General features: G+C 68.7%; 197 protein-coding genes, 1 tRNA gene and 1 pseudogene (2 of these 199 cut by a window edge). 91 read left to right on the top strand and 108 right to left on the bottom strand.

Features of this window, described 5'->3' with window-relative positions; genetic code table 11:
* Positions 1-436, bottom strand: the 5' portion of a protein-coding gene (locus tag DAT35_RS11635) for a fatty acid desaturase (protein ID WP_108067008.1). It extends 647 nt beyond the left edge of the window; 436 of the gene's 1,083 nt are visible here — the first part of the coding sequence; it begins with the start codon at positions 434-436; its stop codon lies beyond the left edge, outside the window.
* A 26-nt stretch (positions 437-462) separates the two neighbouring features.
* Positions 463-1,896 carry a site-2 protease family protein gene (locus tag DAT35_RS11630; RefSeq protein ID WP_108067240.1) on the bottom strand — a complete coding sequence of 478 codons (1,434 nt, stop codon included), beginning with the start codon at positions 1,894-1,896 and terminating at the stop codon, positions 463-465.
* A 91-nt stretch (positions 1,897-1,987) separates the two neighbouring features.
* Between DAT35_RS11630 and dusB the strand changes: the two genes are divergently transcribed.
* A complete protein-coding gene (gene dusB, locus DAT35_RS11625; RefSeq protein ID WP_108067007.1) occupies positions 1,988-3,001 on the top strand; it encodes a tRNA dihydrouridine synthase DusB in 1,014 nt (337 codons plus the stop codon).
* Here dusB and DAT35_RS11620 read toward each other — a convergent pair.
* Positions 2,980-4,308 (bottom strand): glycoside hydrolase family 1 protein, encoded by a 1,329-nt coding sequence (locus DAT35_RS11620; protein WP_108067006.1) that lies wholly within the window; start codon positions 4,306-4,308, stop codon positions 2,980-2,982. The genes dusB and DAT35_RS11620 overlap by 22 nt on opposite strands.
* 351 nt (positions 4,309-4,659) lie before the next feature.
* Here DAT35_RS11620 and DAT35_RS11615 point away from each other — a divergent pair, with 351 nt between their 5' ends.
* From DAT35_RS11615 to pyk, 5 genes are all read left to right on the top strand, one after another.
* Positions 4,660-4,860, top strand: coding sequence for an excinuclease ABC subunit A (locus DAT35_RS11615; protein ID WP_108067005.1), 201 nt, complete (start codon positions 4,660-4,662; stop codon positions 4,858-4,860).
* Positions 4,861-4,944: 84 nt separating this feature from the next.
* Positions 4,945-6,414: an NFACT RNA binding domain-containing protein gene (locus DAT35_RS11610; RefSeq protein ID WP_108067004.1), complete on the top strand. Its 1,470-nt coding sequence runs from the start codon at positions 4,945-4,947 to the stop codon at positions 6,412-6,414.
* The gene (locus DAT35_RS11605) at positions 6,411-6,974 is read left to right on the top strand and encodes a YkgJ family cysteine cluster protein (protein ID WP_108067003.1); all 564 of its coding nucleotides are present in this window, start codon (positions 6,411-6,413) and stop codon (positions 6,972-6,974) included. The genes DAT35_RS11610 and DAT35_RS11605 overlap by 4 nt, the downstream gene beginning before the upstream one ends.
* 75 nt (positions 6,975-7,049) lie before the next feature.
* Entirely contained in the window at positions 7,050-7,943 is an 894-nt protein-coding gene (locus tag DAT35_RS11600; protein WP_108067002.1) for a hypothetical protein, read from the top strand.
* Between the two features lie 103 nt (positions 7,944-8,046).
* Positions 8,047-9,477 carry a pyruvate kinase gene (pyk, locus tag DAT35_RS11595; RefSeq protein ID WP_108067001.1) on the top strand — a complete coding sequence of 477 codons (1,431 nt, stop codon included), beginning with the start codon at positions 8,047-8,049 and terminating at the stop codon, positions 9,475-9,477.
* A gap of 57 nt (positions 9,478-9,534) precedes the next feature.
* Here pyk and DAT35_RS11590 read toward each other — a convergent pair whose 3' ends face one another.
* Positions 9,535-11,052 (bottom strand): HD family phosphohydrolase, encoded by a 1,518-nt coding sequence (locus DAT35_RS11590; protein ID WP_108067000.1) that lies wholly within the window; start codon positions 11,050-11,052, stop codon positions 9,535-9,537.
* A gap of 173 nt (positions 11,053-11,225) precedes the next feature.
* Here DAT35_RS11590 and rpe point away from each other — a divergent pair, with 173 nt between their 5' ends.
* Complete coding sequence (rpe, locus tag DAT35_RS11585) at positions 11,226-11,879, top strand: ribulose-phosphate 3-epimerase (RefSeq protein WP_108066999.1); 654 nt, start codon at positions 11,226-11,228, stop codon at positions 11,877-11,879.
* Positions 11,880-11,888: 9 nt separating this feature from the next.
* On the opposite strand, the gene DAT35_RS11580 is transcribed toward rpe, so the two are convergent.
* Positions 11,889-12,272, bottom strand: coding sequence for a two-component system response regulator (locus tag DAT35_RS11580; protein WP_108066998.1), 384 nt, complete (start codon positions 12,270-12,272; stop codon positions 11,889-11,891).
* A gap of 252 nt (positions 12,273-12,524) precedes the next feature.
* On the opposite strand from DAT35_RS11580, the gene DAT35_RS11575 reads away from it, so the two are divergent.
* Positions 12,525-12,601, top strand: a tRNA-Pro gene (locus DAT35_RS11575).
* A gap of 159 nt (positions 12,602-12,760) precedes the next feature.
* Here DAT35_RS11575 and DAT35_RS59855 read toward each other — a convergent pair.
* A pseudogene (locus DAT35_RS59855) lies at positions 12,761-12,889 on the bottom strand (2,3,4,5-tetrahydropyridine-2,6-dicarboxylate N-succinyltransferase); the annotation flags it as partial.
* Between the two features lie 411 nt (positions 12,890-13,300).
* On the opposite strand from DAT35_RS59855, the gene DAT35_RS11565 reads away from it, so the two are divergent.
* Complete coding sequence (locus DAT35_RS11565; protein ID WP_233261415.1) at positions 13,301-14,302, top strand: alpha/beta fold hydrolase; 1,002 nt, start codon at positions 13,301-13,303, stop codon at positions 14,300-14,302.
* A 187-nt stretch (positions 14,303-14,489) separates the two neighbouring features.
* Here DAT35_RS11565 and DAT35_RS58910 read toward each other — a convergent pair whose 3' ends face one another.
* The 6 genes from DAT35_RS58910 to DAT35_RS11535 all read right to left on the bottom strand — a co-directional run bounded on the left by DAT35_RS58910 (position 14,490) and on the right by DAT35_RS11535 (position 20,870).
* A complete protein-coding gene (locus tag DAT35_RS58910; RefSeq protein ID WP_158501655.1) occupies positions 14,490-14,627 on the bottom strand; it encodes a hypothetical protein in 138 nt (45 codons plus the stop codon).
* 103 nt (positions 14,628-14,730) lie between these two features.
* The gene (locus DAT35_RS58075; protein WP_146209668.1) at positions 14,731-15,702 is read right to left on the bottom strand and encodes a hypothetical protein; all 972 of its coding nucleotides are present in this window, start codon (positions 15,700-15,702) and stop codon (positions 14,731-14,733) included.
* Between the two features lie 210 nt (positions 15,703-15,912).
* Complete coding sequence (locus DAT35_RS11550; protein WP_108066995.1) at positions 15,913-17,094, bottom strand: site-specific integrase; 1,182 nt, start codon at positions 17,092-17,094, stop codon at positions 15,913-15,915.
* A 46-nt stretch (positions 17,095-17,140) separates the two neighbouring features.
* Positions 17,141-17,356 (bottom strand): helix-turn-helix domain-containing protein, encoded by a 216-nt coding sequence (locus DAT35_RS11545; RefSeq protein ID WP_108066994.1) that lies wholly within the window; start codon positions 17,354-17,356, stop codon positions 17,141-17,143.
* Complete coding sequence (locus tag DAT35_RS11540) at positions 17,349-19,634, bottom strand: DNA polymerase (protein ID WP_108066993.1); 2,286 nt, start codon at positions 19,632-19,634, stop codon at positions 17,349-17,351. Before DAT35_RS11540 ends, DAT35_RS11545 begins: the two co-directional genes overlap by 8 nt.
* A 456-nt stretch (positions 19,635-20,090) precedes the next feature.
* A complete protein-coding gene (locus tag DAT35_RS11535) occupies positions 20,091-20,870 on the bottom strand; it encodes a hypothetical protein (RefSeq protein WP_146209667.1) in 780 nt (259 codons plus the stop codon).
* 62 nt (positions 20,871-20,932) lie between these two features.
* Between DAT35_RS11535 and DAT35_RS11530 the strand changes: the two genes are divergently transcribed.
* Positions 20,933-21,799 (top strand): hypothetical protein, encoded by an 867-nt coding sequence (locus tag DAT35_RS11530; RefSeq protein WP_108066991.1) that lies wholly within the window; start codon positions 20,933-20,935, stop codon positions 21,797-21,799.
* Between the two features lie 508 nt (positions 21,800-22,307).
* Here the strand turns inward: DAT35_RS11530 and DAT35_RS61785 are convergent.
* Together DAT35_RS61785 and DAT35_RS11525 are read right to left on the bottom strand one after the other, a co-directional pair.
* Positions 22,308-22,430: a hypothetical protein gene (locus tag DAT35_RS61785; RefSeq protein WP_255415169.1), complete on the bottom strand. Its 123-nt coding sequence runs from the start codon at positions 22,428-22,430 to the stop codon at positions 22,308-22,310.
* Between the two features lie 44 nt (positions 22,431-22,474).
* Positions 22,475-22,918, bottom strand: coding sequence for a hypothetical protein (locus tag DAT35_RS11525; protein WP_108066990.1), 444 nt, complete (start codon positions 22,916-22,918; stop codon positions 22,475-22,477).
* Positions 22,919-22,943: 25 nt separating this feature from the next.
* Here DAT35_RS11525 and DAT35_RS61780 point away from each other — a divergent pair, with 25 nt between their 5' ends.
* The 4 genes from DAT35_RS61780 (at position 22,944) to DAT35_RS11505 (ending at position 25,999) form a co-directional block, all read left to right on the top strand.
* The gene (locus tag DAT35_RS61780; protein WP_146209666.1) at positions 22,944-23,390 is read left to right on the top strand and encodes a DUF2381 family protein; all 447 of its coding nucleotides are present in this window, start codon (positions 22,944-22,946) and stop codon (positions 23,388-23,390) included.
* 122 nt (positions 23,391-23,512) lie between these two features.
* Positions 23,513-23,821, top strand: coding sequence for a hypothetical protein (locus DAT35_RS58900; RefSeq protein WP_158501653.1), 309 nt, complete (start codon positions 23,513-23,515; stop codon positions 23,819-23,821).
* Between the two features lie 251 nt (positions 23,822-24,072).
* Positions 24,073-25,368 carry an ATP/GTP-binding protein gene (locus DAT35_RS11510; protein ID WP_108066988.1) on the top strand — a complete coding sequence of 432 codons (1,296 nt, stop codon included), beginning with the start codon at positions 24,073-24,075 and terminating at the stop codon, positions 25,366-25,368.
* 4 nt (positions 25,369-25,372) lie between these two features.
* Positions 25,373-25,999: an RloB family protein gene (locus tag DAT35_RS11505; RefSeq protein WP_108066987.1), complete on the top strand. Its 627-nt coding sequence runs from the start codon at positions 25,373-25,375 to the stop codon at positions 25,997-25,999.
* Positions 26,000-26,145: 146 nt separating this feature from the next.
* Here DAT35_RS11505 and DAT35_RS62340 read toward each other — a convergent pair whose 3' ends face one another.
* Entirely contained in the window at positions 26,146-26,541 is a 396-nt protein-coding gene (locus DAT35_RS62340) for a helix-turn-helix domain-containing protein (RefSeq protein ID WP_108066986.1), read from the bottom strand.
* Positions 26,541-26,906 carry a tyrosine-type recombinase/integrase gene (locus tag DAT35_RS11495; RefSeq protein ID WP_108066985.1) on the bottom strand — a complete coding sequence of 122 codons (366 nt, stop codon included), beginning with the start codon at positions 26,904-26,906 and terminating at the stop codon, positions 26,541-26,543. Before DAT35_RS11495 ends, DAT35_RS62340 begins: the two co-directional genes overlap by 1 nt.
* 217 nt (positions 26,907-27,123) lie before the next feature.
* On the opposite strand from DAT35_RS11495, the gene DAT35_RS11490 reads away from it, so the two are divergent.
* The 7 genes from DAT35_RS11490 to DAT35_RS11465 all read left to right on the top strand — a co-directional run bounded on the left by DAT35_RS11490 (position 27,124) and on the right by DAT35_RS11465 (position 32,869).
* On the top strand, positions 27,124-27,585 hold the full coding sequence (locus DAT35_RS11490; protein ID WP_108066984.1) for a DUF4150 domain-containing protein: 462 nt from the start codon (positions 27,124-27,126) through the stop codon (positions 27,583-27,585).
* A gap of 31 nt (positions 27,586-27,616) precedes the next feature.
* Positions 27,617-28,129 carry a DUF6484 domain-containing protein gene (locus tag DAT35_RS11485; RefSeq protein ID WP_233261414.1) on the top strand — a complete coding sequence of 171 codons (513 nt, stop codon included), beginning with the start codon at positions 27,617-27,619 and terminating at the stop codon, positions 28,127-28,129.
* Positions 28,130-28,151: 22 nt separating this feature from the next.
* Entirely contained in the window at positions 28,152-29,003 is an 852-nt protein-coding gene (locus tag DAT35_RS11480) for an AHH domain-containing protein (RefSeq protein ID WP_158501651.1), read from the top strand.
* 67 nt (positions 29,004-29,070) lie between these two features.
* Positions 29,071-29,637 (top strand): imm11 family protein, encoded by a 567-nt coding sequence (locus DAT35_RS58890; RefSeq protein ID WP_158501650.1) that lies wholly within the window; start codon positions 29,071-29,073, stop codon positions 29,635-29,637.
* Between the two features lie 58 nt (positions 29,638-29,695).
* On the top strand, positions 29,696-30,979 hold the full coding sequence (locus tag DAT35_RS11475) for a TIGR02270 family protein (RefSeq protein ID WP_158501649.1): 1,284 nt from the start codon (positions 29,696-29,698) through the stop codon (positions 30,977-30,979).
* Positions 30,976-32,097, top strand: a complete 1,122-nt coding sequence (locus DAT35_RS11470) for a hypothetical protein (RefSeq protein WP_108066981.1) — start codon at positions 30,976-30,978, stop codon at positions 32,095-32,097. The genes DAT35_RS11475 and DAT35_RS11470 overlap by 4 nt, the downstream gene beginning before the upstream one ends.
* Position 32,098: 1 nt before the next feature.
* On the top strand, positions 32,099-32,869 hold the full coding sequence (locus DAT35_RS11465; RefSeq protein ID WP_158501648.1) for an Imm49 family immunity protein: 771 nt from the start codon (positions 32,099-32,101) through the stop codon (positions 32,867-32,869).
* Between the two features lie 642 nt (positions 32,870-33,511).
* Here DAT35_RS11465 and DAT35_RS11460 read toward each other — a convergent pair.
* The 4 genes from DAT35_RS11460 to hmgA all read right to left on the bottom strand — a co-directional run bounded on the left by DAT35_RS11460 (position 33,512) and on the right by hmgA (position 41,225).
* Positions 33,512-37,657, bottom strand: a complete 4,146-nt coding sequence (locus tag DAT35_RS11460; protein WP_108066979.1) for an MG2 domain-containing protein — start codon at positions 37,655-37,657, stop codon at positions 33,512-33,514.
* A gap of 122 nt (positions 37,658-37,779) precedes the next feature.
* Positions 37,780-38,646 carry an alpha/beta fold hydrolase gene (locus DAT35_RS11455; RefSeq protein ID WP_158501647.1) on the bottom strand — a complete coding sequence of 289 codons (867 nt, stop codon included), beginning with the start codon at positions 38,644-38,646 and terminating at the stop codon, positions 37,780-37,782.
* Positions 38,647-38,889: 243 nt separating this feature from the next.
* On the bottom strand, positions 38,890-39,918 hold the full coding sequence (locus tag DAT35_RS11450; RefSeq protein WP_108066977.1) for a fumarylacetoacetate hydrolase family protein: 1,029 nt from the start codon (positions 39,916-39,918) through the stop codon (positions 38,890-38,892).
* The gene (gene hmgA, locus DAT35_RS11445; protein WP_108066976.1) at positions 39,915-41,225 is read right to left on the bottom strand and encodes a homogentisate 1,2-dioxygenase; all 1,311 of its coding nucleotides are present in this window, start codon (positions 41,223-41,225) and stop codon (positions 39,915-39,917) included. The genes DAT35_RS11450 and hmgA overlap by 4 nt, the downstream gene beginning before the upstream one ends.
* Positions 41,226-41,464: 239 nt before the next feature.
* On the opposite strand from hmgA, the gene DAT35_RS11440 reads away from it, so the two are divergent.
* Positions 41,465-41,878, top strand: coding sequence for a VOC family protein (locus tag DAT35_RS11440; RefSeq protein WP_108066975.1), 414 nt, complete (start codon positions 41,465-41,467; stop codon positions 41,876-41,878).
* Between the two features lie 27 nt (positions 41,879-41,905).
* Here the strand turns inward: DAT35_RS11440 and DAT35_RS11435 are convergent, their stop codons facing one another.
* Positions 41,906-42,880 carry an AraC family transcriptional regulator gene (locus DAT35_RS11435; RefSeq protein WP_233261413.1) on the bottom strand — a complete coding sequence of 325 codons (975 nt, stop codon included), beginning with the start codon at positions 42,878-42,880 and terminating at the stop codon, positions 41,906-41,908.
* Between the two features lie 97 nt (positions 42,881-42,977).
* Here DAT35_RS11435 and DAT35_RS11430 point away from each other — a divergent pair, with 97 nt between their 5' ends.
* From DAT35_RS11430 to DAT35_RS11410, 5 genes are all read left to right on the top strand, one after another.
* Positions 42,978-43,427, top strand: a complete 450-nt coding sequence (locus DAT35_RS11430; protein ID WP_108066973.1) for a nuclear transport factor 2 family protein — start codon at positions 42,978-42,980, stop codon at positions 43,425-43,427.
* Positions 43,424-44,314, top strand: coding sequence for an NAD(P)H-binding protein (locus DAT35_RS11425; protein ID WP_108066972.1), 891 nt, complete (start codon positions 43,424-43,426; stop codon positions 44,312-44,314). Before DAT35_RS11430 ends, DAT35_RS11425 begins: the two co-directional genes overlap by 4 nt.
* Positions 44,315-44,436: 122 nt before the next feature.
* Entirely contained in the window at positions 44,437-44,910 is a 474-nt protein-coding gene (locus DAT35_RS11420; RefSeq protein WP_108066971.1) for a hypothetical protein, read from the top strand.
* 85 nt (positions 44,911-44,995) lie between these two features.
* Complete coding sequence (locus tag DAT35_RS11415; protein WP_108066970.1) at positions 44,996-46,510, top strand: hypothetical protein; 1,515 nt, start codon at positions 44,996-44,998, stop codon at positions 46,508-46,510.
* 63 nt (positions 46,511-46,573) lie between these two features.
* Positions 46,574-47,434 carry a hypothetical protein gene (locus DAT35_RS11410; protein ID WP_108066969.1) on the top strand — a complete coding sequence of 287 codons (861 nt, stop codon included), beginning with the start codon at positions 46,574-46,576 and terminating at the stop codon, positions 47,432-47,434.
* Positions 47,435-47,454: 20 nt separating this feature from the next.
* Here the strand turns inward: DAT35_RS11410 and DAT35_RS11405 are convergent, their stop codons facing one another.
* Entirely contained in the window at positions 47,455-49,782 is a 2,328-nt protein-coding gene (locus DAT35_RS11405) for a YfhO family protein (RefSeq protein WP_108066968.1), read from the bottom strand.
* 232 nt (positions 49,783-50,014) lie between these two features.
* Positions 50,015-50,839 carry a metallophosphoesterase gene (locus DAT35_RS11400; protein WP_108066967.1) on the bottom strand — a complete coding sequence of 275 codons (825 nt, stop codon included), beginning with the start codon at positions 50,837-50,839 and terminating at the stop codon, positions 50,015-50,017.
* Positions 50,840-50,956: 117 nt separating this feature from the next.
* Here DAT35_RS11400 and DAT35_RS11395 point away from each other — a divergent pair, with 117 nt between their 5' ends.
* Positions 50,957-54,169 carry an AAA domain-containing protein gene (locus DAT35_RS11395; RefSeq protein WP_108066966.1) on the top strand — a complete coding sequence of 1,071 codons (3,213 nt, stop codon included), beginning with the start codon at positions 50,957-50,959 and terminating at the stop codon, positions 54,167-54,169.
* Between the two features lie 136 nt (positions 54,170-54,305).
* Positions 54,306-54,530: an MbtH family protein gene (locus tag DAT35_RS11390; RefSeq protein ID WP_108066965.1), complete on the top strand. Its 225-nt coding sequence runs from the start codon at positions 54,306-54,308 to the stop codon at positions 54,528-54,530.
* A 15-nt stretch (positions 54,531-54,545) separates the two neighbouring features.
* Here DAT35_RS11390 and DAT35_RS11385 read toward each other — a convergent pair whose 3' ends face one another.
* Complete coding sequence (locus DAT35_RS11385; protein WP_233261412.1) at positions 54,546-54,917, bottom strand: response regulator; 372 nt, start codon at positions 54,915-54,917, stop codon at positions 54,546-54,548.
* 203 nt (positions 54,918-55,120) lie between these two features.
* Here DAT35_RS11385 and DAT35_RS11380 point away from each other — a divergent pair, with 203 nt between their 5' ends.
* Positions 55,121-55,411: a helix-turn-helix transcriptional regulator gene (locus tag DAT35_RS11380; RefSeq protein ID WP_369945451.1), complete on the top strand. Its 291-nt coding sequence runs from the start codon at positions 55,121-55,123 to the stop codon at positions 55,409-55,411.
* Positions 55,412-55,425: 14 nt separating this feature from the next.
* Here the strand turns inward: DAT35_RS11380 and DAT35_RS11375 are convergent, their stop codons facing one another.
* Positions 55,426-56,610 carry a DUF790 family protein gene (locus DAT35_RS11375; RefSeq protein ID WP_108066963.1) on the bottom strand — a complete coding sequence of 395 codons (1,185 nt, stop codon included), beginning with the start codon at positions 56,608-56,610 and terminating at the stop codon, positions 55,426-55,428.
* A complete protein-coding gene (locus DAT35_RS11370; RefSeq protein ID WP_108066962.1) occupies positions 56,604-57,986 on the bottom strand; it encodes a DEAD/DEAH box helicase in 1,383 nt (460 codons plus the stop codon). Before DAT35_RS11370 ends, DAT35_RS11375 begins: the two co-directional genes overlap by 7 nt.
* 297 nt (positions 57,987-58,283) lie before the next feature.
* On the opposite strand from DAT35_RS11370, the gene DAT35_RS11365 reads away from it, so the two are divergent.
* Positions 58,284-58,769, top strand: coding sequence for a DNA-binding response regulator (locus tag DAT35_RS11365; protein ID WP_369945449.1), 486 nt, complete (start codon positions 58,284-58,286; stop codon positions 58,767-58,769).
* 57 nt (positions 58,770-58,826) lie between these two features.
* On the opposite strand, the gene DAT35_RS11360 is transcribed toward DAT35_RS11365, so the two are convergent.
* From DAT35_RS11360 to DAT35_RS11275, 18 genes are all read right to left on the bottom strand, one after another.
* Entirely contained in the window at positions 58,827-59,300 is a 474-nt protein-coding gene (locus tag DAT35_RS11360; RefSeq protein WP_108066961.1) for a hypothetical protein, read from the bottom strand.
* Positions 59,301-59,676: 376 nt separating this feature from the next.
* A complete protein-coding gene (locus tag DAT35_RS11355; protein ID WP_108066960.1) occupies positions 59,677-60,663 on the bottom strand; it encodes a hydrolase in 987 nt (328 codons plus the stop codon).
* Positions 60,664-60,676: 13 nt separating this feature from the next.
* Positions 60,677-60,967 (bottom strand): YkgJ family cysteine cluster protein, encoded by a 291-nt coding sequence (locus DAT35_RS11350; RefSeq protein ID WP_108066959.1) that lies wholly within the window; start codon positions 60,965-60,967, stop codon positions 60,677-60,679.
* A gap of 8 nt (positions 60,968-60,975) precedes the next feature.
* A complete protein-coding gene (locus tag DAT35_RS11345) occupies positions 60,976-62,115 on the bottom strand; it encodes a hypothetical protein (RefSeq protein ID WP_108066958.1) in 1,140 nt (379 codons plus the stop codon).
* 20 nt (positions 62,116-62,135) lie between these two features.
* On the bottom strand, positions 62,136-63,092 hold the full coding sequence (locus DAT35_RS11340; RefSeq protein ID WP_108066957.1) for a GNAT family N-acetyltransferase: 957 nt from the start codon (positions 63,090-63,092) through the stop codon (positions 62,136-62,138).
* A 104-nt stretch (positions 63,093-63,196) separates the two neighbouring features.
* Positions 63,197-63,622, bottom strand: coding sequence for a cytochrome C oxidase subunit IV family protein (locus tag DAT35_RS11335; protein WP_108066956.1), 426 nt, complete (start codon positions 63,620-63,622; stop codon positions 63,197-63,199).
* Between the two features lie 15 nt (positions 63,623-63,637).
* Complete coding sequence (locus tag DAT35_RS11330; protein WP_108066955.1) at positions 63,638-64,306, bottom strand: cytochrome c oxidase subunit 3 family protein; 669 nt, start codon at positions 64,304-64,306, stop codon at positions 63,638-63,640.
* Positions 64,296-65,969 carry a cbb3-type cytochrome c oxidase subunit I gene (locus DAT35_RS11325; protein WP_108066954.1) on the bottom strand — a complete coding sequence of 558 codons (1,674 nt, stop codon included), beginning with the start codon at positions 65,967-65,969 and terminating at the stop codon, positions 64,296-64,298. Before DAT35_RS11325 ends, DAT35_RS11330 begins: the two co-directional genes overlap by 11 nt.
* Positions 65,953-66,999 (bottom strand): cytochrome c oxidase subunit II, encoded by a 1,047-nt coding sequence (gene coxB / locus DAT35_RS11320; protein WP_108066953.1) that lies wholly within the window; start codon positions 66,997-66,999, stop codon positions 65,953-65,955. Before coxB ends, DAT35_RS11325 begins: the two co-directional genes overlap by 17 nt.
* Positions 66,996-67,865 carry an SCO family protein gene (locus DAT35_RS11315; RefSeq protein WP_108066952.1) on the bottom strand — a complete coding sequence of 290 codons (870 nt, stop codon included), beginning with the start codon at positions 67,863-67,865 and terminating at the stop codon, positions 66,996-66,998. The genes coxB and DAT35_RS11315 overlap by 4 nt, the downstream gene beginning before the upstream one ends.
* Positions 67,866-67,889: 24 nt before the next feature.
* Entirely contained in the window at positions 67,890-68,375 is a 486-nt protein-coding gene (locus DAT35_RS11310) for a hypothetical protein (RefSeq protein ID WP_108066951.1), read from the bottom strand.
* A complete protein-coding gene (locus tag DAT35_RS11305) occupies positions 68,372-69,583 on the bottom strand; it encodes a hypothetical protein (RefSeq protein WP_108066950.1) in 1,212 nt (403 codons plus the stop codon). The genes DAT35_RS11310 and DAT35_RS11305 overlap by 4 nt, the downstream gene beginning before the upstream one ends.
* A complete protein-coding gene (locus tag DAT35_RS11300) occupies positions 69,580-70,140 on the bottom strand; it encodes a cytochrome c (protein ID WP_108066949.1) in 561 nt (186 codons plus the stop codon). Before DAT35_RS11300 ends, DAT35_RS11305 begins: the two co-directional genes overlap by 4 nt.
* On the bottom strand, positions 70,137-70,691 hold the full coding sequence (locus DAT35_RS11295; RefSeq protein ID WP_108066948.1) for a DUF3341 domain-containing protein: 555 nt from the start codon (positions 70,689-70,691) through the stop codon (positions 70,137-70,139). Before DAT35_RS11295 ends, DAT35_RS11300 begins: the two co-directional genes overlap by 4 nt.
* A gap of 3 nt (positions 70,692-70,694) precedes the next feature.
* On the bottom strand, positions 70,695-72,128 hold the full coding sequence (gene nrfD / locus DAT35_RS11290; protein WP_108066947.1) for an NrfD/PsrC family molybdoenzyme membrane anchor subunit: 1,434 nt from the start codon (positions 72,126-72,128) through the stop codon (positions 70,695-70,697).
* Positions 72,129-72,131: 3 nt separating this feature from the next.
* Positions 72,132-75,332: a TAT-variant-translocated molybdopterin oxidoreductase gene (locus DAT35_RS11285; protein WP_108067234.1), complete on the bottom strand. Its 3,201-nt coding sequence runs from the start codon at positions 75,330-75,332 to the stop codon at positions 72,132-72,134.
* On the bottom strand, positions 75,329-75,991 hold the full coding sequence (locus DAT35_RS11280; protein WP_108066946.1) for a cytochrome c3 family protein: 663 nt from the start codon (positions 75,989-75,991) through the stop codon (positions 75,329-75,331). The genes DAT35_RS11285 and DAT35_RS11280 overlap by 4 nt, the downstream gene beginning before the upstream one ends.
* Positions 75,992-76,371: 380 nt before the next feature.
* Positions 76,372-76,728 (bottom strand): HNH endonuclease, encoded by a 357-nt coding sequence (locus tag DAT35_RS11275; protein ID WP_108066945.1) that lies wholly within the window; start codon positions 76,726-76,728, stop codon positions 76,372-76,374.
* Positions 76,729-76,801: 73 nt separating this feature from the next.
* On the opposite strand from DAT35_RS11275, the gene DAT35_RS11270 reads away from it, so the two are divergent.
* Positions 76,802-77,611 (top strand): SDR family oxidoreductase, encoded by an 810-nt coding sequence (locus DAT35_RS11270; RefSeq protein WP_108066944.1) that lies wholly within the window; start codon positions 76,802-76,804, stop codon positions 77,609-77,611.
* A gap of 36 nt (positions 77,612-77,647) precedes the next feature.
* Here the strand turns inward: DAT35_RS11270 and DAT35_RS11265 are convergent, their stop codons facing one another.
* Together DAT35_RS11265 and DAT35_RS11260 are read right to left on the bottom strand one after the other, a co-directional pair.
* Positions 77,648-78,166: an NADAR family protein gene (locus DAT35_RS11265; protein WP_108066943.1), complete on the bottom strand. Its 519-nt coding sequence runs from the start codon at positions 78,164-78,166 to the stop codon at positions 77,648-77,650.
* 78 nt (positions 78,167-78,244) lie between these two features.
* Positions 78,245-78,757, bottom strand: coding sequence for a GreA/GreB family elongation factor (locus tag DAT35_RS11260; protein WP_108066942.1), 513 nt, complete (start codon positions 78,755-78,757; stop codon positions 78,245-78,247).
* A gap of 212 nt (positions 78,758-78,969) precedes the next feature.
* On the opposite strand from DAT35_RS11260, the gene DAT35_RS11255 reads away from it, so the two are divergent.
* From DAT35_RS11255 to DAT35_RS11235, 5 genes are all read left to right on the top strand, one after another.
* The gene (locus tag DAT35_RS11255) at positions 78,970-79,623 is read left to right on the top strand and encodes a type 1 glutamine amidotransferase domain-containing protein (protein WP_108066941.1); all 654 of its coding nucleotides are present in this window, start codon (positions 78,970-78,972) and stop codon (positions 79,621-79,623) included.
* Between the two features lie 139 nt (positions 79,624-79,762).
* The gene (locus DAT35_RS11250) at positions 79,763-80,830 is read left to right on the top strand and encodes an alpha/beta hydrolase-fold protein (protein ID WP_108066940.1); all 1,068 of its coding nucleotides are present in this window, start codon (positions 79,763-79,765) and stop codon (positions 80,828-80,830) included.
* Positions 80,831-80,863: 33 nt separating this feature from the next.
* Positions 80,864-82,513 carry a hypothetical protein gene (locus DAT35_RS11245; protein ID WP_108066939.1) on the top strand — a complete coding sequence of 550 codons (1,650 nt, stop codon included), beginning with the start codon at positions 80,864-80,866 and terminating at the stop codon, positions 82,511-82,513.
* 105 nt (positions 82,514-82,618) lie between these two features.
* On the top strand, positions 82,619-84,109 hold the full coding sequence (locus DAT35_RS11240) for an anthranilate synthase component I family protein (protein ID WP_108066938.1): 1,491 nt from the start codon (positions 82,619-82,621) through the stop codon (positions 84,107-84,109).
* Complete coding sequence (locus tag DAT35_RS11235) at positions 84,106-84,669, top strand: aminodeoxychorismate/anthranilate synthase component II (protein WP_108066937.1); 564 nt, start codon at positions 84,106-84,108, stop codon at positions 84,667-84,669. The genes DAT35_RS11240 and DAT35_RS11235 overlap by 4 nt, the downstream gene beginning before the upstream one ends.
* A gap of 72 nt (positions 84,670-84,741) precedes the next feature.
* Here DAT35_RS11235 and DAT35_RS11230 read toward each other — a convergent pair whose 3' ends face one another.
* Entirely contained in the window at positions 84,742-85,485 is a 744-nt protein-coding gene (locus tag DAT35_RS11230) for a sulfite exporter TauE/SafE family protein (RefSeq protein WP_108066936.1), read from the bottom strand.
* Between the two features lie 106 nt (positions 85,486-85,591).
* Here DAT35_RS11230 and DAT35_RS11225 point away from each other — a divergent pair, with 106 nt between their 5' ends.
* On the top strand, positions 85,592-86,479 hold the full coding sequence (locus DAT35_RS11225) for a LysR substrate-binding domain-containing protein (RefSeq protein WP_108066935.1): 888 nt from the start codon (positions 85,592-85,594) through the stop codon (positions 86,477-86,479).
* Positions 86,480-86,500: 21 nt separating this feature from the next.
* Here DAT35_RS11225 and DAT35_RS11220 read toward each other — a convergent pair whose 3' ends face one another.
* The 7 genes from DAT35_RS11220 to DAT35_RS11195 form a co-directional block, all read right to left on the bottom strand.
* The gene (locus tag DAT35_RS11220) at positions 86,501-86,977 is read right to left on the bottom strand and encodes an FBP domain-containing protein (protein WP_108067233.1); all 477 of its coding nucleotides are present in this window, start codon (positions 86,975-86,977) and stop codon (positions 86,501-86,503) included.
* A gap of 131 nt (positions 86,978-87,108) precedes the next feature.
* Positions 87,109-87,276, bottom strand: coding sequence for a hypothetical protein (locus DAT35_RS58885; RefSeq protein ID WP_158501646.1), 168 nt, complete (start codon positions 87,274-87,276; stop codon positions 87,109-87,111).
* Between the two features lie 79 nt (positions 87,277-87,355).
* Entirely contained in the window at positions 87,356-88,780 is a 1,425-nt protein-coding gene (locus DAT35_RS11215; protein ID WP_108067232.1) for an HTTM domain-containing protein, read from the bottom strand.
* A complete protein-coding gene (locus tag DAT35_RS11210; RefSeq protein ID WP_108066934.1) occupies positions 88,770-89,879 on the bottom strand; it encodes an imelysin family protein in 1,110 nt (369 codons plus the stop codon). Before DAT35_RS11210 ends, DAT35_RS11215 begins: the two co-directional genes overlap by 11 nt.
* Positions 89,876-91,246: a di-heme oxidoredictase family protein gene (locus DAT35_RS11205; RefSeq protein WP_108066933.1), complete on the bottom strand. Its 1,371-nt coding sequence runs from the start codon at positions 91,244-91,246 to the stop codon at positions 89,876-89,878. The genes DAT35_RS11210 and DAT35_RS11205 overlap by 4 nt, the downstream gene beginning before the upstream one ends.
* A gap of 9 nt (positions 91,247-91,255) precedes the next feature.
* Positions 91,256-92,407, bottom strand: coding sequence for an imelysin family protein (locus tag DAT35_RS11200; protein WP_108066932.1), 1,152 nt, complete (start codon positions 92,405-92,407; stop codon positions 91,256-91,258).
* Between the two features lie 145 nt (positions 92,408-92,552).
* A complete protein-coding gene (locus tag DAT35_RS11195; RefSeq protein ID WP_108066931.1) occupies positions 92,553-93,149 on the bottom strand; it encodes a histidine phosphatase family protein in 597 nt (198 codons plus the stop codon).
* Between the two features lie 189 nt (positions 93,150-93,338).
* On the opposite strand from DAT35_RS11195, the gene DAT35_RS11190 reads away from it, so the two are divergent.
* Positions 93,339-95,798, top strand: coding sequence for an RND family transporter (locus DAT35_RS11190; RefSeq protein WP_233261411.1), 2,460 nt, complete (start codon positions 93,339-93,341; stop codon positions 95,796-95,798).
* Between the two features lie 7 nt (positions 95,799-95,805).
* Here DAT35_RS11190 and DAT35_RS11185 read toward each other — a convergent pair whose 3' ends face one another.
* The 7 genes from DAT35_RS11185 to aroF all read right to left on the bottom strand — a co-directional run bounded on the left by DAT35_RS11185 (position 95,806) and on the right by aroF (position 102,600).
* Positions 95,806-97,053 (bottom strand): GAF domain-containing sensor histidine kinase, encoded by a 1,248-nt coding sequence (locus DAT35_RS11185; protein WP_108067230.1) that lies wholly within the window; start codon positions 97,051-97,053, stop codon positions 95,806-95,808.
* Between the two features lie 69 nt (positions 97,054-97,122).
* The gene (trpA, locus tag DAT35_RS11180) at positions 97,123-97,914 is read right to left on the bottom strand and encodes a tryptophan synthase subunit alpha (protein WP_108066930.1); all 792 of its coding nucleotides are present in this window, start codon (positions 97,912-97,914) and stop codon (positions 97,123-97,125) included.
* The gene (trpB, locus tag DAT35_RS11175; protein ID WP_108067229.1) at positions 97,911-99,119 is read right to left on the bottom strand and encodes a tryptophan synthase subunit beta; all 1,209 of its coding nucleotides are present in this window, start codon (positions 99,117-99,119) and stop codon (positions 97,911-97,913) included. Before trpB ends, trpA begins: the two co-directional genes overlap by 4 nt.
* 8 nt (positions 99,120-99,127) lie before the next feature.
* Positions 99,128-99,763 carry a phosphoribosylanthranilate isomerase gene (locus tag DAT35_RS11170; protein WP_108066929.1) on the bottom strand — a complete coding sequence of 212 codons (636 nt, stop codon included), beginning with the start codon at positions 99,761-99,763 and terminating at the stop codon, positions 99,128-99,130.
* On the bottom strand, positions 99,760-100,554 hold the full coding sequence (locus tag DAT35_RS11165) for an indole-3-glycerol phosphate synthase TrpC (RefSeq protein WP_108066928.1): 795 nt from the start codon (positions 100,552-100,554) through the stop codon (positions 99,760-99,762). Before DAT35_RS11165 ends, DAT35_RS11170 begins: the two co-directional genes overlap by 4 nt.
* Entirely contained in the window at positions 100,551-101,567 is a 1,017-nt protein-coding gene (trpD, locus tag DAT35_RS11160; RefSeq protein ID WP_108066927.1) for an anthranilate phosphoribosyltransferase, read from the bottom strand. The genes DAT35_RS11165 and trpD overlap by 4 nt, the downstream gene beginning before the upstream one ends.
* Positions 101,568-101,571: 4 nt before the next feature.
* Positions 101,572-102,600 (bottom strand): 3-deoxy-7-phosphoheptulonate synthase, encoded by a 1,029-nt coding sequence (gene aroF / locus DAT35_RS11155; protein ID WP_108066926.1) that lies wholly within the window; start codon positions 102,598-102,600, stop codon positions 101,572-101,574.
* A 200-nt stretch (positions 102,601-102,800) separates the two neighbouring features.
* Between aroF and DAT35_RS11150 the strand changes: the two genes are divergently transcribed.
* Both DAT35_RS11150 and DAT35_RS11145 read left to right on the top strand, forming a co-directional pair.
* On the top strand, positions 102,801-104,057 hold the full coding sequence (locus tag DAT35_RS11150) for an NAD(P)/FAD-dependent oxidoreductase (RefSeq protein WP_108066925.1): 1,257 nt from the start codon (positions 102,801-102,803) through the stop codon (positions 104,055-104,057).
* The gene (locus tag DAT35_RS11145) at positions 104,054-104,680 is read left to right on the top strand and encodes a CPBP family intramembrane glutamic endopeptidase (RefSeq protein WP_108066924.1); all 627 of its coding nucleotides are present in this window, start codon (positions 104,054-104,056) and stop codon (positions 104,678-104,680) included. The genes DAT35_RS11150 and DAT35_RS11145 overlap by 4 nt, the downstream gene beginning before the upstream one ends.
* Before the next feature lie 21 nt (positions 104,681-104,701).
* On the opposite strand, the gene DAT35_RS11140 is transcribed toward DAT35_RS11145, so the two are convergent.
* Positions 104,702-109,996 (bottom strand): trifunctional serine/threonine-protein kinase/ATP-binding protein/sensor histidine kinase, encoded by a 5,295-nt coding sequence (locus DAT35_RS11140; RefSeq protein WP_108066923.1) that lies wholly within the window; start codon positions 109,994-109,996, stop codon positions 104,702-104,704.
* 275 nt (positions 109,997-110,271) lie between these two features.
* On the bottom strand, positions 110,272-111,159 hold the full coding sequence (locus DAT35_RS11135) for an AraC family transcriptional regulator (protein ID WP_108066922.1): 888 nt from the start codon (positions 111,157-111,159) through the stop codon (positions 110,272-110,274).
* A gap of 65 nt (positions 111,160-111,224) precedes the next feature.
* On the opposite strand from DAT35_RS11135, the gene DAT35_RS11130 reads away from it, so the two are divergent.
* The 6 genes from DAT35_RS11130 (at position 111,225) to DAT35_RS11105 (ending at position 116,518) form a co-directional block, all read left to right on the top strand.
* Positions 111,225-111,755, top strand: a complete 531-nt coding sequence (locus DAT35_RS11130) for a hypothetical protein (protein ID WP_108066921.1) — start codon at positions 111,225-111,227, stop codon at positions 111,753-111,755.
* Between the two features lie 119 nt (positions 111,756-111,874).
* On the top strand, positions 111,875-113,587 hold the full coding sequence (locus tag DAT35_RS11125; protein ID WP_108066920.1) for a hypothetical protein: 1,713 nt from the start codon (positions 111,875-111,877) through the stop codon (positions 113,585-113,587).
* Between the two features lie 78 nt (positions 113,588-113,665).
* Entirely contained in the window at positions 113,666-114,418 is a 753-nt protein-coding gene (locus DAT35_RS11120; protein WP_108066919.1) for a fatty acid desaturase, read from the top strand.
* Positions 114,419-114,470: 52 nt separating this feature from the next.
* Complete coding sequence (gene msrP, locus DAT35_RS11115) at positions 114,471-115,457, top strand: protein-methionine-sulfoxide reductase catalytic subunit MsrP (protein ID WP_108066918.1); 987 nt, start codon at positions 114,471-114,473, stop codon at positions 115,455-115,457.
* A 5-nt stretch (positions 115,458-115,462) separates the two neighbouring features.
* Complete coding sequence (locus tag DAT35_RS11110) at positions 115,463-116,092, top strand: sulfite oxidase heme-binding subunit YedZ (protein WP_108066917.1); 630 nt, start codon at positions 115,463-115,465, stop codon at positions 116,090-116,092.
* Between the two features lie 9 nt (positions 116,093-116,101).
* Entirely contained in the window at positions 116,102-116,518 is a 417-nt protein-coding gene (locus DAT35_RS11105) for an EamA family transporter (protein WP_108066916.1), read from the top strand.
* Positions 116,519-116,567: 49 nt separating this feature from the next.
* Here the strand turns inward: DAT35_RS11105 and DAT35_RS11100 are convergent, their stop codons facing one another.
* From DAT35_RS11100 to DAT35_RS11085, 4 genes are all read right to left on the bottom strand, one after another.
* Complete coding sequence (locus tag DAT35_RS11100; protein WP_233261410.1) at positions 116,568-117,185, bottom strand: response regulator; 618 nt, start codon at positions 117,183-117,185, stop codon at positions 116,568-116,570.
* A 105-nt stretch (positions 117,186-117,290) separates the two neighbouring features.
* Entirely contained in the window at positions 117,291-118,523 is a 1,233-nt protein-coding gene (locus DAT35_RS11095; RefSeq protein WP_108066915.1) for a hypothetical protein, read from the bottom strand.
* Entirely contained in the window at positions 118,520-121,060 is a 2,541-nt protein-coding gene (locus DAT35_RS11090; protein ID WP_108066914.1) for a TonB-dependent receptor domain-containing protein, read from the bottom strand. The genes DAT35_RS11095 and DAT35_RS11090 overlap by 4 nt, the downstream gene beginning before the upstream one ends.
* 7 nt (positions 121,061-121,067) lie before the next feature.
* Positions 121,068-122,708, bottom strand: coding sequence for a serine/threonine-protein kinase (locus DAT35_RS11085; RefSeq protein WP_108066913.1), 1,641 nt, complete (start codon positions 122,706-122,708; stop codon positions 121,068-121,070).
* 258 nt (positions 122,709-122,966) lie between these two features.
* Here DAT35_RS11085 and DAT35_RS11080 point away from each other — a divergent pair, with 258 nt between their 5' ends.
* Positions 122,967-124,274: an ammonium transporter gene (locus DAT35_RS11080; RefSeq protein ID WP_108066912.1), complete on the top strand. Its 1,308-nt coding sequence runs from the start codon at positions 122,967-122,969 to the stop codon at positions 124,272-124,274.
* A 3-nt stretch (positions 124,275-124,277) separates the two neighbouring features.
* Here the strand turns inward: DAT35_RS11080 and DAT35_RS11075 are convergent, their stop codons facing one another.
* Positions 124,278-125,336, bottom strand: a complete 1,059-nt coding sequence (locus DAT35_RS11075; protein ID WP_146209665.1) for a hypothetical protein — start codon at positions 125,334-125,336, stop codon at positions 124,278-124,280.
* A 123-nt stretch (positions 125,337-125,459) separates the two neighbouring features.
* Between DAT35_RS11075 and DAT35_RS11070 the strand changes: the two genes are divergently transcribed.
* On the top strand, positions 125,460-126,356 hold the full coding sequence (locus DAT35_RS11070; protein ID WP_108066910.1) for a cobalamin-binding protein: 897 nt from the start codon (positions 125,460-125,462) through the stop codon (positions 126,354-126,356).
* Here the strand turns inward: DAT35_RS11070 and DAT35_RS11065 are convergent.
* Complete coding sequence (locus tag DAT35_RS11065) at positions 126,324-126,686, bottom strand: response regulator (RefSeq protein ID WP_233261409.1); 363 nt, start codon at positions 126,684-126,686, stop codon at positions 126,324-126,326. The genes DAT35_RS11070 and DAT35_RS11065 overlap by 33 nt on opposite strands.
* Before the next feature lie 136 nt (positions 126,687-126,822).
* Here DAT35_RS11065 and DAT35_RS11060 point away from each other — a divergent pair, with 136 nt between their 5' ends.
* Complete coding sequence (locus DAT35_RS11060; protein ID WP_108066909.1) at positions 126,823-128,556, top strand: BamA/TamA family outer membrane protein; 1,734 nt, start codon at positions 126,823-126,825, stop codon at positions 128,554-128,556.
* On the top strand, positions 128,543-129,931 hold the full coding sequence (locus DAT35_RS11055) for a glycosyltransferase family 39 protein (RefSeq protein WP_108066908.1): 1,389 nt from the start codon (positions 128,543-128,545) through the stop codon (positions 129,929-129,931). The genes DAT35_RS11060 and DAT35_RS11055 overlap by 14 nt, the downstream gene beginning before the upstream one ends.
* Here the strand turns inward: DAT35_RS11055 and DAT35_RS11050 are convergent.
* The 5 genes from DAT35_RS11050 to DAT35_RS11030 all read right to left on the bottom strand — a co-directional run bounded on the left by DAT35_RS11050 (position 129,918) and on the right by DAT35_RS11030 (position 134,244).
* Positions 129,918-130,325 carry a hypothetical protein gene (locus DAT35_RS11050; RefSeq protein ID WP_108066907.1) on the bottom strand — a complete coding sequence of 136 codons (408 nt, stop codon included), beginning with the start codon at positions 130,323-130,325 and terminating at the stop codon, positions 129,918-129,920. The genes DAT35_RS11055 and DAT35_RS11050 overlap by 14 nt on opposite strands.
* The gene (locus DAT35_RS11045) at positions 130,322-130,879 is read right to left on the bottom strand and encodes a hypothetical protein (RefSeq protein WP_108066906.1); all 558 of its coding nucleotides are present in this window, start codon (positions 130,877-130,879) and stop codon (positions 130,322-130,324) included. Before DAT35_RS11045 ends, DAT35_RS11050 begins: the two co-directional genes overlap by 4 nt.
* The gene (locus tag DAT35_RS11040; RefSeq protein WP_108066905.1) at positions 130,876-131,454 is read right to left on the bottom strand and encodes a DUF4166 domain-containing protein; all 579 of its coding nucleotides are present in this window, start codon (positions 131,452-131,454) and stop codon (positions 130,876-130,878) included. Before DAT35_RS11040 ends, DAT35_RS11045 begins: the two co-directional genes overlap by 4 nt.
* A 24-nt stretch (positions 131,455-131,478) precedes the next feature.
* The gene (locus tag DAT35_RS11035) at positions 131,479-133,302 is read right to left on the bottom strand and encodes a methyl-accepting chemotaxis protein (RefSeq protein ID WP_108066904.1); all 1,824 of its coding nucleotides are present in this window, start codon (positions 133,300-133,302) and stop codon (positions 131,479-131,481) included.
* 177 nt (positions 133,303-133,479) lie between these two features.
* Entirely contained in the window at positions 133,480-134,244 is a 765-nt protein-coding gene (locus DAT35_RS11030; RefSeq protein WP_108066903.1) for a UPF0489 family protein, read from the bottom strand.
* A gap of 119 nt (positions 134,245-134,363) precedes the next feature.
* On the opposite strand from DAT35_RS11030, the gene DAT35_RS11025 reads away from it, so the two are divergent.
* Positions 134,364-136,580 carry a DPP IV N-terminal domain-containing protein gene (locus DAT35_RS11025; protein WP_108066902.1) on the top strand — a complete coding sequence of 739 codons (2,217 nt, stop codon included), beginning with the start codon at positions 134,364-134,366 and terminating at the stop codon, positions 136,578-136,580.
* A 109-nt stretch (positions 136,581-136,689) separates the two neighbouring features.
* Here DAT35_RS11025 and DAT35_RS11020 read toward each other — a convergent pair whose 3' ends face one another.
* From DAT35_RS11020 to DAT35_RS11010, 3 genes are all read right to left on the bottom strand, one after another.
* Positions 136,690-136,893, bottom strand: a complete 204-nt coding sequence (locus tag DAT35_RS11020) for a cold-shock protein (RefSeq protein WP_108066901.1) — start codon at positions 136,891-136,893, stop codon at positions 136,690-136,692.
* A gap of 147 nt (positions 136,894-137,040) precedes the next feature.
* Positions 137,041-138,258: a 2-oxoglutarate dehydrogenase complex dihydrolipoyllysine-residue succinyltransferase gene (odhB, locus tag DAT35_RS11015; protein WP_108066900.1), complete on the bottom strand. Its 1,218-nt coding sequence runs from the start codon at positions 138,256-138,258 to the stop codon at positions 137,041-137,043.
* Positions 138,248-141,133 (bottom strand): 2-oxoglutarate dehydrogenase E1 component, encoded by a 2,886-nt coding sequence (locus DAT35_RS11010; protein ID WP_108066899.1) that lies wholly within the window; start codon positions 141,131-141,133, stop codon positions 138,248-138,250. Before DAT35_RS11010 ends, odhB begins: the two co-directional genes overlap by 11 nt.
* 254 nt (positions 141,134-141,387) lie before the next feature.
* Here DAT35_RS11010 and fabI point away from each other — a divergent pair, with 254 nt between their 5' ends.
* The 8 genes from fabI to DAT35_RS10970 all read left to right on the top strand — a co-directional run bounded on the left by fabI (position 141,388) and on the right by DAT35_RS10970 (position 150,240).
* Complete coding sequence (gene fabI / locus DAT35_RS11005) at positions 141,388-142,221, top strand: enoyl-ACP reductase FabI (protein ID WP_108066898.1); 834 nt, start codon at positions 141,388-141,390, stop codon at positions 142,219-142,221.
* 147 nt (positions 142,222-142,368) lie between these two features.
* Positions 142,369-142,746, top strand: a complete 378-nt coding sequence (locus tag DAT35_RS11000; protein ID WP_108066897.1) for a response regulator — start codon at positions 142,369-142,371, stop codon at positions 142,744-142,746.
* A 10-nt stretch (positions 142,747-142,756) separates the two neighbouring features.
* On the top strand, positions 142,757-143,623 hold the full coding sequence (locus tag DAT35_RS10995) for a response regulator (protein ID WP_108066896.1): 867 nt from the start codon (positions 142,757-142,759) through the stop codon (positions 143,621-143,623).
* The gene (locus tag DAT35_RS10990; RefSeq protein WP_108066895.1) at positions 143,620-144,834 is read left to right on the top strand and encodes a protein-glutamate O-methyltransferase CheR; all 1,215 of its coding nucleotides are present in this window, start codon (positions 143,620-143,622) and stop codon (positions 144,832-144,834) included. Before DAT35_RS10995 ends, DAT35_RS10990 begins: the two co-directional genes overlap by 4 nt.
* Positions 144,831-145,376 (top strand): chemotaxis protein CheW, encoded by a 546-nt coding sequence (locus DAT35_RS10985; RefSeq protein ID WP_108066894.1) that lies wholly within the window; start codon positions 144,831-144,833, stop codon positions 145,374-145,376. Before DAT35_RS10990 ends, DAT35_RS10985 begins: the two co-directional genes overlap by 4 nt.
* On the top strand, positions 145,366-147,528 hold the full coding sequence (locus DAT35_RS10980) for a hybrid sensor histidine kinase/response regulator (protein ID WP_108066893.1): 2,163 nt from the start codon (positions 145,366-145,368) through the stop codon (positions 147,526-147,528). Before DAT35_RS10985 ends, DAT35_RS10980 begins: the two co-directional genes overlap by 11 nt.
* Positions 147,525-148,586 carry a chemotaxis protein CheB gene (locus tag DAT35_RS10975; RefSeq protein ID WP_108066892.1) on the top strand — a complete coding sequence of 354 codons (1,062 nt, stop codon included), beginning with the start codon at positions 147,525-147,527 and terminating at the stop codon, positions 148,584-148,586. Before DAT35_RS10980 ends, DAT35_RS10975 begins: the two co-directional genes overlap by 4 nt.
* Positions 148,587-148,671: 85 nt before the next feature.
* Complete coding sequence (locus tag DAT35_RS10970; protein WP_108066891.1) at positions 148,672-150,240, top strand: methyl-accepting chemotaxis protein; 1,569 nt, start codon at positions 148,672-148,674, stop codon at positions 150,238-150,240.
* A gap of 83 nt (positions 150,241-150,323) precedes the next feature.
* On the opposite strand, the gene clpA is transcribed toward DAT35_RS10970, so the two are convergent.
* The 5 genes from clpA to DAT35_RS10945 form a co-directional block, all read right to left on the bottom strand.
* Positions 150,324-152,639, bottom strand: a complete 2,316-nt coding sequence (gene clpA, locus DAT35_RS10965; RefSeq protein WP_108066890.1) for an ATP-dependent Clp protease ATP-binding subunit ClpA — start codon at positions 152,637-152,639, stop codon at positions 150,324-150,326.
* A 4-nt stretch (positions 152,640-152,643) separates the two neighbouring features.
* On the bottom strand, positions 152,644-152,970 hold the full coding sequence (locus tag DAT35_RS10960; protein ID WP_108066889.1) for an ATP-dependent Clp protease adaptor ClpS: 327 nt from the start codon (positions 152,968-152,970) through the stop codon (positions 152,644-152,646).
* A 9-nt stretch (positions 152,971-152,979) separates the two neighbouring features.
* Positions 152,980-154,158, bottom strand: a complete 1,179-nt coding sequence (locus DAT35_RS10955; RefSeq protein ID WP_108066888.1) for a GNAT family N-acetyltransferase — start codon at positions 154,156-154,158, stop codon at positions 152,980-152,982.
* Between the two features lie 66 nt (positions 154,159-154,224).
* Positions 154,225-154,665, bottom strand: coding sequence for a hypothetical protein (locus tag DAT35_RS10950; protein WP_108066887.1), 441 nt, complete (start codon positions 154,663-154,665; stop codon positions 154,225-154,227).
* 4 nt (positions 154,666-154,669) lie between these two features.
* Positions 154,670-155,239, bottom strand: a complete 570-nt coding sequence (locus tag DAT35_RS10945) for a DUF2378 family protein (protein ID WP_199242861.1) — start codon at positions 155,237-155,239, stop codon at positions 154,670-154,672.
* Between the two features lie 188 nt (positions 155,240-155,427).
* Here DAT35_RS10945 and DAT35_RS10940 point away from each other — a divergent pair, with 188 nt between their 5' ends.
* The 3 genes from DAT35_RS10940 to DAT35_RS10930 all read left to right on the top strand — a co-directional run bounded on the left by DAT35_RS10940 (position 155,428) and on the right by DAT35_RS10930 (position 157,807).
* Positions 155,428-155,988, top strand: coding sequence for a NifU family protein (locus DAT35_RS10940; protein ID WP_108066885.1), 561 nt, complete (start codon positions 155,428-155,430; stop codon positions 155,986-155,988).
* Positions 155,985-156,845, top strand: coding sequence for an SAM-dependent methyltransferase (locus DAT35_RS10935; RefSeq protein WP_108066884.1), 861 nt, complete (start codon positions 155,985-155,987; stop codon positions 156,843-156,845). The genes DAT35_RS10940 and DAT35_RS10935 overlap by 4 nt, the downstream gene beginning before the upstream one ends.
* Positions 156,846-156,967: 122 nt before the next feature.
* Positions 156,968-157,807, top strand: coding sequence for a M48 family metallopeptidase (locus DAT35_RS10930; protein WP_108066883.1), 840 nt, complete (start codon positions 156,968-156,970; stop codon positions 157,805-157,807).
* A gap of 1,453 nt (positions 157,808-159,260) precedes the next feature.
* Here DAT35_RS10930 and DAT35_RS10925 read toward each other — a convergent pair.
* Both DAT35_RS10925 and DAT35_RS10920 read right to left on the bottom strand, forming a co-directional pair.
* Positions 159,261-161,228, bottom strand: a complete 1,968-nt coding sequence (locus tag DAT35_RS10925; protein ID WP_108066882.1) for a serine/threonine-protein kinase — start codon at positions 161,226-161,228, stop codon at positions 159,261-159,263.
* An 8-nt stretch (positions 161,229-161,236) separates the two neighbouring features.
* Positions 161,237-162,106 carry a DUF2381 family protein gene (locus tag DAT35_RS10920; protein WP_108066881.1) on the bottom strand — a complete coding sequence of 290 codons (870 nt, stop codon included), beginning with the start codon at positions 162,104-162,106 and terminating at the stop codon, positions 161,237-161,239.
* A gap of 1,407 nt (positions 162,107-163,513) precedes the next feature.
* Between DAT35_RS10920 and DAT35_RS10915 the strand changes: the two genes are divergently transcribed.
* The gene (locus DAT35_RS10915) at positions 163,514-164,323 is read left to right on the top strand and encodes a hypothetical protein (RefSeq protein WP_108066880.1); all 810 of its coding nucleotides are present in this window, start codon (positions 163,514-163,516) and stop codon (positions 164,321-164,323) included.
* Here DAT35_RS10915 and DAT35_RS10910 read toward each other — a convergent pair.
* The gene (locus tag DAT35_RS10910) at positions 164,301-165,185 is read right to left on the bottom strand and encodes an oxidoreductase (RefSeq protein WP_108066879.1); all 885 of its coding nucleotides are present in this window, start codon (positions 165,183-165,185) and stop codon (positions 164,301-164,303) included. The genes DAT35_RS10915 and DAT35_RS10910 overlap by 23 nt on opposite strands.
* A 71-nt stretch (positions 165,186-165,256) precedes the next feature.
* Here DAT35_RS10910 and DAT35_RS10905 point away from each other — a divergent pair, with 71 nt between their 5' ends.
* Positions 165,257-166,399: a class I SAM-dependent RNA methyltransferase gene (locus tag DAT35_RS10905; RefSeq protein ID WP_108066878.1), complete on the top strand. Its 1,143-nt coding sequence runs from the start codon at positions 165,257-165,259 to the stop codon at positions 166,397-166,399.
* Here DAT35_RS10905 and DAT35_RS10900 read toward each other — a convergent pair.
* On the bottom strand, positions 166,396-167,985 hold the full coding sequence (locus DAT35_RS10900; protein WP_108066877.1) for an ATP-binding protein: 1,590 nt from the start codon (positions 167,983-167,985) through the stop codon (positions 166,396-166,398). The two genes, DAT35_RS10905 and DAT35_RS10900, sit on opposite strands and share 4 nt — an antisense overlap.
* A 78-nt stretch (positions 167,986-168,063) precedes the next feature.
* Here DAT35_RS10900 and DAT35_RS61775 point away from each other — a divergent pair, with 78 nt between their 5' ends.
* On the top strand, positions 168,064-168,192 hold the full coding sequence (locus DAT35_RS61775) for a hypothetical protein (protein ID WP_255415166.1): 129 nt from the start codon (positions 168,064-168,066) through the stop codon (positions 168,190-168,192).
* On the opposite strand, the gene DAT35_RS10895 is transcribed toward DAT35_RS61775, so the two are convergent.
* Together DAT35_RS10895 and DAT35_RS10890 are read right to left on the bottom strand one after the other, a co-directional pair.
* Positions 168,176-169,060 (bottom strand): TIGR02266 family protein, encoded by an 885-nt coding sequence (locus tag DAT35_RS10895; protein WP_233261407.1) that lies wholly within the window; start codon positions 169,058-169,060, stop codon positions 168,176-168,178. The two genes, DAT35_RS61775 and DAT35_RS10895, sit on opposite strands and share 17 nt — an antisense overlap.
* 19 nt (positions 169,061-169,079) lie before the next feature.
* Complete coding sequence (locus tag DAT35_RS10890; RefSeq protein WP_108066875.1) at positions 169,080-169,451, bottom strand: response regulator; 372 nt, start codon at positions 169,449-169,451, stop codon at positions 169,080-169,082.
* Positions 169,452-169,595: 144 nt separating this feature from the next.
* On the opposite strand from DAT35_RS10890, the gene DAT35_RS10885 reads away from it, so the two are divergent.
* Complete coding sequence (locus tag DAT35_RS10885; protein WP_108066874.1) at positions 169,596-170,981, top strand: M20/M25/M40 family metallo-hydrolase; 1,386 nt, start codon at positions 169,596-169,598, stop codon at positions 170,979-170,981.
* A 46-nt stretch (positions 170,982-171,027) separates the two neighbouring features.
* Here the strand turns inward: DAT35_RS10885 and DAT35_RS10880 are convergent, their stop codons facing one another.
* A complete protein-coding gene (locus DAT35_RS10880) occupies positions 171,028-171,981 on the bottom strand; it encodes an SDR family oxidoreductase (RefSeq protein WP_108066873.1) in 954 nt (317 codons plus the stop codon).
* A gap of 125 nt (positions 171,982-172,106) precedes the next feature.
* Here DAT35_RS10880 and DAT35_RS10875 point away from each other — a divergent pair, with 125 nt between their 5' ends.
* The 7 genes from DAT35_RS10875 (at position 172,107) to DAT35_RS10845 (ending at position 179,295) form a co-directional block, all read left to right on the top strand.
* Positions 172,107-173,090, top strand: coding sequence for a YafY family protein (locus DAT35_RS10875; RefSeq protein WP_108066872.1), 984 nt, complete (start codon positions 172,107-172,109; stop codon positions 173,088-173,090).
* 309 nt (positions 173,091-173,399) lie between these two features.
* Entirely contained in the window at positions 173,400-174,326 is a 927-nt protein-coding gene (locus DAT35_RS10870; protein ID WP_108066871.1) for an alpha/beta fold hydrolase, read from the top strand.
* Between the two features lie 31 nt (positions 174,327-174,357).
* On the top strand, positions 174,358-175,395 hold the full coding sequence (locus tag DAT35_RS10865; RefSeq protein WP_108066870.1) for a sensor histidine kinase: 1,038 nt from the start codon (positions 174,358-174,360) through the stop codon (positions 175,393-175,395).
* Entirely contained in the window at positions 175,392-176,102 is a 711-nt protein-coding gene (locus tag DAT35_RS10860) for a LytTR family DNA-binding domain-containing protein (RefSeq protein WP_108066869.1), read from the top strand. Before DAT35_RS10865 ends, DAT35_RS10860 begins: the two co-directional genes overlap by 4 nt.
* A gap of 67 nt (positions 176,103-176,169) precedes the next feature.
* Positions 176,170-176,937 carry an alpha/beta fold hydrolase gene (locus DAT35_RS10855; RefSeq protein WP_108066868.1) on the top strand — a complete coding sequence of 256 codons (768 nt, stop codon included), beginning with the start codon at positions 176,170-176,172 and terminating at the stop codon, positions 176,935-176,937.
* A 61-nt stretch (positions 176,938-176,998) separates the two neighbouring features.
* Entirely contained in the window at positions 176,999-178,810 is a 1,812-nt protein-coding gene (locus DAT35_RS10850; protein WP_108066867.1) for a DUF885 family protein, read from the top strand.
* Entirely contained in the window at positions 178,807-179,295 is a 489-nt protein-coding gene (locus DAT35_RS10845; protein WP_108066866.1) for a GNAT family N-acetyltransferase, read from the top strand. The genes DAT35_RS10850 and DAT35_RS10845 overlap by 4 nt, the downstream gene beginning before the upstream one ends.
* A 4-nt stretch (positions 179,296-179,299) precedes the next feature.
* Here the strand turns inward: DAT35_RS10845 and map are convergent, their stop codons facing one another.
* On the bottom strand, positions 179,300-180,070 hold the full coding sequence (gene map, locus DAT35_RS10840) for a type I methionyl aminopeptidase (protein ID WP_108066865.1): 771 nt from the start codon (positions 180,068-180,070) through the stop codon (positions 179,300-179,302).
* A 107-nt stretch (positions 180,071-180,177) separates the two neighbouring features.
* Here map and DAT35_RS10835 point away from each other — a divergent pair, with 107 nt between their 5' ends.
* The 3 genes from DAT35_RS10835 to DAT35_RS10825 all read left to right on the top strand — a co-directional run bounded on the left by DAT35_RS10835 (position 180,178) and on the right by DAT35_RS10825 (position 182,641).
* Positions 180,178-180,456, top strand: coding sequence for a LysR family transcriptional regulator (locus DAT35_RS10835; protein ID WP_108066864.1), 279 nt, complete (start codon positions 180,178-180,180; stop codon positions 180,454-180,456).
* 230 nt (positions 180,457-180,686) lie between these two features.
* Positions 180,687-181,907: a DUF4150 domain-containing protein gene (locus DAT35_RS10830; RefSeq protein WP_108066863.1), complete on the top strand. Its 1,221-nt coding sequence runs from the start codon at positions 180,687-180,689 to the stop codon at positions 181,905-181,907.
* A complete protein-coding gene (locus DAT35_RS10825; RefSeq protein WP_233261406.1) occupies positions 181,886-182,641 on the top strand; it encodes an SMI1/KNR4 family protein in 756 nt (251 codons plus the stop codon). Before DAT35_RS10830 ends, DAT35_RS10825 begins: the two co-directional genes overlap by 22 nt.
* Before the next feature lie 20 nt (positions 182,642-182,661).
* Here DAT35_RS10825 and DAT35_RS10820 read toward each other — a convergent pair whose 3' ends face one another.
* Positions 182,662-184,596, bottom strand: a complete 1,935-nt coding sequence (locus tag DAT35_RS10820) for a HEAT repeat domain-containing protein (RefSeq protein WP_108066862.1) — start codon at positions 184,594-184,596, stop codon at positions 182,662-182,664.
* 93 nt (positions 184,597-184,689) lie between these two features.
* Positions 184,690-186,810 carry a hypothetical protein gene (locus DAT35_RS10815; protein ID WP_108066861.1) on the bottom strand — a complete coding sequence of 707 codons (2,121 nt, stop codon included), beginning with the start codon at positions 186,808-186,810 and terminating at the stop codon, positions 184,690-184,692.
* Positions 186,811-187,105: 295 nt separating this feature from the next.
* Here DAT35_RS10815 and DAT35_RS10810 point away from each other — a divergent pair, with 295 nt between their 5' ends.
* Positions 187,106-187,294 carry a hypothetical protein gene (locus DAT35_RS10810; RefSeq protein ID WP_108066860.1) on the top strand — a complete coding sequence of 63 codons (189 nt, stop codon included), beginning with the start codon at positions 187,106-187,108 and terminating at the stop codon, positions 187,292-187,294.
* A 10-nt stretch (positions 187,295-187,304) separates the two neighbouring features.
* Here the strand turns inward: DAT35_RS10810 and DAT35_RS10805 are convergent, their stop codons facing one another.
* Positions 187,305-188,498 carry a small ribosomal subunit Rsm22 family protein gene (locus tag DAT35_RS10805; RefSeq protein ID WP_108066859.1) on the bottom strand — a complete coding sequence of 398 codons (1,194 nt, stop codon included), beginning with the start codon at positions 188,496-188,498 and terminating at the stop codon, positions 187,305-187,307.
* Between the two features lie 61 nt (positions 188,499-188,559).
* On the opposite strand from DAT35_RS10805, the gene DAT35_RS10800 reads away from it, so the two are divergent.
* The 5 genes from DAT35_RS10800 (at position 188,560) to DAT35_RS10780 (ending at position 193,448) form a co-directional block, all read left to right on the top strand.
* On the top strand, positions 188,560-189,555 hold the full coding sequence (locus DAT35_RS10800; protein ID WP_108066858.1) for an ATP-binding cassette domain-containing protein: 996 nt from the start codon (positions 188,560-188,562) through the stop codon (positions 189,553-189,555).
* Positions 189,552-190,355 carry an ABC-2 family transporter protein gene (locus DAT35_RS10795; protein WP_108066857.1) on the top strand — a complete coding sequence of 268 codons (804 nt, stop codon included), beginning with the start codon at positions 189,552-189,554 and terminating at the stop codon, positions 190,353-190,355. Before DAT35_RS10800 ends, DAT35_RS10795 begins: the two co-directional genes overlap by 4 nt.
* A 4-nt stretch (positions 190,356-190,359) precedes the next feature.
* Positions 190,360-191,154, top strand: coding sequence for an ABC transporter permease (locus DAT35_RS10790; protein WP_108066856.1), 795 nt, complete (start codon positions 190,360-190,362; stop codon positions 191,152-191,154).
* Positions 191,155-191,293: 139 nt separating this feature from the next.
* Positions 191,294-192,127: a Uma2 family endonuclease gene (locus tag DAT35_RS10785; protein WP_108066855.1), complete on the top strand. Its 834-nt coding sequence runs from the start codon at positions 191,294-191,296 to the stop codon at positions 192,125-192,127.
* A gap of 196 nt (positions 192,128-192,323) precedes the next feature.
* Complete coding sequence (locus DAT35_RS10780; RefSeq protein ID WP_108066854.1) at positions 192,324-193,448, top strand: hypothetical protein; 1,125 nt, start codon at positions 192,324-192,326, stop codon at positions 193,446-193,448.
* Positions 193,449-193,483: 35 nt separating this feature from the next.
* On the opposite strand, the gene DAT35_RS10775 is transcribed toward DAT35_RS10780, so the two are convergent.
* Positions 193,484-194,695, bottom strand: coding sequence for a Xaa-Pro peptidase family protein (locus tag DAT35_RS10775; RefSeq protein WP_108066853.1), 1,212 nt, complete (start codon positions 194,693-194,695; stop codon positions 193,484-193,486).
* 120 nt (positions 194,696-194,815) lie between these two features.
* Positions 194,816-195,205 carry a RidA family protein gene (locus DAT35_RS10770; RefSeq protein WP_108066852.1) on the bottom strand — a complete coding sequence of 130 codons (390 nt, stop codon included), beginning with the start codon at positions 195,203-195,205 and terminating at the stop codon, positions 194,816-194,818.
* A 176-nt stretch (positions 195,206-195,381) separates the two neighbouring features.
* Between DAT35_RS10770 and DAT35_RS10765 the strand changes: the two genes are divergently transcribed.
* Positions 195,382-197,001, top strand: coding sequence for a peptide chain release factor 3 (locus DAT35_RS10765; RefSeq protein ID WP_108066851.1), 1,620 nt, complete (start codon positions 195,382-195,384; stop codon positions 196,999-197,001).
* Positions 197,002-197,017: 16 nt separating this feature from the next.
* Here DAT35_RS10765 and DAT35_RS10760 read toward each other — a convergent pair whose 3' ends face one another.
* The 3 genes from DAT35_RS10760 to DAT35_RS10750 all read right to left on the bottom strand — a co-directional run bounded on the left by DAT35_RS10760 (position 197,018) and on the right by DAT35_RS10750 (position 203,010).
* Positions 197,018-201,022: a serine/threonine-protein kinase PknK gene (locus DAT35_RS10760; protein ID WP_108066850.1), complete on the bottom strand. Its 4,005-nt coding sequence runs from the start codon at positions 201,020-201,022 to the stop codon at positions 197,018-197,020.
* Positions 201,023-201,138: 116 nt separating this feature from the next.
* The gene (locus DAT35_RS10755; protein WP_108066849.1) at positions 201,139-202,038 is read right to left on the bottom strand and encodes a hypothetical protein; all 900 of its coding nucleotides are present in this window, start codon (positions 202,036-202,038) and stop codon (positions 201,139-201,141) included.
* Between the two features lie 141 nt (positions 202,039-202,179).
* Complete coding sequence (locus DAT35_RS10750) at positions 202,180-203,010, bottom strand: hypothetical protein (RefSeq protein ID WP_233261405.1); 831 nt, start codon at positions 203,008-203,010, stop codon at positions 202,180-202,182.
* A gap of 490 nt (positions 203,011-203,500) precedes the next feature.
* Here DAT35_RS10750 and DAT35_RS10745 point away from each other — a divergent pair, with 490 nt between their 5' ends.
* Positions 203,501-205,240 carry an OPT/YSL family transporter gene (locus DAT35_RS10745; protein WP_108066847.1) on the top strand — a complete coding sequence of 580 codons (1,740 nt, stop codon included), beginning with the start codon at positions 203,501-203,503 and terminating at the stop codon, positions 205,238-205,240.
* An 85-nt stretch (positions 205,241-205,325) separates the two neighbouring features.
* Here DAT35_RS10745 and DAT35_RS10740 read toward each other — a convergent pair whose 3' ends face one another.
* Positions 205,326-206,009: a hypothetical protein gene (locus DAT35_RS10740; protein ID WP_108066846.1), complete on the bottom strand. Its 684-nt coding sequence runs from the start codon at positions 206,007-206,009 to the stop codon at positions 205,326-205,328.
* Positions 206,010-206,139: 130 nt separating this feature from the next.
* Positions 206,140-206,655 carry a GbsR/MarR family transcriptional regulator gene (locus DAT35_RS10735; protein ID WP_108066845.1) on the bottom strand — a complete coding sequence of 172 codons (516 nt, stop codon included), beginning with the start codon at positions 206,653-206,655 and terminating at the stop codon, positions 206,140-206,142.
* Between the two features lie 76 nt (positions 206,656-206,731).
* Between DAT35_RS10735 and DAT35_RS10730 the strand changes: the two genes are divergently transcribed.
* A complete protein-coding gene (locus DAT35_RS10730) occupies positions 206,732-209,134 on the top strand; it encodes a PEP/pyruvate-binding domain-containing protein (RefSeq protein WP_108066844.1) in 2,403 nt (800 codons plus the stop codon).
* A 22-nt stretch (positions 209,135-209,156) separates the two neighbouring features.
* Here the strand turns inward: DAT35_RS10730 and DAT35_RS10725 are convergent, their stop codons facing one another.
* Complete coding sequence (locus tag DAT35_RS10725) at positions 209,157-209,702, bottom strand: hypothetical protein (RefSeq protein WP_108066843.1); 546 nt, start codon at positions 209,700-209,702, stop codon at positions 209,157-209,159.
* Between the two features lie 67 nt (positions 209,703-209,769).
* On the opposite strand from DAT35_RS10725, the gene DAT35_RS10720 reads away from it, so the two are divergent.
* Complete coding sequence (locus tag DAT35_RS10720; RefSeq protein WP_108066842.1) at positions 209,770-211,269, top strand: carboxypeptidase M32; 1,500 nt, start codon at positions 209,770-209,772, stop codon at positions 211,267-211,269.
* Between the two features lie 46 nt (positions 211,270-211,315).
* Here DAT35_RS10720 and DAT35_RS10715 read toward each other — a convergent pair whose 3' ends face one another.
* The 5 genes from DAT35_RS10715 to DAT35_RS10695 all read right to left on the bottom strand — a co-directional run bounded on the left by DAT35_RS10715 (position 211,316) and on the right by DAT35_RS10695 (position 218,486).
* Positions 211,316-212,659, bottom strand: a complete 1,344-nt coding sequence (locus DAT35_RS10715; protein WP_108066841.1) for a carbohydrate porin — start codon at positions 212,657-212,659, stop codon at positions 211,316-211,318.
* Positions 212,660-212,791: 132 nt separating this feature from the next.
* Positions 212,792-213,286: an NUDIX hydrolase gene (locus tag DAT35_RS10710; protein WP_108066840.1), complete on the bottom strand. Its 495-nt coding sequence runs from the start codon at positions 213,284-213,286 to the stop codon at positions 212,792-212,794.
* A 75-nt stretch (positions 213,287-213,361) separates the two neighbouring features.
* The gene (locus DAT35_RS10705) at positions 213,362-215,008 is read right to left on the bottom strand and encodes a DUF2339 domain-containing protein (RefSeq protein WP_108066839.1); all 1,647 of its coding nucleotides are present in this window, start codon (positions 215,006-215,008) and stop codon (positions 213,362-213,364) included.
* Positions 215,009-215,091: 83 nt separating this feature from the next.
* Positions 215,092-215,442 carry a hypothetical protein gene (locus DAT35_RS10700; RefSeq protein ID WP_108066838.1) on the bottom strand — a complete coding sequence of 117 codons (351 nt, stop codon included), beginning with the start codon at positions 215,440-215,442 and terminating at the stop codon, positions 215,092-215,094.
* A 326-nt stretch (positions 215,443-215,768) separates the two neighbouring features.
* Entirely contained in the window at positions 215,769-218,486 is a 2,718-nt protein-coding gene (locus DAT35_RS10695) for a M1 family metallopeptidase (protein ID WP_108066837.1), read from the bottom strand.
* A 207-nt stretch (positions 218,487-218,693) separates the two neighbouring features.
* On the opposite strand from DAT35_RS10695, the gene DAT35_RS10690 reads away from it, so the two are divergent.
* The 3 genes from DAT35_RS10690 to DAT35_RS10680 all read left to right on the top strand — a co-directional run bounded on the left by DAT35_RS10690 (position 218,694) and on the right by DAT35_RS10680 (position 221,169).
* Positions 218,694-219,380 carry a hypothetical protein gene (locus DAT35_RS10690; protein WP_108066836.1) on the top strand — a complete coding sequence of 229 codons (687 nt, stop codon included), beginning with the start codon at positions 218,694-218,696 and terminating at the stop codon, positions 219,378-219,380.
* 140 nt (positions 219,381-219,520) lie between these two features.
* Entirely contained in the window at positions 219,521-220,246 is a 726-nt protein-coding gene (locus tag DAT35_RS10685) for a MerR family transcriptional regulator (RefSeq protein ID WP_108066835.1), read from the top strand.
* Positions 220,240-221,169, top strand: coding sequence for an alpha/beta fold hydrolase (locus DAT35_RS10680; protein ID WP_108066834.1), 930 nt, complete (start codon positions 220,240-220,242; stop codon positions 221,167-221,169). Before DAT35_RS10685 ends, DAT35_RS10680 begins: the two co-directional genes overlap by 7 nt.
* Positions 221,170-221,232: 63 nt before the next feature.
* On the opposite strand, the gene DAT35_RS10675 is transcribed toward DAT35_RS10680, so the two are convergent.
* Positions 221,233-221,817 (bottom strand): hypothetical protein, encoded by a 585-nt coding sequence (locus DAT35_RS10675; RefSeq protein WP_108066833.1) that lies wholly within the window; start codon positions 221,815-221,817, stop codon positions 221,233-221,235.
* 309 nt (positions 221,818-222,126) lie between these two features.
* Between DAT35_RS10675 and DAT35_RS10670 the strand changes: the two genes are divergently transcribed.
* Positions 222,127-223,650, top strand: coding sequence for an MBL fold metallo-hydrolase (locus tag DAT35_RS10670; RefSeq protein WP_108066832.1), 1,524 nt, complete (start codon positions 222,127-222,129; stop codon positions 223,648-223,650).
* An 8-nt stretch (positions 223,651-223,658) separates the two neighbouring features.
* Here the strand turns inward: DAT35_RS10670 and DAT35_RS10665 are convergent, their stop codons facing one another.
* Positions 223,659-224,371: the 3' portion of a LytTR family DNA-binding domain-containing protein gene (locus DAT35_RS10665; RefSeq protein WP_108066831.1), read on the bottom strand. Its footprint extends 79 nt past the window's final position; only the last 713 of its 792 coding nucleotides appear in the window; its start codon lies off the right edge, out of view — the gene reads right to left on this strand; the stop codon is at positions 223,659-223,661.

Here is a 224,371-nt window from a genome sequence, read left to right as displayed (position 1 = left end):
AGAGGATCCACCCTGCGTGGCTCCACCAGAAGCCCTTCTGGAGGGGGGAGTGGATGTCCTGCTCCTGGTCCGAGTACCGGTGGTGGTGCCGGTGGTGCGCCGCCCACCAGAGCACGCCCTTCTGGAGCGACAGGGTGCCGGCCAGCGCCAGGAAGAACTGGAAGCCGCGGCCCGCCTTGTAGGCGCGGTGGCTGAAGTACCGGTGGAAGCCGGCGGTGATGCCCCACATGCGGAAGACGTACAGTCCCACGCAGACCGCGACGTCCACCGGCCGCGCCCCCGTGTAGAACACGAAGAGGCACATCAGGTGCACACCGATGAACGGGATGGACGACACCCAGTTGATCTTCTCCTGGGTCGGCGCGGAGGTGGATTCAGTCAAGGGAGCCTCGGCTGGATGCAGACCGAGCAGAAGGTGCTCAGCCTCGTCCCGCATCAACACCCCCTGATGTCATGGCTCTGTCAGGCGGAGACAGATTTCTGCAGCTCCGTCAGCCACCGCTCGAAGTCTGGATATCCATGCAACGCGGAGAGATCCTCGTCGGATTCCGCGTAGGGCGCATCGTCGAAGCCCAGCTCGGTGGCGCGCCGCAGCATGCGCATCGCGTCATGGGGGTGTCGGGCCCGGGCATGAGCGCACGCCGCGTCATAGGCCAGGCGAGCGGCCGGGGCATGGAGCAGGCCCGCCTCGGCGATCGCCGCCGCCTCCGAGTACGCCCCACGGATGAAGAGGGGCCGCTCGGCACAAATGAAGGCGGTCTCGGCGTCCACCCCGGGCAGCCGCAGGGCCTTGTGCACCCGCTCGGCGCGGATGAGCGAGCCCGCGTACTCATGCAGCACGGTGCGGTCCTGGGTCTCCTGCCAGGCCATCTCCCACAAGGTGAGCGCCCGCGGCTCGTCGCCGATCAGTGAGAAGGCCGCCGCCAGGGCGTGGGTCTCCACCGGCATGCGCTGCGCCTGGGCGAAGTGGTCCAGCGCCATGCGGCCCTGGCCGTTCTTGAGGGCCACCCAGCCGAGCAGGTGGTGGGCGCGCGAGGCCAGCTCCGGAGTGCACCCCGGAGCGTCCAGCACGGAGAGGGTCCGCTGGCGGGCCTCGTCCAGCCGTCCACCGCTCATGGCCGCCCGGGCCTGCTGGAGCTCGCGCACCAGGGGCTCCGGCGCCACGCCCGTGGACACCTGGAGGTCTCCGCGCGAGGTGGCCATGAGCAGCCGCAGCGCCTGGAAGCCGTAGAGGCCGAAGAGGATGGCGAGGACGGGCGCATGGCGGGCCCCGAAGGCCACCAGCGCGATGCACAGCACGAGCGCCAGCAGCTGCGCCCCCATGAAGCCCGTCTTTCCGAAGAAGCGGGCGGCCAGGGTGCTCAGGATGGTGCCTCCATCCAGGGTGGGGACGGGGAGCAGGTTGAAGAGGGCCCAGAAGACGTTGGCCATGAAGAACCAGCTGAGCAGGAAGCGCAGCCGCTCGGAGTCCGCCGCCACCACATAGTGCCGCAGCCCCGCCGAGCCCAGTGCGAGCAGCAGTCCGGAGAGGGGCCCCGCGGCGGTGATCGCCACCAGCTTGTTCCACGGGATGGGAATGGGGGAGTTGGGCCGGGTGGTGCCTCCCAGCCAGATGAGCTGGATGCTCGGCCGGTAGCCGAAGGCCCGGAGCATGAGCGCGTGGCCCGACTCGTGGACGAGCGCCGACAGGAAGATGATGAGCATCCACGAGGCGACGACGAGCAGCGCCGTCGGGGCATACCCGGGACGTCCAGGGTGCTGGAGCTCGCGGTAGGGCCAGACGTTCGGGTCCAGCGCCGGCATGTCCCGCACCATCAGTACGCCCAGCAGGGCGGAGAAGAGCAGGTGCGAGAGGTGGACCTCGACGGGGATGCCCCCGAGCCGGAAGCGCAGCATGGAGCGGACCTTAACCAAAGGAGGGCGGCCGCGCAGGCCATCGCTCGGGCCCTGGAACAATCCCGCTAATCCGCTAGGTTCCCCCGCCGCCATGCTCCGCATCGGTCCCTACACGCTGCCCAACCCCTTCATCCTCGCTCCCATGGCCGGGGTGAGCGAGAGGCCCTTCCGCGTCATCGCCTTCCGCATGGGGGCCGCTCTCTGCCCCACCGAGCTGGTGAGTGCCCAGGGCCTGATGCGCACCAACCAGCGCACCCTCAAGTATCTCCGCTTCGACGCGGAGGTGGAGCGGCCCTACAGCCTCCAGATTTTCGGGGGCGAGCCGGAGGCCATGGCGCGCGCGGCGGTCATCGGCAAGCAGTACGGGGCGCAACTCATCGACATCAACATGGGCTGCCCGGTGAAGAAGGTGACGAAGAACGGCGCCGGCAGCGCCCTGCTGTGCGAGCCGGATCGGGGCGCCGCCCTCGTGCGGGAGATTCACGCGGCCACGGGCCTGCCCGTCACCTGTAAAATCCGCTCGGGCTGGGACGCCCACAGCCGCAACTACCTCCAGGTGGCGGGGAAGCTCTTCGAGGCTGGGTGTGCCGCGCTCGCCATCCACCCGCGCACCCGGGCCCAGGGCTACTCGGGGCAGGCGGACTGGAGCGTCATCGCCGACCTCAAGCGCCACTTTCCGGACAGGCCCATCATCGGCAACGGGGACGTGAAGACGCCCGCCGACGCCCGCCGGATGCTGGAGACCACCGGCTGCGACTTCGTGATGATCGGCCGGGGAGCGCTGGGCAATCCGTGGATCTTCCGCGAGCTGCTCGGCGGCCCGCCCCCCACGCCGGAGGAGCGCAGCGAGCTGGTGCTCCAGCACTTCGCCGCCCATATCGAGTTCGTGGGCGAGGAGCTCCCCGCGGTGCGCTCCTTCCGCAAGCACCTGGCCTGGTACGGCCACGGCCTGCGCGGGGCCGCCGTCTTCCGCTCCGAGGTCAACCAGCTCGACTCGGCCGAGGCGGTACGGGACGCAGTGCGCCGCTTCTTCCTCTCCGCGCACGTGGACCCCCACGCGCCCGAGGAGGAGCAGGATGTCGACTACCGGGCGGCGCTCGGCTGAGCCTGCGTGGGGGAGGGCACGGCCTCCGGCGGGACGAGCCGCCGCGTGGTCGCGATCTCCTTGAAGTAATGGCAGGCCGGGGTGGGGCGGCGCTCGAGTGTCTCGAAGTCCACGTGGTACAGGCCGAAGCGAGGCCCCCAGCCCTCCAGCCACTCGAAGTTGTCCAGCAGGCTCCAATAGAGGTAGCCGCGCACGTCCACGCCCTGGGCGCGCGCCTCCAGCACCTGGCCCAGGTGCGTATGGAGGTAGGACGGCCGGCTCTGCCCGCCGCGGTCGTCGATTCCGTTCTCCGTCACCCACACGGGCAGTCCGTACCGCTTGAGCTCGCGCAGAATCTGGCCGAAGCCCTCGGGCCAGAGCTCCCAACCGATGTCGGTGAGGCCCCGGCCGCGCGTGTCCCGGTACTGGAAGGAGATGAAGGGGGGGCGCGGGATGAAGCGCAGGTGGGCGCGCGTGTAGTAGTTCATCCCGATGAAGTCGCACGAGCCGCGCCCCCCGGGGATGTCCACGCGGGTGGAGCCGATGCCGGGCATGTTCACCCGCAGTCGTCCGGACACCAGCGCCTCGTGGAAGGCGTGGTTGTAGGCCTGGGCGCTCAGCCGGACGAGCGCGCGATCCAACGGGTGCCACCACCGGTCCGGCGCGAAGGCCAGCATGTTCTGCGAGATGCCCAGCTCCACGGGGCCGAGCACCGCCTGGAGCTCCTCGCGAGCGGCCACGTGGGCGCGCACCATGTTCTCCATCGCGGCCATCGTCTTCGCTCCATCCGCGATGCCCGGGGGGATGAGCCCCTGCAGGTAGCCGCCGAGCAGCAGCACCATGGGCTCGTTGAGCGAGATGACGAGCGCGTCCAACCCCTTGAGAAGAGGGGCGCAGGCGCGAGCGTAGGCGCGGAAGGCGTCCACGCTCGAGGGCAGGTGCCAGGGCGTGTCGCGGTGGAACCAGGTGGGGTGGGTGAAGTGGTGGAGCGTCACCACCGGGCGCAGGCCGCGCGCCTTCATCCGCAGCAGCCGCTCGCGGTAGGCCTCGAGCGCCGCGCCGTCCAGCCGCCCGCGCTCCGGCTCGATGCGCGCCCACTCCAGCGACATGCGGAACGCCGTGGCTCCCACCTCCAGCGCCAGGCCGTAGTCCTCCTCGTAGCGGTTCCAGTGGTCCACCGCGCGGCCGCAGCGCACGTGCGGCTCCTTCAGCTTCCCGGCGCGCTCCCACTCGGCCCAGTCGTTCTCGATGCCGCCCTCCACCTGGTACGAGGAGGTGGCCACGCCGAAGGTGAAATCCGAGGGGAAGGTCATCTCGTGAGCACTCATGACGGGCGCGCACCGTAGACGCGGCGCTCGTGCGCGCAAAGTGCGCCGTGCGCGTGCCGGAGCGGATTCGAGTGCGCACGAGATGACGGTCGCGCGCGTGCTCGAGGGGAATGAAACGCCGCCGAGGCCTGAAAATCGGCCTCCGCGCACATGCGCTCCGGGCTCGCGAAGGTGTGTTCGAGGGCTCTGAACGCGCCGGATGCCGAAAAATCGGCACGCCACGCGTTGCACTACATCACCATGCGTTGACACACTGGCACGGCATCTCTACCATTCATGACAAGCACTCCTCATGCGAGTGCAGGCCCCACTCTCCTTAAGCGAGTGGCGGTGAACCAACGGAGGCTTTAGATGGCCGCGAAGAAGAAGACCGCGAAGAAGGCCGCGACGAAGAAGACTGCCGCGAAGAAGACCACCCGCAAGTCCGCTGCTCCTCGGACCGCCAAGAAGGCCACGGCGAAGAAGGCCGCGGGCAAGAAGACCGCCGCCCGCAAGACCACCCGCCGCAAGAGCGCGGCGAAGGCCCCCGAGGCCGCCCCCAGCGAGGGCTAGACGTAGGGTAGTGATTTCGCGCAGTTTGAACGGCTCGGCGGATTCCGCCGGGCCGTTCTCGTTTTTTCTGCCAGGAGGACTCGGGTGTCGCTGCGTCCCTCGGAGTTGGAGCTGGTGGTGCCGGAGGTGTCCACGCGGCTGGCCGGCGCGGTGGTGCAGAAGGCGTGGTGTCCGCTGCCGCGTCTGGCCTACCTGGAGGTGCGGGTGCCCGGGCGCTCCGTCCTCCTGTGCCTGTGCGCGGAGGGCGAGCTCGCTCGTGTCTCGGTAGCGCAGGAGCGCTTTCCCACGCCGGGCGAGCCGGCTCCCTTCCAGCGCTGGCTGCGGCAGGAGCTGGTGGGGCTCAAGCTGATCGGCGCCTCGTGGTCGGAGCCGGAGCGCCTGGTGACGCTCGACTTCCAGAGCGAGGACTCCCGGCGGAGGCTGGTGCTGGAGCTGGGCTCGCCCGGAGGGCTCGTGCTGCTGACGGACTCGGGCCGGGTGCTGATGCTCTCGGGCGAGGGGCTGGCGCAGCGGCGAGCCCTGCATCCGGGGGCGCAGTGGACGCCGCCGGAGCCGCTGTCTCCCGAGGCGCTCGCCCGAGCCAGGGCCGCTCCCTCGCGCTTCACCACCCATACGCCATACCCCCTGGACTTCGCCCCCTACGCGGAGGAGGCCGAGCGGCTGCTCGGGCCGAAGGACAAGACGAGCCGGGCGGAGGCCATCCGCCGGCGCCTGGCGCTGCCGTACCGGGCCCGCCTCAAGCGTTCGGGCCGCACATTGGAGAAGGTACGCACGGAGGCTTCGCGCGGCCCGGAGGCCGAGCGCCACCGGCAGCTGGGGGAGCTGCTCACCCAGAACCTCTACCGCCTGAAGCGGGGGGCCACGGAGGTGACACTCACCGCGTACACCGAGTCGGGGATGGAGGAGGTGCAGGTGAAGTTGGACCCGAAGCGGACGCCGAAGGAGGAGGCGGACTGGCACTTCCACCAGTACCGGCGGCTGCTGAGGGGCGTGGAGCATGCGCGGCAGCGCGAGGCGGAGCTGGCGCGCGAGGTGGCTCACGCGGAGGCGGCGCTGAAGCAGCTGGAGTCGTTGGACGAGGACTCGCTGCTGGCGCAGGCGGAGGTGTTGCAGCAGTCGGCCGCCGAGGAGGGCCCGCCCGAGGCCCGGCCCTTCAAGGAGTACGTGGGGCATGGAGGCCAGCGCATCTGGGTGGGCAAGGGAGGCGAGGACAACGACACGCTCACCTTCAAGGTGGCGCGGCCCTACCACCTGTGGCTGCACGCGAGGGGGCAGCCGGGCAGCCACGTGGTGGTGCCGTTGGCGAAGGACGTGGAGGTGTCGCAGGAGGTGCTATTGGATGCGGCGCACCTGGCGCTGCACCACTCGGGCGCGAAGGGCGAGCCCCGGGGCGAGGTGAGCTGGGTGCCGGTGAAGTTCGTGAAGAAGGTGAAGGGAGGGGCGCACGGGCAGGTGCTCTACACACGGGAGAAGACGCTGGTGGTGCGCATGGAGCCGGATCGGTTGGAGCGGCTGTTGAAGACGCGCGGAGGCGAGGCGCCCCCCGTCCCATGAGTGTGAAGCCCCCCATGGGCCCGGTGTGCGCCCGTTGTCCGGTGGTGTTGGGCGCCTCGTGCTGCGAGGTGAAGGAGGGGGAGCAGCTGGCCACCCTCACGCGCTCGGACGTGGAGCGCATCGCCGCGCACACGGGGCTCGCGCCGAGGCGCTTCGTCACCGAGGAGTACCTCACCGAGGAGGAGGCGGCAGGGTACGAGACGCGCCGGCCCCTCTACCGTGGCTACTTCCGGCGGGGCCCGGTGCGGCTGACGCTGGCCATTCGCGCGGGCGCCTGCGTCTTCCACGAGAAGGGACGCGGGTGTGGGCTGCCCGGGGACGTGCGGCCGGTGGCCTGCCGGCTCTACCCCTTCGAGCGCTGGCCGGACGGAAGCTGGAGCGTGCAGGTGGGACGCTACGGAGACCTGGCCGAGGCCCGGGCGGGCGGCAGCGCATGCCTGGCGGTGGAGGAGGCGGGGAGCATGGACGAGGTGCTGTCGGCTTTCGCTACCACACGAGAGGCGGTGGAGCGGCTCGGAGCGTTGCTCGCGGAGGAGGCGGGGGCACACGGGCGGGGTTGACGGGGTGACGGTGGGCAGGCGGGCAGGTGCCGCCGGCCTTGAGTCCCAGGGGCCGCCGGGTACGATGCCGCCCGCGTGCCGTCGCTCCCGCCCCACCAGATGCACCTCTTCCCGCGCTCTCCCGTTCGTGAGGGCGCCGCGTCCCTGCCTGCGCGCAACCGCGCGGCGGAGTCCTCCAACCGCCTGGCCACCGCCCTCCGTGAGGAGGCGCTGGTTCCGCTCGCGGAGAACTTCCACCAGGAAGTCGCGTCGGGGGACATGCAGCCCCATGTCTCGGTGGCCACCCGGGAGGAGCTGTGGGCGCGGGCCGAGGCGTTGGCCTACCGGCTGTCGGCCGAGCTGCGGATGCCGGTGCGACTGGCGGTGACGGACAACCGCTCCACCATGGTGTCCTTCCGGCGCAGCGCCAACGCGCTGCAACTGCGGCTGCACCACATGTTCCTGGACGCGCCGGAGCCGGTGGTGCGCGCCGTGGCGGACTACGCGGGCCGGGGCAACCGACTGGCGGGCGGAGTGCTGGACGACTACATCCGGGGCCAGCAGCCGCGCATCCGCCAGGAGCGCCACTCGGCCGAGGCGGACCTGGATCCCCGCGGCCGCTGCTTCGACCTGCAGGTGCTCTTCGACGAGCTCAACGTCACCTACTTCCAGAAGGGCATCCAGGCGCGCATCGGCTGGGGCCGCATGCCTCCCCGGCGGCGGCGCAAGTCCATCCGTTTGGGGGTCTATGATCACCAGACGCGGGAGATCCGAATCCACCCCGCGTTGGACCGCGCGGAAGTTCCTTCCTACTTCGTGGAGTTCATCATCTTCCATGAGATGCTCCACCAACTCTTCCCCAGCTCGAATGGGAATGGCCGCAGGGTGCACCACCCTCGCGCCTTCCGAGACAGAGAGAAGGCTTTTCCGCTCTACGCTGCCGCATTGCGTTGGGAGCGCGAGAACCTGAACCTCTTGTTGCGGGGCTGAGACGCGGCCCCCTGCCCGCCGCTTTACCAATTTACCGATCGACGGCCGAGTGCGGACGCTGCTTGACCCTGTGCGCCGCCCGGCCCAATTCTCTTTTGCTTATATGAGACGCGCGAAGATTGTTTGCACCCTTGGTCCGGCCAGCCAGAGCCAGGAAATGCTGGAGGCCCTGATTGAAGCCGGTATGGACGTGGCCCGGCTCAACTTCTCTCACGGCAGCCACGAGCAGCACGCCGAGAACATCGCCAAGCTCCGGGCGGCCTCGCTGAAGGTCCGCAAGGCGGTGGGTATCCTGGGAGACCTCCAGGGCCCCAAAATCCGCACCGGCCGCTTCATCACCGGCAGCACCGAGCTGAAGGAAGGCGGCGAGTTCCGCATCACCACGGACGAGAGCGTGAAGGGCACGGATGAGATCGTGTCCACCACGTACCCGTTCCTGGCGGCGGACGTGAATCCGGGAGACCGCATCCTGCTGGATGACGGCCTGTTGGAGCTGAAGGTCCTCGAGACGGACAAGAAGCAGCTCATCCGCACGAAGGTCATCCACGGCGGCATCCTGAAGAACAACAAGGGCATCAACCTGCCGGGAGTGGCGGTGCGCGCGGACGCGCTGACGCCGAAGGACCGGGAGGATCTGGTGTTCGGCATCAAGGCGGGCGTGGACTTCATCGCCCTGTCCTTCGTGCGCCAGCCGTCGGACCTGGACATGGCGCGCTCGGCCATGGCGGAGGTGGGCCGCACGGTGCCCATCATCGCCAAGCTGGAGAAGCCGGAGGCGATCGCCCGGCTGGACGCCATCCTGGACAAGACGGACGGCGTGATGGTGGCGCGCGGCGACCTGGGCGTGGAGATTCCGCCCGAGGAGGTGCCCTCGGTCCAGAAGGACATCGTCCGCCGGTGCAACATGCGGGGCCTGCCGGTCATCGTGGCCACGCAGATGCTCAACTCGATGATCGACAACCCGCGGCCCACGCGCGCCGAGGCCAGTGACGTGGCCAACGCCGTCTTCGACGGGGCGGATGCGGTGATGCTGTCGGGCGAGACGGCCAGCGGCAAGTTCCCCATCGAGTCGGTGCAGATGATGGAGCGCATCGTGCTGGCGGCCGAGTCCACCATCCGGGCGCAGGGGCTGACGCAGCCGCAGCAGCCTCCGGTGGGACTGCCCACGCACTTCCCGGACGTGATTGCCGCGAGCGCGTGCTACGCGGCGAAGCAGGCGGGGGCGCAGCTCATCGCGGCCTTCACGCTGTCGGGCGTGACGGCGCGGCTGCTGTCGCACTACCGGCCGCCGGTGCCCATCGTGGCCTTCAGCCCCAACCAGGAAGTGCGCCGCCGGCTGGCGCTGCTGTGGGGCGTGGTGCCGCGGGTGCTCGAGCCCATCCAGGAGACGGAGGCGATGGTGCGCCGCGTGGAGGAGGAGCTGGTGTCCCGGGGCCTGGCGCGCAAGGGTGACCGCGTGGTCATCGTCTACGGCGCGCCCGTGGGCCAGCCCGGGAAGATCAACAGTCTGCGGCTGCACGTCATCGGCAGCTGAGGTCTCCCTTTCTCGCCACCCCTCCCTGCATCCCGGGGAGGGGAGCGGGGTGGAGGTCTACCCGCGCGCGTCCTGCTGCAGGGCCCGCTTGGGAATCTCCGCCTCGACGAAGATGCGGAACAGCTCGAGGTCCAACTGGCCGCTGTTCGCCTCCTTCTTGAGGATGTCGAGCGCGAGCTGGTGGGGCACGGCCTTCTTGTAGGGCCGATCGCTGGCGGTGAGGGCGTCGTAGATGTCCGCGATGGACATCATCCGCGACTGCACGGGGATGCCGCCCTCGGGGACGGCGCGCGGGTAGCCGGTGCCGTCGAGCTTCTCGTGGTGCGCGTAGGCGATCTCCGGCACACGCCGCAGGGTGCGCGTCCACGGAATCTGCGACAGGAAGCGGTAGGTGTGCTCGACGTGGCTTTCGATCTCCCGGCGCTCCTCCTCGGAGAGGGTGCCCTTGGCGATGGAGAGCGAGTGGATCTCCCGGTCGATCAGCAGCGAGCGCTCCTGGTCGAAGGCGTCGTGGAAGCGCAGGTGCCGCAGCTCGTGGAGCCGCTCGAAGTTGCCCTGGGCGAGCACCGTGGGCCGGTTGCAGGTGAGGACGAACTCGAGCACCTCGTCCAGTTGCTTCTGCTCCTGGGCGAGCCGGGCGTCCTCCTCGGCGTCGATCTCCGCCAGGTGGTGGGTGCCGCGCAGCTTCGCGGAGGCGAGCCGGCGGCGGTAGCTCTGCAGCTGCAGGTCCTTGCGGGCGAGCTGGAAGCGGGCGCGCAGCACCTCGAGCTCATGGGGGTAGAGCTTCTCGGCCTTGACGAGCACGGGCTCGCGCACGCCCACCTTGCCGAAGTCGTGCAGCAGCGAGGCGTAGCGCAGCTCCTGCAGCTCGGTGACGCTGAAGCGCGTGCGGGCGTAGGGGCCGGTGCTCACGTGCTCGAGCGCGCGGGCCATGGCCACGGTGAGGTTGGCCACGCGGCCCGAGTGGCCCGCGGTAGTGGGATCTCTCGATTCGATGGCTACCACCGAGGCGGAGACGAAGCCCTCGAAGAGGCGGTTGATCTCCTCGTGGAGCAGGGCGTTCTCGATGGCGCCGGCGGCCTGGGCGCCCAGGGCGAGCAGCAGCTCCTCGTCCTCGGAGTCGAAGGGGCGCCCGCTCAGCTTGTTGAGCGCCTGGATGACGCCGGTGACCTCGCCATTGGCGTCGCGCATGGGCACGCAGAGCACACTCTGGGTGCGATAGCCGCTGAGGGTGTCGAAGGTGCGGTTGAAGCGCTCGTCGGCGTAGGCATCCGGGAGGTTGATGACGTCTCCCGTCTGGGCCACCTGTCCGGCGATGCCGCTGCCCACCGGCAGACGGATCTCACTCTTGGAGCCCTGAGCCACCTTGCTCCACAGCTCGTTGCGCTCGCGGTCCAGCACGAAGAGCGAACAGCGATCCGCCTCCACCACCTTGGTGGCCTCGTAGAGGATGAGCGGCAGCAGCAGGTCCAGGTCGCGCTCGGCGCTCATGGCCTTGGTGACGTCCAGGATGGACGTGAGCTTCTTGAGGCGCCGGGTGAGGTCGTTGGGGTCGGGCTGGGTCTGTGGAAGCACCGGGGATGGCTCCGAAATGAGACGGCGCACGGCCTGGGAGTAATCTTCTTAGCACGGGAGAAGAGCCGCCCGCCCCCCAGGGGGTGCGACTTCCTGGCTGGAGGACACTCCTGGCCGCCTGCCCCCCTACCTGGCGAGTACCACCCGGAGGAGGAAGCCGCTATGTAGCGCCCATGAGCCGCCGCGTTCTCATCTCCCCCTCGTTGCTGTCCTCGGATTTCGGCCGTCTGGCAGAGGAGGTCCGGGCCGTAGAGGCCGCCGGAGCGGATTGGATTCACGTGGACGTGATGGACGGGCGTTTCGTCCCCAACATCACCATCGGACCCGTGGTGGTGGAGGCCATCAAGAAGGTGGCCACGCGGCCCCTGGACGTCCACCTGATGATCGTCGAGCCCGAGAAGTACATCGACGCCTTCGCGAAGGCGGGGGCGGACATCCTCACGGTGCACGTGGAGGCGTGCACGCACCTGCACCGGGCGCTGCAGCAGATCCGCCACGCGGGGGCGAAGCCGGCGGTGGTGCTCAACCCGGCCACACCGCTCTCCGCGGTGGAGGAGGTGCTGGGCGACGTGGAGATGGTGCTGCTGATGAGCGTGAACCCCGGCTTCGGGGGACAGAGCTTCATCCCGCAGACGGTGGACAGGGTGCGCCGGCTGCGCGCCATGCTGGATGCGCGGGGGCTGTCCACGGACATCGAGGTGGATGGCGGCATCAACGCCGAGACGGCCCGGCGGGTGGTGGACGCCGGGGCCACCGTGCTGGTGGCGGGCTCGTACGTGTTCAACTCGAAGGACTACGCCGCGGCCATCCGCTCGCTGCGGCCCTGATGGAGCGGCTCAGGCTCCGGCGGCGGCCTTCACTCCGGCCATGCGCGCCACGCGCGTCATGAAGGTGTGGTCGAACGGCTTCACCTCGTAGGCGTCGGCGCCGAGCTCGAAGCACACATGGCGGGTGAACTGGTCCTCCACACCACTGAGGATGATGACCTTGCACTCGCGCGTCTCCGGGTCCTGCTTGAGGCGGGCGAGCAGATCACGACCATCCTGGTGTTGGTGGATGTCCAGGATGATGACGGCTGGCCGGTGTTTCCGGGCCAGCTCGATGACGTGCTGCGAGGTTGTATCCGCCACCGAGGTGAGGCCCGAGCGGCGGGCCTCCCGGGAGAGGGCGGAGACAACGAGCGGCTCATCATCGGAGATGAGGACGACCGGAGAGAGCATGGGACCCCGGGGTGGCTTCGCTGTTCGTGGGCGAGTCAAGCAAGCAGCGTTCCTGATGGATTCCCCTCGGAAAATGGATGGGTTACGAGCGAGGAGCCCGGGTCGATGGAGCCCCACGGGTCCTGGAAAACCCCAGGAGGAATGCAAGGATGAAAAGCTGATCCATGGGCGTTGACTAGGCCGGGCGGGTCGGGTACATCCCCGCCCACTTCGACGGCCCGAGAGCAGTTCCGGCGAAGGCGATAGCGGTATCGGGGAGTGGCTCAGCCTGGTAGAGCACTTGGTTCGGGACCAAGGGGTCGCAGGTTCAAATCCTGTCTCCCCGACCATCAGAAGGGCGCGGAATCCTTGGAGAAATCCTCGGGTCCGCGCCCTTCGTCTTTCCGGGGCCAAGAGGCCAGCAGCAAACTAGCAGCAAGCGGAGGGGGCCTGTTCTCGGCGTTCTCGGCGGACACGGGGACGCTCGGATTCGACGAGCGCTCCTGGTGCAATGACCTGGTGGGCTTCTCTTTCATGCCCTTCTCCTCGGGGCCCGTGACGTCGATGATGGGCGTGGACGTGGTGAGCACCACGTTGGCGCCCAGCACCGCCGCCTCCTCCTCCACGCCCTCCACCACGAAGTCCCCCGCGAAGCGGCGCTGATCGCAGCGGAAGACCCATAGGTTGCGCTTGCGGCGCAGCAGCTCGCGCACGAAGGGCTTCTCATCGCTCTTGAAGGCGTAGCGCTCGGACAGGAGCGAGGCGGTGGAGAGTGAATAGCCCTCCTCCCTGGTGAGCAGGAGCGCCCAGGGGTTGGCGTGCCCGAGCAGGGGCAGGGAAACGGGCAGGACGACGGGGGCTCTCGAGGCATGCGGGCGGAGCGCCCCGACGCGGAGGGGGGCCTCCTCGGTCTCACACGGTAGGGCGCCCGGAGGGTGGCGGCAACGCCCGCTCACCCTCGGCACACGGGGGGACCGAGCGCGCATCCCTTCCGGCGTGTCCAGGGTCCCGGAATGGTGGTTGCCGCGTTTCTGTAGTTGAGTCGGTCCATGCGAACACTCTTCCTCCTCTGCTGCGTGTCGCTGGTGGCCTGTGCGACGACGACGTCCGTCCCGGTCCCGGCTTCGGCCGGCTCCAGCGCGTTGCACCAGGTGAAGCGGGTGAAGGTGGCCGAGAACGTCGAGCTCGAGGTTCTCGACTTCGGCGGCCGGGGGCCCGCACTCGTCTTCCTGTCGGGTCTCGGCAACACGGGCCACGTCTTCGACACCTTCGCGCCGGAATTCACCGCGGCACATCATGTCTACTCCGTCACGCGCCGGGGATTCGGCTCGTCGAGCTGGCCCGAGCAGGGCTACGACACCGCCACCCTGGGCGAGGACGTCGTCCGGGTGCTGGATGGGCTGGGGCTCGCGAAGGCGTCGTTCGCGGGCCACTCCGCCGCCGGGCCAGAGCTCACGTGGGTGGCGACCCATCACCCGGAGCGCGTGGAGAAGGTGGTCTACCTGGACGTGCGGACCGACGGCGACCTGCTGGCGGAACTCCTGACGGTCCTGCCCATGCCGCCTCCGAGCGAGCCTGCTCCCGAGGACGTGGCCTCGCGTGCCGCCGTCGCCGCCGCGGTCGCGCGCCGCGTCGGAGGGGCGTTGCCCGAACACGAGATCGACGAGACGAGCGAGTTCGATCCGAACACCGGGCGCTACCTGCGCGACCACGAGTGGCCGCACGCGGGGGAGCGGGTGATGAAGGGGTTCTTGAAGGTGGACTTCGCGGCCGTGCGCGCGCCCGTGCTCTTCTTCTCCGCGGGCGAGCGTCCGCCCCGGCCCCAGCGGGCGGAGGACATCCCCGGCTTCCCCCAGATGACCCCTCCCCAGCAGGAGACGTGTAGGACCCTGGTCCCCAGGAAGCTTGAGCGGGACGCCGAAATGGAGAGGGTGCTGAGCATGCCGAACTGGAAGGGCGTCAAGCTCGAGCACGCGCGGCACTACCTCTGGCTCACCCACCACGACGAAGTGCTGCGCGAGATGACGACCTTCCTCGGGACATCTTCATGACCGGGGTGAGCTCTACCGGGCCATGCTCCAATCCCCTTCAGCCAGGTCGCTGAAGGGCGCTGCCTGCGAGACCTTCCGACCGCGCTTGGCGCGAGCTGGTCCGACTGTCGGACCAGTTGCTCGAAACCGCGCCCGGGAGGTCCCCTGCTTTCTAGCTTCGTTCGGTGGCCACGCCCCCGAGGGCTCCTCACTCCAGCCGCAGGTAGTCCACCCAGCCCGCGTCGCCACCGGCCGTGCCGCTGCCGTTCTTGCGGTAGATGAGCTGCACGGTGTGGCTTCCCGTGGCCAGCCACCAGGACTGGGCTAGGGCAGCACCGGGTGGCACAGCAGGTGCGCGAAGGGCTGGCCTCCCACCGTCACTCCCTCCCCCGGTGTCAGGGGAGTTGACGCTGGCGGCGTTCCTTGTAGCCCGTGACCATGCGCATTGCTCAGGGGCATTCGTCCTCGGAGATGCCGAACAGCTCGCGCAACACCGAGGCAATCTCCTCGGCGGCGCGTGACGCGCTTGACCGGTTTCTCTCCAGTTGTTGTGCGACGCGCGCGAGGTTGAGGTCGTCATTCCAGGTGACGTCGGCGCGCATGGCGGTCAGCCATCGACGCTGGATTCGTGTCAGGTGCTCGGGAAGTTTGCCCAGCAGTCGCTCCCGCTCTCGGGCGTAGAGGCGTGCCTCTGCCTCGGTGTCCTGGCGGACCAAGGCTTCCTCGTGCGGGCGGATGAGATCGGTCGGAAGGAGAACCTCAGCGATGGTGCGGCGTTTACGTTCCCTGTTCCGGAAGCGGACGACGAAGTCGACGATTGCCTCACGGCCTGCGTGCTCGTGCCTGGCCAACTCGCCACTCCGCAGCGCGGCAAGCACCTCAAGGCGTGCATTCTCAATAAATTCCCCGGCTGGTGTCCCGGGGATGAACCACTGAGACCGATTGGCGTTCATGAGGCGCCGAAGCTTCGCCTGAACATGGTCCCAGAGGCGGAGGACACCCTCGTCGTTGATCGCGGCGGCATCGCGTACCTGCTGGTCCACCCATTCCCTCTGGAGCGCCTTGAGGCCGTGAGTCTCGACGAGGTGTCGATAAGCGCGTGCGAGTGCCGCAAGGGTCCATGGGCGAAGTGGGCCCTTCTCGGGGTCGAAGTGCAACTGCGCCCATTCCGCCGCCTTGAGGGTGAGTTCCTCAAGTTCGCGAAAAGCGGCGCGACCGAGACGAGGGCGCAGCAACTCAAGGTACGCTTCGCGTAACGGTGCGATGGCTGCGATGCGGCGCGTCGCTCGCTCGGTCGCTCGGTCGATGCTGCCCGGGGCGGGTGGAAGGTGGCGGCGCTCGGCCGTCGCCACCACCGAATACACGACGCCGTCGCGGCTAGTGGTTGGCTTCGTTTTTGCCGTCGAGAGCTTGCGGGCCATCGCACACGTCCCCTTCTTTCGTCGTCGCTGTGCTTGGCCCTGCCAATCTCATCTCCTCCACTCAATATTCTGTAAGCCTCTTTCACGGCGAATGTTGCGTTTTTGGTTGCGGGCCCATGAACCCGGGTTGAATGCGGCGGTCCCGCGCTTGCCTGCTGGGTCGGTCACGACCGTTGAATTCAGGGAAAGACCAGTCCGGTCGGTCGAGGGCTACTCGGCCGGGGCCGGCTCGGACGCCGTGAAGTCGAGCTGGTCGAGGCCCTTGCGCATATCCTCCACGTCGAGGTGGCCGTACACCTCCGTGGTGATGGCCGGGTCGGAGTGGCGGAGGATGCGCTGCACGGTGGCCAGCGGGACGCCTGCCTTGAGCAGCAGGGTAGCCGTGGTGTGCCGCAGGTCGTGGAATCGCAGCGGGCGAGGGAGCGCCCGTGGCCACAGCTTCATGCCGCAGTGGGGGCAGGGCTCGGGCACGCCGTGACTCCTCCTTGCCTTGTAGCCGCAGGCCTTGCGCCGACAGACGTGGTTGTAGCCCGCCACCAGCCCCGCGCGCCCCAGGGCCCGGCGTAGCACCTTGTGCAGGGCCACGTCCGGCCGGTGCTGCGTGCCATCTTCCCGAGGGAATAGAAGCTCCGAGGGAGACGTGGCCATGGCCTCGCGCAGGTAGGGCACCAGGCCCACCGCGATGGGCAGCAGGTCCTCCCGGTTCCCCTTCGTGGTGTCGCTCCCGTGGGAGCGGCCCACCCGGATGGTGCCCGTCTTGAGGTCCACGTCCGACTTGCGCAGCGCCAGCAACTCGCCCTTGCGCATCCCGGTGTAGACGGCCGTGGCGAACAGGGGCCGCCAGCGGCGCTCCAGGGCCGCGAGCATCAGCGGGACCTCCTCGGCCTTGAGGTACTGCGGGAGCTTCTTCGGCTGTTTGATGCGCGGGACGGTCTTGGCGGGGTTGAGGCCGGTGAAGAGACCGCGCCGGATCGCCAGCTCGAAGATGCGGTGGACGTGAGCGCGCAGGTGGTTGAGCGACTTGGGGGCCAGCTCACCGGCCTTCGCGTTGAGCAGCGTTTCCAGCCGCGAGGGCGTAATGTCCTTGAGGGGCAGGGGGCCCAGCTCATCGCGCAGGTGCTTCTCCGCGAAGCCGATGATGGTGGTGGAGCGGAGCCGACTGCCCACCTCGGTCTTCCAGACGTCCATGGCCTCCCCGAAGGTGACTTGCTTCCGGTGCTCGGGCATGGGCTCCAGGCCGCGCCGCTGCCGGTCGGATTGAACCTCCAGGTCATGCAGGAGGGACTTCGCCTCCGTCTTCGTGGTGGCCTGGGTGGCGGTGTCGCGCCACCGTCCATGCCCGTCCTTGAATCGGACGTACCACTTGTCGTTCTTGCGGTAGATGGAACCCATTCGGACCTCCTCGTGGTGATGACCTCAGAGGTCTTATGACCTTGGCCTACCGGATCTTGGCGCCCTGGCTCCGAATGAAGGCCCGGATCGCTGCCGGCTCGAAGCGCAGCAGCCCGCCGATCTTCACGCATGGAAGCTGGCCCGCCTGAGCCCGCTGGTACACCCACGAGCGCGAGGCTTTGACGAAGCGAGCCACGTCATTCGCGTCCCAGAGCGCCTCCTGCGGCTGCATGTCGTCCGTGTCCATGGGGGGATTACGCATCGGCGTCTCCTTCGTCAGGCTGCACGGTACCCACGCCAGCGCGCTTCCTGATGTCGCCGACCGTGGCGCGGGCCAGTTCCAGTTCCCTGGCCACCTCACGAACGCTCTTGCCGCTGTGCAACAGGGCGAGTGCCTTCTTCACCTTGTGGGCCGGCACCCGGGACTTCTTCGGGCGCGCGTTTCCCTCTCGAATGCGGCGTTGACGCTCACCCGCTTCCAGCCGCGCGAGGGAGCGGTATGGCGCGGTGTCCGTGTTCCGCGTGAAGAGATTGCTGTCGCGGTCGAGCAGCCGGCGCTTATCGTCCCACGAGAAGCCCGTGCGTATCTCCTCCTCCACCAGGGAGTGGATGGGCTTGTGCTCACGCACGGCGGCCTCCGCCGTCAGCCGCCGCGTCCTGATGCGCTTCGGCGCCACGTCTCGCCCCTCGCGCAGGCAGGCCAGTAACGTCTGCGCGAAGTCCTTCTCCGACTCGCTCGTCCCCTGGCGGGCCACACGCACCACGGCCCAGGTGTCGTCCTGTCCCAACACCGTCTCACCGGGGCCAACGTTCTCCACCCTCCGCAGCAGCGCGTACAGGCGAGCACGGGCGATGAAGACGGCATCGGCCTGGTGCTCCAGGCGCATGCTGCTGCCAACGCTCTCCAACGCATCGAGCCCTTCGCAGCGCAGGTTCAACCCCTCGGGGCAGATGATGGCGTCGGTGGAGACGAGGAGGGCCCCACGCGCGGTGATGTCGGCCATGATGGCGCGAGCCCGGCCCAGCACCAGCGTGGCCCATTCCGGGGCGAAGGCACTGCCCACATCCGGCGGCCCCTTGAGCGAGGCGCGCAACAAAGGCGAGCCGTGGATGGCCGCTCCCAGTCCCGGGCCGAAGCCGTGGAGCTGGGCCTCGCGCTCGAAGTCCAGCAGTCCCGAGCTCCGAATCCGCTCGGCGAGCTTGCCCAGCAGGGCGTTGGCGAAGAGCTTGGCCGTGGCGTACTCCAGGGTGCCCTTCCTCGCCGCCGCCTTCTGCTTGAGGAAGTGCCGCATGTAGCGACCCACGTCGTGGTCGATCTCTCGCGGGCCCGGCTTGAAGCCGTAGGCTTCCACCAGCTCCAGTTTCGCGCCCCAGCGCAGCGCCAGTCGCACCTCGGCCAGAGTGCAGCAGGTGGTGCCCTGGAGCGTGAAAGCCAGGCGGTGCACACCCGGGCGATGGACCGGCAGGCACGGGTAGCGCGTGTCTTCCGGGAAGATGAAGTTGAAGATGCCAAAGCCCTCGTGCTCCTCCACCTGGGCGAGGGACTCCAAGCGGATCCACCGTGTCCCAGCGTGGGGCAGCGGCTGGAGCAGCGCCGCGTGGGGATAGAGGGATACCGCGTCGTACTCGGCGAAGGCGCCGACCTGGAAGCCGCGCCGGAACGCTTCCGACGGTGCGCCCCAGTAGGCACGGCAGGCCATGCTGCGCACGTTCGGGTCGCCGTTGAAGACCTGCTCCACGCGCGACTCGTCCCGGAACATCGCGCCCTTCTTCACCTTGCGCGTCACCTTCTGCTTCTTCACCGGAGCGGGGCCGCTCCGGATGAAGTGCAGGCGGAAGATGGAGGAGGCGACGGATGGCAAGGTGCGGTTGCCGAGCATGTCGATGCCCCACTCGTTCAGGACACTGGCACGGAAGCCGAGCATGGCACGCAGGGTCACTTCCGCGTCCCGGGTGGCGTGGGCCACCAGCCGCACCGGATCCATTCGTTTCAGCTCGGTCAGGTGCGGCCCGTCCGTCTCCAGGCGGGGAAGGCCCACCGTTCGAGCGATCTCCTCCAAGCGGATCTTCGGGAAATAGCCCGCGAGGTCCACCAGCCGCACGTCCCAGGTGCCCTCCTCGCGCTTCACGCGCTCCAGTCGCCCGTGGTGGGCCTTGCCCACCTGCTCCACCCTCGCCTCGATCACGGCGGAAGGAAAGAGGGCGAGGAGGCTGCTGGCCTCGTGCACCACCACATGCACCTGCCGGATTCCGCGCCGGGCGGGCGGCACGGCATCGGCCTGCCGGAGCAGTTCCCGGAGGCAGTCGATGAGCTGCTCGCCCGTGAGCTGTCCCCCGGGCAGCTCGAAGGCTTGGGCGTGGACGTGCTCGCCCGCGAGGGTGACGAGCTGCAACAGCAGCGGGACGCTATGCTCCTCATCCCACTTCACGCTCGCGCCCACCAGCACGGTGCGCGGATACGCTCGGGGCCGACGCCGGAGGGGGGTAAGCGTCCGGGACAGGAGCAGGCCCAGAAGCGCCTCCAGCTCCTTCTCGTTCATGCGTCACCCCCGAGCAATTTCAGGGACTTGGCGCGGCAGGAGGCTGGCGCGGCTCGCCAGACGGAGGGCTGGAACCGTCCAGCCCTTCCGGGCTTGCAAGCCCTCGAAATTACGACATCAAGGGGCTCAACAGAGTGTCCGGAACCGTGATGAGGGGGCGAATAACACGCCCACCCCCTCATCGTGATCCCCTGGATGAGGGTGATGTTCGGTGGGTTTTGATCGCGCTTCGACCGTCGCATCTTGCCGCCTCGTGCGCGGGGCGCCTTGTCCTGGGCGTCCGGCTCTGAGTGGCAATGTCGAGATGCCTCGGTCGAAGAAAAATCCTAGAGGGCTCGGGGGGTTATGGGGCGATTGGTCTCTACTAGAGATGGAAGGGGTCGTTACCCGGCATCCTCCTCTACCCCTGGAGATGAGAGGGCTCATTGCCCCCCGTTATCTCCACCCCATGGCGATTCATTTCTGCAAGTCCCCGAACGTGGAGCCCGATGGAGGAGGAGGTGGCGGCTCTGGTGATGGGCCACTGATCTTCATGGCGTCCACCGTATCCGTGGTGGCTTCCGTGGGGGAGGTCGCCATCCGGCCCGTGAGCTGTCTCAGCGCCGTCAGGAGATCCTTGGAGTTTTGGCGCGCGTTGGTCCACTTCCATACCCGCCTGGTGGTTTCATCTTGATCCGAGGTGGGTTCCTCGTAGCCGATGAGGATGGCGAGCGCGGCGATCTCCCGGTGCGCCAATTCGATGCCCAGCATCTCCGCCGTGAAGTCCGCGAAGGCGGCCATCATCTTCCTCTCCGCACCCGCTCCTTCGAGCAGGACACGTAGAGCCGGCTTCTGTCGTGCCTCTTCGAGCAGGGGGCCGATACGCCGTTGGAGTGCAAGAAAGAGGGTGGCCACCCGTTCCAGTTGGCGCAGGGGCCGGAAGCTCTCGATGAGCACGGGGGGCAGCAAGCTGCGCGTGCCTGGAATGTAGCGCCACACCCAATTGCTCTTGGTGTCCTGGAAGAGAGACTGCTTGCGCTGGCTGAGCAGGTCGTTCTTCTTGCCGAGCCACTCCAGCAGGTTCCGCAGGGGCTCGGATGCCTCGGAGATCTTGAGGCCCAGCTCCATGCCCGCTGCAACCGCGTAGACATGCTGGCGGGCGTGTCCCTGCTCTTCTTCAAGGTAGGCGAAGACCGATGCATCCGAGGCGAGATGCGCGATGAAGCGTGGGGCGTTCATGACCGAGAAGCTCGTCACGCCCAGCCTCTCCGCCAAGAAGTTGGTTCCCACAGGTGTGGAGGCCCCTTCAGAATTCGAGCATGAAGACCGTCCGAACCGCCGTGCAGGCTGCGCAGGCCGCGATCAATGGGGCTCGCTCGAAGGGCCCGAAGACGCCCGAGGGAAAGGTTGCATCCTCGCTCAATGCCCTCCGGCACGGGTTGAGTGCTAAGCAGCTACTACTGCCCGGGGAAGATGCAGACGAGTACGAGCGCCATCTCGATGGGTACTTCGTCACCTTCGCGCCAGCTACCCTGCCCGAGGCCGTCATCGTGGCGCAGCTCGGGGATACGGCCTGGAAGCTGGAACGGCTGAGCAAGCTGGAGAGCGGACGAACCCTCGCCAGCCTGGAAGATGCCCTGGAGAAGACGCCCGAGTTCGAGAGGTTCGTCCTCACCCGCCGCGCACTCCAGGCCGTGAGCGCCTTCGTGGAGATCGCGGACGCCTGCCCAGCGCCGCAGGATGCGGCGCAGACCGATGCCTTGCTGGCCGCCGTGGATGGAACCATGAAGATCGTCCACGAGGTGCCGGAGCTGCCGATGATGGTGAGCCAGCTCCTCGTCTTCTCGCTCGGTCATGCCCGGGACACCTCCAAGGATGGACGCATGCTGCCGGACGCCTACCGTGCCCTGGGAGACGCGGCCAAGGTGCTGAAGGGGGCCCTCTCCGCGAAGCTGGCCGAGGACGAGGGGGCGCTGGCTCCGGTACGCGAGCGGCTGGCTGCCGAGGTGCTGCTGCTGGACGACGCGGACCTGCGGAAGCTGGAGCGCCACCGCAAGCTGCTGGAGACCGCCATGCAGCGGCAGCTCGGGCTCCTCGACCAGCTCCGCGCCCAGGTGGCCGCCACGAAGGCCCAGAACCCGGCCGAAGCCAAGGAGCTACGCGTGCGCCTGCGGCTCGTGAAGTGACGCCCTCCGGTTCGTTTTGACGCCTCTCCCGGGCCCTCTCCGCCCTGACTCGCTAATCGCTAGCCCTATCCAACCTGGGTGAGCACCCCCGGGGATGGGGGGACTGGGGTTCCCTTGCCGCAGGTCCACCTGTAAGCCCCCTGGTCTTCTTTGCGCCCCTGGGGGGGTGGGGGCTCTCAAGATTTTTTCGGGGGGACTCTCCAGCGGGCTGCTCCCCGGTACGCGGTCCCTGGCGATCTTCGCCCAGGGGTTACTGATGGCCGTACCCAGTGTTCGCCCTCCAGCTCCTCGCGCACGAGGGGGTAGGGCACCCCTGATACTTAAAAATCTGGAGGACCACCGGGAGAAGTGACCGGGGACCTCCGGCGATGGAACTGCACCGGAGTTGGTGCCACCGGGATCGGAGCCCGTGGAGACGAACCGGCCCCCGCCACACCACCCGGCCAAGACCGGGAGCATCATCGCTGGTGTTGGTGCGACGGGGACCGTGCTTCAACTCCGGGCATCTTCACCGCCCGTGCCGCGTCACCTCGCGCAGGTGCTCTGCCAGCCCGATCAAAATGGCTGCTGCCACCCGGAGGGTGATTGGTGAGGCGGCCAGCTTCTTCACGGCACCCAGCATCGTCTTCACCTCCCTTCCCCTGGTACTCCAGGCACGAGATAGGCCGCAGCCGATCAGTCCGGCTCCCCGGTGGGGGGCGGTTGCGCCCCCTGCGTGCCGGGCTGGGCGGGAGGGCTCTCCTCAGACGGACGGGGGGACTCGGTTCCCGCTACTGGACGGGGCTGCTCGGTCTCCTTCTTCTCGGACGGAGACGGCCTCGGCGCGGCGCTCCAGTCCCAAGGCCGCAGAACCACGTCATCCCTGTCCGCGTTCTCCCCGGCGGTGACGTTGTGCGGCGTCAACAGGTGCGCCGGGTTCTCCTCTCCTCGGAGCACACGGCCGAGCTGATGCAGCCTGGTCTCAACCAGCAGCAGGATGGCGCTGATGATGACGGGCGCGCTGTGCACCCGCTCCGGGTCGGGCACCGCGCCCATGGCGACGCTGTCCGCGATCCAGTGGGCGCCCTCGATGGCGTAACGAATTTCCCCCAGCTCGGCGGAGAGGCTGACGTGTTCCATCTGGATTCCTCCTCGGGTGGATTGGATGAAGACGCACTGGCTGAGCAGCCAGGACGTCAGCGGGGATGACCGCCAAGATCCTTATGCCGAGGAGCACCCGGGTTTTAACGGGCCAAGCTCACGGCGCTGTCCGGGCCGCGCCGGAGCTGGTGGAAGTTCCTCGGTCATGGTGGCTTCTCCGACCTCTTCCTCACTGCCCGCCCCGACCGAGGCGTGTTCCCGGCCAACTTCCGCGTGCTCCGAGATTCCAGGAGGCGCTCTCCGTGGTCGCGCCGCCTTCGTGCTGATGGCCCACCCATCTCAGGCGGAGCGCCAGGTGGATGGGTCACGCCGCAAGCGTACCGCGGCGTCCCTCTGGCAGAGCGAGCAGCAGGCGCGAGCCGAGGCCCAGCCGTGCCGGAAGGAGAAGGCGCGTCTTCAGGCAGAGCGCAGCAGACAGGTGGGACTCACGAGCCTCATCGAGAACGGGTGACTCTGGGTGAAGAGGGTGTCACTGCCCGGCGACTCAAGGAGGTTATCCAATGTCCGGGAGACTCGCTCATTGCGCAGAAGGTTATCAGCTACCAAGCCGTCGGACCCGAGGGGCGAGGACGAGTGGCAGTGAAGGTGGAGCTGTTCAATCCGGGAACGGTGCCCTGGACGTCCACGGGGTTGGCCCTGGTGGGCTCCAAGCGCGAGGCGCTGATGGGGCTGACGGTGTGCGGTCCCTGGAGCCCATCCCACCAGGGCATGCCGGAGCTTACCGTGGAGATGAACGCAGTGAAGAATGAGGCCCGGAGCACCTTTACGCTCAAGCTGTGGGCGGGAGAGGCTGGAACCGGGGGGCGTGACCCTCGACAGCGTGACGTTTCCGATGGTTGGCAGGACACGTGGGAGGGGACCACTCGCCGCCTCCTGGCTTGAATCAGTGAAGTTGCTTTTGGTGGATGAAGCTGCCCGGCGGGCAAGAGGGCCACCATGCGTTCTGTGCGCTGGCTACTGAACGAGGTAGATGACTATTGGCCAGCGCATGAAGCGAGGCGGGAGGTTAGGGCGTTCTTGACAGGAAGTTCGGTCACGAGAACGGGCCGGCAACCGATTTTGGACCCGATTCACGCAGGAATCTTGCGTAAAATCGCCCACGTGGCTTATTTGAGGACATTGGAGGCAGTTTCATGCTCGTCGAATTCAGAATGGAGAACCACCGATCAGTGCGGGACGAGCAGGTACTTACGATGGAGGCTGCTGGTCGGGTAGCCAGCGACGATGACCAACGGCCTCGATCTGTTGAGGGGCACACTGCGCGACTGCTGCCGGTTGCGGCGCTTTATGGAGCGAACGCAAGCGGTAAGAGCAACGTGCTTTCAGCGCTGGCCTTTATGCAACATGCAGTGCTCCTGTCTCATCGTATTTGGCCCCCTGACGGTGGCGTTCCGAGGGAACCTTTCGCTTGGGGACCGAAGACTTCTGAGCCGTCGTTTTACGAAGTGACGTTGCTTATAGATGACGTCCAGTATGCGTACGGCTTCGTGGTGGATGATGAGCGCTTCATTGAGGAGTGGCTGTACGCATGGCCGCAAGGACGCAAGCAGGTCTGGTTCGAGCGAGAAGGTGATGAGTTTAAGTTCGGCGAGCACCTACACGGAGAAAATCGCGTAGTAGAGCAGGTGACGCGGCCGAATGCTTTGTTCCTCTCAGCAGCGGTCCAGCACCGGCACGAGCAACTCACGCCACTGTACGGTTGGTTCCGCTCTCTTCAAGCGGTCAATGTCTCCACTTCGAATCGCCGACGCTTAATAACTGATTCACCAGAGATGTGGCTCTCGCGTTTCTTCAACAGTTCTGCCGCAGCCTCGGCTCAGTCATCACTATTTCCAGAAGCGATTCAGCCCAATACTCAGTTCGAAGCCTTCCGGGAATTGCTGCGTGCGGCTGATGTCGGGATCGTCGATGTGAAAATTGTGAATGAAGAGGAGGAACAATCGTCGATTCGGGGCCGGAGACACAGGCGAGTTCGGGTTCTAGTGCAGCATCAGTCTGAAAATGAGGATGCTTGGTTGCCATTGGAGGAGGAGTCCAACGGAACCCTGACACTATTCAAGCTTGCTCCATCCGTCTTGGATGCGCTTTGGACTGGTGGTGTCTTGGTCGTCGATGAACTGGAAGCCAGCTTGCACCCGCTGCTCGGGTTGCACATTGTGCGACAGTTCAATGATCCAAAGCGGAATCCCAAAAACGCCCAACTCCTCTTCACGACTCACGACACCAATCTCCTAGGCACCACGCTAGGCGATCCTCCACTTCGCCGGGATCAGATCTGGCTTACGGAAAAGGATCACGACGGTGCGTCACGCATCTATCCCTTGACGGATTACAAACCGAGGAAGGCAGAGAACTTGGAACGCGGCTATCTTCAGGGCCGGTATGGGGCCATTCCGTTTCTTGGCGAACTTCCGCCAGTGAAGGAATGAGACTGTGACCAGCAACCGTCGCTATCGTCAACGGCGGCCCGGTCGTAGTGCACCGAGCTTGAACCCGAAGCTTAGGCTTCTTGTGTTCTGCGAAGGCGAGAATACGGAACCACAGTACATTGACGCGTTCCGAAAGTGGTGCAGGAATTCTCGTGTCGACGTGGAGATCGCGAAAGAGCGGGGTGTACCTCTTACCCTCGTTCGTGCTGCGAAAGAGCGCAAAGTTCAAGCTGAAAAGGAAGCGAGCAAGGCCGAAGACGACAATATCGCCTACGATGAGGTTTGGTGCGTGTTCGATGTGGACGAGCACCCGAACTTGAGCGACGCGCAGCAGATGGCGAGCGCCAACGGCATAAAACTCGCGATATCAAATCCATGCTTCGAGTTGTGGCTTTTGCTGCATTTTCGTGAGAACCCGGGCATGCAGCACCGCCATGATGTACAAAAGATGGTCGTTGGGTTCGTGTCGGACTACGACAAGCATGTCGACTTTGAGCTATTCAAGGTGGGTTACCCCGCTGCCGTCATGCGCGCGAAGCGCCTTGATGAGCATGCGTCAGCCGACGGGGAATCGGGTCGCAACCCGACTACGAACGTGTACCAACTCACGGAGTCCATTCGGCTGAAGTGACTATTTAGCCGACCTCACTTGAGGACCGAGGGGTCCTTCAAGGGTTATGAGGTTGGTGCTCTATCCTAGCGGCACTCCAGTAGCTTGGTCGAGTAGCCGCTCAATCGAGAGCCGAAGAAGAGAGTGATGCGTTGGCGGGTAATGCCCTACTGTTGGTTGGGCGACGAAGTTTCTTGGATGAATTTCTCCAAGGCTTCAACCTCTACACGCACCGCATTGGAGATGCGGATGTGGGGCAATGTGCCCTGAGCGCACAATCGGTACACCGTGGCCCGACATATTCCTAGCCGCTCCGCGACTTCCCGGACGGTCAGCAGCCGGCCCGGTTCAACGGACCCAGAGGGCAGCGGGGCAGAGCGCAGCAGCAAGATAGCAGCAAAATCCTCGGTGCTCTCACGTACCGGATGGGACGGCTGGACACGCCCGGCTCCAGAAACCCGAGTATTTACGAAGGGTTGTGAACCGCTGATAACCCCTGGACGCTCCCTCGCCTTGGTTCGGGACCAAGGGGTCGCAGGTTCAAATCCTGTCTCCCCGACCATTAAAAGCCCTGGAGTTTCGCGGACTTCCGCTGAAACTCCAGGGCTTTTGTTTTTCCCCCGGAGCCCTCCAGCAGCAAACCAGCAGCAAGCGGAGGGGTCTCGCCTCCGGCGGCCAGCGCGGCCAGCTCCGGCGCCTCGGTCGTCCTGGCGGTGGCGCCCTGGAAGGCGAGCTGGTTGAGCCCCTTGCTCATGTCGTCCAGATCGAGGTGGCCGTACACCTCGGTGGTGATGGCCGGGTCGGAATGCCGGAGGATGCGCTGCACGGTGGCCAGCGGGACGCCCGCCTTGAGCAGCAGGGTGGCGGTCGTGTGCCGCAGGTCGTGGAAGCGGAGCGGGCGGGGGAGCGCCCGGGGCCAGAGCTTCATGCCGCAGCGGGGGCAGGCGCTCGGTACCGCGTGGGCCTGCCGCTCCTCGTAGCCGCACCCCTTGCGCCGGCAGGCGTGGCGGTAGCCCTCTACCAGACCGGCACGTCCGAGGGCCCGCTTGTGCAGGGCGATATCCGGCGGGTGCTGGGTGCCGTCCTCTGGGGGATACCAGAGATGCTAGAGTATGGCTTCGAGCAGGCTCCCGCCGGGGTGAACAATGCCGAATACAGTGGGTGTCAACAAACTGTCGGTTGTGAAGGAGGATAGCAACGGCATCACCGTGGCCTTCCCCGATGTTTGCAAGACGCCTAGTCCCGGAGGCCCCGTCCCGATTCCTTACCCCAACGTTGCGAAGTCGTCCGACACGGCCAAGGGCAGCAAGAAGGTGACGGCGGACGGCAAGCCCTTGTGCCTGGAGGACTCGAACTTCAGCACCAGCACGGGCGACGAGGCGGGCACGGCCGGCGGCGGGGTGGCCTCTGGGAAGACCAAGGGTAAGGCGGAGTTCGTCAATTACTCGTTCGATGTGATGATCGAAGGCAAGCACGTCGCACGGGCGCTCGATCTGATGCTCCACAACGATATGAACACGCCACCCACACCGGTCATGCAGCCGCCCGTCATTGCATTGGGCAAGACGGCCCAGGATGAATGCGACTGCTGTGGCGAGAAGCGCTAGTTGGGTCACGGATGCAGGCCAGGGAGGATTCATGGATTTCGCGGATCCAGGACGCAAGTCGGCGCTACCAGTGACTCAGGAGCGTATCGTGGAGCCGAGGGTGGGCCAGGTGGTGGGCACTGCGCCTGATGGGGCGGTGCTGGTGGACTTCCCAGGTAACCGCGTTGGCCCCCTGCCTGCCCGGGCCTCGTTGTCGCTGGACGCGGAGACGCTCGCGCGCGCCGCCGCCCAGAGGCAGGGCGCTATCCTGCTGTTCGAGAACGGCGACCCGTCCCTGCCTTTGCTGGTGGGGCTGCTCCAGGTGCAGAGCAGCACGCCCCTGATCGATGCGGTGCTCGAGCGCTCCTTGGAGGATGTGCCGAAGGTGGCCCGGGTGGACGGGAGGCAGGTGGTCATCGAGGGGCGCGACGAGGTGGTGCTCCGGTGCGGCAAGGCGACGCTGACACTGCGCCGGGACGGCCAGGTGGTGCTGCGCGGAGTCAACATCCGCACTGAGGCGGATGAGGTGCAGCGCATCAAGGGCAGCAAGGTTCAGATCAACTGAAGGCGAATGGAGCGAGGTCCGCATGTCGGATCAGCACACGTGGGACATCAAGTACCTGCCGGGGAAGCACTTCTCCGAGGGGGGCAAGGGCTGTCTCAATCGTCACCAGCCGTTCAAGGAGAATGATCCGTGCAGCCACCAGTGGCAGGGCTACCAGCGTGCTCTGTCTGACAAAGGGCTGTACAACTGGCCCGCCTACCAGTCCCTCAGCGTGGAGGTCCGCAAGAAGAGACACTTCTTCATGGAGACCTTCTGGTTCATCGCGCAGAAGACCCATCCGCCCAAGCAGGGGGAGTGGGACCTCGAATACGAGTTCAAGAACCGGAAGAAGACGACGATGAAGAACTTCCGGACCAACGCCAGCACACCCTACTGGCACGAGGCCCACCACATTGTGCCCAACAGTGAGCTGCGCAATGCCATTCGCTATGTAGGTGAGGGGCACAAGCTCGCGGGAACGATCATCCTGATGGTGCGCGGTGGATTGATGGGGGAGGGATACAACCTCAACGACAAGCGCAACATGATCATCCTGCCCATGGACAAGAAGGTCTCCCTGGCCCTAGGCCTTCCCCGCCACCGGAAGACTCGGACGACCCGTTCCCACAAGGGCTATAGCAAGCATGTTCTGGCACTGCTCAAGGACGTCTTCAATCCACTCAAGGAGAAGGTGGAGGAATGCAAGGGTAAGCTGCCGAAATACAAGAAATGCCGGAAGCGGATCGAGAAGATCTCCAAGGATCTGTATCCGAAAATCGTCGAGGCGGGTGAGAAGATGAAAACCAAGGGGCGGAGTCAGGCCATCGACGATATGAAGGCCTCTGATTTCAAGAACGATCCACCCGAGACAAAGGCCAACTACGACGATGTCTGAGCGTTCACGCCAGGGGGCTCGGAATGGTCAACCGACGAAAGATATGCGCTTCTTCAAACTAAGTTGTTTGGGTGATCCAGATGACGACAGCCTCTGTTTTCTCGACAATTTCGTCGATGGGATCGAGCCACTGTCCTGGCGTGCGGCCAAAGGTGAACGCTTCGGCAAGGACTACCCGAAGGACGCCAAAATCTTCATGAACAAGGAGAACCCGGGCATCAAGCTGTCACCGCTCCTGGGAACCACTTGCAACATGATCGTGGGCTCGCGCGACTTCAAGGATGCTATCGAGAAGCATTGCAAGAATGAGATCGAGTACCTGCCGTTCACCCTCTACGACCACCGTAAGCGCGTCCACAGCCGGGACTATTTCATCATCAACCCCATTGGCACCTTCGACTGCCTGGATTTCAAGGAGAGCATCATCGAATGGGATGATGAGGATCCGGATGAAATCATCGGCATCGACAAGACGGTGCTCGACCGCAAGAAGATGAAGGATGCGCCGCAGTTCTTCCGTATCGACCGGGCCCCGTCGACCTACGTCCTCGGACTGGAGTTGGCGCGCGAGTTCAAGGCTCGGAACTTCAGCAACATCTTCTGGGCGGAGTTGCCGCTCAGCGGCGGCAAGTGAGCGGACGGTGTCTCCTGCGTCTTCCCCCAGCAACCCGCTCTCGGAAGTCCCCCGCTCCGTGCTCTGGGACGTCGTAGAGGAGCACTTTCAGGAGGCGGCCTTCCTTTGGATACAGCGCGAGCGCTCGCTACGGGCGCCGGACCAGTTGCTGGCTGATATCGCGGAGGGCGATGAGCACCGGTTGGTGGCGCACCTGGAGGGACTGCTGCACGCAGGTCCGCGGGCTGCGGAGCGGTTGCTGGTGCCTGCACTAAGAGAGAGCCAAGCTGGAGAGGTGGCCGTAGCGGTCTTCGCCCTGTTGGCGTCGGAGGCCCGGGATTGGACCGAGGCCGTACTCGCCGCGCTCCGCGAGACGGAGCAGCCCGCCGCCTTGCTCGGGGGGGTCGCGCTGAGCCCTCGGGCGGCGGTGGAGGTCGCGCTGCGAGAGGGCTTTCCGATGTTTGATACGCCCGTGCAGGCTCTGGTGCTGGAAACGCTAGCGCTCCGCCGCGCGGACGCGGGAGGGCTCCTTGCTTCCGTGCGTACCACCAGTGAGCCCGCACTCCTGGCGGCGGCGCTCCGGGCAGCGCGCTTCACTGACCGCGCCACCGCCCTGGATTTGGTGGGACGGGGCCTCGCGCACGGGCACCCTGCGGCACGGGATGCGGCCATCGCGACCGGGTGTATCGTCGGCCACCGCGAGGCGTGGCTGCGCTGCCGCCGAGTCATCGAGGCGGAGCCTCTGCCGCGCCAAGCACTCCTGGCGCTGGCTGCAGGCGGAGAGGTTGCAGTGGTCCCGCTGCTTGGTGGGCTACTCGCCCGGCCGGACCTGCGTGCGGAGGGACTCTGGGCGCTGGGACTCAGCGGGAGGCTGGCGGCAATCGAGTTGCTCTTGTCGTTGATGCGCGAGGGTGACCCCGCTGCAGCCGAGCCCCTGGCTCTCGTGAGCGGGCTGTCCTTGGAGAAGCTGCTGGCGCCTTCCGAGGATGAGGCCGAGGATGACGCGTCGGTGGAAGCCGAGCCCGATGATGGAGCGGTGCTGCCAGGTCCAGTGGCGCTGAAGGGAACGGTTCGTTTCGAAGTCATCGAGGGCTGGTGGAAGGCCACACGGCCACACCTCTCCGCTGGGGGCCGCTACCTGCTCGGAAGGCCGTGGTCCCTGGAGTCCCTGCTCGCTGCGCTGGAGGAGGCTCCCGCGCGCCGACGCCCGGGCCTGGCGTGGGAGTTGGCCGTGAGAACGCGAGGTGCCGTCCAAGTGGAGCCTCGTGCCTGGACCTGGGAGCAGCGCGATTCGCTCCATGCGGCGGCCCGGGCCGCAACTCGGTTCCAGGCAGGACCCTTTGCACGGTTCATGAGCACATGACAGCGGTCATCACGGGAATGGGCGCGGTGACATCCGTGGGGCGCAGCGCACTCGCGGCCTGCGCCGCCATCCGGGCGCGTATCGGCCGACCCCGGAAGCTGGGCTACTTCCGTGTCGTGGACGAGGAGACGCAGGAGGAGGTGGGCCTAGTAGGCCACCCGCTCAAGGGCTACACGGAGGGGTTCAATCTTGTGGGGCGCTGGCTGCGCCTGGCACAGGGCGGCATGGAGGACCTGCTGGCGGCACCTGGGGCTCCGCGGGCCGAGGACTCCCGGTTCTGGGCACGGACGGGCCTGGTTGGCGTCCTTCCCGTTCCGGGGGACCTGCTGCCGACGGACGCGGAGGAGGTCGGCCCGCTCACCGACTTGACCCTCCAGCCCCTCCGAGAGGGGCTCGAGTTGGCTGTGCCCGAGCACCTGATGGATGTGGTGGCGGTGGGGCACTCAGGGGTGGCGGTGGCGCTGGAGCGCGGGCTGCGGGCGCTTGCTTCAGGCACTCTGGAGCGGCTGCTCGTCGTGGCCGTGGACTCATACCTCACCCCAGTGTCCCTGCGACGTCTTGCGCAAGAACGGCGGCTGAAGACAGAGGCTCAGCCAGTTGGGCTGATGCCGGGTGAGGCGGCCGTGTGCTTCCTGTTGGAGCGCGAGGCGGAGGCGCGCCGCCGCGGGGTCGTGCCCTTCGCGCGCATCACCGCCGCGGTGGCCGGCCAGGAGGCGCTGCCTGAGCCGGGACGCCGCCACTTCTCCGGCATCGCCCTGGCTGAGTGCGTCCGGGAGGCCCTTCAGCGCTCCTCGGTACCCTTGCCCTTCGACGGGGATTTTCACATAGACCTCAACGGGGAGCCCTGGAGGGCCCGGCACTGGGGCGGAGCCCTGACGAGGTTACGCCCCCAACTGGCAGATCCCCGTGTGCACACGGTGGCCTCGTCTGTGGGCGATACGGGAGCTGCCAGTGGAGCCCTGGGGCTGTGCTTGGCCACCTACGAGCTTGCGTGGGGGCACGCGCGCTCGGGGCTGGCGCTCGTGGTCTCCAGCTCCGAGGATGGAATCGTCGGCTGCGTGGCTGTCCAATCGCTCGAAGGGGTGGCGCACTCGCCGTTCCTGCGCAAGGAGGCTTGAAATGACGTCCGAGTTCCTGCCGGTCTTCGTCCAGAATGCCCTTGAGGACAACGAGGAACTGTTGCCGGGCGTGGTGGCGGGCCGAGCCGATTTCCAGACCATCCTCACGTTCTGCCAGAACTTCCGCACGGCGGGCATCGGGGCGCTCTTCCTGGGCAGTTCCCCGAAGGTGTTTCGCCAGATGCTCCATCACAGTGGCCGGGCCTATGCGTACTTCCTCGGCTACGCGGACGTGAAAGCAGTTCTGACCAGCAAGGCGCTGCCCTTTTTCGACGCGGTGGCCGCAGGGGACTTCGAGGGAGCCGGAGTCATAGCCCGTCGCTCGCGTCACTCCTGGGCCCAGGGCGAGGAGTACGAGGAGGACTTCCTCTTCACCGAGTTGCTGATGCATCAGTTCTTCCTCGACGCTCTACCCCGCGCTGGCGAAGAAATGCTTGAGCGATACGAGGCCGCCCTCCAGGGTTCGGATGACTCGCGGCTGCCCGTCTGCAGGGCGCTCCTTGGCAGCAACGCCGAGGCCTTCAATGAGTCGCTCGCGCTGTTCCTCTCCGAGCGCAGCGACCAATTGGCAGAACTGGATGCGGGCGGCGCGCTCATGGAGGAAGAGCTGTCCACCGAGGGCAACCTTTCGGTGGAAGGGCTCGCGCTGGTGCGGCTTGCCGAACGCAAGAGGCTGGAGACGGAGCGCGACTACCTCCACGTACCGTCTGTTGCGCGCAAGGGCGGGAGGATCTCCTTCTCGGCGGACGCCTGGCGGAAGCTTTGGGACTGAGCCGCTGTAGTGCGATGCTCCTGGCCTGACACGGGTTGGCCCCGCGGTGCATGCCCCCGTATGTTCTCGGACGGTTAACTGCCATCCAGGTCTATTGAACACGGGCGGCAGCGGGGCAGGGAGCAGCAGCAAGGTAGCAGCAAAGTCCCTGGTGCCCTCGCGTACTGGATGGGACGGCTGGACAGGTCCGGCTTCAGAAAACCGAGTATTTAAGGAGGGTTGTGAACCACTGGTAATCCCTGGACGTTCTCCGGCCTTGGTTCGGGACCAAGGGGTCGAGGTTCAAATCCTGTCTCCCCGACGATTCGAAAGCCCTGGAGTCTCGCGGACTTCCGCTGAGTGCGTATTCCGGCGAAGTGGAACACTCGTTCCGGGCGAAGTGGAACACCCGTTCCGGCCATGTGGAACAGTCGGAGAGTCAGCGCCGCTGGCCGGGGTTCACTTCGCCCCCTTCTTGGTCACCAATGCACCCAAGCATGGAGCGGAGAGGCTCGCGCAGACGGCTGCCCCCTGTATCAGTTTAGGCGCTGTTGGCCATCCTGACACAGAGGGCAGCTTCCCGCGTTTCCGACACATCTGGGGGTCTACGGAATCTGACGACCCGCCTGAACACCGTTGCCGCTCGACGCTGTCGCCCCGCTCCTACTGTTTCGGGACGATGGACACCTTCACTCCGTTGATCCACGCCTTGTGCTCGTCCGCGTAGTACAGGTACGCGCGGCTCGCCGGGCCCGTGTACGTCCCAGGCACCGCAGCGATCAGCGACACCGGCACGTCGAGCTTCTTCCTCGGCTCCAGCCCTCGCCAGTACAGCACCACGTCCCGTCCGATCACCTCGTAGGCGTCCACCGTCTTCTTCTTCACCAGCTCCTTCAGCTGGTCGTGCCGCACCTCGAGCCCTCCTGGCACGCCGAAGATGGCCACCGCCGTTGGCAGCTTCTCGTCCGTCTTGTTCGACACCAGCACCCGGGCCTCCGTGGGCTCGCCCTCGGTGAGGTCCGTCTTCGCCAGCGCCACCTCCAGCGCGACCCGCGTCTCCGGCGAGCTGGCCGGCACCAGCGCGTTGTAGGTGACCTCGATCGAGTACGGCAGCTCCGCGCCTCCCTCCATCCGCAGCTCGATCTTCCGCTCGCCCGGCGTGAGCAGCTCGGAGACGTCCGGCAGCTTGATGGCCTCCTGCGCCGAGGCCTCGTACTTCACCGCGTTGCCCACCGGCTGGCCGTTCACGTACACCCGCACCTCGCCTCCCGCCCGCTTCGCCGCCCGCGCCTTGTCGTAGGCCACGATCGCTCGCAGCGCGAGCACCGTGCTCTGCGTCGAGCCGTAGCGGCCCCCCTCGCACGAGCTCGCCAGGTACTTCATCGAGCGCTCCACGTTCCCCGCGTAGGACGGCTCCCGCAGCCACGCCAGCACCGCCAGCGCCGTGGTCTCGATGTCCAGCGTCTCGCCCATGCTGCCGACGATGGACTGCGTGCTACCCCCCACCACGCCCTCCTTGCTCTGCTTCGCTGCCAGCCGCTCCATCAGCTTTCGAGCCTCCGCTCCATCCCCCGCCAGCGACATCACGTTCGCCGCCAGCGCCAGCACATAGCTGTTCTGGCTCTTCGCCGCCGCCGCCTTCAGCGAGGCCACCTCCTTCGACAGCTCGCGCGCCAGCTCCGCCGGCCGAGACGCGCTCTCCAGCAGCGCCCACGTGATGTACGCGTCCGAGGTGTCCTTGTCCTCGATCCACGTGTGCAGCGCGCGGCGCTTGCGCTCGAAGCCTCCCTTGCCGTCCCGCTGCCTCAACAGCCACGCCCGCGTGCGCTCCAGCATCGCCGCGTCCACGTCTCGCACCTGCTTCATCTCCGTGAAGTGCAGCAGTCCGAACGCCGTCAGTGCCTCGTGGCCCGGGTTCTCGCCGAACCACTCGTAGCCCTTCTCCGAGCACTCGAAGCCCACCAGCCGCTTGTAGCCCGTCTCCAGTTTCTCCCTCGCCGCGGCCACCAGCTTCGGATCCACCCCGCTGTGCGACTGGAAGTACTGCTGCGCCATCGTCATCGGGTACGTCGTCGAGCTCGTCTGCTCGAAGCAGCCGGAGGGCTCCTGGATCAGCCGGGCCAGCGACTCGGTCATGTTCGCCAGCGGGCTCGGGTACACCACCACCGAGGTCTTCACGCTCCCGCGCACCACGTTCGCCGGCAGCGTCACCGTGTGCGACGCCGGCTTCTGCGCCGAGACCGTCCCGCCGAACGAGGCTCGGATCGGGAACCCATTCGGCTTGATCGTCACCGTGCGCGTCACCGTGTCCGCGTATTCCCCCGCGCGCGCCGTCAGTTGCAGGTCGATGGGCTTGGACTCCTGGCCGATCTTCATCTCCACGATGCGCCGGGCGCGCTCCCTGGCCGCCAGGTCCACCGTGCCCAGCGAGGCCACCCGCATGTCTCCCTTGAAGTCGAGCTTGACCCCCGCCTTCAGCGCCGCCGACGTGCCGTTCACCAGCGCCACCGGGAGCTGGATGACATCTCCCGAGGTGACCTCGAGCGGGATCTTCGGCTCCACATAGAAGGGCTGCACCGACTCGATCGACGCCACCGCCGCGCCGAGCGCGCCGTCATCCCCCACCGTCCCCGCGAAGGCCTTGAACGAGGTGACCGAGTCATTCAGCCCGAACGAGACCTTGGCCTCTCCCGTCTGCGGAGAGGTGCGGACGCCCGCGTTCCAGAAGAGCGTCTCCGAGAAGTCCAGCCGGTCTCCCGCCTTGCGGCCGGGCCGCACCGTGTGCGCGTACTCGCGGATGTAGACCATCGGCTGCTGGTAGGGCGCCCGCTTCGCGAGCACCTCATCGGCGGCGAGCAGATCCATGTCCCGCTTCGCCCGCTCCGCCTTGCGCGACGCTTCGGCCATCTTCGCGCCGGCCTGGGGCGCGGGCCTGTCGAGGGGGACGGCCTGACCGGCGGGGAGCGCCGGAGCCTGCGCTGGTGGCGGCATCCCGCCTCGAGGCGCGGGCCGCGCCACGGCCATGGGCGGTGCGGCTGGGACGGCCATCCCCTTCTTCGGCATCGGCCGTGGCGCCTCCGCGGGCGGGCCGAAGTCCGCTCTTTCGTCCACGGCCATGGGCATGTCCTCCATCTCCTCGAACCGGGGCCGGGCCACGGGCACGCGCACCGCGAACACCCGGCGGGCCGGGTCTCCATGCTGCGCCACGAAGCTCACCGGGTCCGCGAGCGAGAATCGCCGCCAGCCCTGCGTGCCCAGCAGCAGATCCACCGCCAGCTTCGCCTTCGGGTTCTTCTCGTCCAGGTAGACCTGTGCGTCGGCCAGCTCCTTCACCTCGGGCTCCAGCAGCACCATCACCGGCAGCTGGGGCGCCTGGTCCCGCTTCTCAATCAGCTCGAGCACCGAGTCATCCGTCACGGTGAGCATCACCAGCGCGGAGACCGGCTTGCCGTCCCGCGTCGTCCGGGCGGTGAGCTGCACCGTATCTCCCGGCACGTAGCTCTTCTTGTCCAGCTGCACCTCCACGTTGAGCGCCTTCGCCGGCTGGCGGAACACCAGCCGCTCCGCGAGCGGACGTCCCTGCGGATCCCACACCGTGGCGACCAGCACGCCGTCCGCATCCTTCGGATCCAGCGTCACCTTGTCCCCGGAGCCCACCTCCGCCGAGGCCACCTCCACCTCGCGCTTGCTCAGCGTCAGCCTCGCCCTGCTCGGGCCCGAGAGCCCCACCGAAAGCGTGACGGGCCTGCCCGCGGGCACCACGTCCTCGCTCGCGCGCAGCACGGCACCCTGGGCCTTCACCTCGGGCAACGGGAACGTTTTCTGGATGCCCGATGGCTCGTCGATGCGCAGCGCGTACTTCGCGCCCGCCCTCGGAGTGAGTTCGAAGCGGCCGCGCCCCTCGTGCTCGGAGCGCACCGTCGCCACCGTCTGGCCCGTGGCCTGATCGATGATCGCGCCCACCAGGTCCGCGGGCTTCTGCGCGGGCGTCTTTGCCTCGAAATAGACGCGCGAGGGCAGGCCCGCCACCAGTTCGCCCGCCTCCGGATACAGCGCCAGGTCCAGCGTCTGCAGCAGGATGGGGATCGTCTTCGCCGCCGTCTCCACCACGCCGCCGTCCTCGATGGCGAAGGCCAGCGAGCCTTCGCCGCGAGCCATGCGCGCCGGCAGCTTGAAGCTGACCGTGCACAGCCCCTTGTCGTTGACCGTGCCCGCCACCTGCGCCGCCGTGGCTCCATCCACCACCGCGGTGGCGGTGACCTTCGCGCCCGTGGGCACGCCGCCCTCCGCGCGCTTCACGTCCAGCGTGGCGGTGACCGTGTCCCCCGGGCCATAGCCGTCGCGGAGGAACTCGATCTGCGACTTGAGCCGCGGTGCCCGGTAGGCCCTCACGTCGAACTTCCGCTCCGCCGGTGCCTCTCCCGACCAGGGGTAGGAGACCTTGAGCGTGTACTCGCCACCCGGCTGCTCGGCGGGCACCGTCCATGTGTAGCCCCAGACCGAGTCCTGTGTCTGCACGCTCGCCGAGGTCACCACGTCCCCCTTCGGACCGCGGATCTCGATCTGCGCCTGCTGCACCTGGGGGCTCGGCGTGTGGCGGATGGCCTCAAGCATCAGGCCGCGTGCCAGCACTTGCTCGCCGGGCCGGTACAGCGGCTTGTCCGTGCTGACGAACGTCAGATAGCGGTTCGGCCCTCCGAGCGAGGGGGTGTCCGCCTTGGCGCCGAGGACCTGCTGGACGGTGACAGGAACTGCCAGACCCATGGCGAGCAGCGCCACGAGGGCCCGTGGGGCAAGGTTGATGAGCATGCGTGTTCCCTGAAAGGAGATGGGCGTTTCCTGGGAACGGGCGAGCGCGGCGAAAGTTCTCTGCCCAGCAAAACCCTACCGCCCCGCCAGGGCCGGCATGCACCGTGCCCCGGGCTGGCCCGCTATACCGGGGCGTGCGTCGCCCGCGTCGCCAGGAAGCGATTGATACCGGCTTCCAGCATGAGGCCCATCCCGCCAAAGCGCCCCTGGCCGGCGACGAGGTTCACGGACGAGTGGCGCACATGGTGGTGCAGGTACTCCGCCATTGCCGGCAGATGCACGTTGTCGTGGTCACCGGTCTCGAGGAAGAGCGGGACGCCGCCCTCATCCACCTGTTCGAGCGAGAAGCCGGGCTCACGGCCCCATGCCAGCTCCGAACCGAGCGCCATATACCAGTAGCCGCGCTGTCCGCACTCCTCGAGGAGCGTCGCGAAATAGGTGTGGAAGGGATGCCCGGGCTGGAGCATCGCTCGCTCCTCGGCCGAGAGGTGCGCGTCCACGAAGCTGCGGATCTTCGTCGCGGTCGGGTACAGCCCGAACAGCGCCGTCATCGGGTACAGCAGGGCCGGGAAGCGCCGCGCGGTCGACCACAGCGCCGCATCATTCGGACGAGCACCCTTCGCGACCTCGGGGTGCCCGGCCATCCAACTGCCTGGAAGCAGCGGCCCGAACAGTCCGGCACGCTCGACCCGGTTCGGTGCCAGGGCCATGACGCCCAGCGCCACCAGCGTGCCGTAGCTGATCGCGATCAGCTGGAACTTCTCGATGCGAAGGTGATCCGCGAGGCGAATCACGGTCGCCGCGAGGTCGACAAGCCGAGATGACGGCGGAGGATCCGCGAGGCCTCCGATGAGGTTGGGCGCGATGCAGCGCAGTCCTCGTGCCCGGAAGAATCCGTCATGCGCCGAGAACATGAGTCCAGACGCGCCCATCCCGTGAAGCGCGATGAGCGGCACGCCGCCCGGGTCCCCGAACTCCCAATAGGTCAAGGGCGCGCCTTCCTGGAGTCTGGCGATCCGCGCTCCTGCGGACCTGCCGCCCGGAGCGGTGTGCCGCTCGCGCTCCGCGTCTGAAAGCGGCGGTGGCCTCCTCCAGATACGCCTCGATGCCCACCAGGTGGATGCGCCCACTGCCGTGGCTGCTGCAACGGAACTCCACGCATTCATCGTGTGTCCTCGTACGCCCATGCCTTCCGGCAAGCTGGCTCCGGGCAGCGGTGCTCGTCTGGAATCTCACGCGCGCGGCGCGGGTGTGCCGCTTTCGTCTCCGACCACCTGGTCGATGGCCCCGAAGATCGTGCCGGCCTCGTCCCTCATCTCGATGCGCACCCGGTTGCCACGCTTCAGGAACGGCGTCCTGGGAGCGCCGCTCTGGAGGGTCTCGACCATGCGCAGCTCCGCGATGCACGAGTAGCCCGCGCCGCCCTCGCTCACGGCCTTTCCAGGCCCCCCGTCGGGGCCACGGTTGGACACCGTGCCAGAGCCGATGAGCGTCCCCGCGCACAGCGTGCGCGTCTTGGCCGCGTGAGCGACCAGCGTGCCGAAGTCGAACGTCATGTCGACACCCGCGTCCGCGCGCCCGAACGGCTGGCCGTCGAGGAAGACCTCGAGGCGGCGGTGCAGCTTGCCGTCTCGCCACGCGGTGCCCAGCTCGTCGGGCGTGACGAACACCGGCGAGAACGCTGAGGCGGGCTTGGACTGGAAGAACCCGAAGCCCTTCGCCAGCTCATCCGGAATCAGGTTCCGCAACGACACGTCGTTGACGAGCCCGACCAGCACGATCGCCCCGAGCGCCTGTTCGCGCGTGGCCCCCAGGGGCACGTCGCGCGTCACGACCACGACCTCGCCCTCCATGTCGCAGCCCCACGCTTCATCGGCGAGCGGAATGGGCTGGCGCGGGCCGAGGAATCCGTCCGAGCCGCCCTGGTACATCAACGGGTCGGTCCAGAACGTCGCGGGCAGCTCCGCCTTGCGCGCCTTGCGAACCAGCTCGACGTGGTTCACGTACGCCGAGCCGTCCGCCCACTGATAGGCGCGAGGCAACGGTGCCGCACACCGCGCGGGGTCGAAGGGCTCTCCCGCGAGCTGACCCCGCTCCATCCGCTCCGAGAGTGAGCGCAATAGCGGCGCGCAGTGCTCCCAGTTGTCGAGCGCCGCCTGCAGGGTCGGGGCGACGGCCGACGCGTCGGCCTGCCGCGAGAGGTCCTTCGACACGACAACGAGGCGGCCATCCCGTCCCACGTTCAGGGATGCGAGCTTCACTGCCTGGTTCCTCCCTTCGAGGGCACCTGGGCCTTGCGGAGATCGGCCCAGCAGGCGTCGTAATCCGGCTGCAGCGTGGGGCTCTCCATCGCCGCGCGCGTCGGCGCGATGACCCAGCGGGTCTCGAACATGAACGCGAGCGTGTTGTCGAGCTTCCGCGGCGCGAGGTCCGCGGCGACCGCCGCCTCGTAGGTCTTCCGGTCGGGACCATGGGCGCTCATGCAATTGTGGAGCGACGCTCCTCCCGGCACGAACTGGTCCGCCTTGGCGTCGTAGACGCCGTGGACCAGTCCCATCAGCTCGCTCATCACGTTGCGATGGAACCACGGCGGCCGGAACGTGTGCTCCGCGACCATCCATCGGGGCGGGAAGATCACGAAGTCGCAGTTCGCGGTCCCCGGTGTCTCGCTCGGCGACGTCAGCACCGTGAAGATGGACGGGTCCGGGTGATCGAAGCTCACCGTGTTGATGGTGTTGAACCGCGCGAGGTCATACGTGTACGGGACGTACGTGCCGTGCCACGCGACGACGTCGAACGGCGAGTGGCCGAGCGTCGTCTCCCAGAGGTTGCCCTGGAACTTCTGCACGATGCGCGTCGGCCGCTCGATGTCCTCGTAGCTCGCCGCCGGCGCAATGAAGTCCCGCGGGTTCGCGAGGCCATTGGCACCAATGGGTCCCAGCTCGGGGAGCCGGAACGGTGCGCCGTAGTTCTCGCAGACGTAGCCACGCACGGGCCCGTCCGGCAGTTCCACGCGCATGCGCATGCCGCGCGGGACGAGTGCGATATGCCCGGGCGGAACCTCCAGCACGCCCAACTCGGTCACGATCCGGAGCGCTCCGGACTGGGGGACGATGAGGAGTTCTCCATCGGCGTTGAAGAACGCGGTATCGACCATCGACGCGTTCGCGACGTAGATGTGCACCCCCACGCCCGCGCCCATGGCCGGGGAACCATTGCCGCCCAGTGTGAACAGCCCCTCGATGAACGTGGTCGGCTCCGTCGGCAGCGGCTGTGGATTCCAGCGCAGCCGGTTGGGCGACGGGGGGACTTCGTTGAACGGCCCACTGCTCAGCCTGCGTGCGTCCGTTTGCCGGTACGGCGGGTGGGCCGCGCTCGGCCGCAGCCGATAGAGCCACGTCCGCCGGTTCTCACTGCGCGGCGCGGTGAACGCCGTGCCCGAGAGCTGTTCGGCGTAGAGGTCGAACGCGACGCGCTGCGGCGTGTTCTGGCCGACTGGAAGCGCACCGGCGATCGCCTCCGATGCGTGCTCGTTCCCAAAGCCTGAGTGGTGGCGGATCATGTCCATGGCGGGCCCAGATAGTAACAGATGAAACCAAATCCACAAGGTTCACGGGTCCCGCTTCAGGGCACGGCGCGCGGTGACATTCCTCCGGGAGGGGCTTTGGTTGTGCGATGAACAGCTTCGCGCCGTCCTTCCGGTCCAGGCCACGAATGAAGCGGGGTTGTGGACCGCACGAGCGATGATTTCAGCCCCTCGCGGAGCCGATGGAGTATCAACCCACTCCCCACTTCAAGGAGAGACCCATGGCAGACACGCGTTCCCGGATGCTCTTCCTCAACCTGGCCGTGCGTGACCTGAAGAAGTCGAAGGCGTTCTTCTCGACGCTCGGCTTCGAGTTCAATCCCAAGTTCACGGACGAGAATGCGGCCTGCATGATCATCAGCGAGCAGGCCTATGTGATGCTCCTCACCGAGCCCCACTTCAAGAAGTTCACCCGGCGCGAGCTGTGCGATACGACCCGGCAGACCGAAGGGCTGTTCGCGTTGTCGTGCGGCAGCAGGGCCGAAGTGGATGAGATGGTCAAGAAGGCCATCGGCGCCGGTGGCAAGCACGCCATGGAGCCGCAGGATCACGGCTTCATGTACGGCTGGAGCTTCTACGACCTCGACGGCCACCACTGGGAGGTCTTCTGGATGGACCCCAAGGCGGCTCAGTAGTCCGCCAGGTCCCGCCATGCAGTCGCGCTACCCACCATCGGGCGTTGATGCGCGCCCCGATGGTGGGGGCTGTTGTGCTCGCCGGTACCCTCCCGGTCCGGTGCCATGCCATCGCTTGAACGCCTTGTTGAACGCCGCGGCGCTCTCATAGCCCACCCGGTCCGCGACCTGGGGAATGCTGTCGTTCGTCTCGAGCAGCCACTGCGCCGCCTTCGTCATCCTCCAGCCGGCGAGGTACTGCAGCGGGGGCTCTCCCACGAGCTCGTGGAACCGTGCGGCGAACCCCGAGCGTGACATGCCCACCGCGGCCGCCAGGCCCTCCACTGTCCAGGGCTCTTTCAGCCTCCCATGCATCAGCCCGAGCGCGGCGCCGATGGATGGATCCGCCAGGGCCCGCAGTCCCGCTCCCTTGGAGCCGGTGGCCGCCGTTCCCATGCGGAGTGCCTGGACGAGCAGGACATCGGCGAGCCGCCCCAGGATGATGGCACTGCCTTGCCCCGGGGCCGAGCTCTCCGCGGTGATGAGCTGCACCGTCGCGGCGAGCCAGGGCGTGGCCCGCAGATCGTGCGCGGGGATGTGGATCACGGGCGGGAACGCGCTGAGCAGGGGACTGTGCACGCCCGCGCTGAAGCGGAAGCAGCCGGAGACGAGTGTGCTCACCGGACCGTCTCCACCGAATCGGAGGGGCGCGGACAGGTGACCACGCAGTTGCTCCGAGGAGATGACGTCCCGCGCCGGGAGGGTGCGCCGGGAGCCATCGTCGAGCACGTGCGCCGAGCCATGCGGCACCAGCACGATGTCCCCCGCTGACAGGAGGAGGGGCTGCTCTACTCCCTCGACCCGGAGCCGCATGCTGCCTCGAGGCAACACGTAGAAGGAGGATGTCTCCTTCTTGGGCACGCGGATGGCCCAGGGGGCTCCCAGCTCGAAGCGGCCGAAGATGAGCGTGGTGAACCGCATCGTCTCGAGCACGTCCGAGATGACATCAGTCTGGCCATCCATCGGACCTGGACGCTCGGACAACACGTTTGGATGCGCTGGCATTGAGAGTCCATATCCCCGAGACCATTCTTCGTCCACCTCGAATCGGGAGACCGACATGACAAACCCCACCACCCCACACAATGCCGCCCACTTGTTGGACTCTCATCTGTCGCTCATCGGTACCGATATCGAGCGCTGGCTCGAGCTCTTCGCCGAGGACGCCGTCGTCGAATTCCCCTATGCGCGCTCCCTCGATCTGCCCGAGCGCCTGGAGGGCCGGGAGGCGATCCGCCGGTACTTCCAGGACACGCCGAAGAGCTTCCTGGGGCTCACCTTCAGCTGTATCCAGCGCCACGTCACGGCCGACCCGGACGTCGCGCTCGCGGAAGCCCACGGCTCGGCGACCATCGCCGCCACGGGCAGCCCGTACGAGCAGGACTACGTCATGATGGTGAAGACGAGAAACGGGAGGATCTCGCTCTACCGCGAGTACTGGAACCCCGTCCCCGGGCTCAAGGCCTTCGGTGGGGAGGAGAACCTGCGCCGGGCGGTGAATGCGTCATGAGCACTTCACGAAGAGACTCCGCCCGCGTCCTCGTCACGGGAGCGACGGGCAACACGGGCCGCCGCGTCGCCTCGCGCCTCGCGGAGCTCGGCTTTCCCGTCCGCACCGCGGCGCGAGGAGACCGTTCTCCGGACAGCACCGCCGAGCACGTGCGCTTCGATTGGGCCGATACGTCCAACCATGAGGACGCCCTGCGCGGCGTGGACCGGATGTACCTGGTCGCGCCCTCGTTTGTGGATGACCCCTCGGTCCTCATGCTGCCCTTCATCGAGCGCGCCGTGGAGCGGGGTGTCCGGCGTGTCGTCCTGCTGAGCTCCTCCGCCGTGCCAGAAGGGGCTCCGGGACTGGGAACCGTGCACCGCGCCCTCCGCGAGCGGGTGCCGGAGTGGGCCGTGCTCCAGCCCTCGTGGTTCATGCAGAACTTCGTGGATGAGCGGCACCACCATGGCGCCAGTCTCAAGCGCGATGGGTTGCTCGTGACGGCGACGGGCGAGGGCCGCGTTGGATTCGTCGATGCCCGGGACATCGCGGAGGTCGCCGTCCGGGCGCTCGCCGATGAGCAGTCCCATGACACCGCGCATGTCATCACCGGCCCCCAGGCGCTGCGGTACGACGACGTCGCGGCCGTGCTCTCCCAGGCGGCCGGCCGTCCGATGCGGCACGTGCATGCGTCCTTCGACGAGGCTCAGCGTCACATGATGGACGCGGGGATTCCCGAACGTTATGCGCGGCTCCTCTCCCAGCTCGACGAGTCGATACGCCAAGGCGCTGAGTCCCAGGTGACGCAGACCGTCTTGCGTGTGACTGGCCAGGAGCCGCGGTCCTTCGAGGCCTTCGCGAGGGCTCACTCCGCGTTCTGGACCCAGGCTGGAGCGCGTGTGGGCTGAGGGGCTCTCGCTCCCGTCTCAGGAATCCGTGTGGGGCCGTTGGAGAACCGTGCCCTCCGGGTGCATGTCTCCAGCCATTTCGCGAGGTTGCCGGTGGTACGCGCGCTGCAATCTGTCGAGGCATGCTCGCCTCCTTCTTGTCGCTTCGCCGTGTCCTGCGCTGTCTCGCCACCAGTGGCGCCGTGCTGGGGCTCTTCGTGGGTTGTGGCGCCAGTCCCGAGAGCTTCGTGCGGCTGAAGCTGGATGCCGCGAGCGGTCCCTGCATGGAGGGGATGGACTGCAAGGGCTCGGATGAGGTGCTGGCGGACGGAACCTTCCGTGTGGATCGCTTCGACGAGCCGGACGGAGGGGTGCATGAGGTCGTCCTGCCCTCGCAGGAGATGGAGAACGTCCGGGCGGCTGCCACCCGCTCCTCGCTGCTCTCCGTGTTGCGGCGGGGGGCGTTTCCCTGCGGCCAGGTCACCGACTCCAGCTCCTTCCTGACGCTGGAGCTCGAGGGAGAGCACTACGGCTCGCAGCTCGCGGGTTGTGATGAGCAGGGCGTGCGCGAACTCCGCGACTTGCTCAGCCGCCTGCGCAAGACCTACGTGCCTTGAACGGAGCGTTACTTGAGGCCCGGCCGATATGTCCTCCCGCCCGGGGCGTTCCTGTCCCGGGTGGTGCGTTCTCCGGAGGGCTTGGATGCGTTCAGTCGTACTCGTTTCGATGGGTCTCGTCGTCCTGCTGGCCGGCTGTGCCTCGGGGCAGAAGTGGTCGGGCATTCCGGATGAGGAGGCCATCTACGATGCTCCCCTCGAGGAGATCTGGCCCTCCGTCCGTCAGTTCTTCACGGACAGCAAGCTGCCCTTCCGCGAGGACAATGACAGCTTCGTGCTGCAGACGGAGTGGCGCGAGGAGTTCGGGGGCTCGAAGGTCGCGGGCTTCTGGCACCGCTACCTCGTGCTGGGCAAGCGCGAGACCCCCTCGCGCGGCAAGCTGTGGGTCATCCGCGTCACCCGGAGCGCCAACAGGACGCTGTCCACCGTGGGCGACGAGCTCTCCTGGGGCGTGGACCCGACGCTGGGCGACAACGGCGGCGGGTTGGGAAGCAACGGCACGCGGGTGAGCGAGCCGGGAGATGTGCCGTCCATCGGCTACGAGGACCTGTCGGATTTCGCGGATCGCCCGCGCGGGGATAACGCCATCCTGGTCGGCTCGGCGCAGGGTTCGCGCGACCTGGTGATGGAGTGGAAGGTGTTCCACGCGGTGGCGCCCAAGCTCGCCAGGAAGGAGCCGGCCGAGCAGAAGAAGCCCGCGGTGGCGAAGGCGGTGGAAGTCCCGGCGGCGCCTACCGCGGCGGCGTCAGTGGAGTGCGGGGTGCCCATCATCGGCCTGGTTCCCCAGGTCAATCCCGGGGGCGTGTTGTTGCTGGGCGAGTTGCACGGCACGCAGGAAGTGCCTCGCTTCGTCGCGCAGGGGGCCTGTCAGACCGCCTCGACTGGGACGCCCGTGACGGTTGGGCTGGAGCTGCCAGTGGAGAATCAGCAGCGCGTGGCCACCTTCCTGCGCAGCGCCGGTACGGAGGACGACTGGTTGAAGCTGATGGAGGCTCCGTTCTGGCGCAATCCCTACCAGGATGGACGCGCCAGTGAGGCCATGGCCAACCTGCTGGAGCAACTGCGCAAGCTGCGCTCCCAGGGGCTGGATGTGGATGCCTTCGCTTTCGACCACCCCGAGTTCAAGGGTCAGCAGCACGAGGACGCCATGACCGCCACGGTGCTCTCGTACGCGCAGCAGGGGCCCGGGCGTTTCTTCCTCGTGGTGTCCGGCAACATCCACCCACGCACCATCCAGGGGCTGCCGTGGGACTCCGGGTACCGCCCCATGGGCCTGCAGTTGTCCCAGAAGCTCGAGCACGTGGTGGCGCTGGATGTGGCCTACAACAGCGGCTCGGCGTGGATCTGCGCGGTGGAGGGCTCGCAGGAGAAGCTGGACTGTGGAGTTCGTCCCGCTCGCGGCAAGGACAACGGGGACCGCTTCTTCGTGCACCTGTTCAACCAGCCGAACGAGGCGGGCTACCACGGTGTCTTCTACGTGGGCCCCGTCACCGCGTCGCTGCCGGCGGTGCGCCGGGGGCTGGGCCGCCCCGGGGCTCGTGACAATTCCTTCCAGCCCCCGGTGGAGGAGCAGGGGGCCACGCTGGTCTCGCGCCGCTGACGGCCGCCCGTTGCCCGAAGTCACTGGCGTTCCGGGCCAGCCAGTGCTCTAGCGGTCGTTCCCATGACACGCTTCGTCCGCTTGCTGGCCCTCGCGGTCCTTCTGCCCGCCGTCTGCGCATGCTCCTCGCTCTCGTCCTCTCGGCGCTCGCAGAATGTCGTCTCCCTGCGCTTCGCCTGGCCCGAGCACTTCTCCGCTCGCGTCTCCTACTCCTACGAGTCGAAAGGCCCCCTGGGTGGCAACGATGTCGCCCGCCGCTACTTGCTGACGGTGGAGCCGGGAGCGGAGAAAGGCGTCCACCGGCTCGTGCCTCGGGACATCGAGGTGTTTCCGCCCGATTACGCCGCCATCATCGATCCGGTGCCCACGGTCCGCTTCGACGACAAGGGGAGCTTCCTGGGCGCCGACATCCCCGAGTTGCCGGGCCAGCAACTGCTCGAGGCCCTGCCCCTGGAGCCCGAGAAGCGGGCGGAGCTCGTCAAGAACATGGTGGTGAAGGAGGAGCAGTCGGCGAAGGATTTCTGGATACGGCTGGTGGGGCACTGGCGTGGCGCCGCCCTGATTCCCGGTGAGCCGATACGGCTCGAGTCGAAGATGGTGGTGGGGAGGGGCAAGCTCGAGATGACGGAGGTTCCCTCGGAGGAGCTCTATACCCTCGAGGCGGGAATCCCGTGCTCACGGGATGAGCAGGAGCGGCGCTGCGTGCGATTGAGCGTGGAGGCCGCGACGATCGGTCAGTCCAAGGCGGGCTCGGGCCCCATGGCGAGCTGGCGGTTCGACCTGGTGACGGACCCGGACACGCTCGTGCCGTACTCCTACCGGATGATGCGCAAGGACAGGGAAGACGGGGGCGAGGACGGCGGGACGCAACCCCTCGAGGAGTCCATGCAGGTGGAGGAGTATGTCTTCACCTACCCGCACTGAGCTTCGTGCCGGGGCGCGTGCTACCCCGGCGTGGGCGCTTCCGGTGGAGCCTCGGGCTCGCGCCTCCTGGAGACGAACAGCAGACCGAGCAGCAGCGCGCCCGCGATCGTCGCCTGGAGCCCCGATTGGATGTTCGGGTCCGTGAACTCGAGCTCGACCTGGTGCGAGCCTTCCGGCACCTCGAGCCCCATGGTCGCTCCGTTGACGACCTGCACGGGCACCTCGTTCCCGTCCACGGTCGCCGTCCAGCCGGGATAGGAGTTGGTCGCGAAGACGAGGAAGGTTCCCCCCGCCGGTGCCACCACCCGCGCCCGGGCGCTCCTGGGGTCGAGCTCCAGACCGCTCACCTCGGCGGGCCCGTAGGTCTTCGTCGTCCCTCCCTCCACGAGGGCCTCCTGCTTCAGGTCGACGCTCCCGGACGTCAGGCGCGCGAGGGCCTCGTCCAGGTCCGCCACCGCGGTGGTCCTCGTCACCGTGCGCAGGCGCTGGGGGCACTCGGAGCGCTTCGTCACCGCGAGCCCCAGGGACGGGTCGGACAGGACAACTTCCTCGCCCGCTCCGCCGGCTTGTGCCGCCTGGGAGGACGTCAGCAGCAGGCAGCCCGCGTAGAGCTCCGCGACCTTCTGGGGCTGCTGGGCGAATGCATCCATCAAGGCCCGCCAGCGCCGCAACTCCACCGCGCTGTAGCTGGTGACCTCTTCGAGCCCGAAGGCACCAGAGAGGTTGCTCTTGAGCGTCCCGAGCTCCCACTCGCGCAGTTGGATGAGCCCCTCGGGTGAGCGGCTCGGGGGCGCCGAGGCCTTGAGCTGTTTGTCCAGGCGGAACAGCCGTGCGGGAGGCGAGCCTGTCTGCTCCTTCAACCGTGCCGCGATGGCGGGCTCTCGGAAGAGGGAGGCGGGTCCGAGCCACACCGTCTTGCGCGTCGTCCGGAGCAGGTCCATCGCCACCAGCGCGAGCACGCCCACGGCCACGGCGCGGCCACCCCGCTTCCGGAGCGCCAGCGCCGCGAGCACCAGCAGCGCGAGCGTGAAGAGCAGCGAGGCGCCCACCGAGCGCACCGCGCTCTCCAGGGGACCGCTCGGGTCCGCCCGCATGTTGGCCTCCCGCAGGATGGAGGCGAAGAGCTCCAGGGCCGATTCCGGCACGCCCCTGGCGAACACGAGGGCTCCTCCCATGAGGACAGCGGCCACGGCGATCGGAATCAGCCGCCGCCAGGAGGGGCCGGAAATGAGCGCCCTCGCCCCGGACGCGGCCAGCACCGCGCACCCGAGCGCCACCAGGACCACGTACTTCTCCGGGTAGCGGAAGAACCGGAACGGGGGATGCTCGAGCAGGAAGGCCACCGGGGAGCGCTCGCCCAGCGCCAGCAGCAGGCCCAGTGCGCACAGCGTGAGGGCGAAGCCCGTGAGCCGGTCCCGCCTCACCCCCAGCACGGCGAGCGCGAGCACCGTGACGCCCAGGTAGATGCTCATGGCGAACGGAATCGAGCCCGGCCCCTTCACCATGAACCAGGCCCAGAACTGCGGCACGCCCAGGTATTCGCCGAAGGGGTAGGGGAAGGCGAACTCGATCATCCGCAGCGGGTGCAGGTTCCAGCTCGAGAGGTAGCTGACGGTGGAGCCGCCCCGTGTCGACTCCGCCAGCAGCCCGAGGGTGGGGAACACCTGCACGCCCGCCAGCAGCAGCCCGAGCGCGCCTGCTCCCGTGAGCGCTATCAGTTGCTCCTTGCGTCCTGGGAACCACGCCACGTGCGCCGCGGCCACCAGCGCCGAGTAGAGCGCGGTTTGGGGATCTCCCGAGACGATCTGGGCGGCGATCAGCAACGCGAGGACCGCCAGCTTGCGCATGGGGAGGAGCTGGGACTGGAGCACGACGAGCAGCCACGGCGTCCAGGCCAGTCCCGAGACGAGGGGGCCGAAGGTGCTCAGCCCGGCCATGTAGCCGGTGAGTCCGAAGGCGAGCGTGCCCGTCAGGGCGGGGAGCTCCTCGAAGCCCTGTCGCCGGAGGAACACATACAGCCCGAGCTGGCCCACGAAGTGGTGCAGGACGAGCAGCAGCGCGTAGGCCGTGGGGAAGGAGAGGACGCCGAAGAGCAGGTTCGGCGGGTAGAACACCCCGGAGTGGATGTCCGCGAGGAAGGGAAGCCCTCCCTGGTGGAACGGGTTCCACTGCGGCAGCCCCCCGAGCATGAACCGCGTGGCCTGCATGGGCCAGTAGTAGTGCAGCACATCGCGGTAGAAGAACGCGCGGCCGGGCAGCAGGCCGCTTCCGTACAGGGCAAGCGACGCGAGCAGCAGCAGTCCAGGTGCGGCGAGGCGGGCCAGCGGCCGGGGGGCGGAGAAGGCCATGAGCGCCTCGGGTATAGCACCAAACAACTATTGCCACGGTGCGAGCGGAGCGAGGCCACCAGTTGAGTGGAATGTCCGACGTCGCGGATTCGAAGGGCTTCATCTCCGGATGCCGCGGCGCCTGACATGCGAGCTGTGCCCCGCATGGAGTCCCTGGGGTCCTGGATGCCCGGCTCCTGCTCGAGCAGCTCTCGCCGCGGTCAGAGAGCGCGTTCGAGGCCCGGTGATGGAGCTAGCGCGTGGGGCCGGGCAATATCTCCCGGAGGCACCGGGAGATGTCGCCGCGCCAGGTCCACTGTTGGGGGTAGCCGAGCGAGGCCTCCTCGAAGCGCACCCCGTCGCGCCACAGCGTGGCGGGCATGTGCAGGTGGCCGGTGACGACCACCTCGGCCCGGAAGCGCAGATGCCAGTCCTCCGTCTTCTTCGTGCCGCACCAGATGGAGAAGCGGGGGATGCGCGGCAGCCGCACGTGCTCGTAGCGCAGCGGGAAGTGGTTGATGAGGATGGTGCGGCAGTCCGGCGGCAGGGTCTCCAAGCGGGCGAGCGTCTGCTCCACGCGCGCCGCGCACCAGGCGGAGCGGCTCGGGTAGGGGTCCGGATGGAGCACGGCCTCGTCGGTGCACAGCACGTGCGATTCGACCGCCCACTGGATGGCGTCCTGCTCGGCGACGTGGTCCGGCCGGAAGGAGTAGTCGTAGAGCAGGAAGAGCGGCACCAGCACCCGGTGGGGGCCCTCGCCCGGCCAGCGCGGATAGGGGTCCTCCGGAGTGAGCACGCCATACGAGCGGCAGTGGGCCACGAGTTGCTGGTAGCGGGCCTCGCCTCGGAGGGCGGGTTGCTCGCGCGTCAGCGTCCACAGCTCGTGGTTGCCCGGCACCCACACCACCTGACGGAAGCGCTTCGTCAGCGTGCGCCACGCGAAGTCCATGTGCTCCAGCGTCTCGCCCACGTCTCCGGCCACGATGAGCCAGTCCTCCGGGTGGGGCGCGAGCGATTCGAGCGCCTGCCGGTTGTGCTCGTAGCGCAGGTGGAGATCACTGAGGGCGTAGAGCTTCATGGTGGGGGGACTGTGACCGTCCACATTACTGGACTCCCGAGCCGCGTCCTCGTTTCTCGTCGGCTTTTCCTTCGAGCCTCATCAGGGCACCATGGGGCCGCCGATCCGGTGGCGCACATGGGGAACGAGTCAGCACAGGGGCGTCATGCCCGGAAGCCTGCCCCCCAGGTTTCTCAGTCCTCGGCCGAGCCCGCCGATCTCGTCGTGCGCTCGGTGCTGCCGGAGGACCTGTTGGCGGCGTTGGAGAGCGAGCGCTCCCTGTACCGGTGGGTGATGCTCAAGGGCGCCGAGGATGTGAGGTTGGAGGACGAGTCGATGCTCGGTCTCACGCCCCAGCCCGCCGCGGATCCGAGCTGGGGTGGAGGGCAGCTCATCGGCTTCCTCCCGGACGAGCGCCGCTTCGTGGGGGAGATCGTCCATGTGGACCCCACGAACGGGCGCGTCTTCATCGCCACGCGCTCGTTGGGCCACATTCCGCCCGAGGTGGCCTCCGCGGAGCGCTGGGCCTTCCAGCCCTATGACTTCTCCGAGGCGCTCCTCGCCGCATCCCGCGCCTACGATTCGCGGGGGCCTCGCGTCCGCGAGTCCCTGGACCGGGTCCGTGGCCTCATCCCCGATGATGGCGCCGGCCCTTCGCCTGGACCCGAGGACCTCTGGGAGAAGCCCTGGGCCCTGCTCTGGGGGCCACCGGGTACGGGCAAGACGGAGACGGTGGCGCGGCTGCTCGCGCAGGCGATTCAGCGCAATCCCAAGGAGCGCATCCTCGCGGTGGCGCCCACCAACCGCGCCGCCGACACGCTCGCGCTGCGCGTGGCCCGCATGCTGTCCAAGGCCGGGGCCCTCTACGCGCCGGACACCACCTGCCGCATCTTCCGGGGCGGCGTGGGCGTGGGCCAGGAGTTGACGCACGCCTTTCCCGCGGTGCTGCACGACTCGGGCTACCAGAAGCATGCGGCGCGCATCGAGCACATGGAGGAGCGCGTGCGCCGCGAGTTCCTCAACGGCGCCACCTCTTCCCGGATGGCCACCGTGAAAGCCGAGCTGCGCAAGGTGCGCGATGGCCTCACGGACGAGACGCTCTTCGTCGCGCGGGAAGGCTTCGCCACGCTGATGGTGCTCACCGTGCACCGGGCGCTGCGGCTCGTGTCCGAGCTGGAGGGCGCCGAGCGCTTCGACCGGTTGGTGGTGGACGAGGCGGGCATGGTGTCGCGGGCCGCCGTGGGGCTGATGGCGCCGCTGGCGCGCAAGGTGCTGCTGGGAGGAGACCCGAAGCAGATCGGCCCCGTGAGCCGGGCGCTGGAGGGCGCGGAGCGGCCGGTGCAGACGTGGATGCGCAGCTCGCCGCTGTCGCACCTGGAGGACGCGCGGGCGGCGTCCGAGTCCTCACACGTGCTGCTGCTGCGGACGCAGCACCGCATGCACCCGAGGATTGGCGCGGTGGTGAGCCGCTTCAGCTACGCGGGGATGCTGGAGGATGGAGAGGGCCCTCGCACCCGGCAGCCGAAGACGGTGGACGCGTACCCGGCCGCGCGGGCCTGCTGGGTGGTGCTGGACGAGGCCACCCGCGACGCGCGCCGCGTCTGTCACGAGCGGGGCGAGTCGGGCCATGGCTACCGGAGGCCCTTCTCCGCGGAGCTGGTGGTGACGCTCGCCGAGCCCGCGTTGAAGGCGGGCCTCAAGGTGCTGGCGGTGACGCCGTACCGGGCGCAGGCGACGCTGCTGCGCGCCCTGGCCCTGGAGAAGGGGTGGAGCGAGTCGCGCTTCCAGGCGTCCACCATCCACCGGCAGCAGGGCACGGAGTACGACGTCGTCGTGGTGGACACGGTTGCCGCCGGGCGCCCCTTCGCCCCGAGTGAGCTCACCCCCATGCTCAACGTCGCCGCCAGCCGCGCCCGCGAGTACCTCTTCGTCCTCTCCTCGCGCGCCGAGTCCGAGGCCGCCATTCCCGCGCAGCTCCTGGAACTGCTGACGCCCGTGGCGCCGCGGCTGGAGCCCCGCTTCTCGTTGCAGCAGTTGCTGGTGATGCCGGGCGTGCGCGCGCAGGTGGCCCGGCGGCCCGAGGCCCTGGGCCAGGAGATCGACTCGCTGCGGGGCATGGGGCCGCTCTTCACCCAGGAGCAGGTGAGCCTCTTCGAGCGGCGCTTCGACGAGGGGCACCACCTGGTGCGCGGGGTGGCCGGGAGCGGGAAGACGTACGTGCTGGCGCACTGGGTGGCGCGCTATCTCGCCGAGCACCCGGACGCGCGGGTGCTGGTGTCCTTCTTCAACAAGGCGCTGACGCCGCTGTTGTCTCGGCTGGTGGACGGGGCGCTGCGGCAACGGCTCGGGAGGCGCGCCGCGTTGATGCTCCAGCGGGTGACGCTCATGCACATGACGGGCACGGGCTCCTTCGCCCCGGAGAGCTTCGATGCCGTCTTCGTGGACGAGGCGCAGGACCTGAGCGCCACGGAGCTCGCGCACCTGCACGCGCTGGCCCGTCCGCTCGCGCGCGGCGAGGGACAACAGCCGCTCAAGGCCTTCCTGCTCTTCGCGGACGACTCGCAGAACGTGTACGGGCACAGCGCGGTGGATGCGCTGCGCAAGGAATTGCCGGACGGGCTCGACTTCACGGGCCGGGTGCGCGTGCTGCGCGAGGCGTTTCGATCCACGCGCCAGGTGTCCGAGCTGGCCTTCAACGTGGTGTTGGATCCACTCGGGCTGCACCGGGTGCCCAACCCCGGCATGCGCGAGTTCATGCGGGCCCACGAACTGCGCGAGCAGGGCCTGCTGGAGGCGCCGGTGGCGGGAGTGGACGGGCTGTACCGGTTGCAGTGCACCGAGCGCGAGGGCGTGGTGCCGGTGGTGCGGACCTTCGACTCGCCGCAGGCGGAAGAGGCGTGGCTGGTGCGAGAGGTGAAGCGCTTGCGGCGGCAGGAGGGGGTGTTGCCCTCGGACGTACTGGTGGTGGCGCCGGTGCGGCCGGCTCGGCTGGCAGAGGCCCTGGAGCGCGAGGGACTCCCCGCGGTGGCCTTCGGGGGGAAGAGCGGCCAGGACGTGTCGGGCTTCAGCGTGGGGAAGGTGGACTACATCCGGGTGACGACGGCCTTCTCGTGCAAGGGGCACGAGAGCCCGGTGGTGTTCTTCTGCGGCGTGGACGCGCTGGACGGCATGGCGTGGATGGAGGCGCGGCCGGGACGCACGGAGCGCGAGCTGGAGCGCACGCGCCGCGCGCTCTTCTACGTGGGCGCCACGCGCGCCATGGTGCGCCAGTACGTGAGCGGGCTCGCCGGAGCGCGCTTCACGAAGGTGGCCTCGGAGTACGCCCGAGTACTTGTCCAGGGCACTCGCTAGGTCCAACCCGAAAGGTCGTGTGCTCCGGCCACGCCCCGCCACTCCGTGCCGACCTGGGAGGTCGGGCTGACATTGTGCCTTCGCGCCCCCCATACCCACATTGACCCCTTGTCGGTCGGCGGGTGAAATTAGGCGCATGAGCAACCAGGAAACCGAGGACACGCAGCGCTACAAGGTCGTGGTCAACCACGAGGAGCAGTACTCCATCTGGCCGGCGGATCGGGAGAACGCCCTGGGCTGGAAGGACGCCGGCAAGGTGGGCACCAAGGCCGAGTGTCTCGACTACATCAAGGAGGTGTGGACGGACATGCGCCCGCTCAGCCTGCGCAAGGCGATGGAGGAGGCGGCGAAGAAGCAGTGAGGTGCCGTCCCGGGCTCACTTCGGCGGAGCGAGCGTGCCCGACGTCAGGAAGGCGCGCATCCGCTCCGGCGGGCAGGGCTTGAGCAGCACGGTGACATCGGGCGGGATGATGTCTCGTGCTGGCAGTTGGGTGGTGTGCAGCCCACAGACGAGCCCGGGTGTGCGGGCTCGCAGGGCCGCCAGCAACGACAGCCCGTCCATACCCGGCAGGATGTACGCGGCGATCACGACCGAGGGAGGTTCCGCTTCCGCCATCAGCAGGGCCTCTTCTCCGCTTGTCGCCAGCCGCTTGTTGCCAGGAAGATCTCGTAGCAATCTCCGCAGTGCGGAGAGTTGAAGCGGATCCTCGTCGACGAAGAGGTAGGAGGGAATGGCGTCCGCGCTCATCCGGGACCTCCAGGACTCGACATGTAACGTGACGGGTCCTCGGATGGACATACTACCCCAGTCGTCCTGGGAAACCAACCTCCCGAGTCATATTGCCACCGGTGAACCACTCGGGTCCCGGGACAATGGCAAAAAAGCTCGCAACCAGGCTGGGAGAGTGCGCACGCGCAGCCCGGCAGCGCCTCAACCTCACACAGGAAGACGTGGCGGAGCGGATTGGCATCGCCACGGAGGTGTATGGGCGGCTGGAGCGGGGCAACATGCTTCCGAGCGTTCCCACCTTCCGCAAGCTGTGTGCGGTGCTGGCCCTGTCCGCGGACGAGGCGCTGGGCCTGTCCTCCGAGAATCCCGCAGCCTGGACGCCTCCGCCTCCGCCTCCCGAGGCCAGTGAGCCCGCGGAGCTGCGCCGCCTGCTGCGGCGCGCCCGCCAGTTGGATCGCAACGCGCTCCGGGTGCTGAGCCTCGTGGCCGCGCACCTGGGGCAGAAGGGGTAGGGAGGGTGTCTGTCTCACGGTGAGAGCCTCGCGCGCAGCCTCTTCGCCGATGGAAATCCATGGAAGAGCACCACCTGTGGGTGTGCCTCCAACTGTGCGCGCGCCTGGGTGTCCTTCGCGAGCGCCCGATCCACTCCCAGCAGCAGTCCCGCATCCGGCCGAGAGCGCAGCTCCTCCAGCCGCCGCGCCAGCGGGCCCGCATGCCACGCATGGAACAGCTCCAGCGCCACCTCCCTTCCCGTCTTTCTGTGACGGAAGGTCAGGTCCGGCACGCACAACCCCGCGGCTCCCGTGTGGCGTGGCAGAGGCAGCAGGTCCAGCTCCCAGTCCGCGTCTTCGAAGCTTCCGGCCAGGGTGGCCACCTCGTCGGGGATGTGCCCCAGCGCGCTGCCGTGTGGTGACACCAGGGGATCCTTCTCATCCAGCACCAGTGTCACCCGGCGCCGGGGGCTCTCGAGGGACGCGGTGAGTTGCCAGCGCTCCAGCACTGGCACCACCGACAGGAAGCTCGCCAGCTGCAGCCCGTACTTCTTCTGCAGCGACAGCATGGCCCCGGGGCCCTCCACCTCCAGCACCCAGTCCTCGCCCTCCCGCCGCACCTCGGCCACCAGCCGGCAGAACTTCAGCCAGCGCAGCACCTTGCGCACTCGCAGCAACTCCGGCGCTCGCGCTCGGAGTGTCAGCCGGCGCGCGTCGAACAGCGGCCCCTGGGCCAGTGCCAGGTTGTAGCGATCCAGCAAATCCGCCGCCGACAGCGCCTCCCAGCTCAGGAGTTGGCGGTGACCTGGGAGGTCGGCATACAGGGTCTCGCGCAGCTCGGGCAGAGGGCGGGGGAAGGCCTCCGCCAGGCGTGACTCGTAGGTCTCCACCGTCGCGTCCGGGGGCAGCGTACGCAGCACCCGGGCCGCCTCGCGGAAGGCCGCCGCGCGAGCCTCGGAGACGCCCTCCGCGGGCTCGTCGAAGAGCATCCGGTCCACCAGCAGCTTGACCAGCCCCCGCGCCACCTTGGGCCGCGCGTGGGCGCCAGCGCGCAGCCCCAGCGTCTCCTCCACCTCATCGCGCGTGCGCCCGCGTCCTGCCTCCACCTCGGCGATGAGCTCGTGCGCCAGCGCCAGCAGCACCGCGTCCTCCCTCTTCACGAAGGAGGGGCGCAGCTTCCCGTCGCGTACGCGGAAGAGGAGCAGCTCGCGCGTCAGCATGCCTCGCCCTCCTCCTGGTAGGCCCGGTGTTGGCGCCGGCGCTCGCTGATGGAGGCCTCGGCCGTCTGCGCCGAGCACACCTCGTACAGGAGCGCGCGCTTCCCCGGACGCTGACGGAGGATGCGGCCCAGCCGCTGCACGTGCTCGCGCACGCTGCCACTGCCGCTGAGCACCACGCCCACCCGCGCCTCCGGCACGTCCACGCCCTCGTTGAGCACCCGTGAGGTGAGCAGCACCGGCAGCTCCCCGCTCGCGAAGGCGGACAGCAGCGCCTTGCGCTCGGGCACGGGCGTGTGGTGCGTCAGCGCCGGCAGCAGCAGCCGCCGCGCCAGCGTGTACACCGTCTCGTTGTCGTCGGTGAAGACGATGGCCCGGTCCTCCCGGTGCTCCAGGAGGATCCGCCACAGCACGTCCAGCTTCGCGCTCGAGGTGAGGGCGATGCGCCGCTGCTCCCGGTAGCCCCGGTACGCCGCGCGTCCCTCGTCCGTGCGCTGGCTCTCCGCGAGGAAGCGTGCCCAGCCCTCCGGCACGTCGAAGCGGATGCCCCGCTGGCGGATGAAGGCCAGGTAGCGCGCCCGCGCCTCGTCGTGCCGCGCCTGCTCCTCGGGGGTGAGTGGCACCTCGATGCGGCGCACCTCGTAGGGGGCCAGGTAGCGCCCCTGCAGCTCGCGGATGTCCGTGCGGTGCACCAGCGGCCCCAGCAGCTCCTCGCACACGCGCTCGCCACCGTCCGTGCGCTCCAGCGTGGCGGTGAGTCCCAGCCGGTACGGCGCCAGCGAGCCCTCGGCGATGAAGCGGTAGCTGGGCGCCGGCAGGTGGTGGCACTCGTCGCAGATGAGGAAGCCGAAGCGGTTGCCGTGGAACTCCGTCTGCATCGCCGCCGAATCGTACGTCGTCACCGTCAGCGGCTGCCGATCGCTCACGCCGCCTCCCAACATCCCCACCGGCACGCCCAGGTGCCGCGACAGCACCCCCTGCCACTGCGTCATCAGGTCCAACGTGGGGACGACCACCAGGGTCGGCCGCTTCACCCGGGCAATGGCCAGCACCGCCAGCAATGTCTTTCCCGCGCCCGTGGGCAGCTCCACCAGTCCCCGCCCGCCCGCGCGGTTCCACGCCTCCAGCGCCGCCTTCTGGTGCGGGAAGGGCTCGATGGGGGTGGTCAGCTCCACCTCGAGCGGCTCGAAGCGCTTCGCCTTGTCCTCGTAGGGCAGGCCCCGCTCGCGCAGCCGCAGCACCACCTCCCGGTAGTGCCTGGCCGCAGCCCGGTACACCCCCGTGCGCGTGTCCCTCTGGAAGAGGGTGCGCAAGGCCTCGTCTTCCGGCAGCGAGGGCGCCACCAGGGTTCCGCAGTCGAAGTGGAGCTCGGTCGCCATTGATGGACAGAGAGGGGGGAGGAGCCGGAGTAACCCGATCTTCGCACTATCTCCAGAGTATGACTTTCGAGGTCGGTTCTGACTCGGTCGTCAGGACGCCCAGGGAGGAAATTTGCGGGGGCTTCACGAGTGGGGTGGTTGGGTGGCCGCCCGGAAGTGAACATATGGGTTCCCGGCGTACATGCGCCGGATTTTGCTGCTCGCCTTCGTGGAGGGTGCCGTGGTGGGCGGGCGAGGGCTTGAGTGGCGGCTCGTCAGGTAGGGAGAACTGGCGGGCGCGGTGCTGCGCGATCCGATATGGGAGGGCTGCGAGCGGGGGGCTTCGACGTGGGCCTCCTCATCGGCGTCCGAAGCGCCTACCCTTCCTCCATCTCCATGCGCCGCATCGTCATCCTCAGTCCGCACCGCCCCTCTCGAGAGCTGCTCTCGCGCCTCCTGTCGGAGCCGGGTCTGTCCGTCGTCGCCATGGCGGACGCGGACGAGGCCCTGGACTCCATCGACGAGGACGAGCCGGCGCTGGTGGTGGTGGACGCGCGCCGGCCGGACGAGGACCATCCCTTGATGCTGGGGCTGCTGAAGCGGCGTCACCCGCGCCAGCCGCTCATCACCCTGGTGCCCGGGCGCCTGCGTGTCTTCGACGGCAACGAGGAGCGCGTGCGAGACGTGCGGGACGGCTCGACCGAGGGGCTCCACCTGCTCCTCAGCGAGCTTCAGCGGGCCACGCGCGATCTGCTCGCCCAGCACCTGCTGCGCGTGTTGCGTCCGCCCACCGGCGAGGCCTGAGCCCTCCGTCCCTTCGCCGGAAGAGGAGCGCCGGGTGGGCTCGTCAGCCGCGTCCGGTCAGTGCAGCAGGCCGTCACTCCCCATGGGGGCGGACTCGTTCCGGGCGACCTTCAGGGGCGCGAGCCGCTCGAGGTACTCGCGCTCCACGCGTGCACCGGTAGTGGGCAGATGGAGCCCCTGCTCGGTCCACTCGGGGATGAAGAGGAGGGCCTCTGCCTCGCCGGTGTAGCCGAGCTGGACGAGTTGGTCCGGCTCGAAGGTGCGGCAGCGCTTCGCGCAGCAGGGGAAGGGCGAGAGGACGCGGTAGAGGCCCTCGGGAGGCAGGGGCTCGAGGTGCTCGGCCCAGGAGGCATCCGGCAGCGGCGTGCCCCGTGAGTGCCAGCGGGCCCGGTTGGCTGCCCAGCCGCTGGGCAGGTAGAGGCCGGGGCCCGGGTCGCCGTGGTTGTGGAAGTAGACGAGCCGGCCCGCGGGGACGTGGGTGCCGAGCGCGCGGCGGGTGCGGTAGAGGCCGCAGGGAGGAAGGCCAGACATGGGCGGGGTTGTAACGCGGGTAGGGAAGGTTTTTCCCTCCCGCCGACGTGCCTTTCCGTGCCGCGAAGGGAGGCCGGGAGTTTTTTCCGGGCCCCGGTGCCCGCGGACCTGCCCTGCGGTCGGAGACGGCGTTCAACCTGCTGGAATCACGAGGAAACAGCCCGTTCGAGGGCTTCGGCACGGCGCATGCTGATGCATCCGTGCGCAGGACGGGGCGGTGCTGCTGGACGGGGTTGGATGGGGTTGGGTGGGCGGTACCGTGGGGTACCTCGCGACGGGGCGGCGGTGATGGGGTTGGGGGAGGATGGGCCGCCCGTCGCGAGGTAGGCGGGGATGGGGAAGGGCGATGGGGCGCCCTGTGCGGAGCCCGGCCGGGTCACACCGGCCGGGCTTTCGCATTCTGGGCGGAGAAGAAGGCGAGGACCTGGGACTCGCCCCAGAAGGACGGGGAGAAGGCGTTGCCCGAGACGAAGCCGACGTGGCCGCCGTGCTCGGTGACGACGAAGTGCAGGTGGGGGTTGGCGGACACGTCCCGAGGGTGGGTGGAGGCGGGAATCATCGGGTCGTCCTTGGCGCTCAGCAGCAGGGTGGGGCGGCGGATGGCGTGGAGGCGGGGACCCGAGGAGGCCTCGGCGTAGTAGTGGGTGGCGTCGCGGAAGCCATGGAGCGGGGCGGTGACGGAGTCGTCGAAGGCGCGGATGGTGCGAGCGCGCTCCATGGCGGGGCCGTCGAAGGAGCCGGGGAAGAGGCGGAGCTTCTCGCGCGCCTTGCGCTTGAGGGTGCGCAGGAAGCGCTCGCGGTAGAGGCGCTGGAAGGGCCCGGGCCCATCGAGCGCGTCCGCGCAGGCACCCAGGTCATAGGGCGCGCTCACGGCGGCGGCGGCGCTCACGGGGGTGGTGTCTCCCGTCTCCTCCAGGAGCCTCAGCAGCACGTTGGCGCCGAGCGAGAAACCCACCGCGTAGAGCGGCCCGGTGAGGCGGGTGCGCAGGTGCATCATCACCGAGAGCGCGTCGCCGATGTCGCCCGAGTGGTAGGAGCGGGCGAGCCGGTTGGGCTCACCGCTGCAGGAGCGGAAGTTGATGGCGGTGGCGCCCCAGCCGCGCTCGGCTGCACCGCGAAGGATGGCGGTGACATAGCCAGCGCGGGAGGAGCCTTCCAACCCGTGGAGGGTCACCACGTGCGGGGCACCCGGGACGCCGTCGAAGGAGTCGAGGTCGACGAAGTCCCCATCGGGCAGCTCCCAGCGCTCGCGCTTCAGGGGCGGAGCGTGCGTGGGGCGCACGAGCGAGGCGTAGATGGTCTGCGCGTGCGGCGAGGCGAGGCCGTGCGCGGGGGCGAAGGGCTCGGTGGGCTGGAAGGGCACGAGCGGGGGGATATCACCCGCTGCGGGCCTTGCGCATGGAGGAACAGCCGCGCTGGCGGACGGCGTCGGCCTCGGCGGTGAGCCCGAAGAGGTCGAGGTACTTGCGCACGCGCTCGTCGATTGTCGGGGCCTCGATGAGGCGGCAGACGTCATCGGCCTCGTAGTCGCGGCAGACCTGGGGGCGGCGGTCGTACACCGAGCAGAGGTTGTCGGCGGTGAGGTGGGGGCAGCGCAGGCCGAGGGGCTTGTCCAGGGCGGCGATGTCGGGCGCCACGCAGCAGGCGCCGCAGCGGGTGCATTCCATGGGAGGCCTTACCGTTTGACGTCGCCGGCCAGGACGGTCACCGAGCCGAAGTTGCTCACCTGGAGGGGGACGGATTGGCCCATCTTCCAGGAGAGGAACTCGGACTCGTTCTTGGGCTCGAGCTGGTGCTCCTTCGCGCCATCATCCGTGTAGCCGATGCGGACGACGTACTTCTCCTCGCGGCGCAGCCGGTCGAGCGAGCCCGTGCTCAGCTGGGGCCAGCGGGGGGCGCTGTCACGGCCGGACTCCTGGCGGCGATCCACCTCCGTCCAGGCGTAGGTGTCATAGGTGCAGCTCAGGTCGAAGACGGGCTCGGTGCGGTAGCGCGTGCGGTCGCGACAGTCCTCATAGGACTCGTTGCAGTACTTGGGGACGTCGTTGCACTCCTCCTTCATGAAGCCATTGCCCATCTTCTTGCGCGTGCACTTCTCCTCGGTGCCGCACTGCACCCGGCGCGACTTCGTCTCGCACACGTGCTCGGTGCCGTCGGCGACCTGGCGGGTGCCGCGCTGGCGGGTGACGCAGTTGCGGATGTTCTCCACGCCGGCCACCTCGCCCTGGCCGTTCACGGGCATGCGGGGAGGGGTGGCTCGCAGCTCATCGCGCCAGCCCGTCTTGCTCACCCGCTGGAAGGTCTCCCGGTGCACGGTGCGCGTCCACTCGGTGGAGGTGACCTGGCCGGTGACGTTGTGGGAGCGCGAGCCCCAGATGACGCAGGTGGCGAAGAGCGAGAAGACGCCGAGTCCCACGAAGAGCCACTTGCGCCTGGAGCGCTTGGGGGCGGGGGGCGGAGGAGGAGGCGCGTCGGCGGGCTCGGGGTCCTCGGAGAGGGTGCGCGAGGTGTCGGCGCGCTGGGCGCGGCAGTTGCGGCACTGGGGCGCGTTGCCGCGGTTGGAGGCGCCACAGTAGTCGCAGAACCAGTCCACACCGGCGGCGGCGGCGGAGAGGGCCTTCTCATCGGTGACACCCTCGCGCAGCGACTTGCCGGAGGCCGCATCCACCCCTCCGAACTCGAACTCGGACTCCTTGCCCGTCTCCTCGCGCGGGTTGTTGCAGCTGGGGCAGCTGCGGTGGCGCGCGGGAATGTCCCGGGTGTCGCAGGAGGTGCAGTTCCAGGTGCCCTCGATGATGCGGGTGCGCTTGGCCATGGGCCCATCCTAGCGGGTCATCAGACCCAGAGCCCACGAGGGATGGGGAGGAGGGGCGAGGAGGGCAGGTCCGGGCGGAGGGGGCGCACCATGGGCAGGGAGCCGTCGCGAGCCGCGCGGGTGGCGCCCTCCACGAGGGGGAGCAGGGAAGCGTGGGCGGGCTCCTCCCAGAGCAGGACGCGGGAGAGACCGGAGCGCGAGGCCTCGCGCCGGGCCGCGCCGAGGAGTGCCTGGGCCTCCTCGGGAGAGCGCGCATCGAGCATCAACACCGTCAGCTCGGCGGTTCGGCTCACGAGTCCCCAGAGGATGGTGGACTGGCCCGTGGTGGCGCCGAGGGACTGGGGGAGGGAGCAGCCGAGGTGGCCGACGTAGATGCGCCCGCGCTCGAGGTGCCAGTCGAGCTGGGCGGGCGAGGGCCAGAAGAAGAAGGGGGCATCCGGCAGGCGCATGCGGGCGAGGGCCCGGCCGAGGTCCTCCTCCCGGGTGAGCAGGTCCACGTGCTCGCCGGGAGCGCCTGGGGTGGGGGACAGGTGCCAGTTCCAGGCGGGCAGCTCCCGGTAACCCGAGCGGGCGTAGATGCGGGGGCCCACGTCGGAGAAGAGCAGGGAGGCGTGGGCGCGAGGCTCGTGCTCGAGCCGGGCGGCGAGCATGTCCATGAGCCGTGTGGCGTAGCCGTGGCCGCGCAGGCGCTCTTCGGTGAAGACGCTGGCGATGGAGAAGCTGTCACCCGGGAGGAGGGCGCCGTTCTGGGAGCGCAGGAAGCTGTCGGTGCGGAACGTCTCGCAGGAGGCGAGCACGGCGCCATCTTCCTCGCACAGCAACCAGGTGTGCATGTTGGCGCGGGCCCACGGGTGGGCACGCAGACGCTGCTCCCGGGAGACATAGCCCTCGAGGGTGAGGAGCTTGCCCCACTCGGAGTACGAGAGCACATCGCGCTGGGTCTTCTGTTCTTCGGTGGTGGCGGCAACGAGGCGCATGGCGGAGGCTTCCGGGGTCTCGAGCATACCCTTGCCCGCAAAACAAACGCGGCGCCGGGCAGTGAGCCGCGGCGCCGCGTGGGAAACGTCGAGGGACGTGCCGACTACGGATGAGAGTCGGGCGACTGCAGCAGCCCACCGTACTTGCCCCGCTGACCGGTCTCCACGGGCCACTCCGGAGGAGTGCCGTTGGGGGCCAGGGCGGGCCGGAAGCGCGTACCGAAATCGAACAGGGTGAAGACCAGCAGCAGCACCACGAACAGCATGGAGGTGCCGAACACCAGCCGGTTGGCGCCCTTGTGCTCTGCGAGGTGCATGAAGAACAGCGCCACCAGACCACCCTTCACGGTGGCGATCACCAGCGCGAGCAACAGACCGTAATCCGGCAGGTGCATGCGACCGGTAAGCACAGTGACAACGGTGAGCACCATGAGGGCCCCCCAGACCAGGACGTACCGTCCCGGTCCGGAGTGGTGCTCCTCGCGCATCTCACGATCTTCCTTCAGCGACTCATTGGCCATCGCGGACATGTGCGGGAGGCTCCCTTAGATGAGGTACAGCATGGGGAAGAGGAAGATCCACACCAGGTCGACGAGGTGCCAGTACATGCTGCCCAGCTCGACGGCGGTGTAGTTGCGGTAGCTGAACTCATTCCTCATCGCCTTGGTGGTGACCCACCCCAGGACGATCATTCCCACGATGACGTGGAAGGCGTGCAGGCCCGTGGAGAGGAAGTAGATGGTGAAGTACAGCGACACGCCCGGCAGCTGGATGCCCTCGTAGCGGTAGTACGGGCCGGGCAGCTGCCCCTCGTGGAACTTGTGGGCGTACTCGAAGTACTTGATGACGAGGAACGCCATCGCCATGAGGATGGTGAGGACGAACATCAGCACCACCTGCTTGTTCTTCGCCTCCTTGGCGTAGTGCACCGCCATGGCGGCGGTGAACGAGGAGGTGATGAGCACCAGGGTGTTGATGGTGCCCATCGTCAGGTCCAGGTGGCGGCTGGCTGCGGCGAACGCCTCCGGGAACATGAAGCGGTAGCACGCGTAGATGACGAACAGGCCCGCGAAGAGCAGGATTTCGGTGGCCAGGAAGAGCCACATTCCCAGGCGCGCGGCGTGGTTCTGCACTTCGAGCGAGGCGAAGTGCGCGGCCACCTGCGGCACGGGAGGAGCGCCGGCCGTACCGGCGACGGCGGAACTAGACTGCATCGGGCACCTCGGCCTTCTTGGCGTCCACGTAGAAGTGGGGCTCTTCGGAGTAGGTGGGCTGCGGCCCCACGAAGTTGTGGGTCGGAGGAGGAGACTCCGTCAGCCACTCGTAGCCGTGGCTGCGCCACGGGTTGGAGGCGGCGCGGCGGCCGAACACCAGCGCGTACGTCAGGTAGATGGCGCTGATGAGGAAGCCGAAGGCCAGCAGCGACGCACCCGCGGTGGAGGCCACGTTGAGCGTCTGGAAGCGCTCCGGGTACTCGTAGTAGCGGCGCGGCATGCCCGCGTTGCCCAGGAGGAACTGGGGGATGAACGTGGCGTTGAAGCCCAGGATGATGAGCGCCGCGGACACCAGGCCCCACCCCTCGTGGTACATCTTCCCGAACATCTTCGGGAACCAGTAGTGGAGCGCCGCCATGAAGGCCATGATGGTCGCGCCCACCATGATGAAGTGGAAGTGCGCCACCACGAAGTAGGTGTCGTGCCAGGGCACGTCCAGCGACGCCGTGGCGAAGGCCACGCCCGTCATGCCGCCGAACACGGTGAAGTAGAGGAAGCCGCAGAAGTAGGCGAAGGGCGTCTTGAAGTCGACCGCGCCCTTGTAGACGGTGCCCACCCAGTTGAAGACCTTGATGGCGGTGAACACGCCCACCAGCATCGTCAGCACCGCGAACACGCCCGCGTTGAACGTGGACTGGCCCGACACGAACATGTGGTGGCCCCAGGCGAAGAAGCCCACGAAGGCGATGCCCAGGGACGAGAACGCCACCGCGCGGTAGCCGAAGATGTTCTTGCGGCTGAAGGCGGCGACAATCTCGCTCATCACGCCGAAGGCCGGCAGCACCATGATGTACACGGCCGGGTGCGAGTAGAACCAGAACAGGTGCTGGAAGAGCACCGGGTCTCCGCCGCGGGCCGGGTCGAAGATGCCGAAGTGGAAGATGTGCTCACCCACCACCAGCAGCAGCACCAGTCCGAGCACCGGCGTGGCCAGCACCTGGATGCACGCCGTGGCGTACATGGCCCACACGAACAGGGGCAGCTTGAACCAGGTGATGCCCGGCGCCCGCATGGTGTGCGTGGTGACGATGAAGTTGAGGCCCGTGGCGATGGAGCTGAAGCCGATGATGAACGCGCCGAAGAGGATGGGCGCCACCGTCGTCGTCGTGTGCGTGCTGTACGGGGTGTAGAACGTCCAGCCCGTGTCCATGCCGCCGTTGATCATCCCCCAGATGGCGATGAACGCACCCGTCAGCAGCAGGTAGAGCGACAGCAGGTTGAGCCGCGGGAAGGCCACGTCCTTGGCGCCCAGCATCAGCGGCAGCATGAAGTTGCCGAAGGCGCCCGGGATGGCCGGGATCATGAACAGGAAGATCATCACCACGCCGTGCATGGTGAAGGCGCGGTTGTACGTCATCGCGTCGATGATGGTCGGTCCCGGAGTCAGCAGCTCCAGACGGATCAGCAGCGCGTAGATGCCGCCAATGAGGAAGAAGAGCAGGACCCAGATGAGGTACATCACCCCGATGCGCTTGTGGTCCAGCGTCAGCAGCCAGGACTTCACGCTGGTGCCATCGGTGAGGTAGCTCGGGTGGTGCTCGTGATGCTCATCCGGCGCGGGCACGGCGCCCGGCTCGGCTGCGATGCTACTGGATGGGCTCATAGACAGGTCCTTGAGAAGCGCCGGTGCGGATGTCCGGAGTGCGCAGGGTCTTGATGTACTCGACGATGGCCGCCGTCTGGGGCCCCGTCAGCTTGCCCTGGAAGGTGGGCATGACGTTGGGGAAGCCGGCCACCAGGTGGGCCCCAGGGTCCATCATCGACTGGGTGATCCACGCCTCGTCCACGCGGACGGACTGGCCGTTGTCCAGCGTCTCCGTGCGGCCGTACATGCCCAGGAACGTGGGGCCGATGTGCGGCTCGCCATTGACGGTGTGGCACTTGAAGCAGCCCACCTCGGCGGCCACCTTCTGGCCCTGCTCCGCCATGCGGGAGGGGTGCGGCGCCAGGCTCAAGTCCGCCAGCGCGTCCTGGCGGTTCTGCAGGCTGCCCTTGCGCTGCTCCTTCACCCAGGCGTCCCACTCCTCGGGCGCCAGCACCACCACCTCACCCAGCATCTTCGAGTGGGAGAGGCCGCAGTACTCGGTGCACAGAATCTGGTACGTGCCGGGCTTGGTGGCCTCGAACCAGGTCTGCGTGTAGCGCCCCGGCACCGCGTCCATCTTCACGCGGAAGGCCGGCACGAAGAAGGAGTGGATGACGTCGCGCGAGGTGATGAGCAGACGCACCGGACGGTTGGCCGGCACGTGCAGCACGTTCACCCCGTTGGGGCCCTCCGGGTAGGAGAACTTCCACATCCACTGCTTGCCCATGACGTAGACGTCCATCGCGTCCTTGGGCGGAGTGGAGACGAACACGAAGTCCCGGAAGCCGATGACGAACCAGGTGAGGAAGAACACCAGCGGCAGCGAGACGAAGAGGAACTCCGTCTTCACGGACGGGACGACGTACTCGGTCGTCTGGTTCGGCTTGCGCCGGCGATAGCGGAAGAAGAAGAAGATCGCCGCGGTGCCCACCACGAGCGAGCTCAGCATCGTCACGCCGACGACGAAGTAGTGCAGGTGGTCCACCCGCTCTGCGAAGGTCGACGCCTGCTCCGGGAGGAACAGGATTTTGTTCAGCAACTCGTTCATGCTGCTGCGCCTTTCTTCAGCTCACGCCTCCAGTAGTAGGCGAGCATGGTCGCGAGGGCGGCGAAGACCATGAGCGCGCCAATCCGGAGGAATCCAAAGATGTAGAAGCCGTACCGCCGGGTGGCGGTGTCATACTTGAAGCAGGTGAGGACGATGCGATCGAAGCTGGTGCCCACGCGGCCACCTGCGGCCTCCAGCAGGGCCAGCTTCATGTCCTGCGCCCGGAAGGACGTCCCGTACAGGTAGCGCGAAATGGCCCCCTCGGGGGTGAGCACGTGCACCACCGCCGGGTGGACGTACTGGGCCGTCCCCGCGTCGTAGGCGTACTTGAAGCCCACCGCGTCCGCGAGCTGGTGGATGTTCTCCTCGGTGCCGGTGAGGAAGTGCCAGGGCGCCGTCTCCGGCAGACCCATGGACTGAAGGTGACGCCGCCGCCGCTCGAGGCTCTGCGCCGGCGTGTCCTTCGGGTCGATGCTCACCGTCACCGCCTCGTAGTCCTTGCCGAGCTCCAGCCCCAGCTCCCGCATGGTGCGGATCTGCTCGTTGATGACGAGGTTACAGAGCAGGGGGCAGTTGTAATACACGAGCGTCAGCAGCACCGGCCGGGTCCGCGGCAGCACGTCGCGCAGACGCACCGGCTTGCCGAAGGCATCGGTGAACTGCGCCTCCAGCGAGACGAGCTCTCCGAGGTGCTCTTCCACATCCACCCCGCGAACCTGCGGCGGGGCGTCCGACTGGGCGTCGATGATGCTCTTGGGGACCTTGCCGCCACCGGGGAGGGCATACGCCGGCATCCCGGCGCCGAGCGCCAGGAGCAGCGCGGCCATCCCGGCGCGCAGACTGATGGAAGAGGAGGGGGTGTACATCGCGCTTCTTCCTCTACCGCAAAACTACTGCCGCTGGGGGGCGGGCTGCTGCGGTGCAGGGGTGGGGGTGGGGGCCGGAGCCGGCTGCTGCCGACCAGCCGCCTGCTTGGCGATGACCTGGTCCATCGCCTGGGAGATGGTGGGCCGGGCCACCACGCCGGGCTCCTCCGCCCAGCCATTCTCCAGCGCCTGCTGCTGGGAGTGGATCTTCTCCACGGCGTGCGTGTCCACGTCGAACAGACGCTGGTTCACGATGCCGATCTCATAGGCGGTGTGGTGGTTCTTGTCCGGGGTGATGAGCGCCGGGATGGGAGCGGGTCCCTCGGGGGCGAACTCGTGCGTCGTCGCCACCTGGAGGCGCCACGCCCAGATTCCGCCCACGATGAAGATGACGAGGGCTCCCACACCCACCTGGACGACCTTCCCGGTGAGGATGTGGTCTTCCTCGGCGGCCACACCATGCGCGCCACGGATGACGCGCGACTCGAGCTCCGACTCGGTCTTCTTCATGGCTGCACGTACCTCAGCGCCTCAGCGATGTAGGGATCCTTCACGGGGACCGTGTAGCGGCCGCGCGCCAACCAGATCGCTCCGGCCACCGCCAGCCCGCCCACGCCCGCGAAGGCAGTGATGATCGTCCAGTGGAACGACGGGGCCTGGGGCGAGAACGCCGGCCAGATGAGCCAGTACATGTCCACCGCGTGCATCACCATCAGGTAGACGGCCACCATCGCGAGCAGCTTCGGCTTGAGCTTCAGGTTGCGCGACAGCAGCGTGAAGAAGGGCAGCAGGAAGCCAAAGAAGAAGACGACGAGGGACACCGACCGCCAGGGGCCCTCGATGCGCAGCTTGTACCAGCCGGCCTCTTCCGGGAGGTTGGCGATCCAGATGAGGAGGAACTGGGAGAAGGCGATGTAGGCCCAGAAGGCCGTGAAGGCCAGCATGAGCTTACCCAGGTTGTGGTAGTGCGCCGTCGTCAACAGAGACCCGAACTCGTTCTTGCCCTGCGCGTTGACGGCCGAGATCGTCAGCACGCAGAAGGCCGCCAGGAAGCTGCCGGCGAAGTAATAGACGCCGAAGATGGTGGACTGCCAGAGCGGCGTGAGGGTCATCAGCCAGTCGAAACCAGCAAAAGTAATGGTCAGCGCAAGGAAGGGGAGCGCGCCCGGGGAGAAGGTCCGCAGCTTGACGGTGAGCTCCAGCGCGCCGCTCTCGTCCTGCTGGGTGCTCCAGCTGCGCAGCCGCCACGCCACGAAGGCCCACACCGCGAAGTAGATGGCCTGACGGATGTAGAAGAACGTCAGGTTCAGGTACGGGTGCTTGTGGTGCAGGTGGTGCAGCTCCACCTCGGTGAACTTCACACCGTCGGTGCCGGGGAACACCCAGTTGGTCGGGTCCACCCAGGGGAAGAGGTACTTGGCCCCGAAGAGGATGGGCAGGGCCAGGATGATGAAGACCACCACGCTGGCGCCCATGGTCTCCATGGTGCGGCGCACGACGGTGACCCACTTGGCCTTGGCCGTGTGGAAGATGGCCTGCATGATGATGGCGGCCACCGCGATGCCCACCCAGTAGGTGAAGGCGAGCAGGTAGCTGAACATCGTCGCCTGGGCCGAGGTGACGAAGCCCACGATGGTCAGCACCAGGCCGATGACGCCCACGGCCCCAGCCAGCGTCATCACCTTGGAGCCGCCGTTGAAACGATCCACGGCAATCATCGGTTCTCCTGCGGAAGAGGCTGGCCGCCCGCCTGGGAGTTGCGGGCCTGCTGCAGCGCACGGACGTAGGCCACCACGGCCCAGCGCTCCTGGATGTTGAGCTCACCGGCGAAGGACGGCATCACACCGTAGCCCTCGGTCACGGCGACGAAGAAGTGCCCGTCCGGCTTGTCGGAGAGCTGCAGCAGGGACGGAGGCAGGCGCAGGGCCATGTTCTCCGCCACCACGCTGTTGCCGTCACCGAGCCGGCCGTGGCACTGCGAGCAGACGATGTTGTACTTCTTCTGCCCCAGCGCGAGCACCTCGTGGTTGAGCTCGAGCGGGATGGAGGACACGAGCGTGCCGTTGACGCGGCCCGTGGTGAGGCCGGGGTTGCCCACCGGACGCTCGCGCGGGACGGTGCCCTCGGGCGGGGTGCGCATGGCGCGACCATCCGCCCAGAACTCGCTCGTCTCGTAGTACTCGTACTTCGCCTGAGACTCCATGCGCTGGAGGAACTCGGACGGGATGTTGCAGCCGGCCAGGGCGAGCCCTGCCGCGGGGATGAGCCACCTCATTCCTTCTCTCCCGAGACAACGGTCACATGGGTCGCGCCCAGTGCCTTGAGCTGTTCGACGATGTCTTCCGCCTTGGTGGCGGTGAGGGCCTTCGGGATGCTCAGCCAGTAGCCGTGCGTGGATGCGCTACGGAACTCCTCGCTCTCGAAGACCGGGTGATAGGGCTGCGGCAGTCGGCTGAGGCCCAGCAGCCCGAAGAAGATACCGAAGGCCGTGAGCAGCACCGCCAGTTCGAACGTGATGGGAACGTAGGCGGGGATGCTGAGGACGGGGCGGCCACCCACGTTGAGGGGGTAGTCGAAGGCGTTCATGTACGCCATCATCGCGATGGCGGTCACGATGCCCGTGAGGGCTCCCCCCAGCGCGATGAAGGGCACGCGCGAGGGCGGCAGGCCCAGGGCCTCGGACCCACCGTGCAGCGGGTAGGGCGAATAGGTGTCCATGCCTTGGTAGCCCTTCTCCCGCATCTGCCGGGTGGCATCCACCAGGGAATCGGGGGTGGCGAACTCGGCGAGCACCCAGCTATCCAGAACCTTGGTCTCGGCGGACATGGATCAGTGCGCTCCGTGGGTGAGGGTCCCGGCGGCACCCAGCTCGCTGCCGTGCGCGGCGTGCTTGAGCTCCAGCTGGAGCTCCTTCACCTCGCTCACCGCGACCGCGGGGACGAACTTGAGGAAGAGCAGGAAGAGCGTGCTGAACAGGCCCAGGGTGCCCACGTAGATGCACCAGTCCACCCAGGTCGGGCTGTACAGGTCCCACGAGGAGGGCAGGAAGTCCTGCGTCAGCGACGTCACGATGATGATGAAGCGCTCGCACCACATGCCGATGTTCACCAGGATGGACGCCACCCACATGATGGGGATGCTGGTGCGGCACTTCTTGAACCAGAAGATGTTCGGCGTGATGACGTTGCAGGCGATCATCAGCCAGTACACCCCGGCGTACGGACCGCGGGCGCGGTTCACGTAGAAGGTCCAGATCTCGTACTCGCTGCCGGAGTACCAGGCGATGAAGTGCTCCATCATGTAGCCGTAGGACACGATGAGGCCCGTCGCCAGAATCACCTTGTTCATGTTCTCCAGGTGGCGGTCGGTGATGACGTCCCGGAGCTTGAGGTACTTGCGGGCGGGCACCATGAGGGTGATGACCATCGCGAAGCCGCTGAACACGGCGCCGGCCACGAAGTAGGGCGGGAAGATGGTGGCGTGCCAGCCGGGGATGAGGCCCGTGGCGAAGTCGAAGGACACGATCGTGTGCACGCTGACCACGAGCGGGGTGGAGATACCCGCCAGCAGCAGGTAGCCAATCTTGTAGTTGTGCCAGTGACGGCCAGAGCCGCGCCAGCCGAGGGCGAAGAGGCCGTAGATGGTGCGCTGCAGCTTGCCCTTGGACGAGTCACGCAGGGCCGCCAGGTCGGGGATGAGACCCACGTACCAGAAGAGGGCGGACACGGTGAGGTACGTCGAGATGGCGAACACGTCCCAGACGAGCGGCGAGCGGAACTGCGGCCAGGCGCCCAGGGTGGACGGGTAGGGGAAGAGCCAGAAGGCGAACCAGGGACGGCCCGTGTGCAGCAGCGGGAAGAGACCCGCGCAGCACACGGCGAAGAGCGTCATGGCCTCGGCGAAGCGGTTGATGCTCGTGCGCCACTTCTGCTGGAAGAGCAGGAGGATGGCGGAGATGAGCGTACCGGCGTGACCGATACCGACCCACCAGACGAAGTTGATGATGTCGAAGGCCCAGCCGTTGGGCTGGTTGTTGCCCCACATGCCGATGCCGCGCGCCAGGGTGATGGTGACACCCAGGACGAGCAGGCCGAGGCCGGCCAGCGCCAGTCCGAACAGCATGAACCAGCCCTTACCGGGCTTGGCCCACACGTGGTCGAGCAGGGTCTCGTTGAGAGACTTGTCGTCGTGGTGCGGTGCGACGAGGGGCCGCGGCTCGAGCGGGTCGAGCGGAACGGCGGAATGAGCAGCGGTCTCGGCCATGGCTTAGTGGCCTCCTTCGTGCTCCGCCTCGGCGGCGGGCTTGGCGGACGCGAGGGCGGGATTGGGGTTGCGCAGACGGATGAGGTGAGCGGTGCGGGGCTTGGTCCCCAGCTCGTTCAGCAGCTTGTAGGCGCGCTCGTCGTGGTGGTGCTTGGTCACCTGGGCGTTGGGGTCGCTCAGGGTGCCGAAGACGATGGCCTCGGTGGGGCAGGCCTGGGCGCAGGCGGTCTGCAGCTCCTTCTCGAAGATGGGCCGCTTCTCCACGCGCGCCTTGATGCGGACGCGCTCGATGCGCTGCACGCAGTAGGTGCACTTCTCCATGACGCCGCGGTTACGCACCGTGACGTCCGGGTTCATCATCATCTTCTGCGTGGGCGTCTTGTCCGCGGTGTAGTGCAGGTAGTTGAAGCGGCGGACCTTGTACGGGCAGTTGTTGGAGCAGTACCGCGTGCCGACGCAGCGGTTGTACACCATGTCGTTGAGGCCCTCGTCCGAGTGCACGGTGGCGTTCACCGGGCACACGTACTCGCAGGGGGCCTTCTCGCAGTGCACGCACATGAGCGGCTGCATGACCATCTCGGGGTCGTGCAGCTCGTCACCGGTGAAGTAGCGGTCGATGCGCAGCCACTGCATCTCGCGGCTGCGGGCCACCTGCTCCTTGCCCACGACGGGGATGTTGTTCTCCGCCTGGCAGGCCACCACGCACGCCGCGCAGCCAGTGCAGCGGGCCAGGTCGATGGCCATCGCCCACTTGTAGTCCTCATACTTGAAGTCCGGCATGAGGTTGGTGGCTTCGCTCTCGCCACGCACGCGGGCGAGCAGCGGGCTGGCGTGCTCCTTCTCCTTCTCCTGCTCCTTGCGGAACGCCTCCACCGTCATGTCCAGGGCAATCGGGCGGCCCTCCATGCGCCAGTGGGACTGGGTGAGGGAGAACTTGTGCGTGCTGCGCGCCTTCTCCAGCTTCGCGCCACCTTCGAACCAGGGCGCCTCCACGCTGCGCACCAGGTTGGCGTTGAAGCCGATCTCCTTGGCCACGGTCTCGAAGAGACCCGTGCGGCCGTAGCCCAGCGGCAGCACCACCACGTCGTCCGCCGTGCCGGGGATGATCCACACGGGCACATCCAGCGTGCGGTTGCGGTAGGTAAGCGTGGCCACGTCACCCGGCTCGAGCTTGAGCCGCTCGGCGGTGGCCGGGCTGAGGTAGGCCGCGTTGTCCCAGGTGATCTTCGAGATGGGATCCGGCAGCTCCTGCAGCCAGGACATGTTGGCGAACTGGCCGTCGTAGATCTTGTAGTCCGCGACGAAGTTCACCTCGAGCTCGCCCGAGGCAGGCGGGGTGTAGGCCTCCACCAGCGCGCGGGCGCCGTCCGCGTTGGGCGCGGCGGTCAGAGCCGCGGGGGCGGAGTCGGGGACGATGCCCACGGACACCCAGGTCTCCCACGCCGTCTCGAAGTCGGTGCCGGCGGCGGCGCGGCCCCGGTAGAAGTCGCGGAGGATCTGATAGCTGTTGCGGAACGGCTCGCCGAGGAAGGTCGCGAGGAACTCCGACACGGGCACGCCGTTGAAGATCGGCTGGATGAGCGGCTGCACGATGGACACCGTGCCGTCGCTCGACCGGCCATCACCCCAGTACTCCAGCTCGTGCGCGGCCGGGACGAACCAGTCGGCGTAGGCGCTCGTCTCGTCCTCGAAGAGCGAGGTGTAGATGACAGTGAGCTTGCCGCGGTTGGGGTTCGTCTTCGGATCCAACGCCTCCTGGAGGCCCAGGTCCACCGGCGCGCGGTAGAGCGGGTTCCAGGCGGTGATGACGAGCACGTCCACCGCGCCGTTCTTCAGCTCGTCCACGAGCGGGCGCAGGGCGGCGGCGCTGGTGTTATCGGCGGCGTTGGCGGGGACGTAGCGAACCGTCTGGCCCACGTTGCCGAGCGCCGCGTTGAGGGCGGCGGCCAGGGCGTGCACCGCGGCGGGCTGACGCTCACCGGGCACCACCACGCTCTTGCCGGCGTGGGCGCGCAGGTCGGCGGCGACCGCCTCCACCCACTTCTGGTGGCTGGCGTTGAGCTGCGCCTTCTGGGCGGCGGCACCGGCCAGGCCCTCCACCGCACCGCCCACGTGCGAGGCGATGGCGGCGGCGACGGCGAAGATCTCCGTGGACTTCACGCGCAGACGGTGGTCCGCCATGCCGCCGGTGATGGTGAAGCGCGGCTCGGCGACGTAGAGGCGGTTGAGGTTGCCCTCGGCCGGGTCACGCCGCTTCGCGAAGGCGCGGGCGTAGGCGAGGTTGGCCGGGCGGCTCTCCAGGAAGTCCGCGTCCAGGGAGAGGACGACGTCCGCCTTGGAGAAGTCGTACACGGCGGCGGCGGGCTGGCCGAGCACCGCGCGGGTGCCCTCGCTGGCCGCGTCCTGCGCCACGGAGGTGTAGCTGGTGAAGCGGGCGTTGGGCAGCCGCTGCTGGATGCGCGAGCGCAGGTCGCCGAGCACCGGAGAGGTGTTCGGCTCGGTGAGGAAGCGCACGCGCCCCCCGCCGTTCTGCTGCGCCGCCCGGGCCAGGTACGTGCTGATCTCTTCACCGAAGGTGCGCAGCGAGCGCGGGTCCTTGCGGTTGCGCAGCACGCGGGCGCGCTGCGGGTCGTACAAGGACATCAGGAAGGCCTGCTCGAACACACCGGCGGCGCCCAGGTTCACCGGGTGCTGCGGGTTGCCTTCCACCTTGATGGGGCGGCCCTCACGCGCGGTGACGAGGATGCCGGAGGTGTGGCCCCCGAACGTCATGCCCGAGGCGTAGTGCAGCGGGTTGCCCGGGACGAGCTCGGGCGGCGTGCGGGTGTAGGGCACCATGCGCTCGTCCACCGGGCGGGTGGAGCAGGCGGTGGCGCCGGCCAGCGCCAGCGAGGCGCCCAGCAGCTGCATGAACTCGCGGCGGGCCACGCCGGTGGGAGGCAGGTCCGCGCCCTCGGGGAACTCGGGGCGGGTCTCCTCGAGGTACTCGGCCTTGCCGAGCCGCTCCTCGAGGCTGCGCCAGTAGGTCTTCCCGTAAGCGCCCTCGGAGGCCACGGCGTGCGCGGCGGCGTGGTCGAGCGCCTCACCCACGACGTCGTGCGAGTGGTCGTGGTCGTGTGCGGCCTCGGCCTTGTCCGAGACGACCGGAAGGGCGAAGGAGGTAGGGGTGTCCTTCATGGGGGCTCCGTCGAGCTTGGGCTTCAGCGATGGCATGTGGAGCAGCTCGTGCGAGAGTGAACGTCGTACTGCTCCGCCAGCTTGTCGGCGAGCGCCTCGGCTTCCTTGTGGTCGGCCGGCGGCTGCCAGGTCATGCTGGTGATGAACTCTTGCGGGCGCAGGTTGGGCTTGGGATTGCGGTGGCAGTCCAAGCACCACTGCATGGTGAGCGGTGCGTACTGCTCCATGGCGCCCATCATGTCCACGCGGCCGTGGCAGGTGGCGCAGCCCACGCCCTTGGCCACGTGGATGGAGTGGTTGAAGTAGACGAAGTCCGGCAGGTTGTGGATGCGGATCCAGGGGATGGCCTGGTCCGTGAAGTACGCCTGCCTCACCATCGCCAGGTACGGGCTCTTGTTCCACACCTGGGCGTGGCAGGACATGCACACGGTGGTGGAGGGGATGCCCGCTGACGGCGACTTCTCCACGGAGAAGTGGCAGTAGCGACAGTCGATCTGCTCGTCACCGGCGTGGTGCCGGTGATCGAACTCGATCGGCTGTTCGATCGGCCGGTTCTGGTTGGTGACGAACGGGGAACGCACGTACGCCATCAGACCGCCAAGCGCGATCGCGGGGATTGCAAGAAGCGCCGCGGCAGAAGCCCGCGACACCGTGTTCGTCCAGCGTGGGAAGAGAGGACCGCTCATACCAGGACCGGGGGGCTAGTCAGTGGACTCCGCAGGGACACGACCGGGAGGACGGCGCGACCGGAACGGAGACGGCACAGGAAGACTGGAACAAGAAGCTCATGCACGGCGTTGCTGTGGCTGCGACGGCTCCTGCCCTGGCAGGAGACATGCGGACACGCCCGACCCCATCCGACTGAAGAGTTGCGATGGGCGGGGTCCCTCCTCCTCGCCCGTTCCAACGCGGCGCGTGACCATCGAGCATCATTATCCAGGTGTCAACCTTTCTCTGTCCGCGAGCGGCGGGATACCACGACCCGCCACGTTGTGGTGCGGCGGAAATTCTCTCCGGATGATGTTCTCTTCTACGAGATGGAAGGGGGGGTTGGACCCTGGGGAGCTCAAGCGTCGTCCGGGTCGCGCCAGCGCTCGCGGCGGCGCTCCAACAGGCGATCCACCAGCTCCCGGACCCGAGGATCACGGTGGAAGTGCCGATCGTGCCGGCTGCCCTTGCCCTGGTTGCAGCGCGCACACGCCAGGCCGAGGTTCCCCAGCGCATCCGTCCCGCCGTGCACCCGGGGGACGATGTGCTCGATGGTGGCCCGGCTGACGGGCTCGCCGCTCAGGTCGATGACGAGGTACGCGTTGCAGTGCAGGCACTTTCCGAGCCAGACCTCGCGGCCACGGTACTCGGTCCGCTCGAAGGTGGCGTCCGTGGCCACGATGTCGAGGATGCGGCGGCGCTTGGATGAACTCACATGTCTTCTAATAGATGGAGAAGCGGCCCTTGTGCCATGGGGGCCGGGCGGAAGCATGCGAGCATGGCGCCCCATGAGAGGAAAGACGGCGGTCATTACCGGAGCTTCCGCGGGGATCGGTGAAGAGCTGGCGGTGGCGCTCGCGGAGCGCGGGGCCCAGCTGGTCCTGGCGGCGCGGAGCGAGGAGTTGCTGGCCCGGGTGAAGCAGCGGTGCGAGCAGGCTGGAGGTCAGGCGCTCGTCGTGCCTACCGACGTGGGCGACCCCGAGGCCTGCCGTCGCCTGGTGGCGCGCGCCGTGGAGGCCTTCGGCGGCATCGACTACCTGGTGAACAACGCGGGGCTCACCATGCGCGGGCTCTTCGAGGATGTGACGGACCTGTCACTCTTCGAGCGCCTCATGCGGGTGAACTACCTGGGCTCGGTCTACTGCACACACGAGGCGCTCCCGCATGTGAAGGCGCGGCGGGGCATGCTCGTCGCCATCTCGTCGCTGACGGGCAAGAACGGCGTGCCCGGCCGCACCGGCTATTCCGCGAGCAAGCACGCGATGCAGGGGTTCTTCGACTCGCTGCGCATCGAACTGCGTGGCACCGGCGTGGACGTGCTCGTCGTGTCGCCCGGGTTCGTCGCCACCGACATCCGCGTCCGGGCGCTCGGCCCCGACGGCACGCCCGGCAAATCGGACATCCCCGAGGAGACCCATGGGATGATGAGTGTACGCACGTGCGCGGACATCATCCTGCGCGCCATGGAGCGCCGCGAGCGCGAGGTGGTGATGATGCCGGCCGCGAAGCTGATCATGGCCCTCAAGGCGTTCGTGCCGGGGGTGCTGGACAGTTTCGCGGCGCGGACGATGAAGAAGATGAAGCAGGTGCGGCTCTGAGACGTCCCGGAGCCGCCCTCCTTCTCTCATGGTTCTCTAGGGGCGCGCAGGCCGGGCCTGCGTCTCGCCCGCGGCGAGCAGGTCCTCGCGCAGGCGCGTGAGCACCTTCCCCAGCAGGTTCTGGCCACGCCAGGTCGCTGGATTCTGGATGCGAGGATCCTCCGCGGAGAGCCCCACGCCCCAGATGCGATCCATCGGGCTGGCCTCCACCAGCTCCGTCCCCGCCGTGGCGAGCAGCGCCGCGAGCAGCCCGGCGTTCTGGATGAACTTGGCGTGGTTGCCCTCGTAAACGATGCGCTCGCGCTCCCGCTCCCACACCGCGCCCTCGAAGCCTCGCACCTTGCGCCCCAGCGCCTTGTGCTCCCGAGGTGTCTTCGCCTCCAGGATGCGCGCCGCCATCTCCGCGTCCCCGAAGAGCACCGCCTTTCCGTGCATCATGTACTGCTCGGTGCACGTGAACCGCGCGCCTCCCACCACGAACTGCGTGGGGTGCCACTGCGAGAACGGGGATTCCTGCCGCCAGAAGAAGGTGAACCTGTGCCTCGCGTTGCTCATGGGTCTCTCGAATGGTTGGTGTTTAATGAACACCAAGCATGACGGGGCAGGGGCGCGCTCCTGACAGTTCCCGGGTGCTCAAGAGGTGGGAGGCCGGTAGGACACCCCGGTGACGGTGTACTCGATGGCGCCACGCGGCCGTTCGACACGGACGGACTCGCCCTCCTCCTTGCCGAGCAGTGCCCGCGCCAGGGGGGACTCGACGCTGAGTCGGCCCTCCTTAACGTCCGCCTCGTCCGGACCCACGATGCGGTACGTCGTCTCCTCGCCCTCCTCGTCCTCGAGCGTTACCCACGCGCCGAAGTAGATGCGCTCGTCGTCCGGGGCCTCGGGGGATACCACCTGCACCTCCTCCAGGATGGTGGCCAGTTGCTGCGCCCGGCGCGCACGCTCTCGGGTCCGTGCCTCGCCCTCGAGCGCCGGAGTGTCCTTCTGAAGAGGGGCTGGAGCCGTGAGCGCCTCGAGCTCCTCCTGCAGGGAGCGGTAGCCCTCGGGGGTGATGTACCGCTTCTCTCCAGACATCGAGCGGGGGCGCGGGGGCAGGAGGAGGTCTTCTCCGCCCGAGTCTTCCTTCGTGAAGGCCTTCGACATGGTGCTCCCTCCTCCCTGGCGGCCGCCATTCTGCAAGATAACCACGGGACTCGTCTGACTCATTGAAGTCCGAGGGACAGACCACCCCGACGTCTGTCTCATGCGCCGCTCCGCATGCTCTCCTGCCTCCCCACCAGCCCGGGGAGCGAGGAATGCCGGACGCGGGAGGGATGCCGACGATTGCGCCGGGAAGAGAACCGGGAGGAGTTGGCATGGCGAGGAAGACGTTGAAGGGCATCCGGGTCGGTGTGCTGGCCGCGGACGGCTTCGAGCAGGTGGAGCTCACCATCCCCATGAGAGCGCTCCGGAAGCGGGGCGCGCAGGTGGACATCATCTCCCTGCACAGGGGGCGCATTCGCGGCATGAACCTGCTGTGGCCGGGCAAGAAGATTCCCGTGGACGAGCTCGTGAAGGAGGTGCAGCCCACGGACTTCGACGCGTTGCTCATCCCCGGAGGCTTCGTCAATCCGGACTTCCTCCGTCAGAGCGAGGAGGTGCTCCAGTTCGTCCGCGAGTTCGACCGCCACGGCCGGCCCATCGCCACGTTGTGCCATGGTCCCTGGGTGCTCGTGTCCGCGGGTCTGGCGAGTGGACGCAAGCTGGCCGCGTGGCCCGGTATCAAGGATGACATCCGCAACGCGGGGGCCGAGTGGGTGGATGAGCCCGGTGTCCGTGACGACCGGTGGTTCTCCAGCCGCAGCCCGTTGGACATGCGCCACTTCATCAAGGGCATGGTGGAGCTCTTCGACGAGCACGCTCCGCGCAACCACCCGGTAGAGGAGCGCCCGCGCTGGGGCCGTTGGCTGTTCGCCGCCCTGCTGGGACTGGTGGCCATCCGCCCGATTCGCACCGCGCTCGCTCGTTAGGCTCGAGGTTGGCAGCTTCCTTCCGGGGCGGTTAGCGTCTGCCCTCATGCTGAAGATGACTGGGTACCGCCTCCTCGCCTCGGGGCTTGGAGGCGAAGCACTGTTCGAGCACGGCCCGCTCCTCTCCCCGGAATGATTCATGGATACCACCTCGCTCGAGAAGAGGGCCCGTACCGAGGGCACTCCGGTCATCGATGGACAGACAGCCACCTTCGTGTGGCGCGGGCGCCGGCCTGTGTCCGTGATGGGTGACTTCCAGGACTGGTCCGGTGAGCCCGTCCCTCTGCAACAGGTGGCGCCCGGACTGTGGGCGCACTCGCTCACGCTGCCGCGCGACACCTATGTGGAGTACGCGCTCCAGGATGCGAAGGGGCAGCGGGTTCGAGACCCCTTCAACAAGCGCCTCGTCCCCAACGGGTTCGGTGACTTCAACCACTTCTTCCACATGCCCGAGGCCGGGCCCACGCCCCTCGCGCAGCGGCAGCGGGACGTGCCTCGTGGCGCCGTCACCCGTCACATGGTGGAGACGCATGAGTTGTGTGTGGGGCGCAAGCGCCCGGTGTTCCTCTACGCGCCTCCCACCTCCGAGCCCTGTCCCCTGGTGGTGGTGTTCGACGGGCCGGACTTCCTGCGCCGCGCGAAGCTGCACGTCCTCGTGGACAACCTCATCGCCCAGGGCCGCATCCGTCCCATCGCCCTGGCCATGGTGGCCAACGGGGGCCACGCTCGCACCGTCGAGTACGCCTGCAGCGAGGCCACCCTGGCCTTCCTGCTGGACAGGGTGCTGCCGCTCGCCCACAACGAGCTGCACCTCGTGGATGAGAAGCGCGAGCCCGGCGCCCATGCCGTCCTCGGTGCATCGTTGGGTGGGTTGATTGCCCTCTACTCGGGACTGCGTGCGCCCGAGGTCTTCGGCCACGTGCTCTCGCAGTCGGGTGCGTTCAGCGTGTGGAACCGCGACTTCGTCGTGTTCGACCTCGCCCGCCGCGCTGCCTCCCGGCCGCTCGAGGTGTGGATGGACTGTGGTCACTTCGAGGCGCTCGCCGAGGGCAACCGGCGCATCCTCCCCGTGCTCCAGCAGTCCGGACACCGCGCCGAGTACCGCGAGTATCACGGCGGTCATAACTATCCGGCCTGGCGCGATGACGTGTGGCGGGGCCTGGAGTGGCTCTTCGGCCCTCGTGAGCGGGCTCGCGGCGAGGGTTGAGGCACTCGCGTTACCGGGGCTACCGTTCTCTGGATGAGAGTCTGGAAGAGGGTGGGGGGCGTCCTGGTCGTGGCCCTGGCGCTGCTGGGGCCCTCGGTGACGCTGGCGTGCACTCGCATCGCTCCCGAGTCCTGGTCGATGGAGTCCCAGGATGGGCGTTTCGAGATATCCCTCGAGACGATGCAGAGGGGGAAGTTCTCCTCTCCTCTGCTCACCCTGCGTGACCGCCGGGCCGGCAAGGTCGTGTGGCAGAGCGCTCTCTCGCATGGCGTCGAGAAGCGGGATGTCCTCCTATCGCCGAGTGGCCGCTACCTGGCGCTGGTCGACTCCCGTTCGAGCGAGGTGAGCATCTTCGGGCCAAACGGGGTCCTGAGCGGCCAGTGGTTGCTCGATACCCACGTCACGGAGGAGGAGCGGCGCAAGCTCCCAGAGATGCTATGTGGCTCCTGGTGGAGCACCTCACCCGCCTTCGAGGGCGACGTGCTCACGCTGGTCGTTCCCACCGAGTTGCCTCCCGGCCATCCCGAGCCTCCCTATGCGGGTCCCGTCCCGGGCATCCGCTTGCGCATCGACCCGGTCACGGGCCAGGTCTCCCGGGACAGGCCTCTGCCCGAGATGAACACCGAGGCTCTTCTCCAGGAGTTCCGGAACACGCGTGGCAAGGACGAGCGCATCCGGATCGCCTGGGCGCTGCAGGGGGTCTCGCAGCGGTCCCCTCGGGGCAGCAACCCCGCGCTGCGGAGTTTCTGGCTGGAGCTGCTGCGTGAGCGCAATCCAGATCTGGAGTGGGAACTGCGCAACATCGCCCTGGAGGGGCTCAGCGCCATCGGCACGGACGAGGAGATTCACGGCCTGCTCGTGCTCCCTCCTCAATCCCCTCGAGTTTCGGTGGAGGCCCTGCCGGAGATCCTCATGCTGCTGGATCGCAGGTCCCCAGAAGAAGCCGCCCGCCTGTCCGTGCGAGTGCTCATGGAGAGTGCTCCCTCCATTCCCCTCGACTTCCTCCGCGCCTACGCCGTCTTCACGCTGGGGCAGCGTCCAGGGCCCGAGGTCGACAAGGCCCTCCAGCGTGCGCTGCGCGACCCAGCCCCCGGAATCAGGGCCAGCGCGCTCTATCAGGTGTCCCAGCGGGTGACTCCGCTCCAGGGGGTCGAGCTGGCTCTGCCCTTCCTCGAGGACTCCGAAGAGGGGGTCCAGTACCGTGCCGCGTATGTCCTGTGCGAGTTGCTGCGCCGCGCGAAGGGCTCCGACTGGCGTGCCGCCCTCGAGCTGCTGCGCCGCGCCGAGGCCGCTGGGAAGCTGGCCCGCTTCCCCGAGGGACTGATCCTCCTGGGCGCGGTCGCCGATAAGGAGGGGGATCGGGCTCGGGCAGTCGCTCTGTATTCGCGGGGTCTGGAAGCCATGACGGCCATTCCGGAGCAGCGGGGATGGAAGACCTATAGCGTGCGGCTCGAGGCGAAGCTCCAGCTCGCCCTCGAGGCGAAGGCGCGAGGACGTCAGGACGAGGCCCGGCGGCTGGCTCGCGAGGTGTTGGAGGACCGCACCCGGATCACGGAAGTCTGCGCGCCCGCGCCGAACGTGTTCCTGCCCTTCGGCCGTCCGGAGGCCTGTGCCGCCCAGAAGACCGCCGCGGATGTGGCCGTCGAGTTGCTGGCCCCCAGCAAGCCAGGGAGCAACCCCTGAGCGGCCAGTCCGGCCCCCCCTTTCCCGGCACCGCCAGACGGGCGATAACGGAGGCACCCCCAGCCCTCTCTCCAGAGGGACGAGGGGTCTACTCAGAGGAACGTGATGAACGCTCAGGAGCGCAAGGCGGCCTACCGCCAACGCGCGGAGAAGGGCGAGGCGGTCCCCGTCTCGGTCGTGCTCCCCGCCGACCTCGACACCCCGCTTTCCGCCTACCTCAAGCTCGGTGGCGCGCGAGGCTTCATCCTCGAATCCTGCCACGGTGGCGAGCGCTTCGGCCGCTACAGCCACGTCGGCACCGCCCCCTCCGGCCGTCTGCGGCTCGACCGCAACGGCGGCACCCTCTGGCGCGGCGAACAGTCGCAGCGTCTCGAGGGCAAGCCGCTCGACGTCCTGCGTTCCGTCTGGCGCGAGCACGCCGTCGCCAAGCTCCCCGGTGAGCCCCCGTTCGTCGGCGGTCTGGTGGGCTACCTCGGCTACAACTGCATGTCCTGGTTCGAGCGCCACGTGCCCGACCGGCACGCTCCGGACACCTCCTTCCCCGACTCCGAGTGGCTCCTGTGCGATGAGTTCGTCACCCTCGACTCGCGCACCCAGACGCTGCACGCCACCGCCATCGCCCGGCCGTCTCGCCATGGCAGTGTCGCCCAGGCCCTCGCGGACGCCGAGGCCCGCGCCGAGGCTCTCGCCGCGCGTCTGCTGCGGCCCCTCCCCTCGGACGCCTATGTCCCGAGCCCTCCCATGCGGGGCGAGGCCGACGTCTCGGTCCATTGGGACCGCGCCGGCTATGAGGCCGCCGTCGAGCGCGTGAAGGAGTACATCCGCGCGGGTGACTGCATGCAGGTGGTGCTCGCCCGCCGTTTCGAGGCGCGTGGGGCGCCGCCGCCGCTCTCGCTCTACCGGGCACTTCGCCGCATCAACCCCTCGCCCTACCTCTTCCACATCGAGCTGGGCGAGGCCCGTGCGCTGGTGGGCGCCTCTCCGGAGCTGCTGGTGCAGGTGCGTGACGGGGACGTCGTGGTGCGCCCCATCGCCGGCACTCGGCGCCGCGGCGCCACCGAGGCCGAGGACCTGGCTCTGGAGAAGGAGCTGCTCGCCGACGAGAAGGAGCGCGCCGAGCACATGATGCTGGTGGACCTCGGCCGCAACGACGTGGGCCGGGTGGCGGCTCCGGGCTCGGTGCGCGTCGAGGACCTGATGGTCATCGAGCGCTACAGCCACGTGATGCACATCGTCTCGCAGGTGCGCGGCAAGCTGGATGCGAAGTACGACGCGCTCGATGCCCTGGCCTACACCTTCCCCGCGGGCACGGTGTCCGGGGCTCCGAAGATTCGCGCGATGCAGATCATCGACGAGCTGGAGCCCACTCGCCGTGGCCCCTACGCGGGCGCCGTGGGCTACCTGTCCTTCTGCGGCGCGCTGGACCTGGCCATCGCCCTGCGCACCTTCTTCGTCGACGGAGACCGCACGCTGTGGGAGGCGGGCGCGGGGCTCGTGGCGGACTCGGTGCCCTCGAAGGAAGCGGATGAGACCGAGGCCAAGGCCCGGGTGCTCGCCACGGCCCTGAAGCAGGCCCGTGAGGGAGGTGTGCGGTGATCCTCGTCATCGACAACTACGACTCGTTCACCTTCAACCTCGTGCAGCTCCTGTATACGCTGGGGGCCGAGGTGAAGGTGGCTCGCAACGATGAGATCGACGCCGAGGGCGTGGCGGCCTCGGGCGCGTCGCACCTGGTGGTGTCGCCGGGACCGTGCACGCCGAAGGAGGCCGGGGTGAGCATGGCGGCCATCCGTGGCGCGAAGGTGCCGGTGCTGGGCGTGTGCCTGGGCCACCAGTCCATCGGGGCCGTCTTCGGGGGCAATGTGGTGCGCGCCCCGGAGCCGGTGCACGGGAAGACCGCGTCCATCCGTCACGAGGGCCGCAGCATCTTCGAGGGCCTGTCGCAGGGCTTCCAGGCGGCGCGCTACCACTCGCTGGTGGTGGAGGCGGCGACGCTGCCGGCGGAGCTGGAGGCCACGGCGTGGTCACCGGACGGGCTCATCATGGGGCTGCGGCACCGCGAGCGGCCCGTGGTGGGCGTGCAGTTCCACCCCGAGAGCGTCCTGACTCCCGAGGGCCCCAAGCTGGTGCGCAACTTCCTCGACGGGCGGCTGTAGCCGCTCGCCCCGAGCGGGCACGGCACGGGATGACCGCCGTGCCCGCTCTCCTGTCAGCGCCGCTGGCTCTCTTCAGGCGCGCAGGAAGAACGCGACGGTCATCGCCACGTTGACGGCCGTGATGCCGAGGCGGAGGCGGGCAGAGGGGATGCGGCGGCCGATGCGCGCGCCGACGTAGCCTCCGACGGCCGCCGCGATGGCCATCAGGACCGTCTGCTTCCACCAGACCTCGCCCGCGACGATGAAGCATGCGACGGCCACGGTGTTCGTCGCCCCGACCAGCAGCGTCTTGGCCGCGTTCATCGCCTGGAGATCGCTGACGCCGAACAGGCTCCAGACCGCCATCATCATGAGCCCGACGGCTCCGCCGAAATAGCCACCGTAGATGGAGAGAAGGAACTGCCCTCCGAGCAGGAGGGCCGGGCCGATACGGATGGCCCGCCGGAGCCTCGCGCCCGCCTCTCGTCCGAAGGCGAAGGCCAGGGTGCCGAGCAGCAGGAGCCAGGGAATGACCACGTCGAAGGTGGTCTGGGGCGTGAGGAGCAGCAGCATCGCCCCGGTCAGTCCGCCCGCCAGGCTCACCGGGAGCAGTGCTCGCACCGAGACGCCCTCGAAGCTCTTGAAATCATCGCGATAGGCCCAGGCGCTGGCGAAGCTGCCGGGGAACAGTGCGACGGTGCTCGACGCGTTGGCCGCGACCGAGGGCACTCCGCTCAAGACGAGCGCGGGGAAGGTGACGAACGAGCCGCCGCCCGCGACCGCGTTCATGGCGCCGGCGAGAAGGCTGGCGGCGCCCAGCAACAGGTCCGAGTTCATGCACCCAGCTTCAGGGTACTGGCGGCACGGGACAATCTGGGATTGGCTGAGTCAGCCTTCGTCCCAGGCGAAGGCTGGCCATCCAGCGGCTCGAGAGGGACCGGCGATGCGTTTCGATCTGACCGACTTGCGGCTGTTCCTCCATGTGGCGGAGTCCGGGAGCATCACGGGCGGCGCGGCGCGGACCCATCTCGCCCTGGCCTCCGCGAGCGCTCGCATCCGCGGCATGGAGGAGGAGCTCGGCGTTCCCCTCCTGGAGCGGGAGCGTCGCGGTGTCCGTCCGACTCCGGCGGGACGGGCGCTGGTCCACCATGCTCGCACCGTGCTGGAGCAGCTCGAGCGGATGCGCGGTGAACTCGGCGAATACGCCCATGGTTTGAAGGGCCATGTCCGCGTCCTGTCCAATACCGCCGCGATGACGGAGTTCCTGCCGGAGGCCCTGAGCGCCTTCCTGGCGGATCACCCGAACGTCAACGTCGACCTGGAGGAGCGGCTCAGCTACGAGATCGTTCAGGCGGTGGCCGAAGGGCTGGCGGATGTCGGCATCGTCTCGGACTCCGTGGACCTCGCGGGTCTCGAGTCCTTTCCGTTCCGTCTCGACCAGCTCGTGCTCGTCACGGCGCGAGAGCATCCGCTGGCGAAGCATCGGGAGATCCGCTTCGCCGAGGTGCTGGATCACGAATTCATCGGACTGGCGACGGGAAGCGCGCTCCAGGACTACCTGTCCGAGCACGCGGCGCGGGCCGGGCGCCGGTTGAAGTTCCGGGTCCGCCTGCGCAGCTTCGATGCCATCTGCCGGCTAGTCAAGCGGGACATCGGCATCGGCGTGGTCCCCGAGACCGCTGCTCGCCGCTGTCAGCGGTCCATGGCGATCCGCCGGCTCCGGCTGACGGATTCCTGGGCCCTGCGCCGGCTCACCCTCTGCGTGCGCCGGTTCGCCGAGCTGCCGGTCCATGCCCAGCAGCTCGTTCAACGGCTGCGCGCACCTGTTTGAGCCCGGAGGGGTCCCCGGTGCTCAATCCTCCGGGACGGTCTCGATCCGCAGGGCCTCTCGAGCGAAGTGGTGCATGCGCTCCATCAGCACCTTCGTGAGATCTCGCGAGTTCCGGCCGGACAGGTCCGCCGCCGTCTCCAGCTTCTCCTTGCAGCGCAGGTCGAGGCAGAGGCTGACGCCCACCCGGCGCTTCGAGTTCACGTCCGTGGTGAGCATCCCGATCTCGTTCGCGGGGCCATAGGAATGGCACCACTCGCACATGCATGGCGAGGGCGAGGCGCCGCCATGCGAGTCACGGCGGAAGGCGATCCCCATGGGCTGTTTGCTGTTCCCCGGCGAAGGAAGCACCAGGAAGACCCGGGTTCCGGCGGGCTCGACCCACGTCAGGTAGTCGCGGACGAAGAGCGGGAACCTGGTGCCCTTGGGGACCTCCACCGTCTGCCGGTCTCGTGGGCGGAATGCGCGGAGAAGGTCTTCTTCTGTCTGGATCAGGAACATGAGCATCTCCCTCGGGTTGGCAGCCTGCGTCCGTGAACCCCTTCATAAGGGCGTCCGTACCGTGGATGCACGCTCACGAGCATCGCGAGTGCTCGTTGGGTCGGCTGGTGGGCAACTGCCAGGGGGAGGGCTCAGCGTTTGGTGTCGCGCCGCTTCTGCTGGCGGGCCTGCTCCGCTCGCAACGCACCGCCAATGCGGCGTCCCGCCACCAGGGTCATCTTCGAGACCGGGTTGCCCATCTTCTTGGGCTTGGCCGGACGCCAGTTCGACTCGGGACTGGAGAAGCGCTTGTGACTCATGGCTCGTGTCCTCGCTCGGGGGGCGGACTCCATTATCCAATAACCTCGCGAGGGCTGCACGGATGCCCGCCGCCTCCCGCTAGGGAGGATCCACCTCACGGAAGGGCAGCACCCAGCCGTGGAGGTCGTCCCACGTCCCCACCGCCGCGAGGTTCACGGCGGGGTCCACGAGCCTTTGACGCGGCCGGCCATTGAGGCTCGCGAAGGCGTCCACGCGCACCTCCACTCCGGGGTGGCCCTGTTCCTCGAAGTGGCGGGCCAGGTAGTGCGCGAACGTCAGCAGCATGTCCGGCTGTGTGGCCATCATCCTCACCTGGTCCGGGGTGAGGTGTTGTTTCGGGGACACCACCCAGCGCTTCCCCGTGGAGGGCTCGCTGACGCGGAACTCGGCCACCCCGTCCTTCTCCATCAACATCACGTTCCACGAGAAGCGGAAGCCCTCCTCCGTCCAGAGCAGCTCGCCCGGGTAGAGCAGGTGCCGCAGCGGCAGGAGGAACTGCACGGCGATGAACGCCGCGGCCAACGCGGGCCCCACCCACGTGCGTCTCGAGGGCGGGGCGGGGGAGGTCTCGGGTCCGGTGGTGGGCCGCACCGGCTCGCGCCGCAGCCAGCTCGCGAGTCGCCGGGGCCAGTCGGGCGGGAAGAAGAGCAGGGCGCCCGCCATCATCAGCCACGGGAACATGCCGATGGGGAAGAGCAGCCGGGTGATGACGTGGAAGGCCACCACCGCCGCGTAGGCGAGCCACCGCGTGCGTCTCCACAGCAGCGCGGGCACCACGCACAGGTCGAACAGCGCTCCGGCGATGCTGAAGGCGTGCGGTGCCCAGGGCTGCTCGAAGAGGTGGCCGAGCACCGGCAGGTCCGTGCTCGCCGCGAGCCAGAGCTTCATCGGCTGTGCGTGCAGGAGCCAATCACTCTTCAGCTTGGCCACGCCGCCGAAGAAGTACACGAGTCCCACCTGGGCCCGGAGCAGCCACAGCCACCACGCGGGCACGGTGCGCATCGTTCCCGCCGCTCCCAGCGGAAGCAGCACCAGCAGCACGCCCACCAGCGAGATGAAGTAGTAGTGGTTGAGGTAGTACGTCTTGTCGATGAGGTGCGCGTACGTGAAGGTGAGCAGGAACGTGAGCGCGCTCGTCCGGTACGCCACGCCCAGCGCGATGCCCAGCGCCCCCAAGCCCATCAACGCGAAGTGGACGTACATGCCCACGCCTGGCCACGGGCGGATCCACTCCAGCCCCGCGTAGGGGAAGAGCACTCGGGGCGCCAGGTAGTGGTGGTGGATCCACCCGTACGCGAAGAAGCGCACGACGGTGACCCCCATGAGCAGCCCGAAGAGGACCCGGAACGCCACGAGCGAGGCCGGATCCACGGGGGCGAAGAGGAATTCGCCGACCCGCTGGCGGAGCTGCTGACGGGCCCGGGTGGGGAGCTCCAGGCCCTCGACACCCTCACCCCCGCCCCTCTCTCGATGGGCGAGGGGAGGCGTGGGTTCAGTCACCATCGTTGTCGTTGAACTTGATCGTCACGCCCAGGTTGGCCACCACCTCGGTGGTGAGCGTGGCGCGCAGTTGCGCGAGCGCGGCCCGGGCGTCCTCCACCGACTCGCGGTGGTTGTACAGGGCCGTGCGCAGCGGCGGGGGGATGGCCTCCAGCGCCGAGCGCACTGCCGCCAGCTCCCCGCGCACGGTCTCGTCCAGCTTCTTGTTGCTCGCGGCCACCACGCGCGACAGGCCGCCGTTCCCGTTCGCCCCGAGCCAGACGCGCTCCATTCCCTGGAGCGTGTCCCCCAGGTCCTTCAGCGAGTTGTCGCTGCGCCGCGCCTCCTCCTGCTCGGGGCGGATCGTGCCTCCGGTGGCGAACCCGAGCGGCTTCGACAGCTTCAGCTCCGTCGTCTCCGCACAGGCGATGAGCCGGTTGACCACCTCGTCCACCGCGTCTTTCTGGGTGGCGTACTTGCTTCCGCTGTTCCCCGCGGTGGCGAGCTGCGCGATGTAGTTGCCCTGCTCGGGCTCCCACGCGGTGTGGACCGCCTCGGCATCCTTGTGCATCACCGCCCCGAGCGCCTTCAGGTACGCCCGGCGGCGCGCGCCCGCGTTCCCCTCTGCCGTCGTGAGGCGAGCGAGCACCGCCGCGTTGCCGCCGTCCGCGTCGAAGAGCACGTACTCCATGGCCAGCATGCCCTTGCGGTTGGCGCCCAGCTCCGCGACCGCCGCCTCGGCGAGGGACGAGTCCCCCGCGAGCAGGCTGTCGATGCCCGTCGTCGAGGGGACCTGGTCCACGGCGGCTCCCGTGTGCAGCTCCTCCGAGGGGCCGATGTGGAAGGACTCCTGTGACTGCCACGGCGAGCGCGTGGCCCGCCAGGCCGACTGGGCCTCGGTGAGCGTGGCCTCGGTGGGCGTGGCCTCCAGCGCCGCGAGCGCGCTGGCCAGGGTCTCGGTGCGCGTGTCGAACTCCCGGTACGTGGGGAGGATGGTGTCTTCGCCCAGCTCCTTCAGGAAGGCGGTGCGCAGGGCGGTGTTCTGGGAATCCCCGCAGCTCACCACCAGGGCGAGCGACAACAGGACGGCGGCGGGAACGAGACGGCGGAACAGAGGGCTCACAGCGACTCCAGGAAGCGCAGCAGCGCCGCGCGATCAGTGGCGGACAGGTTGCGGAAGTGCTCCCGCGAGCGCTCGGCCTCGCCGCCGTGCCAGAGGATGGCCTCCTCCAGCGAGCGGGCGCGGCCATCGTGCAGGAAGCGCGAGTGCTGGTTGACCGTGTGCACCAGCCCGATACCCCACAGCGGCGGCGTGCGCCACTCACTGCCCGTGGCCTCGAAGTCGGGGCGGTTGTCCGCCAGGTCCGGCCCCATGTCGTGCAGCAGCAGATCCGTATACGGGAAGATGACCTGCCCGGACAGCTCCGGCATCTCCTCCAGCGTGCCCGTTTCGTGGCGCGGCACGTGGCACTTCGCGCAGTCCACCTCACGGAAGAGGCGGCGGCCTTTCAGCACCTCGGGCTGGTCCACGTCCCGGCGCGCGGGCACGGCCAGCGTCCGCGAGTAGAACGTCACCTGCTCCAGCTTCTGCGCGTCCAGCTCGGGCGACCCGCCCGAGGGCGCGGCACGGCACGCGTCCTGCGCGGCGGTGCACTCCTCCTCGGGGAACAGGTCCGAGGTGATGCCGATGTCTCCCCGGAAGGCGCCCGCGTTCTGCTGGCGCAGGGATGGCTGGTTGGACTTCCAGCCGAAGCGGCCCACGCGCACCTCGCCGTGCTCCACGTCCCAGACGTGGTTGAGGCGGCCGGAGATGCCATCGCCATTCGTATCGTTCGGATCCGCGAGCTTCTCCAGCGCCGCCTGCGGAATGGCCTCCAGCAGCCCGAGGCCCACCATGGCCGGCGCCACCCGGGGGCTCACCATCAGCTCCGGGTGCGTGGGGCCGAAGGCCAGGTCCACGAGCGCGTAGTGCGGCTCCTCCAGCGTGTACGCCGTCCCGTCCGCGTAGTGGCCCTCGCGCGTCGTGTACGTGATGGCCACATGGCCCTCGGCGGGCACGCCGAGGATGGACTGGGGCTGGAGCTGCCCGCCATAGGTGGGGTCCCCGAGCGGCCCGCCGTGGGCGTCCTGCCCGGGGATGCTCAGCCGGAAGAGCAGCGACAGCGGCTTCTCGTCCGGCTCGAGCGGGGGCTTGCCCCGCCCGTCCTTGAAGTGACATCCGGCGCACGAGGGTGCGTTGAATGTGGGACCCAGCCCGTCCAGGCCCTCGGTGGAGGAGGGGGCCGTCACCCAGTTGCGATTGAAGATCGCGTTGCCGACGAAGAAGGCATCGCGCCGCTCGCCCTGGAGGTTGCGCGCCGCCAGCGTGAAGGCATTGCGCGTGGTGTCGTGGACGGTGGTGTTGCCGCCGGACAGCTCCTCGCCCGGCTCGGGCCCCTCCTCCCCGCAAGCACAGGCGAGGAGGAACAACAGACTGATCGTGCGCCGCATGACTCGTTGTTACTCCAGGTTGAGCTCGATGCCGAGCGCGGTGGCCACGTCGACGAGCGTTTCCGTCTGCGCTTGCAGGGCCGCGATGGCCGCCTTCACCTTCTGACGGCCGGGGCTATTGTCCGCGCCCAGGATGGCCTGGTCGAACGGGCCGGGAATCGCCTGGATGGCATCCAGGCTGGCCTGCAGCTGCTGCTTCATCTTCGTGTCCAGCTCCGGGTCCACCTTGGCCACGAGCTCGTCCAGGCCCGCGCCGTCCTTGTCGCCGTAGCGCCCCAGGTACACGTTCTGGATGCCGAGCGCGTTGGCGTGCAGGTCCGCCAGCGTGTTGTCGCTGAAGCAGGAGTGCTCGTCCTCCTGGTCCTTGTTGTCGTAGGCCACCCTCATCCGCTCGCCCGACAGCTCGGCGCCGCTCAGGGCGCCCATGCCGGTGAGCATCCGCTGCACGGCCTCCTTCGGCGTCAGCGCGGTGAACTTCTTGCCGTAGTTGTCCGCGCCCGGCGTCCACTGCGTCTGCACCGACTCGAGGTCCTTCACCAGCAGGTCCGTCACCAGCTTCAGGTACTCGCGGCGGCGCGCGGCGTTGGGCGCCGTGCCCCCGTCCACGAAGTCCGTGGCCGGCCGGTTGCCCGGGCCCGTCACGCTCTGATCCTGGCCCCACAGCAGGAACTCGATGGCGTGGTAGCCGGTGGCGATGTTCGTCTCACCGTCGCGCTCGTTGGCCGACGCCAGCACGTCCTCGGTGATCGTGGGGAACTGGGTCGTGGCGTTGATGATGCCCGCCTCTGGCGAGCCCACCACCGAGTCGATGTAGGACTCGTCCAGCGGCCACGAGTTGATGCGCCCCTCGGGGCCCGTCTCCTCGTCGTCGATGGGGCCGCCGTAGAAGCGGAAGGCCTCGCTCTGGCCGTAGGCCGGACGCGCCGCCAGCCACGCGGTGCGCGCCGCCGTCAGCTTCGCCTCGGTGGGGTCCGCCACGAAGGCCTCCACCGCCGTGCGCAGCTCCCGCGCCTTCGTCACCATGTCCGTGTAGTTCTCGTTCACCAGCGCCGCGTAGCGCTCCATCACCGGCTTCGCCCGCGACTCCTCCAGCGGATCCGTCCCACAGCCCGCGGACACCAGCGCCCCCGCCATCAGTGCCATCCAGTACTGCTTCTTCATGAGCGGCCTTCTCCTCGGCGGCCGCGCGTGTGCGGCCGTGCATGCGATGATGGGTTGGCTCGATAGCGAATGTGAAAATCAAAGTCAAAATGGGGATGTAGGTGTGTTTCTCCAGGGCGACGGACTGTGCGAGCAGGGGGGGGGCCTAGCCGCGCAGGTGGCAGGTGTCGTTCCAGAGCTGGACGATGGGCTGATCCCCGTCCCCGTCGAAGCCGAGCACGCAGAGGGCGGCGGTGTTCAGGAGGAAGAGGCGGCCCTCGGTGGGGGGCAGTCCCAGCCAGCGCGCGGTGAGCACCCGAAGCATGTGGCCGTGCGAGAAGATGAGCACGTTGCCCGGCACGGAGCGGGCGTCGGCGATGACGCGGTCCGCGCGAGCGCCCACGTCTCGGGCCGACTCGCCGCACGGCACTCCGTCCGTCCACAGCGTCCAGTTCGGGCTGGTGGCGCGGATCTCATCCTTCGTCTTTCCCTCGAAGGTGCCGTAGTCCCACTCCATCAGATCCGCGCGCAACTGGGCCGCGTTCCCGTAGCCGGCGAGCTCGCACGTCTCGCTCGCGCGGCGCAGGGGGCTGGTCCACACCGCGGCGAAGTTCCAGCTGCGCAGCGGCTCGCGGAGGCGGGTGGCCATCTGCCGCCCCTCTTCCAGGAGGGCGAGGTCCGTGCGGCCCGTGTGCTGGCCGCTGCGGCTCCACGCGGTTTCTCCATGGCGGACGAGGACGAGCACCTGGGAAGGGGACTTCATGAGGCCTCCGTGGCGCCCATCCTGCGTGTCCCAGGGCCCTGGCTCAATGGGCGAATAAGAAGGGCTGCTCGTCTTACGATTTGTTTCAGACCCCCCTCGGCCCTTGGGTCGCGTGGGGATTCATGGGACACCGTTTCGCGGAGGCCGGGTGTGCCGGACCCGGACCCCTTCATCTGAGAGGGTTTGCCCTTGGACTTCGACAAAGCGATGGGGCGCTTCGCCTGGCTGTCGTATCAGCGGCCTGGGCGGGTGCTCGCGTGGGTGTTGGCTGTATCTGTCGCGGCGGGCCTGCTCGCCTCTCGGCTCGTCTTCCATGGCTCCTTCGTGGAACTGCTCCCGGCGCACACCCAGGAAGTGCGAGACCTGGAGAGCGTGTCGCAGAAGGCCGGCGGTGATGGCTATCTGGTTCTGCGCGCCCGGGGTGCCAGCCCGGAAGCCCTGCGCCGCTTCGCGCACGCGCTGGCGCCGCGGCTGGAGGCGCTGGAGGAGGTCCGCTACGTCGAGTTCCGCTATGACGTGCGCTTCTTCAAGGAACGCGCCCTGCTGATGCTCTCCGCGGAGCAGTTGCGCGCACTGCGAGAGGACCTCGAGGCCGTGCTCCGGGCGGAGAAGCTCGCCGCCAACCCGCTCATCGTGAACCTCGAGGACACGCCTCCGCCTCCCTCGTTCGAGGAGATCGCCCGCCGCCATACGCCCCGTGTGGGGTTGAGCGAGTACCTGACCTCGGCGGACGGCAGTGAGCTGTACCTGTTCGTGAAGCCCGCCGGGCTGGCCGGGGACCTGGTCTTCGCCCAGCGGTTGCTGACGCGCGTGCAGGCCACGAGCGCGGAGGTGGCTCGGGGCTTCCCCGGCGTGGAGACGGATGCCACGGGTGCGCACGTGCTCCGGCTCGAGGAGGACCGGCGGATGCGCACGGACCTCACGCGCTCCTCGTTGCTCTCCGGCGCCATCGCGGTGCTCATCATCGTCCTGTCCTGCCGGCGGCTCTCCTCGCTGGTGGTGGTGGGCGCCCCCGTGGTCGTGGGCCTGCTCGTCACATTCGCGCTGACCCAGCAGACCATCGGCTACCTCAACATCATCACCGGCTTCCTCGTCTCCATCCTCATCGGGCTCGGTATCGAGTACGGGCTCCACCTGGCGATGCGCTACTCCGAGGAGCGCCGCCAGCACCCCGCGGGCGAGGCCCTCCGGGAGGCCGTGCTCGGCACCTGGAAGGGCGCGTTGACCTCGGCCTGCACCAACGCCGCCGCCTTCGCCGCGCTCACGCTCGCCGAGTTCCAGGCCTTCGCCCAGTTCGGGTGGATCGCCGCCGCGGGCGTGATGTTCACCGTGCTGGCCACGTATCTGATTGGCCCCGCGCTCATCGCCCTGACCGAGCGGCTCCGGCCCGCGCGTGCAGCCGCCCCGCTGCCGTCCCAGCCCCGCCCGGAGCCGCAGCGTGTGCCCCGCCCCCTGCTGCTGGGCATCGTCGTGAGCGTCCTCGCGCTGGTCGCCTACTCGGCCTCGGTGGTGGGCTCGATTGGTTTTGAGCCCGACATGCGCAAGCTGCGCGGGGAGTTCGCCGCGACCCGGCTCGACGAGCGCATCATCTCCCAGCTCGGGCGGCGCCACTCGCCCACCGTCTTCCTCACCCGGGATGTGGCGCAGGCGGGCCAGCTCGCGGCCACGCTGCGCGAGCTCGAGGCCCGTCATGGCCAGGAGCGGACCTTCGCGGAGGTGGTCTCGCTCAGCGACTTCCTGCCGCGCACCGGGAGCGACGTCGAGGCGGAGCGGGCCGCGCTGCGCGCGTTCGTGGAGCGTCTGCCCGAGAGCGCCAAGAGTTCGGAGAGGCTGCGCCCCGCGCTGCAACAGTTGCAGGCGCTCCTGGACGCCCGGCCCTTTGGCGTGGAGGAGCTGCCGGCCGAGGTGCGCCGCCGCTTCACCGCGCTGGATGGCGAGGGCAGCTTCGTGCTCGCCTTCAAGCGGGAGTCGCTCTCCGACACGGACGCGCTGCACCGCTTCGGCGACCAGATGGTCGAGCTGCGGGAGGTGGCGGGCGCCCGGGGGTTGAGCTTCCAGGTGCTCGACTCGAACCTCATCGCCTACCGCATCTTCGAGCTGGTGAAGAAGGATGGCCCCGGGCTGCTGCTCGCCGCTGGGATCGCGGTGTTCGCGATGATGGTGGCGAGCCTGCGCAGCGTGCGCCGGGCGGGGCTGGTGGCCGGGCCTCTGTTCCTCGGGCTCGCCTGCCTGCCGGCGGCGATGTACCTCTACGGGCTCAAGCTCAACTTCATCAACGCGGTGGTGCTGCCCAACCTGCTCGCCATCGCCGTGGACAACGCGGTGCACCTCTACCACCGCTACCAGGAGGAGGGGCCGGGCTCGCTTCCCCACGTGGTGCGCACCACGGGCGTCGCGGCGGTGGTGGCCACGCTGTCCAACGCGGCGGGTTATGGCGCGCTGCTCACGGCCGGCCACCCGGGGCTGCGCTCCATCGGAGAGCTCGCGCTGCTGGGCGTGGCCTGCGCCACCCTGGGCACGACGGTGCTGTTCCCGGCCATCCTCGCGCTGCTCGAGCGCCCGGGGCCCGGTGCGCCGGATGAGTCGGAGGACGTCCTGCCGCTGCCCTTCGAGGTGGAGCCGGAAGAGGAGACCCAGCGCTCCGCGTGACCGGGGCTCAGCCTTCGTCTTCACCCATCGGCAACATCAAGACGAAGAGCGCCCCCATGCCTGGCTCCGACTGCACCGTCAGCGAGCCCCCGTGGGCCTCGGTGATGCTCCGGACGAGATAGAGCCCGAGGCCCAGTCCCTTGGAGCCCGGTCCCCGGGAGAACCGCTCGAAGAGCCGGGGCATCACTTCCAGGGGAATGCCAGGCCCCTGGTCCTTCACGGACACCCGGGCCCACAGCCCGTCCCCGCGCTGCTCGCGGTTGATGTCGACGACCACGGGAAGTCCGAGCGGAGAGTGCTTCTGTGCATTGGCGATCAGGTTCTCGAGCGCCTGGCGGATGCGCTGGGGGTCCGCTTGCACCACCAGCTCCGGAACGCCGGTGCGCTGGACCTCCTTGCCGGGCGTGGAGGTCGTCCGGGCCACTTCCTCGACCATTGCCACCAGGTCCACCGGCTCCCACGCCAGGGTGAAGAGGCCCTGTTCCAGCCGCCCCACGTCCATGAGATCCGAGATGAGCCTGACGAGTGCCTCGAGTGACCGCCCGGCTGCTTCGGCGTGACGCAGATACTCCGAAGCCTGCTCCCGGGCCGCCCGATTTTGAATCAGCTCGAGGCGTATCCGGAGGGGGCCCAGGAGGTTGCTCATGTCATGTGCCAGGACGGTGATGAGCTCCTCGGCGGCGGCGCGGCGCCCCTGTTCCCTGGCCGCCTTCGTCAGTGCCTCACTGAGCTCGACCCGATGGATGACAGAGCCCACCCACCGGGCCACCGTCTCGAGGAAGCGCACGTCTTCCTCGGTGAAGAAGCCAGGTGTGAGGGATTGCACGTCGAGCACGCCCCTCCGCTCGCCCCCGACCTCGATGGGAACCCCGACGTGTGAGCGGATACCGAGCCCGGCCTTGATTCCCGGCAGCTCTTCGGGGTCTTCCTCCGTACGGGAGTAGTGCCATGTCCTGCCCGTCTGGAAGACCTCCACGGCCCGTCCCGCATTGGCGAGCGGGAGGCGGTCGAGTCCGAGGGCCACCTGCTTCCGGCTCAGCGGGGTGTCGCTCGTCCCGACGGCGACCAGGGTGGTGGTCGACGGCTCGAAGAGGAACACGTCGACCTTGTCGGCCCCGGTGAGCTGGATGATGCACTGGGCGGCCTGGTTCATCGCCGAGCGCGCATCCGTGGGAGGAATCGCCAGCAGCTTCTCGAGGGCCTGGAGGAACCGGTCTCGCTGCTCCGGCGTCCGGTCCTGTTTCTCGGTGGCCATGGGTACACCATGGCCATCGAGCCGGATGCCGGAGCCCCCGCCCGGGGCGGGAGAGGGCACTCAGGGGATTCAGCGCTTGAGACCGCGCTTGATCTCCGCGCACACCTGCCGGGCCGCGGCAGGCCCATCCGCCTGAGCGGCGCGGACGATGGCACTGCCCACCACCACGCCATCCGCGTGGGCTCCCACCACCCGGGCCTGCTCGGCATTGGAGATGCCGAAGCCCGCCACCACCGGCACCGGCGAGAAGCGGCGCACCAGCTCCAGCCGCTCGGACAGGTTGGCCGGCAGCTCCGAGCGCATGCCCGTCACGCCCGCCACCGACACGCAGTAGACGAAGCCCCGCGCGTCCTTCGCGATGTGCTCCGCCCGGGCCGGTGGCGTGGTGGGCGCGCACAGCGGGATGAGGTCCACCCCTTCCTTGTCGAAGGCCGCGCGGATGCTCGCGCTCTCCTCGGGAGGCAGGTCCGGCAGGATGGTGCCCACCACCCCGCGCTCCCGGGCCAGCTTCGCGTAGCGCTCCTCGCCCAGGGCCATGATGATGTTGACGTACGTCATCACCACCAGCGGCGTCTGGGGGCAGCGCTCGCGTACCGCGGGTACCACCTCGTCCAGCACCCGCTTGAGCGTGGAGCCGGCCTTCAGCGCCCGCTCGGACGCGGCCTGGATGACCGGGCCGTCCGCGATGGGGTCGCTGAACGCCACGCCAATCTCCAGGACGTCCGCGCCGCCTTCCACGCACGCGGCGAACACGTCCACCGAGCGGGGAAGGTCCGGGTCTCCCGCCATGGCGTACGCCACCAGCGCGCCCTCGCCTCGGGCCTTCGCCCGGCCGAACGCGTCCGCGATCTCCCCGCTCATGCTCCCTCCTGACCGATGGCGGCGGGAATCCCGCGCGCCGCGATGGTGGCCACGTCCTTGTCTCCGCGGCCCGAGCAGTTGATGACCAGGTGCTTGCCCTTGCCCAGCTCGCGCGCCAGCTCTCCCGCGCGGGCGAAGGCATGCGAGGACTCCAGCGCGGGCAGGATGCCCTCGGTGCGGGACACCTCGTAGAAGGCCGCCAGCGCCTCGTCGTCCGTGGCGGTGCGCACCTCCAGCCGTCCCGTCTTCGCCAGGTACGCCAGCTCCGGCCCCACGCCCGGGTAGTCCAGGCCCGCGGAGATGGAGTGGGCCTCGATGATCTGCCCGTTCTCGTCCTGCAGCACCAGCGAGCGCGAGCCGTGCAGCACGCCCTCGGTGCCCAGCGTCAGCGACGCGCCGTGCTGCCCCGAGCTCAGCCCGTGGCCACCGGCCTCGACGCCCACCAGCCGCACATCCTTCTCCTCGATGAAGGGGTGCAGGATGCCGATGGCGTTCGAGCCGCCGCCGATGCACGCGATGATGGCGTCCGGCAGCCTGCCGAAGGCCACCAGCGACTGCGTGCGCACCTCGCGGCCGATGACGGATTGGAAGTCCCGCACCATGGTGGGGTAGGGGTGGGGACCGGCCGCGCTGCCGATGACGTAGTGGGTGTCCTCCACCTGCGCCACCCAGGTGCGCATGGCCTCGTTCATCGCGTCCTTGAGCGTGCGCGAGCCCGACTCCACCGGGCGCACCGTGGCTCCCAGCGCCTTCATGCGGAAGACGTTGAGCGACTGGCGCTCCACGTCCACCGCGCCCATGAAGACCTCGCAGGGCATGCCGAACAGGGCGCACGCGGTGGCGGTGGCCACGCCGTGCTGGCCCGCGCCCGTCTCCGCGATGATGCGCTTCTTCCCCATCCGCCGCGCCAGCAGCACTTGGCCGATGGTGTTGTTGATTTTGTGGGCACCCGTGTGCGCGAGGTCCTCGCGCTTGAGCCACACCTCGGCGCCTCCCCACTTCTCGGTGAGCCGGCGCGCGGGCGTCAGCGGCGTCTCGCGCCCGACGTACTCGCGCAGCACCTGCGCCACCTGCTCCTCGAAGGCGGGGTCCTTGCGGGCCGCGGCGTAGGCCTGCTCCAGCTCCAGATGGGCCGGGACCAGCGTCTCCGGCACGTAACGGCCGCCATAACGCCCGAAGCGGCCCGGGGCGGTTTGCGTGTCCATGGTCTTCATCACTCCCAAAGCAGGGTCTTCACGGCGCGCACGAAGGCGCGCACCGCGTCCGCATCCTTGATGCCGGGGCTGACTTCCACCCCGCTCGCCACATCCACGCCGTAGGGCCGCGTGGCCCGCACGGCTTCCCGTACATTTCCGGGGTTGAGGCCGCCCGCCACCAGCACCGGCACGCCCGCGTCCGCGAGCCGCGCCACCAGCGACCAGTCGAACCCCACGCCGCCTCCGCCGTAGCCCGGCGCCGCTCCATCCAGCAGCAGCGCCGCCACGTCGCCCGCGCCCACGTACGTGCGGGCCCGCTCCACGTCCTCGGGGCCTCGCACCCGCAGCGCCTTGATGACCGGCACCCCGTAGCCCGAGCAGGCCTCGGGTGGCTCGTCCCCGTGGAGCTGCACCGACGTCAGCCCGCTGTCGCGCACGCGCGCGCGGATGACGTCCGGCGACTCGTTGACGAAGACGCCCACCACCGAGCCCAACGCCGGCCGGGTGCGCGCCAGGGCCGCCGCCGTCTCCGGCGTCACGTACCGGGGCGAGCGTGGATAGAAGTTGAGCCCCAGCGCGTCCGCGCCCGCGGCCCAGGCCACCCGCGCGTCCTCCACGCGGGTGACACCGCAGATCTTCACCCGCGCGCTCACGGCGCACCCACGGGCGCGAGCAGCCGCGCCAGTGCCCGTCCAGGCTCGGCGTCGCGCAGCAGGGACTCGCCCACCAGCACCGCGTCGGCGCCCGCCGCTCGAGCCGCCGCGAAGTCCTCGCGCGTCTTGAGGCCGCTCTCCGCCACCAGGGCCTTCGACCGGCTGCGCAGCGCGGGAATCACCCGCAGGGCGGTGGCGGTGTCCGTGCGCAGCGTGGCGAGGTTCCGGTTGTTGATGCCCACCAGCTCAGCGCCCGCCTTCAGCGCCCGCTCGGCGTGGGCCTCCGTGTGGGCCTCGACGAGCGCCGCCACCCGGCAGGACTTCGCCGCGGCCACCATCTCCGCGAGCTCCCCGTCCTCCAGCGCGTCCGCGATGAGCAGCACCGCGTCCGCGCCGATGGCCGCGCTCTCCTCCACCTCCTGCGGCGCCACCAGGAAGTCCTTGCGCAGCACCGGCAGCGAGATGGCCGCGCGCACCTGGACGAGGTCCTCGAGGCGGCCCCCGAAGTCCACGTCATCCGTGAGCACGCTCACCGCGCTCGCCCCGGCGGCCTCGTACGCCCGTGCCACCGCCACCAGGTCCTGGTGCGGGAAGTCGCCGCCCGAGGGACTGCGGCGCTTCACCTCGGCGATGACATTCACCGGCAGACCCGCGCGGTGCCGAGTGAGCGCGGCCGCGAAGTCGCGGGACGGCGGACGGGGCGCGCCGGCCACCAGGGGCTTGCGTGCTGCGAGCTCCCGGCGCTTGCGCGCGAAGATGGCGGCCAGCTTGTCGGACTCGGGCGCGCTCATGCCGCGCCTCCCTTCACGAGGGCTTCCAGCTTGGAGGCCGCGGCGCCGGAGTCGATGGACTCCACCGCCCGCATCACGCCCTCCTTCAGGTCCGCCGCCTTGCCCACCACGACGAGCGCGGCCGCGGCGTTCAGCAGCACCGCGGTACGAGCCCCCGAGTGCTCACCGGCCAGCAGCGCCTTGAGGCGCCGGGCGTTGTCCTCCACGTCTCCGCCGACGATGGACTCGGGCGATACCCGCTGCAGCCCCGCGTCCTCCGGGGTGAGGGTGAAGGTCCGCACCGAGCCGTCCTCGCGCAGCTCCGCCACGTCCGAGGCCGTGCACGGAGAGAGCTCATCCAGCCCGTCGCGGCCGTGCACCACCCAGGCCCGCTTGCTGCCCAGCCGGAACAGCACGCGCGCCGTCTGCTCCAGCCGCTCGCCCGCGAAGGTGCCGAGCAGCTGGTAGCGCGCGCCCGCCGGGTTGGTCAGCGGCCCCAGCAGGTTGAAGACGGTGTGCAGGCCAATCTCCCGCCGTGCCGGCGCCACATGCCGCAGAGCGCTGTGGTGCGAGGGCGCGAAGAGGAAGCCCACGCCGTGGACGTCCACGTCCCGAGTCACCTGCTCGTGAGTCCTGTCCATGGCGACGCCCAGCGCGGCCAGCACGTCCGAGCTGCCGCACCGCGAGGACACCGCCCGGTTGCCATGCTTGGCCACCGTCACCCCCGCGCCCGCGGCCACCAGGGCCACGGCCGTGGAGATGTTGAAGGTGTGCGCCCCATCCCCGCCCGTGCCGCAGGTGTCCAACACCACCTCGGCCTTGGGATGGATGCGCGTGGCGCAGGCCCGCATGGCCTCCGCCGCTCCGAGGATCTCATCCTCGGTCTCACCCTTCATGCGCAACGCGACCGCGAAGGCGCCGACCTGAGCAGGCGTCGCCTCTCCCGCGAGCATCAGGCCCATGACCCGGGCCATCTCCTCGCGGTTCAGGTCGCGCCGGCCTACCACCCTGCCCAGCGCTTCCTTGAGCGTCATGTGTCTAGTCCAGTCGCGCCACGTCACGACCCAGGGCGGCGGCCACCGCGCGCACCTCGGTCATCACCTTGTCGAACTCGGAGAAGTCCAGCGACTGGAAGCCGTCGGACTTCGCGCGAGGCGGATCCGGGTGCACCTCGACGATGAGGCCATCCGCGCCCGCGGCGATGGCCGCGCGCATCATGGCCGGCACCGCCTTGCGTACGCCCACGCCGTGCGAGGGGTCCGCCCACACCGGCAGGTGGGTGAGCGCCTTGAGCATGGGGATGGCGTTCAGGTCGAGCGTGTTGCGCGTCATCGTCTCGAACGTGCGGATGCCACGCTCGCAGAGGATGACCTGGGTGTTGCCGCGGGCGACCACGTACTCGGCCGCCATCAGCAGCTCCTTGATGCTCGCGCTCAGGCCGCGCTTGAGCATGATGGGCTTGCGCAGCTCGCCCGCCGCCTCCAGCAGCGAGAAGTTCTGCATGTTGCGCGCGCCGATCTGGATGATGTCGGCCACCTCGGCCACCGCGTTGAGCGTGGCGGTGTCCTTGGCCTCGGTGATGACGCGCAGGCCCGTCTCCTTGCGCGCCTCGGCCAGCAGCTGCAGGCCGTCACCCTTGAGGCCCTGGAACTCGTAGGGGCTGGTGCGCGGCTTGAACGCGCCGCCGCGCAGCATCGTGGCGCCGGACTTCTTCACCGCCTTGGCGGTGCTGATGATCTGCTCGTGCGACTCCACCGAGCACGGGCCGGCGATGACGTGCACCGTCTTCTGGCTGCCGAGCACCAGGTTGCCCAGTTGGATGGTGGTGTCGTCGGGCTTCACCTCGCGGCTCACCAGCTTGAAGGGCTGGGAGACGGGCACGGCGTCGGCGACGCCAGGCAGGACGCGGAAGGGCTCGGGCTCCACCGCGCCCGGGTTGCCAGTGATACCGATGGCCGTGCGCGTCTCTCCGGGGATCGCGTGCGGTTGCCAGCCACGACGGCGGATCTCGTCGTTCACACGCTCGATGTCCTGGGCCGTCGCATCCGGTCGCATCACGATCAACATGGCTTGTCTGTCTCCGAAGTGTTCCGCCGCCGGGGGAAGGAAAGGCGGTCGGTTTGAAGCGCTGCCTTGTGTAGAAGGGCGGGGGGTCGCCGTGCAGGAAGAAAGGCACCCACCTCCTCTGATATTCCCGGGGAGTGTCGCTGGGCGGAGTCCGGGAATCAATGTAGGACCGGAATTTTCATTTTTACCGAGGTTGGGGCGTGGCGCGTCCGAACGTCATCGTGGTGGGGGCGGGGTTGGCGGGGCTGACGTGCGCGAGACTGCTGCATCAGGCCAAGGTGAAGGTGCGGGTGCTGGAGGCGAGCGACGGAGTGGGAGGCCGCGTGCGCACGGACGCGGTGGAGGGCTTCCTGCTGGACCGGGGCTTCCAGGTGTTCCTCACCGCGTATCCAGAGCCGAGGCGGTGGTTGGACTATGAAGCACTCGGCTTCCAGCGCTTCTTTCCGGGAGCGAGGGTGTGGCGCGCGGGGAGGCTGCACCAGGTGGCGGATCCGCTGCGCCGGCCGCTGAGGGCCGCGACGCATGCCTTCAACCGGGTGGGCTCCTTCACGGACAAGTTGCACGTGCTCGACTTGAGGCAGCAGTCGCTCGCGGGCTCGGTGGAGGACGTGTTCCTCCGAGGGCAGAAGACCTCGCGCGAGTACCTGCGCGACGTGGGCTTCTCCGACGAGATGGTGGAGACGTTCTTCCGGCCCTTCTTCGGAGGCATCTTCCTGGAGAAGGAGCTGCGCACCTCCAGCCGGATGCTGGAGTTCGTCTTCCGGATGTTCGCCACGGGGGCGGCGGTGGTGCCGGCGAAGGGGATGGGGGCGCTCGCGGAGCAGCTCGCCGCGAAGCTGCCCTTTGGCATGGTGAAGCTGAACACGCCGGTGGAGGAGGTGTGGGGCCACCGGGTGCGGTTGACCTCGGGGGGGAGGGAGGAGGCCGACGCGGTGGTGGTGGCCACGGACGCGCCCGCGGCGGAGGAGTTGCTGCCCGGCATGCCGCCCCGGGAGATGAACGCGGTGACGTGTCTGTACTTCGCCGCGCCGGAGCCGCCGGTGCGAGGGCCCTACCTGGTGCTGAACGGGGAGGGACGGGGGCCGGTGAACCACCTGGCGGTGATGAGCGAGGTGGCGCCCGCATACGCGCCCGCCGGGCAGGCGCTGATTTCCGTGTCGGTCCTGGATCCGGCGGGGAACCCGGAGACGCTGGAGGCACGGGTGCGCGAGCAGCTCTCGGAGTGGTTCGGCGGAGCGGTGGCGAAGTGGAGGCACCTGCGCACGTATGTGATTCCACATGCGCTGCCGGCGCAGCCGCCCGAGTTGTTCACGGAGGCCCACCGGCAGGTGCGGTTGTCGCCGGGGCTGTACGTCTGTGGGGACTACCGGGAGAACGGCTCCATTGAGGGCGCGATGGTGTCGGGGCGGCGAGCGGCCGAGGCCCTTCTGAGGGATTGGGAGCTCGAGCTGCCATGACGACCCCTGGACGTCACCAGGCCTGGCTCATGGCCAGCACGGTGGCGGTGCTCCCGTGGACCGCGCTGGTCCACGTACACCCGCCGCGCTTCTTCCTGTGGGCGACGCTCTACTGCGCGGTCTGGAACGCGCTGTCGTGGAATGCGCTGGGCGAAGAGGGGCGGTCGAGGCTCGCCCCGAGGCGCGTGGATCTGCTGTGGGGCGTCGCGCTCGCGGGAGTGCTGTACGTGGGCTCGCGGGCCGTGCTGTGGGCGCTGTGCGGTGGCTTCTCGGAGGTCCTCTGCAAGCCGTTGATGGACATCTACGCGACGTTCGGCACGGGCTCGCTCGGAGCGGCGTTGGCATTGGCGCTGGTGATTGCGCCGGCCGAGGAGCTGTTCTGGCGCGGCGTGGTGCAGCAGGCATTGCGGCCGAGGCTCGGAAGGGGAGGGGGCGCGCTGGTGGCCGCGGTGCTGTCGAGCCTCGTGCTGCTCATCTTCCGGGAGCCGCTGCTCGCGCTCGCGGCGTTCCCCACGTCGCTGGCCTGGGGGCTGCTCGCGGAGTGGCGCCGCAGCCTCGCGGCTTCGTGGGTGAGTCACTCGCTGTGGGACGTGCTCATCGTCATCCTGCTGCCAGCCGTGTGACGTACGACGCCCCCGGCGTCCCTAGGTGAGGGGCAGCTCCAGCGTGGCCACGGCGCCCTTGCCTGGCCCCTCGCTCTCCAGCGTGAGCGTTCCCTTGAGCATCTGTGCCGCCAGCGCGCTCGAGTGCAGCCCGAAGCCGTGGCCGTCCTTGCGCGTGGTGAAGCCGTGCGCGAACAGCTTCTCTCTCATCCCCGGCGCGATGCCCACTCCGTCATCCACCACCTGGATGCGCGCCACCTGCCCGTGCACCATCAGCTTCACCCACATGTTGCGCCTTCCCTCGGACACCTCGTCCAGCGCGTTCTTCGCGTTGCTGATCAGGTTGATGAGGATCTGCAGCACCTTGTGCTTGTCCACCTTCACCTTGGGGACCGGCGACACCTCGCGCCGGACGTTCACGCCGTGCCGCTGCAGTGCCGCCAGTTGGATGCGCAGCGCGTCGTCGATGAGCTGGGCCAGGTCGCACTCCTCCGTCATCAGCGAGGTCCTGGCGTACGTCTGCTGCACCTGGACGATGGCGCGGATGTGCTCGACGTGTCGGCCCATCGCATCCATGTCCTCCATCAGCCGCGTCTGCTCGCGCATCATCTCCTCGGCCAGCGCGGCCAGGTAGTCCGGCAGGTGGCGGCCTTTCGGGTCATTCGCCAGGAAGTCCGCCAGTTTCTCCCGGTTCTCCAGCAGCAGGGCCGAGGCCTGCTTCAACCGGCTCACGCGCGAGGCACCCACGGCCTGGCGCATCATCTCCAGGTTGATGACGGCGCTGGTGAGCACATTGCCCACGTTGTGCAGCACGTTGGAGGCCACCTCGGCCATGCCCACCTCGCGTGCGGTGTCCACCAGCCGGGCCTGGGCCGCCTTGAGCTCGCGCGTGCGCTCGTCCACCCGCTGCTCCAGCTCGTCGTTGGCCTGGCGCAGCTCCACCTTGGCGCGCTGCACGTCCGCGTACAGCCGCGCGTTCTCGATGGAGATGGCGGCCTGCGAGGCGATGTGTCCCAACAGTGCCAGGCGTCCCGGGCTGAAGGCGTTGGTGGCCAGGTTGTTCTCCAGGTACAGCGCTCCGGAGAACTGCTCCTGCCTCAACAGCGGCAGACACAACACCGACCGCGCTCCGCTGCGCGACAGGTACGGATCGGTCGGGAACCGATGGGGCTTGGAGGCGTCGCCAATGAGCACGTGCTCTCGCGTGCGCCGGACAAAGGCGAGGATCGTCCACGGGAGCTCGTGGACCTCCTCCTCTCCCTTTGGGACCGAGGAGCCGCCCGACGAGGTATCGAAGGTGGCCGCCACCGAGAGCGTGTCCCCGTTTGGCAGCAGCAGGGCTCCTCTCTGGGCGCCCGCGTTCTCGATGGCCGCCTGCATCAGCGTCGTCACCAGGCGATCCAGGACGATCTCACCGGAGACGGCCTGCTGGGCCTTCACCACCGTGAGCGCGTCGATCCGGGTGGAGTTCGTACTGCTGGTGGTCAGCGCATCCTGGGTGGCCGCCCGAGCCGCGAGGTTTGGCCACAGGGTGTCCAGGTGCTGCACCTTGCCCAGGGCTCCCCATTGCAGGTACGCCGCCCGGGCCTCGCGAGCGAAGGCATGGGCGACGATGGGCGCCTGCCGCGTGCGCCAGAAGTTCGCCGCGAGCTCACCGGCCAGCCCCACGTACTGGGTGGCACCGCTCTCCCGCGCCGAGCAGATGGCTTCTTCGTAGGCGCGCGTCGCCTCATCCGGCTTCCCCGCCAGGCGGGCCAGCTCCGCGGACACCAACCGCTCGAGCGCGCGGAAGTTCTCGGGGCAATGCTCCGCCCACTCCTCGAGCTGCCGATGGTGCCGTTGGATGTCCTCGAGCCACTGCCGCTGCTGCTCCGGCGTTGCTTCGTCGAAGCTCGCGGCCAGCGACAGGGCGTGGAAGAGCGTGAACTCGCGGCGGTTGAGGGTGCCGCTGTCGCCCCACATGGCCGAGGCTGCCCTGCTCCCTGCTTCGCGGGCTTCCCCGTAGGCGCCGCACATGAAGCGCGACTGCATCTTGGTGATCCAGTAGAAGCACTGGAGTCCCAGCATGCGCGTGGACGTCAGCCGGGCCTCGAAGGACTGCTCCTCGAAGCCGTCCCCGTCCAGGGTGCCGAACGAGAGCGAGCGCCCGCGCATCTGCTGCACGTAGCGCTGAGCGGCGAGGAGCCAGTCCTGGCAATCCACGAAGCCCGTCTGACGCAAGAACTCGCCGCGGATGAGCGACTCCTGGTGGACCTCATCCAGGTTGTGCCCCATGGCGAGCCGGTTCGTGGCGACATAGAGGCTGCTGAAGGCGGCGGGCGCGATGTCACCCGCCTGGCTCGCGTGGTGGAAGCTGTTGAGGGCGAGCTCCAGCGACCGGGAGATGGGTTGGGTCCAGTAGCTGCTGAACTGCAAGCCCAGCAGGACATCTCCCCAATAGGCGGACATCTTGTGCCGCTCGAGCAACGCAAGGCCGAGCCTTCCAAAGGCATGACCTTCCCGGTACCGCTTGAAGCGCGTGCTGGTCATGACGCCGAACCAGCAATAGCCGAGCGCGGCGATGTCCACGAAGCCATGGCGGAGGATGAGGCAGACGAACCGGCTCAGGAGGATGACGAGCAGGTGGGGATTGGAGGAGGACACCACACCGAAGAGCTTGAAGAGGGCATGCGCGGACACCTTCATGTCCGGGTCCGTCATGAGCGGCTGCTCGAGGAGGCTCTCGATGGGGCGGTCTCCCAGCATCGCCCACGCCTCCTCGTGGGCGGCCACGGCCTCCTCCCAGGAGGGGTTGTGTGGCAGCGGCATGCCCAGCGTGTTCAGGCACTCCAGCATGGAGGCCGCGCCTTGCCGGAGCTCTCCCCTGGCGAAGTGGGCGTCATTCTTCAGGATGTAGGCGGTCGCGATCTCCGAGCGGGTACGCACCCTCGAGAGGATCATCTCGGCCTGGCGGAGCGCCTCGGAGATGTTGCCGCTCATGAGCTCGCAGCGCCCCTGGGCGAGCCGCACCTTGAAGGCCAGCTCGTGGTCCGTCTCCCAGGGGTCTCCTGGGATGAGCGAGAAGGCCGTCGAGAGGTAGGTGATGGCGGGGCGGAGGGCGACCGCGGCCTTGGCCTTCCATCCCGCCTCGGCGTTCAGCCGCGCGAGGTGGTGGCGCTCCGCGGGGTCATCGATCAGATCCGCCCCGGCGTTGAGCTGGCTCACCACGTCGAAGAGCGTCTCGTGCATGTCCTCCTGTGACAGGTTCTCGAGCAACAGCCGGCCGATGCGCAGGTGGACCGCCTTGCGCTCCTGCTCGGAGATGAGCGAATGGGCGGCCTGCTGGATGCGGTCATGGAGGAAGCGGTAGTGACCCGGGCCCGAGTGCACCAGCATGCCTTCCTGGAGTGCGGACTCGAGCCCCTGCTCCACCTGGCCCAGCGCCTCCATGCCGGCGAGGGTGCCCAATAGCTGGAGCGAGAAGGCATTGCCCGCGCACGCCGCCAGCCGCAGCAGGTTCTGCGTACCAGGGGGGAACTGGCGCAGCTTGCCCACCATGAAGTCGACGATGTTCTCCGAGTAGTCGCGGGCCCGCACCCCTTCGGCATCCCACCGCCACCCTCCCTCGGGCATGCGCACCAGCAGGCCATCCTGGTGGAGTGTCACCAGCAACTGCAGCAGGAAGAAGGGATTGCCCCCCGTCTTCTCGTGCACCAGCGCCGCGAGCGGAGCGGTCACTGCTTCATCCGCTCCGGGCAGCGTGTCACCCACCAGTTGCTTCACCTGCTCCACGCACAGGGGCTCCAGCCGGAGGTCCGTCATCTTCGCGCCTGCCTTGCGCACCTCCTCCAGCATCGGCACCAGCGGATGGGCGGAGCTCACCTCGTTGTCCCGGTAGGCACCGAGCCACAACACCGTGGGCGTCTCCTGCTGAGACAGCAGCTGCTCGAGCAGCTGCAGGCTGGCCATGTCGGCCCACTGCAAGTCGTCCAGGAACACCACCATGGGGCGCTCCTGCGTGGCGAACACCGACAGGAACTTGCCGACCACCCGGCGGAAGCGGTTCTTCGCCTCGGTGGGGGCCATCTCCTGGAGCGCGGGCTGGGGGCCCACCAGCAATTCCAGCTGTGGCACCAGGTTCACGAGCAGCTGGCCCTGGCCCTCCCAGGCTTGATTCACCCGCTCGCGCCAGGCCGCGAGCTCCTCATCGCTTCCCGCCAGCAGCTGCTGCACCAGCCCGCGGATGGCCTGGGCCAGCGTCGCGTATGGAATGTCCCGCTGGAACTGGTCGAACTTGCCGCTCAGGAAGAAGCCGCGCCGCTGCACCACCGGCTTGTGCAGCTCGTGCACCACCGAGGACTTGCCGATTCCCGAGTACCCGCTGATCAGGAGCAGCTCCGGCCTGCCCGTGCGCGCCACCCGCTCGAAGCCCTCGAGCAGGGCGGACACCTGCGCCTCGCGCCCGTAGAGCCGTTGCGGCAGTTGGAACCGGTTGGGCGCGTCCCGAGTCCCCAGCTCGAACACCTCCTGGGCGCTCTGGCTCAGGGCCTCGCGGCATTGCTCGAGGTCCGCCTTCAGTCCCTCGGCGCTCTGGTAGCGCTCCTCGGCCACCTTTGCCAGCAGCTTGAGCACGATGGCCGACAAGGCCGGCGGCACCTGCGAGTTCAGCTCGTGCGGAGGCGCCGGCTTCTGTGCCATGTGCGCGTGGAACCACTCGAGCGCGTCCCGTCCATGGAACGGCCGCCGTCCCGTCAGCAGCTCGTAGAAGGTGACGCCCAACGAGTAGAAGTCCGTGCGGTAGTCCACCGCGCGGTTCATCCGCCCCGTCTGCTCCGGCGACATGTACGCCAGCGTGCCTTCGATCAGATGGGTCGGTGCCGCGTCCAGGTGCTCCACCTTCTGAAGCGTGGCCACGCCGAAGTCGATGAGCCGCGCCTCGCCCGAGGGCTCCAGGATGATGTTCGAGGGCTTGATGTCCTTGTGGATGACGTTGCGGCAGTGGACCTCGGCCAGGGTGGAGGCCAGGGAGATGGCTAGGTGGAGGAACCGGGGGACCTCCAGGGCCTGTCCGGTGGACTCGGACAAGGTCTCGCCCTGCACCCGCTCCAGCAGCAGCACGGGCCGCTCGCGCAGCCGCTCGCAGGCATAGGGCCTGACCACCCCGCGCACGTCCCTCAGCCGCTGCAGGAGCGCGAACTCCCGCCGGTAACGGTCACTCTCGCTGGGGCCGGGGGAGGGCGCCATCGGCGTCTTGATGATGACAGGGAGGCCATCCGCCTCGCGCACGGCCTGGAACAGAGCGTTCGAGCCCGACGCACGGATGGTGCCAAGAACCCTGTACCCCGGTATGTCCAGCATGGATGCGCACCCCCCGTTGGCGAGAGCCAGTCCCCTGGCGAGAACCAGCCCCAATGACGGGCTCATGCCAGCTTGCTGGATTGTACGCTTTTGAATGGAAGGATGATCCGAGTAGAAACGGGTTCTCGTGACGTGCCCCCGGGGCCCGGCCGAGGGACCATCCCACTGGAATGCCACCTGGACTCCGGGTGTCTCGTGGCATGGAATGGGCGTGGAGCCCCATGCCGCGTCGAAGCGCACGGTCTGGCTGCCTGTGCCCCCAGGAGGCTTCTGCGTCAGTGGCTGCGTGCGCGATACCGGCGCGGAGGTTCTCCGAACTCGGCACGGAAGCTCTTGGTGAAGTTCGACAGGTCGTCGAAGCCGACGTCCAGGGCAATCTCCGTGACAGGCGCGCGGGTGGTGGCGAGCCGGTGTGCCGCCTCTCGCAATCGTGCGCGTATCAGCCACTGATGCGGCGTAATGCCGGTGACGCGCTTGAAGGTACGAAGGAAGTGGTAGCGGCTCAGCCCCGCGGTGCGCGCCAGTTCGTCGAGCGTGTGCCGTGCATCCAGACGATCCTCGAGCAGGCGCAGGACGCCGCTCACCCGGTGCTCGTCCGTGGCCGTGGGGGCAGGGTCGCGGGTGGCATCGCTGGCAAGCCGGACCACCTCGCCCGCCAACTCCAGGGCGAGCTCCTCGAACGGCCCTCCTGACTCCGCCGCCGCCCGCGACCTCGCGAGCAGTGGTGACAGCGCGCCGGTGGGCGCGAGGCGGTGCCGTGCGAACGTCGCGCGTGACACGCCGGCCTCGGACGCGAGCCGCTCGAAGAGCTCCGGTGCGAACTGGAAGGAGAGGCACCGGTCGCCTTCCCCGTGTTCGTGGCCGCATTCGAAACAGCGCCCGGCGTTGCCCAGCAGCACGGAGCCTGGGGACAGCACCACCGACCCATGATCCGAGCGGTAGACGAAGCTCCCCGCCAGGACGAGGGAGATGGACATGAAGGAATGCCGCTCCTCGAAGCGGCGGTCCGAGGGCCCCGAGGTGCAGACGACGTCCGCCACGCGCCAGCCCTCTCCCGAGGCCAGGACGCGTCCCTCGGCCGCGCCGGGCCTTCCGGAGCGGAGCTTGAGGGCGAGCGCCGTCTTCAGTGGGTCTGCTCTGGATGCGTGCGTGGACGGCAACATTCACCAAGTCCGTCGAGGGGGGGCGCGCCTACAGATATCGCGTCCACCTTCGATGGAGGAGTCATATGAAGAACCTGTTTCTCGAGGCGCTCGCGGCCCCCGGACCGCACCCGAGCCTCGGCGAGCACGCCGCCACCTACGGCCGTCTGATCGGGAGCTGGGCTGGGGAGGTTCATGACCACGCGCCGGACGGACGCGTCTCGGTCTCCAACGTGGAGATCCACTTCGCCTGGGTGCTGGAGGGACGCGCGATCCAGGACCTCTGGATATCGCCCACCCTCGCGGAGCGCGCCTCGGGGGGCCACCTGCCGGAGCGCTACCGCTACGGAACGACGCTGCGCATCTTCGACCCGGAGCTCGCCGCCTGGCGCGTCGTGTGGCAGAACCCGGTCATCGGTACGCGCAGCGACCTCATCGGCCGCCGACAGGGCGACGACATCGTGCAGGTGGGCATGCGCGACGCGCGGCCCATTCGATGGACCTTCCTGGACATCACCCCCCAGTCCTTCGTGTGGCGTGGGCACATCCTCGAGCCGGACGGCGAGACCTGGTGGTTGGAGTCCGAGTTCCGCGTTCGTCGCACGGGGATGGCGTAGCAGGTCCATGCCGGGAGGGCCGGGAAAGGTGTTCGATACCCTCACCCCGTCCCTCTCCCGAAGGCGGAGGGGAGGAGTGTTCGCTGTCCTGTCCGATGGCCTGCGGTAAAAGGGCCGCCATGACCCGACACCTCCTCTCCCTCGCCGCCGCCGCGCTGCTCTTCTCGGGCTCCGCCGGTGCCGCCGAGGCGCAGCCCACGCCCTCCCGTATGCCCAACGCCACCGAGCTCAAGCGCGCCACCGCCCGCTTCGCCCCCGTCGACATCCAGGCCGATCTCTCGAAGCTCCCCGAGAACGAGCGCCGTGCCCTCGCGAAGATCACCCTGGCCGCCAAGGTCATGGACCCGCTCTTCCTGCGTCAGGTCTGGGCCGGCAACGAGACGCTCCTGCTCGACCTCCTCAAGGACAACTCCGAGCTCGGCCGCGAGCGGTTGCATGCCTTCCTTCTCAACAAGGGCCCCTGGTCCCGGCTCGACCACAACGCGCCCTTCATTCCGGGCGTCCCCGCCAAGCCCGCCGAGGGCAACTTCTATCCGGCCGGTGCCTCCAAGGCCGACATCGAGGCCTGGGTGAAGACCCTTCCCGAGGCCCAGCAGAAGGAGGCCACCGGCTTCTTCACCACCCTCCGCCGCGACACCAGCGGCAAGTTCATCTCCGTCCCCTACAGCGTCGAGTACCAGGGAGAACTCGCCCTGGCCGCGCAGTTGCTGCGCGAGGCCGCGGAGCTCACCGCCCAGCCCACGCTGAAGGCCTTCCTGTCCAAGCGCGCAGACGGCTTCCTCAGCAACGACTACTACCCGAGCGAAGTGGCCTGGATGGAGCTCGACGCCAGCATCGAGCCCACCGTCGGACCCTACGAGGTCTACGAGGACGAGTGGTTCAACTACAAGGCCGCCTTCGAGGCCTTCATCGGCCTGCGCGACGACGCGGAGACGCAGAAGCTCGCGAAGTTCAGCGGAGAGCTCCAGGCGCTGGAGAACGCCCTCCCCATCGACCCGAAGCTGCGCAACCCCAAGCTGGGAGCGCTCGCGCCCATCCGCGTGGTCAACAGCATCTTCTCCTCGGGTGATGGCAACCGGGGCGTGCAGACCGCCGCCTACAACCTGCCCAACGACGAGCGCGTGGCGGCCGAAAAGGGCACCAAGCGCGTGATGCTCAAGAACATCCAGGAGGCCAAGTTCCAGCGCGTGCTGGTGCCCATCGCCCAGGTGGCGCTCCCCACGAAGGATCGCAAGGACGTGTCCTTCGACGCCTTCTTCACCCACATCCTCATGCACGAGCTGATGCACGGTCTGGGGCCCCACAACATCACCGTGGAGGGCAAGCAGACCACGGTGCGTCAGGCGCTCCAGGCGTCCTCCAGCGCCATCGAGGAGGCCAAGGCGGACATCTCCGGCCTATGGGCCCTGCAGCAACTGGTGGACAAGGGCGTCATCGACAAGGACATGGAGCGCACCATGTACACCACCTTCCTGGCGTCCGCGTTCCGCTCCATCCGCTTCGGCATCAACGAGGCCCACGGCAAGGGCATCGCCCTGCAGCTCAACCACTTCCTCGACACCGGCGCGGTGGTGGTGAACAAGGACGGCACGTTCGCGGTGGTGCCGGGGAAGATCAAGGAGTCCGTCATCGCGCTGACGAAGCAGCTCATGGAGTTGCAGGCCAGTGGCAGCCGCGCCAACGCCGAGTCGTTGCTCGAGAAGATGGGCGTGGTGCGCCCCGAGGTGAAGCGCGTCCTGGACAAGCTGAGCAACGTCCCCGTGGACATCGAGCCGCGCTACGTCACCGCCGAGAAGCTCACGGCCGACCTCGGGGGCTTCTCCAGCCGGTAGGTCGCATTATCGTACGGTCGTTCGCCGCGCGCGTCTTCCCTTGCGCGGCGGGCGGCGCCGGATGAGAAGAGGAGGCGGATGCGCAGTCACGTTCCTCGAGCTCCCTGGGGTGTCCTCATCGCGCTGAGCGTGCTCGGCGCCTGGGTGGGTCATCTCGTCTGGTTGCTGGCGGCGGCACGGCTGTCCCTCGCCTCGCCGCTCACGTACCTGCACATCGCCCTGCAGGCGTACCTGTGCACCGGGCTCTTCATCACCGGCCATGACGCCATGCATGGCACGGTGAGCCGCCACCGGTGGGTGAATCAGGCCGTGGGCTCGGCTGCCTGTTTCCTCTTCGCCGGGCTCTCCTACCGGCGCCTGGTGGTCAACCACCGCGCCCACCACGCGAACCCCACTGGCGCGGACGACCCGGACTTCTCCACCCGTACCCAGTCCTTCTGGCCGTGGTTCGCCACCTTCATGGTGCGCTACACCACCTGGCCGCAGCTGCTCGTCATGGCGGCCAAGTTCAACCTGTTGCTGTACCTCGGCGTGGCGCAGTGGCGGATCGTCGCCTTCTGGGTGGTGCCCTCGCTGCTCGGCACGGTGCAGCTCTTCTACTTCGGCACCTTCCTGCCCCACCGGCGGCCTGATACCCCGGACATGGCGCCCCACCACGCGCGCTCCCTGCCGCGCAACCACCTGTGGGCCATGCTCTCCTGCTACTTCTTCGGCTACCACTGGGAGCACCACGAGTCGCCCTCCACCCCCTGGTGGCGCCTGTGGAAGATGCGCGATGCTCGGGCCCGGGCCGGGGCCCTCGCTCCTGGCCGCGAGCCGGCCGCGCCCTGAGCCTCCGGCCCGGATGTAACGGGATTCCGGCTCGGGCGTAAGGGAGGAAACCATGCGCCAGAAGCTGCCCGAGCCGCCGGGCTCCGAGATCACCTCCGAGTCGCTGTACCTGCGCCGGCGTGAGTTCATCAAGAGCGCCGCCCTCTTCACGGGTACCGCCGCGGTGGTGGGGACGGGTCTTCAGCTCCTCAGCAACCGGCCCACGGGAGGAGGAGGCTCTCCGTTGCCCTCGGCGCCGGGCGAGGCGCCCAAGGTGGTGCGGCCTCGTGGTCCCTACGACACCGACGAGAAGCCCACGTCCTACGAGGACGCCACCACCTACAACAACTTCTACGAGTTCGGTCTCGACAAGGGCGAGCCCGCAGAGAACGCGCACACGCTGAAGCCGCGCCCGTGGACGGTCGTCATCGACGGCGAGGTGCACAAGCCGCAGCGGGTGGACATGGACACGTTGCAGTCCTGGTTCCCGCTCGAGGAGCGTGTCTACCGGATGCGCTGCGTGGAGGCTTGGTCCATGGTGATTCCGTGGCTCGGCTTCCCGCTGGCGGGGTTGCTGCGGCGCGTGGAGCCCACCGGCAAGGCGAAGTACGTGGCCTTCACCACCCTGAAGGACCCCGAGCAGATGCCCGGTCAGAAGTCCTCCGTGCTGGACTGGCCCTATGTCGAGGGCCTGCGCCTGGACGAGGCCCTGCATCCGCTGACGATGATGGCGGTGGGCCTGTACGGCCGCGTCCTGCCCAACCAGAACGGCGCGCCGATGCGGCTGGTGGTGCCGTGGAAGTACGGCTTCAAGGGCATCAAGTCCATCGTCCGCATCACCCTCACCGAGAAGCAGCCGCCCACCACCTGGAACCAGGCCAACGGCCGCGAGTACGGCTTCTTCGCCAACGTGAATCCCGAGGTGCCGCACCCGCGCTGGAGCCAGGCCTCCGAGCGGCGCATCGGCGAGCTCCGCCGCCGTCCCACGCTGCCCTTCAACGGCTACGCGGACCAGGTGGCCAGCCTCTACACGGGCATGGATCTGAGTCGTCATTTCTGAAGCCCATGGCCTCCCCTCCGCACCCCTGGCTCAAGCCGGCCGTCCTCGTGGGCGGCATCTCTCCGTTGGCCCTCCTGGCGCTCCAGTTCGCGCAGGGGACGCTCGGCGCCAATCCCATCGAGCGCACGCTCAACCAGACGGGGATGCTCGCCCTCATCCTCCTGGTGGCCTCGCTCGCGTGCACGCCGCTCAAGGTGGTGGCCGGATGGACGTGGCCCATCCGTGTGCGCAAGCTGCTCGGCCTGCTGGGCTTCACGTACGCCTCGCTGCACTTCCTCACGTACACCGTGTTGGACCAGGGACTGGCGCTCGGCGTCATCCTCGAGGACATCGCGAAGCGGCCCTTCATCACCTTGGGCTTCCTCGCGCTGGTGCTGCTGGTGCCGCTGGCCGTCACCAGCACGAATCGCATGGTGCGCCGCATGGGCTTCCCCGCCTGGCAGCGGCTCCACCGCCTGGCCTATGTGGCGGCCTCGCTCGGCGTGGTGCACTTCGTCTGGCGCGTGAAGAAGGACCTCACCGAGCCGCTGGTGTACGGTGGCGTGCTGGCGCTGCTCTTCGTCATTCGCGTGGTCGAGGCGGTGCGCAAGCGGCGGGCGCGGGCAGTGTCTCCGGCCTCGGCACCCTCCGCATAGGAGGCTGTCATGTCGTGGTTGACCTATGCCCTGCTGTCCGCCGGATTCGCGGCGGCCACGGCGATTCTGGCCAAGGTGGGCGTGGAGGGTGTGCCCTCGACCCTCGCCACCGCCATCCGCACGGTGGTGATTCTGGTGTTCGCCTGGGGCCTCGTCTTCCTCCAGGGCGAGCAACACGCGCTGCCCTCGCTGAGCCGCAAGTCGCTCCTCTTCCTGGTGCTCTCCGGCGTGGCCACGGGCCTGTCGTGGCTCGCCTACTTCCGCGCGCTCCAGCTCGGGCCGGCCTCGCGGGTGGCGCCCATCGACAAGCTCAGCCTCGCGATAACGCTGGTGCTGGCCGTGCTCGTGCTGAAGGAGCCCTTCTCCTGGAAGCTGGGGCTCGGGGTTTCCCTGATGGTGGTGGGCGCCCTGCTGACCCTGAAGTGACGCGCACGCCTCTCCGCGCAGGGGAGGCGGCGACGGGCCGCTCCCGTTCCTACTTCGCCGGCGGGAGGATGGTGTCCACCAGCGTCATCAACTGGGCGCAGCTCACCGGCTTGCGCACGAAGGCGTTGATGCCCGCCTTCTGTCCCTTGTTGCGCACCTCGGCCGCGTTCGCGTCGCCCGTCATCATCAGGATGGGCAGCTTGGACACCTTCGGGTCCTGGTGCCCACGCACCGTCGCCGCGAAGTCCGCGCCGTTCATTCCATCCATGTGGAAGTCGGTGAGGATGAGGTCCACCGGCTGCGCGTCCAGCACCTTCAGCGCCGCTTCCGCCGACTCCGCTTCGATGTACTCGAAGGAGCGCGCCATCAGGTAGATCTTCAGCAGCGTGCGGATGGAGCGGCTGTCATCCACCAGCAGCACGCGCTGCGGCTGCACCGTGGCCTCCGGGCGAGCGAAGGGGCGTGCCTCGGGAGTCGCCGCGGCCACGAAGGCCTTGGCCGTATCCGAGTTGAGCATCCCGAAGGGACGCGCGGGCTCGGGAATCACCGGGGCTCGCACCGGACTCACGCTGGAGACAGCAGACGGCCGCGCCGACTCGGTGGGAGCCGTCGAGGAACGTGGCGAGGACGTCGCCGCTGCTTCTGGCACGAGGGGGGCCGGCTTCATTGGAGTGTCTCCCAATGGCTTCGTATGTTCGCCGACGGACACGTCGAAGTCAAAGCAGCGCGGAGTGGAGTGTTGGCGATTTTCAATCCGTGGGATGAACCTTTTTCACGGGACCTCGAGCACGAAGGACTGACTCTCCACCGAGGGCAGGCCGTGCTCGGACGCAAGGGTTGGAGCCAGCTCGTTGGGCACGCGCCACGTCTGGCCGGTGAAGTGGACGAGCGTCACGGCGTAGCGGCCGGATGGCACCGAGCGCAGCGCCACGGGGTTGCGTGGATCACGCGCGTCGAGTGCCTGGGGAAGCACCTGCACTCCGAGTGAAGATACAACTGCGGTGCCATTGTTGCTGCGGAGGGCATCCATCAGCGCGGGCTCCTGCACGATCTTCGCGACGAGCACCACCTGGTCTGGCAGGCCGTCGCTCTTTCCGTCGGCGCGGATGTAGTCGGTGCCCTCGGTGTCGAGGACGCCATCACGGTTCAGATCGTTCTCGTCGGTGAGGAGCCGCTGCGTCGGGGTGAGCGCCTGCCCCTCCGCCAGCTTGCGCACCAGCACGCGGGGCCAGAGGTCCGGTTCGCCATCGCGGTCGGCATCGACGGGCGTGCCGTCGCTGTTGTTGTCCACGTAGCGCACGACCAGGCCGGGAGGCCGCACGTCCACCGCGCCCTCGTGTACTTGCAGGGGCTTCAGCTCCAACCGTTTGGCGCCGGCCGCCGGGTTGAAGCGCGCGTCCCCCACCACCTGGAAGGCGGGGCGATCCATGGGCACGGTCGTCGAGTCGCTGAAGCTCACGGTGACACCGGTGGCCGCCTGGAGGGCGCCGTCCGGACCCTCGGCCACCTCCACCACGCGCGGGACGCGGGTGACGGGGTCCACCGCGGCACCACCCACGTCTCCGGCACCGGGCTCGCCGGTGATGCCGTACCAGGGAAGGAAGTCCGGAGTGTGGCAGGGCTGTGCACTGGTGAGGCACGTGTCCGCGTCGATGAAGCCGCGCAGCAGGTAGCGCCCCGGGTTCACCAGACTGAAGGTGAAGGACGCGGTGAAGGGCCCGTAGGAGCTCGGGTCCGCCGGGCCGAAGAGCTGCGCGGCGGGGATGACGGTGAAGCTCAGCGGGCGGCCCGCGCCCTGGGGCGGAGGCGGGCGGTCGGCGTCGTAGAGCAGCACGATGGCGTTGCCGCGGGCGCGGCTCTGCACCACCACCTGGCCCTCGATGCGCGACAGTTGCTGGTTCTGGCGGCGGTCCGCGGTGGGCACCACGGGAGGGGGCTCGCAGCCGGTGGCGAGCACGGACGCGAGGGCCAGGCCCACCAGGGTCTTCTGGCAGGAGGAGCTCATGGGGTCACCGTCAGGATGGCGAGCACGCGGCGCTCGATGCGGTTGCCGAAGGGGTGCTGGGAGTGCGCGGGGCCCAGGTTCGAGCCCACCAGCGCCACCGACACCTTGTCCTTCACCGGCGTGTAGCCCACGCGGGCGTTGATGATGGTGTAGGCGGGCAGCGGGTTGGCCAGGGGCTCGATGCGGGTGGGGTCATCCGCCGCGGGCTCGCGCTCCACCCAGGTGGTGGCCGACGTCCAGGCCGCGTCCACGCCCAGCTCCAGAGCCTGGCGCGTGCGGTAGGTGATGCCACCGTACAGCTTGAACTGGGGCGCCTGGCTGCACGGGCCGCACAGGCCATCCTCGCCCTCGGCCGAGACGTGCTGGAAGGCGGCGCTGGCCTTGATGCCGAGTCCGTCCACCGGGGCCAGCGTCACACCGGCCTCGGCACCGCGAGCGGTATAGGCGGCCGCCTCGTTCTGGAAGATGGAGCGACCCAGCAGGAACGTCCCCGAGGTCGCGTCCCAGGAGTCTCCCGCCGGCAGCGGCTGCACGGCGGACAGGTGGATGAGGTCCTTCACCGTGTTCTGGTAGAGCGCCACGTCCCAGTCCATGCCGAGCGTGGGGGCCTCGCCGCGGTAGCCCAGCTCGAGCGCCACCATCCGCTCGGGCTTGAGCGCCGGGTTGCCGGCGGAGAGCGCGGTGGCGCCGTTGACGCCCGGGATGGGGATGCGCACGCCCATGTAGCTCTCCAGGAACGTGGGCTCGCGGAAGGCCGAGGCGGCGCTGGCGCGGAAGGCGTGCCCCTCGAAGGGCATGAAGAGGGCGGACACGCGCGGCGAGTGGGCCAGGCCCGGCTTGCCTCCGTCCAGCAGCGGGTGCCGGTCCACGCGGTAGGAGGCCACGATGCGGAAGGGCTTGGACAGCCGCCACTCGTCCTGCACGAAGGCCGCGGCGTGGAACTCTTGGCGCAGCGGGCCCAGGTAGTCCCAGGCCACGCGCTTGAGGCGGCCCTCCGCGCCCACGTTCACCTGGTGCTCGCCCAGCAGCTGGAAGCTCTTGCTGAGCAGCACCTCGCCGTTGAAGAGGTTGGAGGTGACGTGCGTGGCCAGCGAGCGCTGGCCCAGGGCCTCGAACTGGGGCCCCGCGTCCGCCGACAGGTGGTTCCAGAAGGCCTTGATCTTCAGCGGTCCCAGCCCCGCGTCCGCCTTGGCGAAGGCGCTCACCCCGTCCAGGTAGTAATTGCGCAGCACGCCCAGCGGATAGGCTTCCGTGTAGTAGCGGTTGACGCCGCCGGACAGGCCCAGCTCGGCGCCCGAGTCCAACTGGTAGACGGTGGCCAGGTTGCCGCGCGCGCTGCGCACGCCCAGCTCGGGCTGGGGATCGCGCACGACCATGTCGGGCCGGTCATCCGCGAAGTCACGGCTCCACTTGTCCACCTGCGAGTACGCCGCCGAGGCCCGGTAGCGCAGCGCGCCCGAGCCGCCATGGCTCACGAAGCTGCCGCCCGCGGCGTTGCCGTTGCCTAGCTGGCCCTGGAAGCGCGCCCGGGGGCCCGTGCCCGGAGGACGGGTGATGATGTTGACCACGCCCAGCATGGCGTTGGCGCCGTAGAGCGCGCTGCCCGGACCGCGGATGACCTCGATGCGCTCGATGTCGTCCAGCTCCACCGGGATGGACGACCAGAGCGTCATGCCCAGGAAGTCCTGGTACTCGGTGCGGCCGTCCACCAGCACCAGCACCTTGTTGGCGATGCGCTGGTTGAAGCCGCGCAGCGACACGTTGGCGCTGCCCGGCCCCATCATCATCACCTCGGCGCCCGGCACGCGGCGCAGCAGCTCCGGCAGGCTGGTGGCGCCGGAGAGGCGGATGTCCTCGGCGGTGATGACGCTGGTGGCGTTGGGCGCCTCGAGCGAGGACTGTGCCCGGCGGCTCGCCGTCACCACGCGCTCTTCGTAGGGCACCGCGCCCTCGTCCTCGTCGGTGGCGGCCACGGTCTCGGTGCCGTCCACCCCGGCGGCGGAGGGCGAGGCCTGCGTGGCGGCGGCGGGCGGCGCGGCGGGCAGGGACTCGGCGCGGGCGATGGCCTTCTCCAGCCGCTCCACCAGCACCGCCATCGTCTTCGCCGTCTCGGCTCCGGGCGGGGCCGGCATGGGCGGCAGCCCAGGCTTCTTCGCCGGATCGGAGGGCCTGCCCGCGTCGGCCAGCTTCGCCGCCTCGGCGGTCCGCAGCGACTCCTCCAACTTCACCAGCGTGGCCTGCGCCGAGGCCACATCCGGCGGGTTGGCGGCGACGTAGCGCCGCAGGTAATCCGCCGCCTCGGACAACCGGCCCGCGTCCTGGTAGGCGCGGGCGATGTTGTAGAGGACGTTGGGGTGGGGCTTGATGGAATAGGCTTCCAGCAGCTCGGCGACGCCCTGGTCATACTGCCCCTGGGCAATGAGGCTCATGCCGGTACGGAAGTGACGGCGGGCTTCCAGGCGCGCGTCACCGAAGGCACTCCCCGCGTACAGCACCAGCGCGAGGGCGCCCGCTCGCTTCAAGGCGGTCGGGTTCATCACAATCTCAGTAGGGGTCGTCCTTGTACCCGGAGGAGTCCTTGTCCGTCGCGGATCGGGAACCGGACTTCTTCTTCAGCTTCTGGTTGAAGCGCACCACCGGCCCCTCGCCCTCGGCGATGGCGGTGACGCGCTGGTAGCCATCCAGCGCGAAGGTGAGTCGGGCGCTCGCGTGGCCATCCGCGCCCGGGGGCACCGGCAGCTCCACCGGCGTCTCTCCCAACACCCGCCCTTCGTACAGCACCTTCGCGCCACCGGGCACGCTGTCGATGAGGAAGCGGATGGGGGTGGGGTCGGCCGCGGCGGCCGCCACGGGAGCGGGCTCGGCGGCGGGCTGTGTCGCCGGGGCGGTGGGAACGGGCTCCTCGGCGCGGGGCTGCTCGGCGGCGGGAGCCGTCTTCGGCGATGGAGCCACCCGCGCGACGTGCTCGGGTGCCGGCGGGGGAGGGGCCTGGGGGGCGGGGGCGCGCAGGGCCAGCACCGCGGCCACGCCCAGTCCGAGCAGCAGCGAGCCACCGAAGAGGGCCAGGGGCAGCGTGCGCCGGACGGCTGGCTTCTCGGGCTCCTCCACGGCGATGTCGAGCGCCACGGTGCTCGCGCTGGTGGCGCCGGGGGCGGGGAGGGGACCGGTCTGCGGTCCCGAGATGGGGCCGCTGCCATGATGGCCGGGAACGGGGGTGATGCCGCTGGTGACGGCGTTGTGCGAGCCGGAGAAGGCGCCGCTGAAGCCCGCGGACGAGGCGGTGCGGCGGATGGCCTCCAGCACCTCGTCCATGGACTGGAAGCGCTCCTCGGGGCGCTTGTTGAGACAGCGCATCACCAGCGCTTCCACCTCCTGCGGCACGGTGTGCCCGGGCCAGATGGCGCCGAAGATGGGTGGGGCCTCGTTGAGGTGCTTGAAGATGACGTCGATGCTCTGCGCGGCCTGGAAGGGCGGGCGCCCCATCAGCATCTGGAACATCACCACGCCCAGCGAGTACACGTCGCTGCGCGGGTCCGACACGTTGCGCGCCTGCTCGGGCGCCATGTACTGCGGCGAGCCGAGGATGACGCCAGCCTGGGTGAGCTCGGCCTCGTTGGGCAGGCCCCGGTCCGGTAGGAAGGACTTCACCAGACCGAAGTCCAGCACCTTCACCACGTCCAGGTCGTCCTCCTGGTTGAGGACCATGATGTTGGCGGGCTTGAGATCACGGTGGATGAGGCCGACCTTGTGGGCCTCGCGCACCGAGCGCGCCACCTGCTGGGCGATGTTCAGCACGCGCATCCACGCCAGGGGCCCCTGCTGCGTGAGGAGCTGCGCCAGCGTCTGCCCCTCCAGGTACTCCATGGCGATGTAGAGGACGCCGTCGTCCGTCTTGCCGTAGTCGATGATGGTGACGGTGTTGGGGTGGCGCAGCTTCGAGGTGACGGCCGCCTCCAGGAAGAAGCGCTTCTGGAAGCCCGGGTCCTTGCCCTCGCTGTACTGGGGGTTGAGCACCTTGAGGGCCACGGGCCGGTCCAGCGGCGCCTGCACGGCCTTGTACACCCGGCCCATGCCTCCCGCGCCGAGCGCCTCGACGATCCGGAACTTGTCGTTGAGGACCCGGCCGATGAGGGGATCTCCGACGTCGGCCGGTGCGCTCTGCGCCTGGGCGCCGCTTTGTACCATGAGCTCCCCCGCCGCCCGCCGGTGGGCGGTGCGAAATGTGACCTGTCTCGTATGCTAACACCAGACCATCCGACTCCGAAAAGTCGGAGGCCTCTGGATTCGTGTGCCGTGGGGGGCCGACAATACGGCTCTGGAGCGGATCCGTCACGTACCAGACAGGTTCACCTGCGGGGTCCTTCACTGACGCGCTGCGTTCGATTCGACAGTGCCCTCGGGGGTATTGGACTTACGCATTGCGTCAAGGCACGCTGTCTGTCCATGGTGATTTCTCCGTGGGTGCGAGGGAGCCGGCGCCTGGCGCCGGTGCTGTGTCTGTTGTTGGCCGGGCTGGCGCACGCGCAGGCGGCCGAGCCGGTAGCGGACTCGGGAGACACGGCGTGGATGCTGGTGGCCTCGGCGCTGGTGCTGCTGATGACGCCGGGCCTGGCGCTCTTCTACGGCGGCATGGTGCGGCGCAAGAACGTGCTGGCCACGTTCATGTACTCGTTCTTCGCGCTGGCACTGGTGACGGTGCAGTGGGTGCTGTTCGGCTACTCGCTGGCCTTCGGCAAGTCGCACGGAGGGCTCATCGGCGGTGGGGACTACCTGCTCCTGGAGAAGGTGGCGTTGGAGGCCAAGGGGAGCATCCCGCATCTGGTCTTCATGGCCTTCCAGCTCAAGTTCGCCATCATCACCCCGGCGCTCATCTCGGGGGCGTTCGTGGAGCGGATGAAGTTCAGCGCGTACGTGCTCTTCATCCTGCTGTGGAGCACGCTGGTGTACGACCCGGTGGCGCACTGGACGTGGGCCGAGGGCGGGTGGCTCTTGAAGCTGGGCGTGCTCGACTTCGCGGGAGGCACGGTAGTGCACTGGACGGCGGGGTTGAGCGCGCTCTTGTGCGCGCTCTACGTGGGCAAGCGCGTGGGGTACGGGCGCGAGCGCTTCATCCCGCATGATCTGCCCATGACGGTGATGGGGGCGGGGCTCTTGTGGTTCGGCTGGTTCGGCTTCAACGCGGGCAGCGCGCTGTCGGCGGGGAAGGTGGCGGCGCTGGCCTTCGTCACCACGCACGTGGCGGCGGGAGCGGCGGCGCTGTCGTGGACGGCGGCCGAGTGGTTCCTCCGCAGGCGGCCCACGCTGCTGGGCTTCGTGTCCGGGTTGGTGGCGGGGCTGGTGGCCATCACCCCGGCGGCGGGTTACGTGTCGCCCGCGGCGTCGCTGGCCATCGGGCTCATCGCCGGCGTGGTGTGCTACGGCGCGGTGCTCCTCAAGGAGAAGCTGCACTACGACGACGCGCTGGACGCCTGGGGCGTGCACGGGGTGGGCGGCCTGTTGGGGGCGCTGCTGGTGGGGGTGTTCTCCCAGGCCTCGCTCAACCCCTCGGGCGCGGACGGGCTGCTGCACGGCAACCCGGTGCTGCTCGGCAAGCAGGCGCTGGCTGTGCTGGCCGTGGGCGCCTACACCGCGGTGGTGACGCTCGGCATCCTCAAGCTGGTGGACAAGGTGTTGGGCCTGCGCGTCTCCGAGGAGGAGGAGCGCATGGGGCTCGACTCCACCCAGCACGGCGAGGCGGCGTACACCTCGTGAGGCCTAGCGGCGCTTGCGCGCGAGCGCCTTCTCCCGGGCGGCCTGCTTGGCGGCCTTGAGCTTCTCCAGCTTCGCCCGGGCCAGCTCCTTCTTCGCCTGGAGCTTCTCCTGCTTCACCTTGGCCTTCTCCAGCTTCACCACCGAGCGCTGGAGGAGGCCCGCCTTCTTCTTGCAACTGGTGATGACCGCCTTGAGAGCCATCGGGCGGCCCTTCACTGGCAGGGGGCTCTTCGCGAGCTCGGGCCTCTCGGCGAGGAGCTTCTGCGCCTCGTCTCCGCAGCGGCGGTAGCGATCGCGCATGTCCGCGTAGAGCGACAGCCGCGCCTCCAGGTCCTTCTCCTTCCTCGCCTTCTTCTCCAGCGCGGGCACTTCCTGGCTGTCGCCGAGCGGCCCGGAGATGAACTCGATGACTCTCTGCGCGCGCTGGAGCCGTGCTTCCGCCTGCTCCAGGCGCCGCTCGGTGCTCCGCGCCGAGGCCGCGTAGTCCGCGCTCTTCGCCTCCAGCTCCTTGCCCGTCGTCAGGTGCCCCCGGGTGCGTTTGAGCGCCGCCCGGGCCGCCTCCAGCTGCTCGGTCCCGGCGCCCTTGCCCTCCAGCGCGTCCACCGCCTCGCTGACCTCGAACATCGCCTGCACGACCGCGTCCCGCTGCTTCTCCACGGCGGCCTCGAGCTGCTTGCGGTCGCGATCCGCGATGGCCTCGCGCTCCTTGCGCTCGCGATCCGTCACGGCGTCCTTCTGCTGCTTGACTCGCTCCTCCCGGGCGCGGGGAACGCGCGCCTGGAGGTCCGCGAGCTGCGAGTGGAGCATCTCCGCCTCGGGAGAGAGCTCGACGTCGGGATGGGAGAGCAGCTCCGCCGCTTTCGCCAGCAGAGGCTCGGCGCGGTCGGCGTCCAGGGCGCGCAGGTACTGTTCGGCCTCGTTGAGCAGCAGGGTGGCCTCGTCGGTCCGCCGCTCTCCGTAGTCCTGACGCTGCTGCTTGGTGCGAGGGCCGCAGGCACTCACGGCCACCGCCAGGAGCAGAAGAAGTACCCAGGTTCGGGATGTCGTTCGTGCGGGAGTCATGTCGGTCGCATCCGGGCCCTGCTCGGGGTAGAGGAAAGCATGGTCCGGAAGGCCCGTGGGAAGGAAGTCCACGAGCGGACACTTCGCGCCGATCCAGGAGCGTTGAAGCCTTACACTGAGCGTATGACTGACCGACTCGAGGCCCTGCTGTCCTCCGCGCCGCGCTACCCCCAGCGCATCGTCTGCATGACGGAGGAGACGACGGAGACGCTGTACCGCATCGGGGCGGGAGACCTCGTGGTGGGCGTCTCGGGCTTCACCGTGCGGCCGCGCGAGGCCCGCAAGAAGCCGCGCGTCAGCTCCTTCCTGGACGCGAACTTCGAGCGCATCCTCGAGCTGAAGCCGGACCTGGTGCTGGGCTTCTCGGACCTGCAGGCGGACCTGGGCCGGGAGCTGTGCAAGCGCGGGGTGCCGGTGGTCCTCTTCAACCAGCGGTCCATCGCGGAGATCCTCCAGACGGTGCGCGTGGTGGGGGCGCTGGTGGGGCGGGCCGAGGCGGCGGAGAAGCTGGCGGACGAGCTGGAGGCGAACCTCGCGCGGCACGCCGAGGCGGCGGAGCGCCTGCCGCGCCGTCCCCGCATCTTCTTCGAGGAGTGGCACGAGCCGCTCATCTCCGGCATCCGCTGGTGCTCGGAGCTGGTGGAGCTGGTGGGGGGCGAGGACGTGTGCCGCGAGTCGCGCCAGCAGCAGGGGGCCAAGGGCCGCATCTTCGACCCGGCCGAGGTGGCCCGGAGGAACCCCGAGGGCGTCATCGCCAGCTGGTGTGGCCGCAAGGCGAAGCGCGAGAAGATCGTCGCCCGGCTGGGCTGGGAGCGGGTGGCCGCGGTGGTGGACGACCAGCTCTACGAGGTGAAGAGCTCGCTCATCCTCCAACCGGGGCCGGCGGCCCTGACGGATGGAGTGGACCAGCTGGCGCACATCGTGGGGGCGATTGCCCGTGGCGAGAAGTTGCCCGCTCCCCGTCCAGGAGACCTGCGCGCCGCGCCGCTACCCGGTGTTCGCGCGCACGGGGAGGATTGACTCGCACACCACGCGCAGGAAGTCGTCGATGTCGAGCGGCTTCTGCATCAGGCGTACGCCCGCTGGCGGCTGCACGCGCGGGTGCGCGGTGATCATCATCGCCCCCATGCCGCGCAGCCGCTGCTCCCGCTCGGCCTGCTCCAACAACCACCCGCCCGTCTCACCGGGCAGCATGTAGTCGGTGATGACGAGGTGGAAGGACTGCGCCCTCAAGAGGGCCAGCCCCTCCTCCGCCGAGCTGGTGCTGGAGACCGAGTAGCCCTCGCTCTCCAGCAGGTCGGTGAGACCTTCTCGGATGTCCTCGTTGTCCTCTACCAGGAGAATCTTCACGTTGTGTCCGGACGCTACGGAGTCCATCGCTCGAAAGGAGAAGTCTCCCGCTTCGGGCCACGTCCGGAAATGCCCTCCAGCCCGGGAGGCACCGGAGCTGTTCACTACCGTATTCCCGGCATGACAGGATGGGGGGGTGTCGTTCGCCTGGTCCGCCCTGCTCGCCGCGTCCCTGCTCGCCGCGGAACCCTCCACGCCCGCCGAGGGCTATGAGGACGCGCTCGTGCAGTGGGGACTGGGGCAGGCGGGGCAGACGCTCGAGCCGGACCCCGAGGGCAAGCGCCTGGAGTCGGTGCTCGTGGCCTCCGAGGACGTCGTCGCGCCGAGCGACCCGTACCCCATGTTCCTCGACATCTTCCACGCGCGCACCCGGGACGAGGTCATCCGGCGCGAGGTGCTGCTGGAGCCCGGGCAGCTCTACTCGGCGAAGCTGGCGCTGGAGACGGCGCGCAACCTGCGCAAGCTGGGCATCTTCGCGGTGGTGCGCGTGGTGCCGGTGCGGGGCTCCTCGCCGGACGCGGTGTCGCTGCTGGTCGTCACGAAGGACCTGTGGTCGCTGCGGCTCAACCAGGACTTCCAGCTGGTGGGCTCGCTGGTGCAGTCCCTGCGCCTGCAGGGCACCGAGCAGAACTTCCTCGGGTTGAACAAGAAGGTGGCGCTGGACTTCCTGCTGCGCCGCGACTCGGTGAGCCTCGGACAGACGTATATCGACAAGCGCCTGGGCGGCAGCCGCTGGTCGCTCGAGGAGACGGCCTCGCTCGTCTTCGGGCGCGAGCACAACCAGCTCGAGGGCACCAAGGGGAGCGTGCTGCTGACGCGGCCCTTCTTCTCGCTGGACACGCCGTGGAGCTTCCAGGCGCAGGCGGTGTGGCGCGTGCAGCCCGTGCGTATCTTCCGCGGCGCCGACGTGTGGGCGCTGCCCTACCCCGAGGGCGGCACGGTGCCCTATATCTACGACGCTCGTGAGCTCAGCGGGAGCACGCTGTACCTGCGCTCGTGGGGCTCGCGCTACAAGCTGGATGCGGGCGCGGGGCTCGGCGCGTACCACCGGCGCTATGGGGCTCCCGCGAGCTCCGGGTTGGACGAGGCCCAGCGCGCGTGGTTTCAGGACACCCACCTGCCGCGCAGCGAGGACGCCACGTATGTGCTCGGCTACGTGCGCCTCTGGGACACCCGCTACGAGGTGATGCGCGACGTGGGTACCTATGCCCTCTCCGAGGACTACCAGGTGGGGCATTACGTCACCGCCACGGCCCGCTATGCGCCCGCGCTGCTGGCCGGTGCCGGGAACTTCGCCGAGGTGGGGCTCACCGCCCGTTACCGCGTGCGCCTGGGCGATGCGCTCAGCTCGGTGGCCGCCGCTGGTTCGGTGCGCCGGCTGCTCGGTGAAGAGGGCGCGTGGACCAACCGCCGCTGGGCCGCGGAGGTGCAGCAGGTGTCTCCGAAGGTGCTCGGCGGGCGCTTCGTGGTGCGGGGCTTGCTGGACGTGGACATCGACGACCTCAACGAGCGCGTGCTGCTGCTCGGAGGAGGCAATGGGCTGCGGGGGACGAAGGCCGAGGCCTACACGGGCAAGCGCATGGCCCTGCTCAACGTGGAGTACCGCACCCCGCCGCTCATCCTCTACACGGTGCACCTGGGCGGCGTGCTCTTCTATGACGCAGGCTCGGCGTTCGATGTCAGTCCCAGCTTCGTGCACACGGTGGGCGTGGGCGTGCGGCTGTTCTTCCCCCAGTTCAACACCTACCCGTTCCGCCTGGACTTCGGTTACGTCCTCAACGGGGATCGGCCTCCCTTCGGCGACCGGTTCTCCTTCAGCGGCGGGCAGGTGACGGAGCTGCGGCCCGGGTTCCTGGATGCTCCGCTCTAGAGTCCTGGCCCGGCCTTCGCGCATCGCCGCGGCGGGTGCGTTCCTCGCGGTGCTGGTGGCGGCGCTCAATCGTGGGAGGCTGCATCCGGACGAGGTCTTCCAGTACCTGGAGCCGGCGCATGGGCTCGCCTTCGGGTACCGCGTGGTCGCCTGGGAGTGGGTGCAGGGGCTGCGCAACTGGGCGGTGCCGGGCGTGCTCGGTGGGCTCCTCGCGCTGTGCCGGGCCGTCGGGCTCGAGCACCCGTGGGCGATGGCGGGCGTGCTGTGGTGCGCGTGCGCCGGCGTGCAGGCCGTGGGGACGCTGCTGCTGTTCCGGCTCGTGGAGGAGCGGGATGGCCGCGATGCGGCGCTGCTAGCCGCGGGTGTTCATGCCACCTGGGGTGGGTTCCTCATCTACGCCGCGCGGCCCGTGGGGGATGTGCTGAGCGCGGTGCCTCTGCTGGGCTCGCTCCTGTGGGTACAGCGCGCTCGCGTCCGAGACGGCTTTCGCGAGGGGCTGTGGAGCGGCGTACTGCTGGGCGTGGCGTTCGTCATCCGCTACCCCTCGGCGGTGTTTGGCGTGCCCCTCGCCGTGAGTCTGATGTGGGCCCGGCGCTGGCGCTCGTTCGTGGGCTTCGCGGTGGGGGTGGGCGTGGTGCTGCTGGGGCTCGGCGTGCTCGACTGGCTCACCTGGGGCATGCCCTGGCACTCCGCCTGGCGCTACTTCCACTTCAACATCGCCAGCGGTTCCTCGGCGGCGGATTTTGGTCGGCAACCCTGGTGGTGGTACGCGCCCATCCTCGCCGGCATGGCGCCCATGCTGCTCGTCTGGCACTTCGCTCGAGGGCTGGCCCGGCGAGACGTGGTGGTGGGCGCCTTCGCGTTCTACCTCGGGGTGGTGAGCGCGTTGGGGCACAAGGAGGCGCGTTTCCTGGTGCCGCTGCTGCCCCTCTTCGTGGCCATCGCGGCCGGCCCGGCCTGGAGCGCGCTCTCTCGGCTCGAGGGCCGGCGCACGGTGCTGGGGGTCCTCGTGGGGCTGTACGTGCTCTCCTCCGTGGCGGCGGCCACCGTGCTCCTCCCGATGGGCCTGCGCTCGGGCCTCATCGACGGCACCGTCTTCGCGGGCAGGGATGCGGCGCTCACCGGGCTCGTCATTGTCGGCCCGCCCGAGTGGAACACCGGAGGCCGCTTCTACCTGCACCGTGAGGTGCCGGTGTTCATGCAGCACGAGCGCACCGAGGCGGAGGTGCGCGATCAACTCTCGGATGCGCGGATCTCCCATGCGCTCGTGGACGGGAAGGCGGTGGGCGAGGACACCTTGCGCGCCGCGGGATTCTGCCTGGAGCGGCGCTGGGGTGGGGTGGCGCTGTGGAAGCGCTGTCTCAAGCGGGAGTGAAGGTGCGGCGGTAGTACGGCCACGCGTCCCACAGGTACAGGGTGAAGGGCACCCACCAGATGAAGTCATTGGTGAGGCAGAGCACCAGTGTCGCCACCGGCCACTCGCCCTGGAGGATGAGGGCCGCGAGCCCGATCGGCCCCAGCACCTTGCCCAGCAGTCCCACCGCGGCGAGCGCGAAGCCGTGCTCGGGCCGCCGCGCCACCTCCGCGTAGAGCAGGCCGTAGACGCCGATGACCATGCCCAGGCAGGAGAAGAGGGCGGGCTGGTTCATGGGCGGCATGCCCGCGAAGCGGAAGAGCCACTGCGGCTCGAGCGCCGCGTAGAGGCCCCAGAGGATGTTGTAGAGGGCCGCGAGGGAGAACACCGCGCGATGCAGGGCTCGCCGTCTCATTGCACCCGGGCCTCCTCCGCGGGCCATGGCCAGCGACCCCCGGGGAGCTGGAGCGCGGCATACAGGTCCCTCACCCCCGAACCGAGCACGCCCGCCGCCATGAGTCCGAGCACGAGACGCAGCGGCTCGGGGAGGGGAACGGGCGCCACGTCCAGGCCCGTGGGCTGGTGCCACCACGCGAGCATCTCGGGGACGAGGTGGGCGAGCACCGCGCCGTAGAGGATGGCCATCACCGCGTGCGTGCACCGCTCTCCGGGGAAGACGCCTCCGAGCGGCCGGCGGACCCGGTCCTCCACCACGAAGTCGGCGAGCGTGATGATGATCTCCGTCGCCACGACGAGCGCGAGCACGGCCGCCCAGGCACCTCGCCACGCCAGCCAGGGCAGGGTGCCGAAGAGGAGCGCGTAGAGGAAGTCGCGAGCGGCGTGCAGGAGCAGCTCGGGGCGGGTGCCCGGGACGCGCGCGGGCAGCCGGGCACGCCACTCGTGGTAGTAGAGCGTGTCGAACGCGCCCAGGGCGCCCTGGACGGCGAGCAGCCACAGCGCCGTGCTCATGGAGCCTCCTCCACGGGCGTGACGACACCTTCGTAGGTCAGCAGTCCGCCCACCAGGGCCGCACCAATGTGGACGCGCACGCGCATTCCCCCGGTGACCTCGACGGCCTCGGCTTCGATGCGCGGAGTGAACAGGCGGGGCAGTGGCACGCTCCAGGGCCCGAGGCGGAGCCACGCGCCCACCTGCTCATAGATGAGACCCTGGTCCTCGGCGTACAGCTGGAAGACGCACTCCACGGGGCCGAGCTGCTCCACGAGCCTCCCGTCCTCCCGGGCCCGTTGAGCCGTGGCGAGCGCATGCGTTCCGAAGGTGCGCTCCCAGCATTGTCCGGCACCCTCGCGCCGGACCACGAGGCGGGTGGGGACGTCCTGGCCATCGGGAGGAAAGCGGCAGAGCCAGCCAATCAACGCGGAGAGGACGCCCGGGCCGCGGCGGATGGTGAAGCGCCCGCTGGCGTGTCCCTCGCGGTGCAGCCGACGCACGAGGGGGGGCAACCCCATCCAGGCCGGGCCCAGCAGTCCCGCGTAGAGCGAGGGCTCCCGCTCCCTCTCGAGTGTCGTGTGATTGGCCGCCACGTCTGTCCCCCCACCCGCGTCCTACTACTCCTTGCGGTTGAGTTGGTAGCGGCGGGCGATCTCCGTCACCTCGCGCGTGACGGCCTGGAGCGTCTCGGTGGCCTGGAGCGTCGTGTCCAGACGCTTCATCGTCTCGTCCATGCCCGCCGAGATATGGGCGATGGCGTTGAAGATGTGCGAGATGCCCGTGTTCTGCTGGTTCACCGCGACGGTGATCTGCCGCACCGCCGCCGCGTTCTCCTGGATGATGAGCGACATCTCGCGCAGGTTGTTGCCCGAGGACTTCACCATCTCCAGACCGCCCTCGACCTGCCGGGCGCCCTGCTCGCTCATGGAGACCACGTCCCGGATGGCGGTGCCGATGTCCAGCAGGCTCTTGCGGATGAGGGCCGTCTCCCGGATGGATTGATCGGCCAGCTTGCGGATCTCACTGGCGACCACGGCGAAGCCCGCGCCCTGATCGCCCGCGCGTGCGGCCTCGATGGAGGCATTGAGCGCCAGCAGGTGCGACTGGTCGGCCAGGTCCTTCACCGTGACGGCGATGTTGGCGATCTGCGTGGCGCTCTCCTGCAACCGCATCACCTTGCCGCGGATGCCGTCCACGAAGTCGCCGATGGTGTTGAGCCCCGTGAGGGTCCGCTCGATGGACTCCTCGCCGTACTGTCCGAGCTTCTCCGCATGGCCGGCCACGCTGAGCACGCTCTCGGCCTTGTGGGACGCCAGGTCGGAGGTGGTGCGGATCTCCTCCGATGTGAGCTGGGCCTCCTGGAGCATGGAGGCCTGCTCGGTGATGCGCTGGCGCTGCTGGTGGCTGGCGGAGCCGAGCGCCGTGCTCGCGGACAGCAGCAGGCTGGCCGAGGCCTGGAGGCGGGTGGGAATCTCCTGGAGGTGCTCCAGGGCCGTGACCATGTCCGCCGCGAGGTCCCCCAGCTCATCGGAGGAGGCCCAGGCCGGAGCCATGGGCGTGCCGTTGGCCAGTCCCGCGATGGCCTCCTGGAGCGCCGCGGTTGCCCGGACGTGCCGGCGCGCCATCATCCAGGCGGAGAGCGAGGGCACCACCAGGACGAACGCCCCCAGGAGCAGCAGGGGAGGACCCAGGCACGAGAGCAGGGTGTTGCTGTAGGCCCGCAGCCTGTCCGCGATCAACTGGGCCTGGTCCTGGGGAAGGCTGGGGTCCGCGAGGAGGGCGCGCGTCTGGGCGTCGCGCAGCTCGAGCGTCTGGAGGACGAAAACGAGCCCGCAGATGAGCAGGATGCTCGTCAGGGTGACGGCACACGCCGCGGGCAGGTACCAGCGCTGCCGTGGCCAGAAGAGGCCCTTGCCACTGGCGCGCACTCGCAGGCGGTTGCGCTCCTCGAGCACGAAGGGCATCAACAACTTTTCGAGCTGGATGCCCACGGGCAGGGACAGCACCTGGCCGATCATGGCGGCGACGAGCAGCCCGAGCCCCATCATCAGGAGGCTCTTGTTGAACCGGATGACGAGGGGGAGGGAGAAGAGGGCGCCTCCCACCAGATAGGCCACCAGGGTGCTCACGAGCGAGAGCTTCCAGGGCAGCATCTGCAGGCGGGCGAGGCGCTCCTGCGGTGGCTCCTCGGGGCGCGCGCGGAAGCCTTCGCGGAGCAGCAGGGCGTTGCCCACCAGGGGCAGGCCCACGCCCGCGAGCAGGAAGACGGGCGGGAGCAGGTAGAGCAGGCTCCAGAGGATGTCCCAGACCGACAACCCGAGCGACAACCCGACGAGGGAGACGGCGAAGGGCGCGGTGGGGGCGAGCCACGCCATCACGACGAGCAGGACTCGGCGGAGGAGCTGTGGAGGAATGACCGTCTGCGGGGGCGAGCCGTTCATGAGGCGTGGCCATTCTCCCAGAGGGAGAGGGTCGGGTGGGGGAACGCGGGAAGAAGCCGCGGTGTCTGCCTGGATGCTTCCCGATCGGCCGGAATGCTAACGCGGTGTGCCCGGCGCGTCTTCAAATAGAGGAAAACCCTGGGAAAGGGAAAACCCCCGGAGCCGTTCTCCGCCATGTCAGGGGGGCTCGGTCCGCAGCAGTTCCCGGAAGAGCACCTCCGCCACGTCTTGGAAGAGCTCGCCGGAGGCCAGGAGCCCTCCGCAGTGATGCGGCTCCCGAGCGAGCGTCAGCGCGACGCACCGGTCGAGCACCGCCTCCCAGAAGGTCTCCGAGCCGGGTGGCAGCAGGTACTCCCGGATGACACTCCGGGGCCAGGGCAGCACCGTCGTCGGGTCCGCGTCGCTCAGGCTGGTGAAGCAGTCCAGGTCCACATCCAGCAGCACCCGCTCGGCGGCCTCGAGCACTTCACGCACCGTGTCGCCTGGCGCGGGCGCGTTGTATGCCTCGGCCGCCCGGTCCACCGTGGGCACCACGACCAGGCGGTGCGAGCGTCCCCGCGAGTCCACGTACACGTCCCCGGCGTACGTCCCCTTGGGCCGGGCCCGTGCCAGCACCAGCGCGTCGCCCACCAGCCCCGCCTCCATCGCCGCGAGCACGTGATCGTAGTTGCGCACGTCCAGCGCCCACCGCGCGTGCTCGTCCAGGGCCCTCAGCCCCGCCGAGCGATCCGGCACGGCTCCCGGCGCTGCCGGCACCACCAGGTCCAGGTGCCGGTCGAGTGTCACGAGCAGCGCCGCGGGTCCATCCTCCAGCGCGCACGCCCACGAGGGAAGCGCCAGCCGGTGCGGGTCGAACACGTACGCGTCCTTCGGCCCCCGCCCGCCGCCGAGCGTCAGCCGGATGACTCCCGCCAGTCGCAGGTGTCTCTGGGAATCGTCCATCACTGGGAATAACCATCCTCGCGAGGCTCTTTGCGGGCCGCGCGCCGCTGGGAGTGTAGGCTGCGCGCGCTTCCTACCTCAAAAGGAGGGAACGCCCGGCCTCCGGGCGCCAGCCACGCATGCGCATCCTGCTCGCCGCCGCGCTCCTTGTCTCGAGCGCTCCCGTCCTCGCCCAGCAGCCCCCCGCAAAGCCCATGTCCTCCGCCTCGCAAGATGCCTTCCTGAAGGACTATGCGGAGACGCGCCGCTTCATGAGCGGACGTCCCGTCAATCCGAAGATCACCCCCGACGAGAAGACCGTCCTCTTCCTGCGCGGCCAGCCGCGCGCGCCCATCCAGACCCTCTTCGCCTTCGACGTGGCGACGGGTGAGGCGAAGGAGGTGCTCACTCCCGAGGCCATCCTCAAGGGCGCCGAGGAGACGCTCTCCCCCGAGGAGAAGGCCCGCCGCGAGCGCATGCGCGTGAGCGCCAGGGGCTTCACCTCGTACCAGCTCTCCGAGGATGGGGAGCGCATCCTGGTGCCGCTCTCCGGCAAGCTCTACCTCGTCGAGCGCGCGAGCGGGAAGTCGACCGAGCTGAAGACGGGCGAGGGCGTCATCGATCCGCGCTTCTCGCCCGACGGCAAGCAGGTGGCCTACGTGCGGGACAACGACGTGTTCCGCATCGACCTGGCCTCCAACAAGGAGACGCGCGTCACCAGTGGCGGCACCGCGGCGAAGACGCACGGCCTGGCCGAGTTCGTCGCCCAGGAGGAGATGAGCCGCTTCAGTGGCTGGTGGTGGAGCCCGGACGCGAAGTCCATCGCCTACACCGAGTCGGACACCTCGGGCGTGGAGAAGCTCTCCATCATCGACGTGATGCACCCCGAGCACGGTGCCGAGGACTACTCCTATCCGCGCCCGGGCAAGTCCAACGCGAAGGTGCGCCTGGGCATCACCCCCGTCACGGGCGGCAAGACGGTCTGGGTGCAGTGGGACGCGGAGAAGTACCCGTACCTGGCCACCGTGGTGTGGCAGAAGAAGGGCCCCCTGACGCTCCTCGTGCAGAACCGCACGCAGACGGAGGAGAAGCTGCTCGCGGTGGACGCGGTCAGCGGCAAGACGCGCGAGCTGCTCGGTGAGAAGGACGACGCCTGGCTCGAGCTGGAGCAGACCTTCCCGCAGTGGCTGGAGGATGGCAGTGGCTTCCTCTGGTACACCGAGCGCAATGGCGGCCCCGAGGTGGAGCTGCGCAACCCGGATGGAAGCCTCGCGCGCTCGCTGGTGAAGCCGGAGGCGGGCTTCCGCAACTTCGCCCGCTACGTGGAGAAGGACCGCACGCTCTACTTCGTGGGCGGCCCCAACCCCACGGAGAGCTACCTGTGGCGCGCGAAGGACGGTGGAGCCCCGGAGCAGGTGCGCCCCGGGACCACCGGTGAGGCCGCCGAGGGCGGCGCCGTCTCCAAGTCGGGCAACCTGCTCGTCATCACCCACTCGAGTCCCAAGTCGATGCCGCGCACCTACGTGGCGCGGGCGGATGGCTCCCGAGTGGGAGAGCTGCCCTCGGTAGCGGTGGAGCCGAGCTTCACCCCCATCGTCGAGTACCGCGAGGTGGGCCCGCTGAAGTTCCAGTCCTCGCTGGTGCGCCCGCGCAACGCGAAGCCCGGCCAGAAGCTGCCCGTCATCGTCGAGGTGTACGCGGGCCCCACCGTCACCGTCGTGCACAAGTCCATGGCCGCCCACCTGCTGTCGCAGTGGATGGCGGACCAGGGCTTCCTCATCGCCCGCTTCGATGGCCGGGGCACCCCGCTGCGCGGCGCGAAGTGGCAGCGCGAGGTGCGCGGAGACTTCTCCGGCGTGACGCTCGAGGACCAGGCCGCCGCCATCCAGGCGCTCGCCGCCGTGGTGCCCGAGGTGGACCTGCAGCGCGTGGGAATCGAAGGCTGGAGCTTCGGTGGCTACATGTCCGCGCTCGCTGCTCTCAAGCGTCCCGACGTCTTCAAGGCGGCCGTGGCCGGGGCCCCCGTGGTGGACTGGCTCGACTACGACACCCACTACACCGAGCGCTACCTCGGCCTGCCCCAGGAGCACCCCGACGCCTACCAGAAGAGCTCGGTGCTCACCTACGCCCGCGACACGAGCAAGCCCATCTCCCCGCTGCTCCTCATTCACGGCACCGCGGACGACAACGTCTACTTCTTCCACACGCTCAAGCTCTCCGACGCGCTCTTCCGTGCCGGCAAGTACCATGAGCTGCTGCCCCTCAGCGGCCTCACGCACATGGTGCCGGATCCGCTCGTCACCCAGCGCCAGTACGAATGGGTGATGAACCACTTCAAGCGGCACCTGACGAAGTAGCGGCGGACGGAGTCCCGGGCGCGCTCGCCCGCAAATGGAAAGGCCCGGCTCCTCTCGAGGCGCCGGGCCTTTTCTTCAGGCCACTACCGTGACGCAGTGGCTCAGGACATCAGACGGCGCGCACGTTCTGCGCCTGCAGGCCCTTGGGTCCGCGAGCCAGCTCGAACTCCACCTTCTGCCCCTCGGCCAGGGTCCGGAATCCGTCCATGTTGATGGCGGTGTGGTGGCAGAACACGTCCTCGCCACCCCCGTCCTGCACGATGAATCCGAAGCCCTTCGCATCGTTGAACCACTTCACGGTACCGGTTGCCATTGTGCTTCCTTGTCAGGAGCCGGCCGCTGGCCGACTCGTTCTCCCGTCCCCCGTCCGTCGGGTGACAAGTGAAGTTGTAGGCGGGCAGCCGAGCACCTGTCTAGTCGGCTGCCCTGTTTTTCCTGATTGGTCTCGTCTGTCCTGATTTCAAATTTCCAGCAGCAGCCGAGTGGGGTCCTCGATGCACTCCTTGACGCGCACGAGGAACTGAACGGCCTCGCGCCCGTCGATGAGGCGGTGATCATAGGAGAGGGCCAGGTACATGATGGGCCGGATGACGACCTGGCCGTTGCGGGCCACGGGGCGGTCCACGATGTTGTGCATCCCCAGGATGCCCGTCTGGGGCGGGTTGAGGATGGGGGTGGAGAGCATCGAGCCGAAGATGCCGCCGTTGGAGATGGTGAAGGTGCCGCCCTGGAGCTCCGCGAGCGTGAGCTTGTCGTTGCGGGCGCGCACGCCGTAGTCGCCGATCTTCTTCTCCAGGTCGGCGAGCGACAGGGTGTCGGCGTCACGCACGACGGGCACCACGAGGCCGCGCGAGCCGCTCACCGCCACGCCGATGTCGTAGTAGCGCTTGAAGATGACGTCCTCGCCGTCGATCTCCGCGTTGACCTGGGGGAAGGCCTTGAGGGCCTCGACGGCGGCGCGGACGAAGAAGCTCATGAAGCCGAGCTTCACGCCGTGGCGGGCCTGGAACTTCTCGTTGTGCTGCTTGCGCAGGTCCATCACCGCGCCCATGTCCACCTCGTTGAAGGTGGTGAGGATGGCGGCGGTGGACTGGGCCTGGAGCAGGCGCTCGGCGACGCGGCGGCGCAGCGGCGTCATCTTCACGCGCTCCTCGCGGTCGGCGCGCGGGCGCGGGCCGGAGGGAGCGGGGGCCGGAGCCGGAGCACGCTGGGCGGGAGCCTCGGCGGGGCGGTTGAGCTGGCCGAGCGCGTCCTCCTTGGTGATGCGTCCGCCGGCGCCGCTGCCCTTGAGCTGGCTCACGTCGAGCTTGTTCTCCTCGACGATCTTCTTGGCGGTGGGCGTGATGCGGACGTCGGACGCGGCGGCGGCGGGAGCGGAGGCGGCAGGCGCGGCGGGAGCGGCCGCGGGGGTCTGCGGAGCAGTGGCGGTGGCACCGGCGGCACCGGCCTCGATGGTGCCCAGCACGTCGCCCACGCGCACCTTGTCGCCCTCGTTGAAGGAGATGGTGCTCAGGGCGCCGGCGGCGGGAGCGGGCACGTCGATGGTGACCTTGTCGGTCTCCAGGACGACGAGGGGCTCGTCGGCGGACACCGACTCGCCCTTCTTCTTGTTCCACTTCCCGACGACGGCTTCAGTGATGGACTCGCCCAGGGGCGGGACTTTCAGTTCAACGGCCATTCTTGGTTCCTCGGAGGATGGCTTCCTCGACGATGAGCTGCTGCTCCAGGTTGTGCGTCTGGGGGAAGCCGGTGGCGGGGCTGGCGGCTTCCGCGCGCCCGATGTAGCCCAGCTTCAGTGCGCCGCCCTGACCGCGAGCCGCGGCCAGGTCGTGCAGGCGGGGGAAGACGAAGTGCCAGGCGCCCGAGTTCCGGGGCTCCTCTTGCACCCAGAAGAGCTCGGCGAGCTTGGGCATCTTCGCGACGAGGCCTGCCAGCTCGTCGAAGGGGAACGGGTAGAGCTGCTCCACGCGCACGATGGCGACGGAGGAGTCCTTGCGCTCGTCCCGGGCCTTGACCAGGTCGTAGTACACCTTGCCGGAGCACAGCAGCAGGCGCGTGACGCCGGCCGGGTCCACCTTGTCCGGGATGACCTCCTGGAAGGTGCCGGAGGCCAGCTCGTCCAGCTTGCTCGTCGCCTCGGGGCGGCGCAGCAGGCTCTTGGGCGACATGATGACCAGCGGCTTGCGCAGCGGGCGCAGCACCTGACGGCGCAGCAGGTGGAAGATTTGCGCGGGCGTGGTGGGGTAGGTGACCTGGATGTTGTCCTCGGCGCTCAGGCTGAGGAAGCGCTCCAGACGGGCGCTGGAGTGCTCGGGGCCCTGGCCCTCGTAGCCGTGGGGCAGGAGCAGCGTGAGGCCGCTGAGCCGCCGCCACTTGGTCTCCGCCGCGGCGATGAACTGGTCGATGATGATTTGAGCGCCGTTGGCGAAGTCACCGAACTGGGCCTCCCAGAGGATGAGGCCATCCGGCACGTCGAGGCTGTAGCCGTACTCGAAGCCGAGCACGCCCATCTCGGACAGGGGGCTGTTGAAGACGTCGAAGCGGGCCCTGCCGGTGGGGAACTGTCGCAGCGGCACGAACTTGTCGCCCGTCTTCACGTCGTGCAGCACGGCGTGGCGGTGGCTGAAGGTGCCGCGCTCGCTGTCCTGGCCGCTGAGGCGGATGGTGTAGCCCTCGGAGAGCAGCGTGCCGTAGGCGAGCGACTCGCCCTCGCTCCACTGCAGCTCCTCGGTCTGCAGCATGCCCTGGCGCTTCTTGAGCACCGTGCGCTCCACGTCGCGGTGGACGTTGAAGCCCTCGGGCACCTCGGACAGCTTCTTCAGGGCGCCGCGCAGCGTCTCCTTGTCCACGGCCGTGGACGCCTGCGGGGCGCTCTTGTGCAGGCCGCCCTTGTAGGGCTTCCACAGGCCTTCCAGGGCGCTCGGCTCCTTGAACTGGCTCTGCGCGCGGGCGCGGGTGAGCGCCGCGTCGAACTCCTGCAGGCAGCGCTGCTTGAGCGCCTCGGACTCCTCCGCGGGGATGCGGCTCTTCTCCGCCAGCTGCTGCGCGTAGAGCGTGCGCACGGTGGGGTGCTTGCGGATGATCTCGTACATCTCCGGCTGGGTGAACGAGGGGTCATCGCCCTCGTTGTGGCCGTAGCGGCGGTAGCACACCAGGTCGACGACGACGTCGCTCTTGAAGGTCTGCCGGTACTCGGCGACCAGGCGGGCCACGTGGATGCAGGCCTCGGGGTCATCCCCGTTCACGTGGAAGACGGGCACGTCCAGCATCTGCGCGAGCGCCGTGGAGTAGATGGAGCTGCGCGAGTCCTGCGGGTCGGTGGTGAAGCCCACCTGGTTGTTGATGACGATGTGCAGGGTGCCGCCCGTCTTGTAGCCCTCGAGCCCCGCCAGGTTGAGCGTCTCGGAGATGACGCCCTGGCCGATGAAGGCCGCGTCACCGTGGATGAGCAGCGGCATCACCTTGGTGCGCTCGGTGTCCCCGCTGCGATCCTGCTTGGCGCGCACGCGGCCCTCGACGACCGGGTCCACCGCCTCCAGGTGGCTGGGGTTGAAGGCCAGCGACAGGTGGACGCTCTGCCCGGAGCGCGTGGCGTGGTCCGAGCTGAAGCCCATGTGGTACTTCACGTCGCCGCGGCCCATGTGCTGCTTGGGATCCTGCGGGCCCTCGAACTCGCTGAAGATCTGATCCGGCTTCTTGCCCAGGATGTTCGTCAGCACGTTGAGGCGGCCGCGGTGGGCCATGCCGATGACGACCTCCTTGAGCCCCATGCCCGAGCCCACCTCGAGCATGGCGTCCAGCATGGGCACCAGGGCCTCGCCGCCATCGAGCGCGAAGCGCTTGGCGCCGATGAACTTGGTGTGCAGGAAGTTCTCGAAGCCCTCGGCGTAGGACAGCTTGGTGAGGATGTGGCGCTGCTCGTCCGCGGAGAGCTCCGTGCGGTTCTCGGCGTACTCCATGCGCCGCATCAGCCAGCGCCGCCGCTCGCTGTCGAGCATCTGCATGAACTCGACGCCGATGGAGCCGGTGTACGTGCGGCGCAGCCGGCCGAGCAGGTCCTTGAGCTTCACCCGGGCCTCGGGGAAGACGTTGGAGCTCTCCACCAACTGCTCCAGCTCGGTGGCGGAGAAGTGCTTCTCATCCACCATGCCCACGTCGGCCACGTGGTCCAGGGCCGTGCGGGGGCGGCCGAGCGGATCCAGCTTCGCGCGCAGGTGGCCGCGCAGGCGGAAGGCCGAGATGGTCTGGTCCACCCGGGCCTGCAGCTTCATGTCCTGCTCGAAGGCGACCGTGGGGGCCGTCTGGGGGGCCAGCGCCACTGCGGCGGCGGTCTTGGTGCCCTTGCCCTCCTTGGCCTCCTTGCCCGGCACTACGGGGGCAGGCGGCTCGATGAGGGTACGGTTGAAGATGGGACGGCCGGCGCCGTCGTTCCGCTCGAACAACTCGCGCCAGCTCGGGTCCACACTGGACGGATCCTCGAGATAGCGAGCGTAGAGCCCCTCGATGAAGTCGATGTTTCCGCCGGAGAGGTACGAGTCCTGGAAATTCGCCATGGCGTGCTGTCTTTTACTGGGAAGGCCGCCCCATTGGGGGGTTTTCGGCACAATTTGTTGATCAAGCGCGCCCCGCTTCGCAGCCCTTTTGGTCAGGGTGAGCAGCAGGATTCATGCGCCACGTGAGCGCAACTTCATCCGCCGTCCGGCCCCGAGCGGGACGTGGGGCTCGGGCGTGTTCCTGGCTTACCCGGGCCTCCGGGAGTGATAAACCCCCGGGTCTTCCCAATCTCTTTAGCCAGAAAGGCCTGTGCATGCTGCTGCAGGGCAAGAAGCTCCTCATTACCGGAGTGCTCACCCCCCAGTCGCTCGCCTACGGCGTGGCCGAGCACGCGCTGGAGCAGGGGGCGGACATCCTCCTCACCGGGTTTGGCCGGGCGCGCTCGCTCACGGAGCGCAGCGCGAAGCGCCTCAAGGCGGGCACCGAGGTGCTGGAACTGGACGTCACCAACTCCGCCCACTTCCCCGCCCTCACCGAGGCGCTGCGCCAGCGCTGGGGCCGGGTGGATGGGGTGCTGCACTCCATCGCCTTCGCCCCCGAGGATGCGCTGGGCGGCAACTTCCTCAACACCCCCTGGGAGAGTGCCCAGACGGCGTTCCGCATCTCGACCTTCTCCCTCAAGGAGCTGGCCGTGGCGGTAATGCCGCTGATGACCCAGGGCGGCTCCATCGTCACGCTGGACTTCGACAACCGGGTGGCCTGGCCCATCTATGACTGGATGGGCGTGTGCAAGGCGGCCCTGGAGGCCACCGTGCGCTACCTCGCCCGGGACCTGGGCCCCAAGGGTATCCGAGTCAACGCTCTGGCCGCCGGCCCGCTGGCCACCATTGCGGCCAAGGGCATTCCTGGCTTCAAGTCCCTGGAGAAGGGGTGGGGGACCCAGGCCCCCCTGGGGTGGGATGCCCGCACCAGCCACGACATGGTGGCCCGCAGCGCGTGCGCTCTCCTCTCGGACTGGCTGCCTTCCACCACGGGCGAAATGGTTCACGTGGACGGCGGCTACCACGCCATCGGTGCCCCTCCGGTCGACCCCAACCAGGACAAGGAGGGGGGCGGCGAGGCCGGCTCCCCCACCTCGGTTGGCTGATCGCTTCACGGGGGGACGAGCCCGCTCGTCCCTCTGGCATCCAGGTTTTGATCGCCCCGGCTTTTGCTGGATGGCGAGGTCACGCTACAGTCTCTTTGTTTCCTTCACCCGGGTCCCGAACTTCGAGCCCCGGGAGGAGCCCTGGGTTTGAGCGCCAACATCCTCCTCGTGGATGACAGCCCGACCGTACGTAACATCCTGAAGATCTACCTCATGAACCTGAAGATGGGGTTCGTCGAGGCAGAGGATGCGACGCGCGCGTTGCAGCTACTCCGGCTTGTGCCGGTGAAGCTGGTCATCGCGGACATCAACATGCCTGGCATGGACGGCATCACCTTCGTGAAGCAGGTTCGCGCGAGCCCACTGGCTCAGGTGCGCGACGTCCCGGTCATCCTTCTCACGGGTGAGCGCGGCGGAGACCTGCGTCAGCGAGGCGTGGAAGCCGGTGCCAATGCCTTCATCAACAAGCCGGTCTCTCATCACGACCTGACAGAGACCGTGCGCAAGTTCCTGGCCCAGAACTGAGAGCCGAGCCGTGAGCCTCCCGTCCCTGCTCCTCGTCGATGACAGTGATGCCATCCTCGCGCTCGAGCGAGCGATCCTCTCCGGCCATTACGCGCTGAACACCGCGAGCAATGGCAAGGAGGCGCTCGAGAAGGTGGCCCGCGTCCAACCGGCCGCCATCCTCCTGGACCTCTCCATGCCGGAGATGGACGGCGACGAGGTGCTCAAGCGGCTCAAGGCGGACCCCGCCACCGCTGGCATCCCCGTCATCATCATCTCCTCGGAGGCGAGCCGGGCGGAGGCCTGTCTGGCCCTGGGCGCGGAGCTCTTCCTGGCCAAGCCCTTCCGGGCCGATGAGCTGCTGAGCGCGGTGGAGAACGCGCTGGACAACGCCCGGCGCCGGGCGCGGCAGGGCTCCATGGCCCTGCTGCGGCTCACGGTGGGGGGGTTGGAGTTCGCCATCCCCCTGGACGCCGTGCGTCAGGTCATCCTTCAGCCCGCTACGCGTCAGCTGCCGCTGGGCCCGGGGTACATCTCCGAGTTCTTCGAGCTGCGGGGCCAGCCGGTCTGCGTGCTGGACCTGGCGCGCCGGTTGGAGGTCGAGCACCGGGAGACCGTCGAGGAGCGCAAGCTCGTCATCCTGGAGATCGACAGCGTGCAGCTGGCGCTGAGCGTGGACGCCGTGCAGGACCCCGAGGAGTACCAGTCCTCGGACATCGAGCGGCGCGAGCGGGTGGGTGGCTCCGAGCACGGCCAGCTCCGGGACACCCTGATGGGCATGCTCCGGGCCGGTGAGCGCTCGGTGCCCATCTTCGATCCGAAGGCCTTCGCCACGCAGGAACTGCTGCGCGAGGCCGTGGGCGTGCTGCGGCCAGCGGAGGCGGAGCGGAGCGCATGAGCTCGGGGGTGGAGTCCCAGCAGGTGCTCGCGCGGGCGCGTGAGGTCGTCTCGTCGTGCACGGGCTTCCGTGACACGGCGATCTCGCCCACGGCCGTGGACCGCGTCGTGCGCGCGGAGTTGGCGCGAGGCCGTTCCGCCATGGAGCTACTGGCGGAGCTGCAGCGCCCCGGCACGCCGCTGGCGCGCGCACTGCTGGACGCCGTGCTGGTGGGGGAGACGTACTTCTTCCGCCACCCGGAGCAGTTCCGCTTCCTGGCCAACGAGGCGGTGCCCGCGGCGCTGCGCCGGGGCGGCCTCTCCCTGCGCGGCTGGAGCGCCGGGTGCGCCTCGGGCGAGGAGACCTACTCCATCGCCGCGTGTCTGCTGAACACGGCGCCCAAGGGCGTGCGCGTGGAGGTGCTCGGCACCGACCTGCACGAGGGCCGCCTGGAGATCGCCCGCCGGGGCCTGTACGGCAACTGGTCCCGCCGCGAGGCCGGGCCGCTGCTGCATCCCCTCTATGTAGAGGTGGCCGAGAGCCGGGTGAGCATCCTCGACGCGGTGCGCTCCGTCACCCGCTTTGCCCAGGGCAACCTGCTGGAGCCGCTGCCGGAGAGTTACGGCAGCTTCGATGTCATCTTCTGCCGCAACGTGCTGACGTACTTCTCCCCGGACGCGGTGCAGGTGGCGCTGGGCCACCTGGCGCGAGCGCTCGTGCCGGGCGGCCACCTGTTGCTGGGTACGGTGGAGGTGGACCATCCGCCCGCCGGACTGGTGCGCGTGGGGCCTCCGGAGCTGCAGGCCTTCCGCCGCCCGACGCCCAAGGAGCTGACGCCTCCGCCCAGGCCCGTCGCCCGCGAGCCCGAGTCCGTCAAGATGTCCGTGCGCGCGGCGACTCCACCTCCCGCACCGCCTCCTCCCGCTCCGACAGCCGTGGGCCTCCACACGGAGGCGCTTCAGCGCATCGAGGGCGGTGACGAGGCCGGCGCGGCCACCCTCCTGGAGAAGCTGCTGCAACAGTTCCGGGACTATCTCCCCGGCATGCTGGAGCTCGCCCTGCTGCGTGAGCGCGCAGGGGCGCGCGAGGCTGCCTTCGCTCTCATGCACACCGTGCGCGACATTGCCGCCCGGCTTCCGCCGGATCAGATCATCGAGGGGCCCGAGCCACTGCCGGCCCGCTTCTACAGGGCGTCCGCTGACGCCTTCCTCACTCTGGGGGCCATTGAATGACATCCACCCACCGCGGCCCTGAGGAGGTCCAGGATCAAGAGGTCCGTACGCTCCTGGAGGAGCGCGCGACGCGCCTGCGTGGCCGGTCCGACGGCTCCGCCGACGAGACCGTTCTCATGGTGGCCGAGTTCCCCCTGGGCGAGGAGCGGTACGCGATTCCCCTGGAGTCGCTGCGCGCCGCGCTGCCGCTGCGCCTGGTGACGCCGGTGCCCCTGTCCCAGCCGCACGTCATCGGCGTGCTGCGCTACCAGGGCTCGGTGCTCGCCGCGCTCAGCCTCGCCGCGCTGATGGGTGGCCATGGTTGGCGGCAGGACCCCGCGGTGCTGCTCGTGGTGGACCGCGGCGATGGAGAGCTGTGCGCCCTGGACTGCGAGGCCATCCCGCGTCCGTTGAGCCTGCCCTCCGCGGCGGTCGAGGCGGCGCGCACCCACGCCGAGGGCCCGGTGACCGAGGTCCTCCTGTCGACCACTCGTCAAGTCATCCACCTCATTGACCTGCCGCGCCTCTTCGCGCGCGGCGCCGGGGCACGCAATGCCGGTTGACCCGATGCTGCAGAGCCTCGTGGCGGGTTTCTCGTCCGAGGCGCAGGAAGTCTGTCAGAAGGTCACCCTGGACCTGCTGGAGCTGGAGCGGGAGGGGCTCGACAACGAGGCGTTGGCCAAGGTGTACACGCGCCTGGCGCGCCACCTGCACACCCTCAAGGGCAGTGCGGCCAGCCTCGGGTTGCAGGACCTGAGCTCCATCGCGCACAAGCTGGAAGATGCCCTCGCGCCGCTGCGCAAGGACATCAAGCCCATGCCGCGGTCCATCGTGGACATGCTGCTGCACGGGTTGGACCTGTTCCTGCTCCGTGCGCAGGCCCACGCGGAGGGACGCGGCGAGGCCCTGCCGGATCCGACGGCCGCCCTGGCCCAGCTCGTGGCGGATGCGCCGCCCCCGGAGGAGGCCTCCTCCGCGTCGGCCGCACCCGCTCATGCCCATGCGCCCGCGCCTTCCGCGGCCGCCTCCCAGCCCGCTCCGTCCCAGGCGCCCATGTCCCTGGCGGACGAGGACTCGGGAGATGCCGGTTGGCGCGTGGCCGCGCACCAGGTGACGGCGCTGATGCGCGAGGTGGAGCGTCTGCGCGAGTTCCGTATGCGCCTGGAGGACCGGCTTCGTGACATCTCCAAGGCGGTGGAGTTGCTGACGGCGCGCGAACTGCTGGCGCCCACGGCCCGCGCCCGCGCGACGCTGGCGTCCGTGTCGGCTGGCGTGCGCTCGGACGGCCACGAGGCCTCGGACATCGTCGACAGCCTGGAGGAGGGCCTCAAGTCCATCACCACGCGCCCGGTGCGCACCATCCTCGAGCCGCTGCAGCGCATGGTGCGCGACCTGTCGCGCCAGCTGGGCAAGCAGGCCCGGCTCTCCGTGGTGGGCGCCGAGGTGTCGCTGGACCGCCGGCTGCTGGATAAGCTCAAGGGCGCCATGGTGCACCTGCTGCGCAACGCGGTGGACCACGGCATCGAAATGCCGGACGAGCGCGAACGCGCCGGCAAGCACCACGAGGGCGCCCTCACGCTGCGCGTGGAGCAGCAGGGCAACATCCTCTTCATGGAGCTGAGCGACGACGGGCGCGGCATCGACGTGGTGGCGGTGCGAGCGTCCGCCGAGCGCAAGGGGCTCATCACCGCGGAGGAGGGCGCGCGGATGCACGAGACGCAGATCCGCGACCTCATCTTCCGCCCCGGGTTCAGCACCCGCTCGGACGTCACCGACACCTCGGGACGCGGCGTGGGCCTGGACGCGGTGCGCGCCGCGGCCGAGTCCATGCAGGGCCGCATCGAGGTGGTGAGCACCAAGGGCTCCGGCACGCGCTTCATCCTCACCGTGCCCATGGAGCTGGGCAGCTCGCCGGTGCTCACGGTACGCGCCATCGACGCCCAGGTGGGTCTGCCCATGCTGGCGGTGGAGTCCACCCAGCTGGCCACCAAGGACAACCTGCGCATCGGCCGCCTGAAGACGCAGCTGGACTACAACGGCCAGTTGGTACCGGTGGCGGACCTGGGCGCCCGCCTGGGCCTGCGCGCCTCGGCGCCTCCGTCCGAGGGCCAGCCGCTCATCGTCGTCCAGAGTGGTGGCAAGCGCCTGGCGCTCGCGGTGGACGCGGTGGTGGGGGACCGGGACCTCGTCATCCGCCCGCTGCCCGCCGAGGTCCGGGACGTGCCCTCCTACCAGGGCGCGGCCATCCTCAGCCGCGGCGAGCTGCTGCTCATCCTCCGCCCCGGCTGGGTGGTGACTGAGTCCGCTCCGCAGACGCTGTCCATGCCCCAGAGCCGCCGGGCACTCGTGGTGGACGACTCGCTCACCGCGCGCGCTCTGCACCGCGCCATGCTGGAGGCCGGTGGTTTCACCGTGCACCTGGCCGCCAGTGGCGCCCGCGCCCTGGAGCGGTTGCAGACGGAGGAGTACGACGTGATCATCTGCGACCTCGAGATGGAGGAGATGAACGGCACCGAGCTCATCGCGAAGCTCCGCGCGCAGCCAGATACCAAGGACATCCCGTGCATCCTCGTCTCCGCCAATGACAGCGCGGGCGCTCGGGCACGCGGCCTGTCGGCGGGCGCGGATGGCTACCTCAGCAAGCGTGAGTGCGCCGCGGGCCGTCTGCTGACCGAGGTGCTGGATGTGATGAGCCGGAGAGGGGCTCGCGAATGAGTGGCGGGAAGGACCCCATCCGAGTTCTGGTGGTGGATGACTCGCCCACCATGGCGGACGCCGTCAGCTCCCTGCTGACGGATGATCCCCGTATCGAAGTCGTCGGGCGGGCCAATACCGGGAGCCGGGCGGTGACGTTGGCGCGCCTGCTGCGCCCGGACGTCATCACCATGGACCTGTTGATGCCGGACCTGGACGGCCCGGCGGCCATCATGGCCGAGGCTCCGGCGCGCATCCTCGTGGTGAGCGCCGTGGCGGACCAGCGCAACCTGGAGGTGTGCTTCCAGGCGATGAGCGCGGGAGCTCTGGAGCTCATCGGCAAGCCGTCCGTCACCAGTGGCGAGGAGCTGCGCCGCTGGGGCCGGCAGCTGGCCGAGTCGGTGTGTCTGATGGCCGAGGTACCGGTCATCTCCCGGCGCATCCGCATCGCTTCTCCTCCGCCGCCCGTCACTGGCGCCCGGGTGGACATCTTCGGCCTGGCGGCTTCCACGGGTGGGCCTCCCGCGCTGTCCGACGTGCTGTCGCGTCTGCCGGCGGATCTCCCCGTGCCCATCGTCATCGCCCAGCACATCACCGAGGGCTTCACCCCGGGCATGGTGCGCTGGCTGTCCCAGGTGACGTCCCTCAAGGTCGTCATCGGCCGCGAGGGCGACAGGCTGGAGCCGGGCCGGGTGTACTTCCCACTGGACGGGCACGACCTGACGGTGGAGGGCAACGGGGTGGTGCGGCTGACGCGCACGCGCGGCGGACCGTGCCCCTCCGGAGACCTGCTGTTGTCCTCGCTGGCTCGCACCTATGGAAGCCGCGCGGGTGGCGGCGTCCTCACCGGCATGGGCGAGGACGGGGCACGCGGACTGCTGGACATCCGCAAGGCTGGCGGCGTCACCTTCGCCCAGGACGAGGCCTCCTCGGTCGTCTTCGGCATGCCCCGGGTGGCCATCGAACTGAAGGCGGCGGACCGGGGAGTGCCCCTGTCCGCCATTCCCGACATCATCCGCATGAGCTGCCGCCGCGGCCCCATGCCCAATCGCCCTCCCGGTACGGAGGGGGTTGTTTGAGCCCGTTTGCGCGCCGGCCCGTCATGCCGGTCTCGACCTACTCCGCTGAGGAGCTTCCGTGAGCCCCAACGCCTCGAATCAATCGATGGGCCTCGGCCCCAAATTCGTCACCATCACCGCGGTCGTCAGTGTCGCCATCGCGATCCTGCTCACCGCGGTCGCCGCCCAGCGGCTGCGAAGCAACCTCATGGACAGCACCATGAGCGAGGGCAAGGCCATTGCCATCGGCTTCACGGCGGCTGCCGAGCGCGCCTCGGCCGACGGGGCCACCTCGCTCCAGCCGCTGCTGGACACGTTCCGTGACGCCGACGGCGTGGGCTACCTCTACGTGGTGGACAGCGCCAACAACGTGCTCGCCCACACCTTCGCCGGCGAGTTCCCCCAGCCGCTGCTGAGCGCCAACAGCCTGCAGCCCGGGGAGCTCACCAACGGCCAGCGCGTGAAGGTGCAGGAGCAGGTGGAGACGACGATCGACGGCAAGAAGGTGGATGTCGCCGACGTGGCCGCTCCCCTGTCCGGCGGCATGCGCGGCGTGCTGCACGTGGGCATGAAGCACGACAACGTCGGTACCCAGGTGGGCCGGCTGTGGCTCAACATGATGCTGCTGGGCCTGCTCATCGTCGCCGCGGGTGTCGCGGGCGTGGTGCTGCTCAGCCGCTCCATCGCGGGCCCGCTGCGCGAGCTCACCTCCGTGGCCGCCCACATCGTCGAGTCCGGCGACCTCACCCGTCCCATCCAGGTGTCGGCCACCGGAGAGGTGGGCCAGCTCGCCCGCTACTTCGCTCAAATGGTGGAACGGCTGAGCGCGGTGACGCAGAACCTCCAGCAGGCCGCCGAGGCCCTCAACGCCTCCACCGAGCAGCTCAACAGCTCCGCCGCCGAGCAGTCCCAGACGGTCTCCCGCCAGGCCTCCGCGCTCCAGGAGACGCAGGTCACCGCCCAGGAGATCCGCCAGACGAGTCTCCTGGCCGCCCAGAAGGCCGACTCGGTGCTCTCCGTGGCCGAGCGCGCCGACGAGCTGAGCCGCGCCGGCGAGGCCGCCCTGGAGCAGACGCTCACCGGTCTCAACGACATCCGCACCCAGGTGCAGGAGATCGCCCAGAAGATTCTCGAGCTCGGCGAGCGCACCCAGCAGATCGGCAGCATCACCCAGACGGTGAAGGACCTGGCCGACCAGTCCAACATGCTGGCGCTCAACGCCGCCATCGAGGCGGTGCGCTCGGGCGAGCACGGCAAGGGCTTCGGTGTGGTGGCCCGAGAAATCCGCGCCCTGGCCGACCAGTCCATCGAGTCCACGGACCGCGTGCGCGAGCTGCTGGACGATATCGGCAACTCGGTGGCCCTGGCCGTGCGCATCACCGAGCGCGGCTCGCAGCGCATGGAGGCGGGCCTGGAGCAGGTGCGCACCTACGGCAAGAACCTGCGCGAGCTGTCCGGCATCATCCAGGACAACGCCTCCGCGGTGCGGCAGATCGCCGCCGCCGTCGGTCAGCAGAACGTGGGCATCAATCAGATCACCACCGCCGTGAGCGACCTGTCCAAGATGATGGACGAGACCGTCGCCCGCATCGGTGCCACGGGCGAGGCCGCCACCACGCTGCAGATCATCGCCGACCAGCTCAGCAGCGCGGTGAAGGCCTACCGGGTGCAGTAGTCCGCCACTCGTAGGAAAGACGAAGGGCCAGGGGAGGGGAGACCCTCCGACCTGGCCCTTGTCGTTTCCAGCGTCCGCCGGGGTTACGCCGGGGCGGGCTCCGGAGTGGGCAGGGCCTTGAGCTTCACGCCCTCGCCCTCGACGTCGAAGCGCGCCACACCGCCGTTCGCCAGCTCGCCGAAGAGCAGCGCCTCGGCCAGCGGCTTCTTGAGCGTGTTGTCCACCAGCCGCGCCATGGGCCGCGCACCGAAGGCCGGGTCGTACCCGTTCTCCGCCAGCCACGCCCGCGCCGCCGGCGTCAGCTCCAGCTTCACGCGCTTCTCGTCCAGCATCTTCTGGAGCAGGCCCACTTCCTTGTCCACCACCTTGAGGATGACCTCGGGCGGCAGGCCGGAGAAGAGCACCCAGCCGTCCAGGCGGTTGCGGAACTCGGGCGTGAAGGTGGTTTCGATGGCCTTCTTCGCACGCGTCCCGTCCGCCACGGCCAGCTTGTCGCCGAAGCCGATGGACTTGGTGCTCATCTCCCGCGCACCCGCGTTGGTGGTGAGGATGAGGATGATGTTGCGGAAGTCCGCCTTGCGGCCGTTGTTGTCCGTCAACGTCGCGTGGTCCATCACCTGGAGCAGGATGTTGAAGAGGTCCGGGTGGGCCTTCTCGATCTCGTCCAGCACCAGCACCGCGTAGGGGTGCTTGCGGATGGCGTCGGTGAGCAGGCCGCCCTGATCGAAGCCCACGTAGCCCGGAGGCGCGCCGATGAGCCGGCTCACCGTGTGCTTCTCCGAGTACTCGCTCATGTCGAAGCGCAGGAACTCCACGCCCAGCACCACGGCGAGCTGCTTGGCCAGCTCCGTCTTGCCCACGCCCGTGGGGCCCGAGAAGAGGAAGCTGCCAATGGGCTTCTCCGGCGCGCGCAGGCCGCTGCGCGCCAGCTTGATGGCGTCCACCACCGACTTGATGGCCGAGTCCTGGCCGAAGATGACCTTCCTGAGCTCGGGCTCCAGGTTCTTGAGCTGCACGCCTTCGCTGGCGGACACGCTCTTGGCCGGAATGCGCGCCATCTTGGAGATGACGGCCTCCACGTCCGCCACCGTCACCTGTCCGGTGCGCTTGCCCTCGGGCTTGAGCCGCTCGGCCGCGCCCGTCTCGTCGATGACGTCGATGGCCTTGTCCGGCAGGAAGCGGTCGTTGATGTGCTTGGCGCTCAGCTCCGCCGCCGCCCGGATGGCCTCCGTGACGTACTTCACCCCGTGGTGGTCCTCGTAGCGGCTCTTGAGGCCCTCGAGGATGAGGATGGTGTCCTCCACGCTCGGCTCGCCCACCTCAATCTTCTGGAAGCGGCGAGACAGCGCGCGGTCGCGCTCGAAGGACGCCTTGAACTCCTGGTACGTCGTCGAGCCGATGCAGCGCAGCCGTCCGCTGGCCAGCGCGGGCTTGAGCAGGTTGGAGGCGTCCATGGAGCCGCCACTGGTGGCCCCCGCACCGACGATGGTGTGGATTTCGTCGATGAAGAGGATGGCGTCCGGGTGCTCCTGGAGCTGCTTGAGCACGCCCTTGAGGCGCTCCTCGAACTGGCCGCGGAACTTGGTGCCCGCCAACAGCGCGCCCATGTCCAGCGAGAAGATGACCGAGTTCTTCAGCGCCTCGGGCACCTTGCCCTCGTGGATGTGGAGCGCGAGGCCCTCGGCGATGGCCGTCTTGCCCACGCCCGTCTCGCCCACGTAGAGCGGGTTGTTCTTCCGGCGCCGGCAGAGCACCTGGATGGTGCGCTCCAGCTCCTTCTCGCGCCCGATGAGCGGATCGATCCGGCCCAGCTTCGCTTCCTCGTTGAGGTTGGTGGTGTAGGCCTCCAGGGGGCTCTTGCGCGGGCCTCCCTCACCCTCCTCGTCGTCACCCGCGGGCATGCCGGCGCCACGCTGCGCGCCCTCGGACTCGCCACCGCCCTCGGAGGGGGCGCCATCCTTGGAGATGCCGTGCGAGATGAAGTTGAGGAGATCCAACCGGGAGAGGCCCTCCTGCTGCAGCACGTAGAGGGCATGGCTCTCCTCCTCGCGGAAGAGCGCCACGAGGATGTCCCCGCCGTCGATGTACTTCTGCTCGGCGGACAGGGCGTGCATGGCGGCGCGGTGCAGCACGCGCTCCACGCCGATGGTCTGTTGCGGCTCGGCCTCCACCCCCTCGGGCAGACGCTCGACCGTCTCCTCCAGGAAGCCCTCCAGGCGTTCCTGCAGGCGTTTGACGTTGGCCCCGCAGCCCTTGAGCACTTCCCGGGTGCGGGTGTCCTTGGTGAGCGCGAGCAGCAGGTGCTCGAGCGTCAGGTATTCGTGCCGCATCCGGCGCGCCTCTTCCAGCGCGGTCCGGAAGCTGTCCTGCAATGCCTTGGCAATCAGCGGTCCCGCCACGGTCTCAACCTTCCTCTGGTTCCATCGAGAGGCGCAGCGGGAAGCCATTCTCCCGCGCCGCCGCCTCCACGGTCCTGATTTTCGTCTCGGCGACCTCGAACGTATAAACGCCAGCCACGCCGATACCGTTGTAATGAACGTGCAGCATGATCTGCACGGCGTCCGTCTCGGATTTGTGGAAGACCTCCTTCAGGACGGCCACCACGAACTCCCGAGTCGTGTAGTTGTCGTTGTGCAGGAGCACCTTGTAGAGGGTAGGCCGCTTGAGCTTCTTCTGCGGCACCGTCTCCGTGACGACATTGGAATCCGGATCGTACTTCTCTCGGGACATGGTCTCCCTCTAACCAGTAGGGGGCACCAACGGCCCCCGCTTGAATCCTGTTTCGGCCCGCCACCGGGGCAGGCCAGCCAGTACGGCCGCCCGCTCGTGCTCCAGGAAGGAGCGTACAGCTCGATCGACCCCCGGGTGGAAGAGCAAGTGGGCGCTCCAGGTGAGGCTCGGTTCAAAACCCCGCGTGAGCTTGTGCTCCCCGCCCGCGCCGGGCTCGAAGCGCTCCAGGCCTCGGGCGATGGCCTCGGCCACCGGGTGGTAGAGGCACACGTTGAAGTGCAGGAAAGGGTGCTCCTCCACACAGCCCCAGTAGCGGCCATAGAGCACCCGGGGGCCCACCAGGTTGAAGGCGCCGGCCACGAGCTGGCCGTCCCGGCGGGCCTCCACCACCTCGCAGGCGTGGCGGAAGCCCGTCAGCATCCGCGCGAAGAAGTCCGGGGTGAGGAAGCGCCGCCCCCACGGGTACTTGTCCACCGTGGAGGCATAGAGGCGGTAGAGGTCGTTCGGGTCTACCCCGGCCAACGCCTCGCCGCGGAGGGTTCGGAGGGTGAGGCCCTGGGTCGCCGGGGCACGCAGCTCCCGGCGGAGCTGGTTGCGCCGGTGGGTATGGAAACGGGCGAGGAAGTCCTCGAGGGAGCCGTAGCCGGTGTTGCGCCATTGATACTGGACTCCCAGACGCACCGCGTAACCGGTGGACTCCAGCGTGGAGGCCTCGTCCTCGGTGGGAAAGAGGACATGGACGCTGGAGAGCCCCTCGGAGTGGGCGAACTCCAGGGCGGCGCGGGCGAGCTCCGCCTCCCGGGCCCGCCGGTCCTCCCCCGGAGCCACCAGCAACCGGCGGCCGGTGGCGGGGGTGAAGGGCACGGCCAGCACCAGCTTCGGGTAGTAGCGCACACCCAGACGCTCGGCGGCGGTGGCCCAGGAGCCGTCGGCGACGAACTCGCCGTGGCTGTCGTCCTTGAGATACGCGGGGGCCGCCGCCACCAGCCGAGAGCCCCTCCAGAGGGTGAGGTGGCGGGGGTGCCAGCCGACATGGGGGCCCACGCTGCCGCTCTCCTCCAACGCCGCGAGGAAGGCCCACTCCACGAAGGGCCGGGCCGCGTCGTCGAGCAGCGCGTCCCAGGCTCCCCGGGGAACCTCGGTGATGGCGCAGTGGATGCGCAGAGTAGGCGGCAGCGGGTCGGACATCGTCGAGCGGCCGGAGCCTATAACGGCCGGGCTCCGGGCTCGCCAGCTCGCGGGGGGTGGAGCGGCCTAGCGGCCCCGGGTGAGCTCGGCGGCGAGGAAGCGGCCCGCCTCGGCCAGGCCGTCCTGTGCGCGCTGCCGGCCCTCGGGCGACTCCATCACCCGGCGCGCGGCCTCGCTGGCGGTCCCGGCCTCCAGGTCCAACAGCACCAGGAAGGCGCTCCACGCGGGGGTCGGCTCCGCCACCCGTCCGGGACGCATCGGCCTGTCCCTCAACGTGGTGGCCACCTTCTCCAGCAGGCCCTCGTCGGTGAGCCGCTTGGACTTGCCCCTCATGGCCAGCCACGCCTCCTCCAGCAGCGAGGTCAGCAGCCGCCCCTGGAGGGCGGTGGAGAGACGCTGGGCGGCCTCGTTCTCGTCGATGTGGTGGGCGCGCGCGTAGGTGGGCGTCAGCTTCGCCGCCACCACCGAGCGCGTGGCCAGGTGCGCCAGCCGGGGAGGGAAGGCCATGGTGTTACCAGCGGATGAGGAGGCGGAAGCCCAGGTGCGAGCGCTCCTCCACGCTGATGATGGGCTGCACGTGGGCGCGCTCCAGGGCCACCTCCAGCGCTCCGGCGATGAACTCCGGGCGGTTGTGGACGTCCGGGATGATGACGCGCCGGGCCCGCTCACCCACCGTCACCAGCTGCACCTCCAGGTCCGGCCTCCCCATCATCGCCAGGTAGCGCGGCAGCCGCTCCACCACGCGCGCCGCGCCAATCATCGGCAGCGCCACCGCGGCCACCCGGCCCACCAGCGTGTTCGCGAACCCCTCGGTCAGCTTGCGGCCGAGGATGCGGTAGGCATCCGCGTCGCTCAGCTGCCCGTAGATCAGGTCCCTCGCCAGCGCGACGCACCGCTTCCACACCTGCACCGGGTAGTCGACCTCGGGACACTTTGGATCGTACCCCTCCGCTTCCAGCGCCCGGCGCAGCTCGCTGTTCGGATCCAGTCCTCGGACGAAGAGTCCCTCGAACACACTCGAGGGGATGCGTGGCTGAACCGTCGGACTGGGGACCCGCATCTGCAGACTCGGGCTTTCCATGGGACATCTCCCACGGTTGGGTGTCCAACCGTTCTCTCAGCTTATCATGCCTCCACGGCCAATCGCTAAAGTCAGGTAAAAATCTGATTGTCAGATAAAGCAACCCTGTCGGGAGGAGCCCCGGAAGCTCCTGGTTGCCAGGGGCGGCCGGGCGGCTTAGAGGAAGGGGGCACGGGAGAGATTTCGATATGTCGGTGAACATCCAGCTCGAGTGGACCCCTAACCCCAGCACGCTGAAGTACGTGGTGGATCGGCGGCTCGTGTCGTCCGGAGCGGTCAACCTCACGAGCAAACAGGCGGCGGAGGAGAAGTCGCCGCTGGGCGTCAAGCTCATGGACATCAAGGGCGTGACGGCGGTGATGGTGGGCAGCAACTTCGTCACCGTCACCAAGGGGGACGAGGGCGAGTGGGACGAGTTGAATGACTCGGTGATGGCGACGCTGGACGAGCACCTGAGCGCGGGGCTGCCGGCGGTGAACGAGGAGGTGCTCGCGGCGGCGCGGGCGGCGGCGGGCGCGAGCGGCACGGTGGAGACGCGCATCCAGGAGATCCTGGACGCGGAGATTCGCCCCGCGGTGGCGCAGGACGGTGGGGACATCACCCTGGACCGCTTCGAGGAGGGCATCGTCTACCTGCACATGAAGGGCTCGTGCGCGGGCTGCCCCTCGTCCACGGCGACCTTGAAGATGGGCATCGAGTCGCGCCTGCGTGAGCTCGTCCCCGAGGTCTCCGAGGTGGTGTCCGTCTGAGGCGGCAAGTCAAAGGCCAGCAGGTCCGGCGGGAGCTGTTGCCGGACCAGTCCAAGGAGCTCCTGCGCGAGCTGCACCTGCTCACGCGCGAGGGGAACCTCAACGCGGACGCCCTGCGCAAGCTCAAGCAGGTCAACCACCTGGTGGGCCTGTTGAAGCCGGCGATGGAGGACGTCCAGACGCGCCACGACGCGCCCGTGGTGGTGGATGCGGGCAGCGGCAACGCGTACCTGGGCTTCATCCTGTACGAGCTGTTCCTCAAGGACGCCGAGGCGGGCACGCTGGTGAATGTCGAGGGGCGGCCGGAGCTGACGCAGCGGGCGAAGGAGCGGGCGGGGCGGCTGGGCTTCGGGCGGATGGAGTTCCAGACGGCGCACCTGGAGACGGCGCAGTGGCCGGAGCGCGTCCACCTGCTCACCGCGCTGCACGCGTGCGACACGGCGACGGATGACGCGCTGGCGGTGGCCATCCAGAAGGGCGCGGACCACGTGGCGGTGGTGCCGTGCTGCCAGGCCGAGGTGGCCGCGCAGCTCAAGGAGAGCCGGCAGGCGGTGGACCCGACGCTGGCGCTGCTCTACCAGCACGCGTGGCACCGGCGCGAGTTTGGCAGCCACCTCACCAATGTCATCCGCGCGCTGACGCTGGAGGCCTTCGGCTACCAGGTGACGGTGACGGAGCTGACGGGCTGGGAGCACTCGCTGAAGAACGAGCTGATTTTGGGCCGGCGGGTGCACCGGGAGAACCGGCAGGCGCGCGCGAAGCTGGAGTCCCTGCTGGGCTCCTTCGGGGTGCGGCCCAAGCTGGCGCGGGTGCTGGGCGTGGAGCCCGCGCCGCGCACGGCTCCCACTACCGCCTGAGTTTCGAGGACACCCGAGGGTCCGCACCTGCCATGCCAGGGGCGCCTTCCTTTTGTACCTGCGGGTGACGTTCGCGGTAGGGTGGGGCACATGACCTCTGCCATCACCCTGGAGCCCCCATCATGAAGTGGTCACTGCCCGCCCTGAAGAGCCCGGAGCTGCTCGCGCTGGGTGGCATCTGCTTGTCGATTCTGGGAGCACTGCTCTGCGCCGCCGCGCTGCTGGAGTTCCTGCTCCGGTGTCTCTGGTTCCAGTACTACCGTCTTGGCTTCCGCCTGATGCGCGGGGGTTGGCTTCAGCGGGCGGAGGAGATCTTCCAGCGCGGGGCTCGACTTTCGTCTGGGACCCACCGCACGGCTGCACTCGCGGGGCTGGCTGCCTGCCGCATGCATCAGGGCCATTACGCGGAGGCCGTGGCCATGTTGGAGCCGCTCATGGACCAGCGGCTGCCGCGTTGGCTGCGGAGGGACGAGGTCGTACTGCGCGGGCTCCTCGCGTTGTGCCTGGCCATGCAGGGGGACACCCTGAGGGCGAAGCGCTGGCTCGACGAGGCCTGCGCCCGCTTTGGTGGAATGGTCACCTACCTGGTGCTGCCCGAGGTCGCCATCCTCTGCCGGGAAGGGCGCCTGGGCGCGGCATTGAAGCGGATGGAGGACTGCTGGCAGCTCTTGGTGAAAGACGGCGTCGCGGGCCGTCGGCTCCGGCTGTTCCGGGCCTACGCGCAGAGAGGGGTAGACCCCGAGCGCAATGCCGACCTCGTCGCGATGGCGCTGTTGTCACTCGCGCCGTTCCCGAAGGAGGAGCTGGCGTTCTGCCGGGAGCACTGGCCGGTGCTCGCGGACTTCATGCAGCTCGGGGAGGACCTGGTGGCCCGCCGCGAAGAAGAGCGGGCCGGGAGTCAGGCGGAGCGGTCGGCGGCGCTTGAGGCCGCGTCGGCATCCAAGGTCGACACGTCCGGGTGATGCGACCTGGCCTGGCAGGTCAATGGCCGGAGGGCAGTGGCCGTGCTGCTATGCTGGCGCCCTCGCTGATGCTGGAGACCCCATGTCGAAACGACTCCTGGTGCTGGTGCTATTCGGTTTCATGGACATGGGGTGCGGAGATACGTGGGGCAGACAGAGCGCCGTTGAAGTCCCGTTGCACAGAGATTTGATGGGGATCAATCCCGAGTCGGAATCATGTTCAGTCACGGGGGATAACTGGAAGAAGCTTTGCAGTGAGAAGAACTATCACAAATATTGTCCCCCCGGGTGCCCTCCCTGGATACCCCATGGAAAGCAATGATTTGAGATGGCGCGGCTCATGAGATGGCGCATTCTCGTGGGGGTCCTGGCTTCCGTCCTCCTCCTGCTCCCAATGGCCGGGTTGTTCCTCACGTCCATGCAATCGCGAACCGTGCCACAGGCGCAGGATGCAAATGTCCTTCCGATACTGACTGAGGATGTACGTCGGTCCCTACTGACATATCAGCGGGATTGTCGCTCGGATGCGGACTGTGATTCCCTGCTCGGTTGTTTCATGGCCGGGCATTCAGGGGTGGCCTATTGCACGGATAGCGAGTGCACGCGGGACTCGGACTGTCCGCAAGGCTTTGCCTGTGTTGCTCTCAAGAGCTTCGTGGGTAAAGCCATGGTGCGGACGTGTTCGCTCATCGGGCATCGCAAGGAGGGGGAGGAGTGCTGGGTACCCGCGCACAGTCTCGCGGACGCTTGTTCGCCGGGCCTGCTCTGTCAATGGCGGTGTGGTCGGCCATGCCGGGTGGACGACCCCTCGAGCTGCCCGGTAGGTTTCTTTTGCTCGGAAGGCCGTGAGGGCCTTCCCTCCTGCCTGCCCACATGCGAGGGCCGTTCCTGCCCCGAGGGACAGCAGTGCATTCCACGGGGAATCGAGGAAGACGGCGTCTCGGTTTGCGGCCGGGTAGAAGGGCCTGATTGCCGGAAGGATCCATGTCCCGAGGGGCTGTATTGCGATGTCTTCGAGGTTCCCCAGCGTCCCTGGGAGGTGCGGACGCAATGCATCCAATGGTGCAAGAAGGATTCGGATTGCCCGGAAGGAATCCCCTGCCTCGTGTACCAGTGCCGCAAGCCCTGCGACCCGCGGAGCCCCTCGACCTGCGGGTCAGGGCTCACCTGCGGGCATCACCATCCCGCGGACCCCTGGTACTGCATTCCGGGTTGAAGGTTTCACATCGGACTGACGACGTCGGCGCTCGCGCGGGTGGGAGGGCCACCTTCCTGGTGCTGCCCGAGGTCGCCATTTCCTGCCGGAGAGGGCGTCTGGGCGCGGCATTGAAGCGGATGGAGGAGGGTGGCCCGCCGCGAAGAAGAGCGGGCCGGGAGTCAGGCGGAGCGGTCGGCGGCGCTCGAGGCCGCGGCGGCATCGAAGGACGGCACGTCCGGGTGATGCGCGCGCCGCCTATTCCTCCTCTTCCTCCTTGCGCGGCTCCTTGAAGACGAAGCGCTTGACGGCGGTGATGGGCACCACGCGCGAGATGTGGGCAGCACCCGGCTGGGAGCCCGGGAGCTTCTCCAAGCCGTCTTCGGCATTATTGCCCAGGGTGAAGCAGACGGGGTACGTCTTGCCGTCGGGCGTCTGGGCCCGGTCGTACCGGCCGTAGACGTTCGTGCTTTCAGTGAACACCTTGCCGAACAGCAGGGTGCCCTCCGGAAGCTGGCCATAGGCGATGAGCATCTTGCTGATGATGGGGCCGGAGCGGACGATGGCATGGGTCTGGTCCTCGGTCGGCCCCGGTTCACCCTGCTGGATGTCGGTGATGATGGTGGGGCCATTCTTCGGGCGCAGGCCGAGTTCCTCCATCACGGTGCGCGTCTCGGCCGGGCAGTCCGCGTTGGCGGGGCGCACCTGGGCACTGGCACAGGCCAGGCCCACGCAGACGGCGGCGGTGGTTCCGAGGACCCTGCCCACGGAGCCGGACTCCTGCTGGGGGGATGCATCAGGGGTTGTCTGCTGGGGCTTCTTCATGGGCGGGCCTTTCGTGACTCGTGCCTCCGCGGGGGCGGCAGCCGCAGGGGTTGACTCCATAGGTAGTGGAGCTGCGGCCGACCCAGCATCGGGGAGTTCCGGTGCTCGCGCCACTTCACCGCCCCTGGACCGGAGGGCCGCCGGAAGGGAGGGCTCGGCCCGCGCCGACTCCGGAGCACGCTGGGAGCCGGAGAAGTGAACGGCCAGGAGCCAGATGCCGGGCAAGACGAGGCCGAGCCCGAGCACCACGGCCCAGGAGCTACGTCGCATTGCCAGACCCCATGCCTGGCGTCGAGCTGGAGAGGGCGCTTGCGCTTCGGCCCGTGGCCCGCGGCCCCGGCGCCCCACAGAGGGGTGGGCTGGGAGGAGTCTTACCCTGGGCTCGTCAGGCGTCACCGGGCGGGTGGGATGGGCGGGCCGGCGGATGCGCCGGGGAGCCTCTCCCTTCCCGGCCGCGAGCACCTCCTCCCACTCGAAGAGGCTCGCCTCCCACTGCGCGCGCCCTCCGAAGGCCGCCGCCGACAGCAGTGCGTCGTGCACTTCGGCGCCGTCGCGGTAGTGCTTCCCCGGCTCCTTTGCCAGCATGCGCGCCAGCACATCGCTCAGCGCCCTCGGTATCCGGCGGTTGAAGTCCTGGGGCGCGTGGGCCCGCCAGGTGGCGATCATCACGCCCAGCACGTCCGCCGGCAGCCTGGGTGAGAAGGGGTAGTGCCCAGTCACCGCCCGGCACAGACTCGCGCCCAGCGCGTACAGGTCATCCGCGGGGCCCACCGCATACTGCTTGCCGGAGCGCTGGCCCCGTTCCAGCCAGAAGCGCATGGCCTCGGGGCTGCGCAGGTGCGTGGTGCCCGGGGGCAGCGGGGTGGACGTGAGTGGCGCCGCGCCCACGTAGTCCCCCACGCCAAAGTCCACCAGCACCGGCTCTCCGTCCGTTTCCCGGATGAGGATGTTGTCGGGCTTCACGTCCCGGTGGAACACGCCCCGGCCGTGGAGCTCTCCCAGGGTGAGGGCCAGCTTCGCCCCTACTTCGGCGAACCGGAGAAAGGAGGGGTTGAGCGTCTCGGCCCACACGTCCAGGGGTTGGCCGCGCACCCGGTCCATCACATGGTAGGTATGGCCCTCTGTCGGGTCCGGCCAGCGCCCGCAGCCGTGGAAGCGCACCACGTGGGGGTGGACGGCCTTCTCCATCAGCAGCACCACCTCGCGTTCGGCCCGGAGGTCACCGGGGCGCAGCGCCAGCTTGAGGGCGAGGAGGTGCGAGGCTCCGGGGTGGTGGACGTCCTCCACCCCGTAGACGGCGCCGTAGCCACCGACGCCCAGCTTCTCCACCACGCGCCATTGGCCTACCTCCGTTCCGGGTGGCAGGGCCTCGGGCCGGAGGAAGGATGTCTCTTCGTGCATGGGTCACCTCAGAGCTTGAAGGGGGTGAGGGGCACGCCGCGCTCGCCGTTCCTCTCGCGGAACTCCAGGCTCCAGCGCTGGTCCGTTTCCTTCGAGGGCCGCTCCAGCTCCACTGCGAGGGAGCGGACCTCACCCGGTTGGAGCCGCGCCCCATCCATCCACACGGGTAGCCGCCGGACCACGTGGCCCGTCGCATCCCGCAACCAAGCCTCGCCGGGAGTCCAGGGCCTGGCTTCCGGGGGGAGTTTGAGCTCCACGGCCACCACGACGTGGGCGCGCGAGCGGTAGACGTCCTGCCAGCGAACCTGTACTTCACTCCAGGAACGCACGAGCTCCAGTCGCTCCCAGGTCACGCCATCTTGTAGCTCTCCCGAGAGCGCCAGCTTGACGAAGCTGCCCGCCTCACACCGGGCGAGCACCGCCTCCAGTTCGGACTCCAGCGCCGGCACCGAGCGTGGCCGGCGAATCACCCGCACCTGGACATCCACCTCCCCGGTGGCCGGGACGAGCGCGAGCGTGGCGTGGGTGGGTGGCAGGCCATCCGCGAAGCCCAGCTTCAGCAGCAGGGGCCTGTCCTCGGGCAGCGGGAGCGTTGGTCGCAGCACCACCAGCAGGGTGGTCGCTTCCACCAGCGCGAAGCGCTCCTCGCGCCCTTCCACCGAGACGGAGTCCGGGTCGATCGACGCATCGAACTCCAGCACGGTGTCGTAGCCGGGGGCAGTGCGCACCGTTGGTGCTGGCGCGATGGGGTTGTCGGGGAGCACCACCTGGCGCGCCTTCAGCTCGGGGCTGGAGAGAAGGCGTGGCTGGGCCGCCGCCGAGGCGGCACCCATCAGGGGCAACAGACACAGGGCACGGCGCGGAAGGGGCAGGCTCACTCGGGAGGTTCCTCCGGCAGGTGAACCTAGCAGGTCAACGGGTGGACCGGAGCAGTTCCGTGGATATGCCCGTGCTGTCGGGTTCGGTGTTCCTCTGATGCCGGACGTTTCAGGGCGCGGAGGCCGTGCAACCGGATGCGATGGCGCGGTACTCTGCGACCCTTCCTCGCTGTGCTCCTCACGGAGGCCAGATGACGAGACGATTGCCAGTCGTAGTACTGCTGATCGCCGTCGGGACTGCTTGCCCGCATACCTGGGGCAAGGAGGGTTACGTCCAGAAAACCCTACACAAGAACATCATCAGGGAAGCCTTGTTGCATAGCGCGTGCCACATGACTTCAGATGAGTGGCTGTTGAAGTGTGGCGACGAAGTCGACCATTCGGGGAACTGTCCTCAGCAATGTCCTCTTCGGGGTGAGATTGATGCTGATGAGGAATGGTAGGGATTGAGCCTTGGTGGGACGACCCATGCTGCGGCGCATGCTCCTGGTTGCTTCGGCCTGTGTGTTTCTCCTGCTTCCACTCGTCTGGCTGGTATCTGTTGCCATGCTACGGACGGATGCACGGGGGCGGCAGAGCGAAAAGTTCATTCCGATGCTTTCCCCCGAGGTTCGGCAATCCCTTCTGACATACCAGCGGGACTGCCGTACGGATGCCGACTGTGATCCGCAATTGGGTTGTCTCATCAAGGGTTCCTCGCAGCTTCATATGTGCCTGGACAGCACATGCGAAACGGACGAGCAGTGTGACGAGGGCTTTTCCTGTGTTCCCGTCAAGACCGACAGCGGAAAGGCCGTGGTTCGCATCTGCTCATTGACTGGAGTGAGAAAGGAAGGAGAGAGGTGCCGTGTGCTTCCCGCCGTCCGGGAGGACGGTTGTGAACGGGGGCTGCTCTGCCAGAGGCGATGCGGACGCCCATGCCGGCTGGATGATTCGTCAACGTGTCCGGCTGGCTTTTTCTGCTCCGAAGGCAGAGAGGGCCCTCCTTCGTGTCTGCCCACGTGCGAAGGCCGCCCCTGTCCCGAGGGGCTCCAGTGTCTTCCGCGCGGAAGAGGCGCATCCATCTGCGCCCGGGTCGTTGGCGATGACTGCCGGAAGAATCCATGTCCCGATAGACATGCCTGCAGGGTGCTCGAATCTCCGCAGCGTCCCTCGGAGCTCCGGACGGAGTGCAGGCGCATCTGCGACAATGATTTCTCCTGCCCCGACGGGTACGTCTGCCATGAGTACGAGTGCCGCAAGCCCTGCGAGCCACAGGCTCCCGATGCCTGCGGGCCAGGGCTCACATGCGGGCGGCACCATCCCCTGGACTCCTGGTACTGCATCGCGGGCTGAAGGTCTCGCATCGGAGTGACCGGCGCGGTAGTGTAGGGGACCAGACCTCTCCCGTCCACCTGGAATCCCCCCATGAACTGGCAGTTGCCTGCTTCCGTGCGTCCGGAGTTCTTCCTCCTCGGCCTCCTCTCGTCACTCCCCCTTCTGCTGATGCTCGTGTGCGTCGCCGCCGGCTCGCTGGTGGTTCGGCTCGTGCGCCGCGGCTCCCTTCACTACCGCCGGGGTTCCAACTGCTGGGAGATGGGCTTCCTCCAGGAGGCGCAGCGGAACTTCCAGACGGCGGCGCGTTGGTCGTTCGGCGGCCGTCGGACGGAGGCGCTCGCGCGGGTGGGTCTCTGCCAGCTACACCGGGGCGAGTACGCACAGGCCGTGGCCACGCTGGAGCCCCTCATGGGCCGGGCCCTCCCACGCTCGAGCCGGGTTCTGTGGGCCGCGTTGCCCGGGCAGCTCGCGCTATGCCTGACCCTGCAGGGAGACACTTCGCGCGCCAGGCGCTGGCTCGAGGAGGCCCACCGCCGTTGCGAGGGCACGGCGACCTTCCTCATCCTCCCCGAGGCCGCCCTCCTGTGCAGGGAGGGGCGTTTCGGCGCGGCGCTGCAGCGCCTGGATGACTGGTGGCCGCTGCTGAGGTTCGAGGGCTACCTGTGTGACCGGACGCGTCTGCTGCGGGAGTTCGCGAGTTGGCGGCTGGAGCCCGAGCGCTACGCGCGCGAGTCCGTCGTGCAATGGCTGGTGTTGCCGCCCTTCCGGCAGGAGGAGCTGGACTTCTTCGATGCGCACTGGCCGCTCCTGGCGGACTTCATGTGGACGGCGCAGGTGCTCCGCAAGCGCTTCGGGAGACTGCGGGGCTTCAAGTCCGCTACCCGTATGACTCCCGCTTGATGCGCTTGTCCTCGATGCCCATCGTGTGGAGATGGCCGAGCACCGCCTCCATGAAGCGCGGCGTGGCCGGCGTGCGCGTCTCCAGCGCCTTGCGCCGGTCCCATGGGGTGATGGCCGGGCCGCACACGTAGATGAGGCACGTGGTGCGATCCGGGATGAGCTCCTCCAGCAGGGCCTCGCTGACGCGGCCCTTGCGCACGGTGGGGCCGAAGCGGGACTCGTCCGTCTCGCGGGTGAGGGTGTGCACCACGCGAAGCTTGTCCGGGTGCGCGCGCTCGAGCGCCTCGAGGGCTTCCCGGTAGAGGACGTCGCCCCACGTCTTGTTGGAATAGAGGACGGTGTGGCGCGGCTTGAGGCCCCGGTGCAGGGCGTCCTTGATGATGGAGAAGTTGGGCACCGCGCCGGAGCCGGCGATGACGTGGACGAGGTGGTCCGTGCGCTCCTCCACGTCCTCCGGCAGCACATAGGGCCCCATGAAGCCCAGCACGCGCATCTTCGTGCCGGTGAGGTTCCCATGCACCAGGTAGGGCGAGAGCAGGGGCGGGTAGCGGGTGAAGCCGGGGATGAACTCCTCATCCTTCACGGTGATGGACAGCCGGGGCTCGTGCGGCGCCGAGGCGAGCGAGTACGAGCGTGCGGGCTCCTTGCGGCCCTTCTGCTCCTGGAGGTAGGCGGAGAACCGGCCGAGCGCGTGGAATTGATGCGGGTCCAGGTTGATGAACTGGCCGGCCCGGTACTCGGGGCGCTCGGGGCCGAAGTCCAGGGAGAGCGTGGCGGTGTCATGCGTCTCCATGCGGACATCGGTCACCGTCACCTCGTACTCCCGGGGGCGGTTCCGGGCGGTCGTCACGGCTGCGCTCATGGCCTCCTCCCTACCAGCCCGGTGGACGTTCCTTCGAGGAATGCGTTGCGGCCGGGCGTCGGTCGCGGACAATGCCCCTTCAGGTGATGAACGTCCAACAGAGGGAACACGTCTTCGTCTCGGCATTGCCGGGACTGGAGCCCGCCTTGGAGTCCGAGGCGGAGGCGCTTGGTTTCTCGCCCCGGCGGGTGGAGGGCGGGGTGGAGCTCACGGGTGCGCCGGGGCTGCACCAGGAGGCCAACCTGCGTCTGCGCACGGCGAGCCGGGTGCTGCTGCGGCTGGGGCACTTCGCCGCGCCGGAGGCCGGGGCGCTCGCGAAGGGGTTGGCCGGGCTGCCCCTGGGTCAGGTGTGGGACGGGCGGACGGCGCCGAGGCTCTCGGTGTCCCTGCATCGCGCGCCCTTCAAGGGGCCGGACGCGGTGCTGGCCGCCGCGGCGAAGGCGTGGAGGCTGCCCTCGGTGGAGCGCGCGGGCCCACTAGACGAGGAGGTCTCCGAGGGCCTCACCCTGTTGGTCCGGGTGGAGGGCCACACCTGCACGGTGAGCGCGGACACCAGCGGGGAGCCATTGCACCGGCGCGGGTACCGGCAGGAGGTGAGCCGGGCCCCGCTGCGCGAGACGCTCGCCGCGGGCATCCTGGTGCTGGCCGGGTACGACGGGGTGGAGCCGCTCGTGGACCCCATGTGCGGCTCGGGCACCTTCCTCATCGAGGGCGCGTGGATGTCCCAGCGGCGGGCTCCAGGGCTCCAGCGCTCCTTCTCTTTCGAGCGCTTCCCCGGTTTCGTCGCGGCGGACTGGGGCGCACGCAAGGCCCGGGCGGAAGCGGAGGCGCTGCCGGCCCCGCGCTCGGTGTTGAGAGGCCATGACATCAACGCGGGGTCGCTGGGGACGGCACGGCGCAACGCGCGGCGGGCCGGGGTGACGCTCACGCTGGAGCGCCAGGACGTGCGCACGCTGGCGGTGCCGGCGGGGCTCGGGCCCGGGCTGGTGGTGGTGAATCCACCCTACGGCAAGCGGGTGGGGGAGGCGGAGGACCTGCCCGGGCTCTACCGGGCACTGGGCGCCACCTTCCGGCGGGCCTTCACGGGCTGGCGCGCCGCGGTGCTCGTCCCCGAGGACCCAGGGCTCATCCGGGCGCTGGGGCTTCCCGAGGGGCGGAGTCTCCCGGTGCGCAACGGGGGCCTGCGCTGCCGCCTCTTGCTGAGCGCGCTTTAGCGGAGGGGAGGCAGGGGCCGCGGCTCACACTGGAGGGGCAGTCGCAGCTCGAAGCGCGCGCCGCCTCCGGGCCGCTGGCCCACCGACACCGTGCCCCCGTGGGCGAGCACCACCCGCCGCACCACGGCCAGCCCCAGGCCCGTGCCCGTGGTGCGCGTGGTGAAGAAGGGCTCGAAGAGGCGCTGGGCATCCGCCGGGGAGACGCCGGGGCCCTCGTCCTCCACGATGAGGCTCAGGCCCTCCGGCACACCGCGCACCACCACCCGCACCTCACCTCGTGGCGGCGAGGCCTGTACCGCGTTGCGCAGCAGGTTCTCCAGCGCGAGCTGCAACAGCGTCTCGTCCGCCTGGAGCGTTGGCACGTCGGGCGCCTCATCCACGCTCACCCGCACCTGGCCGAGCTGGCGCCGCTCGCGGAAGAGCTCCAGGGTGCGCCGGGCCAGCTCGCCCGGGTGCAGCGGCCGGGGCCGGGGCTCCAACGGGCGCACCACGTCCAACAGGTCGCGCACCATCGCATCCAGCCGCGTGGCCTCCTCCTCCAGCATCTCCACCGCGCTCGTGCCGATGGTGCCCAGCTTGTCCCGTTTGAGCACCGCCACCGCGTTGAGGATGGCGCCCAGGGGGTTGCGCACCTCGTGGGCCACCACGCCCGCGGCCTCTCCCAGCACCGTCAGCCGCTCCTGCGCCACCAGCTCCGACTGCAACCGCGACAGCTCGGCCAGCCGCGCGGCGGCGCTCCGGTGGTGGCGCACGTTCTCCAAGGCCCCTCCCACCTGCCGCGCGAACAGCTCCAGCGTGGCCGCGCTCGTCGGCGTCAGCGTCTCGCCCTGGATGGACAGGAAGCCGAAGGGCACTCCCTCCACGAAGATGGGCGCATCCAGGGCCCGGACGATGGAGTGGTCGTGCCGCATCCCCCCGAGCGTCCCGAACAGGTCATGGTGGAAGACCGCCTTGCGCCGGGCGAGCACCTCCTCGAGGTGCGGCATGCTGGCGCGGGGGACGCGGACTTCACGGCCAGGTTTCCCAGGGAGCTGCTCGCCGGTGGCCACCTGAGCGGGGTCCTGCCGCATGGGCCCGTGCACGAGCGCGTCCCCCTCCAGCAGCAGCACCGTCACGAAGAAGCCCTGCCGGTGGATGGCCTCGGCGGCCATCTCCAGGACGGCCTGCTCATCGCGGCAGTGCACCAGCTCGCCCGAGGCCTCCACGAGCGCCTCGGTGAGCCGCCGCATGCTGGCCTCCCCCTCGGCGTCGACCAGCATCAGCAGCGTGTCCTCGGGCCGCAGCCCGCTGCCCCGGCGCAGGCAGTACGTCCGCTCCTGGCCTCCCGTCACGTGCACGCGCAGCCACAGCTTGTCGGGGACCGTCGCCCCGCGCGTGTAGTCCGCGTGCATCGGCTCCAGCCACGAACGATCCGCGGGGGAGAAGCGGGCCAGCAGCTCCAGGGGCCTGGCGTCGCGTATCTCCTCCATGCCAACGCCCAGCAGCGCCAGCAGCGCCGGGTTGGCGTGGATGACCTGCTCTCCGCGGGTCACCAGCGTCGGTGCCGGCAGGCCATCGAGCGGCCGGTACTCCGCCGTGTCGGACACTTCTTTCTCCTCCCTCCGTCACCCGGAAATGCACGGTGCAATCACCCCTGCCGTGCTCCGTAGACAGGAGCGTAGGGCATGAATGGGGGATTGCACATGTACTTCGGGAACGTGACGAATCCGGACGAAGTGGAGCTGAAGGCCGTGATGGTGGTGGCAGCCGTCTGGTTCTGCCTGTCTGTCGTGCTCCTCAGCGGGAGGATGTAGGCGCCACGACGCGGTTGGCGCGCAGGAACTCATCGACGAAGGTCCGCTCTTCCGCACGCAGGTCCGCCAAGCCTAGCCCGTAACCACGCGGCTGCTTGCCGTCATCCAGCGTGTACTCCCAGATGACGGAGCTGCGCAGTTTGATCTGCCGCTGCTGCTGCTCGAAGTTGAGCACCAGGTCCACCCGCGTCCCCAGCCGGATCGGCTTGTCCGTGGGGATGAAGAGGCCGCCGGCCTGGAGGTTGATGATGCGGTGGTCGGTGAAGATGCCCGCGTTGCGCGCATTCACCTTGATTTCTATCTGGAGCCGGTCGTTGCGCATCTGCAGGCCGACGAACTCCTCGGCCGAGTAGCGATAGGCCGGAGCCTGCTGCCCGCCACGGGCCGCATGGGGGGCCGCCGCCCGGACGCCCTGGGACGGGGTGGATTGGGCTTCCAGCTCACGCATGCGGCGCGCGAGCAGCTCGAAGACCTCGGCGCTGACCTTGCGCAGCTCGGGGTGGGTGTCGGGCCCCTGGTGCTCGGGAGAGAAGCGCTTGGCCAGCCGGAAGAAGGCGCCGCGCAGCTCCTCCAGCGGGGCGTCCGGCTTCACGCCGAAGAGCTGATGGGCCGGCAGGCCCTCCATCTGGCGCAGCTGCTGGCGCAGGCGCTCGGCCTGTTGCAGCCCGGAGGTGGCCGGATCAGCCCCGGCCGCGCTCAGCAGATCCTTCACCTCGTTGAAGTGCTCGATGGGCTCCCAGGTGGAGCCGTCGCGCGAGGCGCGGGTCACGGCCTTGAGCCGCCCCGAGCCGATCAGATCGCGCAGTGACTGGAGCGTCAGGGGCCCCAGCACGCGACCGATGGAATCTCCAATCCAATAGTTCGACACGCGCTCTCCTCGTGTGGAATCAGTGGGCCAGCGCCTGCCGGACGGCGAGGGCGATCTCCAGGGGATGGAAGGGCTTGCCCACGAAGCCCACCGCTCCAGCGGACATCGCCTGCTCCACCACGGGCTCGGCATCCATGCTGCTGATGATGAGCACGCGCGTGTCCGGCGAGGAGTCCTTCATGGCCGCCAGCACTTCCAGTCCGCTGCGGCGGGGCATGAAGAGGTCCAACAACATCACCGCGGGGCGCTCGCGTGCGGCAACCTCCAGTCCTTCCTGCCCGTCCGATGCCTCGAGGAGTCTCACCTCGAGGCCACTCTCGTGGATGGCGTCCCTCAAGAGGGTACGCACGAAGCGATCGTCATCGACCAACAGAAGCGTCGGAGTGGACATGCCGAGGAATGATAGGCCGGATGGCACTCGAATGCGCGCGCACCGGGGAAGGCCGTGCAGCGATGAACGCTGGGTGAAAGGTGAAGGACTGGAAGTCGACGAGCGCAGCACGGTGTCGCCTGCTTTTGGAGTAAGTGGAGGTGCATGTCCACCGAGAAAGCCCTTGCCCATTTCGAGTCGCAAAAGAACAGCTACCTCGAAGATTTGAAGCAGCTGGTGCGCATCCCCAGCGTCTCCTTCGATGGGTTCGATCCCGCGCAGGTGCGCGCGAGCGCAGAAGCCACAGCGAGACTGTTGAAGTCGCGTGGTTTCGAAAATGTGCAGCTCTTGGAGATTCCAGGTGCGCATCCGTACGTGTACGGCGAGCTCTTGAAGGCTCCGGGCAAGCCCACACTGCTGCTGTATGCCCACCATGACGTACAGCCAGCGGGAGACGAGGCGGCGTGGAAGAGCCCGCCGTTCGAGCCGCAGGTGCGAGACGGACGCCTGTATGGCCGGGGTTCAGCGGACGACAAGGCGGGCATCGTGGTGCACACGTCCGCGGTGGACGCGTGGCTGAAGGGCGGAGGCGGGCTGCCGCTGAACGTGAAGGTCATCATCGAGGGCGAGGAAGAGGTGGGCAGTGAGCACCTCGAGACATTCCTGCAGAAGCACAAGGCGCTCTTGAAGGCGGACGCCATCGTGCTGACGGACACGACGAACTTCGACACGGGGCTGCCGTCCATCACCACCGCGCTGCGCGGGCTCGTCACGGTGGACGTGGAGGTGCGCGCGCTCAAGCAGGCGGTGCACTCGGGCATGTGGGGCGGGCCGGTGCCGGACCCGGTGATGGCGCTGTGCCGGATGCTGGCCACGCTGACGAAGCCGGACGGGAGCATCGCCATCGAGGGCATCTACGACAAGGTGCGTCCGCTCTCCGAGGCCGAGCGCAAGAGCATCCAGTCCCTGCCGGGAGACGCGGAGTACTTCAAGAAGCAGGTGGGCATGGTGCCGGGGGCGCAGATGCTGGGCGGGCGCCACCCGTGGGAGATGAACTGGCGGCAGCCGGCGCTGGCCATCAACGCCATCCAGGCCAGCAGCCGCAAGGACGCGCGCAACATCATCTGCGACGCGGCGTGGGCTCGCGTGGGCATCCGCGTCGTGCCGGACATGGACGCGCAGGACGTACAGCGGCGGTTGGTGGAGCACCTGAAGAAGGTGGTGCCCTGGGGGTTGGAGCTGCACATCAAGCAGGACCCGCCCGCGGGCCCGTGGTTCACGGACATCTCGCATCCGGCCTTCCAGGCGGCGTTCCGCGCGCTGCGCAAGGGCTATGGCACGGAGCCGGTGGCCATCGGATGCGGCGCGTCAATTCCGTTCGTGGAGCCGTTCGCCAAGGAACTGGGAGGAGTGCCCGCGCTGCTCATCGGCGTGGAGGACCCGTACACCAATGCGCACTCGGAGAACGAGAGCCTGCACCTGGGCGATTACGAGAAGGCAGTGCGCAGCGCCATCCACCTGTACGAGGAGCTGGCGAAGGATCTGAAGTAGCCGCTCCCCGCTGACGGCGGGAGGGGACCGCCTGGCTGGGGTCCCCTCACTCCTTGGGCCACTCGGGGTAGGCGAGCTCGAGCGGGCCGTTGGACCAGGACGCATACGCCGCCTCGTCCGCCACGGTGTAGGGCCGCCCGAAGGCCTTCTGGAAGTACTCGCCCCAATCCGGCTGCCGTCCGTCGATATCCTTGAAGCCGTACTCCTTCGCGAGCTGCCAGGAGCTGAAGACGCGTCCGGACTTCGCCGAGACGTTCGGATCGGCCGCCAGCGCCGCGACGGCCCGGCCCACGTAGCACGGTGTCTCCGAGGCGATGAAGTGGGGATCCTTCGCCGCTCCGTCCCGCCAGTTCGCCTCCGTGACCCCGAAGTTCTCAAGCATGGTCTCGGAGCGGAGGAATCCCGGTGTCAGGGCGAGCGCCGTGATCGCGTGACGCCGAAGCTCCCAGGACATGGCGAACGCCAGGCGGATGACCGAGAGCTTGACGAGGTCATAGAAGAGGTTGCCGCGATAGCCGAAGGTGTCGCCATCGGTGATCTCGACGATCAGCCCCCGGTCGTGCTCGAGCATGAGGGGCACCGCGTAGCGGCTCGTGAGGACGTGCGAGTAGATGCCGCGGTCGAGCATGAGACGGCCCTTCTCGGGGGAGAGCTTCCAGAAGGGCTGGCTGAACTCCATGAGCTCGTCGCCGCCCCAGACGTCGTTCACGAGCACGTCGAGCCTGCCCTGCTCGCGCTCGAGGCGGGCGAACAGCTCCACGACCTCGGACTCGACGGTATGGTCGACCCGTACCGCGATGCCCCGGCCGCCCTTCGCGTCGACGAGCTCCGCCGTCTCCTCGATGGTCTCCGGACGCGTGCCGGTGGCGGGCCGTCCCCGCACGCTGCGCCCCGTGCAGTACACCGTGGCTCCCGCCTCTCCGAGCATCATCGCGATACCGCGCCCGGCTCCCCGCGTGGCTCCCGCGACGAGGGCAATCCGTCCTTCGAGTGGCTTCATGGCTCTCCTCTACGACCGTGTGTGATGCGCACCCCGCGCCAGTCGTTGTTCGAGCGATGTATCCGAGCATTCCTGACACCTCTTGTCAGGATTCGGCGCTTAGTGTTTCGGGTAGAGGTCACAACATGCGTGCGGATCGACTCGTCAGCCTGCTCATGCTCCTGCAAACCCGACAGCACTCGACCGCCGGCGAGCTCGCGCGGCGCCTGCAGGTCTCGGAGCGCACCATCTACCGCGACCTCGATGCGCTCTCGGCCGCCGGCGTGCCCGTGTACACGACGCGCGGTCCGTCAGGCGGAGTGGCACTCGTCGAGGGGTGGCGCACGCAGCTGACCGGGCTCACCCGGGCGGAGGTCCACGCGCTCGCCGCGGTCGGTGCACCTGTCGCGCTCGAGGACCTCGGCTTGTCGGCTCCCTTGCGCAGTGGGCTCGTGAAGCTCGCGGCCTCGCTTCCGGCCCTCCAGCAGTCCGTCATCGAGTATGCACGCCAGCGGCTCCATGTGGACCCGTCCTCCTGGTTCGGAGAGCGCGAGCGGGTCCCGCACCTCGCCGTGCTGCGTGATGCCGTCTGGCAGGACCACCGCGTCCGGCTCTCGTACCGCGACTTCGACGGACACCGCACCCGCCGCGTCGTGGAGCCGTACGGGCTCGTCATCAAGGCGGACCGCTGGTACCTCGTCGCGGGCACCGAGCGCGGGCCGAGTGTCTTTCGAGGCTCTCGCGTCGAAGGGGCGCGCCTGCTCGACGAGAAGTTCGAGCGGCCCGCGCGCTTCGATCTGGAGGCGTTCTGGAAGGAGTGGTGCTCGCGATTCGCCGAACGCCGCGCCCAATATGAGGTCGAGCTCCGGGTTACACCCGAAGGAGAGGAGGCGCTGCGGCACATCAGGCCTCCGGCCGATCATGCGCGCCTCGCCCAGGCCCGTCAGGCTCGCGATGGGACGAAGACGGTCACCCTCGACTTCGAGCGCGAGTCCATTGCCCTCTCGCAACTCTGCATGCTCGGCCGTACCGTCGAAGTGCTCGAACCCGAAGCGCTTCGTGCCCGGCTGCGCGCTCTCTCCGACGACCTCCGCGCTCTCTACGGCCCGGAGAAATCATCAGGTAGATGACACGGCGGCACATCCGAAGGTCCGCGGCATACGGCCGCCTCGGCATAGATTTCCGGTGGCTCCCATGCCCCAGGATCCTTTCGGAGTAGAGACCCATGTCCTGAACGCGGAGCTCTGGACGAGTGTGTGCCTCTCCGAGGCCAGAGGACGACGGAGAGGCTCCGGAGGAGCCGTGATGCGCTGAGAGGGAAGGGGCGCCGCTCATCCTGCCCCAGGACCACTCATCACAAATCCCCGGCTCGGCTCCGGATGACTCGTACCTTGTCCCGCGTCACGTACCGCCCTGAGCGGTCCTTCGCGGGAGCCGTCATGTCGCGTCTGCTCGTTTCCCTGCTTACCCTCACGTTGCTCGCCGGTTGTGCCACCACGTCCTCTGCTCCTGGCACGGCCACCGCCTCCGCTGCGCCCGCCCCCTTCCACGTGGAGCGCACCGGTCACGGACGCCCGATGTTGCTCATCCCCGGGCTCTCCTCGTCCGGCGAGGTGTGGAACGAGACGGTCGCGCACTACCGCGACCAGTACGACTGCCACGTCTTCACACTCGCGGGCTTCGCGGGGCAGCCCCCCGTCTCCACGCCCTTCCTGCCCACGATGCGCCGTGCTCTCGCCGACTACATCCGCGAGCAGCACCTGGAGAAGCCCATCCTCGTCGGCCACAGCCTGGGCGGCGTGCTCGCGCTCGCCGTGGCCGAGGATGCGCCGGAGCTGGTGGGCGCCATCGTCATCGTGGACAGCCTGCCCTTCCTGCCCGCGGCCATGGACCCCTCGGCCACGCCCGACAGCATCCGTCCGCAGGTGGAGCAGATGGGGACCCTGATGCGCATGCAGTCGGCCGCACAGCGCAATCAGCAGACGTTGATGACGCTGCGCTCGTTCATCTCCGATGAGAAGAACGTGCAGGTGGCGATGCGCTGGAGCATCGATTCGGATCCGGAGACCATCATCCGGGCCTACGCGGACCTCTCCACGACGGATCTGCGCCCGGAATTGTCGCGCATCACCGCGCCCACGCTGGTGCTGGGCTCGTGGGTGGCGCTGAAGGGCAGGGTGGCTCGCGAGCAGGTGGAGGCCGTGTACCGCGGCCAGTACTCGCGCCTCTCCGGTGCGCGCGTCACCCTGAGTGACACCGCGCGGCACTTCATCATGTGGGACGACCCCGCGGGCTTCCTCCGCGAGACCGACGCCTTCCTGGCCACGGTGCCGGCGTCCGTGGCTCAGGTGGAGCCCCGCCGCTAGGTGTGCTGGAGTCTCCTCTTTCGGAGAATCCATGCGGACCCCGCGTACCCGGCTCTACGTCGCCTGCCAACTCGGTGGCTGGGGGCTTCACGCCCTCGCCAACGTCGTGATGACGCAGCGCCTGGGTTTCTCTCCTTTCGTCTGGCTCCTGGCCGGGGCGACGGGCTTCTTCCTCACGCATCTGTCGCGGCGGCGGCTGTCTCTGCGGGAGTGGAGCCGTCTGTCCCTGCCGGGGCTCGCCTGGCGCGTTCTGGCCACCAGTCTCCTGCTGGGCCTGGTGCAGGACACGCTCGTCTTCCTGGAGTGCGTGTTCGTGGTCCGCGTGTACTCGCTCGCGGAGGCTTCGTGGCCAGGTTTCCTGCTGAGTGGCGTCCAGTGGGTGCTGGTGATGGGCGTGTGGCTCGTTCTCTACTTCGGCGTGCACGCGGTGGAGCGGGCTCGGGCAGCGGAGCTGGAGCGCTGGAAGCTGGAGGCAGCGGCCCAGGCCGCGGAGCTGCGCTTCCTCAAGGCCCAGCTCCAGCCGCACTTCCTCTTCAACTGCCTCAATGGCTTGCGAGGCCTCATCGTCGAGGACCCCGTTCGCGCCCAGGAGGTGGTGACGCGGCTCGCGGCACTGTTGCGCTACTCGCTGGGCGCCCGGACTCCGGAGACGGTGCCGCTCCAGCGCGAGCTGCAGGTGGTGCAGGACTACCTGGGCCTGGAGGCCATCCGCCTGGAGGAGCGTCTGCGGGTGCGGATGGACGTGGAGCCCGCGGCGCTCGATGTGGCCGTGCCCGCCATGCTCGTGCAGACGTTGGTGGAGAATGCCATCAAGCACGGTGTGTCCCAGGCTCCCTCGGGCGGTGAGGTATCCGTCCGAGCCCGCGTGCTCGACCGCGCCCTCCACCTGGAGGTGGCCAATACCCATGCTGGAGCCGCGACGGCGTCGGATGCGGAGGTCAACGGCGTGGGTCTGCGCAACGCGAGCGAGCGTCTGCGCCTGCTGTGCGGCGCGGGAGCCTCGCTTCGACTCGATCGCACGCAGCCGGCGGTGACCACCGCGCGTGTGCACATTCCCCTGCCCGTATGAGAACACTCATCGTTGACGACGAACGTCTGGCCCGCGCCGAGTTGCGCCGCCTGCTCACCGCCTTCCCGGACGTGGAGGTGGTGGGCGAGGCCACCCACGTGGATGAGGCCTGCGAGCGCGTGGAGGCGCTGGCGCCGGATCTGTTGCTGCTCGACATCCAGATGCCCGGCGGCACCGGCTTCGATGTGCTGGCCCGCCTGGAGTCCCCGCCGGATGTCGTCTTCACCACCGCGTACGATGAGCACGCCGTGCGCGCCTTCGAGGTGAACGCGCTCGATTACCTCCTCAAGCCCATCGAGGCTCCTCGTCTCGCCGAGGCCCTGGAGCGCGTGCGCCAGCGTGGCCTCGCCCGACCCGCCGCCGCCACTCCCAGCACCCCGCTGGAACGCGCCTTCGTCCGCGATGGGGAGCGCTGCTGGCTCGTCCAACTGGCGCAGGTGCCGCTCCTGGCCTCCGAGGGCAACTACGCGCGGCTCTACCTGGACGGTGCGCAGCCGCTGCTGGCGCGCTCGCTCAATTACCTGGAGGAGCGGCTGGACCCGGCGCGCTTCTTCCGCGCCAGCCGCCAGCACCTCATCAACCTGGACTTCGTCGAGGCGCTGGAGCCCGGGCCCGGAGGCACGCTCATCGTCCGGCTGCGGGGCGGGCAGGAGGTGGAGATGTCGCGCCGCCAGTCCCTGCGTTTCCGCGAGCGGATGACTCCCTGAGCCTCGCGCCGTTCCGGGCCAGGGGCGTGGGTAGCACGTGCCAGGAGGTTGGTGTATTTCGCCGGCCGTGTCCTCGCTTCCTCCGTCCCTGTCTCATGGGTCTCCCCGGCTGATGGTCGGCCACTCGCCGGGCTCGGGTCCGCTTCTCGTCTACCTCCACGGGCTCGGTTGTGCCGGTAACCGGGACTGGCCGCCGGTCGCGCGCAGCACGGCGCTCCAGGGGCGCGCGAGCCTCTGGGTGGACCTCGCGGGTTTCGGGCAGAGCGAGCGGCCAGCGGACTTCAGCTACGACCTGAGCGCGCAGGCGGAGCTTCTGGCGGAGCTGCTCGGCTCGGAGTCGGGTCCCATCGTCCAGGTGGGTCACAGCATGGGCGGCACGCTGGCCGTGCTGCTCGCGGAGCGTCTCCTGAGAGATGGCCGCCCGCTGCACGCGCTCGTGCTCGCCGAGCCGAACCTCCGGCCCGAGGACGCCACCGGGAGCGCCCGCGCCGCCGCCACCCCGGTGGAGACGTTTCTCCGAGGCTGGGACGACCTGGTCCGTGGCACATCCTCGGGTTGGTATCAGGAGAACCTCCGGCAGGCGGATCCGCTCGCGTTCCACCGGAGCGCCGTGTCCCTCGTCCACCACGGGGCGAACATGCTGGCGCGCTTCGCCGCCCTGCCCCTCGAGCGCAAGGGCTACGTCCTCGGCGGGCGCAGCGACTCGGACACCCATGAGACGGCACGCCGGGTGGCGGCCGCTGGGATTCCCGTCGTCACCGTGAAGGACTCGGGCCACGCGTTCAGTGAGGACGATCCCGAGGGCTTCGGCCGCGCCATCCTCCAGCTCATCTAGGGGATGGTCGCAGGGGCCCCCGCGTCGCTCTATGCTGGCCGGGACTCAGAGAGGACGGTCCATGCTGCAAGCAGTCCGGCGACTCGCCGTGGGGCTCATCGCGACGCTCCCCCTTACCGCGGAGGCGCACAAGAAGAACGCCGCCGCGGCCACGCTCCACGCGCTGATCGAACGCGAGTGGTTGTACCAGCTGGAGCACAGCCCGACCTATGCGTCGGTGTCGGGTGACCGCCGCTGGAATGAGCGCTGGGACGACCGGAGCCTCACCGCCATCGAGGCGGACCACCAGCACAACCTCCAGGTGCTCGCGCAGCTCCAGAAGCTGGATCGCAAGCAGCTCCCGGCCGAGGACCAGCTCAACTACGACCTGTTACGTCGCGACTACGAGACGTGGGTCGAGGAGCACCGGTTCAAGTGGCACCTGCTGCCAACGAACCAGGTGGGCGGTCTGCCGGAGGGAATCAAGCAGCCTCCGGGCATCCAGACGGCCTACCAGCTCGCCGACACGCTGCGCTTCGCGACGATGAAGGACTACGAGGATTGGATCGCCCGCCTCGATGGTTTCGGCACCTACGTGGACCAGGTCATGGCGCTCATGCGGGAAGGCCTGCGCGAGCACCTCATGCATCCCAGGGTCGTCCTGCAGCGCATCCCGCCACAGCTCGAGAGACAGCTCGTGGACGACCCTGTGAAGAGCGGGTTCTACAGCCCCTTCACGCGTTTTCCCTCAAGCATCTCCCCGGCCGAGCAGGAGCGGTTGTCCGCCGCGGGTCGCGCTTCCATCGCGCGGGGCGTGTTGCCGGCGCTCGAGCGCTTCCACCAGTTCCTCACGGCCGAGTACATCCCCGCCGCCCCCGAGCAGGTGGGCATCTGGCAATTGCCGGACGGGCTGGAGATGTATGGCTTCTTCACTCGCAAGTACACGACGACGAACCTGTCTCCGGATCAGGTCCACGAGCTCGGGCTGGCCGAGGTCCAGCGCATCCGCGCCGAGATGGAAGCGGTGAAGGTGAAGACGGGCTTCCAGGGCTCGCTCCACGAGTTCTTCCGGTTCCTGCGCTCGGATGCCCGGTTCTACTGCAAGAGTGGCGAGGAGCTGCTGTTGCGGTATCGCAGCCTCTCCAAGCGCATCGACCCGCTGCTGGTGAAGCTGTTCAAGACGCTGCCGCGGCAGCCCTACGGCGTCGAGCCGACCCCGGACGCCATGGCCCCGGATGTCACCACGGGCTTCTACTACCCGGCCGCGTCCGATGGCTCACGCGCTGGCACGTACCTCGTGAACCTCTATCGCCCCGAGACGCGGCCCACCTGGGAGATGATCCCCCTCACGTTGCACGAGGCCGTGCCCGGTCATCATCTCCAGACGTCGCTCGCCGCCGAGCAGAGCCACCTCCCCGACTTCCGGCGCTACGGCTACCACGTGGCGTACGGTGAGGGCTGGGCCCTGTACTGCGAGACGTTGGGGGACGAGCTCGGCCTGTACGACGACCCGTACGACAAGTTCGGCCAGCTGGCCTACGACATGTGGCGCGCCGTCCGGTTGGTGGTGGACACCGGCATGCACGCGCGGCGCTGGAGCCGGCAGCAGGCCATCGACTACTTCCTGGAGAACTCGCCGCGCCAGGAGCTGGATGTCGTCAACGAGGTGGACCGTTACATCTCCTGGCCGGGTCAGGCCCTGGCCTACAAGGTGGGGCAGCTCAAGATCCGGGAGCTGCGCGCGCGTGCCGAGCGTGAGCTGGGCTCGCACTTCAGTGTCCGCGAATTCCACGATGTGGTGCTGCTCGACGGCTCGCTCCCCCTGGACATCCTCGAGCACAGGGTCGAGGCCTGGATGGCCAGGGTTCGCTCCGGCGCGACGGGCCCCCGATGACCGCGTCCGTCGTCATTCGTGAAGCCCACCCCGGCGATGCCGCCGCCCTGTGGGCGCTGCAACAGGCGGCCTATGAGCCCCTGGTGGCGCGTCTGCCGTCCCGGCCCTCCGCGCTCGGAGAGAGCGAAGCGTACCTGCGTCAGCGGCTGGAGCGAGCCCCCGTTCAGGCGGTGGTGGTGCACGTCGAGGGTGTGTTGGTGGCGGCCGGACGCATCGAAGGTGTGGCCCCGCACGGAGAGCTGAAGCGGATCGCCGTGCACCCCAGCCATCAGGCCCTGGGTCTGGGCCGCAAGTTGGTGCACGCGCTCGAGGCCCATGCCCACCCACTCGGGTTCATCCGCCTGCGTGCCGGTGCCCGCCGGCGGCTGCCCGGCAATGTGGCCTTCTACGAACGGCTCGGCTATCGGGTCGTGGCGGTCGAGCCCTATCCAGCCGGCATCGACGATGACCTCGTCTGGCTGGAGAAACTCCTCCAGGCCCCTTGAGGCTCTACGCGGTGGGCACCGGGCTCAGCGGGGTGAGCACCTCGCAGCCCTCGCGCGTCACCAGGACGGTGTGCTCGAACTGGGCGGAGAGACTTCCGTCCTCCGTCACCACCGTCCACTTGTCCGGCAGGACCCGGATGTCCGGGCGCCCGAGGTTCACCATGGGCTCGATGGTGAGGACCATTCCCGAGCGCAGCGTGATGCCCGTGCCGCGCTTCCCCACATGCGACACATGGGGCGGCAGGTGCATGGCGTGGCCGATGCCGTGCCCTCCAAACTCCCGCACCACGCTGCATCCCTCCTTGCGCGCCAGCTCCTCGATGGCCGCGCCGATGTCTCCCAGCTTCGCGCCGTGACGCACCACCGAGATGCCCGCCTCCCGGCACCGGCGCGCCACCTCCACCACGTGCCGTGCTTCCGCGGACACCTCGCCGATGAGGAACGTGGCCGAGGTGTCCCCGTGATACCCGTTCAGGCACGTGGTCACATCCACGTTGACGATGTCCCCCGGCGCGAGCCTCTCATCTGCGCGGGGGATGCCATGACAGACCACGTGGTTGCGGCTGGTGCAGACCGCCGCGGGAAAGCCGTGGTAGCCCAGTTGGCTCGGCGTGCCTCCGCGCCGCGCGGTGTCCTCTCTCACCCACGCGTCGATGTCCGCCGTCGAGACCCCGGGCGCCAGCCGCGCCGCGACATACGCCAGAGTCCCCGCGGCCGCCTGCCCGGCCAGCCGCAAGCGTTCGACCTCATTCCCTTTCAGCAGTGGAATCCCCATGGCGAGGCAAGGTGGCACCTGCCAGACAACGGAATCCAATGCTGTTTCGGTATGGAGCCCGACCCCTTCGTGCACCGGGTACCCGATTCGCGCTAACCTCGCTGGCCGTGAGTCTCACGCACATCGAGTCCTTCGTCGCCGTGGCCGAGGAGGGCCATGTGGGGCGCGCCGCGCGTCGGCTTCACCTCACCCAGCCCCCGCTCAGCCGCCACATCCTCGCGCTCGAGGACGAGCTCGGCGCCCGGCTCTTCGAGCGCACCCCCCACGGGATGCGCCTGCTGCCCGCGGGCGAGGCGTTCCTGAGCCATGCGCGCCGTATCCTCGCCGAGGTGGACGCGGCGAAGCACACCGTGCAGAGCGTCGTGGGCAACCGGCCGGGTGGGTGAGTCCCCGGCGGCTACGTTGCCTGTCGAACAAGCGGATGCGCCCACTCCAGCAGGAGCCCCGCCTACCGGGTCCGCCAGTGTGTCACGGTGCCCCATTCAGGCGGGCGGCCCGGGCTTCGCGCGGGGCTACGCGCGAGGCCCGCGGACGCTGGTGATGGCGGGTTCCGATGGTGGGAGGCGGGGGGCGATGCTCCTGCAAGCTCCGCAGGTGACATGAGGAGGCAATCCCGATGCCGAAAGTCTCAGTGAATGCTCCGAAGACTCCTGTGACCGAGGATAGCAACGGGCTCGCCGCGGCGACGTTACCCAACGTGTGCAAGATGCCGGGACCGCCAGCACCGTTCGTCCCGACCCCGCTGCCCAACATCGGCAAGAGCGGAACAAGCCCGAAGAACTACTCCAAGAGCGTCACCATCGAAGGGAAGAAGGTGGCGATTCGAGGCGCCACCTTTGGCTCCATGGGTGATGTGGCCAGCAAGGGAACCGGTGGCGGGGTGGTCTCCTCGAATGTGGAGGGACCCACGAGCTTCGTGGGACCTGGCTCCATGGACGTGAAGATCGAAGGGAAAAACGTCCAGTTGCTCGGGGACCCGATGCTCAATAACTGCGGACCGAGCGGCAGCCCGGCCAACGCGGCGACGATGATGGGGTTGATCCAAGCGAACGGGCTCGTCACGACCGTCACCGGAGAGGAGCCCTGTCCTCTGTGCGGAGAGAAACATGGCGCGCTAGCAGAAACAGACGAAGAAGGGAGTGGAACGCGGCCCGATGCCTCGGCGCTGGCCTCGAAGCTCAAGTCAATGCTGGTGGAGAAGAAACACGGCTTGACGACGATGCTCGGTGTGGTTCATTGCAAATGCGGAACAAGAAAGTATGCAGACCACTCGTCCACGACGCTCAGCGAATTCCATGGCGTTGTAAAGGGACTTGGGGGCGAATGGGATGCACCGAAAAGCGAACTCTCGCTCGATGACATCAATGACAAAAAGGACAAGGCGAAGATAGCGAAAGCCAACGAGGCTTCCACCGCCTCAACGACGCGGGTTCGCGAGAACCTGCTGAATCGCTGCCACGACTCGGATCAAGTGTTGGAAGTAAAAATGAGATGGGCAATGGCGACGCATCTGTCAGACACCAGCTATCAGAATCGGAACAAGAAGCCCACTCCCGCCGCCGCCTATCCACCGGGTTTCTGTGCCGCCCAGAAGGTGCTTGTCTTTGTTTGGGATAGCAAGGCCTATCCAGGTGCTCTCACCGAGCAATGGTTCTCCAAGAGCGAGAGTCCGACACTCGCACCGATCGAATTCAGGAATGCCGCAGGAGAGAAGAAAACAGAACGGTTTGACCATGGCAAGTCCGTCCCGCCATGCAAGACCTGCAGTAGCATCGTTCCATTGATGCTTTGCCCAGGAAAAGGCCAGGAGGAGCAGTGTCCACACACGCAGGGCTAGAGCCTGAACTGGAGGATTTTCTCCTGAGGATTGTTCCAGGGCTTGCGGAGCATTGGAAAGGCAGCAGGCCCGAAGAGATAGCCCAGATCGAACGGATCGCAGGCCGCCCCTTGCCTCCGTTCTATCGTTGGTTCTTGACTCGCATGGGCCAGAGCATGGGTCCTCTGGCCTATACGACTCTCGACTTCTCTGCACAGCGTGTCCTCACCTGCTATGCCGAGGAACTGGTCGCGCCTCACCCTCGGTTTTTGCTCATCGGATATGACTCCGATGAGATGATGCCTCTGCATTTCTTCTACGATCTCGATCTACCAGCACGAGCTGATGCAAGAGTGCTGAGAAGGCACGCGGAGGGGGGTGAACGGCACGACCCGTACGAGACCTTCCGCGAGCTGTTGGCGTATGGGGCGTTGTTGAGCTTCCGCGTTGGCAGAATGCCACAGTCCTGCACGGCACTGCTCGTAGGCGATGAGCCAGACATTCTCTCGTACCTCGACCCAGTCATGGATAGCCTTGGGTTCGCAAGACCTCGTTTCACCGGGCCTTGCTGCGGATTGTATGAGAGTCGCGACGCAGCCATGGTCTGTAGCAAAATCCCACGTGACGAGCCCGAGGCAATCATGGCCTTTTCTCTCGGGGGTAAAGATTCAGGCACGCTCAGGAAAATCATGGGGTCGATCGCAACGGAGACCTCACTCAAAATCAAAATGATTGAATGGGAGCCTCCGCTCTGAGGATGGGCCGCCTGGGCCGTTCACGGTGCCCCATGCAGGCGGGCGGCTCGGGCCATGAGTTGGAGGACGTAGGCGCGTAGGGAGGGATCGTCGCTCGGCTTGAGTGAGAGGGCCTGCAGCATCTGGAAGACCGCGGGGCCCGCGTCGAGCCGCTCGCCGAGCAGCGCCACCAGGAGAGGTTCAGTGCCACGGCTCAGGCCCTGGGTGAGCACCACGTCCCGGAGCCGTGCCATCGCATCGGCATTCAAGACGTGCCCGCGAAGCGAGGTGAGGGCCTCGGCCTGGACCGATGGCTCGGAGGCACCGGCGAGCTCGAGGAGGGCTGCCGTGCTCTCCGGCGTGTCCGCCTTGCGCAGGGCCGCGGCCACGGCCGCGCGGACCGATGCATCCGGGTCTCCCGCGTAGGACAGCACCGTGGCCACGTTCTCCGTGCGGCCCGCGTTGCCCAGGGCTCGCAGGTACGTCTCCCGGTCCCCGGGTGTCCGCGCCGCGCCGAGCCCCTCGATGAGGATGCGATTGTAGGTGCCCGCCTCCGCATCCTCCGCGCCCAGCCGGCCCACGGCCGCGCCCAGTGCGTAGGCGCTCGCGTTGCGCAGGTGGGGCTGCTGGCTGGACTCGGCCTCCTGGTGGCTCCGCGCCAGCCACGCCAGCGTGTCCTTCTCCGGCGCCTGCACCAGGCCCAGCCGTTGGAGGAAGAGCTCGTAGGCGCCGGAGTCCGCACGGGCCTCGCGCGTCTCCAGCAGTTCGCGCAGCACCGCCTGCGCCTGGGCATGCCCCGCGCCCACCAGCAGATCCAACACCAGGGCTCGGCCCTGTGCAGTGAACGAAGGGTTTTCGAAAACGGCCACCAGCTCACGGCAGCGCTCCGGCTCCAGCGCGAGCCGTCCGGTGGCTCGCCACAGCCAGTGGCTGTGGTCCGGCATCTCTCCGCCGTTGCCGTACGCCAGCAGCTCCGCCGTGAGCTTCTCCATCGTGAGCCCCTCGGCGCGCTGCTCGAGCAGCCGGCGCTCGACGGCGGCGCTGGTGGTGATGACGCCAGGCTTCCGCACCTCGGTGCGGGCCGCGAGCCCCACATCCGCGGGAGGGGAGAAGCGTCCCAGCTCCCGGAGGGAGAGCCGCACGAGCTCCATGGAGTCGAGCAGCGGTTGTCCGGTGTCGGTCCGGGCGGTGAGGATCTCCTGATGGCTCAGGCTGACGAGGTGCCCGGCCTCGGCGAAGGTGAAGGTGGCATGCGAGTCGAGCTTCTGCGGTGCGACGCCCCCTTGTGCGGCCGCCACGTCCAGCCGCGTGTAGTTGGAGCGCGTGCGCCGCAAGGTGCGGGGCTGGTTCGCATCCACCTCGTAGGAGGCCCGGGCCTGTCCGAGGGAGGTGTTCTCGGTGACGTCCCACTGTCCAGCGTCGCGCTGCGTTGCATCCGCCGGCAGGGTGGGTTGCATATGGGTGATGAGCCACTGCACGGTGTGCTTGAAGACATCCGGATCCTCCGGGAGGAAGCGGATGGCGCGCACGGTGCCAGCGGGCGTCATCTCGAGGAGGGCCTCGCGGCCGGAGTAGGCGGCAGCAACGGCGGCCTCGTCCGGGAGCACCTCCTGGCCCGCGACGCGCAGCTCATGCTGGCGGAGGTTCTCCAGCGAGGCGCCGAGGAGGATGGCCTCGCCGTCGTGGCCCAGCGCGCGCAGGACGAGGTCTCCGGACAGGTGCAGCGAGCCCTCCATCGGAGCGCCCTGGCCGGGCAGGGGAGGCACGGCGCGCTGCTGGCTGCGCCAGTCGAGCGTGTAGACGTAGCGGGTTCCGGCGGGCCAGTCGGGCCGCCACGAGAAGGGACGCGGCGCGGCGGCCTGGCTGGAGGAGTCCGAGGTCGGCGGGGTGCTCGGAACGAGGAAGAAGCCAAGGGCCAGCGCGGCGGTGATGGCGGCCAGCGCGGCGGCGATGCGGAGACGGGTGCCCTTCAACATGGCGGGTCCTTGCGGGATGCGGCGGGAAGGCGGTGGGAGCGGAGGGAAAGGGCCCCGGGGCTGGACGGCGCCCCGGGGCAGGGGAGCAGTGGCTCAGTTCAGGCTGGCGACCGGCACCACGTAGCTCTCGTTGAAGAACGTGGTGTTGAACTGGGGACCGGTGAACGAGGCGAGCTCGAACTCGGCGATGTTGCCCCAGAAGCCGTCGAGGAAGAGCACGATGCGCCCATCGAGCGTGCGCAGGTTCAAACCGAGGGACGCGGCCAGTCGCATCATCAGCTTGGCCGTTGCCGTGTCGAGGTAGAAGGCGATCTCCGCATCGAGCGGCAGCTCGACGCGCAGCAGGGTGACGCGGCCGCGGACGCCCGCGGACACCACCCAGACATCCACCGCGGCCTGCGCGAAGGCATCCAGGCTCGCCCAGGGCTTCACGTTGCCGTGCAGGTTGAAGGCGCACGCCGACTGGAAGCCGCCGTCGAGACCGGCGGTGAGGCCCACGCTTCCGGACACGCCGCCCTGCACGCTGACGGGGATGGCCACGATGACGAAGTAGGTTCCGACGCGGAAGAACTCCTTGCTCACCGAGGGGGCGGCGCTGATGCTGAAGCGCAGGGGGATGGTGTTCTCGCGGCGGTACACGTCGGCGCCGAGCACGCGCAGGAGGGCCAGATAGTGGAACTGCTGGCCCTGGGCGTTCGCCTCGGCGCGCCCGTGGATGACCTCGAAGCCGGCGCCAAAGACCCGGGCGTTGGCGGTGAGCCGGGCATAGAGGTTCGCACTGCCTCCGCAGCTCTGGTCCGCGGTGGCGCTGGTCGTGGTGGCGGTGTAGTCCAGGCCCGCGCTGTAGTCGTAGCTGGCGCCGAAGTACGAGCCGCCGATGCTCTGGTGGTCGCTGCGGCTCCACGACTTGCGGATCTCCCGCGTGACGGGGACCCTCGGGATGCCGTTCTTCCTCAGCCACTCGAGATAGGCGGACAGGTACTCGGAGACCCTGAGGGTGCTCACGCTGTAGTCACCCTTGAGGCCGATCTCCAGCTTGTCCGCGTTGCGAATGAAGCTCGAGTCGCTGAAGTCGTTGCCCGTCAGCTCGAGGCAGCTCTGGTAGTCCTGCTCGCGGCGCGTGAGCATCTCGGTGTCGAGCTGCGCCTTGAAGCGGCTGGGCGACCAGTCGCAGCGGTTGCTCCCATTCAGCCCGAGGCAGCCGAGCTTCTGCGCCTCCACCAGCCCGGCGGAGAGCGACTTGTCGATGTTGTACAGCTCCGCGGCGACCTGCTTGCGCAGTGCGTCCTGCTCCTTGGGATCCGTGCGCTTGAGCTGCGCCTGGTAGAAGTCCCACGTGCGCTGGCGGCGCGAGACGAGGTCTGCGAAGGCCGCCTGCTTCGCGTAGAGCTCATCGAGCTCGTCATCCAGGTAGTTGGCGAGCGTCTTGCTCATCTCCGAGTGCCAGCCGAACGAGGACTTGTAGAACTCACGGCCCTTGGCCGGGACCTGCTCGACGAGCTTCGGATCGAACTTGAACGCATCCGTCCCGTCGGGGTACGGCCCCACCTCGAAGCGGAAGTACAGGTTCTTCTCCAGGTACTTGCCCGGGAAGATGGGGGCCAGCACCTCGCCCGACCGGCTCTTGAGCTCCCGCCCGGCGATGCCTTCCTTGTCATACGCGGCCGTGAAGACGGCGCGGTAGTCCGGGCCGAACGCGCCCACCCGGTTCTCGAAGAGGCTGTAGTCGTAGTACTTTTCGTGCACGTACTCCTGGCACGAGCGGACTTCCTCCTTGTTGGAGTCCCAGGACTTCAGCGCCTCGAGCTGGATCTTGTCGGACTCATCCAGCTTGTCGAAGTTCTTGCGGTAGAGGAGCTGGTTCTTCAGCACCACGCCCGCGTAGCCGCCCTCGCCGCCTTCGAGCGAGAGCGCGCTCACGTCGTGGGGCACCACGTGCGTGACGGCGGCTTCTCCGCCGAGCTCCTCGGGCAGCAGCGAGAGACGCTCGGTCTTCAGCGACTCCCAGGCGGACTGGAAGGACTTGTCGATGAGCTCGTTGCAGAGCTTGCTGTACTGCGTCCCGCAGGTGCTCTGGAGGTAGCCCTCCTTCTGGCAGATCTCCAGGGTGGGGGTGGGGCAGTCCTCCGCGGAGGCGCTCCCGGCGCCCAGCAGCATGGCGAGCGAGGCACCCGCCAGGAGCGGCTGGTGCCAGGTGAAGGGGTTCTGCTTCATGTCGGTGTCCTGTTCTTTCGAGGAAGGCCGAGTGGCCGGGCGCCCCCAAAGCAGGACACATGCCGACGTGAGCCTCCGGGGCGTCTTCCTCTGGAGGCACCTCACCGCGCGGGGGAGGGTTGTGGACGGCGGATCCACACGAGGACTCCCCCGTGAACGTCACGGCTACTTCCTGGAGTGCCAACCAGCCGACTTCGCAGGTGGGCCGTGACCGAGATTTCACCCGGTCGCAACGCGGCGTTTGCGGAGACAGTGAACACTCTGGGTTGACTCCCTCTCCCCACGGAGGCTCCCCATGAACGTCGCGTCCCTCGTGAAGCCCCCTCGCACCGATGCACCCAAGACGGGCACGTTGAAGCTGCTGCGTGTCGAGGCCAGCGTGCTCGCTCAGGCCCTCGCCAGCTCCATCCGCGAGAACGTGCTCGCCTTCCGCTTCATGCGCACCCTGCTGCTCCGGGGGGACACCTTCGTGCCCTCCAAGTAGCGGCTGAGAATCAGGTTCCCCCCTGTCCCTCTGCTGGAGGGACGGGCTCCTTGGGCGCGGGCGGGACTCCCTTGCCCGCGTAGGCGACGACCTTCACCTCGGAGGTGTCGTCCAGCGCCAGCCCGTCCCCCTTCGCCTCGGTGTTCGTCACCGAGATGACGTCGCCCCGGTTCAGCTTGAGGAAGCGCTCGTTCTTCTCCGTGCGGTGCTTCTCCTGCATCGCCAGCCCCATGCGGCCCTCGGGCCCGCAGCCGATGTAGCGCTGCCGTCCCTTTCCCTCGAGCGATTCGGACACGATGCGGAACAACCGCTCCGGCCTCGGCTCCGGCCAGCCCTCGCCCTTGGGCGCCAGCACCAGGTAGCTCATCTTCAGCGATTCCTTGTGCAGCCCCGCCGCCTTCGCGATGTCCTCCACCACCCGGGGCATGGGCCACTGGCGCTCCGCGTGGCACCAGTCGCTCTCCTTCACTAGCGCGGGGCATGCTCCCCGGTACAGGCACGGTGCGCGGATGGCGTAGCCCTTCTCCACCATCACGTCCCGCACCTTCAGTAGCAGCCGGGACGTCTCTCGCAGCGCCGGTTCCAGCACCACCAGGCTTCCGCCCGGCTTCACCTGTGCCAGCACCTGCTCCAGCAGCGCCGCGCGTGGCTTCACCGCCTCGTCCCCCGCGCCGTATAGCTCGTTGAGGACGTGGCCCATCGTGATCAGGTCGTACTTGCCCTCGGGCGGGGCCGCCTTGCGCGTGGGGTCCCACTCCCGGGTGGCGAGCGCCTCTCCCGCTTCGGCGGCGAGCGAGCGGGCGAGCGTCAGCGCCGGTTTGCTCCGGTCCGCCGCCGTCACCTCCGCGGCCCCGGCATCCAGCGCGGCGAAGGCCAACGGGGCGGGTCCGCTCCCCAGGTCGAGCACCGTGCGCGGCCGCTGGGATAGCTCCCCGAGGGCCTCGCGGGCCTGGGCGTAGGAGACGGGCCAGTAGAAGAGCAGGTAGGCACCCAGGAGCTTCGGGTCGTCCATGTACCGGGCTCCGGCGAGCTTCCGGTCGCGCGTGAGCCCGAGGGACAGCTGCTTCACCCCCGCGCCCACCTCCTTGAGCTCCTGGGGTGTCAAGCGCGTTTCGGGCCCGTCCCCCCGTCCGCGGGCTTCCCGCCACACGGCGATGAGCCGCGGGATCCACCGCTCCAGGTCCTTGCCGTAAGCGCCACTCATCCAGCCCTGCCTTCCAACGAAGGGTCGCCTCTTCGAGGCAACCGCGTTAAACCCTGTCCCAATGATTTCCGTCCGAGACCTGCGCAAGCACTACCAGGTCCACAAGCGCCCGCCCGGCCTCAAGGCCGCTCTCCGCTCCGTCATCCACCGTACCTACACCAGTGTGAAGGCGGTGGACGGTATCTCTTTCGAGATAAAGCCCGGGGAACGCGTGGGCTTCCTCGGTCCCAACGGGGCGGGGAAGACCACCACCCTGAAGGTGCTGTCGGGGCTGCTCCATCCGTCGAGCGGCGAGGTGCTGGTGGATGGCCATGTCCCCCGCCACCGGGAGGACCTGTTCCTCAAGAAGATCATGCTGGTGATGGGGCAGAAGCAGCAGCTGCTGTGGGACCTGCCGCCGTCCGAGACGTTCGAGCTCAACCGGGCCATCTACGACGTCCCGCGGGCCCAGTACAAGCAGACGCTGGACGAGCTGGTGACGCTGCTGGAGCTGGAGGAGCTCATCTCCAAGCCGACGCGGCAGCTGTCGCTGGGCGAGCGGATGAAGTGCGAGCTGGCGGCGGCGCTCATCCACCGGCCGAAGGTGCTCTTCCTGGACGAGCCCACCATCGGGCTGGACGTGTCCATGCAGGCGACGATGCGGGTCTTCATCAAGGCCTACAACGAGCGCAATGGGGCCACGCTCATCCTCACCAGCCACTACATGGACGACGTGGCGGCGCTGTGCCCGCGGGTCATCGTCATCGACAAGGGGGTGCTGTCGTACGACGGAGGGCTGGACGCGCTGGTGCAGCGGGTGAGGCCGGAGAAGCGGGTGGTGCTGCGCCTGAAGCAGCAGGTGGACGCGGACACGCTGGCGCCGCTGGGCAAGGTGGTGACGCACGACAACGCGACGGCGGTGCTGCAGGTGCCGCAGGACGCCGTCAACACCACGGTGAGCCGGGCGCTCTCCAGCCTGCCGGTGCAGGACCTGACGGTGGAGAACGCGCCGCTGGAAGAGGTGATGAGCGAGCTGTTCGCCGAGAGCAAGGCGCGCCGGGAAGCGGTGGGCGCATGAGCGCGCGGAGCACCTTGCGCGCCCTGCCCACGCTGCTGCGGGTGGGCATCTCCGAGGCGGTGGCCTACCGGGCGGAGATGTTCGTCTGGGTGCTGTCCACCACCATGCCCTTCATCTCGATGGCGCTGTGGACGGCGGTGGCGCGCTATTCGCCCGTGGGCCGCTATGACTCCGAGGGCTTCATCCGTTACTTCCTGGCCGCCTTCGTGGTGCGGCAGATGACGGGGGCCTGGGCGGCCTGGCAGATCAACTTCGAGGTGCGCCAGGGCACGCTGGCCATGCGCCTGCTGCGTCCCATCTCTCCGCTGTGGAGCTACGCGGCGGAGAACCTGGGCTCCTTCCCCATGCGGCTGGTGATCGTGGTGCCGGTGGCGCTCTTCTCGGTGTTCAAGCTCGGCGCGGGCTCGGTGCCCCAGACGTGGTGGGGCTGGGTCTTCTTCTTCCTGGCGCTCATGGGAGGGTGGCTCATCACCTTCCTGGCCAACGTGGCCATCGGCACGATGAGCCTCTTCATGGAGAGCAGCACGAAGCTGATGGACGTGTGGATCGCGCTCTTCTTCGTGTTCTCCGGCTACCTGTACCCGGTGGAGCTCTTCCCGCCCGCGCTGCGGGGGATGCTGGAGTGGCTTCCCTTCCGCTATCAGATTGGTCTGCCGGTGGAGTTGATGACGAACGTGCACGGCTTCGGGGCGGCGCTGGGGCTGCTGGCGCGCCAGTGGCTGTGGGTGGGGCTGATGCTGGCGATCTCGGTTGGACTCTGGAAGCGGGGCCTCAAGCGCTTCGCGGCGTTTGGAGGGTAGGCAGATGCTGCGCCGCTACCTGCGCCTGCTCGGTGTCCGGCTCCGGGCCTCCAGCCTGCTCGCGATGCAGTACCGCGGGGACTTCATCGTCGACGGCATCATCTCCCTCTTCTGGACGGCCACCGCGCTGATTCCTCTGTTCGTCGTCTTCCAGAACGAGCAGCAGCACATCGAGGGGTGGAGCTTCGGCGAGTCGCTGCTGGTCATCGGCTGGTTCACGCTGCTGCAGGGGATTCTCGAGGGAGCCATCAACCCGAGCCTCACCGGCGTGGTGGAGCACATCCGCAAGGGGACGCTGGACTTCGTGCTGCTCAAGCCCGCGGATGCGCAGTTCCTGGTGTCCACCGAGCGCTTCCTGCCGTGGCGGGTCATCAACGCGCTCGCGGCGCTCTTCATCTTCGGCTACGGCTTCCACCTGCTGGGGCGAGCTCCGTCGCCGTTGGGAGTGCTGGTGTCACTGGCGCTGCTGGGCACCAGCGTGCTGCTGCTCTATTCGCTGTGGATCCTGACGGTGGCCGCGGCCTTCTACGTGGTGAAGGTGGACAACCTGACGTACTTCTTCACGTCCATCTTCGATGCGGCGCGCTGGCCGGCCTCGGTGTTCCGCGGAGTGCTGTCCTTCGTGTTCACCTTCGTGATTCCGCTGGCGGTGATGACCACCTTCCCGGCCGAGGCGATGCTGGGGCGACTGCCGGGGATGTCGCTGCTCTGGGCCGTGGTGGGCTCCGTCCTCTTCGCCTTCATCTCGCGCCGGGTGTGGCTGCACTCCATCAGCCGCTACACGTCGGCGAGCAGCTGACTCCCGGGCGTTCCGGGTTCCTTCCTCCGAGTGGCCTGCTGTGACTTGAAAAGTCACGTCGGGTCTCTATTATCTTGGAGGTAAGGTGCAGGGACGGGTTGACGGTGGCACCTGCACGCGAGGCCAGCGAGGTGCCGTCATGAGTATTGGGTCCTACCGCATCGATCCGGATGATCCGCGTGCGCCGCCCCAGGAGTTGTGGGATCGGCTGACGCCCGAGGAGCGCGCTCGTATCATCGACGAACTGCCGTCCGAGTTTCCGGTCTCCGAGGCGGCTCCTCCCGAGGGGGATGCTCACTTCGAGGCCAAGGTGGGGACGCGCAAGGTGCTGGGGGGCTTTTTCACGCGCACGGGCCGCAAGGTGTACTTGGCCTGCGAGCTGCCCGTCTACTATCCGGGCGAGCGCATGTTCGCTCCCGACGTCATCGCCGTCGTGGGTGCGGAGCAGCATCAGCGCATGCACTGGGTGGTGAGTGCGGAGGGGAGGGGGCTCGATCTGGCCCTGGAAATCTATGTCGCGGAGGAGCGGCGCGAGGAACTGGAGCGGAACGCGGAGCGCTTCGCCCGGCTCGGCATCCGCGAGTACTTCCTCTTCGACCGTGGGCGCTTGCGGCTGACGGGGTGGAGGCTGGATGAGGGTCGGCGTAGCTATCGAGCCATCTTGCCGCAGCAGGGCTTCTTCGCGTCCGAGGTGTTGGGGTTGGTCCTGCGGGTCGAGGGCGAGCGATTGCGTTTCCATCAGGGCCGGGCGCCGCTGCTAGAGGCGGACGAGATGATGGCCATGCTCGACCGAAGGGCGCAGGAAGCGGAGGCCCGGCGCGCCGATGAGGCCCGGATGTGCGCTGAACTCGAACAGCGGCTCGCCGAGGAGATGCGCCTGCGCACCGAGGAGGCTCAGCGTCGAGCGGAAGCCGAGCGTCGTCTGGTCGAGGCCCTCGCTGAATTGGCGAGGCTGCGTGGCGGCTCGGGCTGAAACCGGCTCCTCCGGGCGCTCATTCGTGAGCGAAGCATCCTTCGGGATGCGGCCGCGGTAGGGCCGGGTGGGACGTGCGGAAAATCCACGGAAAAGCCCGCCCGCAACCAGCGCGGACCTGCCGGGTTTGAGGGGAACGAACGGGGCGCACGACGCCCCGGTGGTTGAAACCCTCTCAAATCCAAAGGAGCAGGTCATGCGTCTGAACAAGTCGATGATGCTGGGGGCGGTGCTCGTACTGGCGGCGTGTGGTGGCAGCCAGGTGGAGGACACGGAGTATGTGGAGGCCACGCCGGACCTCACGGGCACGTCGCTGGAGATCAACGGGGATGTGGCCGACGAGGGCTCGAAGCTGACCGCGGAGGACTTTTCTGGCGCATACGCGCAGGCGCTCACCACTCAGGGACCGGAGTTCCTGGCGGGCGCTCGTGCCGAGGTGAAGGCCCTCAACGCCGCCCTCAAGGACGCCATTACGCGCATCACCACGCTGGCCAACGGTGACCTGAAGGAGGCCCAGAAGGGCGACGTGCTGGTGTACGGCCCGAAGGACCTGGACAACGCCACCTTCCGGCTGCAGGTGAAGAAGACGAGCACCAAGCGCTTCGCGTGGAAGCTGGAGGCCCGGCCGCTGGGCAGCACGGACGACACGGCGTGGAAGCTGGTGGGCGCGGGTCGGTTGGCCAGGGGTGAGCTGGCGCACCGTGGTCGTGGCACCCTGGCCCTCAACCTGGACAACCTCAAGTCGGTCGCGCCGAGCACTACGGGCCAGGGCAAGCTGATGGCCTCGTTCGCCCACACCGTGGGCGAGGACAAGACGGTGTCGTACCGGCTGGTGGGCTTCACTCCGAACCCGGCCAACCATGATCCCGTCACGGGCGCCTTCGTGGGCTACCGGCTGCTGCCGTCGCGCGTCACCGGCATCCGCGTCATGGGCAAGTGGAACCTGAGCAGCACGGCGACCGACGCGAAGGAGAACGTCTTCAGCCGCATCCGCTTCCGCCCAGGCATCGGAGGCCGCGCGGACGTGCTCGCCTCGGGCGGAGACATCCCGGCCAGCCACGTCTTCATCGGCAGTGCGTGCTGGGACGCGCAGGAGAAGGAGGTTTTCAAGATCCTGCGTGACTGCGTGAAGGGCACGGAGGGCCAGCCGGGGAGCTGCTCGGTGGTCTTCAAGGAGGGCGACCTGCTCGACTGCAAGCACGCCGATTTCCGCGGCGACGTGGAGCCGCCGGCCGAGAACCCGAACGACACGGCCCAGGAGCCGGGCGCGCCCTCGGAGACGCCGGACGACGTGCCGGGCGATGTGTCCGCGGACTTCTGAGGCCGCGCCGACGCCTCACGGGGCGGGCGCTTCCGTCAGAGGCCCGCGAGGCGCCTGATGACCAATGCCCGCGCGCGCTGCATGAGACTCGGCGGGCCGAACGTGAGCGGGTCGATCCCCGTCGGCGCGTTCGTCAGGATCCGGTAGCCATCGGCGGTGACGAGCACGGTGTCCGAGTGCCGGTACCCGCCAACCCCACGCACGTAGATGCCGGGCTCGATGGAGATGAGCATGTTCTTCTCCAACCGGTGGTCGCTGCCCTGGGCGAGCCACGGCGGTTCGTGGTTGCCCAGGCCGAATCCGTGCCCGGTGCGGTGCAGCCGCTGATCCGGGTCGCCGAATCCTTCCCGGGTCAGGAAGTCATGGACGGCACTGTCGATGTCGGCCGCGAGAACGCCTGGACGGACCCGCTCGAAGGCGATCCGCCGCGCCTCCATCATCAGCGCGAAGAGCCGGCGCTGCTCCGCCGTGGGACGGGTGGTGAAGAAGGTGCGCTCGCACTCGGCCGCGTAACCATTGACGCGGGTCAGGACCAGCGCGACGTGCGGCCCCTCACCGAGCGTCATCGTGGCCGCGGGCACCGAGTGCGGTTCGCTGCTCAGCGGAGCCGGCCACGGCGCCGCGAGGACGTTCGTGGCGAGCGCGTCGAAGTGCTCTTCCTCCTGGATGATCTTCCGCCTCAACGTGGTCGTCGTCATGTAACCCTCGACGACGGTCGCGCCCTGGTAGGCCGAGCGCAGAATCTGCTCGACGCCCCACACGGCATAGGAGGCGGCTCGTTCGATCCGGGCCACCTCGAAGTCTGACTTGACCATGCGGATGGGCTCGAGCAACTCCAGGGGATGCCCACCCGCGGTGACCAGCAGTGCCGCCCTGGAATGCGGTGTGCTCGGCTCGAACGCGAAGCCCGGCCTCATGAGCTCCCCGAGTGCGTCCTGCCATCCCTGGCCCGCGGGGGCCGGGAACTCGGGGTACGAGAGGACTTCCTGGGTGCTCGGCCCCCACCCCTTCCGCATGTGCTCCCGCTCCAGCAGCGGCACGAGCAGGCTGCGCTTGCCCCGGGCAACGTCGACGACCAGGAAGAACGGACGCTCGATGGGCTCGGCGGTGGCGCCGGTGAGATAGAAGATGCTCTCGGTCGAGGTGAGCACCAACTGCTCGACGCCACGCTCCTTCATCGCGGCGGCCAGCAGGTCCTGCCGCCGCTGGAACTCCGCGCTGTCAGCAGCCGAGTAGATCCGCTCCACGAGTCACGCTCCCTGCCAGTTCACTCCACGCAGTACCGTATCCGCGCGGAGTGCACGGCGGCCAGGGTAGGACGGAAGACGCCCCTCCGGCGTGACCACGCACGAGGGCGGGGCGTGCGCTCACTCGGACACGATGGCGTCGGCTTCGATTTCCACGAGCATGGCCGGGTCGATGAGGCTCTTCACCTCCACCATGCTGGTGGCGGGACGGATGGTGCCGAAGACCTCGCCATGGGCCCGGCCCACCTCGTCCCAGCGGGAGATGTCCGTCACGTACATCCGGGTGCGCACCACGTGCTCCATCCGGGCACCCATGGCCTCGAGCGCCTTCTGGATGTTTCGCAGCGCCTGGACGGTCTGGGCGTAGGCGTCTCCCTGGCCCACCAGGTTGCCGGAGGCATCCGTGGCGGTGGTGCCGGAGACGGAGATGAAGGGGCCCACGCGCACGGCGCGGGAGTAGCCCACGCGCGGCTCCCAGGTGGTTCCAGTCGAGTAGGTATTGCGTTGCATGGTGGCTCTCCAGGACGGAGGGGGGAACAGGCCCCACCCTAGCCCCCTCCCAGCGAGAACGGGGGCATACATGGCGTGAGGGGAGGGGCCCGCCCGCCTGGAGGTACCCCGGCGGGGCGACTCAAGCGAAGGGAACCCCGCGAAAAAACACACGCCCCGTGATAGTTGCCTCCCTCATGGCATCTGAGCTCGACCAGGAGGTCGCCCGTCGGCGCACCTTCGCGATCATCTCCCACCCCGACGCGGGTAAGACGACCCTCACCGAGAAGCTGCTGCTCTACGGTGGCGCCATCCACCTGGCCGGTAGCGTGAAGGCCCGCCGTGCGAGCCGCCACGCGACGAGCGACTGGATGGAACTGGAGAAGGAGCGCGGCATCTCCGTGACCTCCTCGGTGCTCCAGTTCCCCTACCGGGGCCATGCGGTGAACCTGCTGGACACCCCGGGCCACCAGGACTTCTCCGAGGACACCTACCGCACGCTGGCGGCGGCGGACTCGGCGGTGATGCTCATCGACGCGGCCAAGGGCGTCGAGCCGCAGACCAAGAAGCTCTTCAAGGTGTGCCGCATGCGCGGCATCCCCATCTTCACCTTCGTCAACAAGCTGGACCGCTGGGGTCGCTCGCCGCTGGAGCTCATGGACGACCTGGAGCAGGTGCTGGGCATCCGCGCCTACCCGATGAACTGGCCCATTGGCATGGGGCCGGAGTTCCGGGGCGTGTATGACCGGCAGAGCAAGGTGGTGCACGTCTTCTCCGCCGCGGGCCGTCACGGCGAATCCGAGGTGGAGGAGCGCTCCGTGTCCATCGACTCGGACGACATCCTCTCCGTGTTGACCGAGCGTGAGCTGGCCACGCTCAAGGAAGAGATCGAGCTCTTGGACATCGGCGGGGACGAGTTCACCCGGGAGAAGGTGGCCATGGGTCAACTGACGCCGATGTTCTTCGGCAGCGCGATGACGAACTTCGGGGTGCGGCCGTTCCTGGACCACTTCCTGGAGCTGGCGCCGGCGCCCACGTCGCGTCCGACGAAGGACGGGCCGCGCGAGCCCACGTATCCGAAGTTCGCGGGCTTCGTGTTCAAGATTCAAGCGAACATGGACCCGGCGCACCGCGACCGCATCGCGTTCCTGCGTGTGGTGTCGGGCCGGTACACGAAGGGGATGAGCGCGTTCCACTCGCGGCTGGGCAAGGAGGTGCGCCTGGCCAAGCCGAGCCAGTTCCTGGCGGCGGAGCGCACGGCCATCGAGGACGCGTGGCCGGGGGACGTGATTGGCCTCTTCGACCCGGGGATGTTCCGCATCGGGGACACGCTGGCCGAGGGTGAGGATCTGCTCTTCGAGAGCGTGCCGCGCTTCAGCCCGGAGTACTTCGCCATCGTCCGCTCGAAGGACCCGCTGCGGCGCAAGCAGATGGAGAAGGGCCTGGAGCAGCTCTCCGAGGAGGGCACGGTGCAGATCTTCCAGCAGCTCGGGATGGGGATGAAGGATCCCATCGTGGGCGTGGTGGGAGCGCTGCAGTTCGAGGTGCTCCAGTACCGGGTGGAGCACGAGTACGGCGCGCGCATCATGCTGGACCGGCTGCCCTTCAGCCACGCGCGGTGGGTGGTGGGGCCGAACTTCGATCCGAAGAGCTTCGACTGGGAGGGCAACCGGCAGACGGTGCAGGACCGTGACGGGCTGCCGCTGGTGCTGTTCCGGGACGACTGGGCGCTGCAGCACGCCGAGGAGAAGCACCCGGAGTTGAAGTTCCTCTCGGCGGCGCCGCAGCTGCGCCAGCTCGCCTCGACGGGCTCGTAGCCTCGCGAGGGGCGTGTCATGCCCACGGAACGGAGGCCGCCTTCTCCTCGGCCAGGGCCCGCTCCAGGCTGCGCCGCAGCCGAGAGCGCATGATGTTGGGCAGTTGCTCCGCGCGCCGCAGGGCTTCGGTCAGCAGCCGTATCGCCTGCTGGCGCTCGCCCCGCCTCAGCCGGGCCAGGGCCTGCACTTCCAGCACCTCCAGGGGCTCCTGCTCCATGGAGTAGGTGTCCGAGCGCTCCTGCAGCTCCCTCCACTCCTCGGCCCGGGCCGGGCGTGTGGCCAGCTCCACCAGCGAGAATTGGACGGACTCGGAGGGGCTGAGCTCCACCCCCGGCCGCTCCATCAGGGCCTGGCGCAGCAGCCGCAGCGACTGACGTGCCCGCACCTCGTGCCCCTGGTAGGCCAACACCCTCGCCTGTAACAGCAGGCCCCACGGTCGCGAGGCCACTTCCGGGTGGTTGCGCTCCAGCTCCACCGCTCGGGCGATGTGGGGCTCGGCCTTCTGGATATCCCCCTCCTGGTAGTACAGCTCGCCCAGGTTGTGCTCGGCGAAGTACTCCCAGCCCACCATGCCCAGCTCGCGTCCCAACCGCATGAAGCACTGTTGATCCTCCCGGGCCCGTGCCGGCTCGTTGCGCGCCACCCAGAGGTTGCGGCGGTTGTTGAGGGCGCTGCCCAGGTGCAGCCTGTCGCCGCGTTCGGTGCAGGCGGCGATGCACTCCTCCATCACGCGATGGGTCTCGTCGATGCACCCGAGGTTGGGGAGGATGACTCCGAGCAGAAGCAGGGAGATGACGAGGGTCTCGTGGCCCGCGTCTCCCTGGGGGCGGGCCAGGAGCGCGGCGGCCTCGAGCTGGACGCGGGCCTCCGCCCACTGGCCCTGGCGGAAGTGGATGAGGCCCATGCCCAGAGACAGGCGCGCCCGCAGGCGGGACGTGTCCAACTGGTGGGTGCGGGTCAGTTCCACGGCCTGATGGATGCGCTCCGCGGCACGCACGTAGTCATTGGTCCAGTCCAGGGCGGTGGCCTCGTCCAGCAGCACCTCCACCTCGTCGAGGGGTTGGCCGAGCCTCCGGGCCAGCTCGCGGGCGTGGGCGAAGTCGGCCAGCGAGTCCTCGTAGCGGCCCACCCGGTAGCGCATCAGCCCGCGGCCGCGCAACACGATGAGACAGCGCGGGGCGTCCGTGTCCGGCAGCAGCTCCAGGGCGCGGCTGTAGGTGGCCTCGGCCTCCAGGTAGGCGTGGCGGCCACGGGCCGACTCGGCCAGGTCGAGGTAGAGGACGGAGGCCTCCTCGCGCAGGCCGGCGGCGGCGGCATGGTAGGCCAGCTGGGGGAGTCGCGGGCGCCCGAGCAGCCCCAGGTAGTAGCGGTGCGCGGCACGGTGCAGCTGTCTGCGCTGGAGCTCGGACAGGCCGCGGGCCACCACCTCCCGCATCAGCTCGTTGCGGAAGCACAGGCAGTCGGGTGATGGGGCCACCAGCAGGCCCAGCTCCACCAGCCGGCGGGAGGCATGGCGCGCATCCAGGGGGAAGTCGGCCGCGGCCCCCTCGCGCACCAACTCGTCCACCACGCCCTCCACCTCCTCGAGGGTGAAGTCGCCGCCGAGCAGGGCGCACAGGCGGGCATGGGCGGTCAGCTCGGCGGGCAGGGCCCTGAGCTCCTGGTGGGTCAACCACTCCACCAGGTGCAGCTCCGGCATCCGCTCCACCTCGTCCGTGGCCAGGTACCAGCTCCCTGCCGGGCGCTGGCGTACCAGGCCCAGGCGCTTGAGGCCGCGCACCAGCTCGATGAGGAAGAGGGGCACGCGCTGGGCGCGCTCGGCCAGCCGCTCCAGGGCCTCGGTGGGCACATTCTCCGCGGGGAGGAGCGCGGTGCGGCACAGCTCCACGGCATTGGCCGGGGACAGAGGGCCGAGCCGCAGGAGGGGGTGGTGGGTGGCGCGGCGGGCCCAGTGCGGGCGGCCCTCCTCGAAGCCGGGGCGGGCCAGCACGCACACCCACAGGGGCAGGGCGGTGCCGGCGCGGGTGGCGTACTCGAGCGCGTCCAGGGCCGCGTCCTCGGCGAAGTGGGCGTCGTCCAGCAGCAGCAGCAGGGGACGGGCGCGGGCGCTGGCGAGCAGCAGCTCGCCGGTGGCTCGCACCAGGAGGGAGCGCAGAGCACCGGGGGCGGCCGCGAAGGGCCGCAGCTCCTCACCGGTGGGCGAGTGTCCTCCCAGGCAGGAGTGCATCGCGGGCCACAGCTCGCGCGCCAGCTCCGGTCCCAGCAGCTCCTCGCCGCGCGCGCGCCATTCGGCCGGGCCTCCCGCGGGCTCCCCTCCCCACGCGCTCAGCACTCCCCGCAGCAGCTGGCGCAGGGTGCCCTGGGGTTCGCCCTGGGCCGGCGGGCGCGCGCGCAGTGTGGCCACCCTCGCCTCGGGGACGCGCTCGTGGAGGTACTGGAGGAGGGCGGAGGCCAGGTGACTCTTGCCCTGGCCCCGCTCCCCCAGCACGGTGGCGAGGGTGGCGGCCCGCTCCCGCACGGCTGAGCATGCGCCTCGCAGCAGCTCCTCCAGCTCCTGCAGCCGGCCCACCAGCACGCTGTGGTGGAAGTGCACCGTGGTGCTGGCATCCTGGTCGGCCGAGGGCGGGGCCCGGCGGAAGAGGCCCTCGCGCTCCGGGACAGGGACGTAGGCCCCCTCCGGCAGCAACGCCACCGAGGCCGCCGTCAGCAGCGGCGAGGCCGGGCCCTCCGGGGCGGGGTAGCGCGCCGGGTGGGCGAAGGTGGCGCTCAGGTAGCGCGGGGGTCCCTGGGGGCGGCGCAGCACCCTCACCGTGGCCACGTCCACCAGGGCGGTGGAGGCCAATCCCTCGGCGCACAGCCGCTCCGCGCACAGGCGGACCGCGCGGAGGGGATCCGCCGCGCTCTCCGGATCAAAGACAGCCGCGAAGCGGGTGCCGTCGTGGAAGCAGAGGTGTCCAGCGTCGAGGGCCAGGGCCTTCTGGAGGGTGAGGGGGTTGGCTCCGGAGCGCAGGTAGAGCAGGGCCACGGAGCGCAGCTCGACGGGAGCGGAAGAAGAGGGTGGACTGGGGGGCCGCTGAGGCGCGGCGGGCGCGAGCGCGGGCTGCTCCAGCGCTCGCCGCAGGGCCAGGCCCAGCTCCCTCGCGGAGGCGTAGCGGCGGGGGCGCTCCTTGTCCAGGCAGCGCAGCACCACCTCCTCGAGAGCGGCGGGCACCTCGGCCAACTCCGAGGGGCGGGGCGGGCGGCGCGAGAGGTGGGCCTGGAGGACGTCCACGGGGGCGCCGAAGAAGGGGGGCCGGCCGGTGAGCATCTCGTAGAGGAGCACGCCGGCGGCGTACACGTCTGTGCGCTCGTCCGGGAGGCCATCCCCCGCGCACTGCTCGGGCGCCATGTACTCGGCGGTCCCCGCGCAGTCGAGCCCCGCGCCGGGGGCCTCTCCGCGAGCGTCAGCGGACAGGCGCCGCGCCAGGCCGAAGTCGAAGAGGCCCACGAAGCACGCCACCTCGTCGAGGAAGAGGTTCTCCGGCTTGAGGTCGCAGTGGAGGAAGCCGCGGCGGTGGACGGTGGCGAGCGCCTCCACCAGCGCCATCCCGTAGCGGCCCGCCTCGGGTAGCGGGCCTGCCTGCCGTGCCATCCGGGCCGCCAGCGTCGGGTGGGGGATGAGTTGCATGACGAGGTAGGGGCGGCCCCCGGACAGCAGGCCCGTCTCGTACACCTCGGGCACGGTGGGCGGGCCGATGGCGCGCAGGGCCTCGGCCTCCGAGCCCAGGTCCCCTGCGCCCGGCGAGCTCGTGCCGTGGGCCAGCTTGATGGCGACGCGCAGGCCGTCGCTCTGGCGCCGGGCGGCCAGCAGTGTGCCGAAGCCCCCCCTGGCTATCGTGCGCTCCAGCGCATAGCCGGGGATGGCCAGTGCGGGCAGCGATGGCAGCGTCGTGGTGATGATCGCCTGGTCGGCGTGGCGGCCGTCGGGGCATTGGGGATGGGTGTTCTCCCAACGCCGTCCACAGCTCAGACAGCGCGGCATGTGAATATCCCCCAATCCCAGACACGGCACGTAGACCGACGGGCCCCGTCAGGGGCAGCGAACCATCAAGTGGGTTCGCTGCAGTCGGGGAACGTTATGAGAGCCTGGCCATGAGCTCAGGAGCAGGGACCACAGTCCTTGCAGTTGTCTGGCGTGGTTCCGGTGCCGCAGGATTCACTGATCTGACAGATGCCGTCACCGCAGTGGTAGATGTCTGCGTGCGTCAGCCGCGTCGTCATGGCCCGGTAGCTCTTCCCGTTGTACGTGCAGGTATAATAGTAATTGTGCTGGGGATCCGGAGCGCACATATCCGTGCACTTGCCCACGTGGTGGATGGGCGGGCACTTGTCGATGCCGCTCGGATTCGACATTTCCAGCCCACAGGCGCGCACGCTGCTGTCCGCACTGGAAAAGACGGCGTTGTTGCCAGCATAGGTGGCGTTCTCGGTGAAGAGATTGCCGAAGAAACAGGCTTCCTTCTCCGGGTAGAGCGTGAGCTCCTGGTTCACCATGGGAATGGGTGTTCCGGCGGCATCCAGCCCGAGGATGGAGATGTCCACCTGTACGCTAAATCTGTTGGCATGCGCAGCGAGACAGGCCGTGATGACCTGCTGTTCGATTTCCGTTGCCGGCTGGCCGCCGCTCCAACCCGGTGTCAGCCCCATGCTTCCATTCCAGGAATAAGTCAGGCGCGTCTTGGGATTCTTCCAGACGAGCTGCGCTCCCGCAGGCAGCGCGCACTTGACGATGTAGCGCATGAGCATGTCGGAGAGCGCGGTGTTCTGGTTGAACCATGTGTTGAATTTGCTGGTGCTCAGCCCGTTGGTACTGAGCCCGTTGGTGCTGAGCCCGTTCGTACTCAGCCCATTGGTGCTGAGCCCGTTCGTACTCAGCCCGTTGGTTTCCACGAGTGCTGCAGAGCCACTCATCGCTTTCTGCGGAGGTGGCTCGGACTCCGAGCCCGCGCAGCCGGACAGGATCAGCCCCACAATGAGAAAGCCGTGGTGTCTTTGCATGTCATCCTCCAGGCCATGACAAGGATGAACGAAACATGTTCATACAGCAAATGCGTCATTGGCGGATATTGCGGACTTTTTGTTCTTTGGTTGATTCATGACATCGGCCTGGAGCACATGGTGGGCATCATCTGGCCCCCGTCAGGGGCAGATGCCGCAGTCGGACGCGCAGCTGTTGTATCTCGTCCCGTTTCCATTCTTGGAGGTGTCACAGGACTCGGAGACCTGACACACCCCATCCCCACACCGGTAGATGTCCGCCGGGCGCAGCTTCGTGGTGAGGGGCTTGTAGGTCTTCCCCCCGTAGGTGCAGCTCGTGTAGAGGCCGGTGCTCCTGTCCAAAGTGCAGTTGGTCGCGCAGTTGCCGATATGGACGAGCGGAGGGCATTCCACGCTCGTCCCGGAGGCCTGCGATGAGAGGCCGCACGCCCGGGCGCTGCTCTCCGCCGGGGTCGTATTGGTGCGATCATTGCACGCGAAGGCGCCGTCCCCCGTGAAGAGGTTGCCGAAGAAGGCCGCCTCCGGTTCGGTGAAGGTGGTGGTCTCGGTGGCGTCCACAGGGAGGGCGGTGCCGCGTGCATTCCACCCCCGGACCGAGATCATCACATGCAGGCCGAACTTGTTGACGTGCGCCGCCAGGCAGGCCGAGAGGAGCTGCTGCTCGAGCGAGGAGATGCGCTTGCCGCTGGCCCAGTCGGGCGTGAGCCCCAGCCCGCCATTCCAGGTGTAGGTGGTGCCGGTGCTCGACGTGTAGGTGAGGCTGCGTCCCGCAGGGTATGCGCACGCCACCACGTAGCTCATCACCATGTTCGAGTATTCCGGTGCGTTGGAGTCGAACCATGTCTTGAACTTGGTGGTCGACAGGGCAAGGGTCGTCAATCCATTGGTGGAGAGGCCGTTGGTGGAGAGGCCGTTGGTGGAGAGCCCGTTGGTGGAGAGGCCATTGGGGCTCATTCCATTGGTGGTGCTCAAGGAGGAGTGCTCCGACACCAGCGCTTCTCCGGAAGGCGCCAAAGTGCCCTGCCCACAACCCGAAGCCAGCCACGACAGCCCCATGACACCAAGGAGAGAGAGGACCCCGTGTGCCCGGAGGCCCCGAAAAACAACCGGATGACCACCATGTGCGTCTGACATGCTGTCTTCCCTCCAGGGCAATGTCAGTCTCAAGTATGCATTTCAAGGATTTCTTTGAATGCGCTCTAACCTATGACTGCCTGCCAGCTCGGCATATCGCCCTGCAGGGGGGGAGATTCCCCAACGACCGCACACTCTCTGGCGGAGCGGGTGCCCGGGGATTGACTTCGGAAGGGGAGGGGGAGGCGTGCTGCGTCCCGCTGCGTGGTACCGGACAGAAGCCAGGGGGGCCCGTCTTCACCTGCCCCGCCGCCAGGGTACGCTTTCCTCATCAAGCACAGGGGTTCGGCCCCCGAGGCAGAGCTCCGGTGTCCTGGGGGGCAGGAAGATGCCAAGCGCCGAGCGGGCTCCGATTGGAAGAAGCGATGCGCCCTTTGAGCTGACCTTCCGCGCGCTGGCGGCGGGGGGGCTCATCGGTGCGGGGCTGGCCCTCTGCAATGTCTACATGGGGTTGAAGCTGGGCCTGTGGGAGAGCGGCGGCGTACTCGCCTCGCTGCTGGCCTTCAGTGGGATGAAGGCCCTGTCCACGAAGGGGGGGCCGGTGCCCTCCGCGCTGGAGACGAATCTGGCCCAGACGGCGGCGGCGGCGGCGGGGGCGATGCCGGCAGCGGCGGGGCTGATGGGGGCAATCCCCGCGCTGTCCCTCCTGGGGAGGCCCGTGCCGGGGTGGGCGGTGGGGCTGTGGGGCGTGGGATTGGGGGCGCTGGGGGTGCTGGTGGCCTTCGCGCTGCGCAGGCGGCTGCTGGAGGAGGAGGCGTTGCCCTTTCCCTCGGGAGCCGTCACCGCGGAGCTCGTCTCCACGCTGCATGCCGGCGGGGGGGCTCCCGCGATGCGGGCCGGGTGGCTGTGGGGCGCGAGCCTGGGCGGCATGGGGCTGACGTGGTTGAGGGAGGTGGGCAAGGTGTTCCCAGCGGTCTCGTTCTTCCCCGGGGCGCTCGGCGGGGTTCCGCTGGCGCGGCTCCAACTCGGGGTGGGCTGGAGCCCGATGCTGCTGGGCCTCGGCGTGCTGGTGGGGCCGCAGGTGGGGCTGAGCCTGCTGCTGGGGGCGCTGGTGGCCTGGGGCGTCCTGGCGCCCTGGTTGGTGCGGGAGGGGCGGGTGGCGTCGGACTCGTACGAGCTCCTCGTCGCCTGGCTCACCTGGCCCGGCGTGGGGCTGATGGTGGGCGCGTCGGTCGTCACGCTCGTGTCGTTGGGGCGCTCCCTGCCGAAGGTGGCCGCCGATCTGCTCCGGCTCGGGCATCAGCATGTGGCTCGGGGAGGGGCCGCGCGCGAGGGGTGGGTGCTGGCGTTGCCGCTGGCCGTCCTCCTGGTGCTGGGGGTGGGCTACACCGCGTTCGAGCTGCACCCGCTCGAGCTGTTGCTGGTGCTGCTGCTCCTCCTCCCGCTGTGCACCGTGGGCGCCCGCGCGGCGGGTCTGATGGACATGTCCCCGGTGGCCACGATGGGAGATCTGCAGCAGGTGGTCTTCGGCGCCGTGTCGCCAGGCCAGCCCGTGCTGGGCGTCGCCGCCGGCTCGGTGGCGGCGGGAGCCATGGCGCAAACGGGGGTGGCCCTCTGGTCGTTTCAGGCGGGCCGCCTGCTGAGGGCCAGCCCCTCCCGACAGCTTGGTGCTCAACTCGCCGGGGTGTTGCTCGGGGGGGCCGTCTCCGTCCCCACGTATTTCCTCCTGGTGGGGGCCCATGGCGCGGGCTCGCCCGAGCTGCCCGTTCCCTTCGCGCTCCAGTTCCGGGTGGTGGCCGAGGTGAGCGCACGGGGGCTGGCGGGGTTGCCTCCCTCCACCGTGCTGGCGGCGGGCCTGGGCGTGGCGGGGGGCCTTACGCTCTCATGGCTCTCCCAGGGCCGCCTGGCGCGCTTCGTCCCCTCGGCGACAGCCCTGGGCCTCGGCTTCCTCGTGCCGGCGCACTATGCGGTGACGCTCTGCCTGGGGGCGCTGCTGGCCGAGGGCATCCGCCGCGCGAGGCCCGGTGCCTCCTCCGTCCTCCAGGTGCTGGGGGCGGGGGCCATCGTCGGCGAGTCCCTCCTGGGCCTGCTTCTTCTCGTGCTGGGTCTGTTCGGCCTCATGGGCTGAGGGCCTGGTCGCCCCAGAAACGGAAGAGGGGGAACCCCCCGTGCGGGTGATTCCCCCTCCGACCGATGCGGCGCGGTGACTGTGGTTACTGAACCGACGCCAGCCGGTTCTTCATGGTGCCGAGCGCGGCCTTGTAGCTCTGGTTGAAGTTGAGGACCACGTTCGCCAGCTCCGTGGCGATGATGCCGCCCGGCGTGGCCATGCCTTCCTCGGACTCGCCGACCGCCACGTCACCCCACACGCGCGTCCCGTTCCGGTCGTACATGTTGATGAAGAACGCGGAGTACGCCTTGGCCTTGAAGCCGAGCGCATAGGGCTGCAGGCCCCAGCTCTCGTAGACGACCGCGACCGCGTCCACGCGGAGGTCCTCCGCCAGCTTCTTGGCGGCCTCGGGCGTGAGGGTGGCCTTCTCCACCGTATCCGCACCCGTTACGAACCGCATGCCCGGAGCGGTGTAGTAGCCCTCCAGCTCTGCCGTGCCCGCGGCGGTGTACGCGGGGTTGGCCTTCAGCTCCTCGAGGGGAACGACCTCGTAGCGGCCGCCGGAGAACTCCTTCACGAACGTCTTCACGTTCTCTTCCGCGGTCTGCGTCTTCGCCTCAGGGGCGTTCGCCGTCCCGAGCAGCAGGTGCGGGTTGATCGCATGCTGCACGACGGCAACGCGCTTCAACGACAGATACGCGTCCTTCTGGACGAAGAACGAGCCGCAACCGGTGGACGCACAGAGGACAGCGAGAGCAAGCGCTCCCTTCAGAATAGCCTGACGCATTGTTGGACTCCCCCTTGGGTGAAAGGAGCCCGAAGGCTCGGCTGGGTCGCCCCTGTGAGTCAATACCCCCCCTTCCCACATTGGCCAGATGCACGCGGCCTCTATGGGCTCGGGGCTCGAGTATCCACCTCTACTTCCGGTTGTATGACGCGCGCATCTCTCGCCATTTGCGCAGTAGTTGAGGAAGTTCGCTGCGGATGAACTCGAAGAAGCGGCGTGTCTCGTCGAGCCGGGCGCCCGTGGGAGTGTCCGCTCCGACCGCGGCGATTCCTTCCCGGAGTCCCTCGTCCCAACGCAGGAGCATCTCGTCGCGCCGGGTGATCGACTCGTACCACATGTCATTGTGGACCCTGTACCGGTCACGGCGCTCTCCCGGCTCGCGCTCGCGCGCCACCAGGCCCACCTGCATCAGGTACCGGACGGCAATGGAGATGGCCGCCGGGCTGACCTTCAACAGTTCGGCCAGCTCGCCGGCCGTGCTGCTGCTCTCCTCCGCGATGAGCAGGCCCGCGAAGACCCGGGCGGGCATCCGAGGGAATCCCGCCTCCGACAAGAGCAGGGCGAAGCGCTCGACGAACCGCCCCACCGCCGCCGCGTCACGCTCCGTGCGGTCAACCCGTCGCGTCTTCTTCGATTCTTTCGCCATCTGCCCCCCAGGCTAGCACGGGCCCACAAACTTTCGACACTTTACGAATTTATAAAATGTCTGTACGAATTGAAGCATGACAATGACGGTCTGCTTCTTTCGGGAGCTCTCGGCCGAGCAGGCGCCGCTCGCTGGTGGCAAGGGCCGGACGCTTGCTCAGCTCTATCGAGGGGGCCATCCGGTTCCGAATGGCTTCGTCATCCTGGCCAGCGCGTTCGAGGGCGACACGCTTGCGCCTCCGGCGTGGGAACAGGTCCGCGCCGCGTTGGCCCGGCTGCGGGCGGAGCAACCAGGGCGCTCGTTCGCGGTCCGCTCCTCGGCGCTGAGCGAGGACTCCGCGCAGGCCTCGTTCGCGGGAGAGTTCGAGACCGTGCTCGACGTGCGCGAGGACGACGCCGTGAGGCGCGCGATTGACACCGTTCGCAAGTCACGTCACGCGGGCCGCGTCGCGGCCTACAGCCAGGCCCAGGGGCTCGAGGCCGCTCACGAGGTCGCCGTCGTCGTCCAGGTGCTCGTGCCGGCCGACTTCGCGGGGGTGCTGTTCACCGCGGATCCGGTGACGGGCAGCCGCGCGACGATGGTTGGAAACTATGTGCGGGGCCTGGGCGAGCGCCTGGTCGCCGGTGACACGAACGCGCCGTCGTTCACGCTGCGCAGACCGGGGGGCGGCTATGCCGGGCCCGGGGAGATGCGCCGTCATGCACGGCAGTTGTATCGGCTCGCCGAGCGGCTGGAGCGTGAGCTTGGCACGCCACAGGATATCGAGTGGGCGCTTTCCGGCGGAAAGCTCGCGCTGCTGCAAGCGCGGCCCATCACCACCTTGCGTGGGCACAATCCGGCGACGGGCGAGTGGAACGACAGTCTGACTGGCGATTACCTGTGGACGAGCACGAACCTCGGTGAGGCCGTGCCCGGCGTGATGACGCCCTGCACCTGGTCGCTCCTCCAGGTGTTCATCGCCGAGACGTTGCCGCTCTTGTACGTCTGCGGCTTCCAGCCAGTCGGAAATATCGGCGGGCGCTTCTACATGAACCTGAGCGTGACATCGACGCTGGGCGCGGCGTTCGGCATCAGCCGGAAGCGGCTCGTCGAGACGAGCGAGGAGGCCTTCGGGAAGATTCCCGATGACTTGGAGATACCCCTGCTCCCGGTCTCACGCTGGAGCGTTCTGCGGGAGTTGCTGCCAGGCGTGCTGCGCCTCAAGAGCCGGCTGCGCACCAACCAGAAGCGGTTCCCCGAGTTCATCGCCACGGCGCCAGCACGCTGCGATGCGCTGCTCACCCGGATCCAGGTCACGTCCCGCGCGGCGGATTTGATCGCGCTATGGAGGGCCGAGCTGGCCCCGTTCTTCGTCGATTGCTGCCGCATGTTGGAGGCAGGCGCCCGGCGGGAGGGGAACCCCTCCGTTACGCTCCGGCGTGATTTGCGCAAGCTGGTGGGGGATGCCGATACCAACGCGCTGCTCTCGGGTCTGAGCTCCGGAGCGAACAAGCTCGCGAGTCTCGGGCCTCTCCTCGGGCTCTCGCAGTTGGCCCGCGGAGAGATCGACCGGGAGACCTATGCACGGCGCTACGGCCATCGCAGCCCGCATGAGTTCGAGGTCTCCATCGCCAGACCGGCCGAGGACCCGGAATGGATTGATCGGCAGCTCGCCGGTCTGCGCGATGCGCCGGTGGACGTGGACATGCTGCTCGCGCGCCAGAAGGAAGCGCACGAGGCGGCATGGGAGCGGTTCCGGCAACGCTACCCACGCCGGGTCGCGGAGCTCCGCCGCCGTCTCGACAAGGTGGCCGTGGCGGCGCATGCCCGCGAGGCCGCGCGTTCGGAGTTGATCCGCGTGTTCTGGCCGCTGCGCGTGTTCGTCCAACGTGCCGGTGCGCTCACCGGTCAGGGCGAGGCCCTCTTCTTTCTGTCCATCGATGAGATCCTCTCCGTCCTGGGAGGCGATGAGGCGCCCCTCGCCTTCGTCCCGGCTCGGCGTGAGACGCACGCGCGCCAGGCCGCGTTGCCTGTCTATCCAGCGCTGATCCGCGGGCGGTTCGACCCGTTCCAGTGGGCAGCGGACCCCCGGCGGCGCAGCGACAGGTTCGACGCGAATGGCGGGAGCACACCCGCCAGCGATGCCATCACCGGCTTCCCGGGCGCGGCCGGCGTCGTCGAGGGCCGTGCGCGGGTGCTCCTCGATGCCGACGAGGGCGAGCGGTTGCAGGCCGGGGAGATCCTCGTGACGAGCGTGACCAATGTCGGTTGGACGCCGCTGTTCCCGAAGGCGGCGGCGGTCGTCACCGACATCGGCGCACCGCTGTCGCACGCGGCGATCGTCGCCCGCGAGCTGGGCATCCCCGCCGTGGTCGGCTGTGGAAACGCGACGATGCGGCTGCGCACGGGCGACCTGGTACGGGTCAACGGTGGGCAGGGCACGGTGGAGGTGCTGCGGGCGGCGGAACCCTCGGAGCCCCTGGCGAGCACCGCGCAATAGCCAGGGGACCCGGCACAGGTGCCTACTTGTACGGCACCACCGTGCCGCCGCGGTGGGCCGAGTCGCGCAGCACCAGCCGGGTCTCCTTGTAGAGGCGCGCGGCCTTGGGGCCGACGAGGAAGGCCTTGGGGTCTCCCTTGCGGAAGGTCTTCTTCAGGTACTCCTCGACCTCGCGGAACACGCGCCGGAACTGGTCCGAGGCCGCGTCCTTGCGGCCCGTCTGGGGGGTCACCTCCAGCTCGGCCCAGAGCTGGCCGCTGAGCAGCTCGCCCTCCTCGTTCATCCGGCAGCGCTCCAGGAAGATGACGGGCGAGCGCACCTCGTCGATGCGCCAGAAGCCCTTGTCCGGGCCGCGCTTCACCTTGTCCACGATGGCGGGCCCGACGCCGACCGCCACCAGGTAGAGGTCCTCCTCGGGCAACCGGGGGACGCTCTCCGCGCTCGCCCGGAAGGTCACCCAGTCCGGGGGAACGCGCCGGGGGTACACCTCCAGCTCGAGGCGTTCGAGGAAGCGGAAGAAGGCGACCTCGTCGTCGGGGGACATGAAGAACTGAAGCTGGCTGGCCATGTGCGGGCAATTAACCGAATGCCGGCCCTTGCGGAAGTCCGAGGCGATTCAGACTAAAGAATCCGCCATGGAAAAGACCTTCGACGCGCTGCTCGCCCGGATGCAGGAGCTCCGGGACCTCGGTGGACTCATCGGCCTGGCCACGTGGGACCAGGAGACCTATCTGCCCTCCAAGGGGGCGGACTCGCGGGCCCACCAGCTCTCCACCGTCCAGGGCATCTACCACGAGCGCCTGGTCGACCCCCGGTTGGGCGAGCTGCTCGCCTGGGCGGCGGACCACCAGGGCCTCACGGACGACCAGCGGGCCATGGCGCGGGTGCTCACCCATGAGCGCGACCGGGCGGTGAAGGTGCCCAAGGCGCTGGTGCAGGCGCTCGCCGAGGCGCAGAGCCGGGGCCTGGTGGCGTGGCGCGAGGCGCGCAAGCAGAACCGTTTCGCCGTCTTCAAGCCCGCGCTGGAGCGGATGCTGACGTTGCGCCGCGAGCAGGCGGATGCCTACGGCCACGACGGCGAGCGCTACAACGCGCTGCTCGAGGGCTACGAGCCCGGGATGCGCGTGTCGCGTCTCACTCCGGTGCTCACCGCGCTGCGCGACAACCTCATCCCCCTGGTGGCGGCGCTCCAGGCGGCCCCTCGCAAGGTGGGGGACTTCTTCCAGGGGCGGCGGTTCGACCCGGAGGCGCAGTGGCGTTTCACGCTGCGTCTGCTGGGGGACATGGGCTTCGACCTGGAGGCGGGGCGGCAGGACAAGAGCATCCACCCGTTCTCCAGCGGGCAGCACCCCACGGACGTGCGGCTCACCACGGACATCGAGGAGGGCACGCTGGGGGCGCTCTTCAGCACGCTGCACGAGGGCGGGCACGGCCTGTACGAGCAGGGCTTCTCCGAGGCCCACTACCGCACGCCGCTGGCGAACGCGCCCTCCATGGGCCTGCACGAGTCGCAGTCGCGCCTGTGGGAGAACCTGGTGGGGCGTGGCCGCGCCTTCTGGACGCACTACTTCCCGGCGCTGCGGGAGGCCTTCCCCGAGGCGCTCGCGGGCGTGGACCTGGACACCTTCCACTCGGGGGTGAATCGCGTCACGCCCTCGCTCATCCGCGTGGAGGCGGACGAGGTGACGTACAACCTGCACATCGTCCTGCGCTACGAGCTGGAGCTGCTGCTCATCCGCGACGCGCTGCCGCTGGACGAGCTGCCCTCGGCTTGGAACGAGCGCATGCGGCGCTTCCTGGGCGTCACGCCTCCGGACGACACGCAGGGCGTGATGCAGGACATCCACTGGGCCTGGGGCGAGTTCGGCTACTTCCCCACGTACTCGTTGGGCAACCTCTACTCCGCATCCATCTACCGGGCTGCGCAGCGCGCCCTGCCGGAGTTGGAGGAGGGCATCGCGCGCGGCGAGCTGCGGCCCCTGCGCGACTGGCTGCGCACCCACGTGCACGCCGAGGGTTACCGTCGGCCCGCCGAGGAGCTGGTGCGCAAGGTGACGGGCCAGGGCCTCACCGACGTGGACTTCCTCGCCTATCTCTGGTCCAAGTTCGGCGCCCTCTACGGTGTGAGCCTCTGACGGCCCGCCTCGCGGAGCTGCGCGGGCCCGGCGTGGGGGCCGTGCCTCAGAGGTCCAGGTGCAGCCGGAGCGAGCCGACGTTCACGGGGCCGCGGTCCCGGTTGTAGCCGGGGTGGTTGACGTGCTGGAAGTCGAGCGCGGCATAGAGGCCGCGCCAGAGGTGCGCGTTGTAGTAGGCCTCGAAGATGGTCTCCCGCCCGTAGTTCAGCTGGCCATCGCCCAGGACGAAGCCGTGGCCGCCGAGGGCCAGGTATTCGCGGTGGGGCTCGGACAGCCCGTTGCTCACCACGGCCAGCCCCACCTTGTCCCAGGGGCGGCTCCACGGCGTTCCGCGCACGTCCCCTCCGAGCGCCACCGTGTCATTCACCTCGGTGAAGGCGAAGGACTCGTTTTCGCCCTCGTTCCAGCCCGCGCGGGCGAAGGCGCGCACCGGACCGAAGAGCTCCTGCTCCAGGTTCAGCCCGAAGCCGTACTTCATCCGTCCCTGCTTCCGGTGGGCCTCGATGTCCGGGACGGGGTCCACACCGGCGCGGAAGGCGTCGATCGCCTCGTTGTAGCTGCCCATGTTGGCGTGGTTGAGGTAGCCCAGCAGCCGCACCACGCCCAGGCGTCCCGGAAGCAGCTCGTGGCGCAGCTCCACCTCGAGGTTCTCCGCTCGTGCGCGGAGGATGTTCCAGTCCAGGTTGAGGCCGTTGGCCACGGTGGGCATCAGCATCTCGCCGAAGCGCACGGAGAAGGCCGGCTGGTGGTACTCGGCCACCAGACCATAGGTGTAGCCGCGGGTGTCCGCCGCGTAGTCGTAGCCGCCGTTGCTGTCCACGGTCCAGTTCATGAACTGCAGATGGCTGTCACTGCCCACCGAGTTCACGTCGAAGAAGTCGGCGGTGCTCATCTTGCCCACGTGCAGCTCGATGCGCCGGCGGGGGAGCTGGGTGGCCAGTCCCAGCGGCGTGCGCACCGCCTCCACCGTGTCGTCGGAGAGGGGGATGATCTGCCGCAGCACGATGCGTGCGAGGTAGGGCTCGGCGCCGAGCGTGGGGTTGCGCACCACGTCCATGTTGGTGAAGCCCGCGAGTCCGAGCGCCTGGCCGACACCTCCGCCCGCCGCCATCTCCACGTGGACGGCACCCTCTGTCCACCGCGCGAGCGAGAAGGCGGTGTAGAGCGTGGCGACGAAGGAGGTGGCCGCCTCGGCCTCGGGCGAGAGGCTGAAGGCCCCGGAGTAGGGCGCGTGGAAGGTGGGGTGGTACTGGGTGATGAGGTTCATCTGCCCGGCCACCAGGTAGGGCGAGTCGTCCGAGTGGGGGAACAGGGTGGTGGGCGTGGACTGGGCCTGCGCCGCGGTGGCGAGCAGGAGCGGGAGCAACAACACACGAGGGAGTTTCTTCATGGATGCTGGCAGAGGGGTGCTTCGCGCATCACGCCAACATGTCCACGCCACGTTCGCCAGCGAACTCGTGTGTTATGGGTTCCAAGGTCCCGGACGTGTGAGTCCCAATGCTTGGAGAGCCTGCGTCCGGGCTTACGGCGTGGACCCGCGAGGCGCGCGCCGGCGCGAGGCGTCCTCGAGATAGGCGCGCACCACCTGGCCGAGGGGCAACTGGAGCGCCGTGTCGACATCGAGGAACCGGGCCCACACCACCTCGCGGTTGTCGAGGACGAGGGAGGGCTCGGCCGCCAGCTCGAGCTCGACGAAGTGGCACAGGTCGCGCTTGTACTCGTCCGTGCCATGGGCCTCGAAGACCTTGCGCAGCTCGTGCGGGGCGGCGTGTAGACCCACCTCCTCGCGCAGCTCGCGAGCGCCGGCCTCCTGGGGGGACTCCCGCTTGTGCTTGCCGCCTCCCGGCATGCTGAAGGTGCTCTTGTACGAGTTCTGGAGCAGCAACACCTTGCGGCCGAGCCACACGCCGACGAGGGTGCCCTCCGTCTCGGGGCGGCGTACGAACCAATACGCGAACGCCAGGGCGTAGGCGCCCCGGTAGGCCACTCGCACGACAGGGTCGAGAAGAGAGCTCACGGCGCCTCCTGCCCGGACGCTATCCGAGCTGGCGGTCACCGTCGACTCCGGGTGGCGCTTCTGGCCCGGGTCCGTTCAGCTCCGGCTCCCGCGCAGCCGCGTGTAGACGTAGGAGACGGCCAGCAGCATCACCCCGAGCAGGATGAAGGTGAGGATGCGCTGGTTGGGTGGCAGCCCCGCCAGGTCGATGAGCATCAGGCGCCCGAGTGTGATCGCCAGCACCGCGAGGCCCACGAGCCGGTACCAGCGCTCGCGCACGGCGAAGCCCAGGGCGAACAGTCCGAAGGCCGCCATGCCCCAGCCCAACGTCGTCAGGTCGCTGGGCATCCACTCGCCCACGAGCCACACCAGCGCGAGTCCCGCCCCGGCCGCGCAGAAGAACTGGAGCGCCGTGCGGCGGCTCCCCTGGAGGGGCGGGGGCAACCGGGCCGTGCTCGCCACCGAGGCGCGCTCGACGAGCGTGAAGCTCACGAGCAGGGCGGCGTCCAGGAACGCGCGGCCCGAGGGCGGCAGCCACGTGGCTCCGAGCGCCACGTAGAGGATGCCCACGCCCACCACCTGAAGAGCGCCCGCGCCCAGTACGCGTCCGGCGAGTCCCGCCACGAGCCCCACTGCCGTCCAGGCCCGCACCAGCGCCGTGTCCTCGAAATGCGAGGGCATGCCCATCGCGAGCGTGAGAATGCTCGTGGCGAGGTAGGCCTGGATGAGCGCGGGAGGTGCGCCCCGCCACCGGGCCACCGCGGCGCCCGTGCCCTGGGCCAGTGCAACGGTGACGAAGAAGGCGAAGAGGTGGGGCTCGCCCCAGCGTGACACCTCCACCGCTCCCAGGGTGAGCAGCCCCACCCAGTTGAGCAGCGCGAAGGCGAACGCGGCGCGCTTGGACAGCTCGCGCGGGTGTACCAGCAGCGCCACCGAGAAGAGCACGTAGTAGAGCGCGAGGAAGGAGAGGCTCAGGGCCAGCCGCTCGCTGTCGGGCTGCCCCGGGGCGATGGACCCCGTGCGCATCGCCCAGACGACGTGCGTCGAGTAGACGGCCACCAGGCTCGACAGTGGCACGATGACCCAGCGGTTCTTCACCAGGAAGAAGAGCGCTCCGCTCGCCAGCATCGTGGTGGACATGAGGGTGAAGAGGGTGATGTCGCTGAGCATCCCCGTGTGCAACCCGAGGAAGAGCGCGATGCCCGCCACCGTCTCCGACTGCATCCGCTGGGCGATGACGACGATGCCCACCACGTTGAGCGCCAGCAGCACGAGCGCGAGTGTCTCGCTCTGGATGACCCGCACCGCCGGCACGAAGTGCAGCGCGTACGTGACGAAGTAGGCGAGCGCCAGTCCTCCTCCGAAGACGATGCGCCCGAAGAGCAGGTGGCGCCGCGACAGCCACAGGCCCAGCGCCGCGAGCCCCGCGCTCAGCAGGTAGCCCGCCCCCACCCGCACCAGCACGCCCAGCTCGCCGAAGTGGTAGATGATGAGGAAGGCGAAGCCGATGATGAGCGCCACGATGCCCACCCGGCTCAGCCAGTACGTGCCCAGGTGCGCCTCGAGGTCCCTCTTCTCCGGCGCGGGCTCGGTGGAGGGTGGTGGTGCGGCGGGTGCTCGCGGGAGGGCGGGCTCCGCTCGGGCCGCCGTCTCCAGGTGCTCGATGCGCGCTTCCAGCCGGGAGACCGTCTCCTCCAGTCGCCGTACGACGTCCCTCAGGTCCTGCCCTTCTCCCTCCGCCATGTGCTCCTTTCGGTCGGTACCTCCTTAACCCGCTCGGAGGATCAGGATGGCGGTTTGTTCCGGGAGAACGCGAGCCCGGTGCGTCAGGTGAACAGCAACGGCCGGCAGGCCCGGGCGAGCTGCAGCGCGTCGCGAGCCAGGATGTGGGCGGACAGGTTCCCATCCAACCACGCGGCGCGCGCCACCTGGTTGCTCAGCTCGAAGCACAGCGTCGCCGTGCGCCGTGCCAGCCGGCTGTCCTTTCGCAGCGCCCGGGCGTTCAGCTCGCATAGCTCCGCGCACTGGCGCAACAGGCGCATCGGCTCGCTGTCAGCGCGCATGCCCGTCGCAGCCAGTTGCTCCATCGCTGCTTCGCACGAGGCCTGACAGCTCAGGCTCGCCGCGATGCAGTGATGGATGTCGGCCGTCGCGCCTCCCAGTCGGACTCCAGACATGCCCGCGCCACCTCCACAGCGGCTTCAAAACTACGCACGTTCCCCCCAGCCGCAACCTGAACCGTCGCCCTCCGAGCCACATGTTAAATCGGCTCCATGACATTGGCGCTCGCGCCTGGTGTCATTGAGTAGGACGCACAGGCGCGCACCGGGGTTCCCGCCCTGTTCTCCGAGGAACTCCGGCAAACCTCCGCGCGCTCGTCGTCATCCCATGTGCAGGTGGGGCATCTGGAGGCAACGTGCCCACGCTCGCGCTCGGTTGCGCGAGCGGAAGATTACGCTCCGCGTGAGTCCGGCGGTGGAGACGCCTGGACTCGACGGTTTCGTCACGGGCGCGAGAGGAAGCGTGTCAGTCCGGGCTGAAGGGCCTCACGCTGGGCGATGCACAGGTCCACCCGCTCCAGCGTCTGCGCGAGGTACTTGGCGCCTCCGGGGTAGCGGACCGTGCGTTCCTTGAAGAAGGCCTCCAGGTCCTGGCGGTGCGCGGGGTCGCAGAAGGCCACGCCCAGGACGGGCATCGCGCCGCGGACCTCGTGCGGCAGCCGGTCGGTCAGCGCGTCGTAGTGGTCCTTCAGGTAGGTGTAGAGCATTTCGCGCGGGGCCTCCTCGTTCATCAGCTCGCCCGTCATGCTGATGATGACGTCGAGCGAGGAGAAGTCATCGGAGAGCAGCAGGCCGAGGCTGGTGCGGACGAGCGCGGGGTCCTGGAAGGAGCCCAGTGCGCTGAGCAGGGCGCTGCGCTCGGCCGGGTCACGCGCCTTGCGAGCCTCGGCGAGCAGGCGCTGATGCAGTGCCGCGTCTCCCTTGCGCGCGCCCAGCCGCAGCACCACTTCCATCATCTCCGGCGAGATGGCACGGCGGTCTTCCAGCCACTTGCGTGTCAGCTCGAGCGACTGCGCCTGGAGCGCCTCGTCCCGGCCCAGGTCGGCCACGGCCTTCACCGCCGTGGGCCGCAGCAGGCGCGTGTCCTCGTCCTCACCCGGGCGCGGCCGCAGACCGAGCGCGCGCACCTTGTCGCCGAACGTGCGGCGCACGAAGGCCGCGTATTTCGGCCGCAGCGGCTCGGGGATGAGGTCGCGCCGCACCGAGCCCACCATGTTCAGCGCCCCGGTGAGCAGGTCCCTGTCATCCGTGGGCAGCAGGCCCGTCACCACTCCGAGCGCCTCGTCCACCGGCAGCGCGTTGCTGGCCATCAGCGCCTGCGCGTCGCTGAGCAGCCCCAGGCGCTCGAGCAGGGTGAGCTGCTTGCCGCCTCCGCGCATGAGCCTGGCGAGCAGGTCTCCCTCCAGCTTCGCGTGGTAGTAGCCGCGCGCATCCGCGTTGGGGTGCACCCAGTCGGGGCAGCCGGTGGCGCCCGTCAGCACGAGCTCACCCGTCTTCCCGGTGAGCAGGGTGCAGGCCCGCGCCTCCTGCTTGCCCGTGCCGTAGCGCACGCACACGGGGACCTGCCACGTCTGCTCCGCCGTGCTCTCGCCCCGCGAGCCCACGGGCAGGAAGCGGCGCTGCGCCAGCGTCAGCTTCGGAGTCGTGCCCGCCGCGCACTGGAGGCCCACGGTGACGAGTGGCACTCCGGGTTGGTCCAGGAAGGTGGTGAGGGCGGCCGACATGTCGGTGCCCGCCGCCTTGGAAAGGGACTGGAAGAAGTCGGTCGCGGTGGCGTTGCCCAGGGCATGCTCGTGCATGTGGGCGCGCACGCCCTCGCGGAAGCGCTCCGGGCCCACCCACGCCTCGAACATGGCGAGCACCGCGTTGCCCTTGGAGTAGGTGATGTCGCCGTCGAAGGCCGTGAGGATGTCGCTCTCACTCTCGACGGGCTGGTGGATGCGGCGCGTGGTGACGAGCCGGTCCGTCGTCATCGCCTGCGCGCGCTTCCTCTCGCGCTGGGCGTCCATGTTCCACGAAGGCTGCCACTGGCCCACTATCTTGAGGGAGAGCCAGTCCGCGAAGGACTCGTTGAGCCAGGTGTCATCCCACCACGCCAGCGTGACGAGGTTGCCGAACCACTGGTGCGCCAGCTCGTGCGCCTGCACGCGCGCGAAGGAGCGCTGACGCTGCAGCGTGTCCTGCTCGGGCCGGGCCAGCAGCAGCGGCATCTGGAAGGTGATGAGGCCCGGGTTCTCCATGGCCGCGAAGAGCACGGGCTTCGGAATGGCCAGCACGTCCAGCTTCTCGTAGGGGTAGGGGATGCCGAAGTACTCCTCCAGCAGGCCCACCAGCGGGGGCGTGTTCTGGGCGGCATACGCGGCCTCGGCCTTGCGGCCCTTCGGGACCACGATGCGCACCGGTGTGCGTTTCTCGCCCGCGGGCGCCGCGTCCACCGTCTCGAAGGGGCCTACCGCGAAGGCAATCACCTCGCTGGGCAGCGGCGGCGTGGGGCGGAAGCGCACCGTCTTCCACCCGTCCGGGCCGGTTTCCTCGGAGGCTACCGGTGTGTTGGAGAAGGCCTGTTGGTTCTGGGGGACTCGCAGCGTCAGCTGCCAGGGCACCTTGAAGCCCGGCTCGTCGAAGCACGGTATCGCCCGGCGCGCGTCATCCGGTTGGAACTGTGTCACCGCATACCAGGTGTCTCCATCCTTCTGCCGGAAGAGGCCCGTGGTCTCCTTCGCCGATGCGGTGCCCTGGTACGCCACGCGTAGCGTCGCGGTGCCCGGACCCACCGGGCGCTCCAGCAGGAAGCCGATGAAGCTGTCCCCCTCCGTCACCGCACGCGCGGGCTGGGACTGGCCTCCCGCCGTGAGCGTGGCCTCCTTCACCTTCAGGCCATTGCCGTGCAGCCACACCTGCCTCGTGGACTCGGACAGCGTGAGCGCGATTTCCACCACGCCATCGAAGGTCTCCTGGTCCGGGTCCACCGTGAGCTCCACCTGGTAGCCCGTGGGCTTCACGTGGGTGCCCAGGCGGAAGGTCGGGGGACGCGGGGTCTCCGCCGTCGGCGCGGGAGAGGGGGGCGCGGATGCGGTGGGGGCGGAAGTCTGCTGCGGCGTGGCGCAGGCCAGGGCGAGCGTGAGCAGTGCCCACGGGGTGCGGCGGAATCGGGCGTTCATGGGTTCCCTCGGATGGGTGGCGAGAGAACGCGCGAGCGTGGGTTCTATTGCCGGCATCAGGGATGCCATGCGCCGTAAAAGTGAGCCTGCCCCACGTCACCGGGGCAAACCCAGTCACGCCGTCGTCACGCCTCCCTGTCATTGAGCCTTCACGGGCCGGGATTCGCCCGTTCAGGGATGGATTTCCATCCAAGGAGGAAGAAAACCGTGTGGAAGGCGATACAGAAGGCATCGAAGTCCGTGCTGGCCGTGGGGATTGTCTTCAGTTCCATGGCCGCGCTCGCAACCGAGTGGTTCGACACGACCGCGGCCGAGCGGGCGGCCTCGGGTTATCCCATCGCGAAGAGAGGGGATGTGACATGGGCGTATGCGAACCGAAGCTCGAACGAGGTGTGCAAGAGCAAGGGGTTCGCGACGGGCCTGTACGTGGGCCATCAAGCCGGCGAGCTCATGGGCGTCAATTGCTTCGATGAGGACACCGTTGACTGGTTCGACACCACACTGACGGAGCTCAGGCGGCTTCCGGGGTGGGGGAATGACACCGATGACAACACCCACGTCGACAAGCAGGTGCCATTCTGGGCGAATTACGCCGCCTTTGCTGTCTGCAATCGCCACGGTTACGGGACGGGCTTCTTCACGGGCCACCAGTCGGGGGAGCTGGTGGGCGTTCACTGCATTGCGCGCGACAAGATGCACTACGTGCAGGTGCCCTCGAATGATGCCCGCTTTGGCCTGCCCGGAGGCCGCCCCACGGGCTGGCCCTGGCACTACCTCAACATCACCGCCAACGATGTGTGCGCCTACCATGGCTACCGGACGGGCCTGCTCAGCGCCATGTTCGCGAGCGGGCAGCCCTTCTGGGTGTGGTTGGAGTACCACTGCTTCGACTGAAGCTTGAGGACGGGACACACCGTCAGTGCGCGCTTGAACTTCAAGGAGCAGCGCGAACCTCCCTGTTATCGGGGACGAGCGCCTGAGCCGTGACACCCGCTTGCACCGGACGCTGCGTCAGGTTGTACCGTCCGCCAACGATGAAGGAACGAGCGACGAACCGACGCCGCTGGCGTATCGGCGAGCTGGCGGACGCCACCGGCCTGACGGTGCGTACCCTCCACCATTACGAGCACATCGGGCTGCTGGCGCCCGCGGCGCGGACGGAGGGGCGCCAGCGGCTCTACGACGAGAACGACGTGCGACGCCTCTACCGCATCCTCGCGCTGCGCGACCTGGGGCTGTCACTCGCGGACATCCGTCGCATGCTCGATGACGACCGCGCCGCGCTCGCCGCCGTCCTGCGTGCCCATCGGGCTCGCGTCGATGCCGAGCTCGAGCGGCTCGGGAGACTTCGGACGCTCCTCGACCACGCGTGCGCGCACGCGGACCGCGACGTCGAACCCGACACCGTGCTCGCCACGATCGAGGCGATGTCGCGGGTGGTTCGCCGGGGCAACGCACTCCGGAAGAAGGGGAAGGCCTCGAAGGATGCCGAGGCCCGGTGGCGGGAGCTGGGCGACGCGCTTCGTGCGTGCATGAAGGCGGGAGAAGACCCGTCGGCCCCGCGTCCTCGCGCCGTGGCCCGCGCGGCCCTGGCGCGGATCGTCGAGTTCGCCGGTGGCGACCGCGCCACGTTGGAGGCGCTCGCGCACCTTCGTCAGCTCGCTCCCCCGAAGAACCTCGCCGGATGGAGCCCCGCGCTGATGCGGTACCTCAACCAGGCACTGGCCAGCCTTAACACGACGGAGCACGAACCATGCTGAACGAGCAGATCGCGAAGGACGTTGGACCGGCTCATCTCGACATCGCCTGGGAGCAACGCGGCGATCCGCGACACCCCACGGTGCTGCTCGTGATGGGAATCGCCGCTCAGCTCGTGAACTGGCCGCTCGGCTTCCTGCGGGCGCTCGTCGCGCGCGAGCTCCACGTGGTGCGCTTCGACAACCGCGACTCGGGGCACTCCACGCACATGCACACTGCCCCACCTCCCAATCTGCCCGCGGCGCTCAAGGGCGATCTGTCATCGGTGACGTACACGCTCTCCGACATGGCCGCTGACGCGGTCGGCTTGCTCGATGCCCTGAAGATCGACGCCGCGCACGTCGTGGGAGCGTCGTTGGGTGGCGCGATCGCGCAGACGATCGCGATCGAGCACCCGACGCGGGTGCGTTCGCTCACGTCGATGATGTCGACGACCGGCGACATGTCCGTCGGGCAGGTGCACCCCGAGACCATGAAGGCGTTGTTCGGAGGGCCTCCCGCACGCACACGCGAGGAGGTCGTCGCGCGCGCCGTGCGCAACGTCGCGGTGGTCGGTTCGCCAGCGTTCCCGGCGGATCCGGCGGCCGTGGCCGAGATCGCGGGGCTTGCGTACGACCGCGACTACGACGAGGTCGCGATCGCGCGCCAGGCCGTGGCGTCGGTCGCGTCGGGTGACCGCACCCCGCTGCTGCACGCGCTCGACGTGCCGACGCTCGTGTTGCACGGGCTCGCCGACACGATGTGCGACCCGAGCGGTGGGCGCGCCACGGCCGCCGCGATTCCGGGGGCCGAGCTCGTGCTGATCGACGGGATGGGGCACACCCTTCCGCCCGGGCTCTGGGAGCGGCTCGCCGATCACATCGCCGCCATCGTGCGGAAGGGTGAGGCGAGGGCGGCCGACCATGTACATGGAATTCGATGGTAACTGGCCCTGCGCAGCTTCTTCCGCCACGCAGGGCGCACCCTTCACTGACTTACCCGAGGGGGATTAGAAGCGCATGCCCAGGGTGGCGACGACGTCGAAGTAGCCGCCGCTGGGCCTGTCGATCTGCTCCGAGAGATTCTCATCCAGCAACAGCCGGTAGGTCGCCCGGACTCCCGCGGTGAGCTTGCCCGCGTTGAAATCGATGCCCGCGGCCAGCGGCACCTCGCCCACCAGATCCGACGTGTCGTCCACCAACGTGCCCTTTGCGAAGGTGTACGTGCCGCCAATACCGCCGCCCACGAAAGGACGCACGGCCTCGAAAACGGGCAGGGATAGCTTCAGCAGGGCAGAGGCTCCATGACGCGTCAGGGCCAGGTCGAGCACTCCCGCTTCGCTGATGACATTGCGCGCACCCTCGTAGCTCAGCTCGAGGCCGAGGAAGCTCATGGCCCCCAGGTTCAACGTCAGGCCCCAGCTCGGACCCGGCTTGGAGACCTCACCCAGGTTGCCCGTGTAGTTGCCCGCGCCGCCGCGTAGGAAGATCTTCTTGCTGCCGATCCACTCTCCCTGCTCCTCGGCGGCCGCCGCCGTGCCCGCCGTGCCCAGCGCCGCTACGATTCCCAGTACCGCCATCCCGTGACGCGACATCTCTCATCCTCCAGGGTGTGAGTGTGCGCAAGCTAGCCAGCTCGTTCCGTCCGCGCATCCTTTGTGACGGAAATATTGGGGCCGCACATCGAGGGGCGGTGGTACCTCAGAAGCGATATCGCAGGAACCGGCTGAACATCCGCATCATCTGGATGCTGAGGCGGGCCGGGAGCGAGAACCGGCCGCTCCAGGCTGGCTCGTAGGCCGCCACGCACCGTTCGCCGCGCCGGGGCTACCGTTCGCCGCGCGCCAGTGGCCATTGGCAGCATGGGGAGGAAGCGGGGCTTCGCGGAGGGCCATCCTGGCGCCATGCGAAGAACCGTTCTCCTCTCCCTGCTGCTGTTGTCGCTCCCCGCGTTCGCCGCGGACGAGGCCCGCGCCCGCGTCCAGGCCGCCGCCGAGGCCATGGGCGGCGAGGCCCGGCTTCGAGCCCTCTCCAGCCTGCGCATCCAGGGGATCGGCCACTGGAATCTGCTGGAGCAGTCCGAGCGCCCCGCCTCGCCCTGGCTCGTCATGTACGAGCAGATTGACGAATTACGCGTCCCCTCCCGCCAGCGCCTGCGCCAGAAGGCGGAGGGCCGGGGCGCGACGATGGGCACCTGGCGAACCGTGACGCTGCGAATGGATGGGGACGCGGTCGCCATGGAATTCGATGGGCAGATGCGCCCCGTCGGTGGCGCCCAACTTCAGGACATGCGCGAGCGGCTCGACTCTGCGCCCGAGCGCGTGCTCCTCACCGCCCTGGACGCCGCCGACCTGCGCTCCACGCCGGACACGATGCTGCAGGATGTGCCGCACCACGTGGTGACGTTCCACCACGGGCGCGCGGCGGTGCGCCTGTTCCTCAATGCCCACACGGGGCTCCCCACTCTGGTGGAGACCGAGGACGCCCACCCGGCCGACATGTTCTGGAGCGTCTGGGGTGACGTGCGCACCCGGCTGTTCTTCCAGTCCTGGTCACTGGAGGCCGGGGGGCTGCGCTACCCGCGCAACTGGGAGTGGCAGCGCAATGACACCACGTACCACTCGTTCACCGTGACGGCGCTGGAGCTGGAGCCGAAGGTGACCGACGCGGACTTCGCCATCCCCGACGACGTGCGCAAGGCCTTCGCGGCGCGCCGGGATGCCACGGCGGACGACCTGCCGCTGGGCCGTCCGGACCGGCCCGCCGCCGAGCTGGCGCCGGGTGTGGTCCACGTGCCCGGTCGCTGGGACGTGGCCCTGGTGAAGCAGGACGACGGGGTGGTGGTCATCGAGGCGCCCATTGCCTCGGGCTACTCGGCGCGCGTGCTGGATGAGGCCGCCAGGCGCTTCCCCGGCATGAAGGTGAAGGCGGTGGTGTCCACCAGCGATGCGTGGCCCCACGTGGGCGGCCTGCGGGAGTACGCCGCTCGCGGCATTCCGCTCCATGTGCTGGACCTGAACCACCCGCTGGTGGAGCGGCTGCTGAAGTCCTCTCGTGCGCGGGTGCCGGATGCGCTGGCGAAGGCACCTCGCGCGGCGAAGGTGACGGAGGTGGGCCGCCGCACGACGCTGGGCACGGGGGCGAACCGGCTGGAGCTGATTCCGGTGCGCACCGAGACGGGCGAGCGGATGCTCTTCGTCTGGATGCCGGAGCACCGGCTCCTCTACTCCAGCGACCTCGTGCAGCCGGGACAGGGTGGTGCCTTCTTCAACCCGCAGCAGCTCGCGGAGACGGTGGATGTGGCCGCTCGCGAGAAGCTCGACGTGGCGCGCGTCTTTGGCATGCACCTGGACGCGACGGAGTGGAAGGCCGTCATGGACGCCGTGGAGAAGGCCCGGGCTCCGGCGACGGCCTCGGCCACGCCTTGAGGTGAGGACTACCGGGCCCGACCCAGCCGGCGCTCCAGGTGCTCGCGGCGGTTGCGGCTCACCCGCAGCCGCTGTCCCGTTTCCAGCACCACCACCCACTCCGTGGGCGAGGCGTGGTGCAGCTCGCGGATGCGCTCCACGTTGACGATGGCCGAACGGTGGATGCGCACGAAGCGCTCCGCGTCGAGCTTCGCCTCCAGCGCCGCGAGGCTCTCCCGCAGTACGTGCTCCTGGCTGCCCACGTGCAAGGTGACGCAGTAGTCGTCGGCCTCAATCCAGTCGATGTCCGCGATGGGCACCAGCACGGAGCGGGTGCCCACCTTCACCAGGATGCGGCCCGGCGACTCGGCGGGTGGTGGCGTGGGGGCGGGAGGCGCGGGCGTGTCCGCGAGCAGGCCCGCGAGCTTCCGTCCCAGCTCCAGCGCCTCGCCCTGACGCAGCCGGAGCCGGGCGCGGTGCAGGGCCTCGTCGAAGCGCTCGTCCGCGAAGGGCTTCACGAGATAGTCCACCGCGTGCACGTCGAAGGCACGCACGGCGAAGGCGTCATACGCGGTGATGAAGATGACCGCGGGCATCTGCGCCACGCCCACCTCACGGATGACGCCGAATCCGTCCAGCTCCGGCATCTGCACGTCGAGCAGCACGAGGTGCGGACGCAGCTCGCGGATGGCCGAGACGGCTTCGCGTCCATCCCGACATTCTCCACACACCGTTACTTCGG

Origin of the sequence: Vitiosangium sp. GDMCC 1.1324 (assembly GCF_003044305.1) — a bacterium.
In the GTDB taxonomy this organism is placed as follows: Bacteria; Myxococcota; Myxococcia; order Myxococcales; family Myxococcaceae; genus Archangium.
The sequence above is the reverse complement of the archived record's forward strand: the minus strand, read 5'-3'. Positions and strand labels throughout refer to the sequence as shown.

Excerpts from the sequence above, each read along its gene's own strand:
- DAT35_RS11630 (WP_108067240.1), bottom strand. The coding sequence starts at position 1,896 with ATGCTGCGCTTCCGGCTCGGGGGCATCCCCGTCGAGGTCCACCTCTCG.
- dusB (WP_108067007.1), top strand. The coding sequence starts at position 1,988 with ATGCTCCGCATCGGTCCCTACACGCTGCCCAACCCCTTCATCCTCGCT.
- DAT35_RS11620 (WP_108067006.1), bottom strand. The coding sequence starts at position 4,308 with ATGAGTGCTCACGAGATGACCTTCCCCTCGGATTTCACCTTCGGCGTG.
- DAT35_RS11615 (WP_108067005.1), top strand. The coding sequence starts at position 4,660 with ATGGCCGCGAAGAAGAAGACCGCGAAGAAGGCCGCGACGAAGAAGACT.
- DAT35_RS11605 (WP_108067003.1), top strand. The coding sequence starts at position 6,411 with ATGAGTGTGAAGCCCCCCATGGGCCCGGTGTGCGCCCGTTGTCCGGTG.
- pyk (WP_108067001.1), top strand. The coding sequence starts at position 8,047 with ATGAGACGCGCGAAGATTGTTTGCACCCTTGGTCCGGCCAGCCAGAGC.
- rpe (WP_108066999.1), top strand. The coding sequence starts at position 11,226 with ATGAGCCGCCGCGTTCTCATCTCCCCCTCGTTGCTGTCCTCGGATTTC.
- DAT35_RS11580 (WP_108066998.1), bottom strand. The coding sequence starts at position 12,272 with ATGCTCTCTCCGGTCGTCCTCATCTCCGATGATGAGCCGCTCGTTGTC.
- DAT35_RS11565 (WP_233261415.1), top strand. The coding sequence starts at position 13,301 with ATGCGAACACTCTTCCTCCTCTGCTGCGTGTCGCTGGTGGCCTGTGCG.
- DAT35_RS58075 (WP_146209668.1), bottom strand. The coding sequence starts at position 15,702 with ATGGCCCGCAAGCTCTCGACGGCAAAAACGAAGCCAACCACTAGCCGC.
- DAT35_RS11550 (WP_108066995.1), bottom strand. The coding sequence starts at position 17,094 with ATGGGTTCCATCTACCGCAAGAACGACAAGTGGTACGTCCGATTCAAG.
- DAT35_RS11545 (WP_108066994.1), bottom strand. The coding sequence starts at position 17,356 with ATGCGTAATCCCCCCATGGACACGGACGACATGCAGCCGCAGGAGGCG.
- DAT35_RS11540 (WP_108066993.1), bottom strand. The coding sequence starts at position 19,634 with ATGAACGAGAAGGAGCTGGAGGCGCTTCTGGGCCTGCTCCTGTCCCGG.
- DAT35_RS11530 (WP_108066991.1), top strand. The coding sequence starts at position 20,933 with ATGAAGACCGTCCGAACCGCCGTGCAGGCTGCGCAGGCCGCGATCAAT.
- DAT35_RS11525 (WP_108066990.1), bottom strand. The coding sequence starts at position 22,918 with ATGGAACACGTCAGCCTCTCCGCCGAGCTGGGGGAAATTCGTTACGCC.
- DAT35_RS61780 (WP_146209666.1), top strand. The coding sequence starts at position 22,944 with ATGAAGACGCACTGGCTGAGCAGCCAGGACGTCAGCGGGGATGACCGC.
- DAT35_RS11510 (WP_108066988.1), top strand. The coding sequence starts at position 24,073 with ATGCTCGTCGAATTCAGAATGGAGAACCACCGATCAGTGCGGGACGAG.
- DAT35_RS62340 (WP_108066986.1), bottom strand. The coding sequence starts at position 26,541 with ATGGTCGGGGAGACAGGATTTGAACCTGCGACCCCTTGGTCCCGAACC.
- DAT35_RS11495 (WP_108066985.1), bottom strand. The coding sequence starts at position 26,906 with ATGAAGCTCTGGCCCCGGGCGCTCCCCCGCCCGCTCCGCTTCCACGAC.
- DAT35_RS11490 (WP_108066984.1), top strand. The coding sequence starts at position 27,124 with ATGCCGAATACAGTGGGTGTCAACAAACTGTCGGTTGTGAAGGAGGAT.
- DAT35_RS11485 (WP_233261414.1), top strand. The coding sequence starts at position 27,617 with ATGGATTTCGCGGATCCAGGACGCAAGTCGGCGCTACCAGTGACTCAG.
- DAT35_RS11480 (WP_158501651.1), top strand. The coding sequence starts at position 28,152 with ATGTCGGATCAGCACACGTGGGACATCAAGTACCTGCCGGGGAAGCAC.
- DAT35_RS11470 (WP_108066981.1), top strand. The coding sequence starts at position 30,976 with ATGACAGCGGTCATCACGGGAATGGGCGCGGTGACATCCGTGGGGCGC.
- DAT35_RS11465 (WP_158501648.1), top strand. The coding sequence starts at position 32,099 with ATGACGTCCGAGTTCCTGCCGGTCTTCGTCCAGAATGCCCTTGAGGAC.
- DAT35_RS11460 (WP_108066979.1), bottom strand. The coding sequence starts at position 37,657 with ATGCTCATCAACCTTGCCCCACGGGCCCTCGTGGCGCTGCTCGCCATG.
- hmgA (WP_108066976.1), bottom strand. The coding sequence starts at position 41,225 with ATGGACATGATCCGCCACCACTCAGGCTTTGGGAACGAGCACGCATCG.
- DAT35_RS11440 (WP_108066975.1), top strand. The coding sequence starts at position 41,465 with ATGGCAGACACGCGTTCCCGGATGCTCTTCCTCAACCTGGCCGTGCGT.
- DAT35_RS11435 (WP_233261413.1), bottom strand. The coding sequence starts at position 42,880 with ATGGATGGCCAGACTGATGTCATCTCGGACGTGCTCGAGACGATGCGG.
- DAT35_RS11430 (WP_108066973.1), top strand. The coding sequence starts at position 42,978 with ATGACAAACCCCACCACCCCACACAATGCCGCCCACTTGTTGGACTCT.
- DAT35_RS11425 (WP_108066972.1), top strand. The coding sequence starts at position 43,424 with ATGAGCACTTCACGAAGAGACTCCGCCCGCGTCCTCGTCACGGGAGCG.
- DAT35_RS11420 (WP_108066971.1), top strand. The coding sequence starts at position 44,437 with ATGCTCGCCTCCTTCTTGTCGCTTCGCCGTGTCCTGCGCTGTCTCGCC.
- DAT35_RS11415 (WP_108066970.1), top strand. The coding sequence starts at position 44,996 with ATGCGTTCAGTCGTACTCGTTTCGATGGGTCTCGTCGTCCTGCTGGCC.
- DAT35_RS11410 (WP_108066969.1), top strand. The coding sequence starts at position 46,574 with ATGACACGCTTCGTCCGCTTGCTGGCCCTCGCGGTCCTTCTGCCCGCC.
- DAT35_RS11405 (WP_108066968.1), bottom strand. The coding sequence starts at position 49,782 with ATGGCCTTCTCCGCCCCCCGGCCGCTGGCCCGCCTCGCCGCACCTGGA.
- DAT35_RS11400 (WP_108066967.1), bottom strand. The coding sequence starts at position 50,839 with ATGAAGCTCTACGCCCTCAGTGATCTCCACCTGCGCTACGAGCACAAC.
- DAT35_RS11395 (WP_108066966.1), top strand. The coding sequence starts at position 50,957 with ATGGGGAACGAGTCAGCACAGGGGCGTCATGCCCGGAAGCCTGCCCCC.
- DAT35_RS11390 (WP_108066965.1), top strand. The coding sequence starts at position 54,306 with ATGAGCAACCAGGAAACCGAGGACACGCAGCGCTACAAGGTCGTGGTC.
- DAT35_RS11385 (WP_233261412.1), bottom strand. The coding sequence starts at position 54,917 with ATGAGCGCGGACGCCATTCCCTCCTACCTCTTCGTCGACGAGGATCCG.
- DAT35_RS11375 (WP_108066963.1), bottom strand. The coding sequence starts at position 56,610 with ATGCTGACGCGCGAGCTGCTCCTCTTCCGCGTACGCGACGGGAAGCTG.
- DAT35_RS11370 (WP_108066962.1), bottom strand. The coding sequence starts at position 57,986 with ATGGCGACCGAGCTCCACTTCGACTGCGGAACCCTGGTGGCGCCCTCG.
- DAT35_RS11365 (WP_369945449.1), top strand. The coding sequence starts at position 58,284 with ATGGGAGGGCTGCGAGCGGGGGGCTTCGACGTGGGCCTCCTCATCGGC.
- DAT35_RS11360 (WP_108066961.1), bottom strand. The coding sequence starts at position 59,300 with ATGTCTGGCCTTCCTCCCTGCGGCCTCTACCGCACCCGCCGCGCGCTC.
- DAT35_RS11350 (WP_108066959.1), bottom strand. The coding sequence starts at position 60,967 with ATGGAATGCACCCGCTGCGGCGCCTGCTGCGTGGCGCCCGACATCGCC.
- DAT35_RS11345 (WP_108066958.1), bottom strand. The coding sequence starts at position 62,115 with ATGGCCAAGCGCACCCGCATCATCGAGGGCACCTGGAACTGCACCTCC.
- DAT35_RS11340 (WP_108066957.1), bottom strand. The coding sequence starts at position 63,092 with ATGCGCCTCGTTGCCGCCACCACCGAAGAACAGAAGACCCAGCGCGAT.
- DAT35_RS11335 (WP_108066956.1), bottom strand. The coding sequence starts at position 63,622 with ATGTCCGCGATGGCCAATGAGTCGCTGAAGGAAGATCGTGAGATGCGC.
- DAT35_RS11330 (WP_108066955.1), bottom strand. The coding sequence starts at position 64,306 with ATGCAGTCTAGTTCCGCCGTCGCCGGTACGGCCGGCGCTCCTCCCGTG.
- DAT35_RS11325 (WP_108066954.1), bottom strand. The coding sequence starts at position 65,969 with ATGAGCCCATCCAGTAGCATCGCAGCCGAGCCGGGCGCCGTGCCCGCG.
- coxB (WP_108066953.1), bottom strand. The coding sequence starts at position 66,999 with ATGAACGAGTTGCTGAACAAAATCCTGTTCCTCCCGGAGCAGGCGTCG.
- DAT35_RS11315 (WP_108066952.1), bottom strand. The coding sequence starts at position 67,865 with ATGTACACCCCCTCCTCTTCCATCAGTCTGCGCGCCGGGATGGCCGCG.
- DAT35_RS11310 (WP_108066951.1), bottom strand. The coding sequence starts at position 68,375 with ATGAAGAAGACCGAGTCGGAGCTCGAGTCGCGCGTCATCCGTGGCGCG.
- DAT35_RS11305 (WP_108066950.1), bottom strand. The coding sequence starts at position 69,583 with ATGATTGCCGTGGATCGTTTCAACGGCGGCTCCAAGGTGATGACGCTG.
- DAT35_RS11300 (WP_108066949.1), bottom strand. The coding sequence starts at position 70,140 with ATGAGGTGGCTCATCCCCGCGGCAGGGCTCGCCCTGGCCGGCTGCAAC.
- DAT35_RS11295 (WP_108066948.1), bottom strand. The coding sequence starts at position 70,691 with ATGTCCGCCGAGACCAAGGTTCTGGATAGCTGGGTGCTCGCCGAGTTC.
- nrfD (WP_108066947.1), bottom strand. The coding sequence starts at position 72,128 with ATGGCCGAGACCGCTGCTCATTCCGCCGTTCCGCTCGACCCGCTCGAG.
- DAT35_RS11280 (WP_108066946.1), bottom strand. The coding sequence starts at position 75,991 with ATGAGCGGTCCTCTCTTCCCACGCTGGACGAACACGGTGTCGCGGGCT.
- DAT35_RS11270 (WP_108066944.1), top strand. The coding sequence starts at position 76,802 with ATGAGAGGAAAGACGGCGGTCATTACCGGAGCTTCCGCGGGGATCGGT.
- DAT35_RS11265 (WP_108066943.1), bottom strand. The coding sequence starts at position 78,166 with ATGAGCAACGCGAGGCACAGGTTCACCTTCTTCTGGCGGCAGGAATCC.
- DAT35_RS11260 (WP_108066942.1), bottom strand. The coding sequence starts at position 78,757 with ATGTCGAAGGCCTTCACGAAGGAAGACTCGGGCGGAGAAGACCTCCTC.
- DAT35_RS11255 (WP_108066941.1), top strand. The coding sequence starts at position 78,970 with ATGGCGAGGAAGACGTTGAAGGGCATCCGGGTCGGTGTGCTGGCCGCG.
- DAT35_RS11250 (WP_108066940.1), top strand. The coding sequence starts at position 79,763 with ATGGATACCACCTCGCTCGAGAAGAGGGCCCGTACCGAGGGCACTCCG.
- DAT35_RS11245 (WP_108066939.1), top strand. The coding sequence starts at position 80,864 with ATGAGAGTCTGGAAGAGGGTGGGGGGCGTCCTGGTCGTGGCCCTGGCG.
- DAT35_RS11240 (WP_108066938.1), top strand. The coding sequence starts at position 82,619 with ATGAACGCTCAGGAGCGCAAGGCGGCCTACCGCCAACGCGCGGAGAAG.
- DAT35_RS11230 (WP_108066936.1), bottom strand. The coding sequence starts at position 85,485 with ATGAACTCGGACCTGTTGCTGGGCGCCGCCAGCCTTCTCGCCGGCGCC.
- DAT35_RS11225 (WP_108066935.1), top strand. The coding sequence starts at position 85,592 with ATGCGTTTCGATCTGACCGACTTGCGGCTGTTCCTCCATGTGGCGGAG.
- DAT35_RS11220 (WP_108067233.1), bottom strand. The coding sequence starts at position 86,977 with ATGTTCCTGATCCAGACAGAAGAAGACCTTCTCCGCGCATTCCGCCCA.
- DAT35_RS58885 (WP_158501646.1), bottom strand. The coding sequence starts at position 87,276 with ATGAGTCACAAGCGCTTCTCCAGTCCCGAGTCGAACTGGCGTCCGGCC.
- DAT35_RS11215 (WP_108067232.1), bottom strand. The coding sequence starts at position 88,780 with ATGGTGACTGAACCCACGCCTCCCCTCGCCCATCGAGAGAGGGGCGGG.
- DAT35_RS11205 (WP_108066933.1), bottom strand. The coding sequence starts at position 91,246 with ATGCGGCGCACGATCAGTCTGTTGTTCCTCCTCGCCTGTGCTTGCGGG.
- DAT35_RS11200 (WP_108066932.1), bottom strand. The coding sequence starts at position 92,407 with ATGAAGAAGCAGTACTGGATGGCACTGATGGCGGGGGCGCTGGTGTCC.
- DAT35_RS11195 (WP_108066931.1), bottom strand. The coding sequence starts at position 93,149 with ATGAAGTCCCCTTCCCAGGTGCTCGTCCTCGTCCGCCATGGAGAAACC.
- DAT35_RS11185 (WP_108067230.1), bottom strand. The coding sequence starts at position 97,053 with ATGGCCACCGAGAAACAGGACCGGACGCCGGAGCAGCGAGACCGGTTC.
- trpA (WP_108066930.1), bottom strand. The coding sequence starts at position 97,914 with ATGAGCGGGGAGATCGCGGACGCGTTCGGCCGGGCGAAGGCCCGAGGC.
- trpB (WP_108067229.1), bottom strand. The coding sequence starts at position 99,119 with ATGGACACGCAAACCGCCCCGGGCCGCTTCGGGCGTTATGGCGGCCGT.
- DAT35_RS11165 (WP_108066928.1), bottom strand. The coding sequence starts at position 100,554 with ATGAGCGCGCCCGAGTCCGACAAGCTGGCCGCCATCTTCGCGCGCAAG.
- trpD (WP_108066927.1), bottom strand. The coding sequence starts at position 101,567 with ATGACGCTCAAGGAAGCGCTGGGCAGGGTGGTAGGCCGGCGCGACCTG.
- aroF (WP_108066926.1), bottom strand. The coding sequence starts at position 102,600 with ATGTTGATCGTGATGCGACCGGATGCGACGGCCCAGGACATCGAGCGT.
- DAT35_RS11145 (WP_108066924.1), top strand. The coding sequence starts at position 104,054 with ATGACGACCCCTGGACGTCACCAGGCCTGGCTCATGGCCAGCACGGTG.
- DAT35_RS11140 (WP_108066923.1), bottom strand. The coding sequence starts at position 109,996 with ATGCTGGACATACCGGGGTACAGGGTTCTTGGCACCATCCGTGCGTCG.
- DAT35_RS11135 (WP_108066922.1), bottom strand. The coding sequence starts at position 111,159 with ATGTTGCCGTCCACGCACGCATCCAGAGCAGACCCACTGAAGACGGCG.
- DAT35_RS11130 (WP_108066921.1), top strand. The coding sequence starts at position 111,225 with ATGAAGAACCTGTTTCTCGAGGCGCTCGCGGCCCCCGGACCGCACCCG.
- DAT35_RS11125 (WP_108066920.1), top strand. The coding sequence starts at position 111,875 with ATGACCCGACACCTCCTCTCCCTCGCCGCCGCCGCGCTGCTCTTCTCG.
- DAT35_RS11120 (WP_108066919.1), top strand. The coding sequence starts at position 113,666 with ATGCGCAGTCACGTTCCTCGAGCTCCCTGGGGTGTCCTCATCGCGCTG.
- msrP (WP_108066918.1), top strand. The coding sequence starts at position 114,471 with ATGCGCCAGAAGCTGCCCGAGCCGCCGGGCTCCGAGATCACCTCCGAG.
- DAT35_RS11110 (WP_108066917.1), top strand. The coding sequence starts at position 115,463 with ATGGCCTCCCCTCCGCACCCCTGGCTCAAGCCGGCCGTCCTCGTGGGC.
- DAT35_RS11105 (WP_108066916.1), top strand. The coding sequence starts at position 116,102 with ATGTCGTGGTTGACCTATGCCCTGCTGTCCGCCGGATTCGCGGCGGCC.
- DAT35_RS11100 (WP_233261410.1), bottom strand. The coding sequence starts at position 117,185 with ATGAAGCCGGCCCCCCTCGTGCCAGAAGCAGCGGCGACGTCCTCGCCA.
- DAT35_RS11095 (WP_108066915.1), bottom strand. The coding sequence starts at position 118,523 with ATGAGCTCCTCCTGCCAGAAGACCCTGGTGGGCCTGGCCCTCGCGTCC.
- DAT35_RS11090 (WP_108066914.1), bottom strand. The coding sequence starts at position 121,060 with ATGAACCCGACCGCCTTGAAGCGAGCGGGCGCCCTCGCGCTGGTGCTG.
- DAT35_RS11085 (WP_108066913.1), bottom strand. The coding sequence starts at position 122,708 with ATGGTACAAAGCGGCGCCCAGGCGCAGAGCGCACCGGCCGACGTCGGA.
- DAT35_RS11080 (WP_108066912.1), top strand. The coding sequence starts at position 122,967 with ATGGTGATTTCTCCGTGGGTGCGAGGGAGCCGGCGCCTGGCGCCGGTG.
- DAT35_RS11075 (WP_146209665.1), bottom strand. The coding sequence starts at position 125,336 with ATGACTCCCGCACGAACGACATCCCGAACCTGGGTACTTCTTCTGCTC.
- DAT35_RS11070 (WP_108066910.1), top strand. The coding sequence starts at position 125,460 with ATGACTGACCGACTCGAGGCCCTGCTGTCCTCCGCGCCGCGCTACCCC.
- DAT35_RS11055 (WP_108066908.1), top strand. The coding sequence starts at position 128,543 with ATGCTCCGCTCTAGAGTCCTGGCCCGGCCTTCGCGCATCGCCGCGGCG.
- DAT35_RS11050 (WP_108066907.1), bottom strand. The coding sequence starts at position 130,325 with ATGAGACGGCGAGCCCTGCATCGCGCGGTGTTCTCCCTCGCGGCCCTC.
- DAT35_RS11045 (WP_108066906.1), bottom strand. The coding sequence starts at position 130,879 with ATGAGCACGGCGCTGTGGCTGCTCGCCGTCCAGGGCGCCCTGGGCGCG.
- DAT35_RS11035 (WP_108066904.1), bottom strand. The coding sequence starts at position 133,302 with ATGAACGGCTCGCCCCCGCAGACGGTCATTCCTCCACAGCTCCTCCGC.
- DAT35_RS11030 (WP_108066903.1), bottom strand. The coding sequence starts at position 134,244 with ATGGACGATTCCCAGAGACACCTGCGACTGGCGGGAGTCATCCGGCTG.
- DAT35_RS11025 (WP_108066902.1), top strand. The coding sequence starts at position 134,364 with ATGCGCATCCTGCTCGCCGCCGCGCTCCTTGTCTCGAGCGCTCCCGTC.
- DAT35_RS11020 (WP_108066901.1), bottom strand. The coding sequence starts at position 136,893 with ATGGCAACCGGTACCGTGAAGTGGTTCAACGATGCGAAGGGCTTCGGA.
- odhB (WP_108066900.1), bottom strand. The coding sequence starts at position 138,258 with ATGGCCGTTGAACTGAAAGTCCCGCCCCTGGGCGAGTCCATCACTGAA.
- DAT35_RS11010 (WP_108066899.1), bottom strand. The coding sequence starts at position 141,133 with ATGGCGAATTTCCAGGACTCGTACCTCTCCGGCGGAAACATCGACTTC.
- fabI (WP_108066898.1), top strand. The coding sequence starts at position 141,388 with ATGCTGCTGCAGGGCAAGAAGCTCCTCATTACCGGAGTGCTCACCCCC.
- DAT35_RS10990 (WP_108066895.1), top strand. The coding sequence starts at position 143,620 with ATGAGCTCGGGGGTGGAGTCCCAGCAGGTGCTCGCGCGGGCGCGTGAG.
- DAT35_RS10985 (WP_108066894.1), top strand. The coding sequence starts at position 144,831 with ATGACATCCACCCACCGCGGCCCTGAGGAGGTCCAGGATCAAGAGGTC.
- DAT35_RS10980 (WP_108066893.1), top strand. The coding sequence starts at position 145,366 with ATGCCGGTTGACCCGATGCTGCAGAGCCTCGTGGCGGGTTTCTCGTCC.
- DAT35_RS10975 (WP_108066892.1), top strand. The coding sequence starts at position 147,525 with ATGAGTGGCGGGAAGGACCCCATCCGAGTTCTGGTGGTGGATGACTCG.
- DAT35_RS10970 (WP_108066891.1), top strand. The coding sequence starts at position 148,672 with ATGGGCCTCGGCCCCAAATTCGTCACCATCACCGCGGTCGTCAGTGTC.
- DAT35_RS10960 (WP_108066889.1), bottom strand. The coding sequence starts at position 152,970 with ATGTCCCGAGAGAAGTACGATCCGGATTCCAATGTCGTCACGGAGACG.
- DAT35_RS10955 (WP_108066888.1), bottom strand. The coding sequence starts at position 154,158 with ATGTCCGACCCGCTGCCGCCTACTCTGCGCATCCACTGCGCCATCACC.
- DAT35_RS10950 (WP_108066887.1), bottom strand. The coding sequence starts at position 154,665 with ATGGCCTTCCCTCCCCGGCTGGCGCACCTGGCCACGCGCTCGGTGGTG.
- DAT35_RS10945 (WP_199242861.1), bottom strand. The coding sequence starts at position 155,239 with ATGGAAAGCCCGAGTCTGCAGATGCGGGTCCCCAGTCCGACGGTTCAG.
- DAT35_RS10940 (WP_108066885.1), top strand. The coding sequence starts at position 155,428 with ATGTCGGTGAACATCCAGCTCGAGTGGACCCCTAACCCCAGCACGCTG.
- DAT35_RS10930 (WP_108066883.1), top strand. The coding sequence starts at position 156,968 with ATGAAGTGGTCACTGCCCGCCCTGAAGAGCCCGGAGCTGCTCGCGCTG.
- DAT35_RS10925 (WP_108066882.1), bottom strand. The coding sequence starts at position 161,228 with ATGCACGAAGAGACATCCTTCCTCCGGCCCGAGGCCCTGCCACCCGGA.
- DAT35_RS10915 (WP_108066880.1), top strand. The coding sequence starts at position 163,514 with ATGAACTGGCAGTTGCCTGCTTCCGTGCGTCCGGAGTTCTTCCTCCTC.
- DAT35_RS10910 (WP_108066879.1), bottom strand. The coding sequence starts at position 165,185 with ATGAGCGCAGCCGTGACGACCGCCCGGAACCGCCCCCGGGAGTACGAG.
- DAT35_RS10905 (WP_108066878.1), top strand. The coding sequence starts at position 165,257 with ATGCCCCTTCAGGTGATGAACGTCCAACAGAGGGAACACGTCTTCGTC.
- DAT35_RS61775 (WP_255415166.1), top strand. The coding sequence starts at position 168,064 with ATGAATGGGGGATTGCACATGTACTTCGGGAACGTGACGAATCCGGAC.
- DAT35_RS10890 (WP_108066875.1), bottom strand. The coding sequence starts at position 169,451 with ATGTCCACTCCGACGCTTCTGTTGGTCGATGACGATCGCTTCGTGCGT.
- DAT35_RS10885 (WP_108066874.1), top strand. The coding sequence starts at position 169,596 with ATGTCCACCGAGAAAGCCCTTGCCCATTTCGAGTCGCAAAAGAACAGC.
- DAT35_RS10880 (WP_108066873.1), bottom strand. The coding sequence starts at position 171,981 with ATGAAGCCACTCGAAGGACGGATTGCCCTCGTCGCGGGAGCCACGCGG.
- DAT35_RS10875 (WP_108066872.1), top strand. The coding sequence starts at position 172,107 with ATGCGTGCGGATCGACTCGTCAGCCTGCTCATGCTCCTGCAAACCCGA.
- DAT35_RS10870 (WP_108066871.1), top strand. The coding sequence starts at position 173,400 with ATGTCGCGTCTGCTCGTTTCCCTGCTTACCCTCACGTTGCTCGCCGGT.
- DAT35_RS10865 (WP_108066870.1), top strand. The coding sequence starts at position 174,358 with ATGCGGACCCCGCGTACCCGGCTCTACGTCGCCTGCCAACTCGGTGGC.
- DAT35_RS10860 (WP_108066869.1), top strand. The coding sequence starts at position 175,392 with ATGAGAACACTCATCGTTGACGACGAACGTCTGGCCCGCGCCGAGTTG.
- DAT35_RS10850 (WP_108066867.1), top strand. The coding sequence starts at position 176,999 with ATGCTGCAAGCAGTCCGGCGACTCGCCGTGGGGCTCATCGCGACGCTC.
- DAT35_RS10845 (WP_108066866.1), top strand. The coding sequence starts at position 178,807 with ATGACCGCGTCCGTCGTCATTCGTGAAGCCCACCCCGGCGATGCCGCC.
- map (WP_108066865.1), bottom strand. The coding sequence starts at position 180,070 with ATGGGGATTCCACTGCTGAAAGGGAATGAGGTCGAACGCTTGCGGCTG.
- DAT35_RS10830 (WP_108066863.1), top strand. The coding sequence starts at position 180,687 with ATGCCGAAAGTCTCAGTGAATGCTCCGAAGACTCCTGTGACCGAGGAT.
- DAT35_RS10820 (WP_108066862.1), bottom strand. The coding sequence starts at position 184,596 with ATGTTGAAGGGCACCCGTCTCCGCATCGCCGCCGCGCTGGCCGCCATC.
- DAT35_RS10815 (WP_108066861.1), bottom strand. The coding sequence starts at position 186,810 with ATGAAGCAGAACCCCTTCACCTGGCACCAGCCGCTCCTGGCGGGTGCC.
- DAT35_RS10810 (WP_108066860.1), top strand. The coding sequence starts at position 187,106 with ATGAACGTCGCGTCCCTCGTGAAGCCCCCTCGCACCGATGCACCCAAG.
- DAT35_RS10805 (WP_108066859.1), bottom strand. The coding sequence starts at position 188,498 with ATGAGTGGCGCTTACGGCAAGGACCTGGAGCGGTGGATCCCGCGGCTC.
- DAT35_RS10800 (WP_108066858.1), top strand. The coding sequence starts at position 188,560 with ATGATTTCCGTCCGAGACCTGCGCAAGCACTACCAGGTCCACAAGCGC.
- DAT35_RS10795 (WP_108066857.1), top strand. The coding sequence starts at position 189,552 with ATGAGCGCGCGGAGCACCTTGCGCGCCCTGCCCACGCTGCTGCGGGTG.
- DAT35_RS10790 (WP_108066856.1), top strand. The coding sequence starts at position 190,360 with ATGCTGCGCCGCTACCTGCGCCTGCTCGGTGTCCGGCTCCGGGCCTCC.
- DAT35_RS10785 (WP_108066855.1), top strand. The coding sequence starts at position 191,294 with ATGAGTATTGGGTCCTACCGCATCGATCCGGATGATCCGCGTGCGCCG.
- DAT35_RS10780 (WP_108066854.1), top strand. The coding sequence starts at position 192,324 with ATGCGTCTGAACAAGTCGATGATGCTGGGGGCGGTGCTCGTACTGGCG.
- DAT35_RS10770 (WP_108066852.1), bottom strand. The coding sequence starts at position 195,205 with ATGCAACGCAATACCTACTCGACTGGAACCACCTGGGAGCCGCGCGTG.
- DAT35_RS10765 (WP_108066851.1), top strand. The coding sequence starts at position 195,382 with ATGGCATCTGAGCTCGACCAGGAGGTCGCCCGTCGGCGCACCTTCGCG.
- DAT35_RS10760 (WP_108066850.1), bottom strand. The coding sequence starts at position 201,022 with ATGCCGCGCTGTCTGAGCTGTGGACGGCGTTGGGAGAACACCCATCCC.
- DAT35_RS10755 (WP_108066849.1), bottom strand. The coding sequence starts at position 202,038 with ATGCAAAGACACCACGGCTTTCTCATTGTGGGGCTGATCCTGTCCGGC.
- DAT35_RS10745 (WP_108066847.1), top strand. The coding sequence starts at position 203,501 with ATGCCAAGCGCCGAGCGGGCTCCGATTGGAAGAAGCGATGCGCCCTTT.
- DAT35_RS10740 (WP_108066846.1), bottom strand. The coding sequence starts at position 206,009 with ATGCGTCAGGCTATTCTGAAGGGAGCGCTTGCTCTCGCTGTCCTCTGT.
- DAT35_RS10735 (WP_108066845.1), bottom strand. The coding sequence starts at position 206,655 with ATGGCGAAAGAATCGAAGAAGACGCGACGGGTTGACCGCACGGAGCGT.
- DAT35_RS10730 (WP_108066844.1), top strand. The coding sequence starts at position 206,732 with ATGACAATGACGGTCTGCTTCTTTCGGGAGCTCTCGGCCGAGCAGGCG.
- DAT35_RS10725 (WP_108066843.1), bottom strand. The coding sequence starts at position 209,702 with ATGGCCAGCCAGCTTCAGTTCTTCATGTCCCCCGACGACGAGGTCGCC.
- DAT35_RS10720 (WP_108066842.1), top strand. The coding sequence starts at position 209,770 with ATGGAAAAGACCTTCGACGCGCTGCTCGCCCGGATGCAGGAGCTCCGG.
- DAT35_RS10715 (WP_108066841.1), bottom strand. The coding sequence starts at position 212,659 with ATGAAGAAACTCCCTCGTGTGTTGTTGCTCCCGCTCCTGCTCGCCACC.
- DAT35_RS10705 (WP_108066839.1), bottom strand. The coding sequence starts at position 215,008 with ATGGCGGAGGGAGAAGGGCAGGACCTGAGGGACGTCGTACGGCGACTG.
- DAT35_RS10700 (WP_108066838.1), bottom strand. The coding sequence starts at position 215,442 with ATGTCTGGAGTCCGACTGGGAGGCGCGACGGCCGACATCCATCACTGC.
- DAT35_RS10695 (WP_108066837.1), bottom strand. The coding sequence starts at position 218,486 with ATGAACGCCCGATTCCGCCGCACCCCGTGGGCACTGCTCACGCTCGCC.
- DAT35_RS10685 (WP_108066835.1), top strand. The coding sequence starts at position 219,521 with ATGAAGGAACGAGCGACGAACCGACGCCGCTGGCGTATCGGCGAGCTG.
- DAT35_RS10680 (WP_108066834.1), top strand. The coding sequence starts at position 220,240 with ATGCTGAACGAGCAGATCGCGAAGGACGTTGGACCGGCTCATCTCGAC.
- DAT35_RS10675 (WP_108066833.1), bottom strand. The coding sequence starts at position 221,817 with ATGTCGCGTCACGGGATGGCGGTACTGGGAATCGTAGCGGCGCTGGGC.
- DAT35_RS10670 (WP_108066832.1), top strand. The coding sequence starts at position 222,127 with ATGCGAAGAACCGTTCTCCTCTCCCTGCTGCTGTTGTCGCTCCCCGCG.